General features: G+C 43.7%; 176 protein-coding genes, 9 tRNA genes, 1 other RNA gene, 1 pseudogene and 1 riboswitch (1 of these 188 cut by a window edge). Of the genes and pseudogenes, 134 read left to right on the top strand and 53 right to left on the bottom strand.

All coding sequences use genetic code 11. From position 1 onward, the window contains the following. Positions 1-140 precede the first annotated feature (140 nt). From NQ117_RS14245 to NQ117_RS14290, 10 genes are all read left to right on the top strand, one after another. Positions 141-229: transfer RNA gene (locus tag NQ117_RS14245), tRNA-Ser, on the top strand. A gap of 29 nt (positions 230-258) precedes the next feature. Next, positions 259-335: transfer RNA gene (locus NQ117_RS14250), tRNA-Met, on the top strand. A 22-nt stretch (positions 336-357) separates the two neighbouring features. Continuing rightward, positions 358-433: transfer RNA gene (locus tag NQ117_RS14255), tRNA-Val, on the top strand. Between the two features lie 6 nt (positions 434-439). Beyond that, positions 440-515: transfer RNA gene (locus NQ117_RS14260), tRNA-Thr, on the top strand. A gap of 9 nt (positions 516-524) precedes the next feature. Beyond that, positions 525-601: transfer RNA gene (locus tag NQ117_RS14265), tRNA-Asp, on the top strand. A gap of 50 nt (positions 602-651) precedes the next feature. Next, positions 652-727, top strand: a tRNA-Phe gene (locus NQ117_RS14270). A 10-nt stretch (positions 728-737) separates the two neighbouring features. After that, positions 738-823 (top strand) — tRNA-Tyr (locus NQ117_RS14275). Positions 824-828: 5 nt separating this feature from the next. Then, positions 829-904 (top strand) — tRNA-Lys (locus NQ117_RS14280). A 215-nt stretch (positions 905-1,119) separates the two neighbouring features. After that, entirely contained in the window at positions 1,120-2,247 is a 1,128-nt protein-coding gene (locus NQ117_RS14285; protein WP_258278714.1) for a PucR family transcriptional regulator, read from the top strand. A gap of 198 nt (positions 2,248-2,445) precedes the next feature. Next, positions 2,446-3,567 (top strand): ABC transporter ATP-binding protein, encoded by a 1,122-nt coding sequence (locus tag NQ117_RS14290; RefSeq protein WP_258278715.1) that lies wholly within the window; start codon positions 2,446-2,448, stop codon positions 3,565-3,567. 170 nt (positions 3,568-3,737) lie between these two features. Here the strand turns inward: NQ117_RS14290 and NQ117_RS14295 are convergent, their stop codons facing one another. Further along, a complete protein-coding gene (locus tag NQ117_RS14295) occupies positions 3,738-5,534 on the bottom strand; it encodes a carbohydrate-binding protein (protein WP_258278716.1) in 1,797 nt (598 codons plus the stop codon). A gap of 444 nt (positions 5,535-5,978) precedes the next feature. Here NQ117_RS14295 and hprK point away from each other — a divergent pair, with 444 nt between their 5' ends. The 29 genes from hprK (at position 5,979) to NQ117_RS14440 (ending at position 37,482) form a co-directional block, all read left to right on the top strand. Further along, the gene (gene hprK, locus NQ117_RS14300) at positions 5,979-6,917 is read left to right on the top strand and encodes an HPr(Ser) kinase/phosphatase (RefSeq protein WP_258278717.1); all 939 of its coding nucleotides are present in this window, start codon (positions 5,979-5,981) and stop codon (positions 6,915-6,917) included. Positions 6,918-7,011: 94 nt separating this feature from the next. Continuing rightward, complete coding sequence (gene lgt, locus NQ117_RS14305) at positions 7,012-8,046, top strand: prolipoprotein diacylglyceryl transferase (protein WP_258278718.1); 1,035 nt, start codon at positions 7,012-7,014, stop codon at positions 8,044-8,046. Between the two features lie 123 nt (positions 8,047-8,169). Continuing rightward, positions 8,170-8,832 (top strand): pyrophosphatase PpaX, encoded by a 663-nt coding sequence (ppaX, locus tag NQ117_RS14310; RefSeq protein ID WP_258278719.1) that lies wholly within the window; start codon positions 8,170-8,172, stop codon positions 8,830-8,832. Next, positions 8,819-9,394 carry an acyltransferase gene (locus tag NQ117_RS14315; RefSeq protein WP_258278720.1) on the top strand — a complete coding sequence of 192 codons (576 nt, stop codon included), beginning with the start codon at positions 8,819-8,821 and terminating at the stop codon, positions 9,392-9,394. The genes ppaX and NQ117_RS14315 overlap by 14 nt, the downstream gene beginning before the upstream one ends. A 193-nt stretch (positions 9,395-9,587) precedes the next feature. Continuing rightward, entirely contained in the window at positions 9,588-10,841 is a 1,254-nt protein-coding gene (locus NQ117_RS14320; protein ID WP_258278721.1) for a polysaccharide deacetylase family protein, read from the top strand. A 385-nt stretch (positions 10,842-11,226) separates the two neighbouring features. Continuing rightward, complete coding sequence (locus tag NQ117_RS14325; protein WP_258278722.1) at positions 11,227-12,441, top strand: ATP phosphoribosyltransferase regulatory subunit; 1,215 nt, start codon at positions 11,227-11,229, stop codon at positions 12,439-12,441. A gap of 27 nt (positions 12,442-12,468) precedes the next feature. Then, complete coding sequence (hisG, locus tag NQ117_RS14330; protein WP_144992810.1) at positions 12,469-13,107, top strand: ATP phosphoribosyltransferase; 639 nt, start codon at positions 12,469-12,471, stop codon at positions 13,105-13,107. Between the two features lie 167 nt (positions 13,108-13,274). Next, complete coding sequence (gene hisD / locus NQ117_RS14335) at positions 13,275-14,579, top strand: histidinol dehydrogenase (protein ID WP_258278723.1); 1,305 nt, start codon at positions 13,275-13,277, stop codon at positions 14,577-14,579. Between the two features lie 6 nt (positions 14,580-14,585). Then, positions 14,586-15,209: an imidazoleglycerol-phosphate dehydratase HisB gene (gene hisB / locus NQ117_RS14340; protein ID WP_258278724.1), complete on the top strand. Its 624-nt coding sequence runs from the start codon at positions 14,586-14,588 to the stop codon at positions 15,207-15,209. Between the two features lie 3 nt (positions 15,210-15,212). Further along, positions 15,213-15,845: an imidazole glycerol phosphate synthase subunit HisH gene (gene hisH, locus NQ117_RS14345; RefSeq protein ID WP_258278725.1), complete on the top strand. Its 633-nt coding sequence runs from the start codon at positions 15,213-15,215 to the stop codon at positions 15,843-15,845. Positions 15,846-15,897: 52 nt separating this feature from the next. After that, positions 15,898-16,626 carry a 1-(5-phosphoribosyl)-5-[(5-phosphoribosylamino)methylideneamino]imidazole-4-carboxamide isomerase gene (gene hisA, locus NQ117_RS14350; protein WP_258278726.1) on the top strand — a complete coding sequence of 243 codons (729 nt, stop codon included), beginning with the start codon at positions 15,898-15,900 and terminating at the stop codon, positions 16,624-16,626. A 120-nt stretch (positions 16,627-16,746) separates the two neighbouring features. Continuing rightward, positions 16,747-17,505, top strand: coding sequence for an imidazole glycerol phosphate synthase subunit HisF (hisF, locus tag NQ117_RS14355; RefSeq protein ID WP_258278727.1), 759 nt, complete (start codon positions 16,747-16,749; stop codon positions 17,503-17,505). Further along, positions 17,502-18,287, top strand: a complete 786-nt coding sequence (gene hisIE, locus NQ117_RS14360; protein WP_258278728.1) for a bifunctional phosphoribosyl-AMP cyclohydrolase/phosphoribosyl-ATP diphosphatase HisIE — start codon at positions 17,502-17,504, stop codon at positions 18,285-18,287. Before hisF ends, hisIE begins: the two co-directional genes overlap by 4 nt. A gap of 373 nt (positions 18,288-18,660) precedes the next feature. Next, complete coding sequence (locus NQ117_RS14365; RefSeq protein WP_258278729.1) at positions 18,661-20,565, top strand: tetratricopeptide repeat protein; 1,905 nt, start codon at positions 18,661-18,663, stop codon at positions 20,563-20,565. 133 nt (positions 20,566-20,698) lie between these two features. Further along, positions 20,699-21,658, top strand: a complete 960-nt coding sequence (gene trxB / locus NQ117_RS14370; protein WP_375163079.1) for a thioredoxin-disulfide reductase — start codon at positions 20,699-20,701, stop codon at positions 21,656-21,658. A 197-nt stretch (positions 21,659-21,855) separates the two neighbouring features. Continuing rightward, entirely contained in the window at positions 21,856-22,809 is a 954-nt protein-coding gene (locus tag NQ117_RS14375) for an ROK family glucokinase (protein WP_258278730.1), read from the top strand. Between the two features lie 96 nt (positions 22,810-22,905). Further along, positions 22,906-23,802 carry an RNase adapter RapZ gene (gene rapZ, locus NQ117_RS14380; protein WP_028594380.1) on the top strand — a complete coding sequence of 299 codons (897 nt, stop codon included), beginning with the start codon at positions 22,906-22,908 and terminating at the stop codon, positions 23,800-23,802. Positions 23,803-23,817: 15 nt separating this feature from the next. Continuing rightward, positions 23,818-24,816, top strand: coding sequence for a gluconeogenesis factor YvcK family protein (locus tag NQ117_RS14385; RefSeq protein WP_258278731.1), 999 nt, complete (start codon positions 23,818-23,820; stop codon positions 24,814-24,816). Positions 24,817-24,823: 7 nt separating this feature from the next. Continuing rightward, positions 24,824-25,756 carry a DNA-binding protein WhiA gene (whiA, locus tag NQ117_RS14390; RefSeq protein ID WP_258278732.1) on the top strand — a complete coding sequence of 311 codons (933 nt, stop codon included), beginning with the start codon at positions 24,824-24,826 and terminating at the stop codon, positions 25,754-25,756. Positions 25,757-25,898: 142 nt separating this feature from the next. After that, complete coding sequence (locus NQ117_RS14395; RefSeq protein ID WP_028594383.1) at positions 25,899-26,165, top strand: HPr family phosphocarrier protein; 267 nt, start codon at positions 25,899-25,901, stop codon at positions 26,163-26,165. A gap of 592 nt (positions 26,166-26,757) precedes the next feature. Next, positions 26,758-28,926, top strand: a complete 2,169-nt coding sequence (locus tag NQ117_RS14400; protein ID WP_258278733.1) for an anthranilate synthase component I — start codon at positions 26,758-26,760, stop codon at positions 28,924-28,926. 368 nt (positions 28,927-29,294) lie between these two features. After that, positions 29,295-30,410, top strand: a complete 1,116-nt coding sequence (gene pabB / locus NQ117_RS14405; protein WP_258279049.1) for an aminodeoxychorismate synthase component I — start codon at positions 29,295-29,297, stop codon at positions 30,408-30,410. Positions 30,411-30,509: 99 nt separating this feature from the next. Beyond that, positions 30,510-31,256 (top strand): SIMPL domain-containing protein, encoded by a 747-nt coding sequence (locus NQ117_RS14410; protein ID WP_258278734.1) that lies wholly within the window; start codon positions 30,510-30,512, stop codon positions 31,254-31,256. Between the two features lie 310 nt (positions 31,257-31,566). Beyond that, on the top strand, positions 31,567-32,535 hold the full coding sequence (locus NQ117_RS14415) for an ABC transporter ATP-binding protein (RefSeq protein ID WP_258278735.1): 969 nt from the start codon (positions 31,567-31,569) through the stop codon (positions 32,533-32,535). After that, positions 32,532-33,386, top strand: a complete 855-nt coding sequence (locus NQ117_RS14420; RefSeq protein ID WP_258278736.1) for an ABC transporter permease — start codon at positions 32,532-32,534, stop codon at positions 33,384-33,386. The genes NQ117_RS14415 and NQ117_RS14420 overlap by 4 nt, the downstream gene beginning before the upstream one ends. Further along, positions 33,383-34,195, top strand: a complete 813-nt coding sequence (locus NQ117_RS14425) for an ABC transporter permease (RefSeq protein WP_258278737.1) — start codon at positions 33,383-33,385, stop codon at positions 34,193-34,195. Before NQ117_RS14420 ends, NQ117_RS14425 begins: the two co-directional genes overlap by 4 nt. A 103-nt stretch (positions 34,196-34,298) precedes the next feature. Continuing rightward, complete coding sequence (locus NQ117_RS14430) at positions 34,299-35,345, top strand: ABC transporter substrate-binding protein (protein WP_258278738.1); 1,047 nt, start codon at positions 34,299-34,301, stop codon at positions 35,343-35,345. Positions 35,346-35,596: 251 nt separating this feature from the next. Next, positions 35,597-36,133 (top strand): NADPH-dependent FMN reductase, encoded by a 537-nt coding sequence (locus NQ117_RS14435; protein WP_258278739.1) that lies wholly within the window; start codon positions 35,597-35,599, stop codon positions 36,131-36,133. 452 nt (positions 36,134-36,585) lie between these two features. Continuing rightward, a riboswitch (cyclic di-AMP (ydaO/yuaA leader) is annotated at positions 36,586-36,710 on the top strand. Between the two features lie 4 nt (positions 36,711-36,714). Then, the gene (locus NQ117_RS14440; RefSeq protein WP_258278740.1) at positions 36,715-37,482 is read left to right on the top strand and encodes a CAP domain-containing protein; all 768 of its coding nucleotides are present in this window, start codon (positions 36,715-36,717) and stop codon (positions 37,480-37,482) included. A 163-nt stretch (positions 37,483-37,645) separates the two neighbouring features. Here NQ117_RS14440 and clpP read toward each other — a convergent pair whose 3' ends face one another. The 5 genes from clpP to NQ117_RS14465 all read right to left on the bottom strand — a co-directional run bounded on the left by clpP (position 37,646) and on the right by NQ117_RS14465 (position 40,057). After that, positions 37,646-38,245 (bottom strand): ATP-dependent Clp endopeptidase proteolytic subunit ClpP, encoded by a 600-nt coding sequence (gene clpP / locus NQ117_RS14445; RefSeq protein ID WP_028594398.1) that lies wholly within the window; start codon positions 38,243-38,245, stop codon positions 37,646-37,648. 308 nt (positions 38,246-38,553) lie between these two features. Beyond that, a tRNA-Arg gene (locus NQ117_RS14450) sits at positions 38,554-38,628 on the bottom strand. 112 nt (positions 38,629-38,740) lie between these two features. Beyond that, positions 38,741-39,058, bottom strand: a complete 318-nt coding sequence (locus NQ117_RS14455) for a DMT family transporter (RefSeq protein WP_258278742.1) — start codon at positions 39,056-39,058, stop codon at positions 38,741-38,743. Continuing rightward, entirely contained in the window at positions 39,058-39,381 is a 324-nt protein-coding gene (locus tag NQ117_RS14460; protein ID WP_258278743.1) for a DMT family transporter, read from the bottom strand. Before NQ117_RS14460 ends, NQ117_RS14455 begins: the two co-directional genes overlap by 1 nt. 79 nt (positions 39,382-39,460) lie before the next feature. Next, positions 39,461-40,057, bottom strand: coding sequence for a TetR/AcrR family transcriptional regulator (locus tag NQ117_RS14465; RefSeq protein ID WP_258278744.1), 597 nt, complete (start codon positions 40,055-40,057; stop codon positions 39,461-39,463). 513 nt (positions 40,058-40,570) lie between these two features. On the opposite strand from NQ117_RS14465, the gene NQ117_RS14470 reads away from it, so the two are divergent. The 6 genes from NQ117_RS14470 to eno all read left to right on the top strand — a co-directional run bounded on the left by NQ117_RS14470 (position 40,571) and on the right by eno (position 48,168). Beyond that, positions 40,571-41,623, top strand: a complete 1,053-nt coding sequence (locus tag NQ117_RS14470; RefSeq protein ID WP_258279050.1) for a sugar-binding transcriptional regulator — start codon at positions 40,571-40,573, stop codon at positions 41,621-41,623. A 42-nt stretch (positions 41,624-41,665) separates the two neighbouring features. After that, positions 41,666-42,670 carry a type I glyceraldehyde-3-phosphate dehydrogenase gene (gene gap, locus NQ117_RS14475; RefSeq protein ID WP_258278745.1) on the top strand — a complete coding sequence of 335 codons (1,005 nt, stop codon included), beginning with the start codon at positions 41,666-41,668 and terminating at the stop codon, positions 42,668-42,670. A 543-nt stretch (positions 42,671-43,213) separates the two neighbouring features. Further along, positions 43,214-44,395, top strand: a complete 1,182-nt coding sequence (locus tag NQ117_RS14480; RefSeq protein WP_258278746.1) for a phosphoglycerate kinase — start codon at positions 43,214-43,216, stop codon at positions 44,393-44,395. 84 nt (positions 44,396-44,479) lie between these two features. Next, complete coding sequence (gene tpiA / locus NQ117_RS14485; RefSeq protein ID WP_192026646.1) at positions 44,480-45,232, top strand: triose-phosphate isomerase; 753 nt, start codon at positions 44,480-44,482, stop codon at positions 45,230-45,232. Position 45,233: 1 nt separating this feature from the next. Continuing rightward, entirely contained in the window at positions 45,234-46,772 is a 1,539-nt protein-coding gene (gene gpmI / locus NQ117_RS14490) for a 2,3-bisphosphoglycerate-independent phosphoglycerate mutase (RefSeq protein ID WP_258278747.1), read from the top strand. Positions 46,773-46,881: 109 nt separating this feature from the next. Beyond that, positions 46,882-48,168, top strand: a complete 1,287-nt coding sequence (eno, locus tag NQ117_RS14495; RefSeq protein WP_258278748.1) for a phosphopyruvate hydratase — start codon at positions 46,882-46,884, stop codon at positions 48,166-48,168. Positions 48,169-48,359: 191 nt separating this feature from the next. On the opposite strand, the gene NQ117_RS14500 is transcribed toward eno, so the two are convergent. Then, positions 48,360-49,055, bottom strand: coding sequence for a class I SAM-dependent methyltransferase (locus tag NQ117_RS14500; protein WP_258278749.1), 696 nt, complete (start codon positions 49,053-49,055; stop codon positions 48,360-48,362). 229 nt (positions 49,056-49,284) lie between these two features. Then, positions 49,285-49,713: an exosporium protein C gene (locus NQ117_RS14505; RefSeq protein ID WP_258279051.1), complete on the bottom strand. Its 429-nt coding sequence runs from the start codon at positions 49,711-49,713 to the stop codon at positions 49,285-49,287. A 207-nt stretch (positions 49,714-49,920) separates the two neighbouring features. On the opposite strand from NQ117_RS14505, the gene NQ117_RS14510 reads away from it, so the two are divergent. The 13 genes and pseudogenes from NQ117_RS14510 to NQ117_RS14570 all read left to right on the top strand — a co-directional run bounded on the left by NQ117_RS14510 (position 49,921) and on the right by NQ117_RS14570 (position 67,154). Continuing rightward, entirely contained in the window at positions 49,921-50,253 is a 333-nt protein-coding gene (locus tag NQ117_RS14510) for a PadR family transcriptional regulator (RefSeq protein WP_258278750.1), read from the top strand. After that, positions 50,250-51,572: a DUF4097 family beta strand repeat-containing protein gene (locus NQ117_RS14515; RefSeq protein WP_258278751.1), complete on the top strand. Its 1,323-nt coding sequence runs from the start codon at positions 50,250-50,252 to the stop codon at positions 51,570-51,572. The genes NQ117_RS14510 and NQ117_RS14515 overlap by 4 nt, the downstream gene beginning before the upstream one ends. Positions 51,573-51,739: 167 nt before the next feature. Further along, positions 51,740-52,564: a pyridoxine/pyridoxal/pyridoxamine kinase gene (gene pdxK, locus NQ117_RS14520; protein ID WP_258279052.1), complete on the top strand. Its 825-nt coding sequence runs from the start codon at positions 51,740-51,742 to the stop codon at positions 52,562-52,564. Positions 52,565-52,762: 198 nt separating this feature from the next. Further along, complete coding sequence (gene secG / locus NQ117_RS14525; RefSeq protein ID WP_144992871.1) at positions 52,763-52,999, top strand: preprotein translocase subunit SecG; 237 nt, start codon at positions 52,763-52,765, stop codon at positions 52,997-52,999. A 404-nt stretch (positions 53,000-53,403) separates the two neighbouring features. Then, positions 53,404-55,941 (top strand): annotated as a pseudogene (gene rnr, locus NQ117_RS14530) (ribonuclease R); the annotation flags it as partial. 1,227 nt (positions 55,942-57,168) lie between these two features. Beyond that, complete coding sequence (locus NQ117_RS14535; RefSeq protein ID WP_258278752.1) at positions 57,169-58,005, top strand: MgtC/SapB family protein; 837 nt, start codon at positions 57,169-57,171, stop codon at positions 58,003-58,005. A gap of 210 nt (positions 58,006-58,215) precedes the next feature. Next, positions 58,216-58,689 (top strand): SsrA-binding protein SmpB, encoded by a 474-nt coding sequence (smpB, locus tag NQ117_RS14540; RefSeq protein ID WP_258278753.1) that lies wholly within the window; start codon positions 58,216-58,218, stop codon positions 58,687-58,689. A 290-nt stretch (positions 58,690-58,979) separates the two neighbouring features. Beyond that, positions 58,980-59,343, top strand: a transfer-messenger RNA (tmRNA) gene (ssrA, locus tag NQ117_RS14545). Positions 59,344-60,517: 1,174 nt separating this feature from the next. Then, on the top strand, positions 60,518-62,041 hold the full coding sequence (locus tag NQ117_RS14550) for a protein kinase domain-containing protein (RefSeq protein ID WP_258278754.1): 1,524 nt from the start codon (positions 60,518-60,520) through the stop codon (positions 62,039-62,041). A gap of 63 nt (positions 62,042-62,104) precedes the next feature. Then, a complete protein-coding gene (locus NQ117_RS14555) occupies positions 62,105-62,443 on the top strand; it encodes a hypothetical protein (protein WP_258278755.1) in 339 nt (112 codons plus the stop codon). Positions 62,444-62,864: 421 nt separating this feature from the next. After that, positions 62,865-63,632 carry a Hachiman antiphage defense system protein HamA gene (locus NQ117_RS14560; RefSeq protein ID WP_258278756.1) on the top strand — a complete coding sequence of 256 codons (768 nt, stop codon included), beginning with the start codon at positions 62,865-62,867 and terminating at the stop codon, positions 63,630-63,632. A 15-nt stretch (positions 63,633-63,647) separates the two neighbouring features. Continuing rightward, positions 63,648-66,095 carry a DEAD/DEAH box helicase gene (locus tag NQ117_RS14565; RefSeq protein ID WP_258278757.1) on the top strand — a complete coding sequence of 816 codons (2,448 nt, stop codon included), beginning with the start codon at positions 63,648-63,650 and terminating at the stop codon, positions 66,093-66,095. A gap of 750 nt (positions 66,096-66,845) precedes the next feature. Beyond that, positions 66,846-67,154 (top strand): hypothetical protein, encoded by a 309-nt coding sequence (locus tag NQ117_RS14570; protein ID WP_258278758.1) that lies wholly within the window; start codon positions 66,846-66,848, stop codon positions 67,152-67,154. Positions 67,155-67,776: 622 nt separating this feature from the next. On the opposite strand, the gene NQ117_RS14575 is transcribed toward NQ117_RS14570, so the two are convergent. Beyond that, positions 67,777-68,172, bottom strand: a complete 396-nt coding sequence (locus NQ117_RS14575; RefSeq protein ID WP_258278759.1) for a VOC family protein — start codon at positions 68,170-68,172, stop codon at positions 67,777-67,779. 232 nt (positions 68,173-68,404) lie between these two features. On the opposite strand from NQ117_RS14575, the gene NQ117_RS14580 reads away from it, so the two are divergent. The 4 genes from NQ117_RS14580 (at position 68,405) to NQ117_RS14595 (ending at position 74,518) form a co-directional block, all read left to right on the top strand. Continuing rightward, entirely contained in the window at positions 68,405-69,046 is a 642-nt protein-coding gene (locus NQ117_RS14580) for a 2OG-Fe(II) oxygenase (RefSeq protein ID WP_258278760.1), read from the top strand. Between the two features lie 239 nt (positions 69,047-69,285). Continuing rightward, positions 69,286-69,972 (top strand): amidase domain-containing protein, encoded by a 687-nt coding sequence (locus tag NQ117_RS14585; RefSeq protein ID WP_258278761.1) that lies wholly within the window; start codon positions 69,286-69,288, stop codon positions 69,970-69,972. A 25-nt stretch (positions 69,973-69,997) separates the two neighbouring features. Further along, complete coding sequence (locus NQ117_RS14590) at positions 69,998-70,519, top strand: hypothetical protein (protein WP_258278762.1); 522 nt, start codon at positions 69,998-70,000, stop codon at positions 70,517-70,519. Between the two features lie 549 nt (positions 70,520-71,068). Further along, positions 71,069-74,518, top strand: coding sequence for an NEAT domain-containing protein (locus NQ117_RS14595; protein WP_258278763.1), 3,450 nt, complete (start codon positions 71,069-71,071; stop codon positions 74,516-74,518). A 190-nt stretch (positions 74,519-74,708) separates the two neighbouring features. Here the strand turns inward: NQ117_RS14595 and NQ117_RS14600 are convergent, their stop codons facing one another. Further along, positions 74,709-75,170, bottom strand: coding sequence for a hypothetical protein (locus NQ117_RS14600; RefSeq protein ID WP_258278764.1), 462 nt, complete (start codon positions 75,168-75,170; stop codon positions 74,709-74,711). Between the two features lie 445 nt (positions 75,171-75,615). On the opposite strand from NQ117_RS14600, the gene NQ117_RS14605 reads away from it, so the two are divergent. The 9 genes from NQ117_RS14605 to NQ117_RS14650 all read left to right on the top strand — a co-directional run bounded on the left by NQ117_RS14605 (position 75,616) and on the right by NQ117_RS14650 (position 84,793). Further along, positions 75,616-76,566 (top strand): ABC transporter substrate-binding protein, encoded by a 951-nt coding sequence (locus NQ117_RS14605; RefSeq protein WP_258278765.1) that lies wholly within the window; start codon positions 75,616-75,618, stop codon positions 76,564-76,566. Continuing rightward, entirely contained in the window at positions 76,563-77,561 is a 999-nt protein-coding gene (locus NQ117_RS14610; RefSeq protein ID WP_258279053.1) for a FecCD family ABC transporter permease, read from the top strand. The genes NQ117_RS14605 and NQ117_RS14610 overlap by 4 nt, the downstream gene beginning before the upstream one ends. After that, on the top strand, positions 77,561-78,682 hold the full coding sequence (gene isdG, locus NQ117_RS24065) for a heme oxygenase (protein WP_309137882.1): 1,122 nt from the start codon (positions 77,561-77,563) through the stop codon (positions 78,680-78,682). The genes NQ117_RS14610 and isdG overlap by 1 nt, the downstream gene beginning before the upstream one ends. 260 nt (positions 78,683-78,942) lie before the next feature. Further along, positions 78,943-80,019, top strand: a complete 1,077-nt coding sequence (locus tag NQ117_RS14625) for an NEAT domain-containing protein (protein ID WP_258278766.1) — start codon at positions 78,943-78,945, stop codon at positions 80,017-80,019. Between the two features lie 32 nt (positions 80,020-80,051). Continuing rightward, complete coding sequence (gene isdE / locus NQ117_RS14630; RefSeq protein WP_258278767.1) at positions 80,052-80,972, top strand: heme ABC transporter substrate-binding protein IsdE; 921 nt, start codon at positions 80,052-80,054, stop codon at positions 80,970-80,972. A gap of 22 nt (positions 80,973-80,994) precedes the next feature. After that, positions 80,995-81,975 (top strand): FecCD family ABC transporter permease, encoded by a 981-nt coding sequence (locus NQ117_RS14635; protein WP_258278768.1) that lies wholly within the window; start codon positions 80,995-80,997, stop codon positions 81,973-81,975. A gap of 41 nt (positions 81,976-82,016) precedes the next feature. After that, positions 82,017-82,694, top strand: coding sequence for a response regulator transcription factor (locus NQ117_RS14640; protein ID WP_258279055.1), 678 nt, complete (start codon positions 82,017-82,019; stop codon positions 82,692-82,694). Then, the gene (locus NQ117_RS14645; protein ID WP_258278769.1) at positions 82,691-84,067 is read left to right on the top strand and encodes a sensor histidine kinase; all 1,377 of its coding nucleotides are present in this window, start codon (positions 82,691-82,693) and stop codon (positions 84,065-84,067) included. The genes NQ117_RS14640 and NQ117_RS14645 overlap by 4 nt, the downstream gene beginning before the upstream one ends. Before the next feature lie 258 nt (positions 84,068-84,325). Beyond that, the gene (locus NQ117_RS14650; protein WP_258278770.1) at positions 84,326-84,793 is read left to right on the top strand and encodes an SRPBCC family protein; all 468 of its coding nucleotides are present in this window, start codon (positions 84,326-84,328) and stop codon (positions 84,791-84,793) included. A 247-nt stretch (positions 84,794-85,040) separates the two neighbouring features. Here NQ117_RS14650 and NQ117_RS14655 read toward each other — a convergent pair whose 3' ends face one another. Continuing rightward, the gene (locus tag NQ117_RS14655; RefSeq protein ID WP_258278771.1) at positions 85,041-86,663 is read right to left on the bottom strand and encodes an amidase family protein; all 1,623 of its coding nucleotides are present in this window, start codon (positions 86,661-86,663) and stop codon (positions 85,041-85,043) included. A gap of 229 nt (positions 86,664-86,892) precedes the next feature. Between NQ117_RS14655 and NQ117_RS14660 the strand changes: the two genes are divergently transcribed. After that, positions 86,893-88,977 carry a methyl-accepting chemotaxis protein gene (locus tag NQ117_RS14660; RefSeq protein WP_258278772.1) on the top strand — a complete coding sequence of 695 codons (2,085 nt, stop codon included), beginning with the start codon at positions 86,893-86,895 and terminating at the stop codon, positions 88,975-88,977. A 379-nt stretch (positions 88,978-89,356) separates the two neighbouring features. Here NQ117_RS14660 and NQ117_RS14665 read toward each other — a convergent pair whose 3' ends face one another. Beyond that, positions 89,357-89,764: a hypothetical protein gene (locus NQ117_RS14665; protein ID WP_258278773.1), complete on the bottom strand. Its 408-nt coding sequence runs from the start codon at positions 89,762-89,764 to the stop codon at positions 89,357-89,359. A gap of 866 nt (positions 89,765-90,630) precedes the next feature. Here NQ117_RS14665 and NQ117_RS14670 point away from each other — a divergent pair. From NQ117_RS14670 to NQ117_RS14790, 25 genes are all read left to right on the top strand, one after another. Continuing rightward, positions 90,631-91,539 (top strand): ABC transporter ATP-binding protein, encoded by a 909-nt coding sequence (locus tag NQ117_RS14670; RefSeq protein WP_258278774.1) that lies wholly within the window; start codon positions 90,631-90,633, stop codon positions 91,537-91,539. A gap of 117 nt (positions 91,540-91,656) precedes the next feature. Beyond that, the gene (locus NQ117_RS14675) at positions 91,657-92,400 is read left to right on the top strand and encodes an ABC transporter permease (RefSeq protein ID WP_258278775.1); all 744 of its coding nucleotides are present in this window, start codon (positions 91,657-91,659) and stop codon (positions 92,398-92,400) included. A 782-nt stretch (positions 92,401-93,182) separates the two neighbouring features. Further along, positions 93,183-98,276 (top strand): non-ribosomal peptide synthetase, encoded by a 5,094-nt coding sequence (locus tag NQ117_RS14680; protein ID WP_258278776.1) that lies wholly within the window; start codon positions 93,183-93,185, stop codon positions 98,274-98,276. A gap of 15 nt (positions 98,277-98,291) precedes the next feature. Next, on the top strand, positions 98,292-104,744 hold the full coding sequence (locus NQ117_RS14685) for a non-ribosomal peptide synthetase (RefSeq protein ID WP_258278777.1): 6,453 nt from the start codon (positions 98,292-98,294) through the stop codon (positions 104,742-104,744). A 22-nt stretch (positions 104,745-104,766) separates the two neighbouring features. Continuing rightward, a complete protein-coding gene (locus tag NQ117_RS14690; protein WP_258278778.1) occupies positions 104,767-106,026 on the top strand; it encodes an MFS transporter in 1,260 nt (419 codons plus the stop codon). 32 nt (positions 106,027-106,058) lie between these two features. Then, positions 106,059-106,832: a HalD/BesD family halogenase gene (locus NQ117_RS14695; protein ID WP_258278779.1), complete on the top strand. Its 774-nt coding sequence runs from the start codon at positions 106,059-106,061 to the stop codon at positions 106,830-106,832. Positions 106,833-106,876: 44 nt separating this feature from the next. Further along, the gene (locus tag NQ117_RS14700) at positions 106,877-114,121 is read left to right on the top strand and encodes an amino acid adenylation domain-containing protein (RefSeq protein ID WP_258278780.1); all 7,245 of its coding nucleotides are present in this window, start codon (positions 106,877-106,879) and stop codon (positions 114,119-114,121) included. A 23-nt stretch (positions 114,122-114,144) separates the two neighbouring features. After that, on the top strand, positions 114,145-115,176 hold the full coding sequence (locus tag NQ117_RS14705; protein WP_258278781.1) for a 2-ketoarginine methyltransferase: 1,032 nt from the start codon (positions 114,145-114,147) through the stop codon (positions 115,174-115,176). 4 nt (positions 115,177-115,180) lie between these two features. Continuing rightward, a complete protein-coding gene (locus NQ117_RS14710) occupies positions 115,181-116,356 on the top strand; it encodes a beta-methylarginine biosynthesis bifunctional aminotransferase (protein WP_258278782.1) in 1,176 nt (391 codons plus the stop codon). A gap of 15 nt (positions 116,357-116,371) precedes the next feature. Further along, entirely contained in the window at positions 116,372-117,835 is a 1,464-nt protein-coding gene (locus NQ117_RS14715; protein WP_258278783.1) for an argininosuccinate lyase, read from the top strand. Positions 117,836-117,862: 27 nt separating this feature from the next. Then, on the top strand, positions 117,863-118,810 hold the full coding sequence (locus NQ117_RS14720) for a GHMP family kinase ATP-binding protein (RefSeq protein ID WP_258278784.1): 948 nt from the start codon (positions 117,863-117,865) through the stop codon (positions 118,808-118,810). 34 nt (positions 118,811-118,844) lie between these two features. Then, positions 118,845-119,882, top strand: a complete 1,038-nt coding sequence (locus tag NQ117_RS14725) for a cysteine synthase family protein (RefSeq protein WP_258278785.1) — start codon at positions 118,845-118,847, stop codon at positions 119,880-119,882. Continuing rightward, a complete protein-coding gene (locus NQ117_RS14730; protein ID WP_258278786.1) occupies positions 119,872-121,125 on the top strand; it encodes an ATP-grasp domain-containing protein in 1,254 nt (417 codons plus the stop codon). Before NQ117_RS14725 ends, NQ117_RS14730 begins: the two co-directional genes overlap by 11 nt. Then, a complete protein-coding gene (locus NQ117_RS14735; RefSeq protein WP_258278787.1) occupies positions 121,122-122,183 on the top strand; it encodes a GntG family PLP-dependent aldolase in 1,062 nt (353 codons plus the stop codon). Before NQ117_RS14730 ends, NQ117_RS14735 begins: the two co-directional genes overlap by 4 nt. A 96-nt stretch (positions 122,184-122,279) precedes the next feature. Further along, positions 122,280-123,458 carry a sensor histidine kinase gene (locus NQ117_RS14740; RefSeq protein ID WP_258278788.1) on the top strand — a complete coding sequence of 393 codons (1,179 nt, stop codon included), beginning with the start codon at positions 122,280-122,282 and terminating at the stop codon, positions 123,456-123,458. Beyond that, positions 123,459-124,064 carry a response regulator transcription factor gene (locus tag NQ117_RS14745; protein ID WP_258278789.1) on the top strand — a complete coding sequence of 202 codons (606 nt, stop codon included), beginning with the start codon at positions 123,459-123,461 and terminating at the stop codon, positions 124,062-124,064. It abuts the gene before it with no gap. Positions 124,065-124,676: 612 nt separating this feature from the next. Beyond that, on the top strand, positions 124,677-125,213 hold the full coding sequence (locus NQ117_RS14750) for a matrixin family metalloprotease (protein WP_258278790.1): 537 nt from the start codon (positions 124,677-124,679) through the stop codon (positions 125,211-125,213). A gap of 20 nt (positions 125,214-125,233) precedes the next feature. Next, positions 125,234-125,884: a cell surface protein gene (locus NQ117_RS14755; RefSeq protein WP_258278791.1), complete on the top strand. Its 651-nt coding sequence runs from the start codon at positions 125,234-125,236 to the stop codon at positions 125,882-125,884. Positions 125,885-125,997: 113 nt separating this feature from the next. Next, complete coding sequence (locus tag NQ117_RS14760) at positions 125,998-126,510, top strand: GNAT family N-acetyltransferase (RefSeq protein ID WP_258278792.1); 513 nt, start codon at positions 125,998-126,000, stop codon at positions 126,508-126,510. A 120-nt stretch (positions 126,511-126,630) separates the two neighbouring features. Then, a complete protein-coding gene (locus NQ117_RS14765; protein WP_258278793.1) occupies positions 126,631-127,206 on the top strand; it encodes a beta/gamma crystallin domain-containing protein in 576 nt (191 codons plus the stop codon). Between the two features lie 393 nt (positions 127,207-127,599). Further along, the gene (locus tag NQ117_RS14770; protein ID WP_258278794.1) at positions 127,600-128,184 is read left to right on the top strand and encodes a hypothetical protein; all 585 of its coding nucleotides are present in this window, start codon (positions 127,600-127,602) and stop codon (positions 128,182-128,184) included. Positions 128,185-128,502: 318 nt separating this feature from the next. Continuing rightward, positions 128,503-129,066 carry a hypothetical protein gene (locus NQ117_RS14775; protein ID WP_258278795.1) on the top strand — a complete coding sequence of 188 codons (564 nt, stop codon included), beginning with the start codon at positions 128,503-128,505 and terminating at the stop codon, positions 129,064-129,066. A 224-nt stretch (positions 129,067-129,290) separates the two neighbouring features. After that, complete coding sequence (locus tag NQ117_RS14780) at positions 129,291-130,106, top strand: MBL fold metallo-hydrolase (protein ID WP_258278796.1); 816 nt, start codon at positions 129,291-129,293, stop codon at positions 130,104-130,106. Between the two features lie 310 nt (positions 130,107-130,416). Next, positions 130,417-131,154, top strand: coding sequence for a C39 family peptidase (locus NQ117_RS14785; protein ID WP_258278797.1), 738 nt, complete (start codon positions 130,417-130,419; stop codon positions 131,152-131,154). Between the two features lie 66 nt (positions 131,155-131,220). Next, the gene (locus NQ117_RS14790) at positions 131,221-132,444 is read left to right on the top strand and encodes a hypothetical protein (RefSeq protein WP_258278798.1); all 1,224 of its coding nucleotides are present in this window, start codon (positions 131,221-131,223) and stop codon (positions 132,442-132,444) included. Positions 132,445-132,537: 93 nt separating this feature from the next. Here NQ117_RS14790 and NQ117_RS14795 read toward each other — a convergent pair whose 3' ends face one another. The 5 genes from NQ117_RS14795 to NQ117_RS14815 are packed head-to-tail and all read right to left on the bottom strand — an operon-like array spanning position 132,538 to position 136,377. Then, positions 132,538-133,650, bottom strand: a complete 1,113-nt coding sequence (locus NQ117_RS14795; protein WP_258278799.1) for a sensor histidine kinase — start codon at positions 133,648-133,650, stop codon at positions 132,538-132,540. Then, positions 133,601-134,296, bottom strand: a complete 696-nt coding sequence (locus tag NQ117_RS14800; RefSeq protein WP_258278800.1) for a response regulator — start codon at positions 134,294-134,296, stop codon at positions 133,601-133,603. The genes NQ117_RS14795 and NQ117_RS14800 overlap by 50 nt, the downstream gene beginning before the upstream one ends. 20 nt (positions 134,297-134,316) lie before the next feature. Further along, entirely contained in the window at positions 134,317-134,907 is a 591-nt protein-coding gene (locus NQ117_RS14805; protein ID WP_309137883.1) for a redoxin domain-containing protein, read from the bottom strand. A 21-nt stretch (positions 134,908-134,928) separates the two neighbouring features. After that, complete coding sequence (locus tag NQ117_RS14810) at positions 134,929-135,639, bottom strand: cytochrome c biogenesis CcdA family protein (protein ID WP_258278801.1); 711 nt, start codon at positions 135,637-135,639, stop codon at positions 134,929-134,931. A 48-nt stretch (positions 135,640-135,687) separates the two neighbouring features. Then, positions 135,688-136,377, bottom strand: coding sequence for a hypothetical protein (locus NQ117_RS14815; RefSeq protein ID WP_258278802.1), 690 nt, complete (start codon positions 136,375-136,377; stop codon positions 135,688-135,690). A gap of 302 nt (positions 136,378-136,679) precedes the next feature. Here NQ117_RS14815 and NQ117_RS14820 point away from each other — a divergent pair, with 302 nt between their 5' ends. From NQ117_RS14820 to NQ117_RS14835, 4 genes are all read left to right on the top strand, one after another. Next, a complete protein-coding gene (locus NQ117_RS14820) occupies positions 136,680-137,141 on the top strand; it encodes a hypothetical protein (protein ID WP_258278803.1) in 462 nt (153 codons plus the stop codon). Between the two features lie 340 nt (positions 137,142-137,481). After that, complete coding sequence (locus NQ117_RS14825) at positions 137,482-137,682, top strand: cold-shock protein (RefSeq protein WP_028594447.1); 201 nt, start codon at positions 137,482-137,484, stop codon at positions 137,680-137,682. A gap of 175 nt (positions 137,683-137,857) precedes the next feature. Then, positions 137,858-138,691 carry a protein-glutamine gamma-glutamyltransferase gene (locus tag NQ117_RS14830; protein WP_258278804.1) on the top strand — a complete coding sequence of 278 codons (834 nt, stop codon included), beginning with the start codon at positions 137,858-137,860 and terminating at the stop codon, positions 138,689-138,691. A gap of 156 nt (positions 138,692-138,847) precedes the next feature. Next, complete coding sequence (locus NQ117_RS14835; RefSeq protein WP_258278805.1) at positions 138,848-139,216, top strand: hypothetical protein; 369 nt, start codon at positions 138,848-138,850, stop codon at positions 139,214-139,216. A gap of 199 nt (positions 139,217-139,415) precedes the next feature. Here NQ117_RS14835 and NQ117_RS14840 read toward each other — a convergent pair whose 3' ends face one another. Continuing rightward, the gene (locus NQ117_RS14840) at positions 139,416-140,567 is read right to left on the bottom strand and encodes an epoxide hydrolase family protein (protein WP_258278806.1); all 1,152 of its coding nucleotides are present in this window, start codon (positions 140,565-140,567) and stop codon (positions 139,416-139,418) included. A gap of 339 nt (positions 140,568-140,906) precedes the next feature. Between NQ117_RS14840 and NQ117_RS14845 the strand changes: the two genes are divergently transcribed. Further along, positions 140,907-141,461 (top strand): CGNR zinc finger domain-containing protein, encoded by a 555-nt coding sequence (locus NQ117_RS14845; protein WP_258278807.1) that lies wholly within the window; start codon positions 140,907-140,909, stop codon positions 141,459-141,461. A gap of 238 nt (positions 141,462-141,699) precedes the next feature. On the opposite strand, the gene NQ117_RS14850 is transcribed toward NQ117_RS14845, so the two are convergent. The 4 genes from NQ117_RS14850 to NQ117_RS14865 all read right to left on the bottom strand — a co-directional run bounded on the left by NQ117_RS14850 (position 141,700) and on the right by NQ117_RS14865 (position 149,875). Further along, entirely contained in the window at positions 141,700-146,703 is a 5,004-nt protein-coding gene (locus NQ117_RS14850) for a SpaA isopeptide-forming pilin-related protein (protein WP_258278808.1), read from the bottom strand. Between the two features lie 114 nt (positions 146,704-146,817). Next, a complete protein-coding gene (locus NQ117_RS14855; RefSeq protein WP_258278809.1) occupies positions 146,818-147,237 on the bottom strand; it encodes a class D sortase in 420 nt (139 codons plus the stop codon). Between the two features lie 651 nt (positions 147,238-147,888). Then, positions 147,889-148,866: a CgeB family protein gene (locus tag NQ117_RS14860; protein ID WP_258278810.1), complete on the bottom strand. Its 978-nt coding sequence runs from the start codon at positions 148,864-148,866 to the stop codon at positions 147,889-147,891. A gap of 31 nt (positions 148,867-148,897) precedes the next feature. Next, positions 148,898-149,875 carry a CgeB family protein gene (locus tag NQ117_RS14865; protein ID WP_258278811.1) on the bottom strand — a complete coding sequence of 326 codons (978 nt, stop codon included), beginning with the start codon at positions 149,873-149,875 and terminating at the stop codon, positions 148,898-148,900. 300 nt (positions 149,876-150,175) lie between these two features. Between NQ117_RS14865 and NQ117_RS14870 the strand changes: the two genes are divergently transcribed. After that, positions 150,176-150,895, top strand: a complete 720-nt coding sequence (locus NQ117_RS14870) for a YebC/PmpR family DNA-binding transcriptional regulator (protein WP_258278812.1) — start codon at positions 150,176-150,178, stop codon at positions 150,893-150,895. 436 nt (positions 150,896-151,331) lie between these two features. Here NQ117_RS14870 and udk read toward each other — a convergent pair whose 3' ends face one another. From udk to NQ117_RS14890, 3 genes are all read right to left on the bottom strand, one after another. Continuing rightward, complete coding sequence (gene udk / locus NQ117_RS14880) at positions 151,332-151,961, bottom strand: uridine kinase (protein WP_258278814.1); 630 nt, start codon at positions 151,959-151,961, stop codon at positions 151,332-151,334. A 141-nt stretch (positions 151,962-152,102) separates the two neighbouring features. Further along, positions 152,103-153,827 (bottom strand): response regulator, encoded by a 1,725-nt coding sequence (locus tag NQ117_RS14885; protein ID WP_258278815.1) that lies wholly within the window; start codon positions 153,825-153,827, stop codon positions 152,103-152,105. Continuing rightward, the gene (locus tag NQ117_RS14890) at positions 153,824-155,701 is read right to left on the bottom strand and encodes a cache domain-containing sensor histidine kinase (RefSeq protein ID WP_258278816.1); all 1,878 of its coding nucleotides are present in this window, start codon (positions 155,699-155,701) and stop codon (positions 153,824-153,826) included. The genes NQ117_RS14885 and NQ117_RS14890 overlap by 4 nt, the downstream gene beginning before the upstream one ends. A gap of 174 nt (positions 155,702-155,875) precedes the next feature. Between NQ117_RS14890 and NQ117_RS14895 the strand changes: the two genes are divergently transcribed. From NQ117_RS14895 to NQ117_RS14915, 5 genes are all read left to right on the top strand, one after another. Next, entirely contained in the window at positions 155,876-156,757 is an 882-nt protein-coding gene (locus NQ117_RS14895) for a carbohydrate ABC transporter permease (protein ID WP_258278817.1), read from the top strand. Next, positions 156,757-157,596, top strand: coding sequence for a carbohydrate ABC transporter permease (locus NQ117_RS14900; RefSeq protein ID WP_258278818.1), 840 nt, complete (start codon positions 156,757-156,759; stop codon positions 157,594-157,596). Before NQ117_RS14895 ends, NQ117_RS14900 begins: the two co-directional genes overlap by 1 nt. Before the next feature lie 300 nt (positions 157,597-157,896). Beyond that, complete coding sequence (locus NQ117_RS14905; protein WP_258278819.1) at positions 157,897-159,180, top strand: ABC transporter substrate-binding protein; 1,284 nt, start codon at positions 157,897-157,899, stop codon at positions 159,178-159,180. A 160-nt stretch (positions 159,181-159,340) separates the two neighbouring features. Then, the gene (locus NQ117_RS14910; protein ID WP_258278820.1) at positions 159,341-159,724 is read left to right on the top strand and encodes a hypothetical protein; all 384 of its coding nucleotides are present in this window, start codon (positions 159,341-159,343) and stop codon (positions 159,722-159,724) included. A gap of 317 nt (positions 159,725-160,041) precedes the next feature. Continuing rightward, a complete protein-coding gene (locus NQ117_RS14915) occupies positions 160,042-161,385 on the top strand; it encodes a hemolysin family protein (RefSeq protein ID WP_258278821.1) in 1,344 nt (447 codons plus the stop codon). 118 nt (positions 161,386-161,503) lie between these two features. Here NQ117_RS14915 and NQ117_RS14920 read toward each other — a convergent pair whose 3' ends face one another. Beyond that, on the bottom strand, positions 161,504-162,496 hold the full coding sequence (locus tag NQ117_RS14920; RefSeq protein WP_258278822.1) for a hypothetical protein: 993 nt from the start codon (positions 162,494-162,496) through the stop codon (positions 161,504-161,506). 527 nt (positions 162,497-163,023) lie between these two features. On the opposite strand from NQ117_RS14920, the gene NQ117_RS14925 reads away from it, so the two are divergent. Both NQ117_RS14925 and NQ117_RS14930 read left to right on the top strand, forming a co-directional pair. After that, entirely contained in the window at positions 163,024-163,533 is a 510-nt protein-coding gene (locus NQ117_RS14925; protein ID WP_258278823.1) for a hypothetical protein, read from the top strand. Between the two features lie 30 nt (positions 163,534-163,563). After that, on the top strand, positions 163,564-164,424 hold the full coding sequence (locus tag NQ117_RS14930; protein WP_258278824.1) for a DegV family protein: 861 nt from the start codon (positions 163,564-163,566) through the stop codon (positions 164,422-164,424). 69 nt (positions 164,425-164,493) lie between these two features. Here the strand turns inward: NQ117_RS14930 and pdxR are convergent, their stop codons facing one another. Then, positions 164,494-165,909, bottom strand: coding sequence for a MocR-like pyridoxine biosynthesis transcription factor PdxR (gene pdxR, locus NQ117_RS14935; protein WP_258278825.1), 1,416 nt, complete (start codon positions 165,907-165,909; stop codon positions 164,494-164,496). A gap of 102 nt (positions 165,910-166,011) precedes the next feature. On the opposite strand from pdxR, the gene NQ117_RS14940 reads away from it, so the two are divergent. Continuing rightward, the gene (locus tag NQ117_RS14940; protein ID WP_258278826.1) at positions 166,012-166,584 is read left to right on the top strand and encodes a GNAT family N-acetyltransferase; all 573 of its coding nucleotides are present in this window, start codon (positions 166,012-166,014) and stop codon (positions 166,582-166,584) included. Positions 166,585-166,793: 209 nt separating this feature from the next. Next, entirely contained in the window at positions 166,794-169,874 is a 3,081-nt protein-coding gene (locus tag NQ117_RS14945) for a copper amine oxidase N-terminal domain-containing protein (protein ID WP_258278827.1), read from the top strand. 133 nt (positions 169,875-170,007) lie between these two features. On the opposite strand, the gene NQ117_RS14950 is transcribed toward NQ117_RS14945, so the two are convergent. Beyond that, complete coding sequence (locus NQ117_RS14950; RefSeq protein ID WP_258279057.1) at positions 170,008-171,090, bottom strand: copper resistance D family protein; 1,083 nt, start codon at positions 171,088-171,090, stop codon at positions 170,008-170,010. Next, a complete protein-coding gene (locus NQ117_RS14955) occupies positions 171,090-171,692 on the bottom strand; it encodes a copper resistance CopC family protein (protein WP_258278828.1) in 603 nt (200 codons plus the stop codon). Before NQ117_RS14955 ends, NQ117_RS14950 begins: the two co-directional genes overlap by 1 nt. 277 nt (positions 171,693-171,969) lie before the next feature. Between NQ117_RS14955 and rnhA the strand changes: the two genes are divergently transcribed. Further along, entirely contained in the window at positions 171,970-172,617 is a 648-nt protein-coding gene (gene rnhA / locus NQ117_RS14960; protein WP_258278829.1) for a ribonuclease H, read from the top strand. Positions 172,618-172,675: 58 nt separating this feature from the next. Here rnhA and NQ117_RS14965 read toward each other — a convergent pair whose 3' ends face one another. Further along, positions 172,676-173,095, bottom strand: coding sequence for a CHRD domain-containing protein (locus NQ117_RS14965; protein ID WP_258279058.1), 420 nt, complete (start codon positions 173,093-173,095; stop codon positions 172,676-172,678). Positions 173,096-173,444: 349 nt separating this feature from the next. Here NQ117_RS14965 and NQ117_RS14970 point away from each other — a divergent pair, with 349 nt between their 5' ends. The 3 genes from NQ117_RS14970 to NQ117_RS14980 all read left to right on the top strand — a co-directional run bounded on the left by NQ117_RS14970 (position 173,445) and on the right by NQ117_RS14980 (position 175,864). Continuing rightward, entirely contained in the window at positions 173,445-173,657 is a 213-nt protein-coding gene (locus NQ117_RS14970; protein ID WP_028594471.1) for a cold-shock protein, read from the top strand. Positions 173,658-173,911: 254 nt separating this feature from the next. Continuing rightward, complete coding sequence (locus tag NQ117_RS14975) at positions 173,912-174,628, top strand: YiiX/YebB-like N1pC/P60 family cysteine hydrolase (RefSeq protein WP_258278830.1); 717 nt, start codon at positions 173,912-173,914, stop codon at positions 174,626-174,628. Between the two features lie 90 nt (positions 174,629-174,718). Then, positions 174,719-175,864, top strand: a complete 1,146-nt coding sequence (locus NQ117_RS14980; RefSeq protein ID WP_258278831.1) for a hypothetical protein — start codon at positions 174,719-174,721, stop codon at positions 175,862-175,864. 18 nt (positions 175,865-175,882) lie between these two features. Here NQ117_RS14980 and rluF read toward each other — a convergent pair whose 3' ends face one another. After that, positions 175,883-176,605: a 23S rRNA pseudouridine(2604) synthase RluF gene (gene rluF, locus NQ117_RS14985; RefSeq protein WP_258278832.1), complete on the bottom strand. Its 723-nt coding sequence runs from the start codon at positions 176,603-176,605 to the stop codon at positions 175,883-175,885. 211 nt (positions 176,606-176,816) lie between these two features. On the opposite strand from rluF, the gene NQ117_RS14990 reads away from it, so the two are divergent. The 3 genes from NQ117_RS14990 to NQ117_RS15000 are packed head-to-tail and all read left to right on the top strand — an operon-like array spanning position 176,817 to position 178,749. Beyond that, on the top strand, positions 176,817-177,188 hold the full coding sequence (locus tag NQ117_RS14990; RefSeq protein WP_258278833.1) for a GntR family transcriptional regulator: 372 nt from the start codon (positions 176,817-176,819) through the stop codon (positions 177,186-177,188). Continuing rightward, on the top strand, positions 177,185-178,084 hold the full coding sequence (locus NQ117_RS14995; RefSeq protein WP_258278834.1) for an ABC transporter ATP-binding protein: 900 nt from the start codon (positions 177,185-177,187) through the stop codon (positions 178,082-178,084). Before NQ117_RS14990 ends, NQ117_RS14995 begins: the two co-directional genes overlap by 4 nt. Beyond that, positions 178,081-178,749 carry a hypothetical protein gene (locus NQ117_RS15000; RefSeq protein ID WP_258278835.1) on the top strand — a complete coding sequence of 223 codons (669 nt, stop codon included), beginning with the start codon at positions 178,081-178,083 and terminating at the stop codon, positions 178,747-178,749. The genes NQ117_RS14995 and NQ117_RS15000 overlap by 4 nt, the downstream gene beginning before the upstream one ends. 164 nt (positions 178,750-178,913) lie before the next feature. Here the strand turns inward: NQ117_RS15000 and NQ117_RS15005 are convergent, their stop codons facing one another. The 3 genes from NQ117_RS15005 to NQ117_RS15015 all read right to left on the bottom strand — a co-directional run bounded on the left by NQ117_RS15005 (position 178,914) and on the right by NQ117_RS15015 (position 183,671). Next, on the bottom strand, positions 178,914-179,750 hold the full coding sequence (locus NQ117_RS15005) for an alpha/beta fold hydrolase (protein WP_258279059.1): 837 nt from the start codon (positions 179,748-179,750) through the stop codon (positions 178,914-178,916). Between the two features lie 32 nt (positions 179,751-179,782). Continuing rightward, the gene (locus tag NQ117_RS15010; protein WP_258278836.1) at positions 179,783-182,440 is read right to left on the bottom strand and encodes a PAS domain S-box protein; all 2,658 of its coding nucleotides are present in this window, start codon (positions 182,438-182,440) and stop codon (positions 179,783-179,785) included. A 226-nt stretch (positions 182,441-182,666) separates the two neighbouring features. After that, positions 182,667-183,671, bottom strand: a complete 1,005-nt coding sequence (locus NQ117_RS15015) for a ketoacyl-ACP synthase III (protein ID WP_258278837.1) — start codon at positions 183,669-183,671, stop codon at positions 182,667-182,669. Positions 183,672-183,939: 268 nt separating this feature from the next. On the opposite strand from NQ117_RS15015, the gene NQ117_RS15020 reads away from it, so the two are divergent. Beyond that, the gene (locus NQ117_RS15020) at positions 183,940-184,704 is read left to right on the top strand and encodes a TrmB family transcriptional regulator (RefSeq protein ID WP_258278838.1); all 765 of its coding nucleotides are present in this window, start codon (positions 183,940-183,942) and stop codon (positions 184,702-184,704) included. Between the two features lie 158 nt (positions 184,705-184,862). Here NQ117_RS15020 and NQ117_RS15025 read toward each other — a convergent pair whose 3' ends face one another. Then, positions 184,863-186,053: an MFS transporter gene (locus NQ117_RS15025; RefSeq protein ID WP_258278839.1), complete on the bottom strand. Its 1,191-nt coding sequence runs from the start codon at positions 186,051-186,053 to the stop codon at positions 184,863-184,865. 138 nt (positions 186,054-186,191) lie between these two features. On the opposite strand from NQ117_RS15025, the gene NQ117_RS15030 reads away from it, so the two are divergent. After that, on the top strand, positions 186,192-186,704 hold the full coding sequence (locus NQ117_RS15030) for a GNAT family N-acetyltransferase (protein WP_258278840.1): 513 nt from the start codon (positions 186,192-186,194) through the stop codon (positions 186,702-186,704). Positions 186,705-186,838: 134 nt separating this feature from the next. On the opposite strand, the gene NQ117_RS15035 is transcribed toward NQ117_RS15030, so the two are convergent. From NQ117_RS15035 to NQ117_RS15065, 7 genes are all read right to left on the bottom strand, one after another. After that, positions 186,839-189,718: a GAP1-N2 domain-containing protein gene (locus tag NQ117_RS15035; RefSeq protein ID WP_258278841.1), complete on the bottom strand. Its 2,880-nt coding sequence runs from the start codon at positions 189,716-189,718 to the stop codon at positions 186,839-186,841. After that, the gene (locus NQ117_RS15040; protein WP_258278842.1) at positions 189,715-190,977 is read right to left on the bottom strand and encodes a hypothetical protein; all 1,263 of its coding nucleotides are present in this window, start codon (positions 190,975-190,977) and stop codon (positions 189,715-189,717) included. The genes NQ117_RS15035 and NQ117_RS15040 overlap by 4 nt, the downstream gene beginning before the upstream one ends. A gap of 13 nt (positions 190,978-190,990) precedes the next feature. After that, entirely contained in the window at positions 190,991-191,626 is a 636-nt protein-coding gene (locus tag NQ117_RS15045) for a beta-mannanase (protein ID WP_258278843.1), read from the bottom strand. Between the two features lie 548 nt (positions 191,627-192,174). Continuing rightward, the gene (locus tag NQ117_RS15050; protein WP_258278844.1) at positions 192,175-193,461 is read right to left on the bottom strand and encodes a vWA domain-containing protein; all 1,287 of its coding nucleotides are present in this window, start codon (positions 193,459-193,461) and stop codon (positions 192,175-192,177) included. 96 nt (positions 193,462-193,557) lie between these two features. After that, positions 193,558-195,996, bottom strand: a complete 2,439-nt coding sequence (locus NQ117_RS15055) for a transcription initiation factor TFIID (RefSeq protein WP_258278845.1) — start codon at positions 195,994-195,996, stop codon at positions 193,558-193,560. A 4-nt stretch (positions 195,997-196,000) separates the two neighbouring features. Continuing rightward, on the bottom strand, positions 196,001-199,390 hold the full coding sequence (locus NQ117_RS15060; RefSeq protein ID WP_258278846.1) for a tubulin-like doman-containing protein: 3,390 nt from the start codon (positions 199,388-199,390) through the stop codon (positions 196,001-196,003). Positions 199,391-199,458: 68 nt separating this feature from the next. Beyond that, complete coding sequence (locus tag NQ117_RS15065; protein ID WP_258278847.1) at positions 199,459-201,243, bottom strand: vWA domain-containing protein; 1,785 nt, start codon at positions 201,241-201,243, stop codon at positions 199,459-199,461. A gap of 284 nt (positions 201,244-201,527) precedes the next feature. Here NQ117_RS15065 and NQ117_RS15070 point away from each other — a divergent pair, with 284 nt between their 5' ends. Both NQ117_RS15070 and NQ117_RS15075 read left to right on the top strand, forming a co-directional pair. Continuing rightward, positions 201,528-201,677, top strand: a complete 150-nt coding sequence (locus NQ117_RS15070; RefSeq protein WP_258278848.1) for a hypothetical protein — start codon at positions 201,528-201,530, stop codon at positions 201,675-201,677. Further along, positions 201,674-202,600, top strand: a complete 927-nt coding sequence (locus NQ117_RS15075) for a hypothetical protein (RefSeq protein ID WP_258278849.1) — start codon at positions 201,674-201,676, stop codon at positions 202,598-202,600. The genes NQ117_RS15070 and NQ117_RS15075 overlap by 4 nt, the downstream gene beginning before the upstream one ends. Positions 202,601-202,828: 228 nt before the next feature. Here NQ117_RS15075 and NQ117_RS15080 read toward each other — a convergent pair whose 3' ends face one another. From NQ117_RS15080 to NQ117_RS15105, 6 genes are all read right to left on the bottom strand, one after another. Further along, a complete protein-coding gene (locus tag NQ117_RS15080; protein WP_258278850.1) occupies positions 202,829-203,470 on the bottom strand; it encodes a toxin-antitoxin system YwqK family antitoxin in 642 nt (213 codons plus the stop codon). A 196-nt stretch (positions 203,471-203,666) separates the two neighbouring features. Further along, the gene (locus NQ117_RS15085) at positions 203,667-204,080 is read right to left on the bottom strand and encodes a hypothetical protein (protein WP_258278851.1); all 414 of its coding nucleotides are present in this window, start codon (positions 204,078-204,080) and stop codon (positions 203,667-203,669) included. 331 nt (positions 204,081-204,411) lie between these two features. Then, positions 204,412-205,704: a 2-oxoglutarate dehydrogenase complex dihydrolipoyllysine-residue succinyltransferase gene (odhB, locus tag NQ117_RS15090; RefSeq protein ID WP_258278852.1), complete on the bottom strand. Its 1,293-nt coding sequence runs from the start codon at positions 205,702-205,704 to the stop codon at positions 204,412-204,414. Between the two features lie 34 nt (positions 205,705-205,738). Beyond that, positions 205,739-208,600: a 2-oxoglutarate dehydrogenase E1 component gene (locus tag NQ117_RS15095; protein WP_258278853.1), complete on the bottom strand. Its 2,862-nt coding sequence runs from the start codon at positions 208,598-208,600 to the stop codon at positions 205,739-205,741. A 436-nt stretch (positions 208,601-209,036) separates the two neighbouring features. After that, positions 209,037-210,533 (bottom strand): MDR family MFS transporter, encoded by a 1,497-nt coding sequence (locus NQ117_RS15100; RefSeq protein WP_258278854.1) that lies wholly within the window; start codon positions 210,531-210,533, stop codon positions 209,037-209,039. A gap of 817 nt (positions 210,534-211,350) precedes the next feature. After that, complete coding sequence (locus tag NQ117_RS15105) at positions 211,351-211,959, bottom strand: TetR/AcrR family transcriptional regulator (protein WP_258278855.1); 609 nt, start codon at positions 211,957-211,959, stop codon at positions 211,351-211,353. A gap of 221 nt (positions 211,960-212,180) precedes the next feature. On the opposite strand from NQ117_RS15105, the gene NQ117_RS15110 reads away from it, so the two are divergent. Together NQ117_RS15110 and NQ117_RS15115 are read left to right on the top strand one after the other, a co-directional pair. Further along, the gene (locus tag NQ117_RS15110; RefSeq protein ID WP_258278856.1) at positions 212,181-212,498 is read left to right on the top strand and encodes an MTH1187 family thiamine-binding protein; all 318 of its coding nucleotides are present in this window, start codon (positions 212,181-212,183) and stop codon (positions 212,496-212,498) included. A gap of 241 nt (positions 212,499-212,739) precedes the next feature. Then, entirely contained in the window at positions 212,740-213,351 is a 612-nt protein-coding gene (locus tag NQ117_RS15115; RefSeq protein ID WP_258278857.1) for an acetate uptake transporter, read from the top strand. 115 nt (positions 213,352-213,466) lie between these two features. Here NQ117_RS15115 and NQ117_RS15120 read toward each other — a convergent pair whose 3' ends face one another. Next, on the bottom strand, positions 213,467-213,796 hold the full coding sequence (locus tag NQ117_RS15120) for a winged helix-turn-helix transcriptional regulator (protein WP_258278858.1): 330 nt from the start codon (positions 213,794-213,796) through the stop codon (positions 213,467-213,469). 263 nt (positions 213,797-214,059) lie between these two features. Between NQ117_RS15120 and zwf the strand changes: the two genes are divergently transcribed. The 4 genes from zwf (at position 214,060) to NQ117_RS15140 (ending at position 218,984) form a co-directional block, all read left to right on the top strand. Then, positions 214,060-215,583 (top strand): glucose-6-phosphate dehydrogenase, encoded by a 1,524-nt coding sequence (gene zwf / locus NQ117_RS15125; RefSeq protein ID WP_258278859.1) that lies wholly within the window; start codon positions 214,060-214,062, stop codon positions 215,581-215,583. A gap of 284 nt (positions 215,584-215,867) precedes the next feature. Beyond that, a complete protein-coding gene (gnd, locus tag NQ117_RS15130) occupies positions 215,868-216,761 on the top strand; it encodes a phosphogluconate dehydrogenase (NAD(+)-dependent, decarboxylating) (protein ID WP_258278860.1) in 894 nt (297 codons plus the stop codon). A gap of 141 nt (positions 216,762-216,902) precedes the next feature. Further along, positions 216,903-217,553 carry a fructose-6-phosphate aldolase gene (fsa, locus tag NQ117_RS15135; protein ID WP_258278861.1) on the top strand — a complete coding sequence of 217 codons (651 nt, stop codon included), beginning with the start codon at positions 216,903-216,905 and terminating at the stop codon, positions 217,551-217,553. Positions 217,554-217,637: 84 nt separating this feature from the next. Then, complete coding sequence (locus tag NQ117_RS15140; RefSeq protein ID WP_258278862.1) at positions 217,638-218,984, top strand: glucose-6-phosphate isomerase; 1,347 nt, start codon at positions 217,638-217,640, stop codon at positions 218,982-218,984. A 1,084-nt stretch (positions 218,985-220,068) separates the two neighbouring features. Here the strand turns inward: NQ117_RS15140 and NQ117_RS15145 are convergent. Further along, entirely contained in the window at positions 220,069-221,058 is a 990-nt protein-coding gene (locus NQ117_RS15145) for a glycoside hydrolase family 130 protein (RefSeq protein ID WP_258278863.1), read from the bottom strand. Between the two features lie 290 nt (positions 221,059-221,348). Continuing rightward, on the bottom strand, positions 221,349-222,410 hold the full coding sequence (locus tag NQ117_RS15150) for a LacI family DNA-binding transcriptional regulator (RefSeq protein WP_258278864.1): 1,062 nt from the start codon (positions 222,408-222,410) through the stop codon (positions 221,349-221,351). Between the two features lie 269 nt (positions 222,411-222,679). On the opposite strand from NQ117_RS15150, the gene NQ117_RS15155 reads away from it, so the two are divergent. Together NQ117_RS15155 and NQ117_RS15160 are read left to right on the top strand one after the other, a co-directional pair. After that, the gene (locus NQ117_RS15155; protein ID WP_258278865.1) at positions 222,680-223,390 is read left to right on the top strand and encodes a response regulator transcription factor; all 711 of its coding nucleotides are present in this window, start codon (positions 222,680-222,682) and stop codon (positions 223,388-223,390) included. After that, the gene (locus NQ117_RS15160; RefSeq protein ID WP_258278866.1) at positions 223,377-224,462 is read left to right on the top strand and encodes a sensor histidine kinase; all 1,086 of its coding nucleotides are present in this window, start codon (positions 223,377-223,379) and stop codon (positions 224,460-224,462) included. The genes NQ117_RS15155 and NQ117_RS15160 overlap by 14 nt, the downstream gene beginning before the upstream one ends. 335 nt (positions 224,463-224,797) lie before the next feature. Here NQ117_RS15160 and NQ117_RS15165 read toward each other — a convergent pair whose 3' ends face one another. Next, complete coding sequence (locus NQ117_RS15165) at positions 224,798-225,634, bottom strand: hypothetical protein (protein WP_258278867.1); 837 nt, start codon at positions 225,632-225,634, stop codon at positions 224,798-224,800. 362 nt (positions 225,635-225,996) lie between these two features. On the opposite strand from NQ117_RS15165, the gene NQ117_RS15170 reads away from it, so the two are divergent. Next, positions 225,997-227,079: a D-alanyl-D-alanine carboxypeptidase family protein gene (locus NQ117_RS15170; RefSeq protein ID WP_258278868.1), complete on the top strand. Its 1,083-nt coding sequence runs from the start codon at positions 225,997-225,999 to the stop codon at positions 227,077-227,079. A gap of 152 nt (positions 227,080-227,231) precedes the next feature. On the opposite strand, the gene NQ117_RS15175 is transcribed toward NQ117_RS15170, so the two are convergent. Beyond that, the gene (locus tag NQ117_RS15175) at positions 227,232-229,106 is read right to left on the bottom strand and encodes a bifunctional metallophosphatase/5'-nucleotidase (protein ID WP_258278869.1); all 1,875 of its coding nucleotides are present in this window, start codon (positions 229,104-229,106) and stop codon (positions 227,232-227,234) included. Positions 229,107-229,582: 476 nt separating this feature from the next. On the opposite strand from NQ117_RS15175, the gene NQ117_RS15180 reads away from it, so the two are divergent. Next, a complete protein-coding gene (locus NQ117_RS15180; RefSeq protein WP_258278870.1) occupies positions 229,583-230,068 on the top strand; it encodes a hypothetical protein in 486 nt (161 codons plus the stop codon). Positions 230,069-230,242: 174 nt separating this feature from the next. After that, positions 230,243-230,686: the 5' portion of a helix-turn-helix domain-containing protein gene (locus NQ117_RS15185; protein ID WP_258278871.1), read on the top strand. The gene runs 750 nt beyond the window's last position; the window shows 444 of its 1,194 coding nt (coding positions 1-444); its start codon is at positions 230,243-230,245; its stop codon lies off the right edge, out of view.

The following is a 230,686-nucleotide window of genomic DNA, read 5'->3' on the forward strand; positions in this document are numbered from 1 at the left end:
AGGTCGAGGGCTTATCCTAATGAATATACAAGAAGCGTTTTAATCACTTTGCGATCAGTTTTCAAGGTATAACCTTGATTTTCAACTAAGATTCACGTATAATACGGTGGACAAGCCTTAATTAATCCTTATCTATTTATGGGGAGATACCCAAGAGGCCGAAGGGGACGCTTTGCTAAAGCGTTAGGGTGTTACAGCCGCGAGGGTTCGAATCCCTCTCTCTCCGCCAGTGAATTTTAATTGATATAATAATGATATGGCGGTGTAGCTCAGCTGGCTAGAGCGTACGGTTCATACCCGTGAGGTCGGGGGTTCGATCCCCTCCGCCGCTACCATATTACCTTTTTTGAAAAACATGGACGCTTAGCTCAGCTGGGAGAGCATCTGCCTTACAAGCAGAGGGTCGGCGGTTCGATCCCGTCAGCGTCCACCATAATATGCCGGTGTAGCTCAGTTGGTAGAGCGGCTGACTTGTAATCAGTAGGTCGTGGGTTCGACTCCTATCGCCGGCACCATTGTAATACGGAGCTGTGGTGTAGAGGCCTAACATGCCTGCCTGTCACGCAGGAGACCGCGGGTTCGAATCCCGTCAGCTCCGCCATTACATCCCTTATCATAAGGGAAGTGGTGTTTAAGAAAATTGCATATTATGGTTCGGTAGCTCAGTCGGTAGAGCAGAGGACTGAAAATCCTCGTGTCGGCGGTTCGATTCCGTCCCGAACCACCATTGTAAATATGGAGGATTAGCGAAGTGGCCAAACGCATCAGACTGTAAATCTGCTCCCATCCGGGTTCGGTGGTTCGAATCCATCATCCTCCACCATTTACGAGCCATTAGCTCAGTTGGTAGAGCACCTGACTTTTAATCAGGGTGTCGTAGGTTCGAGTCCTACATGGCTCACCAGTTTTATCATTAACAACTTCAGTGAATAACTGAAGTTTTTTTGTGTTTATTTTTAAAATTTTTTATGGTTGTTATTATATTGACTATACATACTAAAAATGTGTCTGTGGGTTTAACCTAAATGGGAAGCGTGAAGATGTATGAATACTGGGTACTTGATATGCTACAATGAAATTAGATATAGATAGAACAGGAAGAATGGGCGGAGTGATCGTATGATGATAGAGAAGCCATCTTTGCAGTTGCATATCGAACGTATACTCGGTAAAACCTTGGAACTGGTGTCTGTCCCAACCTCCGTATGGAGGGAATGGACCCGATCTTCCATTGCAGATATTCATACAATTTCTCCTTCAGGAGTTGTTATGCATCAGAGTGATGATGATTGGTACTTACTTTGGGAGATGGGCAGCGAACAAACTACTTTAATGAAGTTGGAATCCAGTTCATTAAGTATTCAGGAGCAGCAGTGGATTGAGCTTGTTCTCATGGTAGAACATGGTGAAAAGCTTGAGCAAAGTTTGCTAACCGCGAGTGAAGAGCAAGAAGCTCAACAAGTCGGTTCATGGATTTTGTCTTCTATTCATGAGCGAGATTGGAAGGTAGAAATTCCTGAATATATTCCTTGGAATAAAGAGCTTTCAGGTATGATTACGCCGTTCCTTCTTGTTACGGAACATATTCATCGGGAAGGTCCGCGCTATCAACAGCTGAAAAAGTTAGTAGATTCTTATTTTGATGGCCTTACATTTCTTATCCCCTTATCGGAGCAGGAATGGTTGATTCTTGTCCCGTTGGCGCTAACAACTGCGGAATTAGAGGACGATGTTGATAGCGGCGAATCTCAGGAAGAGCTATTAACTTCATATTGCCTAGGGCTGCATGAACTATTAACTGCTGAATGGATCGGCGAAAGCCATATGACTGTGAATTACTCCTTTGTTGGTCAAAAGGGTATTCCTGCTACAGTAGCTCATATGAGGGAAACGATATTTTTAGGACGTACCTTCCATCTAACGGAGCATATCCATTTGCCTTGGGAGCTGCACATAGAGCATCTGGCGTACAGTATTCCTGATCATGTACGAGCTGAATATTTAAAGCGAATTGTGAAGAAGGCCGAAGTTTTCCATGATGCAGAAACGATGGCAACCCTGGAAATGTTTTTTCAACAAAATTGTAGTGTTAGTGAAACTGCAAAGCGTTTATATATTCATCGTAATACGTTGTTGTATCGACTTGATAAAATTAAGCAGGAAACAGGACTCGATATTCGCGCATTCTCAGACGCGGTACTTATAAAGCTTGTACTGTTACTGTATAAGGTGGCTCATTCGCAATAGTTTTGAAGTATGTGTATATACATTTTGTACAAATATGATTTGTAATCGCCTTCATTTTTGTGAATGTATCCAATGAGCGATGGATAGTTAGGGGTACTTTTTTGTGCACGTTGACTATAGTCAACGGCCCGGCTGTGAATTATGATAGTAATATAGTAAGAAACCGATTACATTGACAATCGTAAGGAGGAAATAAACATGGCAGGCGTACGTTTAGAACATGTATATAAAAAATATCCGGGGTCTGATAAGCCGACCGTTATAGATGTTAACCTTGATATTAAGGACAAAGAGTTCCTTGTATTGGTAGGTCCATCCGGTTGTGGTAAGTCCACAACGCTTCGTATGATCGCAGGTCTTGAAGAGATCTCTGAAGGACAACTTTATATCGGTGATAAGCTGGTGAACGATGTTGCACCTAAAGATCGCGATATCGCCATGGTATTCCAATCTTACGCTTTGTATCCACATATGAACGTGTATCAAAACATGGCTTTCGGTCTTAAACTTCGTAAAGTTCCTAAGGACGAGATCGATAAGCAAGTTAAAGAAGCTGCTCGTATTCTTGATATCGAGCATTTGCTAGAGCGTAAGCCAAAAGCTCTTTCCGGTGGTCAGCGTCAACGTGTTGCACTTGGTCGTGCAATCGTTCGTAACCCACAAGTATTCTTGATGGACGAACCACTTTCCAACTTGGATGCGAAACTTCGTGGTCAAATGCGCTCTGAAATTACAAAGTTGGCTAAACGTCTTGAGACGACAGTTATCTATGTAACGCATGACCAAATCGAAGCGATGACAATGGGTGACCGTATCGTTGTTATGAAGGACGGCTTTATTCAACAAGCTGCTTCTCCAGATCAATTGTACAATCATCCGGTGAACTTGTTCGTTGCAGGCTTCATGGGCTCTCCAACAATGAACTTTATCCACGGTAAGCTAAGTGAAGAGTCTGGTGAGATTCGCTTCAAGACTGATGGCTTGAATGTTGTAATCCCTGCGGGCAAAGCACAAGGCTTGAAAGATAAAAACTATATCGGCAAAGAAGTTATTCTTGGTATTCGTCCAGAAGATATTCATGAAGAGCCTGTATTCTTGGAAGCTTCTCCAAACAGTATCTTCACAGCTAATATCGACGTAACAGAGAACTTGGGTCATGAAATGCTATTGTATTTGAAAGGCATTGGCACTGATAATGTTATTGGTCGTGTAGACGGTCGTTCTAATGTTCAAGAAGGCCAAACAGTGAAGTTGGCTATCGATATGAACAAAGTTCATATGTTCGATAAAGAGTCCGAATTGAACGTTTTCGAAAACTAATTATATAAGGTAGAGCCCAAGGTGTGCGAACACTCTGGGCTCTCTTTTAATTGTGCCAATTTAGAGAAATGAAAAATAGAACAGGCGATAAAAGGGAAGACCATACCTGCCAGAGGCTGAATGAAATAGAGGCTGGACTTGTTTAATTAATTATTAGGGATCTTGGATAGTTAATTTAATGAGTTCAAGGAAGAACGTACTGGATTAGAGAAGCCGAAGTTAGCTACTTTATCCCAGTTAATTGACCAAGTCATAACACCACGGAAGCCAGGATAGCCTGTTGGCTTTCTTAATACATAACTACCGCCATAGCTAATGCCTTTTGTAATGTATTTCAAGGCCTTGTCGATATCTGCCGGATTGGTGTAGCCCCCGCCAGCAGCGCTTTGATTGGCAGGAAGCCCAATAGCAACTTGATCTTCACGCAAGGCAGGAAACATATTGTTCGGGTTGTTGCCAATAGGGAAGCCAGCTAGCAGCATCTCAGCCATTGCAACTTGAAAATCTGTTGTGCCTTGGGAATAAGAGCGGCCATCTAAAGCTGTCATGGAACCTGTATTATAGTGCTGCACGTGAATAAAATTCATCCGATCCTTAAATGCATGAATGACAGGCAGATAAGCACCCCATGGACCGCCATAAGCAACTAGGCCTCCTTGGACATACGCTGTCTCAGGAGCCATTGTTAGTTGGAAAGCAGCGCTTTTTGTGGATAGAATTTCTCTTACTGCAGCTATAAGATTGACAATCTTTGGTGTAGTCGGATTTCGGAAGTTGGTATCCCCTCCAGCAAGGGCAAGAGAGCTACCTTCTAGGTCGATATCCAGTCCGTCGAATTTATATTCCGTAATAATCGCATTCATGGTGCGAATGAAGTTTTGCTTGTCTGCTTCTGTATTCAGTTCAACCGTGCCTTCTGCACCGCCGATCGAAATCTGAACTTTCTTTCCTTTTGAGCGGAGTTCAGCAATATCGGCCTTGAATTGTTCTTTAGTGGCATTGTAAGGTGTGAATGCCATTGTGGCGCGATCCCCGATTGGCTCAGCGAACGCTACATTAATCACATCAAAGTTGGGAGAAATGTCTCGTAAGCGAATATTTGTAGAGCCGTTGTTGAAGTTGTGCCAATATCCAACCAGAACTTTGCCTGCTACAGCAGCCGTATCCTTTGTTGTAATAGAAGCGATTGTGCTGTTAGCAGAGCGATTATTTGCTTCATCTACAGCGCGGACGGCAATGGCATAAGTGGTGCTAGCGGCAAGTCCAGTGATCGTAAAAGTCGTTTGCGCAGATGTGCCTGCAACCTGTCCGTTAACGATCACTTCATATTGACTGACGCCAATGTTATCTTGGCTTGCATCCCAGGCAAGACTGATTGTGGAATTTGTGGTATTGGTGCTGCGTAAATTAGTTGGAACGGTAGGCGGTTGATTGTCCACGACTGGCACAGCTGTGCGTACTTGAATCGTGTTGCTATCAGCGGATACATTGCCAGCAGCATCTGCGGCCCTGACGGTGTATGAGTATAGGGTATTAGGGGATAATCCAGTTATTTGATGAGGTGAGCTAGTAGCGGTCCCCACTTGTGTTGTGCCACTGTAAATACGGTATTGCTGTACACCTATATTATCAGTTGAGGCTTGCCAAGCGAGTGTAATCGTTGTGGTTGTTTGCACAGGTGATACGAGTGATGAAGGTGCGGTTGGTGGAGTAGTATCAACAGGTGAATTTGACTGTTTCCATAGGGCGGGTACGTTAGGCGGCTCCCAACCATTTAATGAGGTGTGTGTCTGTGTACATTCGTAATTGACATTTTGATACGTGACGATGGCTCCCTTTTGATAAGCGGTATTAGGCGCCCACGCTGATGCACCGAAAGCCTGAAAAGGGATCAGCAAAACGAAAAGTACAGCGACGAGCATAACAGACAGTGGCCGAATCGATCGGCGATAGATAGATGAATACATAACAAACCTCCTTCGTAAATTGAAATCAGGGAAAAATTCGATAATGATCCCTTCTGTTCGTACAAACAAGGAGTCAGGTTATAATCCCTTTCTCGTGCGCTCACCACCTTTCATTCAGCCCAGGGCATAGATGGATTCGTGATTTGTGATGTTTGATCCTGCAAATATCTGAAAAATAGGGCTTACGTAGGAAGTGTATGTTGGGGTATGCGTTGATTTCAATGCTATTTTCCATTACGATGGTTACATTGACAGCTAATAGTTGCTACTTAAGAAAGCTTGTATGAATTATAAGATAAGATCATACATACCAGATAGGGCTCACAACTTTACCTATTGGGCGAAATGGTTAGTTATACTAAAACAATTTAATTTCTGTGATCAGAAATAAGTATTTCGTTCAAGTTGTATAGATGTTGAGCAGGAGATAAGGAGTGAAAGACGATGGCTAAAAAGGTGAAAGTGTCTGAGCTAGTAGAACAATTCCAAATGGAAGTGCTTGCTGGTGAACAAGGCATGAAGCGCCTTATCACGGTGGATGATTTGCATCGCCCTGGATTGGAAATTGCAGGGTATTTTGATTATCATCCAACTGAGCGTATACAGTTGATGGGCAAAACAGAGCTTACTTTTTTAGAAACGTTATCAGAAGAAACAAGATTAGAACGGTTAAGAAGATTTATATCTCCAGAAATACCGAGTATCATTATTACACGTGGTCTGGATGTGCCAACCGAGCTCGTGCAAATTTGCGAACAGAACGAGGTTCCATTGCTGCGTTCTCCGCTTGCATCAACGACCTTAGTAAGCCGAATTACGAGCTTCCTTGAAAGAAAGTTGGCGCCAACGGCAACGATTCATGGTGTTTTGGTCGACGTCTATGGTGTTGGTATGCTTATTACGGGCGGAAGTGGAATTGGTAAAAGTGAAACAGCGCTTGAGCTGGTGAAGCGCAGTCACCGTCTTGTAGCGGACGATGCAGTAGAAATTCATCAGACATCTGATAATCAGCTGCATGGTACAGCTCCAGATTTGATCCGTCATTTACTAGAAATTCGCGGAATCGGAATTATTAATGTAATGACGCTGTTTGGGGCAGGGGCGGTTCGCAACAACAAGCGGATTAGCGTTGTTATTAGGCTGGAAACATGGCAGCAGGATAAACAATATGATCGTCTCGGGCTAGATGAGGAGACGACACGAATTTTGGATACCGATGTGCCGCTCGTTACGATTCCCGTTCGCCCAGGGCGCAACTTAGCTGTTATTATTGAAGTGGCAGCGATGAATTACCGCTTAAAGCGCATGGGCTACAATGCAGCGCTGCAGTTTACCAACAAACTGACAGAGCAAATTAATGAAGATAGTGATGACTTTGATTGATCGTTTAGGATGAGTATAGTGGTATTAACGAGTATTCATATTTGAAAAGTAATCGAAGTAATGTGTAAGGAACTGAAGCGAGGGAGAGTGAACAATGGATACGATCGCATCAACACTGCTGGATCCAATTGCCTTTAAGCTCGGACCACTTTCGGTATACTGGTATGGCTTAATTTTGGGTTCGGCAGCTCTGGCAGGCTTATTAATTGCTATGCAAGAAGGTAAGAGATTTAAAATTCCTCAAGATTTCTTTATGGATTTACTGCTGATTGGTGTTCCATCGGCCTTGGTCGGTGCAAGAGCCTATTATGTGGCGTTTAAATGGGATGAGTACAAACACGATCCGATCAAAGTATTTGCGATATGGGAAGGCGGTATTGCAATATACGGCGCGTTGATAGGTGCTGTTATATGTGCGATTATTTATGTGCGTCGCAAAGGATATAATTTCTGGCGTATTGCGGATATTTGTGCTCCAGGGCTGTTGCTTGGACAGGCAATTGGACGTTGGGGGAACTTTATGAATCAGGAAGCGTATGGCGGTCCGGTTTCCGAAACGTTCTTACGCGACACCCTGAACTTACCCAACTTTATTGTTAATCAGATGAATGTCCAAGGGACGTTCCACCATCCAACGTTTCTATATGAATCCATATGGAACATCGTAGGTGTACTGCTTATATTGGGTATTCGTCGTCTTCGTTTTGTAAGAGCGGGCGAGATCTTTATTGGTTATTTAATGTGGTACTCAATCGGCCGCTTCTTCATTGAGGGCTTGCGTACGGACAGTCTTGCTTACCAAGGCTCTGAGTGGATGTCTTCAATCATGAATACATTGTGGCAGCCAATGACAGCGATATTCGAGGCTGGTTATCTTGATCCGAACTACGGGAACATCCGTATTTCACAATTGATAGCAGTACTACTTGTTCTCGTCGGTATTGTATTCATTATCTTCCGTCGTGTGACAGGGCGTGCTCAAGCGCGCTATCTTGATCCAATTGTTTCGACGAAGGTAGATGCAGCAACTAGCGCAGTTGCAGACAAGTCAGCAGCTGCAAAGACGGCTCATGCAGTTACAGAAGATAAGGTAAATAAAAAAAAACAAAAAGATGATCAGAAACAATAATGAAAGTGCAAGACGTGTAAGTGAAATAGATGTTTCAGTAGGCTCATCTAATGGGCTCTATTGGAGAGAATATAGCAGCGAAATCAATTGCAGCAATGTAGTAAAAAAGGAGAATGAAGCAGCATGATACGAACAGTTCTGTTTGATTTGGATGGTACGATTATCGATACGAATGAGCTCATTATTGAGACATTTATTGAAATCCTGAAAGATGTCGTACCGGCTCCGTTCAACAGAGAGCATGTCATCCCTAGTATGGGATTGACGCTTGAGCAGCAGCTTCAAATCTTCACGAAGCAGGATGATGTAAGTGACTATGTAACGGCCTATCGAACGTATAACCGTTCTCGTCATGACGAGATGGTCAAACCATTTCCGCATGTAAATGAGGTCGTCCATACACTGGCAGAAGCGGGTATTCAGCTTGGCGTAGTGACGACCAAAGTGCGTGAATCTACTGGCCGTGTGCTTCGCATGTTCGAGTTATGGGACAAGATGGGTACCGTTGTAACCGTACAGGACGTTACGCATGCGAAACCTCATCCTGAGCCGGTCTTAATGGCGATCGAAGCATTGGGAGCTGATCCCGCGACTACGATAATGGTGGGCGATAGCCCTGCTGATATCCAGTCTGCAAATGCAGCGGGAGCCATTTCTTGTGGTGTAGCTTGGTCTTTAAAGGGAGAAGCCGAACTCAGAAAGTACGAACCGCGTCATATCATTCATGACATGCGCGACTTATATGCGCTTGTTGGATTGGAGCGTAACGCAGGTGAGAAACGTTGAGCGTTATCCAGTAGAAGGTCCTAACAGCTTGTGGCATATTTATCGTACGGTTAGTCCGTGGAAGGGCGTTAAGAACTTTATTTTCATTCAATTGGCGAGATATTGCCCTATTTTGCCGCTCAAAAATAGTATTTATCGTCGTATGCTGAGAATGAAGGTTGGTCAGCATTCTGCATTTGGATTAATGGTGATGGTAGATGTATTTTTCCCTGAGCGTATTTATGTAGGTCGCAATTCAATCATCGGATATAATACGACGATATTAGCTCATGAGTATTTGATAAAAGAGTATCGCCTTGGAGACGTACGGATTGGTGACAACGTGATGATTGGTGCCAATTGTACCATTTTACCGGGTGTAACAATTGGTGACAACGCTGTTGTAGCAGCAGGATCCGTTGTCCATAAAGATGTTCTTCCAGGTCAAATGGTTGGAGGCAATCCGATACGGGTGATTCGTGAAGCGGCTGCGCAGGGACTAGAGGCATCCGTTGAACAGAATAAATCCACGGAATTAACAGATAGGACTTCTGCCCAAAAACACACAGTTGAATCAGTATGATACAAAAGGCGTTTGCGTAAGCAAGCGTCTTTTTTGTGCTTTTCATTTATAGTCACATCGTTGATGATGAATAGCTTGGTTATTTTTTCAATATGATAAATAGCAATTATAAAATACACTCGAAATCTAATGATGTATTGTGGTAAATTTTATATATTGCTGAATAAGAGAGAAAATGAGGAAGTTTGAGAAGATGAAGATGAAGTATGTCGTCGCTGTGCTCCTGATCTTTATACTATTGGCTATTGGGTGTACGCCTCCCCTGAAAGCCTACACAGAGTATAACGTTGAGCTCTCTGGCCTAAATCATGCAGCGGGTAAGGCAATACAAAGGGAAGATGAATGGTATATCTCTTCTCGATTACTGCTGCAAGCCTTTGGGATTCAAACGATAAAGACGGATGATGGCGAAATGTTGCGTATGTATACGGCTGATGAAAAGGGATTACAAAGGGTCGAAAAACCTATCTATTATCGGGATGAGGTTGTCGTGTTAATGTATCACCACATTACATCAAAGCCTAGACGATCATGGGTGATTACACCAGGACAATTTGAAGTACAAATTCAAGAAGTGTTGCGAGCAGGATTTGAGTTTATAACGATAGATCAGTACATAGACTACATGCTGCATAATAAGCCGGTTCCACCCAATGCAGTATTATTAACTTTTGATGATGGATATGCTTCGTTTTACACCGATGTGTTTCCCATTTTGAAGAGGTACGGCATCAATGCTACGAATTTCGTTATCGTAAATACGATTGAGAATGACGAAATTGGCAGTGTAAAAAAGCTGACGTGGGAACAAATGCGCGAGATGAAGAAAGCAGGGATGAGCTTTTACAGTCATACATACGATTCTCACAAATATGCTCCAATGAATAAGGAAAGGACAAAGGAGCGTCCTATGCTCATTCGTCCGATGTATCGTGAGGAGTTGAAGCGTGTAGAAACACGCAGTGAATATTTAGCTCGCGTAAAGCAGGATTTGCTTATGGCAGAACAGAAATTGAAGCAAGAACTAGGCAATACAAAAAGCATCATTGCTTTTCCATACGGAGCTTACAATAAGGATGTACTAAACATATGTAAACAGCTTGGTATCGATATATCTTTCACGGTTAAGCCTGGCATTAATAACCGCGAGCAGCGGAATGGATATCGAATTAATGGTGGCGATCAAAAGATTGAGGTAAATGAGTTAATTGAACGGATGGCACATCGTGGGGAAGAACGTGCAGATGACAAGCGGAATATGGTATGGCGGAACAGTGTAAGCCGTGAAAGAATTGTTTTTAAACAATCTCCTATCATACAGAACAATCAGGTGTTTGTTCCGATGAATGAAGTTGTGGATCTGCTAAATATACAACCATCCATCGATCATAAAGGCCGAACGATTACATTGTCGCTGTCATCTGATGATAAGCGTATTTCACGGTAGATAAGATGGGGTCTGACAGATAATTAGCATGGATGAGTTTCTAGTCAATCGGTATATTGAAAAATAAGTACGAGTTATTTAAAAACGTAAGCGAAAAGAATCAATCGATATGGTTGATTCTTTTTTTATAGTAGTGAAATAGATCCGGACTATGGGCTACTAGCAGCACAACGAGAACGGTCGACAATAGGTAAAATTTGTGCTTGGAAAGGATTGACGGTACATAGGGAAAGTGATAAGATTATCGATAATTTCCTTTTGTTTGCTAATAAATTAACTTGGTAGTACATTAACCCACTAAAGGATCGTGGCGACTCAGAGAATGATAGAGATCCAGCCTGAAATCCTGATCAAAGTAGGGATTGAATGAACGGCGGTGAAGCGTATGACGAAGCCTAAAATGTTTGAGAAGCCTTCTGGTGTACGAGATTATTTACCCGAGATGGTGCAGAAGCTGCGCTATATGGAGCAACAAACCCTTCATTGTATGTCACGTTGGGGGTATGCTCAGCTCATTACACCTACGATGGAGTTCTATGATACGGTCGGAACGGCAAGTTCAACATCCGATCATAAATTGTTTAAATTATTAAATCAACGAGGCACGACGATGGTGCTGCGGTCGGACCTGACAGCACCTATTGCACGTGTAGTCTCATCGTTACTGGTAGATGAGCCGCTTCCGATTAGATTGTCTTATCATGCGAATGTATTTCGTTCCATGGAAGAAGAGGCTGGCCGTGAAGCTGAGTTCTATCAAACAGGCGCTGAGCTGATTGGCGATAGTTCTGCTGAAGCAGATGCAGAAGTGATTGCGTTGTCCATTGCTTGCTTGCAATCAATAGGGATCGAGGCATTTCAAGTGGCAATCGGGCATCATGGCTTCTTGCATGCCTTGTTTGAGCATTTGCTGCCTGGCAATGTTGAAGTTCAGCAGTATTTAAAGCAATGTCTGTTGCAGCGGGATGTTGTTGGCTATCGAGAACACATCCAGACGCTGTCTATTGAAGCAGAGCGTATCGAAAAATTGGAAGCTGTGCTTCGACTGCGCGGCAAACGAGATGTTATTGAGCAGGCCCGTCAACTTGTACCTACAGAGCCTGCGGCTCATTCAGCGCTTCATCATCTTGAGCAACTATGGAGCGTGCTGGAGTCTTACGGTGTTGATTCTCATTTAATGCTCGATCTGACAATGGTCGGTGACTTTACTTATTATACAGGGACTATATTTGAGGGGTATGCAGCGGATCTTGGTTCGCCTGTTATGAGCGGGGGGCGCTATGACAATCTCTTGCAGCAATTTGGTCGTCCCGCACCTGCTACTGGATTTGCCATTAAGACGACGAGAATGCTGGATATGATCGAACTGCAAGCGGAGAATGAGGATTTCCCCATTTTAGTACAGTATGACGATAGCCATCGATCTGAAGCGATTGCAGAGGCAATTCGATTACGTAATGAAGGGGCATGTGTTATTACTCGCCGGGTAGAAGGGGAAGAACAACTCGCAGAAGTAGGGCAGCAGAACAAAGAAGCGTTGCATTGGAATGGTCGTCGCTTGAAACGTGTATTGACGTTTGCTGATTGTGTAGTTAGCTAACTTTTCAGGTAAGAAAGGGAGAGCGTTATGAATGATTGGTTGAAGGTAGCGATGCCAAAGGGGCGCATCTACAAACAGGCTTCGACCTTATTTCGCGAAGCGGGGCTGCTCGTACCTGAGGACGAGGATCAGTCTCGTAAGTTGATTATTGATATTCCTGAGGTGAAGATGCAATTCATAATGGCAAAGCCGGTAGATGTACCTACCTATGTAGAATATGGTGCAGCGGATATTGGAATTGTAGGCAAAGATGTGTTGTTAGAAGAAAAACGAGACGTGTACGAGTTGCTTGATTTGGGAATTGCTCGCTGTCGGATGTCCGTAATTGGCCTGCCTGATTGGAAGCCGTTAACGAATCCTCGCGTTGCTACGAAATACCCGAATGTTGCTTCTCAATACTTTCGTGAGCGTGGGCAGCAGGTCGAAGTGATTAAGCTGAATGGCTCCATCGAGTTGGCACCACTTATCGGACTAGCGGATCGGATTGTTGATATGGTGGAGACAGGCAAGACGTTACAAGAAAATGGACTTATTGAGTTAGAAGAAATGTTCGGCATCACAAGTCGACTTATTGCCAATCGAGTCAGCTATCGGATGAAAAACGAAGCGATTCAGCAGTTGTGTGATCGGCTGCAGGTGCATCGCAATGTACAGGTTAAAGGATAGTTTCCGTTATGTTAATGGTTTAAATATAACATTTTGCAATGACTGAGTAGGTATTTGATTAGGCGTCGTCTAGGCAATTCAGCTACTGAAGGTGAACGGGTCGTTACTGTGAAATGGAGCAGGGAGGCCTCTGTTTAAGGGGTTTACATGTGGGGAGGGAAAGAAGGATGCGGATTGTTAAAGCCAGTGAATTCCGGCTGGAGCGGGAAGTAGACTATGGAACAGCAGAGCAAGTGGCAGTTGTAAAGCGAGTTATTCAAGACGTGCGCAAGCACGGCGATGATGGGCTGCTGCGTTATACGGAGCAGTTCGATAAGATGGTGCTTAGTGCAGAGCAGCTACGAGTAAGTGAGGCGGAAATTCAGGCTGCTTACGCTGCGGTCGAGCCTTCGTTCGTTCAGGCCATTCGTGAAGCATCGGCAAACATTCGCACCTTTCACGAAAAGCAGAAAAGAACGTCCTGGATGGATGTTCAACCAGACGGAACGATGCTGGGGCAAATTATTAAGCCGCTGAAGCGTGTCGGTGTTTATGTTCCAGGAGGGAAGGCGGCGTATCCTTCTTCCGTGCTTATGAATGTAATCCCCGCACAGGTTGCCGGGGTAAAGGAGATTGTGATGGTCACCCCGCCGGCTACTGGCGGCGTTGCAGGGATTGACCCCTATATTCGGGTCGCGGCTGCTGAGGCAGGGGTGAAGGAGATGTATCGCGTCGGCGGCGCGCAGGCGATTGCTGCTCTTGCCTATGGCACAGACTCTATCGCTCGAGTCGATAAAATATGCGGCCCCGGTAATATTTACGTCGCGTTGGCGAAGCGAGAAGTATACGGCGCGGTCGATATCGATAGTATGGCAGGGCCTTCGGAAATTGTAGTATTGGCTGACGGCAGTGCCAATGCCGCTTATATAGCGGCTGACCTGCTGTCGCAGGCAGAGCATGATGAAATGTCGTCGGCTGTACTGGTGACGAGCTGTCCAGAGTTGGCAGTGCGTGTACAGGCCGAGGTAATTTCTCAGCTAGCTTCGCTGCCGCGGCAAGCAATTGCTGCACAGTCGATTGAGCAGCACGGCGCGATTATTGTGGTCGACGACTTAGATCAAGGAGTAGACTTCGTAAATGAATTGGCACCCGAGCATTTAGAGATTATGACGGAAGATCCAATGGAATGGATTGGGCGTATTGAGAACGCAGGAGCTATTTTTATTGGGCCATATAGCTCAGAGCCTGTTGGAGATTATTTCGCAGGACCTAACCATATAATCCCTACAAATGGAACTGCGCGCTTCTCCTCGCCTGTAGACGTGGATATGTTCTTGAAGAAATCTAGCTTGATTCGTTACAGCAAAGAAGCACTCTTGCAGCACGGGGAGAAAATTATGACGATTGCTCGTCATGAAGGATTAGAGGCACATGCACGTGCTATTGAAATTCGATTGAAACAGGAGCAATCCGAAAATAAGTCACAGGGGTGAGGGACGATGAGTCAATCTGTATCAGGAGCCGAGACGGTAGAGCGTCAACGTACAGCATCTATTGAACGAGTTACAAATGAGACGGATATTAAGTTGCAATTGGCTGTCGACGGGGACGGTAAAAGTGACTTCAATACAGGTGTACCTTTTTTAAACCATATGCTTGATCTGTTTACGAAACATGGTCAGTTTGATCTTAGTGTGCAAGCAAAAGGTGACATCGAAATTGATGACCACCACACTGTAGAGGACATCGGAATTTGCCTTGGTCAAGCTTTGTTGAAGGCACTTGGTGATAAGCGTGGCATTAAGCGTTATGCTTCGGTATTTGTGCCTATGGATGAAGCGTTGGCTCAAGTTGTAATTGATTTAAGCAATCGTCCACACTTGGAGTATCGTGCGCAGTATCCATCTGCTCAAGTGGGTACGTTTCAGACAGAGCTGGTGCACGAGTTTCTGTGGAAGCTGGCACTGGAGGCGAGAATGACTTTACACGTAATCGTTCATTACGGCCACAATACGCATCATATGATTGAAGCGGTATTCAAAGCGCTTGGACGAGCGCTTGATGAGGCAACCTCTATTGATCCGCGTGTGAAGGGTGTACCTTCCACGAAAGGGGTGCTGTAGCACATGATTGCAATTGTCGACTATGGCATGGGCAACTTGCATAGTGTCAGCAAAGCGATAGAGCGCCTAGGCAGGGAGGCGACCATTGTATCCGAAGCCGAGCAATTGCATAGTGCGACTGGCATTATTTTGCCTGGTGTCGGGGCATTTGGGGACGCGATGGATGCGCTGCAAGCAACGGGTCTAGGTGAGGAGTTGCGTAAACTCGTGCTGCAGGGTAAGCCTTTGCTTGGCATCTGCCTTGGTATGCAATTGCTGTTTGATAGCAGTGAGGAGTATGGTCAGCATAAAGGGCTAGGGCTGCTGCCTGGCAGAGTAGTGAGATTTCCGCAATCCGGCTATAAAGTGCCGCATATGGGCTGGAACTCATTGAACTGGAAAAATCCCGAGCACACTCTTGTGAAAGAGCTGGCTGAGGATTATGTGTACTTTGTACATTCCTATCATGTAGAAGTTGAGGAGCCTTCGGATCTATTGGCTACAACCGAATATGCTGATCGTGAAGTGACTGCCATAGTTGTCCGCGATAATGTGTATGGAATGCAGTTCCATCCTGAAAAGAGCGGGTCGCTCGGTCTAAAGTTGCTGGAACAATTTTTAACGAAAGTTGTAGCTGTGTCTATTTCAAATAAGTAATGGATGAAGTGAGCGAATAGATTAAGAGGCTAAGAGGCGAGGAGGAGCAAAAATGTCTGCTGCATTTACGATTTATCCTGCGATTGATATTCGCGCTGGGAAGTGCGTGCGTCTTGTACAAGGGGATTACGGACAAGAGACGGTTTACAATGAGCATCCGGCTGAAGTGGCGCTAAGATGGAAAGCAGAGGGCGCCTCATGGATTCATTTGGTTGACTTGGACGGAGCTAAGGAAGGTAAGCCGATCAATGATGCAGTTATCGGCGAGATTGCGCAGTCTGTAAATATTCCCGTACAGGTAGGGGGAGGCTTGCGCACGGAAGCAGACGTGGAACGTTTGCTAGAACTTGGTGTCCGTCGAGTTATCCTTGGAACGGCTGCAATCGAGGATCGCGTATTTGTGCAGAGCGTACTGAAACGTTATGGCAGTCAAATTGCAATTGGACTGGATGCGCGCGATGGTTATGTTGCGACACGTGGATGGTTGGAGACTTCTACTGTTCGTGCGGTGGATTTGGCCCAGGAACTTGCTGGCGAAGGAGCAGAAACCTTTATTTTCACAGATATTTCGCGTGATGGCATGATGCAAGGGCCAAATGTCGATGCTATCGTGGAGCTTGCACGTGCATCTGGGCAACAAGTTATTGCATCGGGTGGGGTAAGCAGCTTGACCGATGTTGAGGCACTTGCCGCATTTGCTAATGAAGGTGTGAGCGGCGCAATTATCGGCAAGGCATTATACACAGGTGCGGTGGATTTATCGCAAGCGTTGAAGGTGTAAGTTGTCCAAGATGGATAAGCGATGAATACGAAACATTAATGGAAGTTGCTTGTTAGATAGATGAAGAATTAACCATACAATTGTTGAATTGCTGTTCTTAGAAGGGAGAAGGAGCGGGCGATGTTAGCGAAGCGAATTATACCTTGCCTGGACGTAAAGGACGGTCGTGTTGTAAAGGGCGTTAACTTTGTTCAGCTGCGAGATGCAGGAGATCCAGTACAATTAGCCGCGTTATATGATGCAGAGGGTGCAGATGAGCTTGTTTTTTTAGATATATCAGCCTCTGTAGAGGGTAGAGCGACGATGATTGATGTTGTACGCGAAACAGCAGGAAGTATCTCGATTCCATTCACTGTAGGAGGCGGCATTTCGACGACAGACGATATGATGCGTTTGTTGCGGGCAGGTGCAGATAAGATTGGAATTAATACGGCTGCAGTGCGTAGGCCAGAGCTTATTGCTGAAGGTGCAAAGCGGTTCGGCAGTCAGTGTATCGTTGTGGCAATTGATGCAAGGTTCAATGAGGAATGGCAGGACTGGGAAGTGTACACACATGGCGGACGGACGCCAACTGGAATCCGAGCAATTTCATGGGCGCAGGAGGCTGCTCAGCTCGGAGCCGGAGAACTGCTGTTAACGAGCATGGATGCAGATGGCACGAAGGATGGCTTTGATGTGAAACTTACTCAGGCAGTCTCGCAAGCTGTTACCATTCCGGTTATTGCTTCTGGTGGAGCAGGTGCAGTGGAGCATTTCGATGAAGTGTTAACCTCGGGTGGAGCTGATGCAGCCTTGGCGGCATCTATTTTCCATTACAAGGAGATCTCGATTGCACAAGTGAAAGGACGCTTGCGTGAAAAGGGAGTGACAGTACGATGAAGTTTCAGCATTTAACTTTAATTGAAGATAATGAGGCTTGGGTACAATCCCTTCGTTGGAATGAGCAAGGTCTTCTGCCTGCCATTGTACAAGATGAAGAAACAAAAGCCGTACTGATGATGGCGTACATGAATCGTGAATCGTTGCAGTTGTCATTGGAGCGAGGAGAGACTGTTTTCTGGAGCCGTTCTAGGCAAGAGCTGTGGCATAAAGGAGCTACTTCCGGGAATACGCAGCGTATTGTGGAGCTTGCTGTAGACTGTGATCGTGACACGCTGCTCATCCAAGTAAATCCGAATGGGCCAGCTTGTCATACAGGGACGTATACTTGCTTTGATGAGAACGAACAGAAGGATTCAGGTAAAGAGAAGCAGGCTGCAGACGAGCAGGAAGTACTCGATAAGTTGCAAAAGGTACATGCCCAACCAGTTGTAGCCGATGCTGTTGATGAGGAATCTGTTCATGTTCTAGAACAATTGGCTCTAACGATTGCGGAACGGGAGCGTGAACGTCCAGAAGGAGCATATACGACGTATTTGTTCAATCAAGGACTCGACAAAATATTGAAAAAAATCGGTGAGGAAGCAGCCGAAGTCATTATTGCAGCTAAAAATAATGAGACCAAAGAGCTGACTAGTGAAGTGTGCGATTTGATGTTCCATTTGCTTGTGCTGCTGCAAGATCGTAAAGTGAGCTTCGATAAAGTATTGTCTGAAATATCCCATCGGCATGCCAAGCCTCGTCGTGATACTTATAATGATTTGGGTAAAGTGAAGGAATAAAGAATAAGTTGAGTAAAAGGAAGTAATTATGGTAGTCATTACTTATAAGTTATGTAACAAACACAGACCTCTTGTCGTTCGAAAACGGCTAAAAGTGGATCTGTGTTTTTTTATCTCTAAAATCCTTAAATGACCGATTGCGAAAATATAGGGTAAGGGGGTATAATGATGATAATGATTATAAATTAAAAATAAGTATAAGTAGCATGTGTCAGTTAACTGATAGTCGTTGTCTTGATGAAGTGATGTAAAGGGGGGATGTGCCGTCCTTTCTGTTCCCTTACAGTAATTAAGGGAAATAACTGTCGTTGTGTTATACTGGAGATTGTACTATCCAAATTAACACTAGTTACAGTTAGGAGGTGCCTTGGCGATGGCAGATAATAAGCCACAATCAACCGGAACTGACCTTGTATCTACTGCGAAGATTGTTGCGTTTCCGGTGGATGGCGCAGCGTATGCGGAACGTGGAATGAAGGCGTTAGAGCGGCTGCGTTACGACAAGGCGTTAACATATTTCCGTAAGGCCGTTCAATGTGAACCAAACAACCCTATACATCAATGTAATCTTGCAGGTGTTCTTGCTGAGAGCGGACAATTTGAGGAATCCAATCAAATCCTTGAACATGTCATCTATCATGTTGAGCCTGAAATGACAGATTGTTTTTACTATATGGCAAATAATTGCGCTTATCTGGAGGAGTTTGAACAGGCAGAAGCGTTGCTGCGGCAATATTTGAAGCAAGATCCGTATGGAGCTTACGCGGAGGAAGCAGAAGAGATGCTGCACATGCTGATGAATGATATGAGTCATTCTAATCAGCCTGTACTATCTAAAGCTGAGCGTCTTAAAGGAAAAAAAGCGCAGCTATCTGAATCATTTTCGTCCAAAGAAATGGAAGACGATGTGGTTGAGGAGCAAGAGAACCTCGACTCTGAGAATGAGTCTGAGATCAGCCATGAACGAGCTCGTGCTTTATTAGAAGAAGGCAAGTTCACTGAAGCGGAACGAATGCTGCTTGAAGTTTTGGAGCAGGATCCAGATTATCTAGCGGCTTGGAACAATTTAGCCCTTGCTTATTACTATATGGGGCGCTTTGACGAGGCTGTCAGCACATTGGAAAATGTACTAGAACGAGATAGCGGGAATCTGCATGCACTGTGCAATCTTGTTATTTTTGAAAAACATGCGGGTAATGATGCTCGTGTAGCTGATCTAGTGCAAGTTCTATCTAAGACGGAGCCATTTCATCAAGAGCACGCATTTAAGCTGGCTACAACGATGGGCAGTTTAGGTGAGCATAGCGAAGCTTATCGTCATTTGAAGCGAATCATAGTGAAAGGGGCAGTTAGCGATGCGAGTGTATATCATTACGCAGCAGTAGCAGCATGCCACGTGAATCGTTTTGATGAGGCTGGGCGTTGGTGGGCTACATGTCGAAGATTGGATAATGAATCAGGTGTAGCTGCTTATTATATTGAGCAGTTGCAGCAAGTAGTGGACGGCAAGTTAGAGCCTATGCCAAGCTATCATTATCGTATTCCATATGAGGAAGAAAGACGCCGACAAGAGCAGCAGCTGAAGCGCCAGATGAATACGTTACCGTTCAAGTCGTCAGAGGGATTGCAGCCTGTTGGGCAGGATGATACAGCTGCACTTGAAACAGCTTGGGAGCAGCAGTTGAAGACTGATCCGCTCGTACGTTCCTCCTTGTTCTGGGCGTTGCGCTTTGGTGAAACAGGGACGAAGCTTCAAGCATTGCAGGCGATTCACTTGCTTCATGATGAAGAAGCAAAGGAAGCGCTGCATAACTTGTTGCTTGATCCGGCACAAGAACTATACTTGAAGCAGGTTGCCTTTTATATGCTGCGCAAGATGGGCGTTGAAGGACCGATTCAATTCGAGCTGAAAGGCGAAGAGCTTAGCCAGTCGAACAACCATTTAGCTAATCATCTGCCAGAGTGGAAAGAGGTATGGCAGAAGGTTCTCACAGCTACAGAGTCACACATGCAGGGACGATATAATATATTTATGCTGCATGATGTTGAGACGATGTGGATTGAGTTCCTTACGCAGCTATATCCTGACGTCCCTCGACTTCAAAAAGCGGAAGCGTGGTCTGCAGCCCTAGAGTACCGAGTAGCGAAGCTTTACCAATGCGATGTTACTTTGGAACAATTGGCGGAGCGATATGGGACATCTTCAGCTACAATAAGCAAGCATGTGAAGCGTATGGATGAAGTATGCGAAATGGATACTATGAATGTTACGCAGTAGTTAACTTACGGAGAAATGCAATCTACTGGATCAAGCACATGTATGTGCTCCACATATTGAGCTCTATAAGAATACTATTTTAATAAAAAAACTCTCATAGGAAAGTCATTATGTTTTATAGGAGGAAGTTACAATGGAGAAAAAAATACACAAAGTTGTCGTAATCGGAACAGGTCCTGCTGGTTATACGGCAGCTATCTACTTGGCACGTGCCAACATGGAGCCGCTCGTAATCGAAGGTCCTCAACCAGGCGGACAGTTGACTACAACGACAGATGTAGAGAACTTCCCTGGCTTCCCAGAGGGCATTATGGGTCCAGAATTGATGGACAATATGCGCAAGCAAGCTGAACGTTTCGGGACGACTTTTAAAACAGGCTGGGTTACAGGCGTAGACGTGTCTGAGCGTCCATTTAAGCTGCAAGTTGAAGGAATTGGCGAGATTGTTGCGGAGTCTGTCATTGTAGCGACAGGTGCTTCTGCTAAATATATGAACATTCCTGGCGAGCAGGAGAACTTAGGTAAAGGGGTTAGTGCATGTGCAACATGTGACGGTTTCTTCTTCCGCAATAAAAAGATCGTCGTTGTTGGTGGTGGAGATTCCGCTATGGAAGAAGCTAATTTCTTAACTCGCTTCGGCTCTGGTGTAACATTGGTACACCGTCGTAATGAACTGCGCGCATCTAAAATTATGCAGGATCGTGCTCGTGAAAACAGCAAAATTAGCTGGGATCTCAACGTTACACCAATCGAAGTAGAAGCTACGGGAATGGGTGTCACAGGCCTTCGTGTTAAAGACAACGAGACAGGTGAAGAGCGCGTTATCGAGACAGATGGCCTATTCGTAGCGATTGGTCATAAGCCGAACACGGACTTCTTGCGTGGCCATGTGAATCTTGATGAGAACGGCTATATCGTTGTTACTCCAGGAACGACAGAAACTAGCGTTCCAGGTATTTTTGCTGCAGGCGATGTGTTCGATACGAAGTATCGTCAAGCGATTACGGCTGCGGGAACAGGATGTCAGGCTGCTTTGGATTGCGAGAAGTATCTTGAGGGCAATATGGTACATGACTGGAGCAAAAGCTTGTAATGGCATAACTAGCATTAACAGGTAATATTTATGTTATAGATAGGCTTTTCATTCAGGGATGACAATCAAGTTTAGACGGAGTCATAGTGGCTCCGTCTCTATGCGTTCAGCTAGCGGGTTCTCTTGACCTCACTAGTGGGTTCGCGTATATTGGGTACAGAAGTACCATACGATTATAAATAAAAGGTGGATGACGCATGTCTGAGCAAATCTACGTGGGTGTCGATTTGGGAGGAACGGCAATTAAGGTCGGACTCGTAAGTGCAGAAGGAAATCTATTGCAAGTTTTTGAGGGTCCAACCGAAGTGTCGAAAGGTCCTGAAGCGGTAATCGATAACATCGAGAAATATGTTCGTCATATCGTAGAGGAATCATCCTACGATTGGAGTCAGGTTGCTGGAGTCGGCGCAGGTGTTGCTGGGTTCACGAATGTGAAGGAAGGCGTTATCTTGCTAGCGCCCAATGTAGGATTTAAGGATGTGCCGATTCGTTCCATATTAGAAGAACGCTTGGGCAAGCCTATTAAAATTGACAATGACGCGAATGTAGCGGCATTGGGTGAAGTGTGGAGCGGAGCAGGCAAAGGTATCGATTTCTGCGTGTGTTATACGCTTGGAACAGGTGTAGGCGGCGGAATCATTATCGATGGCAAGATTGTACAGGGATTTAACGGCCTTGCTGGAGAACTTGGACATATGTCGGTTATTCCAGATTTGGAAGCGATTCAATGCGGCTGCGGCAAGATGGGATGCTTGGAGACGGTGTCTTCCGCAACAGGCATTATTCGAATGGCTAAGGATGCAGTTGAACGTGGAGATCGGACATCCTTGTCCTTGCTGGAAGAAGCTATTACAGCAAAAGATGTATTCGATGCTGCTAAAGCAGGAGACGAAGTGGCAATTCGCATCGTAAGTCGTGCTGCTTACTACATTGGCAAATCGATGGCTGCTGTAGCAGTGACATTGAACCCGCAGCGCTTTATTATCGGCGGCGGCGTATCTAAAGCGGGCGAATTCTTATTCGAGCAGATCCGTGAGTCATTTATGAAAATGTCACCTGAGCCTGTTACGCTTGGTGTTACCATCGAAGCAGCTCAACTAGGAAACGATGCAGGAATGATCGGCGCAGCCGGATTGTTTATTCGTTCATAGTGTGTTGTCTTGCAGTTGAATTCGATTTTGCAGGCTATAGGTACGAGTTGAATCAGTTTCGGTTCGTAATCGATTCGGACAAGGAGGGGACGAACGATGAATGAATCAACGGAAACATCTGCGTTAGCGAAGCTAGTCATTATTACCGGCATGTCTGGTGCAGGAAAGACGATCGCAGTGCAGAGCTTAGAAGATTTGGGCTTCTTTTGTGTAGATAATCTGCCCCCTGTCTTAATTCCGAAATTTGCAGAACTTATCGAGCAATCAAAAGGAAAGATTGGTAAGGTTGCACTCGTTATCGACTTGCGCGGACGAGAGTTCTTTACAGCATTATCGGAATCATTAAATCATATTCGTGATCATTATACGATTAGTTGTGAAATCTTATTTTTGGATGCAACCGATGGCGTGCTTGTACGTCGATACAAGGAAAGTCGTCGTCGTCATCCCCTTGCTCCAGATGGTATGCCGCTTGATGGTATTCATCAGGAACGCAAATTACTCGAAGAATTGAAGGGTTGGGCGACGCAAGTCATCGATACTAGCAACTTGAAGCCTGCACAGCTTAAAGAGCGCATTATTTCGCGCTTCAACCATACTAACCAGCAAATTATGCCGATTAACGTAACTTCGTTCGGATTTAAGTATGGAGTGCCAATAGATGCAGACCTCATATTTGACGTGCGATTTTTACCCAATCCTCATTATGTAGATGCTCTTCGCCCTAGAACGGGGCAGGATGCTGAAGTGTACGATTATGTGATGAAATGGCCTGAGACCCAAGCTTTTCTTCAGAAGCTGTTGGATATGCTTAATTTCTTAATTCCACAGTATCAGAAAGAAGGTAAGGGACAAGTAGTCATCGGTATTGGCTGCACAGGCGGCAAACATCGTTCAGTGGCTATAGCCGAGTACTTGGGACGCATGATTGGTTCAAGTGATACGGAAGTCGTACGTGTGAGCCATCGTGACTCTGAGAGGGATCGTCACTAACAGGAGGTCGCTGCGATGACGCATAAGGATGGAGACTTGGAAGAAACGCGCAATCGACCGCGTATTGTCGTTATGGGTGGAGGAACTGGCTTATCCGTCATGCTGCGTGGATTGAAAGAAAAACCACTCGATATTACCGCTATCGTAACGGTAGCTGACGACGGAGGTAGTTCAGGGATTTTACGAAATGAACTGCATATGCCTCCGCCAGGTGATATACGCAGCGTGTTGACGGCACTGGCAGATGTTGAGCCCTCTTTGTCTGAAATGTTAAAGTACCGTTTTCATCAGGGCAGTGGCCTTGCAGGTCATAGCTTAGGTAACTTAATTTTGGCTGCAATGACGGATATTACAGGTGACTTTGTTGCCGGTGTCAGAGAGCTAAGCCGTGTGCTTGCTGTTCGAGGTCGTGTGCTACCTGCTGCCAATCAAGCCGTTTTATTAAAAGCGGAAATGGCAGATGGGACAATTGTAGAAGGCGAGTCCAATATTCCTAAGGTAGGCAAACGCATCAAGCGCGTCTTCATAGAGCCGCACGATGTCCGTGCGCTGCCGGAAGCGGTTCAGGCGTTGAAGGAAGCGGATGCGATTCTGATTGGTCCTGGCAGTCTGTACACAAGTATTATGCCGAATTTACTAGTGCCGGAATTGGCGGAAGCCGTATTGAATTCGCAGGCTGTAAAGTTATTTGTGTGTAATGTGATGACTCAGCCTGGCGAGACCGACAATTACACAGTGGGCGACCATTTGGATGCGATTCAAGAACATATTGGTCATCAGTTATTTGACTATATAATCGTGAACGATGGTGAAATACCGCCTCAAGTACAGGATAAGTATGCTGAGAAAGGCGCTCGCGCTGTTCATTTGGATCTCGAAGAAGTGAAGAGCCGCGGATATCAAGTTATCGCCGATTCTTTAGTGCTATTCCGTACGTATTTGAGACATGATGCGGATAAATTAAGCCACCACATTTATCAACTGGTGGAAAATTGGATGTTACGAAAGAGGTGAATGGACGATGTCTTTCGCGGCACAGACCAAGAAGGAATTAACGTTAATTGAAGGGGACGGGTGCTGCGAAAAGGCGGAACTGTCTGCGCTCATGCGTATGAATGGTTCGGTCCAGTTATCTTCTAACCGTAAAGTAATACTTGATGTGTCGACAGAGAATGCCGCAATTGCGCGGCGTATATATAAACTAGTAAAGGCGCATTATCAAGTGCATACCGAATTGCTGGTACGCAAGAAGATGCGCCTGAAGAAAAACAATGTTTATATTGTGCGCATACCTGCTTTTGTGCAGGAGATGTTAAAAGATCTGCATATCGTCTCGGAAGGTTTTATGTTCACAGATGGTATAGATAAGCGAGCATTGGCAAACAATTGCTGTAAGCGAGCTTACTTGCGAGGAGCGTTTCTTGCAGGAGGGTCAGTGAATAACCCCGAAGGGTCGTCTTATCACTTAGAGATCTATTCAATGTACGAGGAGCATTGCAAAGCGCTTGTCGATCTGGCAAATGTCTTTGATTTGAACGCTCGATTTATTGAACGGAAGAAAGGCTTTGTGTTCTATCTCAAGGAAGGCGAGAAGATCATAGAGTTCTTGAACATTATTGGTGCTCATCAAGCCTTGTTTAAGTTTGAGGATGTGCGTATTATGCGTGATATGCGCAATTCGGTAAATCGAATCGTCAACTGTGAGACGGCAAACTTAAATAAGACGATTGGCGCAGCCGTTCGTCAGATTGATAATATCAAGTTGATCCGGAACAAAGTAGGGTTAGACAGCTTGCCAGATAAATTGAAGGAAGTAGCAGAGGTTCGTTTAGCACACCCGGATATTAATCTAAAAGAGGTCGGAGAACTGCTGAAGGGGAAGGTCAGCAAGTCGGGGGTTAACCACCGATTGCGTAAGCTTGATGAATTGGCAGAGCGTATTCGCAATAGTTAGCGACTTAACGCTAGTGAAAACGCTATAATAATGCTATAATGTGATAAATTGAACAGATTTGTTGCAAGAAAAGTAACATTTAGGTATGTTAGAATAAAGATTACAAATAATAATCGGAATTTAAGTAGGGGGTATAGTACGCATGGCTCAACAACCAGTTGTTGTACGACTGAAGACAGGCTTACACGCTCGACCTGCAGCTTTGTTCGTTCAAGAGGCTAACAAATATTCCTCTGATATTTTTGTTGAAAAAGAAGATAAGAAAGTGAACGCGAAGAGCATCATGGGTATCATGAGCCTCGCGATCAGCTCTGGAACTTCTGTTACGATCACTGCTGATGGTGCTGATGCAGACCAAGCGGTAGCTGCTTTGGTTGCTTTGGTAAGCAAGGAAGAATTGGATAACTAATAGAACGATTAAATAGGCCCGTCTGTCTTGTGCAGACGGGTTTCGTTATATTCTTATAGTAATCGGCATGGCGAACCCAGAAATATCGAACGTCATTAATTTATCGGATGGCGATGCTGATTGAGGGAATGGATATAGTCAGAGGAAAGCGTATTGGCTGAGTAAAGCTTTGGTGTGCTTGCATACATTTATGAAGGCGAAACCTGACGTAAGTGGAACGTTTTCCTATGTACATCATGACTGATCTTATGACCATAATCAACCTTCTTTAGAAAAACTTTAGAATACAGCTCCGTGTATGTAACGCCCCAATCAAGCCAACCTTTAGAGCTTATGGTGTACGTTAAAGTAGGATGAAATCTATACAATCTATGGAATTAATGTGGAAGCCGAGAAATGTTTGGTTTATTCATTAATGGTATTGTGAGTCTGAGTTGGCGATGATATGATGGGGGTAGTTTAGATTAGTTTAGTTTAGATGAGATGAGACAGGATGAGTTGAGTTGAGCTGAGTGAAGAGTTAATAAATTCATATCTTTTTCTCCACTGAGACTACCCTGTTCTCCTCTGTTCAGAAACGGAGGCCAACATTATGAGTAGTATTTTATCCCACATCACTTACAACCCTAAGCAGCAGTCCTACAAGACAAAAGGCAATATTCAGGTGTACCGTACCATTGAAATGGTAGAAGAAGAGCAAGCGATTCATAGTATTTTGAGCCAGATTGATGGCGCAAGAGGTGCGCTATATTCCAGTTCTTATGAATATCCAGGAAGGTATTCGCGCTGGGATATGGGGTTTGTTCATCCTTCTTTGCAGCTGCGATCTTCCGGTCCGCGATTCTACATCGAGCCATTGAATGAGCGCGGTGAGGTGCTCGTGCCAGCTATTTATCGAGCGCTTTTGCAGCTTGATACGATTGAAGTGATAAGAACAGATGAGCGTATCGAGGGCAGCATATTAAAGACGGACACCCCTTTTACCGAGGAAGAGCGAACGAGCCAGCCATCTATTTTCCAAGTGCTACGACAAATTAAGAACTTATTCTACTACGAAGATGATTCTTTCTTAGGCTTGTACGGTGCCTTTGGTTACGACCTCGTATTTCAGCTTGAGCCTGTGGCCAGTAAGCATGAACGCGAAGAAGGCGAATCAGAAATAATTCTATTTCTACCAGATGAGCTAACTGTTGTAGATCACCAGATGTCTTGTGCCTATCGCATGTCTTATGAATTTGAAGTCGATGGACGTATGACTGCTGGACTGCCTAGAATTACACCTGCTGTTCCAACCCAAACTACGAATTCAAATGTGAATGTTGAATATAAATCAGGTGAGTATGCGGACCTAGTTCGTGTAGCCATCGAGGAATTTAAAGTCGGCAACATGTTCGAAGTTGTCCCTTCTCAAACCTTGTATGAACCTTGTTATGATAGTCCTTCGCAAATCTTTTTGCGTCTAAAGCAATTGAATCCTAGCCCTTATGGATTTATCGTAAACTTGGGAAGCGAGATGCTTGTCGGTTCTTCTCCGGAGATGTATGTTCGCGTTGAGAACGGTCGTGTTGAGACGTGTCCGATATCAGGTACGATCAAGCGTGGCAGCAATGCTATTGAAGATGCGAACAACATACGTGAACTTCTCAATTCTGCTAAAGATGAAGCAGAGCTGACCATGTGCACGGATGTAGATAGAAATGATAAATCTCGTATTTGCAAGCCTGGGTCAGTCCGTGTTATTGGACGCAGGCAGCTGGAGATGTATTCCCATCTAATCCATACGGTAGATCATGTGGAAGGCTATTTAGAGCCTCAATATGACGCCTTGGATGCCTTTATGACCCATATGTGGGCAGTCACCGTAACAGGGGCGCCTAAGCGTGCAGCTATTCAATGGATTGAACAGCACGAACAGTCACCTCGTGGCTGGTATGGAGGAGCTGTAGGTGTTTACAGTTTCAATGGTAATTTAAATACAGGATTAACACTGCGTACGATTCGTATAAGAAATGGAATGGCTGAGATTAGAGTTGGAGCTACGTTGTTATACGACTCTATTCCGGAGCTAGAAGAGGAAGAAACGTTAACGAAGGCTGCGGCACTTGTGAAAGCAATCCGTGGGTGGAATCAGAAGCAGGAAGCTCCTCCTGCTGATGTTCAGGTCGGTAAAGGCAAGCGTATTTTGCTAGTCGACCACGAAGATTCCTTCGTGCATACGCTAGGGAATTATTTCAAGCAAACAGGAGCGGAAGTCATTACGTATCGCTCTTCGGTAGCTAGAGAGCAGCTAGCGAAACAATCTTTTGATCTTGTTGTATTGTCACCGGGCCCAGGCAGGCCGGAGCAATTTCAGCTAAATGAAACGATTGAGATATGCTTGCAGCAGCATATACCGATATTCGGAGTATGTCTCGGGCTGCAAGGCATTGTAGAGTACTTTGGCGGAGCGTTGGGTACACTAGATTATCCTCAGCATGGCAAGGGTACTGTGCTAGATTTCGTTAAGCCATGCCACCTATGGGACGGCTTAGATAGCGGGATTGAAGTCAGTCGCTATCATTCGCTGTACGCTAGTACTGTACCAGATTGTCTAGATGTAACCGCATTGTCTGAGGATGGAGTAGTCATGGCAGTACGTCATCATTCACTTCCGATTACAGCGGTGCAGTTCCATCCGGAATCCATTTTATCGCTGCGTCATAATGCAGGAATTCAGATGATTCAGAATGTTGTCGCTTCTTTGTCGGCGTGCAAAGGATAACATTTCTCGTATCAAAAGCGATCTTACTAGGGGACGAATGAAGCTGTAGAAGCAGTTTGTAAGTTTGTATGTATAAGTTTGTCCGATGTAGATAGTCAGGGTGCTGAGGCAAGGGGAACGAAACCTCTTGTTTCAGCGCTTTTTTGTTAGTTATTATAGTATGTAGGCAGTTATAAAAAAACATCCTTAATCGTTTGGAAGAGCCTTGTATCAGTTAGCGAGGCTTTTTGATGAGGAGCGTAAAAAATTATGTTGGAGCTTTAGGTTGATTAAAGCGTAGCGGGTAGGCTTACCGAAATGAATGTTGTAGCTAGGTAAAGCTCATGCAATATTGAAATTGTTGAAGGTTAGGAGTGTTTTAAGTGGGGATGGGGCATGTACCTTACATCGTGATGGATTTCAATCAAGAAACGTTGGTATTTGAGCGTCCATTGCAAGTATTGCAAGCGAATCGAATAGATGAAGTGGAAGCTGTATTTGAACAAGTGCAGGCAGCGATGAAGCAAGAGAAATATGTTGTTGGCTATGTTTCTTATGAAAGTGCGCCGGCTTTCCATGCTCATTACATAGTGAATTCAACGAATAACGAATTTCCTTTGGTGTGGTTCGGGATTTACGACAAGCCGACAGCAGTAGAGCCGCACCAGCAGTTACCGTATCAAGTGTCAGAATGGAAGCCGTCTACCGATTATGGGCGATATGAGAATGGCATCAAGCAAATACATAATGCCATTGCGAGCGGAGATACGTATCAGGTCAATTACACAATTCGGTTTCATTCCGAATTCGATGGTGATGATCGCTCTTATTACGAGCATCTGAAGGCGGCGCAAAAAGGGAATTATTCCGCTTATTTAAATCTAGGACGTTATCGGATCTTATCTGTTTCGCCTGAGCTGTTTTTCCGTTGGGACGGAGAAACCATGGTAACGAAACCGATGAAGGGAACAGCGCCGCGTGGAATTGGAATAGCTGATGAACAGCAGAAAGAGGAATTGGCTGCTTCTGAGAAAAATCGAGCTGAAAATCTGATGATCGTTGACTTGCTACGCAATGACATAAGTAAAGTAGCGGCAGTAGGCTCAGTAAAAGTTCCAAAATTGTTCGAGATCGAGCCCTATCCAACCGTGTATCAAATGACATCTACGGTAGAAGCGAAGACAAAGCCGAATACTACTTTGTTCGAGGTGTTCAGCGCCATGTTCCCCTGTGGATCGATTACAGGGGCGCCTAAAATTAGTACGATGCGAATGATTGATTCGCTAGAGGACGAGCCTCGTCATGTTTATTGCGGGGCGATTGGGATGATTACACCTGATCAGCAAGTGTTGTTCAACGTGGCGATTCGGACAGTCTTAATCGATAAGGAGACGAACCGGGCTGTGTACGGTGTTGGCGGGGGCATTACGTGGGATTCTACGGTAGCAGATGAATACGAAGAAGTTATGGCCAAGTCGAAGGTATTGTCTTACAGAGAAGAGTGAATTAGAATTAGTCATTTTCGTAACAGGGTGCAACATTTTTTTCCTTCTCGCGTTTAGGAGACAAGAACTATAAACATTCTACACTTGGAGGGGTTTGTTATGCATCAACTTTGGAAGCGTACTATGGTAGCCGTGGCACTCTGTGCCGCATTATTCGTGACTTCCGCGCAGCTTCAGCCGGGTACGGCTTCTGCTGCTGTGGCTACAGATGTGAACAGAAACGTTATTTCCGTTACAGGTCAAGGTAAGCTTGAGGTAGATCCTGATATTGCGTACGTAGTATTAGGCGTGGTTACAAGAACTGACAAAGCGGATGAGGCTCAGAAGCTTAACGCTGAGAAGTTTGATAAGGTGAAAAAGGCGCTGACGAGTCATGGTGTAGATAACAAAGATGTGAAGACGGTCCAGTTTAGTGTTCAACCTCAATACTCCTATAAAGAGAATCAGGAACCTAAAATAGTAGGCTACGAAGCGAGACATCAAGTAAAAGTGAATTACCGCAAGTTGAATAAACTAGGCGAACTTGTTGATGCTGCATCTAAAGCAGGAGCGAATGATATTTCCGATATTTCATTTGGTATCGAGAACATTGAGAGCTTGGAGTTGCAAGCCTTAGAAAAAGCTGTGGCAAATGGCACGAAAAAGGCTCAGGCTTTGGCAAAAGCGAGCGGACGTCAACTCGGTCAGGTCATTGCAATTTCAGAATCAGGCAGTGATTTCTCAATACCACGATTAGCTGTAGCTGAAATGTCTAATGACCATATGGCTAAGGTAGCGCCGAGTGCCCCTCAAGCAGGTCAAGTTAAAATACAGCTGAATGTACAGCTAGAATTTGAGCTTAAATAACAATTCCAATTTAGTCCAATCATGAACCGCTTATGAGTGTCAACTCAATGGGCGGTTCATTTTTGTGCATTTTTCGGTTAAAATAGAGGATAGTTAGCCGTTATATGGGATAAATACGTTATTTACGTGAAATTTCACGTATGGATATGTCGAAATTACGTAAAACTAGTTGTAACAGTTGTCAAAACGATGTATATTGAATATGCAAAAAATTAATGTACACTTTGGGAGCCATACCAATGGATATGGCTTTTTTTTATGATATAGCTATGTACGTTGTCTACGGATGACGGGAAGGGGTTGATTGTTTATGATTCATCTGGAAAATGTAGAAAAGCATTTTGCCGGGCAACCCGTTGTACATCCCTTGTCTCTGACAATTGATGAGGGGGAGTTTCTGACACTGCTCGGTCCGAGCGGATGCGGGAAAACAACGATACTTCGTATGATTGCCGGTTTCGAACAGCCATCTTCTGGCGTGATTCGTCTTGATGGAGAAGATGTTACACAATTGCCGCCGAATAAGCGGAACTTAAACTTAGTATTTCAACATTATGCGCTCTTCCCCCATATGACGGTGGAGGAGAATATTGCGTTTGGTCTAAAAATGAAAAAGATCGATGCTGCTGAGCAGCGTGTTCGTATCGAGGAAGCGATTCGTCTGACTCAGCTTACACCTCTTGCAAAGCGCTATCCGCATCAGCTTTCTGGTGGACAACAGCAGCGTGTAGCAATCGCTCGTGCGATTGCGAACAAACCGAAAGTACTTTTGCTGGATGAGCCGTTGGGCGCGCTTGATTTACAGCTTCGCAAAAACTTGCAAGCTGAGCTTAAGCAATTGCAGCGCAGCTTGGGTATTACGTTTGTCTATGTTACACATGATCAAGAAGAAGCGATGATGATGTCGGATCGTATTGTCATCATGAACTCAGGGCGTATTGAAATGATCGGTTCACCACGCGAAGTTTATGAACGCCCGGAGACGTTGTTTGCAGCTACTTTCATTGGTGAAAATAACATTTTCCATGAAGAAGAGCGATTGTACAGTGTACGCCCAGAGAAAGTTCGTGTCAGTGAACAGCTGGAAGGTGTGCGTAAACAGGGAATCATTCAAGATATTTTGTATTTAGGAAATATTCATAAGTTAATCGTTCATTTGGATGACGAGCAGACTTCGGTGACAAGTGCACTGGACTTTACAGATAATCGTGAGTGGCAGCTTGGACAGCAAGTAGGGCTGCTCTGGAACGATCAGGATGAGGTGACAATCGGTCGATGAATAAGCGTACCTTCGGCCTTGTTGCACCTGTCGTATTGTGGCTGTCCTTGTTTCTCATTATTCCGATGGCTGCTGTTGTTGTTGTCTCATTTATGCAGCGGGACAATTTGGGTAATATTATTTGGAACTTTAACTTTGATAATTATGCTCGGTTCTTTGATCCATTGTATTTGGGTATCTATTGGGACACGATCTGGGTATCGCTTATATCGACCGTACTCTGTTTATTGTTAAGCTATCCGTTGGCTTACTATATTACGACGGTCAGTGCTCGTGCACAGAAGCTGTGGCTGATTGCGATTACGATACCATTTTGGATTAACTTCCTTATTCGTACTTACGCATGGGTCATTCTGCTTCGCACACAAGGTGTAGTGAATTCGCTATTGCTGGATATCGGGCTTATACAGGAACCATTGCAGTTGCTGTACACGGACGGAGCTGTAATCCTTGGTATGGTTTACACCTTTATTCCGTATATGGTACTTCCTATCTATGTTGCGTTGGAGCAAATGGATAAGCGCTTGCTGGAAGCGGCAAGCGACTTGGGCGCAAGCCGTTGGAAGTCATTCTGGCATATTACGTTGCCACAGACAAAAACGGGAATTATAACAGGCAGCGTGCTCGTATTCGTTACGACGACGGGTATGTATGTCATATCGGATATTCTCGGTGGCGCAAAATCACAAATGCTTAGTAACATTATTCAGAATCAATTTCTTGGGGCGCGCGATTGGCCGTTCGGCTCTGCGTTGTCAGTTATTTTTATCATCAGCTCCATGATTATTATTGGTCTCTTTAATCGTGCGATGCGTTCCAAGTATGATGCGTCGAGGGAGGCGAAAGCATGATGACGGCACAGTCAAAAAAGAAACATCCGTTGTTGTCGATCCACTCCTTTTTAATGCTTGCTTTTATTTATATTCCTGTACTGCTCATTGTCTTGTTCTCGTTCAACGATTCACGGATGAGCACCAACTGGAGTGGCTTTACATTTGATTGGTACGTGAAGTTGTTCCAGAACGATAATGTAATGACGGCTGTAAAGAACAGCTTGTTTATCGCGGTCGTCTCGACAATCGTTTCGACAGTATTAGGTACGATGGTGGCATTGGCGATTCGCAAGATGCAGCATAAGAAGACTTTGAACAGTTTGTTGTATTTGCCGATTATCGTTCCGGATATCATCATGGGCTTGTCGCTGTTGATTTTGTTCAGTCAGCTAAAGTTTGATCTAGGTAAAATAACGGTTATAATTGCGCACATTACGTTCAGTATCTCCTACGTATATGTAATCGTCACTTCACGCTTAGCTAATATGGGTAAACAATGGGAAGAGGCAGCTGCAGATCTGGGAGCAACACCTTGGCAGACGTTCCGCCATGTTACATTGCCAACGATCTGGCCAGGTATTATTGCAGGCGCGCTTATCGCGTTCACGTTGTCGATTGACGACTTTATGATTAGTTATTTTGTGGCGGGGCCAGAATCATCGACCCTTCCGATATATATTTACAGCTCGGTGAAACGGGGTATCTCTCCGGAGATTAATGCGTTGTGTACGATTCTAATTATAGTTAGTGTGACTCTAATTATTGCGGCGCAATGGCTGGTTAACCGTGGAAATGGCGATAAACGCGGTAATATGTTGCCATTTTAAAGTCACGGCTAGTTGAGCTGAATCATTACTGTATGTATGCTAACGATGCATAAGGAAAGAAATTAAGTAACAAAAGTTACGGATCAGAAAGGGGTATTTTGAATTGAACAAAAAATGGATTGCACTTTTACTGACAGGAATACTAGCACTGACTGTCCTATCAGGCTGTACAGGTGGTTCCTCCCAACCAACATTGAATTTGTATGGATGGGCAGATAATTTTGATCCAAAAATGATAGAGAAGTTTGAAAAAGAGAACAATGTGAAGGTGAACTATACGTACTTCGCAAACAATGAAGAGCTGTTGGCAAAGATCAAAGCTGGCGGTGCTAACTATGATCTAATCCAGCCATCCGACTACATGGTAGCTACGATGGTGCAACAGGGGCTGCTGGAAGAGTTGAATAAGGATAACATTCCTAACTTCAATAACTTGGCGGAAACATTCAAAAACCCTGAGTACGATCCAGACAATAAGCATTCGGTAACGTATATGTCTGGTGTTACGGGTATTGCGTACAATAAGAAATACATCAAAGAAGTGCCGGATAGCTGGGAAGATCTTTGGAATCCAGCATACAAAGGAAAAGTGCTATTGCTTGATGACAACCGTGAAGTGATCGGCATGGCTTTGAAGAAAGCTGGCAAGTCCAACAGCTCTCGCGATGATGCAGAGATCAATGCAGCTGTGGATGATCTGCGTAAGCTCGTTCCTAACGTATTGGCATTTGATACAGATAGCATTAAGCAAAAGATGATCCAAGAAGAAGCTTGGATTGGAACACTATGGTCTGGAGATGCTGCATTCGCAGCTGCGGAGAATCCAGATATCGCTTACGTTGTACCGAAGGAAGGCAGCACAATCTTCTCTGATAACTTCGCCATTCCTAAGGGAGCAAAAAATAAAGAGTTGGCTGAGAAATTCATCAACTTTATGATGGATCCTCAAAACAGTGCAACGAACTATGAAGCAATCGGCTACAGCAATCCAATTGCAGCAGCGAAGCCACATCATAGTAAAGAATACAACGAGAACCCGATGATCAACCTAACGGACGAGGAAATGAGCCGTACGGAGTGGTTGGCTGAGGTAGGCGACAAGATTCAATTGTATGACCGCCTTTGGACGGAATTGAAGAGCGGGCAATAATCTTTGAAGCAAATATAGATAGTGAAAGACACATCCAATCAATGGAGAACATTGAAGGGTGTGTCTTTTTTATTTGCATTGATTTAGGAAATCATGACTGTTTTACTTACAAATGAACATGTGAAGCATACCCCTCGTTCTTATACTTTCGGGTCATAGTTAGCAGTGACAATTGTATGGTTTCATATATAATAGAATGAAAAGGATAAAGTATCCATATTTTCAAAGGTGCTTATGGAAGGAGCGTTATCATGACTCAACTATTATTAATATCAGGAAGCCCACGTAAAGGTTCTAATTCCAGCAAGGTCATACGCCATTTGCAGGAACAATTAGAGGCAGCGGGCGCTACTTGCAAAGTGTTTGATCTTAACACGGATAAGCTTCCGCTTTATGAGTATGATCAGTCTCAGTATGAACTTGAAATTGTGCGTAGGCTCGTACAACAAGTTCATGAGGCAGATGGCTTTGTCATCTGTACGCCAGAATATCATGGAGCTATGAGTGGAGCTTTGAAGAACGCTCTCGATTTTCTAGGTGGTAAGGACTTTGCTGGCAAGCCGTGCGCGATCGCTGCGACAGCTGGTGGAGGCAAGGGTGGTATTAACGCATTGAATAACTTGAGAACTGTTCTGCGCTCACTGTATGTGAACGCACTGCCGCATCAAATTATCGCTGATCCGAACGTGTTTAACGAAGAGGGGCGAGTTGCAGAAGAGCGCACCGCCAATGGTCTAGGCTTGCTTGCAGAGCAGTTGCTTGCTGAAGTAAAGCTGCGTAAATCATAGAGATCAAAGTCGTGCAGTCTGATTTTATCTGATTTTAAGGTTTCGCTCAGATTCACTTAATCTAGCAACGTTATTCTGATAGTGGACCGAATGACAGATGAGTAGAGCAAAGGAGGGCTGCCGCACGACTTCATAACCTTGACACAACGGCTTGTCCGTTGAACAAGGAGTATCCGTTTCATCTTTTCTCATGGTTTACAGTTTACCCCTAGAACATATATATGGCCGTATTGCCTTATGAGGCGATACGGCATTTTTTTTTTGCTTTTCAAAACATTTACAAACAATTTAATTGAAATATATAGTGGGTAATCAGTGGGAGGTGGTATTTCACGGTAAAAGTGGAACATCTGTTGTGTTTTACTGCACAAACTATTTGTAATCTTTTTCAAACTATTACAATAACTTTTAAATGATCTCTGGTTACAATTATGTTACTATTTTTGTTGTAAGCAAAAAACAAGCCGAAGCCCGTAGGGCGCGGGGGAACCATCACTGGGGTGAACCGCATAAGCGATAGGGGAGTCTCTTTCCCCGAACCCGTCAGCTAACCTCGTAGGCTACAAAGGGAGAGAATATTTTTGAAGAAACCATTTAAGCATGTCCATAAACTAGTGGTAGTAGGAGCTTTGGCACTTACTCCAGTATTGTCTGTAGGTACAGCAGCTGCTGCACCAGAGTGCCCAGCACCAACAGCTAATACAAACGTAAAAGGTCAAACTATCGTTGTTAACGGTAACTCTATGACTGACTTGAACGAGCTGCTTTCCAAGTGGTTCCCGAACTGGAACATTGTTGTGAACAAGCCTGAAGCTAACAAGCCGAAGCCACAACCGCAACCAGAGAAACCGAAACCACAGCCAGAAAAGCCGAAGCCACAACCAGAAAAACCAAGCAAGCCAGAAACAAAACCGGAACAACCAACTAAGCCAACGACACCAACGAAGCCGGAAAACAACAACGGCAACCAAGGTACACAAGCAAGCACTAACGTTCAGCAAGTGGTTGAATTGGTAAACAAAGAACGTGCAAAAGCGGGCTTGCCTGCATTGAAATATGACGAGAAGTTGTCTCAAGTTGCTCACTTGAAAGCAAAAGACATGATCGATAACAACTATTTCGATCACAATTCTCCAACTTACGGTTCTCCGTTCGATATGATGCGTTCCCAAGGTGTTTCTTACAACACAGCTGGTGAGAACATCGCTAAAGGTCAACGCTCTGCAGAAGAAGTTATGAAAGACTGGATGAACAGCCCTGGTCACCGTCAAAACATCTTGAAAGACGGTTACACAAAGATTGGTGTAGGTTACTACAACGGTGCATGGGTACAAATGTTTATCGGCTAATGTAACGGTACGGTATTAGTTTTAACATTAAAATAGAAATATTTTAATAATAGAAAGGGCGGCTTGTTACCATATAAGGTAATGAGTCGCTTTTTTGCTTATGAAATACTATAGAAGTATAAAAAAATCCCCTTTCCATTCGGAAAAGGGACTGGGATAATGATTATTTCGTTGGAGCAACTGGTGGTTTATCAAGCACTTTATCAACGAGGCCATATTCCAATGCCTCTGCTGCGCTCATGAAGTAGTCGCGATCTGTGTCGCGCTCAACACGCTCAAGCGGCTGGCCTGTACGCTCAGCTAAGATGTGATTCAGCTTATCGCGCATTTTTAGGATGCGGCGAGCGCGAATCTCGATATCGCTTGCTTGACCCTCTGCACCACCTAGCGGTTGGTGAATCATCACTTCGCTGTTAGGCAGCGCGAAGCGTTTACCTTTCTCACCGGCAGCAAGCAAGAACGCTCCCATCGAAGCAGCCATACCGACACAAATCGTCGAAACATTTGGCTTAATGTGCTGGATCGTATCAAATATCGCCATACCGGCTGTAATCGAGCCACCAGGGCTGTTAATGTATAAGTGAATGTCTTTCTCTGGGTCATCTGCTTCCAAGAACAGCAACTGAGCGATAATCGCATTCGCTACGACGTCGTTAACACCTGATCCCAAGAAAATAATACGGTCTTTCAACAAGCGGGAATAAATATCGTAGGCGCGTTCTCCTCGATTCGTTTGTTCCACAACCATAGGAATATAACTCACGTCTAACCCCTCCTCACAATGCATGTGCCACTGTCGCGGCAGTATGCTCATTGAATCATTATTAACGGATTGAAGCGTTCATATAAGCGGATATGCAACAACAATTATGTACCCTCAAACGCCTCTTCATTAACTATACTCAAATTCAAAATAAAAGTCAAAGATGGTCAAACTTTTTACATGAAAAAAACATCCTGATTCCACAGCTGTCGTACAGCGCAAACCAAGATGTTTATTTCTTCTCATATAAAATAGCTCTAACTTATGCGTATGCGTACTTCTTATCAGGGCTTCAATTGTTCAAGAAATGGCGCGCCCGCAAGGAATCGAACCTTGATCTCAGGCTCCGGAGGCCTACGTCATATCCATTGGACCACGGGCGCTCACCCTAAAAAATGATGCAAGGAATATTATAAAACAAGTTACTTAATTGCGCAACTGCTTTCATATAAAGAAGGGATGCAAGATGTACCTCGCTATATGGTTAGTTGAACATTAGACGGTAGTCATCTTCATTCCGATAATACCTATAACGATACACATAAGGAACATAAGCTGTGTGCGATTGTATTTTTCTTTGAACCAGAAAATACTGACCAGGGTAATCCCTACAGAACCAATCCCTGCCCATACGGCATAAGCGACACCTGCGGGGATGACGAGCATCGCCTGAGTAAGGCAATAGAAGGAAAGGGCGATACCGATCGTCATCACGATAAGCGGTGTCTTCCTTTTGAATCCATCAATGTATTTCATTGCGATGACGGACACGATTTCCTCTAAACCTGCAATTACGAGTAATAACCAAGCCATTAGGTAGTTTCTCCTTTCTCAGTTGTCGAGAGCTTCATGCCCACAATTCCTGTAAGGAGAATGATCAAAAATAATATTTGCGCAAAGCTGTAAGGTTCTCCTAGATATACACCAATAGCATATGTCCCGACAGTACCTATACCTACGAATACCGTATAGGCGATAGCAACCGGGATACGCTTATACGCTTGAATCAACAAAATGAAGCTGATAGCAATAAGAGCAAACACGCCGATCCACTCTAGCGTTGATGATGCGTATTTAAGTCCAGAGGCCCAAATGATTTCTAAGGCCCCTGCGATGATAACGAGTAGCCAAGCCATTTATATGCACTTCCCTTTCTTCTAGTTGTTGGTAGTCTGGCTGAATGCTTGGGTAAAGCGCATATTGCACATGTTCAATTTAAGGCTGCTTTATGCCAAGTGCGCGACCTATAACAAGAAGGAGCTGAGCCTTCAGAGGTTCTATTTGATCAATACCTTGCTGCTTGTCTACAAAGTGAGCAGTCTCCGCAGTTTGCTCCATCATGTTAATAAGCATGCGCACGATTGTGAGTTCATGAGTCCCTTCCGCGGCTTCACCACGTTGAGCTGCTTCCTTAATTTGCTCACTGAACCAAACGTAATACGGGTCGTAGATTTGTTCCCAACGAGGGAATGAATGATGATAGGCAAGCCCCGAGTAACAGAATAAGATGACCTCTTGAAATTCGTCAGCCATCTCAAAACTGACATCAATCATGACTTTGACCTTATCTGTGAGCAATTGGGCTTGTTCTGTACGCGAGATGATCTGTGCTAGTGATTGCTGCAATATATAGTCCGCAATTGCCGGTACCAAGTCATTTTTAGCAGAGAAATAAATATAGAAAGTTCCTTGCGCGACGCCTGCGCGTTTTACAATGTCGCCAACAGCTGTTTGTTGAAATCCTTTTTCTCGTACGAGATCGATCGCAGCATGCAGCAGTGCGCTGTACTTTTCTTCTTTTTTACGATTCATAAAGGGAACACCTCCAATAAAATGACTGACAGTCATTCATAAATGATAAGTATAGACTAGCACTTTGGATGAAAGCAAGCAATGTGGGAAATGGTGGAGTGAAGATAAACGAGGAGCGAAATGTAACATATATCCTTGCGATTCGTGATGGGAAGCTGAGTATTCGTATTCTGAAATTATTCCTGTAATTGGATAGATACAAAACTATCAGTTTCGTTTACTTATTTAGATACATGATTAAAGGGTAAGCAATCTAATTGGGAAAAATGTATTTCTTATTAAGGAAGAAAGAGTGTCACCAATGATCTCGAACAAGCCCAGAGATCGCTATATGTATAAGATCTTGTCCATTTGCCCATTATAGATGCGGGATACTTGCAAGTTGCCGTAATCTTCGGTAGAATGATGGTGGGACGAAAAATGTGCACGCGGGACGAAATGAGTCCAGAAAGAAGTGCAGCAGTCCTTTCAACCATCCAACACTATAGTTCCGAGGAGTACGGAGTGAAAGAAATGCGTGAATGGCTAGAGATAAACAGACAACTTCTGCCTGATCTGATGGAACTGTTGAAAAAGCGCTACGCGATCCTGCATGAGATTATGATGTCTGATGTCATTGGTCGTCGTACGTTAGCTGCATCTTTGCAGATGACTGAACGTGTGTTGCGAGCAGAAACCGACCTCTTAAAGGTACAAGGCCTTATCGAGACGGAGACAGCTGGCATGCGGATCAGTGAGCAAGGGCGCAAGCTCCTTAGACAGATGGAACCATTAATGCGAGAAATACTCGGCATGAGGAATTTAGAAGAAGCCATTCAGCAGAAGTTTGGCCTTAAGCAAGTCATCGTCATTCCCGGAGACTCCGAACAATCACCTGTGGTGAAGCAGGAATTAGGGCGAGCTGCCTGCGATGTGTTGAATCGTGAGATGAGACATGACGATGTCATTGCGGTAACCGGCGGATCAACGCTCGCTGCAGTGGCAGAGCAAACAGGTTCGACATCTCACAAGGGCAACTGGTTCGTGCCAGCCCGAGGTGGCTTAGGCGAGAGTCTGGAATATCAAGCAAATACGATTGCTTCCAAGATGGCAAAACAGTTCGGAGCGCAGTATCGATTGCTGCATGTGCCGGACTTGCTAAGTGAGGAAGCGTATCAGTCGCTTAGGTATGAACCGAATATTCGAGATATTTTAGGACTCATTCGACAAGCACGCATTATTCTTCATGGCATTGGTGATGCCTTGGTCATGGCGAGAAGAAGACGTATGGAGCCAGCTGTTATTGAACAGATTCAGCAAGGTGGCGCATTGGCGGAAGCGTTCGGCTATTATTTCGATCGTGAAGGTCGAGTGGTGCACAAGATGTTGACATTGGGCTTGCGGCTTGAGGATATTTCAAGAACCGAAGTCGTCATCGCAGTAGCCGGGGGCAAGAGCAAGGCTGATGCCATTATGTCGGTGCTAGAGTTTGGTCACGAAGATATTTTGATCATCGATGAAGCAGCAGCAGCTGCCATCGTGCAAGCATGTGGTCTCGACGAGCCTAAGAGCCGTCTTGAACAATAGATAATACTTACATCCTTAACAGGGAAATGGGAGGAATCATCAATGGTTAAAGTTGGTATTAACGGTTTTGGTCGTATCGGTCGTAACGTATTCCGTGCAGCTCTTAACAACGCAGAGGTTGAAATCGTAGCAATTAACGATTTGACAGACGTTAAAACACTTGCACACCTTTTGAAATATGACACAACACACGGTAAATTGGACGCTACAGTAGAAGCTTCCGAAGGTGCGTTGATCGTTAACGGTAAAGAAATTAAAGTATTCGCAGAGCGTAACCCAGAGAACCTTCCTTGGGGAGCTAATGGCGTTGAAATCGTTGTTGAATCCACTGGTATCTTCACAGCGAAAGATAAAGCTGAGCTTCACTTGAAAGGCGGCGCTAAAAAAGTTATTATCTCCGCTCCAGCTACTAACGAAGATATCACTATCGTTATGGGCGTTAACGAAGATAAGTACGATGCAGCTAGCCACACAATCATCTCTAACGCTTCTTGCACAACAAACTGCTTGGCGCCATTCGCTAAAGTATTGAATGACAAGTTCGGTATCGAAAAAGGTATGATGAACACAATTCATTCCTACACGAATGACCAATCCGTTCTTGACTTGCCGCACAAAGACCTTCGTCGTGCTCGTGCAGCTGCTGAGAACATCATTCCTTCCACAACTGGTGCTGCTAAAGCTGTAAGCTTGGTATTGCCTGAGTTGGCTGGTAAATTGAACGGTATGTCCATGCGCGTTCCTACACCTAACGTTTCCGTAACTGACTTGGTTGTAGAACTTAAGCAAGACGTTACTGTTGAAGAAGTAAACGCAGCTCTTAAAGAAGCAGCTGAAGGTCCTTTGAAAGGTATCTTGAACTACTCCGAAGAGCCATTGGTATCCAGCGACTACAATGGTGACCCAGCTTCCTCCACTATCGATGCTTTGACAACGATGGTAATCGGCGGAAACATGGTTAAAGTTGTTTCCTGGTACGACAACGAGTGGGGCTACTCCAACCGCGTTGTAGACTTGGCTGCTTACATCGCTAAAAAAGGTCTTTAATTCCATAAGCCAGACAACCAAAGAGGAGTAACCGTTTAGGTCTCCTCTTTGGTTAATTGGAGCGATTGTTTTAGGAACCTATTTGATACAACCAACCATAACCGAACCGTAATATACCAAATGACCAAGGATGGGCTGATGAGGCTATCCACTCATAACCTTATATATAGAATGATTATGAATATCGGTCGTGAAGAGAAATAATCAGATATAGATACACAGATAGATATAGATATAAAAGTGTAGAGAAACCATAGAACAGAACGACAAGCAATAAACCATACTGTGTACCACAACAGATAGAACAGAAAATAGAGATGAAACACTATAGATATAGGCCATGTAAATGGCATTAGAGAGAAAACATACAGATAGAGAAATAACCATAGAACCGTACATGAACCGTACAAATAGAAATAGAAACAATAGAAGCTAAATATAGATACGTCCAATAAAGGACGAAACATAGAACCGTATTAGAACCGTATTAGAACCGTACAAAGTGCAGCAGCTAAATTGCCCTTGAATTAGGAGGATAAAGAGATGAACAAAAAGAGCGTAAAAGATATCGAAGTGAACGGCAAACGCGTATTCATGCGTGTAGACTTCAACGTACCTTTGGATAAAGGCGTTATCACGGACGATACTCGTATCCAAGAGACGCTTCCAACGATCAAGTTCTTGATCGAAAAAGGCGCAAAAGTTATTCTTGCAAGCCACATGGGTCGTCCTAAAGGTGAAGTAGTTGACTCTATGCGTTTGACTCCAGCAGCAGCTCGTTTGGGCGAATTACTTGGCAAGCCAGTTAAGAAGCTTGATGAGTCTATCGGCGAAGCAGTTCAAGCTGAAATTGCTAAAATGGAAAACGGCGACGTTGTTGTATTGGAAAACGTTCGTTTCCACGCTGGCGAAGAGAAGAACGACCCTGCATTGGCACAAGAATTCGCAGCTTTGGCTGACGTATTCGTAAACGATGCTTTCGGCGCAGCACACCGTGCACACGCATCTACAGAAGGTATCGCTAAGCTTCTTCCTGCAGTAGCTGGTCTTCTTATGGAGAAAGAATTGAGCGTTCTTAGTAAAGCTCTTTCCAACCCTGAGCGTCCATTCACAGCTATCGTTGGTGGTTCCAAAGTTAAGGACAAAATCGATGTAATCAACAAAATGCTTGAAATCGCAGACAACGTTATCATCGGCGGCGGTTTGACTTACACATTCTTCAAAGCACAAGGTCACGAGATCGGTAAGTCTTTATTGGATGAGAGCAAGTTGCAAGAATCTCTTGGCTTTATCGAAAAAGCAAAAGAGCTTGGCAAGAATTTGTATCTGCCAGTAGACGTTGTCGTTACTGATGACTTCAGTGCTGACGCTAACACGCAAATTGTTGATGTAACGGGTATTCCAGCAGAGTGGGAAGGTATCGACATCGGTCCTAAAACACGTGAAATTTACGCTGACGTTATCAAAAACTCTAAGCTTGTTGTATGGAACGGACCAATGGGCGTATTCGAAATCGAACCATTCTCCCACGGTACTCGTGCAGTAGCAGATGCTTGTGCTGAGACTAGTGCATACACAATCATCGGCGGCGGCGATTCCGCAGCAGCTGTTGAGAAGTTCAACTTGAAAGACAAAATGGACCACATCTCCACAGGCGGCGGCGCTTCCCTTGAGTTCATGGAAGGCAAAGTATTGCCAGGCGTAGTGGCATTGAACGATAAATAAGATTGATTTTTAAAGCTAGCTAGACGTTACTTTCTGTAGACGGTATAGCAGCTATACCGTCCACGGCTAAAGGAGTGTAATTCAATGAGACAACCAATCATCGCAGGAAACTGGAAAATGTTCAAAACAGTATCTGAAGCTACTGACTTCATCGCAGAAGCGAAAGGCAAAGCAGAAGTAGAGGGCGTAGAGAGCGTAATTTGCGCACCTTTCACGAACTTGCCAGCACTTGTTGAAGCAGTTAAAGGTACTTCCATCAAAATTGGTGCACAAAACCTTCACTTCGAAGATTCCGGTGCATTCACAGGCGAGATCAGCGGCGCAATGCTAAAAGATCTTGGTGTACACTACGTAATCATCGGACATTCCGAGCGTCGTGCATACTTCGCTGAAACAGACGAAATCGTGAACAAGAAGACGCATGCAGCATTCCGTCATGGCTTGACTCCGATTGTATGTGTGGGCGAGTCCCTTGAAGAGCGTGAATCCGGCAAGACTAACGACGTATGCCGCGTGCAAACGGAAGAAGCTTTCAAAGGCTTGTCCGCTGAGCAAGCGAAGCAAGTTGTTATCGCTTATGAGCCAATCTGGGCAATCGGTACTGGCAAGTCTTCCACAGCAGCAGATGCAAATGAGACAATCAGCTACATCCGCAGCGTGGTAACTGGCCTTTACAATGAAGAAGTAGCACAAGCAGTACGCATTCAATACGGCGGCAGTGTTAAGCCTGAGAACGTACGTGAATATATGTCTGAGAGCGACATCGATGGCGCATTGGTAGGAGGCGCAAGCTTGCAGCCTGCTTCGTATATCGCATTGGTGGAGGGAGCGAAGTAAGATGTCCGCACCTAGACCAGTAGCTCTTATTATTATGGACGGCTTCGGCCTTCGCGGTACTGAAGAAGGTAATGCAGTAGCACAAGCGAAGAAGCCTAACTATGACCGTTACATGAGCCAATACCCGAACACTACGCTAGTCGCTTGCGGCGAAGCAGTAGGTTTGCCGCAAGGCCAAATGGGTAACTCAGAAGTGGGTCACTTGAATATCGGTGCAGGCCGCATCGTATATCAAGACTTGACTCGTATTACGAAGTCGATTCGTGAAGGTGAATTCTACGATAATCAAACGCTTATCGGAGCAGTGAACTATGCGAAAACAAACAACAAGGCGCTTCATATTTACGGCTTGTTGTCTGATGGCGGCGTTCACAGTCATATTGACCATACATTCGCGATGCTTGATCTGTGCAAGAAGGAAGGCTTGACGGAAGTATACGTTCACGCATTCCTTGATGGCCGCGACGTAGCGCCTGACAGCGCTATTGGCTACCTTGAACAGCTGCAAGCGAAGATCCAAGAAGTTGGTATAGGTAAAATCGCTACGGTACAAGGCCGCTACTATGCGATGGACCGCGACAAGCGCTGGGAGCGTTTGGAGAAGTCCTACCGTGCGATGGTATATGCTGACGGACCTAAATACCATGATCCAATTGAAGCGGTGAAGAAGTCTTACGAGCAATCGATCTTCGATGAATTCGTAATGCCGACCGTCATCGTAGATGAGCAGGATCAACCGGTAGGTCTAGTGAAGAGCGAGGATGCAGTTATATTCTTGAACTTCCGTCCTGACCGTGCGATTCAGTTGTCGCAAGTGTTCACGAACAGTGATTTCCAAGGCTTTGACCGTGGAGAGAACCATCCAACAGGTTTGTATTTCGTCTGCTTGACGCTCTTCTCTGAGACAGTCGGTGGATTCGTAGCTTACAAGCCGAAAGAATTGGATAACACATTCGGTGAAGTGCTTGTACAACACGGCAAGAAGCAGCTCCGCATTGCGGAAACGGAGAAATATCCGCACGTTACTTTCTTCTTCAGTGGTGGTCGAGACGTCGAGTTGCCAGGTGAGAAGCGCGTGTTGATCAATTCTCCAAAAGTTGCGACTTATGACTTGCAACCAGAGATGAGCGCTTACGAAGTGGCGGAAGCTGCTGTAAACGAAATCAACTCCGATCAATTTGATGCTATTATTTTGAACTTCGCTAACCCTGATATGGTTGGTCATTCCGGAATGCTTGAGCCAACGATCAAGGCAGTTGAAGTAACAGATGAGTGCATGGGTAAAGTTGTTGAAGCAGTACTAGCTAAAGGCGGCGTTGCAATCATTACAGCTGACCACGGCAATGCAGATATGGTATTCGATGAGAATGGCCGTCCTCATACGGCACATACGACGAACCCAGTTCCGTTCATCCTTACGTCCAACGATGTTGAATTGCGTGAAGATGGCATCTTGGCAGATATCGCACCAACGATGCTTGAACTATTGAACTTGCCTAAGCCAGTTGAAATGACAGGCGCTTCGTTGTTGAAGAAGTAATGAAGCAAAGCTAAAGGGCCCTTGAACCTATAGGTATATGCTTTGCTTATATAGATTATGTTACAATATATAAATACTAATTTATTGTTAAAAGGAGATGTATTTCATCATGACTATGATTATTGATGCATACGCACGCGAAGTCCTTGACTCCCGTGGTAACCCAACTGTAGAAGTAGAAATCAAATTGGAGAATGGCGGCTTCGGTCGTGCAATCGTACCTTCTGGTGCTTCCACAGGTGCTCACGAAGCAGTTGAGCTTCGTGACGGCGCTAAAGATCGTTACGTTGGTAAAGGCGTTGAGAACGCAGTTAAGAACGTAAACGACATCATCGCTCCAGAAATCATCGGTATGGACGCGCTTGAGCAAGTTGCAATCGACAAGCTCATGATCGAGTTGGACGGAACGCCTAACAAAGGCAAACTCGGCGCTAACGCTATCTTAGCAATATCCATGGCAGTAGCTCGCGCAGCTGCTGACGCTTTGCAAGTTCCTTTGTACACATACCTTGGCGGATTCAACGCTAAGCAATTGCCAGTACCAATGATGAACATCATCAACGGTGGTGAGCATGCTGACAACAACATCGACGTTCAAGAGTTCATGGTATTGCCAGTTGGCGCTCCTAACTTCAAAGAAGCGCTTCGTATGGGTGCAGAAATCTTCCACAGCTTGAAGTCTGTACTAAAAGCAAAAGGCTTGAACACAGCTGTAGGTGACGAAGGTGGATTCGCTCCTAACCTTGGTTCCAACGAAGAAGCTCTTCAAGTTATCATCGAAGCAATCGAAGCAGCTGGCTACAAGCCAGGTCAAGATATCTTCTTGGGTATGGACGTTGCTTCCACTGAGTTCTACAAAGACGGTAAATACACACTTGCAGGCGAAGGAAAATCCTACACATCTGCTGAGTATGTTGACCTTCTTGCTTCTTGGGTTGATAAATACCCAATCATCACAATCGAAGACGGTATGTCCGAAGATGACTGGGATGGTTGGAAGTTGCTTACTGAAAAATTGGGCGACAAAGTTCAACTCGTTGGTGACGACTTGTTCGTTACAAACACAGAGCGTCTTGGCAGAGGTATCGAGCAAGGCATCGGTAACTCCATCTTGATCAAAGTTAACCAAATCGGTACGTTGACTGAAACATTCGACGCAATCGAAATGGCTAAGCGCGCTGGTTACACAGCAGTTATCTCCCACCGTTCTGGTGAGTCCGAAGATAGCACAATTGCTGATATCGCAGTTGCTACTAACGCTGGTCAAATCAAAACAGGTGCTCCGTCTCGTACGGACCGTGTTGCGAAATACAACCAATTGCTTCGCATCGAAGACCAATTGGGTGGCGCAGCTCGCTACGACGGCTTGAAATCCTTCTACAACTTGAAAAAATAAGGTGCTGCCGCGTTAGTGGCGCATTTCTAAATAATAAGGGGCTGTCCCACAAGCAGAGTGATCTGCTTGTAGGGATAGCCCCTTATTTTTGTATACATGACGTTTCATTCATGTACTTTTTTCAGTTGTGGCCTAAACGTCGAGTTGGGTTATCAGGCGAGATAGCTTAGTTGCTCTTATCTGTTACATGGCTATCTTCGTTCTATCGTTGGTTGTTTATTTAGATACTCAATGAGACGACGTTGACGACTGGTGGCACCTGCAACGATAATGCCCAATCCGTATTGCTTCGCCACATGATAATAAGACAATGGTAGCTCTGTCTGATGGAGGAAATCTTCTACGGCTGTTAGCACACCATTGCGTGGCCCGCCTTCACTAATAGCATTGCAGAAGGATGCGTTCATTCCATCTTGCGTAAGTTGAGATTGTCCACGCTTTACACCAAGATGGGCATATTTATGACGGAATGGGTCTGGTATCGTCTCAGGGAAATAATACATATCTCTACGCGCATAGGGCCATTCAACGTCATGAAACAGAACGACAGGAAACGGGTCCATCTTAGTCAGCAATTGAAGCTCATTATAGACCGTGTACCAGTTATGATCGCCATCAATAAGCACAACATCGCAATGTTCGATCTTTGGAAGTGCATTCAAGCTTATATCTAAAATTGGCTGAAATCGTTCTCCGTGTTGTTCTTGTACAGCTTGGACATCGAACATGGGGGATGGATCGATAATCGTAAGACGACGGCGGCTAAATGAAATATAGCGCAGCAAATTGTGCGTATTCCATCCTTGGGCACTGCCAATTTCCACAATGTGACGCGGTCGGAGAAGACGAAGTATCGGATGTATATATCCTTCCCAGAAATATTTCATGTCACAGCCTCCTTCTCCTAATGATGAATACCATAAAACCTATAAAGCAGGTGCGGATATACGTTAAATTTCGCATTACGAAATATCGTATGTTGGAATTCATTCATTGGTGTAAAAGAGGGCTGGAGGTATGGCGCTGTATAAATTACAACCCCCACAGGCAATTGTGAGGGCGTATGGCATTGATACATGGATATGTCGACTAAAGACTACAAGAAACCATTCTTATTTAACTGCTAGTTTTAACAGCCAGCCCACTAAATGAAATTGGACCAACCACATCAGCTCTCGTATTAGCAGTTTGATTTTCTGCGGTTACTGTGTATACATGGCTGCCTGCTGGTACATTTCTATTGATGGCCTGGAAAGTGACGACATAATTTTGTTCAGAACCAGATGATTCAATGCCTTGCACCGTATTAAATATTTCATTTCCATCGCGGAAGATTCTAAAGAGGACTTGAGCGATGCCAGTAACCCCTCTAACACCGACAGTTGCTACTAATTCAACCCGATTAGGTTGAGCATTAGCAGATGGGATTCGAAGTCTTATTGAAGCTAGACTAGATCTTGCTGGTGAACGTCTGATAATAGTGGAACTTCCTAAGTTGAATCTGCTTCGCGGTTGGGAGGTGGCTTTATCCAGAATACGTACCAGTGCAATCAACTCCTCTGATTTGATAACTATAAATTATGTTAGAAAAGAAGGAGTGATTGGGCGCTGATAAAACAGGCTTGCTTCAATAGTAAACAATAAAGTTGAAGTTGCCTTTATGGATGTTTATGTATAAAATAATAAAAACCACTATTGTGCTATAATTACTACTGAACGATAATGGTATCTCGAATGAGGTTGGAGAAGCATATGAAGGAAATTATTCAATTCAAAAAGGGTGTGCTTGGTTTATGTGCCATGCTGCTTATCCAAGAGCGGGATCGATATGGGTTTGAGCTAGCGCAAACAATATCCAAGCATGTAGAAGTAGCAGAAGGAGCTATTTATCCGGTATTGCGTCGACTTGTTGCAGACGGTCATTGCTCAACTTATTTACAGGAATCAACCGAAGGGCCGCCGCGCAAATATTATCGTCTTACGCCAGAGGGTAAGTCTTATATGGAACAGCTTGTCCGTGAATGGGGAGTATTTGTATCCAATATTAATGGGTTGATCGAATCATACGAGACGGAGGTTGAATGATGAACAGGCAAGAGTATTTGGCATTGTTACGATTCTATTCTCAACAGTTGGCACCAGAGGTGCAGTCTGATCTTCTATCTGAAGTGGAGGCTCATTTTATATACGGTGAGCAGCAGGGCAAGACGGAAGAGCAAATAGCGGAGGAGCTTGGCGATCCGATTGAAATGGCGAAGGAAACAGTAGGTCCGGGTTACAAGGCACCAGACTTATCTGCCTTTCAAGAAATGAATCGAACGGACGAACCACAGAATCACTATTATTCATATCCTAATTATTCTGGTCATTCTGAAGCGGAGTACCCTTATGAAAGCCCTGGCCAGCCTAAAGCTAAGAAATCGTTACTTGCGCTCTTATCGGCGTTTACCCTTATTGTGGTAGGAGGGGGTCTGTTGGTTTCAATCGGTATTGCCCAGTTTATAGGTGGGTCTGATGAAAAAATGGTTGTTTCATCAACAGTAGGATCGATACTTGATGATGTGGATAAGCAATTAGAAGACTTGGAAGATGTAGTGAATATGGAAGATATAGAAGATATCGTAGAGGCTTCAACATCTTTCGCTTGGGATCAAGAGGGTCATGACTTCGAAGGAAGCAATTATGAAGGCGTCATCCGTATGGGAGATTCGTCAGCATGGAAGGATCTTATTATTGAAACGGATCTCGGTGAATTGGACATCCAGTTCAAACAAGGTGATCGCAATGAGATCGCTTGGAAGGCTTTTACTTCCCCTAAAGTAGGAGAGCGTATGCAAGCTGCCCAACTTAAAGGAGAACAAGTCATTTTTGATCTGGATGATTCAGGAATGTATGATGATTATCGTTATTCTTTTGTTGTCACGTTGCAGGACGATGTTGAGCTCCGTAAGCTTCAGCTTGAACAGGAGTTAGGCGAGATTAATCTGAATGGTGGTAAGTTCGAGAAAGTTGAGCTCCATATGGATAGCGGGGTATTGCATGCCAGCGATATCGTCAGTCGTTTCATGAACGTAGAGTTAGACAATGGCTCCACCCAAATAGAGAGAGTCGATTCCCCGATTAAGCTAGAGTCTGATAATGGTGAAATAAAAATTTTGGAAACGACACAGCCTGTAGATATTGAGCTTGATCTAGGTAATGCCAATATTGTAATGAAACAACCACATGATGTAGATGTAAAGACGAATATGGGTATGATTGAGGTTGAAGTTCCACAGGGAGCTAAAGGGAAATATGAAGTTAAATCGGGTTTGGGTAATGTGGAAGTTCCTACATCAGACGATAATGGAACATTCCGTGTGAACGCCAAAACAGATGCAGGGACGATTATTGTAAAAGAGTAAGTTGGAATTATGGGATACATATTATAACCAAGCATGCGGAATGTATGGACAAATTGCTTCCATTTTGTAATGATACGTTTATGATAAATACACACCTAGCCATGGTGTGCCTGATACAGCTCACAATTTGAATACATGATTGAAGGGACGAACGAAACATGGCAGCAATGAAACCAATTCGTAAAGTATTAACATTAGCAGGTTCTGATACGAGCGGTGGCGCAGGTATCCAAGCCGACTTGAAAACATTCCAGGAGCGCGGCGTATTTGGAATGACCGCTCTAACAACGGTTGTAACGATGGATCCAGACAAAGAATGGGCGCATGGTGTGTTTCCTATCGCACTATCGACAGTGGAAGAACAGTTGAAAACGATCCTTTCCATTGGTGTAGACGGCATGAAAACAGGAATGCTTGGATCCATCGACATTATTGAGCTTGCGGCACGTATTATTGAAAAGCACAATATTCCTAACGTTGTTGTTGATCCGGTTATGATCTGTAAGGGTCAAGATGAGGCTCTGCACCCAGAGACAAATGATGCATTGCGTGATATTCTCGTACCTAAGGCTACGGTTGTAACGCCAAACTTGTTTGAAGCGGCTCAATTAGCAGGTACAGCGCCGATCAAATCATTAGATGATATGAAGCAAGCTGCGGCACGTATTCAAGAACTTGGTGCGAAATACGTTGTGGTGAAGGGCGGATCGAAGATTGGTCTACCAACTTCTGTAGACGTTGTATATGATGGCAGCACATTTGAAATTCTTGAAGCAGATCGTATCGAAACGACGTATACGCACGGTGCTGGCTGCACATACTCTGCAGCAATTGCAGCGGAATTGGCTAAGGGCTTCACGGTACAAGAGAGTATGGTAACTGCGAAGCGCTTCATTACGGAAGCTATTCGTCATTCCTTCGCACTTAATCAATACGTTGGGCCTTTGCGTCACAATGCATTGCGTTTGACAGAGCACGGAGAAGAGCAATAAGAGATGTGTAACAATAGGCAGTAAGACGCATGTAGAAGCAGTAGCAATCATTTTAACTAAGTATCTTAGAGAAGGAGACAAGCTTCCAAGCTTCAGCGCTTGTAACCCTTTGAAGGATATGGTACAATAATAATACTGTTTTTATAGGCTTATCTCTTTCGAAATACGATGTGATAGGCAACCCTAGGAGGTGGAAGCATGGAAGGATTTTTGACTGTATTGCTTGTTATTTTTTCGATCGGATTGATTTGCACGGTACTTCTGCAACAAGGGAAGAGTGCGGGTCTAGCGGGCGCCATCTCCGGCGGTGCGGAACATTTATTTGGAAAGACGAAAGCACGCGGAGCTGAGCTGTTCTTGCAGCGTCTAACAATGGGATTGGCAGCTGGATTCTTTATTTTGTCCCTTGTCGTTGCTTATTTCATGAAGAACTAATACATGACATATAAGAAACCTTAATCCGATCAGAACGGGTTAAGGTTTTTTTGTGCTATAGAAGGTTATGAAGGCGAAGGCGTTAACGAAGGATTGCTTGTAAGAAAATAATGAGTGATTGAATTATTAATCAATTATAATAGAATTGATTTAATCCCTAGAATGTATGGTGCCGTGAATGAATGGGCATAATCATTTCAGTTACGTGTGCCATTAGCACTAGGGGTATTTTAATTGCTGCATCAATAAGTGAAGTAAAATACGTTAGTTAAATGATCCCGTGCATTCGTCTTTTTATAAGCTTTATACCATTCGCCGGGATGGCTGTATTTGATTTCGTGTATACTAGGTTATATATGAATATACTTGTGGAAGTTGATGGAGTAAGTGTGAGGTGACAACAGATGATAACGGCACAGCAAATTTTAGAATTTATGCAGGAAACAGCATACAAACCGATGACGTATCAGGAGCTGGAGAAGCATTTTGAAATTGAAGATGCTCAGGAATTTAAGGCTTTTCTGAAGACGTTGAATGAACTGGAACATTCCGGACATATCATTCGTACGCGTACAGATCGCTATGGGGTACCAGAACGAATGAATCTGCTGCGCGGCCGTTTGCAGGCCCATGCAAAAGGATTCGGGTTTTTAATTCCAGAAGAGACAGGCCATCCGGACGTATATATTCATGCGAATGATCTTCAGTCCGCGATGAATGGAGATACCATCCTTGTTCGTGTGACGAACAAAGGTCATGATGGTGCACGTTTGGAAGGGGAAATTGTCCGTATTGTAAAACGGGCAGTGGAGCAAGTTGTAGGTGTATTTCAGAACCATGAGTCATTTGGTTTCGTGGTACCTGATGATCGTCGAATCAATCGCGACATCTTTATTGCCCGTGAGGCGATGGCAGGAGCGGTAAGTGGACAGAAGGTAGTTGTCCGTATTGTAAGCTATCCAGAGGGGCGTACAGCGGCACAAGGGGAAGTCATAGAAGTACTTGGACACAAAAATGATCCAGGTGTGGACATTCTATCCGTTATTCGCAAGCATCAGCTGCCAGAGGCATTCCCTGATGAAGTAATGGCAGAGGCGGAAGCGGTGCCAGATTCCATTTCAGAAGAGGAAATTATTAGCCAAGGTCGTCGGGATTTACGGGGTTTCAATATTGTGACGATTGACGGTGAAGATGCAAAGGACTTAGATGACGCTGTTTATGTGGAGCGTCTAGAGAACGGAAACTATAAGCTGGGCGTACACATTGCTGATGTAGGCTACTATGTGCCAGAAGGCTCTGCCTTAGATCGTGAAGCATTTGCGCGCGGCTGCAGTGTGTATCTCGTTGATCGTGTTATTCCGATGCTGCCGCATCGATTATCCAACGGGATTTGCTCCTTGCATCCGCATGTGGATCGCTTAACGCTGTCCTGTGAGATGGAATTTGACGCACAAGGAAAAGTGGTTCGGCATGATATTTTCCCGAGTGTAATTCGCTCAGTGGAGCGGATGACCTATAATAACGTCCGTAAAATTGTTGAGGACGAGGATCCAGAACTGTGTGAACGTTATTCCTACCTTGTCGATAACTTCATGTTAATGAAGGAATTGGCGATGAAGCTGCGCGGCAAGCGTATGGGTCGCGGTGCAATCGACTTCGACTTCCAAGAGTCGAAGGTCATTGTAGACGAGGAAGGCAAGGCAGTAGATATTATCAAGCGTGAACGTTCGATCGCAGAGCAAATTATCGAAGAGTTCATGCTTGCGGCGAATGAGACGGTAGCTGAGCATTTCCATTGGCTGCGCGTACCGTTCCTGTACCGAATCCATGAAGATCCGGACAGTGAGAAGTTGTTGACGTTTATGTCGTTCGCAGCGAACTTTGGTTATGCGGTACGTGGTAAAGGTAATTCCGTTCATCCGCGAGCGCTTCAGTCGTTATTGGAGGAGATCCAAGGAACGCGTGAGCAGACGGTTATTAGCACGATGATGCTTCGTTCGATGAGACAAGCGAAGTATGACGCGGAAAGCACAGGTCATTTTGGCTTGGCAGCGGAATACTATTCCCACTTCACATCACCGATTCGTCGCTATCCTGACTTGGTGATTCATCGTGTTATTCGTGAGGTAGCCGACAATGGAGGATCTTTGACGGAGAAGCGGCATGAGCAGTTGCATGCACGCATGCCTGAAATTGCTCAGCAATCATCCGAGCGCGAGCGGGTTGCGGTAGACGCAGAGCGTGATACAGAGCAGTTGAAGAAGGCGGAGTTCATGCTGGATAAGGTCGGAGAAGAGTTCGACGGAATCATTAGCAGTGTAACGAACTTCGGTATGTTTATTGAGCTGGAAAATACGGTGGAGGGTCTAATCCGTTTGAGCGATTTGTCGGATGACTACTACCATTTCCATGAACAGCATATGATGCTGCTTGGTGAGCGGACAGCCCGAATGTTCCGTATCGGAGACGAAATACGGATTGTGGTTGCAAACGTCAATATGGAGGATCATACGATTGACTTTGCGCTAGTAGGTCAAGCTCAACGTTTTGGTAGCGGGCGCCAAGGTCGTGAATTCGGCTTCGAGCGCAAGAAGCACGGACGCGGCGAGAGTCGTGATGCGGGGCGTGGCGGACGCGAGTCAGGCCGCGGTGGACAAGGCAGCCGTGGAGATAGAGCTGGCAGCGGCGGACAAGGTGGCCGCGGCGGAGACGCAAGAGGCGGACGCAGAGGTCGCGGTGACGAAGCGCGCGGCGGCGCAGCGAGGGATGGACGCCAAGGTCGAGATGGCGGAGCTAACGTAGGCCGTGGCGATCGTCGTGACGCAGGTCGTGGTGGACAAGGCATTCGTGGAGATAGAGCTAGCAGTGGCGGGCAAGGTGGCCGCGGCGGCGAAGCACGCGGTGGAGCGGCAAGAGATGGACGCCGCGGACGCGATGGCGGAGTTTACGGTGGTGGTCGTGGCGATCGTCATGATGCAGGCCGTGGTGGTCAAGGACAGGGACAAGGCGGACGCAACGAACGCTTTGGACGCGGTGATGATCCACGCGGAGGAAAAGGCCGTCGCGACCGCAATGATGGTCGAGATGGTCGTCTGCACGATTTCAATTCGGGTAATGGACGGAAAGACGGACATGGAGCATCTGAGCTGGATAATCAGGGAGGACGCTTCTTGTATGCTGGTGCTTCCCCTCAACAAGGTGGATCTGGTCACGATGCTGGACGTCACAGTAATCAAGATGGATTCGATTCGTGGGGTTCAAGTAATCAAGATGGAAGACAGCAGAACCATGAAGAAAGCGGCGTAAGACGTGATGAAGAGGTATGGTATAACCAAGGGGAATGGCGTGATCGCAATAAGCGTGGCCGCAACCGTCGCGATAGAAACGAGTCGGATAATAACCCTTATGCTAGACCATCTCAGCGTCAACGCGGTCAGGGCGGCATTACCTTCGGCAGCAATGAAGCGGGTGCTCGCGACAATGGGCGTAAGGAAAGAACAGATGCCAATGATAATGCGAACTGGGTAGATCGCCTTGTGAAAGATGCTGAGCGTGAGTCTGGCAGCAATCGTTTTGATTTTGGATCTGGCAAGGGCGGATATGGTCGTTCTCGGGGCCCCTCTTCAGCTGGCCGAGAGGGCGGTAGAGACTCCAGCTTCGACCGAGGTGGCGATTACCGTTCGGGTCGCGGTCAATTAGGCGGCGGCAAGCGCGGTAAACGCAGTATATCTGAAAGTGGTGTGTTCGTCGGTGAGGATTCACCTCAAGCCGCACGCAATCGTTCTGGTGATGCAGAGCAGGCAGCGCATAAGCGCGGCAAGTCGAAGAACAACACTGCAAAGTTCGTGCGTAAGAAACGATAGAAAGTATCTTGATTAGATTGATGCAGATTATTTTTGGGTATATAGTTAGCGAGCTTAAGTAATAAGATGATTGATGTGAAGAACCTTCTGTTCCACCTCTGTCGTGGTTTCGAAGGTTCTTTGCATATCGTTATAGGCTTTTCGTGCATGCAGGAAATACAATGAAAATGTTGAAAGTCTTATGAACGAAACTTATCAGGTACAAAGTAATACAGGTGCTAAATAATTAAATGGATTAATCATCACGATAATATATATAAATGCAATCATACATATAATATGAGTTAGAAAAGGAGCGATGCAGCAATGAACCCATGGGTTATCGATTGGTGGCCGTTGACACAGCGACTCGTACTGGCTGCACTGCTAGGAGGCATTATCGGATTGGAGCGGGAGCGTAGTCGCCACGCAGCAGGTGTACGTACGCATATGCTCGTAAGTATGGGCTCCGCACTTATTATGCTGTTATCTCTATACGGCTTCTCTATGTTCGTGGATGAAGATAATGTACGTATGGACCCGGCTCGTTTATCTGCACAAGTTATAAGCGGTATTGGATTCCTTGGAGCAGGAACGATTATTCGAGACGGATTATCTGTAAAAGGACTTACAACAGCGGCATCGATCTGGGTGGCAGCTGCAATTGGATTATCGGTTGGAGCGGGATTTTATTATGGTGCGCTGTTAACCTGTGTGCTGACGATTATTGCGCTATGGCTGATGAATAAGATGGAATTCCAAGGCCGTGCAGCGAGTTTGCAGTATACATTCCGTATTCGTGGTATGGATGATGGAACGCTGCTACCTTCGATTCGTGCAATGCTTGCTACGATGAAGGTAGAGGTAGATCGCGTTGAGGTTACAAAGGAGATCAGTGCGCAGGCACGTACGGTATGGCAGAAGAGTGAGACTGTAAATGGTACAAACGTATCGCCTGGAGCAGTAGGAGTAGGAACGACAGGAACAGGCGTACAAGGTGCGCAGTCAGATCATGTGGATGGCGTTGAGCTTAAGGAAACGGTGACAATGAAACGTCAAACATCGCTTAAGCTTGAGGTTGTGATTCCACCAAAGGTAGATGCGGTCGATGTGGTGGAGCGTCTTGCGGCAATGGACGAGGTGTTGGAAGTCCGAGGTAAGTAACGGTTGAAGTCATCGATTTTGCACATGGTGGTATTAGGGCATCTTGGTTGGGGGCTTGGTCTGTTCAGAACAGGAATAGGACAAGGTTTCGCTTTGAGATGTACTTAGATGTTGTAGGCAACCCCATCCATTTGGTATAATATTATTCTACACTTTGCTGGAGTATCAGTTCTGGCGGGTGATGATATGCTTGGCAATGGAGGGTAGGTTATGTCGAAGAAGGTTGAGAGCAAGCCGCTGGCTCAGAACAAGAAGGCGTCCCACGATTATTTTATTGAGGACACATACGAGGCGGGTATCGTGCTGACAGGTACGGAGATTAAGTCTTTGCGCAATGGTAGAGCGAATATGAGTGATGCGTTCGCGACGATACGCAATGGCGAAGCGTTTGTGAACAATATGCATATCAGTCCGTTCGAGCAGGGCAATCGCCACAATCCGACGGACCCTACACGTGCACGTAAGTTGCTGCTGCATAAGTCGCAAATTATGAAGCTGCTTGGACTGACGAAGCAGGAAGGCTATACGCTTGTACCGCTTAAGATTTATACGCGCAATGGATATGCGAAGCTGCTGATTGGCCTTGGCCGTGGTAAGAAGAACTACGACAAGCGCGAAACGTCTGCGAAGCGCGATGCAGAGCGTCAGATTCAGCGTGCGCTGCGTGAGAAGCAGAAGTATTAAGTGCTGTTGTAGTGTGTTGAAGCTTATTGTGGCTCGCGTAACGTTTCCTTGCTTAGCAAGGTCATCCAAGGAAGCGGGTAACAGCACTGGCAAGAAGATCACTAACACTTATGATGAGTTTGTGTTATAATAAATTCATCGGCGGCGGTCAACAGAACATGCTGAAGCCGCCGGTACCTTGATAATAGAATAAGGTTTGAGTTTGAACATACGATACATTCTATCGATGCTTCGACTTCCTTAATCTAAAGACGGTAACCCCAGATGGGTGAGCCAGTCGCTTACACTATGGGGGCGTTTTTGGATTCGACGGGGATAGTTCGAGCATGGGTAGCGGGTAGTGGGGACGCGTCCGCTTCATCAACGCTAAAGCCTATTAAACGGCAAAACACAAAACAACTACGCTTTAGCAGCTTAATAACCTGTTAGCGTGCCTCTACTCTCCATCGCCCATGTGGCGGGATAGGGGCTCAACTTTAGTGGGATACGCTGTCACATCTCCGCCTGGGGTGTGCTGAAGAAGACAATCAGGCTGACCCGAAGGGAATCCGGTAACAGGGAGTTCCTAGGGTGACATCAAAACTGTTACTACACCCGTAGAAGCTCATGTGCCGTTATCTTCGGACAGGGGTTCGACTCCCCTCGCCTCCACCAATATGAAAAAGGACACCTCAGAGGTGTCCTTTTTGCGTTGGTGGAGTAGCAAGGGGAGTTGCCCCTGTCAGGGGTTTAGTTCCGCGCGCAGGGAGTGAAAGAGATACATCAGAGCAATTGCTTCACGTATGAGCACGGCATCGATATCCCACCTCTAATATCGTCGGCGGAGGATAAGCGTCGTGAGCAAAGTTAATGGAGATATCGATACTCCCCTCGCCTCCACCATCATTAAGCCGACCGCATGAGGTCGGCTTTTTGCGTTGGAGACGAATTGAAGGGAGTTGAACCCCTGTGAAGGTTCGTCCGCGCACAGGAAGCGGCTGATAAGCTACAGAGGAAATTAGCAGCGAAAGGCACGGCGTTGGTGGCAACCGCAAGGCAATACTACGGAGAATAGCATCGAGGGCAGTTAATCAAGACACTAACACCCCTGGCCTCCATCAAAAAACCAAGAACACCCAGACCGCAAGAGGTCTGGGTGTTCTTTTTTGTGGAGTAGAACAAGGGAGCGGAACCCTGTCAGGGATTCAGTTCCGCGCGCGGAGTGAATGAGATACATCAGAGAAACATCACGTACGAGCACGGTATTGATATCCAACCTCTAATATCGTCGGTGGAGGATAGGCAACGTTAACAATCTGATTGAATGTTTTGACAGCGAAATCATGTTGTGGGTATATTGGTATATACCAACCCAATATTTTGAAAGTTTTTTGGATATAGCCTTGGCCTATATCAGTATTTAGGGCAAAAATTCACCATAGGTAATCAGAGTGTTATATACATTTTATGCTATGTGATGAATCGGGGAACAGAAGATGAAAGTTATTGAAAGTAGTAAGGTAAAGTTTAGTTTGACAATGAACAAGTGGAATCAAATGACTGTCATATTATTAGGTCAACTTATTGCTAGTGTACTTAATATAGACCACGGACTGGATTTTTTAGAAAGTTCAACTCAACAAATTCTTATATAGATATAGTGGTTGGAAGACAGTATTACTAGCTTGAAAGGCCTCTATATGACCTGATTTGTATTTTTGAATGCTGTAGCTATTGTGAGATATTATAAAACTCTTTCCAAAACTGATAGGAGTTTATGGGGAGATTTTAAAATGACAAGCTATCCGTGATAGTTGCAATCTATAAAAGATATGGGAGGTACACTTAATTGGCTAGGACAGTTGATGAAGAAAAAAATCGGATCAGGGTCTTTATTAGAGAGAATAATCATATAGAAACCATGTTGGGATCCATTAATTTGGGATTGGAAATCGGACAAGGTGGTAATGCATTAGTTTATTCAGCTACATGGGGCCGTGGGGAAGTGGCTGTGAAAATATTAGCTGAAGATAGTTCTCTCAAAAAATCTACTAGGTACCAAAGATTTATTACTGAGGTTAGAGAAATAGTGAAATTATCTGATACCAAAGCTGTTGTCCCGATCTATTATACAAGTGAACTATTAATAAATGGAAGTAAGTATCCATTTATGATTATGAAGAAGTACCCAATGACTTTAAATAATTGGATTAAGCACAACAGTATAAATGATATCGAAAAATTAACTGATGTCATTAAACAACTCATGTACTGTCTAAATATTATACATACGCATAATATTGTTCATAGAGATGTAAAGCCTCAGAATATATTGGTTGACTCAGAAGAACAATTTATACTGAGCGATTTTGGGATTTCATGGTTTGATCCAGAGCATTATGAGCGATTAGTAAAAACGGAAAAAAACGAGCGTCTAGCTAATTTTGGATTCTCCGCTCCAGAGCAGTTTGAAAAAAATCCAGATCCAAAACCTACAATGGATTTATATGCCTTAGGTCAAATTATTCAATGGCTTGTTACCGGATCTACAACCAGAGGTGTAGGAAGACCTTTATTGGGAGAAAGAGAGAGTAGCTTTGCAGTTCTTGACTCTTTAGTTGACAGGCTAATACAACATGATCCGCAACACAGGCCTCAATCTATATCTGAGATGAATCAGTTACTTAAAGAAGCTTTAACTCCTCCTGTGTATATTGAGTCTGAAGAAGATCGAGTAATACGAGTCCTAAGAAATTTTGATAAATTAATTCGATTAGCATGTCCAGGAAAAAGAGGAATTATAAGAATCACAGAACCTCGAAAAATTGAATATATCATGAATCTTTTATCAAATTCCAGTGATATGGAATTATGGTGGACACAAGGAAGTTCTGATTGTTCTATTAATCAGGAAATTAGACGATTGAATGAGCAAACCTGGATTATTGACCATGGAGAGCATTGGATCGAAGAAATATGGATCAAGAAGGATGATTCTCTCGATCATCATTTCGTCCTTTTACAATGTGCTCCTATGGAGAGCTTTGGTATATACGGTGATGGTTCTTACAGATATGAAGAGGCTGCATGGTTTAAAGATAGGTATATTACTCGTCAAGAATATGATGATGGTGTGGCTGAAATTAATGGCGAGGTAATTGAGCTAGAAAGAAGCGCAGAGTTACGTACTAGGGAATTGGAGCGGGATTATCTCTTTATTGCTTCAAAATATAATTCAATTATAGTTGGCAAGAATAGAAGTAGGGTAGATGATGTCTATCACCGACTTAAAAATTTTGAATTAGTCAGTGAAGGTGTATTAAGCAATTTAAATAATCTCAAGAAACATCCGATTTCATTAATGATGAGTTAATAATGAAGCGCCTTGATAATATTCGAGTAAATTTACTAGATTGGTCATTGGAGTAAACAAATATTGTATGGGAGTGATATGATGGGGTTCTACACCGCTGCGTTACGAAATGCACTCGATAATCCGACAACTTCAGATAATATCCGCTTTATGTACACGAAATGTATCACAAATTTTCCTGGTGATTTTATTCATCGAATACTTTTATATGAAGACGGAACAACTGAATATCATAGAATTATGAAGGGAAGTACTGAATTAGCGAATGTAAGAAAGGGAAAAGCGGTCGTCATTCTACAATCACTTGAGTTTAATAAGGAAACCGTGCATGATATCGATGGTTTCATTGAAATAAACGTGGCTTCTGCGATAAATAAGCTTAGAAACTTATCCTATGATTAGTTTTTTTGATCTATCAGGGAGTCTGTAGGTAAAGTTAAAACTATCACCCATAGCAGTTCATCTAATTTTATCTTCGGATAGGGAGCGACTTTACTCGTCTCCGCAAAAAACAAATACACCTAGACTACAAGAGGTCTGGGTGTATTTGTTTTGGGGTAGAAAAAGAAAGTAAATCTTTGCATGAACACCTGTGTATGAAATGTTCAATTGATATGTGACTAGACCAAGATGCATAGATAGTTTATGTAAGAATATGATAGTATATAAACATGGAACAATATTCTAATTATCAACTGTATAAGCCTTCAATTTAAAGTTAGTAAATTAATAAATTTACAGTATTCTTACTGAGATAAATAATAGAAATAGACTGATAAAAACCAAGATAAGTAAATATATTAACCTATTCGAAAGGAAGCCAATGACTGTAATAGTAGATACTTTCATACCTAAAGTCTTATTAATCGATGGAAATCCTGTTCACATACTTGATATTGAGGACTTTAACACAGGACTTAAACGATATTTGGATGAACACTTTGTTTCGATATGTGAGGGAGCGAGTGGCAATGATGTTAAGAGCGTGAAGAAGCGAGTTTTTCGATTTTTAAATAGTAAGGATGATACTACACGTTCTGGTGCTATTGCAGAATTCTTTTTGCATTTGTATTTAAAGAAACAAGGCTACAAACAAGAATGTACTTTTTTGAACCTTGAAGAAGGTTCTATTAAAAAGGGTTTCGATGGTTACTACTCTAAAGATAAAGAAGAATGGATTATGGAAAGCAAGTCTGGAAATATAGAATCAGTAAATATGTCTCATCCAAATAAGGTATCAGAAGCATACAGAGATTTATCCGATAAATTTAATGGTGATGTTTCTAATAATCCATGGCAAAATGCATATAATCATGCTTCAAATATAGATGTAAGCACAGATGCGAATATTAGGCAAAATATAAAAAAACTATCGAATGATTTCAACGATGAAAATTATCCGTCTATAAGTGATTTTAATATTATCCCTTCATCTACAATTTTCTTCAATGGTGGAGAGATAAGTACCGATATTAGTGAGCTCGAAAAGAAAATGAAACGTGCAGTAAGTAGATACAAATTTAAAAAAATATTAATTCTTTGTGTTAATAAAAAATCAATGGGTTTATTTATAGATTATTTAAATTCCTGAAAGAAGGATTTGCATATGAACAAAGCAGAAAAATCAAAATTTACTCAAATAAATAAAATTACTCAGTTTAATGAGGTAATAAAAAAAATAACTACAAATGCTGAACTTTCAACAAAAGAACAAAGTTATATACTAAGTTGTGCAATTGTTTTCATCAAAACTTATGAACTAGATAAACGACATACAAGTTATCTGCAGTTTGGTTATTATATTTTATTAAAATATTCACTTAATTATAGTGATTATCAGCCTTTATACGACTTCTCTATAAATTTTGGGTTTTATCCAATAGCGCGCGAGATTTTAAATAAGGGTCTGTTAAATGTATACAGTATAAATAACGATATAATAGATATGAAAATGGATGGGTTCGAGAAAGGTAATTATTTAGAAACCTATGAGCAGAAGATTATACGTGACAAGATGTTAAATGATACATCATTAAATGTTAGTTTTGTTGCACCAACGTCATTCGGCAAAAGTTCTATTATTGTAGAGCATATATTAAATAATGATCATGATAAAGTGGTAATAATAGTCCCAACAAAATCGTTATTGGTTCAAACATATAGAGCTATAAGACAATCGGAGATTAATAGAAGAATTATTATTCATGATGAAATGTTTCAAGGAGAAGAACGATTTATTGCTATACTAACTCAAGAAAGAGCGTTAAGGGTATTAGATAAGAATGATATTTTTTTTAATGTTTTATTTATTGATGAAGCACATAATTTACTTGAAAGAGATTACAGAAGCATACTTTTATCTAGAGTAATTAGAAAAAATCTTGCTCGTAACCCTTCGCAGAAAGTTGTATATTTATCACCTCTCGTTAACGATAGTAGTAACTTGAAAATATCATCGCAAGAAAATATTAGCGAACAGAGGATAAAACACAATGTAAAAGAACCTGAAATATTTGAATATAGAAAAAATGGAGAGGCATTTCAATATAATAGATTTGTCAATGAATTCTATGCGATTGATTTTTTTAATAGCTACTTAGATTACATCAAAGAAAAAAAAGGTTGTAAAAACTTTATTTATATTAGAAATCCAAAAAAAATAGAGGCATTTGCAAAAGAACTGGCATCAAAAATGGATGATTTAGATAAATCAGAAGAAATTGAAGAGTTGGTTTCTGAATTGAGAGATTTTGTACATGAAGATTTTTATATTATTGATTTATTATCCAAGGGAATAATCTATCTTCATGGTAAAATACCGGACATAGTTAAGGAGTACCTGGAATTTAAATTTAAAGAATTAAATAAGCTAATATTCGTAGTAGCAAATAGTGTTATTTTAGAAGGTATCAACTTGCCTATTGATACACTATACATTTTAAACACGTACAGCCTACAAGCAAAGAAGCTTACAAATTTAATCGGAAGGGTTAATCGACTAAATGAGATTTTTAATAAAGAAGTAAACCATTTAAATAAACTTCTTCCTCCAATTCATTTTGTAAATAATGATACATATGATAGTCCTTCAAGAAATATGGAAAATAAGATAAAACTATTAAGGAGTAGTGTATTCGAGGATATTATTGAGAATCCGGTTCTAGAAAAGTACGATATAGAAAGGCTTAACATTGACAAGAAACGGAAAGATAGCTACATAGAAAAAGCGAACAAGATTATAAAGAATGAAGAGTTAGTCTTGAACGATGATAATGATGCAGTTAGCCAAATGAGAAAGTATTTTATTAATTCCGGCATAGACAATGTATACAACGTCACGGATGAGTTACTAAATAGGTTTATAAGAAATATAGAGAAATTAAAAGATGTTAATTTGATAAAAGAATGGTCAGAATCAGATATAATTAATAAGGTTTACATTGTGTTTATTAAAGATTTCACAGATAGTATTGCTGACTTTGAGTTTTATCGATTATCAGATATTCAAGCTAGAAACTACTATAAAATGTATTTGTTCAATCATCGTGTAAATTCATTGCGTGAAAACATTGAAACCACTTCAAAATATTTTAAAAGAAGGATTAAAGAAGGAAATAGTTTGTTTTATATTGGAGAAACTTATGGTGAGGAAAGAAAATATACTGAAAGATATATTGATGGTGGAAAAGAAGTATATGTTGATTTGTCAAAAAAATCAGACCCTGAAATAACAAACTTAGCTATTGTGAAATTAAAGATAGAAGATGATTTCATTAGCTATAAGCTTAATAAGATGGTAATCGCTTTACATGATTTTAAATTAATTTCTGATGAAGAATATAATTTAGCTATTTACGGAACTAAAGATGAAAAAACAATAAAGTTACTGAAAACAGGGCTCTCAATTAATTTAATTTCACGATTACAGGCTGATAATCAAATTATAAATATATCATTTGACGAAAATTATAACTTAAAGACCAATGATAGCTTCGAATTTTACAGAAGAGCGATGAAAGGATTTTATCGATTCGAGCTAGATAAGTACCTGTAAAATATATTTTAAGTCGGAAATAAAGGCAAAGCTGATCGCTTCACATGTTTTTATAGCAATCAGGAATGAACGAGCCGATCTTGCTTTCAGTCCACCTATAATTGAAAGAGCGAAGTGGGGTGCGACGAAGTTAGAGAATAGACAAACCTTTGATAATTATAGATATGATAATAGAGGATAGTTGACACTGACCTTAGTGACATCATAATGGTTGATTGTTTATATTGAGCATATATTGTGTGTCTGCTAGTTACTTTTCCACTCTCATGAAACCCCCGACCTCATAATATCGGGGGTTTGTCTATGTAACGAAATATACTATTTTGCATTCATATCTGGCTGATAAACGTAGAGTATATTCCTTTTAATATCCATATAATACCCTTACCAAGCTATGCTGGGGAGCGCATGCTTTGGCACTACGACCTTGTCGCCAAGATTAATGATTTTTTCAGTAGAATCATAGTCCCCGATTCTAATTGTACATGCATAAACATTCATAGAACGAAGTATTGCCTTGGTGAAGAAAGTTTTAAAAGAGTGCCGGCTTGATTATACTCGTATCAAAATCGCTACAATGCCCTATGGAAAAGAAGAAACCTATACGCTGAAATATGCATATAAAAAGGGTGTTACCGATTTTTCTCTATAGGGTAACATCAAAACTGTAATATTCACCTATAGCAAGCGGTGGCGTTGTCTTATCTGCATCGTTTACAATAGAGATAACGTATAAAGTGGGGGTATTAGATGAATACTAGATATCGAATTACGAGAAATGCTGACGGTAATCACGCTGATCAAGCTATGTCTATTGATGAATATAAAAACTATTTTGCAACTCAACCGGATTTTGAGTATGCACAGGAGTATTCCTTCCGATCGGCTGAAACGACAATGACGATTCAAGGAGATTTTTTTCTATGGCACCTAGGAGAGGCGACAATTCCATTCCGATATTATGAAGGAGATCTGTATGTAGCAGTATCACATGAGATTATTTTTCAGAAAATGTTAGAAATAGTAGAGCATTTTGATGCTCAATATGTAGAGGGCTAATGGTAGCTACGCTTACTACTAGTGCTTCAGCATATACAGTATATGAAGCAAGTAACAGTAGGCCTTTGTTGGGATGAGTACCCGAACAGCCGAGAAGTATTGGAGCTTTGCATTTCTTAGCAACTGATTATGTCCGCTATTTATTTAATGTCACATTGAATTGATCAACTTAGAGTAGCGAGGAAGCTACTTTTTTGAGGTGATATTTTGGGTAAAAAGCATTTTAGATTGTTAAGATACTTATTTACAGCAATAACATCTATTTTTTTTATATTTGTCTTAATTGATCCAATTAAACAAATATTTTTAGGTTTTTTAACCCTTTCTTCTAGTATTGCTATGTTAATGTACGTCTTTGAAGTAAAGAGAGAAGAAGGGGAATATAGACACAAAATCTCATCAATTATTTCGTGTGTTTTATTTTTTGCAGCTTCGATATATATTTTCAGTGTGAATTTATTAGGTCAATAATTTTTAAATTACACTTCATTTTAAAGCTGAAAAATATTTGGGCATACTTTTGAACAGTATTACAATATGAGAAATAGCGGTTTAAATAGTCGTATCTCATTAAAAGACCCGACTTTATGAGGTCGGGTCTTTATCCATGCAACGGAAAATTTTATTTCGCATTCTTATCCGGCTGGTGAAGGCCAAATATATTTCCTTCCGTATCCATGTAATACCCTTGCCAAGCCATTCCGGGGAGTGCGTACTTTGGCAAAGCAACCTTGCCTCCATGACTAACAATCTTCTCTTCCGTGGAATCGTAGTCGCCAATTCCAATCGTACACGCATAACCATTCATAGCCTGACATGGCTCTGGAGGTGGCCCTTGCCGCTGCATCAAAGCACCATTGATCCCCATTTCATTCTCCTCGCCTGTCACTACTCCGAAATAGGGCATTCCAGCATAGGTGCTCCAATCCTCAAATGTCCATCCAAACACTTCGCCATAAAACTTCTTAGCACGATCCATATCATCTACGTGAATCTCAAAATGAACGACTCTACCCATGATGGCCTCCTATGGTTTGACTTCTTTACTATTTCTTCTATTAGCTTTTCCGTTCCTTTATGTTTTATAAGAATCCTGCAAATGTTTATACACGGCAGTATACTTAGGTGCATCAGTAATAGGTACATCAGCATCTTTAGCATGTAATTTTTATGAAGTTAATCGCTCGAAACAACCATTTTATGGTACATTATCGTAGTGGCATATTACATAAAATGGGAGATGCTAAAGCATGATAGGGAATACGACGGAGAAGGAACGGACGATATTTGATCACGTAGGGAATACGATCAACACCAATGATAGAGAAATTCGAATTCTTGCTAAATATGAAGAACCACTGGTTGTCGTATTAGGAAATGTGCTTAGCGATGAGGAATGTGAGGAGCTTATTGAGCAATCAAGAGAGCGATTGAAGCGCTCTAAAATAGGTGAAGAACGTTCGGTTAATCAAATTAGAACGAGCAGTGGAGTGTTCTGTGAAGAGAGTGAGACGAATTCAAGAATCGAGAAGCGTATCTCTCAAATTATGAGTATCCCCATTGAGCATGGCGATGGTTTGCAAGTTCTGCAATATACCCCTGGCCAAGAGTATAAACCCCACCATGATTTCTTTGCTGAAGCAAGTCGAGCAAGTACTAATAATCGGATAAGTACGCTCGTGATGTATTTGAATGATGTGGAGGAAGGCGGAGAAACGACGTTCCCTATGCTTAATCTTTCGGTCTACCCTAACAAAGGAACGGCAGTTTATTTTGAATATTTTTATGATAATCAGGAATTAAATGAGTCCACCCTGCATGCAGGCACACCAGTAATTAAAGGTGAGAAGTGGGTTGCAACGATGTGGATGAGAAGACAAACCTATCGATAAGTAAAGATAGGTAGATATGATTGAGAATAGGCTGTTTTTGAGTAGTGGATAGTTAGGCGGTTATTAATTCCCCTAGGTGCTTTAAAACTATGACTGCAACCATAAAGGTCATTGTTGCGTTTATGGAGACAGAGCCTCACGTTGGTAAAGGATGACCAGCAATTATTGCTAGTATTAACTTGCTGAGTTATCATCTGCTTGCTTAAAAAAGTATGTAAATGAGAAAGGGTGGGTTTCGATTGAAAAAGAAATTGAAATCAGCATTCGTCGCAACTGTCGTTTGTGCTACCTTCTTGTCTTCATCACAAGCATTTGCAGCTACCATTTTATTCACCAATCCAGACACAATAAACAGTAGCTTTAATCGGTCGGGGGCTGCCGACTATGCTGAAAAGTGGGCTACCACTGCAAATCCCAATTTTGCGAACTATGGTAGTAATTCTGATGGCGGAGACTGCACTAATTTCGTGTCACAAGCTCTTTATGTAGGTGGGAGTCTGCCGTTTAACGGAACAAAGGGTAAAAATAGATTTACAGAGGACTGGTACTACTATGGGCCGCATGTTCCACCAGCTACCAATCCTAGAACATCTTCCTGGACAGCTGCTCATCAATTCCGTCAACACTTTGCAGTGGTTAATGATGTAGGTGGAAAAAAGGCGTGGAGAGCTACACGGTATACGTCACAAGAATTGGTTTCAAACTTTCAGCCCATTTACGATGAACTGTTTCGAGGTGATGTTGTCCAACATGTGGATTCAGCAGGGCACACTTTCCATACGCAAATAGTTAATGGTTATGGCCCAGGTAACGATCTTAAAGTAGCCCAGCACTCCACTAACTCTAATGTGTGGAATAAGGATATTTCATTAAAGTCATATGCAACTTACGGAAACTGGATGGTATCAGTCAAAATTAAAAAATAAAAGCGAGGGAAAGGAGTGAATAAAGATGTTAAGAAAGAAAACTTGGATTGTGTTCACTTTATGTTGTTCTATAGTAGTCGGCGGTTTGGCATTGGCTAATATGAATGGCAATCATGCAAATGCGAATAGCCCAAGTTTGAACGAAAAGCTTACTTATACAACAACGAGTTATGAAGCACAGAAGAAAATTGCTGATGCTCCCGGCGCAACTACAGCGGATGAACAGAAGCTAAAAGAATTGGCAACTAAGGCCGAGAATTTACAGTCAGAATTAGCTCCAAAAAGTGCCTTGGACGAATTTAATGAAGTGTTTGCAGGTTACAAAGATCTACATGCTATCCATAGCACATATTATGCGGACAAAAAGGACTCAACAGATCCCGCAGTTCAGAAAGTTCTATATGAATTAGAACAAAAGGGAAAGCTGATTGCACATTTCGAAAAACCAAAAATGCTTAACTCGGTAAATGGTGAAGAACTGCTTAAGACATTTTATGAAGAAACCTATAAATTGAATCAGAAGCTATACCCTGAAAACTTCAAATAATCCATTCAACTTATCCGTAAAATAATACAACCCCTTCTAGAGACCTCTAAAAAATATTTTCCTTTAAAAATGATAAAGGTGCAGTTCCTCATATTTTGAGAGAATTGCACCTTTTTATTTCTATGGATGTAGTTACCTCCAACAATAAGAACGGAACAAGTATGCTGCAAGAGCTAGTTTGTTTTTACTGAGAAGAACTCAGTTTTTGTTATATTGTTTCTGCCCCACACAGCACAAAACGACAAAAAGTGTAATCTAAAGTTCATACTCCGTTCATATTTGACTTGTAAGCTAGGAGCTGAATGTAGCCACGTCTTCTAAAGTAGCAGCGAAAGCAATGCTATTTTTTTTGCCCCTATATTGATAATGATTATCATTTTTGATTAGGGGTGTAGAACACTCTTTAGAACGTTTATGGCGCTGCGGCATTCGATCACAAGTTTCTGGAGAGTCATCAATCGAGAAGGAGGTCGATGGTCTGCAACGCTCATGCAGAAGCGATAGTAGTACGGAAGAATTAAGAATATTCATGTTGAGGGGTGTGTACCATTGAAAAAGTGGTTTAAAAAATCAGCACTAGTGTGTCTAGCAATAAGCTTGCTCATGACTCTCATGCCAATTGGCAGTGCAGCGGCCGCGACAGCCAGCTTGACGAATTCATCCATTCCGAATGGGGAGTATCCGGTAGATTTCAACTTCTTGGAGGATGGAAAAACGAGTGTGTCGACAGCCAATATGTATATGAAAATTCCTGGTACGAAAGGGAAGTTGATTGTACAGAACGGGGTCATTTGGTTTGAGCACGAAATCGAAACAGACAACTTGAATCACTTTAAGTATTTGGGGTATCGGCCAGAGGGCGTGCCTAAAGCAACGATTGTCAATTCGGTTATTCAAGATAAAACGGGTTATATCGATGCTGCTGTAAGTAATGGAGCAGGTGCTTCCAGAAAAATAGTACGTCATGGTATCTCGGATATATCCAAACTACAAGATATCGTTATGCATATCGACATTCCAAATATTCAGTACAACCATTGGTATCATGCACAAATTAGCATCGATACAAGCCAACTTCCGGGCAATGGTGGAGGCAATCCAGGAAATGGTGGGCCAGTAGTTGGGCCTGTTACATTGGACAAACTTAATGAATTAATTACAGTGACTCAATCCGTATACAACTCCAGCGTAGAAGGTCCAGATTTAGGACAGTTTCCAGTTGGCAGTAGGGATGTTTTAAACGTCGCGATTGTGAAAGCGGAAGCTGATTTAGCAAAAGCAAATCCAGGGGATGAGGCAGCTTATGGGGCCATTTATACAGAGCTGAATCAGCAGCTTACTCATTTCAGGTCTTTGCAAAGGCAATCTAATAAGACAGTACTAAAAGGCTTAATCGCGTCTATGACGACCTTCCTTAGCACAGCAACGTCGAATGGACAAGCCAACGGAATACCTGGTAGTGCATTCGCTGGAATTGTTGAGGGTGAATATCCACATGAGTATATCAGCGCACTGCAAGAGAAAGTGGCATTAGGGATTCAAATTGTAGCGAACCCAACGGCTGCACAAACAGAAATTGATAAAGTAAGCGCGGCAATGAACTACAATTATGATATGGCAATCAATCATAGGTACGTAGCTAACGAGCCGTTCCGCTTGTATGTACTGGATACGCCGAATGAAACGAAAACAGAATCTGTTTATGTAGGCCTAGTGAACCCAGCTGTGACAACGATTACGGAACTGGCTAACAAGGATACATTGGGGGGAGTTCGGGCCAATATTACGCTGAATGTTACTCCAGATGAAAATAAAGTGTATTGGTTTATGCCATGGAACGATGGGACTTATAAAAGCCCCGATGAATTCGAGCAAATTAATATGTTATCCGCAGTTACCATTCACCCGAATCGTCCACGTGGTGAAACGGTTTATCAATGGACAATTAAAAATCCAGACGCAAATAAGGATACCCAGTGGACAGGACTTGGCCATATTACGTTCAAGGTAAATGGCGTGAAGCATTCCTTATATCTCAGTTTTAATCGAATCATTCATGAGAGGCTTCAGCAATCCCTTGCATCCGCTCAACAAACATACAATGATGCACCGAAGCTGCCTAATGTAGATCAAGCGGAATTCGATAAGGCTAAAGCGAGCCTGCTGACTGCTATTCAAGAAGCGAAGCCAGTCTCGGAAAATCTGAATGCGGAAAGACCAGCAATATTGAATGCGGAAACGAAGCTGAAAGCGGCTTTCGATGCATTCAAAGTACTTGCGCAAGTGGAATACGAGTTGTATTTCTCTGCTGTGCATGCTAATGAAGAAGCATTCTCGCCTATTGATGGGAAATTTGTTAAGCCAGCACAGGTGATTCCACAGCAGAATGGTAAACAAGTAGTAAGGTTTACGGTTAACGACAGTTCCTCCATTAAGGAGTTGCAAGTGGCAGCGGGCGGTGTGTTCGAGAATGTAAAGGTTGTCAGCGAGAACGCAGCGGCGAACAGCCGAGTTATTCAGTTTGCAGTAAGTGACTTGTCGCAATTGGTGAAGGCTAGAGTAAAAGTTGTTACCTCTGGTCAAGGAAATCCGACAGAAGAAATTCATGACATTCGCTTTAATTTTAACGGTGTAAATAATACAGCTCTTCAGGCAGCTATATCCGATGCCTCTACTCTTTTGCGTAATGCAGTAACAGGTATAAATCCGGGTCAATATCCGGAATCTGCAAAGACAGCTTTATCTACTGCGATTAGAACGGCTGGAAAAGTAGCAGTCAATGGAGCAAATACGAATGATAAGACTGCAGCAGCTTTAACTGCGTTGCAGGCAGCTGTACAAACCTTTAAAGCTTCTATAATTCCAGGCGTACCTTTACCAATACCAGGTGTGCTTAAAGACGGTTATTATCTCGTTCATTTCAGCATTCTAAAAAACGGCACCGAGACTCCTTCGATCGCTAACACTTATATTGTGAGTCCAGCTCTACTACATGTAGTAGGAACTAGTAGAACTGTATCCTTTACGGTGAAGCGGAGCAAGGAAATTAATACACTTACGATAAATGGAAGCAGCGGTAGCGTCGTAAATGTTGACCATCAGAAGAATACACGGGTTGTAGCCTATACGCTTCCGACGTTATCAGGAAAACATAGTGGAACGGTTAGAATTGACTGGCCGGAAGTGAAATATCATCATACTTACGATATTCAGTTTGCATTTAATGAAGCTACCATTACGTCTACTAACGGTCCATCTGTTCCTGGCTTTGGTACTGACGGCAACGTTTCAGGGCCTGGCCTGCCTCTTCCTGGTGGTGGATTCCCTGGGAAAGTGAATACTGATAACGGGAAAAAGTCAGGTGAAGGAGAGAAAGACAAGAAAGCAGGGGAAACTACAGAAGGTTCGAATGGAAAAGGAACAGTAGGAAATGAAGAGCAGTCAAGCTTTGGAGATACGAAGAAACATTGGGCAGAAAAACATATTGTCCGCGCAGTGAAACTTGGCGTTGCTTCTGGTTTCAAAGATGGAAATTTCCATCCCAATAAGCAAATAACTAGAGCTGAGTTTGCAGCTATAATTAGCCGAGCATTGAAGTTGGAGGGAAGCGCTAGCGATTCAAGCTTCGAAGATGCAGATAAAATCCCATCATGGGCACGTAAACATGTTTCCTTAGCAGTGAAGAATGGATTGATCGTCGGTTATAAAGATGGAACATTCCAAGGAAACAAAACGATGACCAGAGCTGAATTGGCAGTCATTATTGCTAGAGCTGTGAAACTGAAGGTGAATGAGAAAGCATCATCAACATTTGCTGATGCTAAGAGCATTCCATCATGGGCAATTAAGTCGGTAACAGCAGCAGTAGAAGCGGGATTGATTAAAGGTAAAGCAAACAATCGATTTGATCCAAATGCTACGGCGACTAGAGCAGAAGCAGTTACGTTGGTGCTTCGTATGCTGGACTACAATGCAGAAGCAGGTTCAGCTCAGAAATAGAGTGAGCACCTCCTTCGTGTAAGCATGGCAAAGCATGATCCCCTCGTCGTCCATTACGATTGTATCATCTAGCAAGATGAGCAATCGTGATGGGCGTGTGGGGATTTTTTACGTTGATGTACACAAAAGAACCGCTCAACGGCATTGTGCCGTGAAGCGGTTCTACGAGATTGCTGTTATAACGTTTGTTTTATTTCCAATCTACAAATAATGCATATTCTTTGGAATGGAAGCCGCCAGCATTTACATGCAATAGAACGGGAAGGTTATCAGTTACGTTGCTTACACCGCTAAAAGTGAAGTATGTGAAACCACCAGAAACGGATTTAGTCGAATTTACTTCATAGACGCCGTCACCAGCTGGTGTACCGTTTAGATCAACTTTCAAGTGATTGTAGCTGATAGGAATAAGAGGGAAGGAAGGATCTGAATTTTTCATCTTAAATGTAACGGTGTAGTTGCCTGCTGTACCTGTTACATCTACGACTCCACCTTCAATATATTTGCTTGAATGAGTAGAAGGTGCACCAGAACTATTAAGGAACTGTACCGCATAGGATGCTGCGTGAGCAGGAATAGCGAGAATGAGTACCAAAGTAAAAGTTAGAAGCATAGAGAAACTCATTTTTTTAAAAGAAGCCAATTTGAACATTATGAACACACTCCCTATTATTTTTTTACTTATTTGTATTGCAAGCTTACCTAAAAAGGATTTCTACTATCCGTTGATGGTGCAAACATCTTTATACTGTCTGAACTGCTCCTCCTTCCAAATAGGCTCGGTTCAATGAGAGAAATAATAACCAACCGTTAATGATTATCATTCTCAATAAAAAATCTAAAACGAACCACCTCTGAACCATGGAACCTGAAATTGTTTACACTTCAAAGTTTACAACGTCTATATGAACAGAGAATGAACTTTATATTACAAATTTCTCTGAACATCATTTTTCTCCCTACTTATTTATAGAGAGTCATGGAAGGACGAAAATGTAATCTGAAGTTCACGCTCCGTTCACAATTAAGAAGTAAAATCCTATTGAAGTTCTAATTGATAATCACTCTCATTTGCGAAAAGTTTGGAGGACGGCACGATGAAAGCAATGATGAGACCCTTTGTTGGAGTGCTGCTGCCTGCATTGCTTTTATTAGGAGTAGCAACAGGTTGCAGTGGTGGAGGGATGAGTGAACAGGGAAATAGTAGCAATGGGGAGCACGTGCTTGTCGATTTCGCAGATCGCAAGATTACACTCAATAAGACACCTGAAAGAATCGTAGCATTGGGTAATGGGGAAGTAGATATTATTTATGCACTTGGTGGCAGCGTTGTAGGAAGGCCAAAGGATAATGCGGGTCTCCAGATGGAGGCTGTGAAGGGCGTTCCGGTAGTCGGCTCTGTACATACGGTTGATTTAGAAAAAATAGCTGTTGTGAATCCCGATGTCGTACTAGGCAACTCTCCGATAAACGCCAATGACATTCCACAGTTAAACGGTCTTGGCGCCAAGGTTGTATTAACACATGCCAATTCCATTGAAGATATTCGGCGGCAGATTGCGTTGTTCGGCAAGCTTCTAGGCAAGGAAGCCAAAGCAGCGGAGCTTACAGCCAAGCTGGACAATGGGATTGGAGAAGTGAAAGCGGAGACTTCCACAAACAAGCGTGTGTTGCTGGTGTACGGCGCTCCGGGCACTTATTTAGCGGCACTGCCTAATTCATTGGCAGGGAATGTGTTGGAAACGGCAGGCGGTATAAATGTAGCGGGCCAGTTCCCGAGTATGCAAAACTTTCCCCAGTATGCGCAATTAAATACGGAGCGAGTCGTTGAGGCTGATCCAGATGTCATTTTGATTATGACCCATGGAGACTCAGAGGACGTAGAAAAGGGCTTTATTAAGGAAATGGAGGGCAATCCGTCATGGCACTCGATAACAGCAGTACGTGACGGGCGCATTCATGTACTTCCCGCAGATCTATTTGGTACGAACCCTGGGACGCGAGTGGTTGATGCGGTGAAATGGATAAAGGAACGGTTGGCATTATGAATGTGAAGACTAGAAATAAACGAAGGCGTTGGATCGCTGTCGCCGCAGTACCGCTGCTGCTAGCTGCGATGTTATATGGAGTAGGGAGCGGTTCTGTCCAAATATCCGTTTTGGAAATATGGCGGGTCCTGTTCGGTGAAGGAGAAGCAGCTCATGAAGCGATTATATGGAACATTAGGCTTCCCCGCGTGCTAGTTGGACTGTTAACAGGGGCATGCTTAGCAGCTTCTGGAGCACTGCTCCAAGGTGTCATGAAGAACCCGCTTGCAGATCCAGGTATTGTTGGTATCTCTGCAGGCGGAGGGTTAGCTGCCGTCATAGCATTGGTGTTGTTTCCACAATTCAGCTATATGCTTCCGGGTTTTGCTTTTATCGGTGCGTTGATAGCCTCTCTAGTCATTTATGTATTGGCTTGGGATGGGGGAAGCTCCCCTGTGAAAATTGTGCTTGCGGGAATCGCCGTTAATGCATTATTGGGTGGGATTATGAATGGGATCATGGTGCTGAACAGTGATCGAATTCAGAGCGTAATTCCATGGTTGGCGGGTGGATTAAGCGGCAGAAGCTGGCCGCATCTGGAATTCCTTCTTCCCTATGCGATCGTCGGGCTAGGGCTCGTGCCATTTGCGGCCAAGACGTCGAATTTACTCATGCTTGGCGATCAGTCGGCACAATCACTGGGGCAGCATGTGGAACGCCAGAGGTTCCTCATCATTGCACTAGCCTCCTTGCTTGCGGGTGCGGCTGTCAGTGTTGCAGGTCTTATCGGCTTTGTTGGTCTGATCGTACCGCATGCTGTCCGCTTATTACTTGGTGAGGATTACCGATATCTTCTACCATTTTCTATGGTAGGAGGCGCTATATTGCTGGTAGTCGCAGATACAGCAGCACGAAGTTGGTTCGATCCGCTGGAGCTGCCTGCAGGCGTTTTGCTTGCGTGTATTGGAGCACCATTTTTCCTCATGCTGCTGAAGAAAAGGAGGTTGATACGTTAATGGCGCTAGATATACGTGAGCTGTCATATAAGCAGGAACGATTCGAGCTGAGCTCGATTAATGAAACGATACCGTCTGGCCTAATAACCGCCATCGTTGGCCGCAATGGCTCAGGGAAATCAACGTTACTGCGTATGATTTCGAGGATAAGCAAACCTGATAACGGTTTGATTCTGTATGAGGGGGAACCGGGTAAGGCGTATTCCCGCAATCAGTTCGCACGAATGGTTTCCATGCTAGGTCAGGATAAAGGCCAAATACCGGATATTACAGTACGCGAATTGGTCGCGCTTGGTCGGGCACCGCATCAATCATCGTTTCGCAGTCGGTTGACGCCAAGTGATGAGCAGGTGATTAAATGGGCGATATCAACCGTAGGCATCGCTCATAATGAGGACCGCATGTTCCATACGTTATCCGGGGGAGAGCAGCAGAAAGCCCGTATTGCTATGGCGTTGGCGCAAGAGTCGCGCATCCTTCTGTTGGATGAACCTACGACCTACTTGGATATGTCGCATCAGTTGGAATTGATGGAAATGCTGAGACGGCTTAATCAAAAGCTAGGACTAACGATTGTCATGGTACTTCATGATTTGCAGCAGGCTGCGGCATTCAGCGATCACATTATTGCTATGGAAAATGGACAAATTGTCGCCAGCGGCGCTCCAAAATCAGTGATCGATCAGCATTTTATGCTGAATGTATTTGGGGTGATAGCCAAAATAGATTTACAAGGCCTATATCCCGTTATTGTTCCAATCCCACAACATTTCAAGGAGGAAACGACTATGGTTATTGTTACGAATGTATCGCAAATTACGAAGGGCAACGGAGAAAAATTGATCGAGCGCTTTAATAAAGTTGGCAAGGTGGAAGGGATGAAAGGTTTCCTTGGTCTAGAAGTAATGATGACCGAAAATACAAAAGATTACGATGAAGTGACCGTAAGTACGAGATGGGAGAGCAAAGAAGATTTCCAGGCGTGGACACGAAGTGAGGCTTTCCGTGAGTCGCATTCGAAGCGCGAAATTCCGGATTATATCATTTCGAACAAGATTCTATTTTATGATGTAAAAGTTGTTCGCCAGCCATTGCAGCAAGCTGAGCCTCAAAGTGTGTAACGATTGTCCGAGTGGGCATCGAGGGGCAACTCTTGATGCCCACTTGCATGTACTTTTTAGAAAACTAGTGAAAAGTCGAAAGAGTAGGCAAGTGCGTCTGAATAACTGGGAATTGGCGTGTTGGCTAAATAACCGGACCACATGATTGGATAATTATACAAAAAAAGTTGTTGACGTAATGGATAGCTGTTGATAGGATTACAATTGATAATAATTATCATTATCAATATAACCAAGTAGAATTAGAGGAGTGAATAACATTGAAATTACGGACTGCTGCTGCCGGCATATTGGCAGCGTTATGGATATGGACAATGATATTGCCGGGGTCCGCCTATGCTGCAACAAAGTTGGACAATGGGACATATACGGCTGACTATGTCGTTTTACAAGCAGAGAATGATAATGTCTCTATCGCTAATGACTATTGGGAAAAGCCCGCGACAGTAGTTATCAATGATGGAAAAGCGACAGTGCGCATGACCATTAATCATAGTAAATGGGTAACGGAGTTCAAGATCCCAAGCAATGGGAGTCATGTGAATACGAAATTAATTGAATCCAATACAAAGGCTGACACAAGACTAGTAGAGTTCGAAGCGGATGTAACAAATCCGATTATTTCGAAAATACACGTCACGGTTCCAGAAATTGATTACGACCATGACTATACCATTCGAATTGTATTCGATATGAAATCATTTAAAGAGCTGAAAGAAGTAGAGAAGAAGCAGGAAACTGCTCCTGTTGTAGTCCCGAAAGATACTTCTTCTACGAACAAGCCTGCACCAGAAAAAGCAACAAAAGATGTACCGAAAAAGAAAAAGCCAGAAGATAAGAAGAAGTCAGATACGAAGAAACCAGATGCTAAGAAACCTCCTGCAAGCAAGAAACCACCAACTAGCAACAAGCCGTCAACAAGTACAAAGCCACCTGCAAACAAAAAGCCCAACGCATCTTCCAACACCAAGAAGACAGCTGCTGAAACAAGGGGCGAGCTAACAAAGGAGGAGGCAACTTCTCCTGCAGGGATGATTAGCATAGAGAAGAAAACAGCGGATACCGCCAACTCATCTGAGGAAAATAAACAACTGCCAGCTACTCAGCTGGCAGTTAGCGGCACAGCAGAAGTGAAGACATTAGGTGCGGAAGCTGATCCAGCTAACGAAAAAGTAGCGACCACTAAAGAGGGAGTAGTGAAAACGGCTTCGGTGAAAGTTGGCGAAACAACGGATTCTAGCACTGGTTCAACATCTACAACCAATTGGTGGACGCCAATTGTTGCTATTCTCTTGCTAGCTGTTGGCGGCATTTATATTTGGAAAAGAAAGAGTTAATAACCGTCGTTAGTGTGGGAGGAAAGAATACGATGTTACATAGGTATCTTAAACTAGTTGCAGTTATAACGACGATTCTAATCCTTGCTATAGGATGCGGCGATGCGAAAACCGTTACTAAGCCTGTTGAACCAGTCTCTTCCGCTTCTAGTACACCTGTTGCAACCTCTTCTCCAGTGGAAGAGCATCGAATCGTTTCAACAACAGTGGCTATAACGCAGATTATGGATCAGCTAGAAATCGATTTGGTAGGGGTACCAAAGAGCGTCAAAACACTGCCAAGCCGATATGACGGGTTAACGAAAGTCGGCAACCCAATGAGTCCAGATATGGAGTTAGTTAAATCCTTAAAACCTACAGAAGTATTGTCGGTTACCACTTTACAATATGATCTTGAGCCGGTATTCCAAAACGCCAATATGAACGCTACTTTCTTGGATCTAACGAATTTAGAGAGCATGCAAGCCGAAATTACGAAGTTGGGCGAGAAGTTTGAGAAGCAAGAGAAAGCTGCCGAGATTGTGCGCAAGTATGATGTGAAAATTAAGAAAATCCGCAAGGTTACAGAAGGTAAGGAAGCGCCCACGGTGCTTATTCTCCTTGGTGTACCAGGCAGTTATTTGGTAGCAACGGAGCATTCCTATATAGGGGACCTGGTGCGATTGCTAGGTGGTAAAAATATTGTTCAAGGTGAAAAGGTAGAGTTTCTAGCATCGAATACGGAGCACTTGCAGCAAGCTAATCCGGATGTCATTCTACGGGCCGCGCATGGAATGCCGGAAGAGGTCGTCAAGATGTTTGATGAAGAATTCAAAAAGAATGACATTTGGCATCATTTCAAAGCGGTTCAGACGGGGCGTGTATATGATTTGGAGGAACGGTTGTTTGGGACAACCGGAAATCTAGCAGTTGAAGAAGCGTTGGATGCGCTGCTTCCGATGCTGTACCCTTAACTTTTGCAAAGGACAGTGAACGATGATTAAACAAACGGGCGTGTATTTGATTACTACGCTATTACTAGTTGCCCTAGCTATCTTTTCAGCCATGACGGGAAGTATTAAAGTATCCTTCGGAGAGCTTGTGCAAGGTTTGTTTAATGGCTCAAATGAGCAGGTCGAGATTATAAAAGATTTGCGGTTTCCACGCATTTTTGTATCCATGTTCGCGGGAGCGGCGCTCGCTGTTGCGGGTGTACTGTTGCAGGCTGTTATGAAAAATCCGCTAGCGGAGCCAGGAATTATCGGCATTTCATCTGGTGCTGGTTTTGTATCTATTACGATTGTGACGCTGTTCCCGACCCTTTATTTTTGGAACCCGCTGTTCTCGGTACTGGGAGGAGCACTTGCTTGCTATCTTGTCTACTCCTTATCTTGGAGGTCGGCGTTAAACCCTTTACGGCTAATTCTAGTTGGCGTCGCTATCAATGCTACCTTTACTGGGCTGGGACAGACCTACAATTATCGTGGAAGCTATGCGGTAACGAGCGTGAATCAGGCGATTTCCTCTATTTTTACGATGAAGACATGGGAAGATGTTTACATTATCGGCCTGTTTGGAGGCATTGGGTTGATTCTCGCCCTGTTCCTCGGTTCGTGGTGCAATATGCTTGCATTTCGGGATGAAACAGCTCGAAGTCTCGGGCTTCGAGTGATGCGGGTTAGGATTATGATTTCGGTGGTCGCTGTCCTTCTGGCTTCAGTAGCCACGGCGATCGGAGGACTCATTATGTTTGTCGGCCTGCTCGTTCCTCATATCGGAAGAGTGTTGGTTGGTTCAAGTTATAAGCTCCTTATCCCCTTTTCAGCGCTCGGGGGTGCTCTGCTCATACTAGCAGCGGACACGATTGGGCGGACGGTACTCGCACCAGCAGAAATCCCTGCATCGATTATTATGGCGGTCATTGGCGGCCCATTTTTGATCATTATGCTGAAAAGAAGCGACAAGTTGTATAAGTAATCGGACTTCGATTGAGGATAGAGGAGGTATAGGAATTGGTGATGAAGCAGTTGCTTATTACAGATGACGATAGCAATAATAGGACATTGCTTGGCCATTACTTTACCAAAGAGGGTTTCCGTGTGTTGGAAGCACATAATGGCCTTGAAGCGATGGGCGTTCTGGAAAAACACTCGATCGACTTGGCTATTTTCGATGTGATGATGCCAGAGGTTGATGGGCTGGCCCTGTGTGAGTATACGCGCAAAAATTACGATATTCCGATTATTCTCCTCACTGCTCGGGGTCAACTTAGCGACAAGGAGCTAGGGTATATGAAGGGCACAGATGACTACCTTACGAAGCCGTTTGAGTTGCCAGAGCTGCTGTTTCGAGTGAAGGCCCTATTCCGTAGATATTCGTTTGCATCTAGCGATAAGATTAGGATCAACCAACTTATTATTGACCGAAAAAATTATGAGGTCGTAGATGGTGATGAAATCTTTTTCCCACCGTTGAAGGAATTTGAATTGCTTGCACAGTTAGCGGAATATCCAGGCCGAGTGTTCTCTCGTGATGAATTGATTCGTCTTATATGGGGAACGGACTACCGTGGAGATGAACGGACGGTTGATGTACATATTAAGCGATTGCGAAAGAGGTTTCCTGAGCATGAGCGGGGATTCGCCATTCAAACGATTAGAGGGATTGGGTACAAGCTTGAGGTGTTCGCTTCGTGAGGTCGCTTTATTTCCGTGTAGTCATTATTACGGTTTACACGATAACGATTAGCAGCTTTGTAGGTTTTTATATCGCTAACGCTTATTACCATGGGCTGTTAAAGCCATACAATGATGCCAAGCTGTTTAAGGCAGCGGACATGATTCGTAATTTTATAGGACAAAATCCGGAGAAGATGGGTGATTATCTTCATCATACAGCAGCGCTTGGCTATCAATTATACGTGCATGATGAACAAGGCAATGATTATTTTTATGGAGGCAGCTTTCACGAGCTCGATCTGTCTTCAAGTGTGAGGACAAGTGTATTGGCGGGAAACGAATATCATGGCATTGCTGAATACCCCAATCACCCATTTGCCATTAATTATTTTGACAATTTGCTCAGCAATACGGTAGGTATCCATGTCTCAGATGGATCTGAGAAGTTCGCCATGTTCCTAAGACATGATACTCGTGTGCAGTTTGATGAGCTGGAGACCTTTTTTTGGCTGATGTTCGTATTTACGGCCTTGTTTAGTATCCCGTGCTTTTTACTCAGCACCCGTTATCTCGTGCAGCCGATTACACGATTGACCGAAGCGACTAAGCGAATCGCACAAGGTGACTTTAATTTGCGCCTCCCAACCAGTCGAAAGGATGAAATCGGACAGCTTGCTAAACATTTTGAGAAGATGGCGTTTCAGCTTGAGCATTCTGATCGATTGAAGAAGGAGTTTGTGGCCAACGTATCTCATGAGATCCACTCGCCTTTGACATCGATTCAGGGCTTTGCGGATTCATTGCTGCGAGATGATCTGGACAGGGATCAGATACACCATTACGCCACGATCATCGGACAAGAGTCGCGTCAGCTTGCATCGCTTAGCAAGCAATTGCTGCTGTTGTCCACATTGGATAATGGAAAGGAAGCCGTAGAGAAGAAGTGTTATATTCTGCAACCTCAGGTTAGGCAAGCTTTGCAGCTTCTAGAATGGCAGCTTGCTGAGAAGGAAATTGCTGTGCGTATGCGTATTCCGGCACGGCTTCATATCTATGGAGACGAGGTGTTGCTTATGCAGGTATGGTCCAACTTGCTGTCCAATGCCGTAAAGTATATTCCGAGCGAAAGTTCCATCGATATAGAGGCATTTCGCGAAGATGATGGCTGTGTAGTCGTCATTTCCGATACAGGTGACGGTATTCCTGAGGAACAGCTCCCGTTTCTATTTGATCGTTTCTACAAAGGCGATATGGCTAGGAAACGAGGCGACGGAAGTGTAGGGCTAGGCTTGTCTATTGTGCAGAAAATTGTCCATTTTCATGGTGGCATGATAGAGGTAGATAGCAATGAAGGCAGTGGTACGGTGTTTCGCATTCGGATACCGGATTAAGAGTCGCGTTACTAGCATAAGAAAGCTGACCGAACAGAGGTCAGCTTTTTGCGTTGTTAAGAACGAAGCTGGTTGTTATAGATGATGCGAAAAAAGGCAAGGTTCGATTACAATATATGAAGCGAAATGTAGGAAAGAGATGACGGTACATTGAAACTTGGCATTTGGGTCAGTCTAAGTCAGAGATTTGAATGAATGAGAACAGCAGGCATGTATCAGTGAAGAAGTAGAAGTACCTTTTATAAAGGAGAATTGAGAATGGAAGATTCGAATTACACATCGACGGCCAACGTTGAAATGCTTATAAGAAGACCGATCGAGCAAGTATTTCAGGCTTTTATTGATCCTGAGATTACGACAAAGTTCTGGTTTACGAAAAGCAGCGGGAGATTAGAACAGGGCAAACAAGTTCGTTGGGATTGGGAGATGTATGGCGTTGGTTCTGATGTCGATGTAAAAGAGATAGAGGAAAACCAGCGGATTTTCATCGAGTTAGATGATCGCACTACGGTGGATTGGGTATTTACTCCCCGGTCGGAGAACGAAACAATGGTTACCATTACAAATGCAGGTTTCAAGGGAACCCAGGAGGAGATCGTCAATCAAGTCATCGATTCCACTGGAGGGTTCACCATTGTTCTTTGTGGGTTAAAGGCATTTCTTGAGCAAGGCATCCTCTTACACCTCGTAGCAGATCGATTTCCTGATGCTAATGTTAATAAGTAAATCATCCTGACTATATCTACTGTTGTTTAGATAAAAAACCGCTCCGCATGGAACGTCATCTCGATTGTCAGACAAAGCTGGCAAGGGGAGGTGTCATTCACATATAGCGGAGCGGTTCAAGAAACTCAGAACCCCATCAACTCCATCACACCAGCACCTGCATTCTAAAAGGAGAGAAGACGGAATGCGGATGCTGTCATGATGTTGTTGAAGGAATTACATGAATAGAGTGAACAGCAATCAGCAATTACTGATTCAAGTTCGGTGTATGAACAGGAACTGTTCTTGCATGTGTTGCTTGCTCGAAGGAGTAAGCAAGGTTAAGCAATGTTTGCTCGCTGAACGCTGTACCGAAGAAGGAAATACCTACTGGCATGCCTGCTTCTACAGTACCTGCTGGAACTGTTACTTCAGGGAAACCTGTAGCAGAAGCCATATAGCCTGCTGCATATGTATCATATGCATTACAAACGTATGTAGGATCTACTTTATCGAAAGTATTGGAAGCCGGGCAGGACATTGTAGGGAATACAATTGCGTCCAAATCGTAGTCATCCATAATGTCTTCGATTTCTTCACGAGTCTTAGGTACTTCACGTTTAACGATTTTTTTGTACTCTTTGGAATTCAACGTGTTAGCTTTCTCCAAAGCTGCTTTCAAACCTTCTACACGAGCTGGGTTAGCAGGTGTAGCAGAGTTCAATACTTCTGGAGATTCAAGAATAGCGATAACTTCTTGCAGCGTTTTAGGTCCGCCTGCTGGAAGTGTGCTCAAGTATGTTTCAAATTGGCTCTTGAATTCTGCACTGTCGATTGGTCCAAGAATTGGAGTCCAAAGGTATTGTGTTTGCTCAGAGAATGTTACAGGTACAACTTCTGTTCCCATGCTTTGCATTTGTGCAATCGCTTGGTTGGTAACTGCATCTACTTCAGCGTTGTCACCGAAGAAATCAGTTGCTACCCCGATACGAGCATGCTTTAACGCATTAGCGTTCAATGATTTAGCATAGTCACGAACATGGCGGTTTGCATGTTTTGTAGCTTTATCTGCTTTGTCTTTGCCAGCCATTGCAGTAAGTACCATACTCGCATCTTCAACGCTGCGAGCCATTGGGCCAGTTACGTCCAAAGAAAGGGAAGAAGGAACAACACCAGTACGGCTAGTCAATCCCATTGTAGGGCGAATACCGACTAGACTTGTCGTATGAGCTGGACCACGTACAGAACCGGAAGTATCTGTTCCAAGGCCGAATACAGCGAAGTTAGCTGCCACAGCTGCAGCACTACCGCTGCTGGAACCGGAAGCATCACGGTTAAGATTGTAAGGGTTTAGTGTCTGGCCGCCAAAAGAGCTGTAGCCCAATCTTCCGTAGGAAGCAGCAAGCTCGGACATGTTTGTTTTTCCGATTACGATCGCGCCAGCGTCGATAAGCTTTTGAACAACAAATGAATTTTTGTTCGGATATTCATTCTTAAGAGCGACAGAACCAGCTGTTGTTGGCATGCCAACGACATCGAAATTATCTTTTACGACAAAAGGAATACCGTGAAGTTCGCTTCTTGGTCCCTTCGCCTTGCGCTCAGCATCAAGAGCTTTTGCTTGCTCAAGCGCGTTATCGTTAACAATTGTAATAGAATTGATAGCAGGACCTTGATCATCGAAAGCTTCGATACGCTTCAAGTAGTACTCTACTAGTTCTTCTGAAGTAGTTTGATTAGAGTTCAAAGCATAAGATACTTCATTAATGCTTTTCTCAAATGGATCAAATGCAGCTTGCTTGCCTTGGGCACTTGCAACATTCCAAGGTAGAATTGTCGCAATTAGCATGATAGCTAGAAATGCTTTGAATGTTGTGTTCTTTTTCTTCAAGTGTCTAGCCTCCTGATGTCATTTTTTTGAATAGGTCATAGTACTCATTTTTCTCCCCTATAAACATTATCGTTATTTTCATAGAAAAAATGAATAGAATCCGACAAAATACCTTTTTTTTCGTATTTTTTTGCTTTTTATTTCGACAATATATAACAAATATTGTTCTTTTGCCGATACTAAGTAAGAGACCATACTCTATAGAAAATAATAATGGGGGAGAAACAAGTTGAGAAAGAAAATACAGTGGAATTTAAAGCTTCAGCTACTGGTAACGATGGTAATTCTCGTATTGCTATCTACATCATCGCTAGGCCTCGTAATAAACCAGAGAGTTAGCAGCGATATGAAGGAAGATTTCTATGAAGCCACTCAAAAGGAAATTAAGCAAGTTAGTGGTGCAATTGATCTATATTTTACAACGATAAATGAATCTGTCGGATATTTCGCTAAGAGTCCGCTCGTTAAGCAAATCGACAGTTCCATCACTTCTTATGTAAATGCGGTAGGGGCAGATGGTACCATTCAAATGACTCCAGCTAAAAATGGAGGAATTGAAGCTCAAATCTATAAATTCTTCTTGGAATATTCGAAGACACATCCGAACGTACATTATATTTATATGGGTACAAAGGATGGGGGATACATACAGTGGCCGGACGGTACTTCCGTCGATAAATTTGATCCGAGAACAAGATCGTGGTATACCCAAGCAGTCGCGAATCCCGACAAAGTCCAGCGCTCTGGAGCTTATTCTGCCCTTACGACAGGTGTTCCGATCGTCAGCTCTTCTGTAACGATCAAGGACAATGCAGGTAAAGTTATTGGTGTGCAAGGTGTAGACGTAAGCTTGGATTTCTTGACGGAGACGATCAATGACATCAAAATTGGTAAAGCGGGCTATGTTATTCTAGCTGACCAAACGGGTACGATTCTTGCAAACCCTAAAAATCCGAAAACAAACTTTAAAAACCTTAAGGATTTGGGTGTTGCGCAATTTGCGGACATCGACAAGCTAGCAGGTAAAAACCTTGAATTTACGATGGATAAGGAAGACTACACAGCTAGCGTATATATTTCACCGCAAAATGGATGGAAGTACATCGCGGTTATGGACGAAAGTGAAATACAAGAATCCGTCGATGCAATTCAAAACATTATTTTAATTGTTATGAGTATTATTGCTGTTATCGCTATCTTAGCAGCATTGATTGTGGCAAATGCAATTACGAAGCCGATTAATGCAGCTGTTCAATATTTGAAACAAATCGGAAGCGGTAACTTGCTGATTGAGATCCCAGAAGGGATGCTGAAAAAGCGCGGTGAAGTAGGCGAGATGGTTCGTGCAATTAAGTCTATGAAGCAGGATGTCCAGCAAATGATCGGTGGTATCTCTACTTCAGGACAAATCGTATCTCACTCGGCGACCAATCTTCAAGACAGCATGGATCAGACGCAAAAGGCTTCTTCTCTTATCACAGAATCCATCATTCAGTTAGCTTCTGCTTCTAGCGAAGAAGCGAACAACGTTATGGAAGGCTCTGAAAAAGTTGAGGAACTTGGCGGAGCAATCGATCAAGTTACAGCATCTGCATCAGAAATACTAGAGATTGCACGCCGTACAGCGGAACTGAACCAACGTGGTATCTACATTGTTCAAGAGTTGGTAGGCAAATTTAACAGTACTCAAAAGTCTTCTGAGGAAACAGCGCATGCCGTTAATCAAGTAAGTGCAAGTGCGGGTGAAATCAGCAGTATTCTTACGACGATTGTTGAGATTTCTCGTCAGACAAACTTGTTGGCACTAAATGCGTCCATTGAGGCTTCAAGAGCTGGTGAGCACGGACGAGGCTTCTCCGTGGTAGCAGCTGAGATTCGCAAACTTGCAGAGCAATCTGCTAACGCTGCGAATAATATCGGCAACATTATTTCGAACGTAAATGGTCAGGTAGGGGCAGCTGTTCAAGCGATTGGCACATCCCGTGAGCTATTTATGGATCAGGAAACAGCGGTTCGTGAAACGGAATCGATCTTCAATGACATTAAAATATCTGTAGATAATCAAATGAACATGACAACGGATGTAGATGATCATATTAAGTTAATGATTGAGAAACGTTATGAGCTTTCTGACGTGTTCACGAACATTTCTGCCATTACAGAAGAAAATGCGGCAATTACGCAAGACGTATCCGCGGCAGCTGAAGAGCAGTTGGCTACCATTGACGATGTAGCAGGTTACCTGACTCAGCTTAAGGGACTTTCTGAAGATTTGCAGGAAAACATTAAGAAGTTTACGATTAGTAATCAATAAGGAGTTCCTACATGGGGAAGTCATATTGAAGAGTGAAAGATACAGAACAACACAAGCCAGTCCGGAGGAGCTCAGACTTCTCCGGGCTTTTTTATTGGAGGAGTAAATGATTATTTGCAAACGGCAAGCGGAGAAGTTGTATTCTTAAACGAATTTTCAGCCCAAAATGGAACGGTCCTCTGGGATGTTCCAATTCAAACGCAAACATAGTTTTATGAAGTGTGTGTCCTGCGGAAGTAAATACGGGTTTGAGCAGATATCTTCTTCTCTTTAAATAGAGGAACCCGACTGCATGCAGTCGGGTTTTGTTGTGAAACGTTTATCCTGTTTATGGAACGGACATCATTGCATTCAGTAGCATTTTTGTATGTCAAATCAATTATCTTAAGAATGGTGATGCGGTAGTACTGCTATAAATATAACTTACTTTTTTCTTATCCTTCTCTACCCATGTAACGAGATATTCTGGGCGTTTTATATAGAACTTTTCTTTTTCAGCTTCACTTAATTGTTTCTTAAATACTACATTAAATATTTTCTCTCCGACTAGAATCCCAGCTTCTCTTTCCACATTTCCGTCTGGATAGATTACGTAAACATTTACATTGGATACATCAAAGAAGCTATTGATTTTAAAAGAAATATCAGCACTAAATTGCTTAGTTTCTTGATTGTATGTTTCTTGTATTTTACTTTCTCTTATTTCTGAAAAAAATGTAAAGTAAGAAAATAAACTTATTGCCATTAGTATTATCAATACTACTGAAATAATATGTTTTTTCTTCAAGTTAATGCACCTCCTTTTAATGAAGAAAATGAATTTATATACAAACTAGTTTTGGGATGATTCTAATATGAAGCCTAAATATGTGAAGTATAAATTAGTAAATTCATTATCGACAGAATATAAACTATAGCCACTCTTTGATCTGTAATTTTTCATATCTACATTTTCTTTAAGGGGGATAAAGTCCTCTAGTAAATACAGTGCGTGATAGTTTCCTATAATATCGCCGCCATTACTTGCTGAATTTATGGAAAATCCATTTTTCTTTTTATATTTTTGGAGAATGGAGATGAAGTAATCTTTGTTTTTATTATTTTCTAAGGAATAGGCTAAAATATAACCTGCAGTTGTCTTTAAATCTATATTTAGATCTTTAATTTTGTTGAATAATTTGTAACATTTTGTATTGGGGAAATCAACCATTTTTTTATTGATTATTAAAAAACAAAATAACAATTAGATATGCCCTGTACTAAAAACGACTATAATATCGTCAAAACTATATTGGATTGTGAAGCGAATAATAGTTATTATCGATAAAAAATTAATTGCAATTAGAAATATGATATTAAATTTAGTTAATGAATACATCACAACACGTATGGTTCATGAGGTGTATGATTATGATGGATTTCAACGTTTCTCTAAAATGAATGATTACCTATCTAAGAGAAGAGCCGAGTGCTCTTCTTTTTTCGCTTTTCTGACAATTGTCATATGCACTTTCTGACAACCTACACTAATTGCCCCTGCCGCACTTTTACTACAATAAAGACATCAAGAACAACGACGAACACGAAAGCAGAGGCAAGCAGTGAGGCAGATGCATCACATAATTCTAACCATTACATAGCGAAGGATGATAAATGATGACACAAGTACATGCGATTGAATGCAAAAATGTAGTGAAGCAATTCGGTAACTTCCGCGCCGTTGACCATATGAATCTAACGTTTGAAAAAGGTAAAATATCCGCTCTGCTCGGGCCAAATGGTGCAGGCAAGACTACAGCCATCTCGATGATGCTTGGGTTAATGAAGCCAACCTCTGGTGAGATTAAAGTGCTTGGCATGCCTGCTGGAACGAAGGAGCTGAGACAGCGGGTGGGAGCACTGACACAAGATGTGCGAGCAGCTGACGGACTTACGGTGAAAGAAGTGCTGGAGCTGTTCCGCAGTTACTATCGGAATCCGATGTCACTAGATCGCTTGCTGGATATTTCGGGTCTCCACGGAGATATGAAGCGAAAAGCAGCTTCCTTATCAGGCGGACAACGTCGTAGATTGGCATTCGCGCAAAGCTTGGCAGGCAATCCAGAGCTTATCCTGCTAGATGAGCCTACAGTGGCGATGGACGTTGAGGCACGTGGTCGTTTCTGGGAGACGATTGGAGCGCTAGCAGGCGATGGACGTACGGTATTGCTAACGACCCATTACTTGGAGGAAGCGGATGCAGTAGCGGATCACATCGCGGTGATCGCAAATGGTCGAGTAGTAGCAGAAGGTGCACCGGAGAAATTAAAGGCCCAAACGGCGCTGCGTACGATTTCGTTCCGAGCGACAAATGCACCGGAGGAGCAAGCATGGCTTACACTGCCTGGTGTAGAAAAGGTGGAGTGTAACGGAGATCGAATTCGACTTCAAGCGAAACAGACGGATGAATTGTTGTTTACACTGATGCAGTCCAAATGGGGAGTTACTGATATCGAGGTGCAGTCGGCTAGCTTGGAAGACACGTTCCGCAGCCTTACCACTTCCCAGGCGATGCATAGATAAGTTCGATGAGAACTACTATGCAAGTGCAAGCTAGTAACAGATGAAATAGAACTCGAGCAGAACGTAAATAGATATGAACCAGAACCCAATAGAAGTTATCCTAGGAGGAATATAGATATGTTGAACATGTTCATGGCCCAAACGAAAGCAGAAAGTATTCGAATCGTACGCAGCCCATTTTTCTTACTCTTCTCCATCGCAATGCCATTGGCTTTCTACTTCTTGTTCGCCAGTATGTACGGGACAGATAAATCGATTGAATCGACAACGTGGGGCGTGTTCTCCCTCATGTCCATGACAGCATTCAGCTTAATCGGCACAGCAGTAAGTCAATTTGGAATCCGCCTTTCTTTTGAACACCAAGACGGCTGGGTCCGCTTGCTTCGTTTGACTCCGCTAACACCAGCAGTTTGGCTTGGCAGCAAACTTGTCGCTCAAATGGTCATTCACTTGGTTGTGATCATCATTATCTTCTTGTCTGCTGGTCTTGTTCATGATATTCAGCTTACAGCGCTGCAATGGATTACTTGTGGGTTGTGGTTATGGATCGGAAGTATTGCCTTTTTGGCAATCGGCGCTTTGCTAGGAACACTTAAAAATGCAAATACCTCTGTTGCGATCGGGAATGTACTGCAAATGGGTCTTGCGATCCTTGGTGGACTATGGATGCCGCTTAACGGTTTACCGACTTGGATGCAAGCAATTGGGGAATGGCTTCCGTCTCATCGATACGCGAACGGAGCATGGAATATTATCGCGGGACAGGCTCCTGTAGGTATCGATTACGTAGTTTTAATAGGTAGTGGAATCGTATTTATGGCACTTACAGTGTATATTTTCAATCGACGGGAAGCGGTGTAAGAGAAGCCTAAAAAGGGTTAGATCACGAATCGAATCAAAAAAAAGCGCTATTTTGATCATCCAATCCAATCTCATGTAAGTTGTATCAATATCAGTGAGAGCCACCAATCTATGGTGGCTCCATTGTGTTCACGATATTGTCTTTCATCCCATGGTCGATTAAGCGGTATTGGGGACAGTGACCACTGTTTCATTAAATGGTAGTATATGGTTGACAATATTTGAAGGTAGATGCTAGGATAAGAAACAATATTATGAAATAGTGAGTTGCAATTTATAGTTATCGCTGTTTCTGTAAGGTTCTGGTATAATAGGAGCGATTATAACTTGCTCGCTCCATCTATAGTTCGTGTTATGCTGATAGACGTTATATAGATGTCTCCTCATTAATCCTAAAATAAAATCTACTTTATCTACTCTACATCATTACTTGGATTACCTCTTTGAATTACCTCTATATCTCATCAACCAGTTGCACAACTCTTCTATTTTCATTTTTAATAACGTACTCTTTCCTCCTGTAGTATGAATCGTCTATAACAATGTGGACGAGATACCTGTTTTTAATTCCCTTCAAAGACTCTAGCTGAATTTTTCATCCCCTAAAAAGTACATACATTGCATATAGCCCCAACTTTCTGAAGCATGGGATCCATGTTAAAGGACATCTTGTGCCGTTGCTAACATTCCAAACTTCTAAACAATTTGAGTTTTTTGTTATGTTAACTTTCAATTCAAGGCGTGTAATACATCCTATTTTAGGAAGGTTGGTTACTTCGAAAATGAGTCAACTGATCAAGCGTATGATGCAATGGAACGATACGGTAGTCCCTTTTCCTGATGTTTGTCTTCATCACCTATTTGAACAGCAGGCTGAACAACACCCCGACCAAGTGGCAGCAATCTGTAGTACAAATCAACTGACTTTTCGTGAGTTAAATGAACGTGCGAATCAGCTTGCACATTATTTGCAAAAATTTGGTGTAGGCCCAGACGTGCCGGTTGCAGTAATGCTGAACCGCTCAGTCGATATGGTCGTTGCCATACTTGCCATTCTCAAGTCAGGGGGAGCGTATGTCCCACTTGATATTGATGCTCCAGCATTACGCATTCAACAAATTTTACAAGAGGCACAAGATCCTTTATGTATCGCACACGCTCATATACTAGATCGTTTTCCTGAGACAGAGGGGAGATTTGTGGTTATGGAGGAGATTGCAGGAGAGCTGCAATCATACCCGACCTATAATCTAGAAACGGAAGTAGCACCTGAACATATGGTTTCGATCTATTATACTTCTGGCTCGACGGGTAGACCGAAAGGTGTGGCAAATACTCACAGGGGTTGGGTCAACAAAATGGTCTCTATTCAGCGAATTTTTGGACTTCAGCCAGGAGAGACCATTTTGCAAAAAGCGACGCTTACCTTTGACGACTCAGCGGTTGAACTGTTTTGGCCGTTGGTGGCAGGAGGGCGTGTCGCGCTCATTGAACCGGGCTTGCATCGTGACCCAGAGGCTATTTTAGATGCGTTGGCTTACTATGAATCTCGCGTCTTGATGATCGTTCCAAGTATGTTAAACCGTCTCCTCGATAGTATGGATGATAAGAGACGAAGCCAGATGTCCAAGCTCCGCTGTACGATGGCTGGAGGGGAATCTTTGAATGGAGACATGGTTAAGCGCTTCTACGAACGAATGCCAGGCCGATTATACAACACATGGGGAGCAACAGAGGTGTCTGTTGACTCAACGATTTATAGTTGTTCGGAAGCTGACTTTGAGGAAGAAGGTGCGGTGTGCATCGGGAAGCCGTTTGATAACAATCGTGTGTATGTTCTCGACGAGCATTTGCACCCGGTAGAAACAGGGGTTCAGGGAGATCTTTATATCGCTGGCATTGGTGTGTCACGAGGATATATAAATGACCCTGAACGTACGGAAAAAGCGTTTATGAATGATCCGTTTATACCGGGTGAACGTATGTATAAAACATTTGATAGAGGATATTTCCGAGAAGATGGCTCCATTAAGTTTCTTGGTCGGAGTGATCTCACTGTGAAGGTACGTGGTATTCGCGTGGAGATAGGTGAGATTGAAGCACGGATTTTAAAATATGAAAAGATCAAGGAAGCCGTAGTGCTGCTTCGTGAAGATGTGCCTGGTATTAAGCGGTTGGTTGCGTACGTGGTTGTTCACGATCAAAAGGAAGTGCAAAAAAATGAACTGCGTACTTATCTTGCAGCACATTTACCGCTGTACATGGTACCGCAAACGATTCTATTTATCGATCAAATGCCGCTTAACCAGAACGATAAGGTAGATCGCAAGGCATTACCAGCGCCGGATAGTTACAGTCGTGACTTGGAGACAGATTATGTGCAGCCCCGCAGTTCCATGGAAGCACATCTTTGCGGAATATTTGCCGATGTCTTGGGGCTAGAGTGCACTGGTGTATTTGATGACTTCTTTGAGCTGGGTGGGGATTCGATTACGGCTACCCAAGTCATGACACGTCTCCGTTCCACAGTGGACTCCAAGCTTGCACTCAAAGTGCTGTTTGAACTGAAAAATGTGGCTAATATAGCATCCTATTTCGAGGAACGAGGCTATCTCATTAAAGATCAGGATATAGAGAATAAGATCATTAAACAAATAAGCCGAGATCAAGACTTACCGCTGTCATATGCCCAGGAGCGCTTATGGTTCATTCAGCAGATGGAAGTTGACAGTCCCGCCTACAACGAACCGATAGCTTATCGAATTCAAGGGAATCTGCATGTTGAAGTATTGGAGAAGGCACTGCGGGAAATCGTGAAGCGACATGAATCGCTCCGTACTTACTTTGAAGTGGTCCATAGCCAACCGGTGCAGCGAGTTTCCCCAGAAGTGAACACGAATCTCCCTGTCGTTGACCTCAGTGAGCTGCCAATGGAAGAACGGGAGACTGTTTTGCAAATGAAAATGACAGAAGAGTCGAACCTCCCTATCGATTTGAACCGTTCGTCCCTAATGAAGCCGTTGCTATTTCGCTTAGCAATGAATGAACATATCCTATTTGTAAATATGCATCACATTATAACGGATGCGTGGTCTGGTGTTGTGTTTGTAGAAGAGCTCGGTATTCTGTACGATGTCATGCTGAAGAAAAAGGAGAACGTGCTCGATGTGCTGCCGTTCCAATATGCGGATTATGCGGTTTGGCAGCGAGAGTGGATGGAACAGTCTGTATGGGCAGAGCAAATACCTTTTTGGAAACAAGAGCTTGCTGGTGAGCTTCCAGTCTTACAATTACCTACAGATTTCCCGAGACAGCCGATCCAAACTTATGCGGGCGACCGATTATATTTTTCATTGAACGCTGAGTTGGCTGCAAAAATAGAGCAGGTGAGCAAGCAGAATGAAGCCTCTGTCTATATGGTGCTTTTGGCGGCTTATAACATTCTGCTTCATCGATATTCTAGACAATCGCATATTTTGGTAGGCTCGCCAATTGCTAATCGGACGATGCCAGGACTCGAGCGAATGATCGGCTTTTTCGTAAATACGATTGTCATTCGCAGCGAATACTTCGGTGAATGGTCATTTGAAGCGTACTTGAAGCAGATCAAGGAGCGCTGCCTTAACGTTTACAACAATCAAGATGTTCCTTTTGATCAACTTGTACGTGAATTGCAGATAGAGCGTAATCTGGCATTTTCACCATTGGCTCAAGTGATGTTCGCCTTCCAAAATAAACTGGAAGAAAGGTTGTCCTTAACTGACTTGCAGGTGGACAAGATTGATGTGAACACGAAGACGTCTCGGTTCGACGTGACCTTGTTTTTGACCGAGACGCAGTCAGGTGAAATAGCAGGTATTTATGAATACAACACTGACCTGTTCAAGCGTGAGACGATTGAGCGTTTACTGGAGAACTTTATTACGATTCTGAACGGAATTGTATCCGTACCTGCAAGGAAAATTGGTGAGCTCCCGCTCGTGTCTGAGCATGAAAAGATTTGCCTGCATCAATGGAATGACACGCAGGTAGAGTTTCCACGGGAGCGGGTGCTTCAGGATTTAATTGAGGAACAAGTACAGAAAACCCCGTATCTGACAGCTGCTGTATTTCGTGATCAGGAGATCAGTTATATAGAACTTGAGAAACGATCCAATCAATTGGCGCATTATTTGATTAAAAATGGTGTAGGCCCAGACTGTGTTGTTGGCATATGCGTTCAACGTTCACTCGATCTGGTAGTCGCCCTTTATGCAGTGCTTAAGGCAGGCGGTGCATTTATGCCACTAGACCCAGAAGCACCTATGATACGGCTTGAACAGATTATTGCAGATGCAAACGCCCCTGTCTGCCTGACCCAACAAGCACTTCGGGAACGGTTGCCGCATGAAGGAGTTACGGTCATCTCCCTTGATACGGAGTGGGATGAGATAGAGCAAGAGTCCTCGGTGAAACCGAGCGTGCAGGTAACACCAGACCATATAGTCTCTGTCTATTACACTTCAGGTTCTACAGGCAAGCCGAAGGGCGTAGTTAATCTGCACGTAGGATGGGTTAATCGTATGTGCTGGATGCAAAATCACTTTCAACTCCAGCCAGGAGAGAGTGTCTTGCAGAAGACGACGCTGACATTTGATGATTCCGCTGTTGAATTCTTCTGGCCTTTAACAGTGGGGGGAAGAATAGCCCTGATCGAGCCGGGTGCACACTTGGATCCGCGGGCTATGATTGATGCGGCTATTCATTATGAAGCGGTTCATATCCAGTTCGTTCCAAGCATGCTCAACTTAATATTGGATGAAATCACTCAAGAAGATCGCGCCCGTCTTCATAAATTGCGCAGTACAATTTCCTCCGGGGAGGCTTTAAGTGCGACGACGGTAGAGCGATTTTTTGAAAAATTGCCAGGCAGCTTGAATAATACATGGGGCGCAACCGAGGTATCCATCGACTCTACCATTCATGTCTGCACAGTAGAGGATACAAGAGAGGACGGGGCAGTCTGTGTCGGGAAACCGATTGATAACAATCGATGCTATGTGTTGGATACGAATTTACAGCCGGTACCGATTGGAGTCATAGGTGAGCTCTATCTCGCTGGAATTGGCTTAGCCAAAGGGTATGCGAACGATCGAGAACGCACGGTTGCTGCATTTGTGGATGACCCTTTCGAACGAGGGGAGCGCATGTACAAGACGGGTGATCTCGGATATCGCCTTCCAAATGGGTCAATTAAATTTATAGGCCGTGTGGATAATCAAGTCAAAATTAGGGGTATGCGGGTCGAGCTGGGTGAAATTGAAGCGGTACTGTTTAAACATGAGAACGTTAAGGAAGTAGTCGTTCTTGTGCAGGAAGATGTACCGGGCGTGAAGCGATTGATTGCGTACGTAGTGGCATTAGATCTTAAACGTGAGCTGAGCAGTGAAGAACTCCGGAAATTGCTTAAAGATACCTTGCCAGATTACATGGTTCCATCATTCGTAATGATTATCGAGACGATGCCGCTTAACGCAAATGGAAAGGTCGATCGTAAACAGCTGCCGCTGCCAGATCGTCTAGAACATTACACGGAAGTGAAGTTTTATGAGCCTGAGGGGCCGCTCGAAGAATCATTGGTTGAAATGTGGAAGGAAATTTTGAAATTAGAAAATGTGGGGGCTGGTGATAACTTCTTCGACCTAGGTGGACACTCTTTGCTCGCCTTTCAGGTTATTTCTCGCATCCGAGAACAATTTACGATTCAACTGCCTGTGCGGTCGTTATTTGAAAGACCGATCCTGCGTGATCTTGCAGCAGAAATCGAGCAGCGTGTTATGGAACTAGTGGAGAGCCTAACAGAAGAAGAGGCATACGACATGTTACTCAACAAGTAACGGGAGGATTCCAAGATGACCGTCAAACCGGAAGGATCACAGACGAAACAAGCATTGTTAGAAAAGATGCTGCGTGGTAGGAAACCTCGACAAACGATTAAGCGCCAGGAACAGCGGGATTGGGCGCCTGCTTCTTTTCAACAACAGCGGCTATGGCTTTTAGAACAGCTGTATCCTGGCAGTTCAGCTTATAACATTCCGTATATCTTTAAAATCCACGGTGAGATAGATACAGCTGTTCTTAAGCAGAGCATCGACGGAATTTACAATCGGCATGATGTACTTCGTGTGCGGTTTGAAATGCAGAATGACATCCTGTGTCAAATCTCGACGCCCGAGCATTCTGCTCCTTTTCAGGAAATTGATCTGCAAGCTGTTCCAGAAGAAGAACGTGAAAAACGAGTTCAAGGTCTATTGATGGAAAAAGCACAGATACCGTTTCATATAGGTGAGGGTGATGCTCCACTTCTCCGCACATTTCTATTTCGGATAGATAGCGGGACGAGCATTCTCTTGATCAGTATGCATCATATCGTGTCAGACGGATGGTCAGCTAGTGTACTGTTTCGTGAGCTAACGGCATTTATCAATGCGTTGTCACAAGGAATGGTGCCTGAACTGAAAGAGTTGCCCATTCAGTACAGCGACTACGCCATTTGGCAAAAACAACAAGTTCAAGAAGATCACCAATTTGCACAGTCTATGGAACATTGGAAAGCCCATTTGAGTGGCGAACTTCCATTTCTACAGCTGCCGACTGATCGAAAAAGGCCGCCTGTTCAAAGATTTAAAGGGCAGGAAGTGTATTTTCAACTCGATCCGAAGCTGAGCAATGAGATTATAGAGTTGTGCCGCCGGGAGAACGTATCTCTTTACATGTTCCTCCTCACCGTGTTCAATACGCTGCTATTCCGTTATTCTGCGCAAGAAGACATCCTCATCGGCTCTCCAATAGCAAATCGAAATGTAGTGGAGACAGAAGCCTTAATTGGTTTCTTTGTTAATACAATTGTGATGCGCACGGATCTATCTGGGCAGCCCACTTTTTTGGAACTTTTACAGCGTGTGAAGCAAGTTGCCCTAGACAACTTTATGCATCAGTCTGTCCCTTTTGAAAAGTTGATAGAGGCAATTAACCCGGAGCGAACACTCAGCCATTCACCCTTGTTTCAAGTGATGTTTACGCTCCAGAACACACCAGAGGAACAGGTTACTCTTGATGGGCTGCGGGTCGAGCAATTAGAAATTGATCTTCAATCTACGAAGTTTGATCTCATGCTTGGCATGCAGGAAGGGGCACAGGGATTGTCTGGTACCTTTACCTACAGCTGCGATCTGTTTGATCTCACAACAATAGAACGGATGAGCGGACACTTTCAAACGCTAGTTCGGGGAATTGTTTCTAATTCCAACCAGCCACTGACGGAAATCCCTCTGCTTACAGATGAAGAGCAACATCAACTGCTGATAGAGTGGAACCAGTCGCAGCTGGAGTATCCGAGCGAGGTATCTCTGTATCGCTTGTTTGAAGAACAGGCCTTGCGTACGCCGCATGCTACGGCCGTGGAGTTTGAAGGTTTGCTGCTCACTTACCAGCAATTGAAGGAACGGGCTAGTTATTGGACTAACCATTTGCAGAAGCTCGGGGCTAAGTCGGGTGAAAGCGTTGGCCTGTGCATGGAACGATCATTGGATATGGTCGTTGCTTTGCTGGCCATTATGAGGACGGGAGCCGCTTATGTTCCATTGGATCCTTCCCTGCCCATCAATCGCATCCAATACATGATGGAGAATGCAGGGGTATCTTTGCTCCTGAGTACCTCTAACTTCAAGGATGACTTGGCAAATCTTTCGGCTCGTATCGTGTGTATCGATCAAGAGGTAATAATTACGGATGGTTATTCGGGTGTGGAAGCGGTAGAGATTATACCGAGCAATCATCCATTATATGTGATTTACACTTCGGGATCGACAGGGAAGCCAAAAGGCGTCGTTGTCACCCATCAAAATGTCGTCAATCGTTTGCAGTGGATGAAAGAAGCCTACTGCGTGTCGGATAGCGATTGTGTGCTTCAAAAAGCTTCGATTGGTTTTGACGTTTCCGTTTGGGAGATTTTCTTGCCGCTGATTTCGGGAGCGAGACTAGTCCTATCACATTCTGAGAAATATCGTGATCCTGCTTATCTCATCAATGAAATTGGCCGAACTGGAGTTACGATGATTCATTTCATTCCATCTATGCTGCGTCTTTTCTTGGATCATCCGGAGGTGCAGCAATGCAATAGTCTGCGTGTGGTCAGCACAGGGGGCGAATCTCTGCCTTATGAGTTACAGCAGCGCTTTTTCGAGGTCTTTGATGCGGAACTGCATAACCGTTATGGTCCTACGGAGATTACGATCAATGCCACACATTGGCGGTGTGACCCCAACTCCTCTCTTCAAATCGTTCCGATTGGCCGTCCTTTAGGAAATACAAGCCTATATGTGCTAGATGCACAGCAGCATCCGGTTCCTATCGGGGTGCCTGGTGAGCTGTATATCGGGGGTGACAGTGTTGCATTGGCCTACAAAGGGCAAGAGAAGATAACGCAGGAGAAATTTATGCTAAATCCTTACACTACTGACGGGAGCCGAATGTACCGATCAGGGGATATGGTGCGTTGGTTGAACAACGGCAGTCTGGAGTTTCTAGGCAGGATGGATGATCAGGTTAAAATCTCTGGCTATCGTATTGAACTTGGAGAAATCAACGCATTGCTAACAGAACATCCAGATGTTCTTGAAAACTATGTGGATACATTCATCAATGTGCAAGGCACACCACAATTGATCGTCTATGTCGTATGGCGGGAGTCTGGAGGCTCAACGTATGCTGAACTGAGACGCTATCTCGAAACAAAACTGCCGAATTATATGGTGCCTGCTCATTATGTGACGTTGAACTCAATCCCTGTTACTCAAAATGGAAAAGTGGATCGCATATTGCTGTCATCAATGAAACCAGATGAACCGTGCCGAGAACAACAGGTACTTCCGCGTAACTCTCTTGAAGAAACGATATCCGTTATTTGGTGTGAACTGTTGGGTCTCCAGCAAATAGATGTATTCGATACGTTCTTTGATTTGGGAGGGCATTCTTTATTGGCGATGCAAACAATAACACGCATTCGTCAACAGTTGGACTGTCAAATTCCGCTTCGTGTTTTGTTTGAAAAGCCAACCATTGCAGCCATTGCTGAATACATCCATGCAAATGCAATGGATCAAAGTGTGCAGATATCAGCAGAGGGAATTGGAGTAGCTGATCGAAGATCAGCATTACCTTTATCTTTTGGTCAGCAGCGGTTGTGGTTTCTCGAACAGTTAGATCCAGGAAATGCGTCATATCTTATTCCGTCATTTTATCGTCTGAACGGTCAATTGGATATTCAGGCGTTGGAGCAAAGCATACACCATGTTGTGATGCGGCACGAAACCTTGCGAACAGTGTTTCAGGTCTTTGATGTTGAACCGGTCCAAGTCATTTTACCGACCATCGATTGGAAACTTCCAATTGAAGTGTTAAGCGCTCGCGAAAAAGTGCCAGGAAAGGAATCGGTTCTTGAACGTATGCGTCAAGATGCCGCTCAGCCATTTGGACTAACTGAAGGTCCTTTATTCCGTGTGAAGCTCTATCGTACGGGTGAACAAGAGTATTATTTATTGCTTGTCTTGCACCATATCATCTCAGATGGTTGGTCCCAACCGATATTGATTAAGGAGCTTTCGGCACATTACGAGTCATTGATTCGAGGCAACACAGCTGTGCTTCCACCTCTTCCGATTCAGTATGCGGACTTTGCAGCATGGCAGCGGAATTGGCTGCAAGAAGACGTGCTGCAACAAAATATGCACTATTGGAAGCAGCAATTTACTGGAGAAGTACCCGTCTTGCAGCTGCCAATAGACAAGCCGCGTCAAACCGTACAGCAGAATAATGGTGCTTATTATCGCTTTGAACTATCGAATCAATTGTCTCGTGCGCTGAAAGGGTTGAGTCGTGAACAGGGTGCTACCTTGTTTATGACCCTATTGGCCGCTTTTAAAACGCTCCTGCATCGTTATTCAGGTCAAGAAGACATTGTTGTGGGAACGCCTGTTGCCAATCGAAACAGTGCTGAAATAGAAGGGTTAATCGGATTTTTTGTAAATACGATAGCTTTGCGTACAGATATGTCTGGCAACCCTAGTTTCTTGGAATTGTTGAACCGGGTCCGTAATACTTCGCTTGGCGCATTTGCTCATCAGGATCTTCCGTTTGAGCAATTGGTAAAGGAATTACAAGTAGAACGAGACATGAGCCGGACACCCATTTTCCAATCGATGTTTGTCATGCAAAATGCTGTGGAGAAACTAAAACTCTCCGGTCTGAAAATTGAAGAGCAAGATGTAGATACAGGAGAAGCTGAATTTGAACTGACATTAATCGCTGAAGAAACAGAACAAGGTCTCCTGTTTGATTTTAGTTTCGACACCGATTTGTTTGAGAAGTCTACTATTGTTCGCATGGCAGCACATTTTGAATTGCTGCTGCAAGGAATTATTGATCATCCTGCTACGAACATTGGTCAGTTGCCGTTATTGAGCGATGATGAGCGCCAAATGATCACGGTGGCTTGGAACGACACGGCCAAATCATATCCGATTCAATTTACCATTCAACAGCAATTTGAACAATTAGTGGAACGTATACCAGACAGATTAGCACTGGAATGCAGTGATGAGCAGATGACCTATGGTGAGCTGAATCAAAAGGCGAATCAGTTAGCTCACACGCTTCGGAACGGAGGGATACGTGCCGATTCAATCGTTGCCATTATGGCTAAGCCATCGCTTGAAATGATCATTGGGGTGCTCGCGATTCTCAAAGCAGGCGGAGCTTACTTGCCGATTGATCCGGCCACGCCGGCAGAGAGGGTCTCCGTATTGTTACGAGATAGTGGAACGAGGTGGCTCCTCACTCATCTCGATCAAATTCCTGAACTTTCATTTACAGGGAGCCTATTGAGTCTAGCCGATTCAGAACTATACGCGAGTGATCGTTCCAACTTGCCATTAATCAATGGTCCGGAACATCTCTGTGTAGTGTTGTACACCTCAGGGACGACTGGTACACCGAAAGGAGTCATGATTGAACATCGGCATGTCGTCAGTTATACAAACATGTTCATTGATCATTTCCATATGAGTCCGATCGATCGGGTACTGCAACAGGCTAGTCTTGCCTTTGACAACTCTATTGAAGAGATCCTGATTGCTTTACTTTCAGGAGCCAGTTTATTTGTCATCAACAAATTTGAGTTTTTGGATATGCAGCATATTACGGAATGGCTTCGAAAGAAAGAAATTACGGTTATCTCTACGACCGCTTTGATGGTAAATGAATTAAGCCAGCATTTGCGTGATCATAAGCTGCGCCTAATTATCTCAGGCGGTGACGCCTTGAAGAGCAGCTATATATCTAATTTGGCAAATGTTCAAGTCTACAATACTTACGGTCCAACGGAGACGACGATATGTTCAACAGCTTATCTTTGTCTTGGTGTGGAAGGGGAAATGGTGCCGATTGGGACCCCGTTCAACAATGAGCAAGTATGGGTACTGGACCGTTATAGGAATGTTGTGCCTATTGGTGTAGTAGGTGAATTATTTATTTCTGGGGCGGGGGTAACTCGTGGTTACTTGAACCGTCCAGATCTGACGGCTGAGAAGTTTGTAGAACATCCTTTTCTGCCCGATACGAAGATGTACCGTACAGGTGATCTCGTGCGCTGGTTAGCGGACGGTAACCTAGAATTTATTGGTCGTGAGGATCAACAAGTTAAACTTCGCGGCCTCCGCGTAGAGCTGGGTGAAATTGAATCAATCTTAATGATGAATGATAGTGTGAAGGAAGCTCTTGTTATGGTGAGAGAAGAGCAGAAGCTAGGTAAGTATCTCGTTGCTTATATGGTCTTGGAGAATGGAAATAGAGAAGAGAATGGACTTCGTGAGTATTTAATGGAGCGTGTGCCTTCCTATATGATTCCAGCAGCTTTTGTTATTTTGGACAAAATTCCGCTCAATCAGAATGGGAAAGTAGATCGGAAGGTACTACCGATTCCTTTGCAGATTACTGAAGACAGGGAATTAATTTCACCTCGTACGGATATGGAAAAAAGGATCGCAGAGGTTTGGTCCCAAGTGCTAGGGCGTGAAGAGATAGGAATCGTGGATAACTTCTTCCAGTTAGGTGGTCATTCCCTATTACTCACACAAGTAACGCTGCGGTTACGGAGCGTTCTGCAGGTTGAAATACCAGTACGCCTACTCTTTGAAGCACCAACTATTATTGAACTTGCTAAGAGGATCGAGCTATTAACGGAGGAGAAGCCTACCGTAACTACTCCCTTACTGAAGCGAGTGCAACGGACTAAGAAAATATTTTGATCACGTAAGGAGGAGTAACACTATGAAACTTAAAGGCCTATGGAGGCACCCTGATTTTATGAAATTATGGGCTGGTCAAACGATCTCCATGTTTGGAGCGCAAGTGACGACATTGGCACTTCCGCTTGTCGCTGCGATCACGTTAGAGGTGTCCGCTTTTCAAATGGGGCTTCTCACTGCAATTGGCTATCTTCCCTATATTTTATTTAGCTTGTTTGTTGGAGTATGGGTAGATCAGTTTCGTCGACGCCCTATGATGATTATCACGGATTTAATTAGGGGCTTGGCGCTTCTAGTTCTTCCTATTGCAGCTTGGCAAGGGTTTATGACCTTTGAGTTGCTTTGTGCGGTTTCGTTTATTGTGGGGACAGCATCTGTTTTTTTTGATATCGCTTATATGTCCTACCTACCTGGACTCGTCAAAACCGAGGAGTTGGTAGAAGGGAACAGCAAGCTTGAATTTAGCAATTCCGCTTCTCAAATTACAGGGCAAACGATAGGAGGCGGAATGATTCAGCTGCTCACACCACCTATTGCTCTGCTGTTAGATGGGATAAGCTTTTTTGTTTCGGCTATCACATTGGCAGTTATTAGAAAAAAGGAAAATAAACCTGAAAATCCTGAGCCGAAGCAAGATGTAGTTGGCAACATTAAAGATGGATTAGCGTTTGTGTTTAAAAATCCAATTCTTGCTCGTATTACGATCTCTACTGGTCTGTTTAACTTGTTTGGCCTAACAATGGAATCTATTTATATCTTACATGTGACACGCGATTTGGATTTATCTCCGCTTATGCTGGGACTCATATTTTCCATGGGTGGAGTAGGGGCGCTATTGGGAGCAGCCATTGCACAAAAGGTTGTAAAACGGATAGCACTGGGAAACACGCTCTTCTTAATGTTAACGACTGCTGGTTTATTCTACTTCCTCGTTCTTATTTCTGACCTACTTCCCTACGCAGCTATGGTAGTTGTTCTTATGTTGGTTCAATTCGTAGATGCTGCGACGATCGTAATCTACAACATTAACCAACGTTCGCTGCGTGCAGCAATTACTCCTGATCATATGCAGGGCAGAATGAATGCCTCTTTACGCTTTATCATTTTTGGCTCGATTCCAATCGGAGCTTTACTAGGAGGCGTAATTGGCAGTGCATTTGGCACTAAGATTACGATTGCTTTTGGAGCAGCTGGTATGGTAATCGCAGGTTTGTTACTTCTCATATCACCGGTTGCGAAGTTAAAAGAAATACCGAAGCAAGTGGAAGAAGCGTCTGTATAGCAGCATTTCAAATTTGAGGAGGAGATATTTGTATGGAATATCAAGCTCAATTCGATGGAATCGTTCAGGAGCATTTGAACCAATTGCCCGCTGATGCAATACAGCAGATGCAAGATTCGTTTACGGAAAACGATGTCATTATTTTGGATTGCCTACTCCCAGAAGAGCTTCGCTTAGAAATGGAAAAGGAAGCAATGCAGATTCTATCCGAACATGGGAAACGAAGAGATCTTGTGATCAAGGAAACGGGTAATACTCCCCGACATTTTAATAGTGTCGGACGAGAATCCATCGCGCAACATGGCAAATTGATTCCTGCATTTTTCTCCTCTCAACCTATTCAATATTTCTTGTCGTCACTAAACAATGGGAAGACAGTCCTCCCAGTCCCTTATCAACCAGAGGAATTTATTATTAATAGTCAACAGGCTACTGGCGATACACATGGATGGCATTGGGATGATTATACGTTTGCGCTAATTTGGATGGTGGAGGCACCTGGACCTAATGATGGGGCACTGATCGAGTATATACCGAAGACGGAATGGGATCGGGAGAATGCGGAGACATGTGTCCAGCAGATTCTTGATACAAATGAAGTGAAAAGCTTATATGTGCCGCAAGGATGCTGCTATTTTATGAAAGCCAACACAACTCTGCATAGAGTCAGTGCGCTAAAAAATGATTCCCGACGTACGGTCATTGTGTACACTTACGCCTCAAATGAGGATCTGCAAAAAGAAATCTCTCATGAGACGATGGAGCAGATTTGGGCAGAAGAGATTGTTGTCGTTCCTGCAAAATAACCTTGAATAGCAAGGCAGCAGAATCGAGTGAAGGGGAGAGACCCATGTCCATGAAGATCAGTGGCGATACACATGTGGGTAGTTATGAAGAGGAGGGAAGCTATGTTTTTCCTGCCTCTGATACGCAGAAACGACTATGGTATTTAGATGAACTAATTCCGAATAATCCAGCGTATCACCTCTCATTTCCGATGCGGGTGCACGGCAGATTACAAGTATCCGCATTCGTGGATAGCCTCAATGAACTTGTTCGCCGCCATGAGTCTTTTCGAACCCGATTTTTGTATAACGAAGGGGAGCTCGTACAAGTAGTTGCACCTATTTATACGTTGGAAGTGTCTATTGCTGTAGAAGAGGGATTGTCGGAGCAGGCAAGAATAGACCGAGCATTTGAAGTAGCGAGGGAAGAGGCGCGGCAGCCCTTTCATCTTTCACAAGGCCCGCTTTTGCGGGCATCTATAGTGAAATTCAGCGACGAGGATTATGTTTTGTTGCTGACCATCCACCACATTATTATCGATGGCTGGTCAGTTGGTGTTATGCTCCAGGAACTTGAGGAAATGTATCAAGCGTTCTGTGAAGGGAACCCCGTTCAACTACCCGATCTGGAGCTGCAATATGGTGACTACTCGGTTTGGCAGCAGGAATGGCTGCAGTCTGAGGCATTCACAGTACAGATGAACTACTGGCGCAATCGCCTGAAAGGTCATCATCCCGTGTTGGAGCTGCCACAGGATCATGTGTCTCAAGCGATGCACAGTGGTCGTGGAGGAAGCTATGAATTCCCCATACCCCATGTTGTGAGCACGGAATTGGCAGCAATCGGACAAGTAGCAAATGCAACCCACTTTATGGTGTACTTAGCTGCGTTTCAAGTCTTTCTGTATCGCTACAGCGGTCAAGATGATTTCTGCATCGGCACTTTGAACGCTAATCGTAATCAAGCTGGCCTAGAAGGAGTTATCGGGTGTTTCGTGAACACGCTAGTGCATCGGGCACAGATCAAGCGTGGCCACAGCTTCCGTGAAATTGCAGCGCAGGTTGCGGCGGAATGTTTGGAGATGTTTTCAAATGCCGAAATGCCCTTTGATAAAATTGTTGAAGAGATAGGTGATAAGAGAAACTTTCGTCACTCACCTTTATTTCAGGTGCTGTTTGAGTACTTAAATGAAGGAAGTAGTGAAGATGAATTATCATTGCCGAATCTCTCATTTCGATCTATTAACATACCGGGGGAAACAGCGAAGTTCGATTTGTCGCTCTATATTCGTAATCAAGGCGGAGCATTTTCCGGTAAGTTAGAATACAATGCCGATCTGTTCCAACTTGAGACGATTGAAAGAATGGCAGGTCACTTTGTTCGAATGTTAGAGGGCATTGTAAGTGAGCCGGATCGTCCGATTGAACAAGTATCGCTGTTAACGAAGAGCGAGTGTCAGGCATTCACGATGGATGACCAAGAAATACGGAACGATCAAGAGCGTGAGTGTATTCATAAACGATTCGAACAGCAGGCGGAACGTACACCAGATGCAATTGCTGTAGAATCGGATGAAGGAGTCTACACCTATCGTGAATTGAATGAGCAGGCAAACCGTTTAGCTCATTATTTACGGCAGCAAGGGGTACACACAGAATCGTTGGTCGCGCTTTGTTTGGACCGATCATTTGAGATGATTGTGACTATTCTCGGTGTACTTAAAGCAGGTGCTGCTTATGTACCCATTGACCCAGCTGCACCAGCCGATCGAGTTCAATTCATCTTGGAAGATGCCGACGCAGCTTTCATGCTTGTATGGAATGTCGAGCTGCCGCATTTACCTAGCAGGTCAGAAATTATTAATCTCAAACAGATTTTTCCGCAGCTAGCTGACTATCCAGCCAATAATCTGTCGATTGACGTCGAGCCATCCAACTTGGCTTATGTCATTTACACTTCAGGCTCTACGGGTAAACCTAAAGGTGTGCTCATTGAACATGCTAATGTGCATCGGTTATTTACGAAAACGGAGCATTGGTTTGCGTTTGGTGAACAAGATGTTTGGACGTTGTTTCATTCCTATGCATTTGATTTTTCTGTCTGGGAGATCTGGGGGGCTTTATTCTACGGTGGACGTCTCATCGTTGTACCTTACTGGGTGAGCCGCTCGCCAGAGTCCTTTTATCAGCTGCTTGTTGAGCGCAAAGTCACGGTATTAAATCAGACTCCATCGAGTTTTCGTCAGCTTATTCAAGTCGATAAACGTATGGATGCAGAATTGAGCTTGCGTTATGTCATTTTTGGTGGTGAGGCGCTTGATTTCCGCGTTCTTCGATCATGGATTGAGCGAAGAGGGGCTAAACAACCGGAATTAATTAATATGTACGGAATTACGGAAACTACGGTTCACGTCACGTATCGGGCCATCCATGAACATGATGTACTGGGGGAGTCGGGAAGTTACATCGGCAGTCCAATTCCGGATCTGAATGTTTACATATTGGATGATCAACTGCAGCCAGTTCCACTCGGTGTATATGGCGAAATGTATGTAGCTGGAGCAGGGTTGTCGCGGGGTTATCTCAACCGTCCAGAATTGACGTCGGAACGCTTCATCGCAAATCCCTATAGCAAAGGTTTACGCCAGAAGCTTTATAAGACAGGTGATGTGGCACGTCGATTAGCAAGTGGTGAGTTGGAATATCGCGGGCGTGCTGATACGCAGGTTAAAATACGCGGTTTTAGAATTGAACTTGGAGAGATCGAGTCTGTCTTGCTTCAACATCCGCAAGTTGCTGAGGCAGTCGTAGCCGTAAAGTCCTTCCATGGTGACAGCCAAGGGCTGGTAGGTTATGTGGTACTGGGCTCACCTGGAGATGAGCTAAGAACGGATGACATCCGCAGTTTCTTAGCACAGCAACTTCCTGATTACATGGTGGTAGCCCAGGTCTTGGCCATCGACCGTATTCCACTTACGATCAATGGAAAAGTTGATGTACGTGCGCTGCCGGAGCCAAATGTTGAACGGGAAGGATTATCACATCGTTACGTGGAGCCTGCAACCGAAGAGGAAGTGCTCTTGGCAGATATCTGGTCGCAAGTGCTGCAGGTGGAGAGCATTGGTGTGACAGACCATTATTTCGAATTAGGTGGAGACTCCATTCGCAGCTTGCAGATTCTATATCAAGCTCGTGAGGCTGGGCTGAACTTCAGCATGCAGGATTTGTTTAAATATCCGACGATTCGAGGCTTGATCCATACACTCAAGCCAAACGTAATGGAGCAAAAAGAAGAAAGTGATTGGCTGTTGGAAGATGAAAGAGCAGGGTTGCCGGATTGGATTGAAGATGTGTATCCGATGTCACAGTCACAAATCGGCATGCTTTATCACAGTAAACTTCAGTCAGATACACGGACATATCATAATGTGCATACCTTCAAGATAAGAGCGCCTTATAGCGAGTCCGCATGGATATATGCGGTGAAAGCTTTGATTGACCGACATCCTATTCTACGAACTTCCTTCGAACTAGTCCGCTTCCACACACCTATGCAACTTGTATATCGGAATATCGATTTGCCGCTTTCTTTTCACGACATTAGCCAATACAGCAGCGAGGAAAAAGAAGCACAGCTTGAGGCGTTTATTCTGAGCGAGCGTAATAACCATTTCGATTGGGCGAAAGCTCCGTTGATCCGATTTAGTGTGCATCGGTTGGACGACGATAGGTTTCAGCTTGGGATTACAGAGCACCATGCGATTTTGGATGGTTGGAGTGTCGCTACGATGCAGGTCGAACTGTTCAACCTTTATTTGCATCATAGTGGCTTGTCACAGATGTTGCTGCAAGATTCTCCCGTTGTTACGTACAAAGATTTTATTCATTTGGAGTACGCAGCGATTCGATCTTCTGAAAGTCGGGAGTTCTGGAAGCGACAGCTTGATGGTATCACGATGAATAAACTTCCGAACTTGCCATCTTGGTCCAAAGCTCATGGGTCAGATATGAGTTCAGAGAGCATTGCGATTCCTGCTGTCTTATCCAAAAAACTGTTGGAACTAGCGCATAGATTACAGGTGCCTATCAAGAGTGTACTGCTAGCGGCGCACTTACGTATAATCTGCCTGCTCTGCAATCAGGTGGATATAACGACGGGTGTTGTATTTAACGGCAGGCCCGAACAGAGGGATAGTGAACGTGTGCTGGGGATGTTTCTTAATACCTTGCCGTTTCGTCTACAATTGCAATCCCATTCTTGGAGTCAACTCATTTATGACGTGTTTGAGCTTGAGCAGGATATGTTGGCACACCGCCATTATCCATTAGCGCAAATTCAACAGGATCAGAGCGGGTTGGAGTTGTTTGAGACCTTTTTTAACTTTACGAACTTCCATGTGCTTCGAGAGCTGGAAGAGGTTACTCATATGGAGCTTCTTGATGAGAGATCGTATGCGGAAACGAGCTTCGCTTTTGGCGTAGAGTTTGGCGTAGATCCTGTGGTTTCTGACGTTCGGCTTGATTTGAGATGGGATCGTGTTCGGTTCTCTGACGAGCAGATAGAACGTATCGGCGGTTATTTCTTAACTGTGTTATGCAAAATGACAGACGACACGGATAGTGGATACATGGGGCTTCATCTTTTGTCGGAGGCGGAACAACAGTTCATGCATGTTTGGAACGAGACGGAACGAGCATATCCAGTCCATTGCCTTCATGAGCAGTTGGAGGCGCAAGTTCGCAGTACGCCAGAATCGATTGCCCTGCACTTTGAGGGGGTGGAGTGGAGCTATTATGATTTGAACGTGAAGGCAAATCAGATAGCTAACGCACTCAGAGAGCAGAACATTGGTGCTGAGGCACGAATAGGAATTTTGTTTGAACGATCACTAGAGCTAGTAGCATCCTTATACGGAACGTTAAAAGCAGGCGGCGCATACGTGCCAATAGATCCGGAATTTCCTGAAGAGCGATTGGAATATCTGATCATGGACTCTGGAATTGAGATATTGCTCGTACAGCGTAAGTGGAAGAGCATTGTGCCTCCGAGCAACACAGTAGTGCTGATAGTGGAAGATATTTTGAACGAAGCCGGGAATAAGGAGTTTGTCTGTGATGGTTATGACCCTGACAAGTTAGCGTATGTGCTGTACACGTCTGGTTCCACCGGCAATCCGAAAGGCGTCATGATTACACACCGCAGCATCTCTAATCGTATTCAATGGATGCAGGAGGAGTATCGGTTAACAGCTGACGATAGTGTGATGCAAAAAACCCCTTACAGCTTTGATGTATCCGTTTGGGAATTTTTTTGGCCGCTGCTTATAGGAGCTAAGCTTGTCATTGCTCGTGCCGGCGGACATAAAGAGCCACAATATTTGGCTGGACTGATTGCAGAACAACAGATAACTACTCTTCACTTTGTTCCTTCGATGTTGAGCTTGTTTATGGAACAAGCCTCTCCTGAAAAATGTCAAAGTCTTCGACGGGTATTTTGCAGTGGGGAGTCCTTACCTTTCCAAGTGCAGCAACAATTTCTCTATCGTTTTGACGCGAAACTGTACAATTTGTACGGTCCTACGGAAGCAACAGTCGATGTTACGCATTGGGAGTGTCACAAGGAAAGTCCGTGGGAAGTGGTTCCAATAGGTCGCCCTGTCGCAAACACCCAAACGTATATTCTCGATGACCATTTGCAAATGGTCCCGATAGGTACGCCTGGTGAATTATATATTGGCGGTGTGCAGGTAGGGCGCGGTTATCTCAATCGTGAGGAACTGACACGTGAGCGCTTCATCCAGGATCCATTCCGAATGGGAGGGAATCTTTACAAAACAGGCGATATGGCGCGTTTTTTACCGGATGGGAATATAGAGTATTTAGGTCGTAACGACGATCAGGTGAAGATTTTCGGGGTGCGAATTGAGCTAGGAGAAATTGAGCGGGTATTAGCAGGACAGGATGATGTTCGTGAAGCTGTCGTTGTGGCGCTTAAAAACCCTAATGGAGAACCAACGCTTGTCGCTTATGTGGTTGCAGATGAGAGGGACGAAAAGGCGATTATGCAGCAAGCGAAAATTAAGTTGCCACTCTATATGGTACCGAGACTAGTATTTCTAGATTCCGTCCCAGTCAACCATAACGGGAAAGCAGACCGCAAAGCCCTTATCGCTTTGGGAACAGGACAGACGGATAAGAACGAACGTGCGTTGATTGCGCCTCGTAATGAGTTAGAAGCTGCATTGTTAGAAATCTGGGAACAAGTCCTGGGGCATACGTCTATTAGTACGCAGGATCACTTTTTCCAGATTGGGGGCCATTCGATTGCCGCGGTTCGCCTCATGTCACGCATCACGAAACATTTTAACCTTGAACTTCCACTTTCTGTACTCTTCGAACATGCTACTATTCAAGATCTTGCCTTGCTCATTCGACAGGAAAAAGACTTACCTGGGACAAGCTCAACGCTTATCAACTTCACGCCTCAGTCAAGCGGCTTGCCGATGTTCTTTGTCGTACATCCGATTGGCGGTAATTCCATCTGCTACGCAAGGTTGGCGGAGGAATTAGGGCAAACGTTCCATGTCTATGGGCTGCAGTCACTTGGATTGGACGGTAACCATAAGCCTCAAACGAAAGTGGAAGAGATGGCGAACTCGTATATTCAAGCCATTCGCACCATTCAACCGCAAGGGCCGTACTATCTTGGCGGATGGTCTTTCGGTGGTGTGATCGCCTATGAGATCGTACGCCAGCTACAAACAGCGGGTGAAGAAATCGCCTTGCTCGCGATGTATGACAGCTTCGCTCCAATCGACATCCATCGCAGTAACGATGACGATAAGGAGCCGCTGTTGTACCGTTTTATTGAAGATATTGTAGGAACGATCGGTAATGAAATATCCGTTCATCAAAGGGAAACCATTCATAGTTATGAGGATATGGATCAACTTTTACCTTTGTTGCAGGGATGGCATTGTATACCGCAGGATCTTGATCATCACAGGATGGGACGGTTGTACCAGGTGTTTGTAGCAAATGTGCAGGCTGAACGAGCATATATACCACAAGGCGTTCTACAAGTGCCTACTTTGCTCATTACTGCTAATGAAGGGGAAATGTTGCCTGGGGATGATCTGACCTTGGGATGGCAGCACTTGATTCAAGCGCCGATTTGGAACTCGAGCATCCTCTGTAGTCACTATTCGATGTTGATGCAACCGCATGTCACAGTTCTCGCAAACGAAATGAGGTTAGCATTTACCGAGCAGTTCAATTCGCAGCGATCCTTTGTAGATTATCAACTTTGAATGATGAGTGGGAGGGAATAGGCATGTTTAACGGAGCCTTGGAAGGTAGATTAATAGAAGCAACTCACCCTATTCGACAGCATGTACTGGCGGTAGCACTATATCATCTTTTTGACACAGGCTTGTTTGATGCTTTGAACGGAGTGGAACCGACTACGGCAGCACAGTGTGCAGAACATCTTAGAATGGATGAGTCCAAATTAACAGGATTCTTTAAGTATTTGAAAGTGGAGGGGATCATAGAGGAGCAAGGAGAAACATATATGCTGACGAGCAAAGGCCAGGAGTACTCCGATTTTAGAGCCTGGTATATTATGTTGATCGGTGGATATGCCAACACCTTCTTTCAAATAGGGGAGAAGCTGTATCAAAATTCTGGCTGGGCCACTCGTGATGCGATGAAAGTCGGCGTGGGCTCTTGCGGGATTAGCCATTATGATGCGATTCCACTCACTAGCAGCCTAATGAAGCAAGTCGAAAATGGGTGCAGTAAATTGCTTGACCTTGGTTGTGGCAATGGTATGTACCTCGTTGAGTTCTGCAAACAATTCCCTTCCATTGAAGCATGGGGTACAGAGCCGAGCGTTGGTGGTTATCAGGAAGCGAAGCGCCTCATTCAGGAGAGTGGATTGGCTGAACGGGTACGTATATCGAACTTTGGGGCGATTGAATTCTTTGAGCAGGATATTGATTATGAACCAGACTTTATCGTTCTTGGATTCGTCTTACATGAAATTCTCGGTCAAGAGGGTGAGGATGGAGTCATCCAGTTTCTTAATACCGTCACCACACGCTATCCAGATATCAATATGATTATTATCGAAGTGGATAACCGTATTGATGATCCAGCTATTATGCGCCATGGCCTCTCGCTTGCTTACTACAATCCTTACTATTTATTACATTACTTCACCGAACAAAAGCTTGAAACAGAATCTTATTGGGACAATCTCTTTGATCGCTGTGGTCTGGAAATCGTCGCCAAGGAGTCAACAGATCCGAATATCGACTCCACAGGTCTCGAGATTGGCTACTTGTTAAAGAAGCGAGGGTGAAGAGATGATACGGATTACTAGAAACGACAGCCCATATACGTTGCTGCAGCAGCGCCTACAATATATTGCTCAACATCCGGAACGTTCTTTTACCTATTTTTTAGAAAACGTTCCTCAGTGGGAAGCAACGCTCCACCCTGTGCAGTTAGAGGATACCTATATTCGCGAATATGCACCATGCAACGGCTATGACTTTTTGATCGAAGCGTTGAAGGAACGGGATCGGGCCAAATATAAAGTAGATTTTCGGACAAACCATTTTTTAATCACCAATGGTGCTATGCATGCACTTTCCCTCCTATTTCGTTCGTTATATCGCCCTGGCGCAGTCGCGCTTGTGCAAGCCCCTGTACTTGGCAGCATTGTGGATATTTTAAAGGCTTCAGGATATAAGATCGTATTTTTCTACTCCGATCAGCAAGGTGAAATGGATATTGAGCAGTTATACAAACTGTATACACCAGACATGCAATTCGTATATGTAAATACTCCTCATAATCCAATGGGGGAAATTATATCACAGCATGTAATGGCACAATTAGTTCGTTTTGTTCAAGAGAAGGGTATCTCTCTAGTTGCAGACATGCTGTATGATTCCTTCACATTCGATGGAAAAGTGACACATTCACCGCTATTGATGACATCTGATTGGAGCCAAGTTTACACGGTGAATTCGATGTCAAAAAATTATGGTTCACCGGGATTGAGAATTGGATGGATCACGTCCAGTACAGGAAATATTGAAAAGCTGTCGGGTCTATGTGAGGCGGAATGCGTGTCGATTAGTGGAATTTCACAGTTTCGGGCGTATAAGTTTGTCCAGCAAGGTAACCGGGAATTGGTTGAAGCGGTACGTTCTCGTAAGGAGCTCATTGAAAACCAGCTTGGTCAAATGAAACAGCTTGAGTATAACCGTCCTTCAGGTGGGACACAGTTTTTGGTGAAATTTCCGGTAGAAGATATTGATCTTTTTGCAGATTTTATGCTGCTTGAATATGGTGTTGCCCTCACGACGACAAGTAATTATGCCGGCTTGGATGGATCATATATTCGTATTCCACTCGTGTATCCGGTAGAAACAACCAAGCGTGCCCTGCAGCTGCTGGAAAAAGGACTTGTTGAATACCCTTTACGCCTTCTATGCACACAAAATGATGACTGCTGCAATCTTGTGCAATAGGAAGGAGAGGATAACATGAATCAGGAAAAGGAAAGTTCCTCTGGGATTTTGACAGGACGGATCAAAAAAACACCGAGTGTGTTGTTGGATGAAACCGTCTTGCGACCGCAGTTTGCCTATGAACTTGAGCACTTACTTCCCTTCTATTTACGTATCGAAAAAGTAATGGTGGTTGAATCGGTTAGACTTGGGCTGATGACCGAGAGCGCCGCCCAAGAGATATTGCATGTGCTTGAACAAATTAATGAACATACGCTTACAGCTGAGTCGCAGGACAATATGTCGGATATCTGTTTTGCAATCGAACGTTACGTGGAGCTCCATGTCACGGAGCGCAGCGTGACTTGGCATGCTGACCGAAGCCGTAATGATGTGCAAGCCACAGCACAGCTCATGTTTGCACGGGAGCAACTACTCAGTGTGTTGGCGGAATTAATGGCGATGTCAGATATTGTGCAAAAACAGGCAGAGCGAACGGCTACCTTACCGATGCCCGGCTACACTCACTATCAGCCGGCACAAATTATTACGGTTGGATTCTACTTGGCTGCAATTAATGAGCAGATTGGTCATACCATTGATCGCCTGCTGTCCTTATACGACAAAATGAATGCATGCCCACTGGGTGCGGGTGCGATGGCTGGACTTGAGCTGGCTTGGAATCGGGAGCAACTTGCTGAAAGATTGGGTTTTGAACGGCCGTGCCGCCATGCGCTGGTTAGTGTTGCCTCAAAGGAATGGATGCTGCATATCGGATCAGAACTTTCAACGTTCTCGATCACGTTGAGTCGATTTATCACCGATTTCATTACTTGGGGCAGCAGTGAATACCGCTTCATAGATCTCCCTGACGAACTATCAGGAATTTCCTCAGCTATGCCGCAAAAGAAAAACTTTCCCGTGCTTGAACGAATTCGCGGAAAGACCGCGCACATGACTGCTTATTATGTCGATTTTGCGATGGCACAGCGCAATACTCCTTTTACGAACCTGGTCGAAACGGCAAAAGAAGGGGGGAGTAACTTTATTCATCTTATAAGTAATGCCAACATACTATTTCGTTTGTTTACAACCGTTATCGAACATCTTCATTTTCGAGAAAATCGGATGTACCAAATTTGCTCTCAAGAGTTTTTTGGAGGATTTTCACTTGCCAATAAGCTGTCTTTACAAGGGCGCATTCCATATCGGCGAGCACAGGTAATCGCTGGGCGTTACATCGTTTGGATGATGGAGCATGGGCGTAAGCCATCTGATATAGATTTGAACCAATTGCAACAAATCTGTAGAGAACAAGGATATAAGGCTGGACTTTCCGAAGTGGAGTTGCGCAATGTTTTTGATGTCGAGCACAGTCTGTACAGCAAGATTACTCTTGGCTCCACGCACCCTAAAGAAGTGACCTGCCTGCTTGCGCAGCAAAAAAAGGAACGGGAGATACAGCGCATTCAATGGAAACAAGCTATAGATATGATATGAAAGGCATATCCCAAGGAGGTGACAGCCGTGTATCCACTACGAAAAGGGACGCGGTCTTACGGAACAGGCACAGGGTTTTCGTTTGGTACGTTTGGTGAACTGCTGCAAGGGGTGGATACCGAGGAAAGGGATTTCTTGGTTACCCTACCTATTCGTCGTTTCTCCAATGCTAGATTTACCTATCATCCCGCTCTTTCGGACCTCTTGGTTTCGCCTGGAAACAAGCAAAAATCAAGAAAGTTGGCTGCTATAATCTTGAAACACTACGGGTATGAGGAGAAAGGATTTTTAGAGCTGAACAGCAATATTCCGGTTGGAAAAGGACTTGCTAGTTCTTCTGCTGATCTAGTAGCTACAGCGCGTGCCTTGGACAAAAGTTTGGAACTTCATATGACAACAGAGGATATACAATTTTTTATTAGAGAGATTGAACCAACTGATGGTGTGATGTACGAAGGTGTGGTCTCGTTCTTTCATCGTATGGTACAGGTAGGTGAATTTTTAGGGAATCTACCTCAGCTCACAATCCTTGGCTTTGATGAGGGTGGCGAAATTGATACGGTCGAATTTAATAAGTTACCTAAGCCTTTTACGCAAGAAGAAAAAATAGAGTACGATCAACTCCGCTGTCAAATTTCCAAAGCAATTCTTCAAGATGATGTCCGGACTGTAGGGGAAATAGCCACACGTAGTGCGTTATTGAATCAGAAGCTTCGGTATAAAAAGCATCTAGACCCTATCCTGCATATTTGCAAAGAAGTCGATGGATTAGGGGTAGTTGTAGCACACAGTGGCACATGTCTAGGGATCCTCCTATCACCTGAATGCGAGGAGTACGCTAAAAAACTCTACACAGCCTATACGGCTATGCAAAGCCTTGAGGGTGAAATAACCATTTATCACACGTGGAGCAATCGAATTGGAATTGATCAGAGCGGGCTTTTATATAGCGATCAAAAAGTTGCGACTCAGTAAGAGGATAAGTAGAAAAGGGAAGGGGACGTGTGCCATGTTACGAGCCAATATGATTGATGTCATTGGTGATACTCCGTTGGTAAAGCTTCTTGTAAATGAGCAAACCCAAGGTGAAGTATACGCCAAACTGGAACTATTAAATCCATTTGGTATGAAGGATCGTGTAGCCAAACAGTCTATATTAGCTGCCAAACGTTCCGGTGAGCTCCAAGACGGAGTGCCGATTATTGAAAGCTCATCCGGAACGATGGCATGCGGCGTTGCTCTTGTGGGTACTTACCTCGGTCATGATGTACATATCGTTACCGACCCGCGAATTGATCCTATTACATTAGCTAAGTTGACATCGTTGGGATGTCATGTACATGTTGTCGACAAAATGGGTGAGCAAGGATGGCAGAGTGCTCGATTGCAAAGGTTATCCGAGCTGCTCGAGGAGTATCCGAATGCTTATTGGCCGCGCCAGTATGAGAACCCTGAAAATCCTGCTGCTTATGTACAACTTGCTCATGAATTGATATCCGATCTAGGACAAGTTGATATTCTAGTGGGTTCCGTAGGCAGCGGGGGCTCTTTGTGTGGGACAGCTCTGGAGTTAAAGAAGTATAATCCGAATCTCAAAGTGATTGCTGTCGACGCAGCAGGAAGTGTAATCTTTGGTCAACCTGACCGGCCTGGACGATTGCAAGGGGGACTCGGTAACTCTTTAATTGCCCCTAATGTCAATCATGCCATTGTCGATGAAGTGCACTGGCTGAATGATGAAGAAGCGTTTAGTGCTACGTTGAACTTAGCGAAGCAGGAAAAGATATTTGCGGGTAATTCTTCTGGCTCTGTCTATGCTGTTGCACGCTGGGTCAGCACACAGGTTCAGCCTAGAACCAAGATTGCAGCCGTTTTTCCAGATCGTGGTGATCGATATGTGGATACAATTTATAACGTGGACTACCGCTTGGAAAAGAATATTTCAAATCTTGAAATGCCGGGTGGGCCGAATAAGGTTCCTTACGGAACCGTGGTCTCTTCTTGGTCATATGCCTGCCTGAAGGAGGCGTATATACATGCCCAATAAAATTCTATTTATTGAATCTAACACGACAGGAACTGGAATACTTGCACTAAAAAAAGTAGTGTCTTGGGGTCTGGAAGCATTATTCTTCACCAATAGTCCGGAGCGCTATCTTGATTTGAATACGACAGGCTGCCGAGTCATTGTCTGTGACACGAATCATCTATCTTGTTTACGGGAAACCATTGAACAGCAGGTGAAACCTGAGGAAATATGCGGCATTGTTACGACAAGTGATTTCTATTTAGAGATTGTGGCAGAATTAACGTCTTTGTTTGATTTGCCAGGCAACCCAGTAGAAGCAATTCGAACAGCCCGTCATAAAGGTTTGACGCGGCAGACTTTATCTGCATCGGGCATCCATCAGCCACGCTATGAGATGATTCGCTCACTTCAGGATGTTAAAGCAGCGGTGGACAAGATCGGTTTGCCCTGTGTCGTAAAGCCTGCCGACGATTCTGCATCCAATAATGTTTTGTTGGTCCATACATGGGAGCAGGCGCAGCAGCATGCTAAGAAAATCTTGAGTGTTGACTACAATATTCGTGGACAGCGTAAAGCGGATGTTGTCTTAATTGAGGAATATGTAGATGCCCCAGAGTTTAGTGTGGAGATGTTTACTTGGCAAGGAAATACGACCTGCATTGGTATTACGCAAAAATCATTGATTGGCTTTCCGTACTTTGTAGAATCTCGGCATCTCTTTCCGGCCTTCTTACCCGCTGATGTGGCCGAACAAATAGAAGCGACAGTTCGCCATGCTCTAAAAGCAATCGGAATTCAAAACGGGGCTACACATACGGAGTTGAAATGGACTTCGGGAGGGGCGTCTATCATTGAAATCAATGCTCGCTTAGCGGGAGGAATGATTCCTGAGCTTATCCGACTGGCTACTGATATTGACATATTGGAGCAGCATATTCTCTCAGCTGTTGGACGTCCCACAATCGGAGAAGTTCGGATAAATGGGGTAGCGGGGATCCAATTCCTTGTTTCTGAGCAGGAAGGAATATTAGAGGGAATTGAGGGGATGGAGGCAGCAGCGAAGTTGCCTTTTGTAAAGCAGCTTACGATTACTGCTAAGCCTGGGGCAGAAGTGCAATCGCCCCAAAATGCCTATCATCGATTAGGTCATGTCGTCGTTCATAGTCCTTCATTTGCCGAAACGGTTACATGTCTGCAACAAGCGATGGACCGTATGCACATTCATATCGTAAAGAACGGCGTAGGAGGACGTTTAGTATGATCGAATTGCGCAGCGACACGTTTACATTGCCAACCAAAGAAATGTTGGAAGCTATTACGGGGGCTGTATTAGGTGATGACGTGTATGCGGAAGATCTGACGGTTAAGGAATTAGAGTTGCTTGCTGCCAATATGCTTGGCAAAGAGGCCGCTCTTCTTGTGCCGAGCGGTACGATGGCAAATCTGATATCCCTGATGGTACATTGTCCACGGGGCTCTAAAGTGTTAGTGGGAGATGAAACAGATATTTATATCTACGAGGCTGGTGGAGCATCCGTGTGCGGTGGCATCATATATGAAGCGATCCCGACACAGGCAGACGGGCGGTTGCTGATTGAGGATCTAGCTAAGGGATTTCCAGAGGATCCGGGCGATCCTCAATTTGCCCTACCGTCGTTAATTTGCTTGGAAAATCCACATAATCGAATGGGAGGACGCGTATTACCGCTTTGCTATTTGAACGATGTACAGGCATTTGCCAAGTCTAAAGGAGTCCCTGTGCATATGGATGGTGCGCGTTTATTTAATGCTGCTGTTGCTCTTGGCATCTCCGTAAAGGAGATTGCAAAATATGCGGATTCTTTACAGTTTTGTTTATCTAAAGGATTGTCTGCACCGATCGGCTCTATGATCGTCGGAAGCAAGGCATTTATCGAGAAGGGGTATCGACTGCGTAAAATGTTAGGCGGAGGAATGCGCCAAGCAGGGGTAATTGCCGCGCCTGCTATACTATCCCTTACTCGTATGGTGGATCGCCTAGCCGATGATCATTCTAATGCACGGCAATTGGCAGTCGGTTTATCTGCCATCGAGGGAATTCAGTGTGATGCTACGATTGTGGATACTAATATTGTATTTTTCAAAGTGATTGATAAGCGCTTTACTTGGCAGACATTTGTTGAATTAGCCAAGAGTGTTGGCGTTAATCTCGCTGAATTAGGCCATGGACGTATTCGTGCTGTCACTCATTCAGGAGTGAGTGAGGAAGATATCGAGACAGCGCTAACGAAAATTCGACATGTAATGGAAAATGGGTTGGTGACACAATCAAACTTGTAGAAATAATATTATAATAGTTACATAATTTTGTCAGGATGCCGCTTCTTATTTATGATAATATCGCTTTATATATTTCATAGACGGGAAGCGGTTTACATGAATCGAGAGAAATGGCGTCTATTTCCGAAGTCGGAGGGTACAACCCCTTATTTTTCACTTGCCAATATTATTATCCCAACTTATTTTCTCTTTCAAGAGCCACCCGCTATACGGTGGCTTGGTTTTGTTCTATTTATTTTATACATTGCTCTATTTCGACAAATGCACTTCTACACCAAATGGGCATCGCAGCTCCTATTCGCTCAAGTAGGAATACTGCTAGTTCTAGCAGCCGTGTTCCATCCTGTATATGTGTTTCTAGGATTTATGATAGCTCCCTCGCTTAGTAAACTTAAGCTGCCGCTGCTTATTTCTACTACCGTTGCGTTCGTTATCGGTTTAGGGGTTAGTATAGCTCCTTATTGGGAACAAGGTGGTTTTCAATTATGGATTGGACTGTTTACACCGTTGTTTGGTGTTTGTGTTCTGCCATATATTATTCGAACGTCCAACCTTTATCAGCAGAAGTCTTCGAGACTGCGGGCTGATGCAGCGGGTCGAACGGCACAGCAGGAAGAGCGCCAGCGCATTGCTAGTGAATTGCATGATACATTGGGCCACACTTTGTCATTAATTGCCCTAAAAGGGGAAGTAGTAGAGAAGCTAATTACACGCAATCCCGAAAGAGCATTACAAGAAGCGCGTGAAATTCGCGAAACGGCGCGCGGGGCATTGAAGCAAATGCGTGAACTGGTTACGGAAATGAAAGTTGCATACTTCGTTGACGAATTTTATCATGCGCTCTCTCTTTGCTCAGCAGCAGGAGTTTCATTAACCTTTTACTATCAATCCGTATCAAACGGAGGTAACACCCTTGAGTATATGGAAAAAGAAGCGATCGCTGATATCTCGTTACCGTTAACTCCTCTTCAGGAGACGATATTGGCAATGTGCTTCCGCGAAACGGTGACCAATGTGGTTCGCCATAGTCGAGCTTCAAACTGCCAGATTCACCTCCTAATAGAAGATGGGGAAGTGCGTGTAGTTGTAAAAGATGACGGCGTTGGAGCAGATTCGGAGAAACTTTATACGAGCAGCAATGGGATGGCAGGACTGCGGCAGCGGCTCCTTTTAATAGATGGCCAGATGTCGATGTCTTCATCTCCAGGTAAAGGAACAGAAATAACGTTACATATTCCACGAGTCATTCGCAACGAGAAGGTAGGTGCAGGGTAAGTGATTCGAATTATTTTGAGTGAAGATCAGAAATTATTGCGGGGAGCACTAGCGACGTTGCTCTCTTTAGAAGATGATATCGAAGTCGTTGGGCAAGCCGAAAATGGGGAAGAGGCACTATCTCTCATCGTGCAGCATCAGCCGGATATAGCAGTTATGGATATCGAAATGCCGTTAAAGACAGGTTTGGATGTCGCAGAAGCTATTCAGAAAATCGGCTCCACCTGCCGTGTCATTATTTTAACGACGTTTGCTCGTCCCGGATATTTTCAACGTGCTATGCAGGCAGGAGTGTACGGCTATTTGCTCAAAGACACAGGAAGTGATGAGCTATCTGATGCAATCCGTAAAGTATATCAGGGGAAACGTGTTATTAACTCTGAATTGTCTTTGGCTGTATGGGAAAATCCATGCCCCTTATCTCCTCGCGAGAAAGATGTTATGAAATTGGGTGCTCAAGGTTTGACCCTTCAGGAGATTGGAGCGCAGCTGTTCCTTTCGTACGGAACGGTCCGCAACTATATGTCCGAAGCGACGGGGAAGTTGGGGGCAAACACGAGGATCGAAGCGATTGAAATCGCGCGCAGTAAGGGATGGTTGGACTAAAAGAATACAGCTTGATAAGAGAAAAATCCGCAACGATTCAGGTTGTGGATTTTTATGTATCCTTGAATAGTTAGTTTCTATTTATTATTCCGCTTATTCCGACAGAATCTTATCTTCAAGGTATGGATGAAATAGTTCCTAAGGCATTTGAATAGGATGAAATCGATAGATTACTATTTATATATTACCAAATGATATTTAATTTAGATGATAGTTTTCAAATATGTAAATCGAATCACCTATTATTCGCGAGCCCATCACGCTAACCTTGAACGATCTACACTCACCGATCCTTCCATTCATAGTTACCTATTTTAATTTTTACACTCCGGATTCCCACCTTACTTTAACGATTAGCGCAATGCCCTTCATTATGCAGTCATACAAAAATCTGATAGTAGCTAGATTTACGTATCGATTCCTGATTATCAAAGATGTGATAGTCAAGTTTGAGCTGCAAGCAAAAGCTATGCGCCTTAGTAAGTCAGCTAAGCTGATTTTATGTGAGGGGGTGGTTTCCATGTGAGTTTCAGGGAATGAATAGACAACATGATTGAAACAAGTTGTCCTATTGAATTCATATCACCTATATGGAAAAGGAGAATCGAACTTATGGAAACAATCCGGTGTAAGGGGAAGATTCGGAACAAACTGGCTAAGATAATGTTGATTCCTACTGCGATGATGGTTATATCACTGTCCGTTACAGCTCCAGCTCCAGCTTCTGCAGCTTCTGTGAGCTTATTGGGATGGGATTTGGTTGACTCAGGAAAACGTATGGATTGGGATGGAAGTTCAGCTTATTTATCTCAATTCAATTCGGGTGTGAGTCTATGGAATAGCTATAAGAGTGGCGTGATTCGTAAAGATACGATTACAACGATTCAAGATTTGGCCATTTCTGATTACTATGAGGTAAGTTCAACGGCGGGTGTGACAAGTTCAGCAGGCACGATTCGATTTAATAATTATCAGATGGCGACTTATACTTCCACAAAGAAACTAAACGTAGCGATTCATGAAATTGGACATGCGCTTGGGCTTGGTCATAATACAAGTGCAGATGTCATGTATGCCTATGTTTCCAATAATACGGCACTAAGTGCCAATGACAGAGCGTCTTACGATGCGGCTTACTTAACTTATTAATAGTGAGGAGGATAATTGTTATGGTTATGAAACCTAAAAAATGGCTAGCTCATCTATTGTTGGTTGCAGCGATGTCTATGTTGTTCGCTGGTTGTACAGGCAATGGACAGGAACCAAGCGCAAGCAACCTCCCAATCAATCATTTGCACGGTACTTTCTCTATTGATGTGCATGACCCAGCGGCGGTTGTTGGCGATGCTGACTATGTATTTGTCGGCCGTGTCGATAAGGTGGTAAATACTGAATATAAAAATGAGGTAACACTTGAAACCGAAAAGGGAACGAAAGAAGTGGCAAGTCCGTATACGAATTATTCCATTACAGTTCTCGACAATTTGAAAGGCGAATTGCAAACCGATGTATCTAATCCGGTGCAAAAGTCCGGCGGATTAAATCAGGACGGGGATTCGATCGTATTATACGAGGATGACATCTTGCCTCAAGTTGATAACGTTTACATCTTTGTAGCCTACGCGCAGAAAGATGGCTCTTTGCTCGTTTCAGGGCCTAATTCAACCATTGCTGTTCCTGAAAATGGCACATTCAGCGAGACCAGCTTGGCACGTGTTGCAGAGACGAGTGAGTATCAGACTTATTCGCACGCAGTTAACAATGAAAAGGACTCGGTTCGCGAAAGATTTGTATCTAAGTTCGATACACAGAAGAAGTAGTAATAAGGATGAGACCTTCGCATTTGCGAAGGTTTTTTTGTTCATGTAACCTATTACTTATATTTAATGAATAAAAGGTCATGCAGGTTAGACCTAATAAAGGAGCAGCTAAGTTGAAAGTTGTAGAGACCGATCGATTAATCCTTCGCAGGCTGACTAGTGAAGATGCGGATTTTATATATAAACTGTTGAATAACCCATCGTGGTTACAGTTTATTGGTGATAAAGGTGTGAGAACGCTTGATGATGCGCGTGACTATATTTTGAAAGGACCCGTTGCGATGTACGAGCAATTAGGATTTGGTATGTACCTTACCCAGTTAAAGGAAGAAGGGACCCCTATAGGTATTTGTGGGCTCATCAAGAGAGATTGGCTGAAGGAAGCAGATGTTGGTTATGCTTTTCTTCCTGAGTTCTGGGGAAATGGATATGCGTATGAGGCTTCTTCTGCTGTGATAGCGCATGGAAAAAATGTAATTGGGCTAAAGTGCATTTTAGGAATCACCTCTATGGATAATGAGCGATCTATACGATTACTTGAAAAGCTAGGGATGCAGGGCGAAGGAACCGTTCAATCTCCTGGTAGTGATGAGGAACTCAAAAAATATGCATCTTATGTAGAATAAGTGGGAAAGTCGCCTACTTAAAACCATTTTATAGAAAAGATCCAAAAAAAGTAATAAAAAGAGGACCTGCTCTATATAATTTCTGTGTAAGGCATTTACAGAAAAGGAGTGGTTGGTTTTATGAAATTGGTGAAAAAGATTGCAATGGGTGCAACGGTTTCTGCTTTTGCTCTATCTTTGATGGTTTCTTCTGCGCTCGCTCAATCGGGTCAGACTTCTCAAGCTAGCAATGATGTCAATGCTTTGAGCCCGATCATTTTTGAAGGTGTTACTTATGCTCCTAGCCATGCAAACTTCAAAGAAGTTCTGGATAAGGTCCAACATACAGTTGTTGAGCGTGATGGTAAATCTTATGGTTATGTAGATATAGCTGATGCAGATAAGCACATTAATAAAATTCTTACTGTGCTAAGCGAAGAAGTGGGAACACTGGAAAGCAATTATGTTTCATCTTTCTGGGTGAATACTAGTTATACTGGTGACAAATTGGACCTTGCAAGTGGGCGTACTTTAGCTACTTTAGGGTCTTGGAACGACAAAATATCTTCCGTTAAATCAGCCAATCTGAGAGGAACAAGGTTATACGAACATAGTAACCTCCAAGGCGACTCTATATACTTATCTCCAAATGAAAATGTGAGCAACCTAACTAGCCGTAATTTTAATGATAAAGCATCTAGCCTTAAAGTGTATTAATTAGAAGCACTCCCGAGCATAGAAAGCTCGGGAGTTTTTTATGTAAATCTGCACGTGCGTCGTAGTTCCATACTTTGCAGCAAGGGTAATTTTATTTCCGTATCCTATGCTCTTAAGCCAACGGATGACCAGTATCCTAAGTTTGTTGAAGCACTAACGGAACTTTTCCATACATACAGCGGCATGATGTTTAGGGAGGGAAAATGAGGAATATCCCCGCTCTAATCCGTACCCACTACGTTTTCGTTACTTTCTGAATTTCTTAAATAGTTTTCATCAATTTATCATCACATTGTCATCTCCTTTTAATTGCTCTGTTACTACTTAACCTAAAATAGTTGATATATTTAGGACACAACAACGGAGACGTTAACAACTAGGAGGATACATACAATGAACAAAAATAAACAAAAGCTTATCGCTATCTTAACTGCACTCACATTCGTACTTCTCGCGGGATGCACAGACAATAAGCCTGCTGAAACACCGAAGACACCAGAGAAACAAGTAGAGACGCAAGCTCAAGGGAATCAACCAACAGCTGAAAATAAGAAAGAAGAACAACTGCAAGATGGGCATGAAAATGAGGCTGATCTTAAAACATTCATCAGCAAAGAAGGCGGCTTCTCTTTGGTTCAACCGGAAATGTGGAATGACAATGTTAGTGCGGTTGAAGGCGAAAATGATGAAATGAAAGCAGAGTGGGAAACTTCATTCCATATCCTAGTAGACGGAAAAGCGGATAAAGATTCTACTTCTTTGATGACAATCACGAAGATGACGAAAGCTAACTATGAAGCATTGGTTAAAGAAGAAGGGCCAATGGGTGAGAAGTTGGCTGAGAACGACAAGCATGTGTGGATGTTGACTTTGCCACAAGCAAATCCATACGAAGAGAAGTCTGATGAGTTCAAGAAATTCAACGATATGATGTTGGACTTCGAGTTTGTTAAGAAGAATTTCAAAATTAACAACTAATTGCTATTATTGTTCGAGTCTGGTACAATCAGTTCTGCAAACATCGACATAATGCGAGCACCTTATAACTGCTTGTATCATATAAATTGGGGGCGACCCCTTATAGCAGAAACTCCTTTTTATGAAGTTCATAAGAAGGAGTTTTTTGTATTCTCTGTATGGAATCTATCACGTAGCTAGGGATGTTCACCATTTGAACACTAACTTTTAATAGTTCTGTTACAACTGTTATCGTTTGTGTTGATATATTATTGTATATTGATTTGATGATTCTACGGGTGGAAGAATAGTATGTGAAATGTAAGGAGAGAAACAACAATGAATAACTTGAAGCGGCTTAAATCAGTTACCGCCATCTTAGCTGTATTGGCATTCGTACTCGTGACAGGTTGTACGGATAATAAATCGGTGGAAGCTTCACAGATGCAGGATAAGCTGTTGAAAGGCAATGGCCAAACGAATAATGAAGATCAGCCAGAAAATAAAGTTCAAATTGAGACGTTCACCAGTAAAGAAGGAGGCTTCTCCCTGAAACAGCCTGAAAAATGGAACGGGCATGTTGGTGTAATTGATCGTAAGGGTGATCCCGTAACAGGTACAGAGTGGGAAACGTCCTTCTATCTCTTAGTAAATGGAAAGCCAGATGTAGACGCTGGAGCTATCATAACGATAACAAAAATGACGAAAGCACAGCACGATGCCATTGCAGCTGAAGAAGGGCCCTCCTCAGATGATATATTGGGTGAGAACGGTAAGTATGTCTGGACAATGACGACCCCTCAAACCAATCCTTATGGTGAAAAATCCGAAGAATATAAAAATTTTAACACCATGTTAGTGAATGCGGAATTTATTAAAATGCATTTTAAAATGAACAGCTAATTAGTTTTCATTAATAGAATTGGGCTGTTGCTGCAAAACTCCTTTTTATGATTGCATATGAAGGAGTTTTTTATTGTGATCGGTGGCATACGATGAATGAAGAATGCGCTTCTATTAAGAAGTGAAAATAGTTGTTTGAATTTTACGGGAATCCGTTTATAGTTGTTGAAGTAATAATATTCCAATCCTGTTTGGGACATCTGCATGTGCGAGGAGGGCTATCAATGATTCAATTTCAGAGTGAACATGTAACGGTATTTCAAAGTGTATTGTATCAGACAACAACAACGGTTATCCAAACGAAGGATATGGTGCTCCTCGTAGATCTGAACTGGCTTCCGAATGAAATAGATGAGATTAAGCATTATGTAGACACGATTAAAGGCGAACGAGATACATATCTGCTATTTACGCATGGTGATTTTGATCATATTATTGGCTATCAAGCGTTCCCTTATGCAAAAGTAATTGGAAGTATTGCACTGGCTCACAGCTCGGAGAAAGAGCAAAAGCTCGAGATGATCCGAGAATTCGATAATAAGCACTATATCAGCAGAAATTATCCGATTGAATTTCCCAAGGTTGATGTAGTGATCGATAAAGATGGGCAACAGCTTCGACTTGGGGACACTACCTTGACGTTCTATTTAGCACCAGGACATACCGAAGATGGACTGATTACAATTATTGAGCCGCTAGGTATTATGATTGCTGGAGACTATTTATCGAATTTTGAGCTGCCGTTTATTTATCAGAGTGCGAAAGCATATCAACAAACGATGGAGAAGGCAGCGCGCATTTTTGCGGAATACACAATTCAGCTGCTCGTGCCAGGGCATGGTCATGCTACTACTGATCCCTTAGAGATGAAGCGGCGATTGGACGTGGCAACGGATTACTTGGAACGCTTGTGTCAGGCTGTAACTGCGAATGATGAACAAGCTCTTGATTCTCTTTATAAGGAACATGCCTTTTTGTCTTCTTTTACGAAATACTGCCACGAGGAAAATATAAATATCATGAAACGTGAATACATGTAAAAGAGAAGACACCGTAGCGTGTCTTTTATTTTTTTGTATACAGGACTCTGCACAGATTTAGCATGATGTACATCGTGTTATAGAAGGTTAGTGCAATTTGTGCTTATATAACTAATGTTACAATCTGTGTATTAAAAAGGAATTCTTTCCTAATCGTCGAATATTTAGGATGTACAAAATAAAGTAGCCTCTTGATCTTTGTTTTATCCCAAAAGCATTCATATGACAGGTGTTGGATCCAATAATTAATGCAATTCTATACCGGCCGGTAGTAATTGCAATAATTATATACAAACAAGGAGGTTATGAAATGATGAAGAAAGTATGCGCTCTACTAATGGTATTTTCTTTAGCGCTTCCGCAACTTGCTTTTGGTGCGGGAACCGGAGATAATCCTACTCCAACTCTTGACGTACCTACTAAAGAACAAATACTAGAAAAACAACGCTCCAAAAAGGTAGAAGAGGAATACTCATCGAAAATTAAAGCCAGTATGAGTAATGATATCGGACCTCTTGCGAATGGAGAGATGAGAACTATTTCTGTCTCTCATTTCAAACAAGAAACCGGTTACTGGTGTGGCCCTGCTACGGTAAAGCAAGTTTTACACTTTCTCAATGGTTCTTCCAAAACTCAAAGTGACTATGCGAAAGAACTAGGAACAACAACGGCGGGAACCGACTTTTCCCTTATTGATGATATTCTGAATAAGCACATCAAAACAGGTCTTTACACGTATCAAACTTATGCAGCAGATCGATTCATCGCTTGGCAATCTAGAATGATACTAAGTGTAGATTTTGAGAAGCCAGCTGTACTTGATCTTAAAATAACTCCGAAAGAATTACCCAACTATACTCGCAATATTAGTGGGCATATTTTAAATGTATCCGGATATGACGCGAGAGACATGAGTAAAGCTAAGATTCGTTTAACGGATCCATTTGATGAAGGCGGAAGAGGTCAGACGATAGGGAATAAATGGTATGATATGAGCGGGGTATGGAAGGCTAACCAGGCTCATTTTAGAAAAGCAGCTATCGTGTAATTTTTTGAGCTGAGAGAAGGAACTTCCTTCAACTCAGCTCAATATTTATTTTATAGAGGTGATGAAATGTTATCCTCCAACAAGAATAAAGTTATACTTTTGATTGGTGTGCTTGCCATTATACTGTTAATCATCGTGTATCGAATGAATCGTATAGAGACACCCCAGTATTCCCAGAATAACGGTAATATTTTACCTGGTAGAACGGAAATAACGGATACACAATCATCAAGTAATGTTGAGTATAGATCCAAGCATAAAATAGATACTCTATTTGTAAAACATCATCTGCTAAAGAATAATTCTACTGCGCCGAGTTACATAGACGACCGAACGATCATATTTGATGTGGACCAGTATATTGATGAGAAAGGTACAAGCGTACATAATATTTTGAAGTTCGATAGGGACAAGAATAAGACGGAAAACATTTATCAATCCAAACCTAATATATCGATTGGTTCACTTGTTGGGATTAACAATGTTTTATATTGGGTGGAGTACCCTATATATCTTGAATCCGTAACTCCCTGGGAAATAAAATACTATTCTTTAATTACTAAAGAAAAAGGCACCTTACGTAAAGGCGTAGGTGAGGACTTTATTAACCCACCGGTGCTTTTTGTAGAAAACAATCAATTAAGTTGGATAGAGAAAAGAATTGATGAAAAAGTAGTAACTAGCGAGGCCATCATATACAATCCCGATTCTAATAAGCAAGCAGTGGTAGGGGTAAGTCATCTCAATGAAAAGGACAAAAATAAAAAGGATGGCCAGTTTATGCTGCACCATCGCCCTATAGAAGGTGGATTATTAATAAACCAATCTGTATTTAAACGTGTCAACAATAAAACTACTAAAAACTTTGATTTGTATTTCTATCCATACAATAAAAAAATTTCGCCAACAGTAGTTTACCCGAACTCTAATGAAATTATTGATTTTACAGCGAATCAAGAGTGGTTAGTGCTTTGTACTTATGGAAAGGTGCAAGTTATTAATAGAAAAAGTGGAAAGCTACAATATGAAGCACTCGGGGAATCCAAAGAAATGACATTCGATACTCCATTTATAAGAGGAGAATTTTTATATTATCGTTATTCAACAAACCAAATATTTAAACTGAATCTTAAAAATGGTGTTAAAGAAGAAGTTACCTCACCCCGTAGTATTACTTCAAAGATTTTTAATTCTAATCATTTCCTTGGATTTGCATATAACCAATCTGTCAATCCCAATAGCGACAATCGAGTGGAGTTCACTATAATTAATACCGCGTCTGTTGATTAACTAAATTTTCATTACTACAAGGGCTGGTCTTATTAGAGAAACCAGTCCTTGTATTTGTTATGCCTTACGATTCTATAATCACTTTTTTTGGAATTAGTGAACAGGTACTGTAAGCCAGAAGGAATGCTCATTTCCTACTGAGTGCAATCCTGTTTTGCCACCTTGCTGTTCTACAATTTCCTTTACTAAGGACAAGCCTAATCCCGAGCCTCCTGTATCTCTGCTGCGAGAAGAATCTAGCCGGTAAAAACGCTCAAAGATGAGAGATGCCTGTTCATCTGGGATAGACTGCCCTATATTAGTGATGGTAACTCGGTAGTCGTTATGGGAATCATTCAGCTTTCCCACAATTGTCACCCAGCCACCTTGGTCATATTGAAGCACATTTGTCAAAAGATTATGCAGCGCTTGTATGAGCCCATCTTCATCTCCAACCACTTGCGCAGATTCTATGTTGCATCGAAGAGTGATACCTCTACTTTTAAATTTGAGTGCAAAGTGGTCGATACAGGATTCAATAATTTTATGGATAGGAAGCACCTTCAACTCTTGCTCATTGGAAATTTTCTTGGCCTGCCATACATTTAATTGGTGTAGTTGCTCAACCAAACGAGTTATACGTATCGACTCTTCGTGCAGAGACTCATACATCTCTCTGCTACCCTTAATTATGCCTGTACTTAATGCTTCCAAATATCCATTAATATTAGTCAGAGGTGTCCGTAATTCATGGGCGATATCGGATAGCATCTTCTTCCTTAACTCATCCACCTGTCGCAATTTTAGGCTTAACTGATTGAAATCCACTGTTAATTGCCCAATTTCATCGCGTACATGAACGGATAATGGTTCTGGCATCTCTCCTTGAGCCATTTGTCGTGTAGCATCGCTCAGTTTTTTTAGAGGATGAAGCAGCTTCTTTACAAAATAGAAATGGAATACGCCTGCAATAACTACGGCCAATAGGCTCGCCTTGATTAAAAACGTTTGCATCGTTTGCGTAAAGGCAACGCTGTCTTCTGGACTTACAGATGGATAATTAGCAAATAACAAGCAGGCATAATCTTTAACCGATACGCCCGCTAACCAGATAGCGATACCAATGACGGCTACATTGATCACAATCAGTTTCCACATAACATTGATTCGTATTGGGTTATTTTTGAAAGGCAACAAAGCGATACCCCATTCCCCGGATGGTTTCAATGAGTTCGCTGTCCCCATCCCATTTCAATTTTTCTCTTAGCTTTCCAATATGCACATCAATTGTTCTTTCGATAACGACCTTTTCATTATTGGGATACAGTTCGTTAATGATCTGTTCTCTCGTTAGAATTTGATTCGGATGTGTCATTAAAAACTGCAAAAGGCGGAACTCATGTTGTGTAAGCAAAATAAGCTCCCCGTTGTAGTGAACTTCTCCCCTTGATGCTTTGATTGTGAGACCACGGTACGTAATTTTGCTGCAACGTTGACCTGTTCTCCGCAAGACAGATTCTACTCGTGCAACCAATTCAGCTGGACTGAAAGGCTTTGTAACATAATCATCGGCTCCAGATTTCAAGCCATCGATCCGATTTTGTTCTTCTACTTTAGCTGTCAGTATGATGATAGGAATCTGTTCCTTTAAGACTGCCCGAATATTTTTGCAGACTTCTTCTCCGCTCATTTTGGGAAGCATTAAGTCCAGAATAACAAGACAGGGATCGTGTTTTTTAAAGAGCAAGAGGGCTTCTTCTCCATCACCAGCTTCATATACTTCATATCCTTCCTTTTGAAGATAAAGGACAATGAGTTTGCGGATCTTCATATCGTCCTCTACCACCAATATCCCTGTCCCAGGTGCAGTCATTCTGAATACCTCCAGCTTTATTAATTGAGATCTGCAATTATCTTTTCCATCATGTCTTCATTCATAGGTCCTGTAATCTTCTGCTGAACAATTCCGTTCGAATCGATCACATAACTTGTGGGAAGCATATAAGATTGATAAATTAAGGCTACTTCACTTTTAGGGTCTAATACAACAGGGAACGTGATCCCCATCTCATCCAAAAACATAGGAATGCTATCTACATTTTTCTCGGATTGTGTCATGTTTACAGCTAGAATGGTAACATTTTCGTCTTTGTATTTATCATAAATGTTTTGCATATCTGGCATTTCAACCTTACAAGGTGGACACCAAGTTGCCCACATATTTAGGATTACCTTTTTTCCTCTAAAATCGGAAAGCTTAACACTATTTCCTTCTAAAGTTTTGAGTTCAAAGTCGGGGGCAAGGTTGCCCTGGTTAATGCCAACCTCAAGCGAAGACTCGTCCAATTTATTATTTGCTTGTTCGGTGTTAGCTAGGCTTTCCTGCTTAGCATCATTTTTCTTGATCGTATCGTATATGCCCCATGAAACCAAACTGAGCAGGATTGAGATGATGAATATATTCTTCTTCATAGACGTTTTCATTGCATGATTATCCTTTCTACATTAAAGAATGGGTGGTGCAATAGCAGCGAGCCACGCACTTAATTTTTGGAGTTGTCCCGTAAATAGCAGCAAACCCATCACAATTAGAATCCATCCGTTCAGCAGCGACAGGCGAGGAAGCAGTTTGTTCACTTTCTTTATGACGCCAAGAGATCTGGTCAGCAGGAGTGAGATCAATAAGAAGGGAACCCCCAGACCCAACGAATAAAACATCAGTAGGAAGATTCCGCTGGACATTGTTTCTGTAGATCCGGCCAGCAATAGAATCGATGATAAGGCCAGTCCGACACATGGTGTCCAACCCGTCCCAAAGGCAAGTCCTACGACAAAGGAATGCCATGAATTTATAGGGCCGTTGGTCTCCCACTTCTTTTGAAACATGAGAAAACGGATATTCAGTAGCCCTACCGTTTGCAGGCCGAAAATAATAATGAGCAGTCCGCTTACCTTTTCAATAATTCCTCGATTTGCAGCGAAGGATTGTCCAATCATACTAGCGGAGGCACCCATCATCATGAATACCAAAGTAAAACCGAGAATAAAGAGGAAGGAGCGCATCATCAGTGTTTTTTTAGAAACCATTAATTTATCCCCTGCCACATGGGAGCCCGTAAGATTGGCAACATAGGCGGGTAAGAGTGGAAAAATACAAGGCGAAAGGAAAGATAACATTCCTGCCGCTATAGCAAATAAGATTGAGATATCGTCCATCTATATATCCTCCAACAGCGTAGTCCTGTTTACAATAACGTCGTATTGTTAAGAAACTTTAAAGTTGCCTTTCATCTTGAAGTTCTGAAGAAATAAACAGCTTACTGCAAGCGCTAAAAAGAGTAGCTGTTCCTTTGATAAGCCTAGAAACACGACTGAACGCTCATTTTGCAAAAAGGAAATAAAAATTTTACCGATACTGAACCAAAGAATAAGTTGACAAATTTCATGCGGCCGTCTAAAGTTCTCTTTGCTGATATACATCCAAATCATCAGTGTGAGTGTTAGAAAAAACGAAGTGAGGTCAGATAACGCGGTTTGCACGGTGCTGCTGAATAAGAGATGGAACATAGCATCAATAAGTTTATAGGCTAATAAACCCGTTGCTACTGTTGCTGCGTAGATCCAGCCCGAAACTCCTCGCTTTTTTGATTTAATGGTCAGGAAGATGAATGCTATAATAGCCGCCAGCCACATTCCGCGATCGCCGCCGTTAAAGTAAAGCAGGTAGTACAGATTATTAAAAACTTGAACGGGGTTAAAAATAAGGGTGCTGAACTTCCAAGTCAGCAGAGCCCAAAAAGAAATATCCGTTATATCTTCTAAAATGGAGCTGTTTAATTCGCTGGAGTCTTTTAGCCAATATTTCATGGCAATATAAGCCGCTAATGCGGAAAAGGCAAAAGCGATATACGAGTACTTAATGATCAACGATCCCCAAACAATAGCGTCTTGCATCAAGATCATCCTCCTTATTAATAAGAAATACTTAATACAATAAGGCCTGATTGTTAAGTTTCGTTAAACTTGAGCATCTTTGTTATAGCCCTTTGTTCCATGCAGTATCATATCAACAAAATCAGGTAGAGACTGAATGTAGTAGCTAATGATTACTGTAGAGGATACATATTCAGCTTAATAGAGAAATGAAAACAAACTCTCTTATATAATAATAAACTTACAAAATTCCCCTTACTTCGACAAAAAGAATAAGTTATCCTTAAACAGTAGTAAATGCTTATATTTTTTAGGAGGTAACTATGAAGCTTAAAAAGGTGTTTTTAGCTTTGGGTTTGTTTGCAACTATGTTTAGTGCATCATCCTTTTCCACGGTATCTGCTAAATCAGGGTGGGCAGATAATGTTTTCAGTGCTCAGCCATTACTTCTTAATCAAGTTAATTTTGGATATTTAGATTCTGGTGGGGACGCGGATTTTTACTCCTACTATAATAATTCCAATGAAATACAATATGTTGAATTTGGGGCAAACCCATGGGGAAATAACTCATCTTCACTGAATTATGATGTAGTTGCGCATATTTTTGATGAATTAGGGAATACAATAAATGTTTATCATGTTTATGATAATGGTATGGGCTATGGAGATTGGTCAAATACGAATTTGTATCCTGGCTGGAAAGTAGTGTGGGCAATTGCCCCTGTAAACTCTGCTAGTACTGGGACGGATAACCAGTACCGCACTCGCGTAAGGTTGTATTAATCGAGATAAAATGAGCAACCTTTTATAAAGGGTTGCTCTTTCCAAAGTACTTCGATGATGCTATGTAGACTCCTTGCAGGATGGATTTCAGCTGTACGGCAGGCGAAAAGGAGTATATGCCTCATTAGATCCAAAATTTTTTTTTGAACTTTAATTAATTCCAATTTCTATTTTCGCGGAGATGTGTTATTATAAGAATAATGAAATAGTGACCCAAACGAATTCACATAACGTAGAGGGCTATTGATACTTTAATAACCTTGTACAGTATGTGGATTTTTATTTTTTGCATAAAGAATAAGAATGTCATATAACATTTAATTAAAGGTGGTAATTTTTAATGGAACAAGGTATCGTAAAATGGTTTAACGCAGAAAAAGGATTCGGCTTCATCGAAGTTGAAGGCGGCAACGATGTATTCGTACACTTCAGCGCAATCACTGGCGACGGCTTCAAGTCTTTGGACGAAGGTCAACGCGTTGAGTTCAACATCGTACAAGGCAACCGTGGTCCACAAGCTGAGAACGTTGTTAAACTTTAATTTTTAAAGATAAAAGAGCTCTGAACTTAGGTTCAGGGCTTTTTTATTTTCACTCCTCCATATCAACATGGTAACTACATTCATGTTCTCCGATTCTACACAGTGCTTGAATCCTTGCACCAACCTCACAATAGACACATACAATAGCCTAAATCAAAAATCATGGGGGATAACGATGATTCTGATTAATGGTGTTAGTCCCGAGCAAATCAACATGATGCCTTTATCAACCTTGGAGAGAAGTATATTGAGCAAGAAACAAAACAGCCCTGTCGTTTATCGTTACGATTCCCTTGGCGCCTTGAACTTTGAATTAAAGACGAGAGTTAGTATTGTAGAGGCGGCCAAAACCCTTAATGCTAGCGGTGTAGACTTTGCTGACTTCGATAAATCACGATGCAATGAGCAATTTTGGATTCGTATGGAAAATGGAGGATTCCAACTGCGGAGCGATGTGCTGCCTTCTGATGGGATTAATGATATTTTCCGAAATGGCAAGCTATACGCATTCGAATGCTCGATGGCTATCGTGATGGTGTTATATAAGGCAATATTAGATGTGCTCCCGAAGCAAACCTTTAATAGGCATTTTCAGGATTTAGTTTTATATGGCTGGCATTATGATAAAGATTTGCCGCTGCGGAAAATAGAAAGTGGACTAGAGGTTTACCCTGGGGACGTACAATATTTTAAAAATCCGGACTACGATCCAGAAACACCGGAATGGCAGGGAGAAAATGTTGTCGTGCTCGGGGATGATTTGTATTTTGGGCACGGTATCGGAATCCGAACGTCGAGGGGTATGATTGATGCTTTGAATAAAGCAAGACGACCTTTTAGTTACACGTCAGCTTATCTTATGGATGAAGTTGTCATACTGGAATATGAGCTGCTTCGTACGCTTCCATTAAGGGAAGAACGAACAGGAATGGATGATGTGGGCGTGCTTACTGCTCATATTGGCACGCAGGCATATCATTATAAAAATGACAAGTTTGATGTTGTATGAGGCTAATGGAACTTTTCATGTAATAGGTACCTTCAAGTGCGTCGTAGTACGTGTTTGAAGGTTTTTTTATTTTCTGGGATACAGGCAATTGTCCATAACTTTCCTTCATGTGGCTCATCTACTGTAGGAGTAGGAAGGAGAGGTGAGTTAGGCACAGTGAAATATTCAACTGGCATACTGCGCAAAGCACCAAGAACAAATTATGCGCTCGTGGATGTGGTGAACTTAAATACTCGAAATAGTCGAAGCGTCACCGTTCAAGTGTTTGATTGGTCGAATGGAAATGCTATTCCTTTAAAGCTGAGTCCGTATCATTTGAGAACATGCAGGATTAGGGTAGGTCCTAATCAATCGGTGTATGTATATGCGGATGTTACAAAAGTGAAGTTTAAGTACGAGGTTCGTATCACACAGTCAGATGCGCGTGATCTGATTTCGAATGTAACAGGCGTTACAAAGGTTACGTTTGCACCGCAGGCGGGAGATACTGTACTTCAGCATAATCTGGTGCGAATCACATCATAGAAAGAATAGAACTAGTACCCAGCGAGTTTTCTAATGCTGAGGTACATATTGCTGTGTAAGCAGCAATAGTTAGGAACAAACCAACCACAGTATCAAGTTGTTTATAGCCTGTGGTTGGTTTGTTCCGTGATTTATAGTTGACGAACCATGTCATTAGAGAGTGGCTAAAGTGTTTGAAATTCTTTGCTGACTTGCCTACTTATCTCAACTTGCTAAAAAATGCCCGTATTTTCTCCGCAAGCAATTGGGGCTGTTCAGCCGCTACAAAATGTCCACCCGTATTAAGCTCCTCCCAACTCAAAATGTTAGGAAACATTCTCTCCACGTATTCTCTTGGGGGACGTTCATGTGCTTGTGTTGCGGTCAGGGCAACACCAATCGGCACTTGAGAGATATCATGCTCATCCGGCCATTTTGTATGTTTGCCTTCAAAGTAGAAGCGGTTAGATGCATTTATCGTTTGCGTAAACCAATATAAAGATACGTTCGCTAGTAAGCTTTCTTTGCTAAAGTGCTGATCTAGATTTGTGCTCGGTGGGCTTGTCCATATGTACCATTTCTCCAAAATAAATGCTGCGAGTCCCACAGGGGAATCATGGAGCGAGTAGGCTATTGTTTGTGGCTTCGTGCCGAGTAGATGTGCATAACCACCTTCTTCGTTGTACCACTGCTTACAGCAGTCGAGGTATGCTCGTTCTGCTTCAGAAAGAGCTGTATCTTTAGCGATAAATGGACTTGGATTACCTGGGGAAGTTGTATGATAGCCGATTACATGTTCAGGATGATCCAAGCAAAGCAAGCCTAGGATGCTGGCCCCAAGGTCATAGCCGTGTGAGGCAAACTTGTTGTAGCCCAATGCGCGCATTAATTTTACGAGAATGTCCGCTGTACGCCGATCCTCAAATCCAGATAATGCAGGAATATCTGAGAACCCATGCCCCGGAACCGAAGGGATGACAACATCAAAGGAATCTTCGGGATTGCCTCCATACCGTTCAGGATGGGTTAGATAAGGGATCAGATCGAGCATTTCATAAAAAGTACTTGGCCAACCATGAGGAATCAGAATGGGCATCGGATTAAGACCGCTTCCACGAACATGGACATAGTGTATGTCGAGCCCATCAATCTTCATTTTGAAATTAGGATACGAGTTGATGCTAGCTTCAACCTTACGCCAGTCAAACTCATTTCGCCAATAACTCGCCATTTCTTTCATCCAATCCAGTGGAATGCCGTATTCCCACTTGGAATTGAGGATCTCGTCAGGCCACCGAGTTAGATCTAGACGTGTACGGAGATTGTCGATCTCTTTGCGATCAATGTTTACGGTAAAAGGTCTACAGTTCATATAGTGCGCTCCTTATCATGATGAGGGTTGATGAAAATAAAGTTTGGAACTCTGAATACATAGACAAGAGGGCTTACAAAGCAGTATGAATACTGTGCTAATGGTAGGTACTCTGATAAACTTTTGTTAGATGGATTGGATTCGTAAGATTATTTGTATTGCTAATTGTCGCCATTACGATGAGGGTGAAGATTCTAGTTGTGGATGGCATATTGGGTGTTGGGAATCGTTTATTCATGTAAAGGATAATATATGACCGTTTAAATTACTTTACTGGTTAATTAACCGTTAAAACTATTTTATTGGTTAATATTAGGCTAGTCAATAGGAGTGTTAACGATGGGTACGGAGTATACGGAACTTGAGCTCATAGCAGATTTTTTAAATACTTACGATAGAAGGATGCGGTTTGAAGGGGATATTGGGGTAGAACATTTGCAACATCCACAGCATTTATATACTTGGCTACTTGAACATCACTTGATTACCGAACAGGATGAGGTGACAGAACAAGTGTTGGAGTGGGCTTTGGAGCTAAGATCAGAAGCTAGGAAAATGATTGTAAATAATGAGTTCGATCACGCAGAACACGAATGGAAAGCTATGAATGAACTGCTGAATCATTTTGCGTTTACGATTCGTTTTAGTGATGATTCGGCACAGTTGCATCCTCTTCATCATGATGGAATGGATGGGGTAGCGAGATTAATTGTACTTATATTCGAGCTGAAAAGAACACAGATGTGGCATCGGATTCGAGTATGTTCGGCCCCAGACTGCCAGTGGGTATTTGTAGACCATTCACGTCCAGGGACGGGGAGATGGTGTACGATGAAGGCCTGTGGAAATCGCGCAAAGAATAAGGCTTATCGTGATCGAAATAAGCAAGTGTAGGTGAATTGTGAAAGGTCTTCCCCTTATCCAGGGCATAATCCAGGTAAAAAAATACATTTTAGCAACCATTCTCTTTTATTCCTCTGTTGAGGCTAAAATACATGCACATTTGCACGTTTTTAGTGAATGTGGGATAAGGTCGAACAGACCCATACATATCGATATGAGTATATGCATATAACAAAACAACAACCGCCTGCTAAATGTATTAGCAGGCGGTTGTCTTATGGAATGAAAATTATGATTTCAGCCATTTCTTGCGTGTTGCTAGCAATGCAGCACCTAGCAGCATAAGGACAAAGCCTGCTAGCTGCATAGGCAGGGAGCTTTCTTCCCCTGTCTTAGGTAGAACGTTATTAGAAGATTCACCTTTCGACTTGTTAGGTGTTTCGTTGTTATTCGAGCCACCGTCAGAAGGATGATCAGTACCGCTATTCGAGCCACTATCCGGAGGAGTGAGAGTACCATTATCCGAACCACCGTCGGAAGGGTTGTCAGTACCATTATCCGAACCGCCGCCAGAAGGATTGTCAGTTCCATTATCTGAACCACCGTCAGAAGGGTTGTCAGTACCGTTATCCGAACCACCGTCAGAAGGATTGTCAGTACCATTATCCGAACCGCCATCGGAAGGATTGTCAGTGCCGTTATCTGAACCGTCGTCTGGGATTTCTGGTTTGTTTGGCGTCTCTTCACCACCATCTACTGGCGGGATAATGATTGGCGGCTGTGGTGGAACTGGCTTACGTTTGTTCTCCACAGTCACGACTGTCTCTTGTTCTGAAACAATTACGAATTCCGTAAGTTTCTGCTCAATGAGATAGCCTTCTGGTGCTTGCATCTCTTCGACAAAATACTTGCCAGGCTTAAGCGTAGGAATGATCAACTGCCCGTTCTTGTCTGTAGACATGAGCGCGAGCGGCTGTCCAGCTAGGTCAGTTACTGGTTGTTGATGCTCGTCCAGCAATCTGAACTGAGCGCCAGCAAGTGTAACCAATGGCTTGCCTGTTTCAATCTTGATGAGTTTAAGCGAACCTGCAAGAGGCTCGAACTTATTCTCTACCGTCACAACAGTCTCTTTTTCACTTACGATAACAAACTCAGTTAACTTTTGCTCAATGAGATAGCCTTTTGGTGCTATTACTTCTTCAGCAAAATATTTGCCTGGCTTCAAAGCCGGAACCGTAAACTGTCCGTCAGTTCCAGTTGTCATAAGCGGAAGCGGTTGGCCAGCCTTATCTGTAACTGGCTGTTGATTGGCATCTAACAATCGGAATTGAGCGCCAGTAAGTGTAACCGTCGGCTTGCCTGTTTCGATCTTAATGAGCTTCAGAGAACCTGGAAGTGGTTCACGCATATTTTCTACTGTGACTACTGTTTCCTTGTCACTCACAATATGGAACTCGGTCAATTTGTTCTCGATGAGATAGCCTTTAGGAGCAACAACTTCTTCGACAAAGTATTTGCCTGGCTGAAGAGCTGGAATGGCAAGCTGTCCATTCGTACCCGTCGTCATCAGTGGAAGCGGTTGACCAGCCTTGTTCGTAACGGGCTGTTGATGCTCGTCCAGCAATCTGAACTGAGCGCCAGTAAGTGTAACCTGCGGCTTGCCCGTCTCGATCTTGATCAACTTCAATGAACCTGGTGACTTGCTATTTTCGAATGTGAATGTTAGCTTCTGCTCATCCACAATATCGAATTTCAGTGGTGTTGGATCAAGTTCATATCCAGTTGGCGCTTTCGTTTCTACTAACTGATAGCTTCCTACAGGAAGATTATCGATAGGCAGCCTTCCGGATTGAGCAGTCGTCAATCCACTGCGCAGCGCCTTGCCAGTGCGATCTTGAAGCTGGAATACAGCTCCGGCAAGTGTCTTGCTAGCATCGCTGGAATCGACTTTCGTCAATTCAACCGAGCCTTTGATTTGCTTATTTCTAGCTGTAAATGTCTTAGGTACTTGCTGATTGGAGTCAATCGTAAAACTGATTGGTGTGTTATCCAGCTTATAGCCTGTCGGTGCTGCAACTTCAATGAGTTGGTAGCTGCCTGGCTTCAAGCCCTTCACATCAATTTTCCCCTTAACTGTCTTCAAGTTTGTATGGCCAATTACATCTTGATAATTGCCGCTGCCATCGTCTACTTGAAGCTTGAACACGGCGCCATCTAGAAGCTTCGTAGGTGCGTCAGTATCAACTTTCGTCAATACAACTCCCCACTCATCTTTCGTATTTGGTACCGTAAGTGGTACTGATGCTTGGTTTACTTTAACGAGCTTGCCTGTGCCCGTATATTCCTCATGCAGAACATAGCCAACGGGAGCTTCCAACTCTTTAATGATGTAATCATTGTATTTAAAGTTGGTAAAGGTAGCTTCGCCTTTCGCATCTGTTACTACTTCTTGCAGCAGCATTTTGCCGCTCTTATCATAGATACCGAACTTAGCGCCAGCAAGTGGCTGCTTCGTGTCGTTATCTTCTTTGAGAATCTTAATATTTCCTTTTTGAATAATCGTACCGCCGCCGCCAGCTCCAGAGAAACTAACTTCAACTTCACCGCTATTGTCTTCGTTGACGGTTCCTGTCGATTGTCCTTTAAAGGAAACTTTATTCGTAATTTTCTCTTTGTTACCTGCATTAATAAAGGACGTGTACTCCAGTAAATAAGCTGTTTCCATATCCTTATTGAATGTAAGCGAGAGGGTGTTTCCCTTGGCATCTAAGGTGTAGTCTGCAGGATTTACAGCACTGCCTTTCCTCACCGTTCCGTCTTTTCCTACAGCATAGTGATACAGCTTAATCGTCTCTGGCAATAGAATCTGATTCGTCGAAAGTGTATCGGTTAGCGTTGATCCCGCCGTGATAAACGATTGGCTACGGTTAATATGCACTTGCCAGTAAGCAAACTCAGAGTTTGCTCCTGTACCTTGGACGCCGTTTTTGGATACATATTCTTTGTTATGCTTCGGTGTTACCGTAGCCGTTTTGTCGAATAGGGTGCTAGTTGAGCTAGCCCCATCACGCAGCGTAGCATGGTTGCTGTATGAACCTTCTACGGCAAGCCCTTTGAGGCTTGTCTTATACGTAATACGGTAAGCAGAATTAATGGACTGATTGAATCGTAGCTCAAAGCCTTCATCACCAACTGCATTCTTCATCGTACCATCAAACGTATACGCTGAAGGTGGCACAAGTGCTCCCGGTGTAACCGTATTTTGATTACCGGACAATGTCAGGTGCTGCACTTTGAACGAATCTTTTACAAATGCTTGCTTACCTTTATAGAAGTCACGCAAAACAGGGTCGTTAATGTTGTGGAGATTGTAGTTAATATCAATCGTCCACGTAATTTCTTTTGTTGTTGCATCATAAACGCCTGTCTTGTTTCCATTATCCTGTGTATAGCTGTCAGGCGTAACGGTTGCTGTTTTCGTAATGGAAGGCTGGGCAACGCCATTCTCTTCCCAGTTCAAAGTAGCTTTGTTCGAGTATCTCGACTTGTTTGCAGTCGGATCGAACTTCGTTCGATACGTGATTTCATGTTTCTCTGTAATAGGTACTAAGAAGGTCAGTTTAAAGCCTTCCGAATATTGCGCGTTGGGTTCGACTTTAAAGTGAACACCTTTCTTCAAGTCTGAAACTGCAAAGCTGTCAGCAATGAATTCCATATTCTGACCTGTAATGTTGTCTGTTATGACGACATTCTCCATACGCTTCTTGTCAGCATTTAGCTCAAGTTTCCATCCAATCGTCTTGTCAGCATAGTTAGCTCCAAGCTCGAATTTATGGAAAATAGCTTGAGTAAGTGTTTGTCCCGCCGTAATGTTGTCATTATTGTCGGGAATCTTAACTTGGTTTGTTACGTGAAGATCTTGATGCACACGATTGACGGCTTCTGTTTTGTATTTGATTTCATAGGCGTGTTCTACGTCTTTAAGGAATTTCACCGTAAATCCGTGACTAACTGTGTCATCGATGACGTAGTCTGTTCCTTCAACGAGAGGTGCGCCAACTTGCGTCGCTCTACCGTTGTCATCAATTTTCATCTGCGTGACGATCATATCGCCTGTTCGCTTCATTTTCGTCTTATCAAAATGATCTTCGATGTAAGCTTTCGCTTGTCCAATACGCTGCTCATTGTAGTTGTATTGGATCGACCAATTAACCAATTGCAGATCACTTTCGTATTTAACTTTTGTTTTGCCAAGTGGCTTACTGTACTTTACATTGACGGTCGACGATTTCTCTAGCGGTGTAGTCAGATTTGTACCCGTAACGGTTGCCTTATTCGTATAGAAGGCATCTACCGCTCCGTCAATCTTCGTCGTATACGTTACGCGATAAGCATTATGTATATCGCCTAAGTGCAGTTCGAAGCCATCTGCCGTTTGCTGTGGCGTAATGCCTGGAATCGGGTTTGTCTCAGGAGTAAGCGTACCGTCCAGTTTAACAGCCACTTTGTACAAACGAATGGAGCTAAGGTCAATCGTAAGGCCGTTAGGCAGTTTATCCTTAAATACAGCCTGATCGATTTTTTGTTCACCTGTATTCACATCGACCGTCCACTGTATTTCGCTGGCATTCATGCCTTTATTGGCGGCACCCTTCTTGTTCATATCACCATTGTCTTTACCTTTGAAATGAACAGGAATAATGATGGAGTCGGCTTCGAATACGAATTCAATATCTTGATGCGTTCCACCTGTGAACTTATCTTTGTTGAAATATCTCCATACAAAGAAGCTGCCGTCTACTTCTTGACCGCCTTCAATAAGTTCATTAAAGGTAAAGGTTACTTTACCTTCTGGTGTTACGACATACGTTCCAACTCCGCCATCCAAAGAACCTTCTAATTTGCGGTCTACTTTGAACTTGTCTGGAAGTTGGAAGGTGAATGTGGAACCATTCCCGTATGAATGACCTGCAGGGAGTTTCCAAGTTAGATCTACCTGTACTTTTTCATCTAAGTTAGGTCTTACTTGGGTAATATTATTCCCTTTCTCATCGGTGATGGTTACAGAAGTTATGATGTTCGTCGAAATAACACCATAGGTACTGCCTGTGACACTAGTATTGTTGCCATAAGTTGCATTCGAAACCGATTGCTTGGAATGACCGCTAATCGGGAACAGGGGATTGCCCTGACCTGAGTTTGCAACGACTAGTGAAGGAGGCAGCACAAGATTCACCAGAATTGAGATGACCAGTAGGCCACAGAAAAACTTTCTAGTGTTGTGCCTATGCATACATTCTCTCCTTCTTCTTATTACATTTTATTTTTTATATGAAATTGCTCAGCAGGCTTCCCTATTGAACAATCAATATAACGAATATATTTTGATCAGATTGATATAGCTTTGTCATATTTCTTCGATTGGTGCAGGGCTTTGTTCTTCTTCCATAACTGCTTTCACAATAAGTCTGTGGGTCGCTGTATCAATGGGATCGCACGTAATGAGCGTCAATTCGCGTTCATGCGGATGTTGATCCAGTACAGACAAATCCTCAGGGATAACAACGGTTTTGGAACGAACCGTATAGGTAAATGTACGATCAGCGGTTTCGATTCGAATGGAATCTCCAATTTCAAGCTCGTCCAATCGATTGTAATGCCGTCCGAACTTCAGGCTGCGATGGCTTGCTAATACGTAATTGCCTATATCGCCTGGCGTCCGGCCGGGCACAACGCTTCCACTGCCAACCTTTAGCGATTGTGGAGTAGCCCCCTCAACGATTGGTTCCCGTAAATCGATTTTATCGACGGCAATCGTGCCGTGCACAGGAATTCCATTTATCAGTTTCGGTTTCGTCTTTGCCTCATTCATCGTTGTTGAAGTAGTGTGAGAGGATTGTCCTGTTTGCTCAGAGGGGGTGTTACTTTTGTTAATTTTTAAATACGCATCCCATTCTGTAAGCAGCTTTAGTTCTCTTTGTTCTTCTCTATATGTATTCCATGTTGGATAAATGACGAGTAGGAGCCCGATTAACAGTAGTAAGAGGGCTATAATGGTAAGAGCGTTTTTCTTTATATTAGTAAATGTTGAAATGTTTTCACTTCCTTTCTTTCATTTTCACAAGAACGGATTAACGTATTTTATCGGTTGTTATTGCTGGAAAATGTATAGTTAACTAAGAGAAACGTTTCCCGAAGACTCCGTGTGGGCGCAATTCTTATGAAACTTTTTTAATCATAATTGCTTCCGCTGAACTATTTCTGAACAAATAAGCAAATGAGTCTAGTTTCTTAAACCTTTACATAAGAAAATGTATTGAAATGCTTACTCATGGACTTCCGAATGAAAGACAGCACAATAAAAGGCTATCCAGTGAAAGATAGATAGCCCACTTATATCCTTACCCTGTTTTTCTGTAGGATAAACAAGAGAATTCAGTGCGGATTCCTATTTTACACTAATTTTGCATGTAAAAGGTTAAATAATATTATGAATTTTCAATTGATACAGCATATAACTAGCACGCTCTCTGTAACTATGGCGTTGGACAGCATTCACGCCTTGCTGGCGGATCAGCTCACGTTCCTGCGGGTGTTTCAAGTAATAATCTACAAGCTGCCTTGTCTCATGCGGGGAACTGGATACAACGAGATCTCTCCCTGGCATAAACAAACGACGAATTTCTGGCGTATCGCTCGTTAATAGAAATCCTCCGGATCCAAGAATTTCGTACGTCCGCTGTGTAACTTGAGATTGGTGATTTTGTGGGCCGATTATAATGTTGGCAGAGCTGTATACTTTGCATGCTTCTGTATAGTGCAAATAGCCGTGTATCCAAGCAGCGGGCACTTGAATGCCTAAAATGGGCTTCATTTGACTCCAATGTCTACCCCAAAAATCAATTTTCGTTCCATCCTGCAATAAGGGGACGAGAAGGTGGTGCAAGGAATGGATTCGATAATGATCCGGGTACTGCTTCAATATTTTCGCATAGCCGTTTGCGACAACCGCAATGTTGCTTTTATACTTCTCCTCGATCTTTCCTCTGCGATGAACGCTCTGATGGTAGCCGAAGTCCAAATGCGCCGCAGGAATCCCCATATGGATATAGTCACTTACTTTTCCAGCGCTTACCGTAAATACAAAGTCTGGTTGAACCGTGCTTACATAGGGAGCTGAAAATGTAAGGTGATGGGTCGGATCTTCCGTCGCCCAGAAAACATGCGGAATACCTGACTTTTTAACATATTGGTGAACCCATTTCCGCTTTGTAGCACTATGCTCTGCTGTCCATCCGAGGCTAATAATAAGATCAGGGCGGAATGTGCGAAGTAAATAGGGGATTTTATTTTTTGTCAGCACGCCTGAAATTTTTACAGTGTGTCCTAAATCACGGAAGCCGTTCGGAAGGCCATGAATCCACATCGGATGATTTTCAAGAAACAATACCTTCACCTTATCATCCTCCTTTATACATGCAGCCGATTCAAATCAATCCATGTTTTTTGAGAATGGACAGCATGTAGCGTGCTCGGTTCGTATAGTTATGCTTGGCAATGGCTCTCCGTCCATTGCGTCTTACTTGTTCGCGTTCATGTGCGTTCGCCAAATAGTAGCGGGCAAGCTTCAACGTTTCCGCAGGAGATGAGGATAGTGCTGCATCACGGCCTGATTTGAGTAGTTGTCTTGTGGCAGGGGTGCTGTTTGTTAATAGAAATCCACCCGAACCGATTGCCTCATAGGTTCGCTGAGTAACCATGTCCGTATAATTTTGCAATCCCAATATAATTTTTGCCGAGCTGTACACTTTATTTGTATCTTTATAGGGAATAGGTCCTTTAAGGTGCCTCTTCGGAATTTCTTTGCCGAGATAAGGTTTCATGTGAGCCCAGTTTCGCCCATAGAAGTCAATTTTGGCACCACTTTTGAGCAGCGGTTTTATAAGGGTATATAGGGATGTGCGACGATACAATTTGGGGTATTTTTGCAATACATCTGGATAAGCATTGGCGACTACAGCAAAGTCCGCTGTATATTTGCGAATGGGCTTCAGTCTTCGATGCACGTTAGAATGAAATCCGAAATCCATATGTGCTGCTGAATAGCCTTGCTTGCGGAATACGTCGACTGTTTTCGGTGAAATGGTAAATACGAAGTCAGGCCGCATCCTACTTAATAGAGGCAAGGTGAAAACTTTTGTGAAATTAGGGTCTTCGGTGGACCAGTAAATCAAGGTTGTTTTGAACGTTGTCGCGAATTCTCGCATCATACGTTCGTTTTTTGGCGTATGGTCAAGGCCCCAGCCTACAGAAATGAGGAGGTCTGGTTTATAGCTGGTCAATAGATTGGAGAGGGAATGTCTTGTTATGGGGCCTGATGTGCGTACTTCATGACCAAGATCTCTAAGACCGTCGGGTAAGCCGTATGCCCATAACTTCCCGCGTTCCAGAAATAAAATTTTCATGACGACCACCTTCTGTCAGCCTTAGTTGGCCGGTTTATCATATTCCACAGCGGGTGCAGTGACGTATAGACGTTATCAATATATTCAAAATCCCAATAAGGGAGCAGGCTTTAACCTAGCAAGGGAAAAACGCATATAAAAAATGACGTTCTAGGTGTACATTCAAACGAACAATATATTTCCTCGTATGAAGGGGAATCAGCTAGTTATTTGGCGTGACTTCAATTTGCCGATATTTACGTTAAGCGATATAATTGGGGTGATTATACACATTTAATGTGGAAAGAGAGCGAGATTAGTATGGGACGTAAATGGAACAATATTAAAGAAAAAAAGGCATCTAAAGATACGAATACGAGTCGTATCTATGCTAGGTTCGGTCGAGAAATTTACGTGGTCGCGAAGCAAGGTGAGCCTAATCCTGAATCCAATCAGGCTTTGAAGTTCGTTATCGAGCGTGCCAAAACATACAACGTACCAAAAGCGATCATTGACCGTGCTGTTGAGAAAGCAAAAGGCGGCTCCGACGAGAACTATGAGGAGCTTCGCTATGAAGGCTTTGGACCGAATGGAACGATGATTATCGTAGACGCATTGACGAATAACGTGAACCGTACAGCATCTGAGGTTCGTGCTGCTTTTAACAAAAATGGCGGCAACCTTGGTGTGAGCGGCTCAGTAAGCTATATGTTTGACCAAACAGCGGTTATCGGCTTCGAAGGCAAGTCAGCAGACGAAGTATTGGAACTGCTTATGAATGCAGACCTTGATGTTCGTGACATTCTTGAAGAAGATGACGCGGTTATTATTTATGCGGAGCCTGATCAATTCCATGCGGTGCAAGAGGCGTGCAAAGCTGCTGGCGTGACAGAATTTAGCGTTGCGGAGTTGACTATGCTGCCACAAACCTTTGTAGAACTAGCGGACGATGCACAACCTCAATTCGACAAGTTGATCGATGCATTGGAAAACTTGGATGATGTGCAGCAGGTGTATCATAACCTGGAGGGTGACGAATAAGTCGAGCTCACTAATTTGTGAACAGCCTGAACCAAGGTTATTAATTGAGAAGATAGCCCATCAAACCATTGCTCACGGCTCAATGGGGGAGGGATTCTCATTATCGTTAGGATTTGTCTGAGGTTTGTCCATTATTCAGTGAAACAACATATCATACATGTTGTTTCCAGCGTACAGAGTGCGTTTCACACGCGAGATGGCCGCCGTGCTCGCGTGTGCCTCTGCTTCCAATTTCACTTCCCCTACCCCAGCTTCGTCTCATATAAAAACGATACTAACTAGTATGGATATAGAGATGTTACCTTTTTCTCTCCTCATTTTCATGTAACTAACAACGATTACATTTAAGAAATAAACAAAAAAGCAACCGCGAAATATCGCGATTGCTTGCATAGGAATGCTTGTCCAGTTCTATATAGAAAAGCTACGGTCTCGATTATCTGGATGACCAGTCGCTCGTCAAATATTTTTCAGTCAAAATAGACAGCAATTGAATACCAACTTCATTTTCTCCGCCTTCAGGGATAATGATGTCAGCGTATTTTTTGGATGGTTCGATAAATGCTTCGTGCATCGGTTTCACCGAGCGCAAATATTGTTGATGAATGGACTGGATCGTACGACCGCGCTCCTCAATATCGCGCAATACGCGGCGAAGAATGCGAACATCCGGGTCTGTATCAACGAATACTTTAATATCGAGCAGTTGGCGCAAGTTTTCATCGGACAATACGTGGAGGCCCTCAATAATGACGATGTTGTTCGGCTTGAGCACGACAGTCTCGTCAGCTTTGCGGGAGTGTGTTGTAAAGTCATAGACAGGTGCATGAGCAACTTGACCTGATTTCAACACATTCAAGTTTTCAATTAACAGCTCGTTGTCAAAAACGAATGGATGATCAAAGTTGATCTGTCCACGCTCTGACATGCTGAGGTTAGAATGGTCCTTGTAATAGTTGTCTTGAGATATAAATGTCACTTTGTCTGAACCAAGACGATCAATGACGGATCTTGCTACAGTTGTCTTGCCTGAGCCGGTGCCGCCGGCGATACCAATGATAAGCATGGTGTTTGAGTAAACCTCCCTAGTGATGACTGCCGATACGATTAAAGAGTATTCAAGAAATGAGGCTTTTGAAAAGCACCGTTTTGAACACACAATTATAGTATTTTAGCACAGGTCACATTTATTTTCATCTGTGAGGCCTTATAGTTGCTGACTTTTTCGATATTCGTTAGGGGAGACACCAACTTGTTTCTTGAATACTTTGCTAAAATATTTCTCATCTGGAATTCCTACCATAGCCGCAACTTGTGAAATGCGCAGATGTGGGTTCATGAGCAGCAGCTTTGCCTTTTTTGTACGAATCGCTGCTAAATAGTCGGACAAGTTAATGCCGAATTGCTGTTTAAATTTACGTGAAATATATTCACGGCTGACGAAGAAGCGCTGTGCCATCTCTTGCAGCGAAATATCCTGATGATAATGCTGTTCAACATATTTAGCGATATCGAAAATGATGTGCTGTTCTTGGCCTTGCTGCATATAGCAGGCATCAGCCAATAGGGTTAGCTCTTGCAGCCACAAGCGCTGCCATGCATCTAGTGAAAATGGCTCTGCGATATGCGGTGAAGCGTGCGCTTGCGCCAGTTGCGACGGGTATTGTCGCAGCAGCTGCGCAGCGGCTTCGCCAATTGCTTCATGCGCGATATTGGCGCGAATCGTTTCCCATTCGCGATAGCTGGCATGAAGCAGCTTCGGGGTTATATATCCCGTAGCCCGAACCGCTTCAATGAACGGCTGCAATGCCTCTGCCATTTGAGCGGCGCTGCCGCTTAGCACGGCTAGCTTCCAGTTCTCTTCATAGGCGGATAAGCGAATCGACTTCAAACTCTCTGCGACAGCTCCAGGTGTGGATACACCTGCTGCTCCTGTTGCAGCACCAACGTGTGAGTTGCTTGCAGTTGTCGTACCACTTTCAGCAGATGCAGTTGTAGAAGCTGTTGCTGGGATACGATGAAGATAACGGTCTCCAATCAGCAGATTGCGTTCGAACAATGCTTGCTTCGCTTCTTCATAGCACTGTGCCATGCCTCCTAGGAAAGTTCGAACGCCGCTGCATCCAAAATGCAATCTGCGATGCAAGGTTCGGTATAACGCTTCGTTTATATCCTGCAGCAGGATGTCCAGCGCCTCCGTTTGCTGCCAGAGAACGATTACGATCTCACCAGGGGAGTTCCAGCGGCGAAATACAACGCCGCGCTTGCAGCTGTCATTTACATATTCAGACATAATGTTGACGAGTGAAAAATAAAGCAGGTCGCGATGTTGACGGAATCGCTGCTTGAACGCCTCGTCGTCCGCATCTACATACACAAGAGCTAAGCGAATTTGCTCCATGTTAATCGGCAGTTCAAAGCTCTGCTGAATTCGACGTATGGTAGATAACTGTGCGCTCGGATCATCAATTAAGCTCGACCATAGTTTCTCGCTGACGACCGGTTTGAATTCATTCATTTGAATTTGCTGCTGATTGCGCTTGCTGCGCTCTGCTTCTTCCTTACTCCACGCCTCGACAGCTCTTCCGATTGCTTCATTAACGCTATCTGGTTCGATTGGCTTCAGCAAATAATCAATTCCACCATGCTGGAGCGTGTGACGTACTAGATTGAAGTCTCCATGTCCGCTAATGGCAATTAGCTTTGTGTTCGGACTATGCTCGCTAATCCATTCCATCAGCTTCATGCCGTTTACATTTGGCATCATCATATCTGTCATAATAATTTGCGGTTTGTGCTGCTGGATATAGGCAATCGCCTGTTCCCCGTCAGCAGCTTCATCGACTTGTTCAATGCCGTGCTTCTGCCAATCGACGAGCAGGCGAATGGCAGCTCTTACATGAGCTTCATCATCAACGATAAGTACCTTCATTCCGTTTCTCGTCCTCCTACTTTCAATAAAATCTGCACGCTCGTTCCGTGCGGAACGACAGCTTCTAGCTGCATGGACACAGGATAGCTGTTAAAGAGCTGGAGCCGTGTCATTACATTAACAAGTCCGATACCGCTTACGCTTTCCTCGGATGGAGCATCGCCATCCATATATAAAGACTTCTCTTCTTCTTGGTTAGAGAGTAGGTTCGGTTCGTACATAATCGTGCTTCGTTTCGTCGGTATAGGTGCAGCACCTGCTGCTTGCAGTTCCTCATTCAGAAGCGTGAGCTTATCCGGTGCAATGCCGAAGCCGTTGTCTTGCACGATAATTTCTAGCGTATCCGAAGCATGCCAACTGCTTGTGATTCGCAGCAACCCTCCATGAATCGTACGATCAAGTCCATGTTTAAAATAGTTCTCAACAATCGGTTGTAGTGTCATCTTCGGTACGATGACAGAAAGTGTAGAAGGATCGATATCTATTTCTACCTCAAATACATGCTCGAATCGTTGGCCTTGCAGCTGCAAGTAAGCTTTCACATGATCTACCTCTTCGCGCAAGGAAGCCGTGCTCTCATTATTATACATGCTGTAGCGCATCATTTTTGCTACTGCAGAGAGAAGCGAGTAGATGTGCGGTGCATCGTGCTTCAGAGCTAATGTACCGATGGATTGCAAGACATTGTTCATAAAATGCGGATTGATCTGCGCTTGCAATGCTTTGAGCTGATTGGTTTTATTCGCAAGCTCAAGCTTATATTCCTGATCGATCAAGTCATTAATCGTCTTCATCATATCGCGGAATCGCTTGGACATTATGCCGATTTCGTCGTGGCTGTCCACTTTAATATTGACGTTTATTTTTCCTGCTTGGATTTGATTCATATAGCGCATAAGCTGCGCAATTGGCTTCGTAATTCGAATCGATATCCAAAGGGTAGCGCCGATGATAATTAGTGTTGATATCGATAACAGAACCATATTAAACATCAGGGTTCGGTTCGTATCTTGCAGCAAGTACCGCTTCGGCATTTCTTTTATTACTGTCCATTGGGCGATAGGGGAGTCTATGCTTTCATGGACAAATAAAGCGTTGTCATATTCAAAGTTGCCTTTCATTTCTGGTGTTAACAAGCTATCGCTTAACCATGGCTTCTGCAACGCCTTGCCTAGCAATGTCTTGTCATCTGCGTACATCACAAAGCCGTTTTGATCAAGTATATAGAGCCGCTCCTTGTCCTTCGCATATAGTTGATCGGTAATTTCAGAGATAGCTTCCAGTTTCACATCAATCGAAAGTATACCTAATTCCTTCGTAGACGGAATCTTGTAAATTGGGCGGTGCAGCGTGAAGATAGGAACGCTTGGCTTCCATTGGGTAGTTGGAGCAAAGCCGTATGTCTCGCTCATATAGGTCGGCTGAATTTGAATTCCCTGCTTCGCGTAGTTGGCCGCAGGGGCATACGGTTCTGCCTCGTATTTGCGGTAAGGCAGGCTTTGCGCGACCAGAATGGCTCGCTTTACTTCGCTGCGGTACAAATACACTTGATGGACATGGCGCATCGAAGACTCGATATTTTGCATGACAGCGTAAGCTTGTGCTTCCATATACGTATCATCGTAGCCACGTTCGAGCATCCTGAAAAATTCAAAGTTCGTATAGACGAACAACGAAGATTGATTCAAATCATGCAGCATATTTTGCAAATTGTGTTTCCCTTGATAGATGAGCTTCTCGTTCTCTTCTAGCGTACGTTCCTGCAAAGATTGATAGTTATTTATGTACGTAATGACCATCGTTGACATCGTCGGTACGATTGTGGCGATGAGCAGCAGTGTGATCAGCTTCGTTCGAATACGGTTCCAGCGCATGTTCAGCCCCCCGGTCAATATTTTACACCAATCCGTTCATATCCATCGGTGTTGTCTCATTCGCAAGCAATTCATAATGAGAATATCACAGGATATTTGAAAGGATAAGCAGGAAATCGATCAACAGCAGATTTTGATCGGATCGTCCTATTTCACAATAAAGGGGTGTAGCGGATGTCGCGCAAAGCTTGGTCACAGCTAGGTCAACAATTGTTCTTCGTCGGACCGGCAACCTTCTTCTTTATGATTATCGTAGGAATTCCATTTTTGATGGGGATGTACTACTCGTTCACGGATTGGAATGGAGTTGCTGGAACGGTAGCATGGGTCGGACTTGATAACTTCAAAGCGATCTTCAGCAGCGATTCCGATTATTTTGCAGCGTTTTGGTTTACGGTTAAATTTACGGCAGTTGGTGTTGTACTTACGAATGTACTTGGCTTTGTAATCGCCTATGTACTGACGAAGCCGCTTAAGATGCGCAATGCACTGCGTACGATATTTTTTATGCCAAATGTAATCGGCGGATTGCTGCTCGGTTTTATCTGGCAGTTCATATTCGTAAAAGGATTCGCTACACTTGGCGAATTAACAGGCTGGTCCTTCTTCAATCTTCCGTGGTTGGGCGATGAGACCACAGGATTTTGGGGTATCGTGATCGTATTTGTGTGGCAGACAGCGGGTTACTTGATGGTCATTTACATTGCTGCACTCACGAACGTACCGAAAGATATCATGGAAGCCGCTGAGATCGATGGTGCATCTCGTTGGCAGGTATTGAAAAATGTGATTATGCCGCTTGTAATGTCTGCAGTTACGGTGTGTTTGTTCCTAGCGATTTCTTGGTCATTCAAAATGTTTGATTTGAACTTGTCGCTGACGAAAGGCGGACCGTTCAAGTCTACAGAGTCAGTAGCGCTCAATATTTATTTGGAGGCATTCCAAAATAACCGCTACGGCTTAGGTGCAGCGAAAGCATTCATCTTCTTTGTTATCGTAGCGCTTATCACGCTCATCCAAGTACGCATCACGAAGAGCAAGGAGGTTGAAGCGTAATGAAAAAGCTAAGAAGGAACTATTCTGGTAAAACGTTTATCGTGGAAATCGTTATGGTCTTAATGGGCTTACTGTTCCTTGTTCCGTTCTATTTCTTGCTCGTCAATTCCGTAAAGTCATTCGGTGACTTGCTGACCAATGCGGCTAGCTGGCCTACGACGTTCGAATGGGGCAATTATCAGCGTGCGTGGGAAATTACAGAGTTCCCTAAAGCTTTTATGAACTCATTACTGATTACAGTTGTTAGTATTTTGCTTATCGCATTAATAAGCTCGATGGCAGCGTATCGTATGGTGCGTCATAATAGCCGTTTTAATAAAGTGCTGTTCATGATCTTTGTGGCGGCTATGGTTATTCCGTTCCAATCCGTTATGATTCCACTTGTTAAAGTAACGGGATGGCTCGACTTGGCGAACAGCCGCACGGGACTCATCCTCTGTTATCTCGGTTTTGGAGCACCGCTTTCGATCTTCTTGTTCCACGGATTTATTAAATCCGTACCGCTGGAGGTGGAAGAAGCAGCTGTTGTAGATGGATGTACGCCTTATTCGGTCTATTGGAAAATTGTATTCCCATTGTTGAAGCCAATGCTCGTTACCGTCATTATTTTGAACAGCCTCTGGATATGGAATGACTACTTGCTTCCTTCCTTAATGCTGCAAAGTGATGCGCTGCACACGATTCCGATCGCAACGTATGCGTTGTTCGGCCAATATACGAAGCAGTGGGATTTGGCGCTGCCGGCACTAACACTTGGCATTCTGCCGATCATTATCTTCTTCTTGGCGATGCAAAAGTACATTATAGAGGGTATTACGGCTGGCTCCGTAAAAGGCTAATGGTTGTGGGATGTTTGGGATATAGGGATATTCAACGGAGTTGATCATTTGGCACATTAACTTTTGAATGTGATCCTTAATGACTGTTATTTCTATCTATCTTCAATCATTAGGTCCTATCATCCGATCAATGAATTACACCTTAGTGGTCAATTATGTCAGTGTAATCGCTTACAAATTAGCAGGTATACTAAGTTTGTAAATAAGATTCGTACTTATCGAAGGTGCCATTATTGTCGTAATAAAAAGGTAGAGCGAAGAAGTCAGCTGCATAAGCAGTTGAATGGGGAGGGCTTACGGATGAAGAAGTTCGCAAAATTATCGCTGTTAATGCTAGTGGCGGTTTCTGTCATGCTGGCAGGATGCGGTTCTAAGGATTCGAAAGAGAGTACAGCGAATAGTGGAGATGGCACGAAGACGGTTAACATATTCCAATTCAAAGTGGAAATTGCGGATGCAATGCAGCGTATGAAAGCAGAGTTTGAAAAGGAGTACCCGAACATTAAGCTGAATATCCAAGCAGTGGGTGGCGGTGCGGATTATTCTTCTGCTTTAAAAGCGAAGTTTGCCGCAAACGATGCGCCAGATATTTTCAACAACGGCGGATTCCAAGAGATGGAGACATGGATGGAGCATCTGGAGGATCTGTCTGCAGAACCTTGGGCAAAAGACGTCATTCCTCTTGCGAAAGAACCAATGACGAAGGATGGCAAGCTGTACGGCCAACCGATGAACTTGGAAGGCTACGGTTTTATTTACAACAAGGACTTATTTGCGAAAGCAGGCATTACAGAGCTGCCTAAAACGCTATCTCAGCTAGAAGATGCGGCTATGAAGCTGCAAGCAGCAGGCATTACCCCGTTTGCGAACGGCTATCAGGAGTGGTGGATTCTAGGCATTCATAACTTGAACGTTGCTTTCGCGCATCAGCCAGATCCGAATGCGTTCATCAAAGGCTTGAATGATGGCTCTGCCAAAATGGTGGGCGATAAAGTGTTCCAAGATTGGACGAAGATGCTTGATCTGACGGTGAAATACGGGAATAAGAATCCGTTGACGACAGACTACAATACACAAGTTACATTGTTCGCTAAGGGCGAAGCAGCAATGATGCAGCAAGGAAACTGGACGCAAGTTCAGATCGACGGCATTAACAAAGACCTGAATTTGGGCGTACTGCCAATGCCAATCGATGAAGACGCGGGGAAGAATGATAAGCTGTTTGTAGGCGTACCGAGCAACTGGGTTGTTAATAAAAACTCGAAAGTAAAAGAAGAGGCGAAGATCTTCTTGAACTGGCTCGTATCTTCCGAAACAGGCAAGAAGTACATTACAAAGGAATTTAAGTTCATTCCAGCCTTCTCTACGATTACAGCAACGGCAGAAGACCTTGGAGATATCGCAGCTGATGTGATGAAGTACAGCCAAGAGGACAAAGCGCTGAGCTGGAACTGGTTTAAATACCCCGATGGTGCTACACAAGAGTTCGGCAGTATGATTCAGGCGTATGTAGCGGGTAAGGATGATCAAGCGAAGTTGCTAGAGAACTTCCAGAAGATATGGGGCAATTTGAGCAAGAAATAAGAGCACAGTTACGTTCGGAATGACTGGCGTTTCAAATTAATAAGTGTAGCAGAACAAAGCTATCCAGAAATGGGTAGCTTTGTTGCATTGTTCAGCGTTATTATTAACGTTATTATCGATATATTTCTTTTTCAACAACATGTTATGGGAGGAATAATTGATGCAAAAGATGCGGCATGGTTGGCTTCGCTCACGAACAGAACCTTTTTTAAACCGTGTTAAAGCCATACCAACGGTAACTATTCTAACTATAGTACTGTCGAGCCAATTGGGCGCTCAAAGCTCATACGCTTATGTACAACAGCCTGTACAGTATGTAAATAATGTGAAACAAGACAGTAAAGGCAGCATAGACATAGCAAGTAAAGAGCTTGATCCAGAAAGAGTGCAGGAGCTTAAAGAGCTTTATGATCTTGATTCAGAGCCTCCTATAAACCATGGCATAACTGGAGACTTTGGATTTTCGATAAGCGAAAATTCAACCCCGTATACGCTTATCAAACACCTTCTAAAGTTGCTTCTCAACATAATTAAGACCCTATAATCTTCGCCTATTCGCCTACAAGAATGGATTAATTTACATCATTTTGTGTCAAAAACTTGCCTACTGAACTATAGGTCACTATACTAAAGATAGTGTATACCTTTACACGAATACTAGAATCATTGAGGAGGTGGCTTCAGTTATGGACGATGAGCCAGGGGAAGCGGGTAATAGGATTCAGGCATTATGTGTGATCAATAAGATCAAGATGCGTCTGAAAACAAGCTATTATCGCCGGAATTAAATCATTTATTCCAAGCTCACATGGATATGGACTTTTATTGGAATACTTGAAAAGATGATGGAGGATGAATAGTGTGTTTACTGAAATTTTGATTCTTTTGATACTCATAGTGCTAAATGCTTTTTTTGCAGCCTCGGAGATTGCATTAATCTCATTGAACGACAACAAAGTGAAATCGATGGCGGAGGCAGGGCATAAAAAAGCAAAACTATTGCACAGTCTTCTGAGCGAACCGAGCCGTTTCTTGGCCACAATCCAGATCGGTATAACGTTAGCGGGGTTCATGGCGAGTGCATTCGCCGCTGAGAGCTTTGCTGGCGGGTTGGCACAATTTCTTTATGAAGCTGGGGTACCTATTCCGAAGACGATTTTGGAGACGGTATCAGTCATTTTAATTACGATTATTTTGTCTTATTTCACATTAGTATTTGGTGAACTTGTACCAAAGCGGTTGGCGATGCAAAAGTATGAGCCGATTGCGATGTTTGCAGCCGTACCATTGACTGTACTATCTAAGATTACTGCCCCATTTGTTCGTTTACTTACAGGCTCGATGAACTTGATCGTTCGAATGCTAGGTGTGAATCCGGATGAGAACAAAGAGCAGATAACGGAAGAAGAAATTCGAATGATGGTCGACGTTGGTAATGAAAATGGTACGATTCAAGAAGATGAGAAAATGATGATCAACAACATTTTCGAATTGGACAATAAGACAGTAATGGACATTATGACACATCGAAGCAGCGTGATCGGTATTTCGATGGATTCCACACTTAAAGAAGTTGCGAAGCTGATTAACATTGAAAAATATACGAGATACCCGGTATATGAAGGGGATATCGACAATATCGTCGGTATTCTGCATGTAAAGGATATTATCAAATATCTTGAAACAGACGCAGATGATTCCTTTAACCTAAAAGATCTCATTCGCGTACCTTATTTCATCCCTGCTTCGAAGCGTATCGATGACTTGTTTAAAGAACTGCAGAACAATAAAGTTCATATTGCCGTAGCTATTGATGAATACGGCGGTACAGCAGGTATCGTAACGGTTGAGGACTTGCTGGAAGAGATCGTAGGTAACATCTTCGACGAGCATGATGATGAAGAAGAAGAGAAAGAGATTGAGCAGGTTGAAGCTGGCGTCTGGGTTGTAGACGGAACGATTCAATTGCGCGTGCTTAATCCAATTCTTGAAGCAGACTTCCCTACGGATGATTACGATACATTAAGCGGCTTTGTCATTGGTCAGCTAGGCAGAATTCCTGAGCAATCGGAGACACCTATTGTATCGTTCGGCGGATTCATATTTGAAGTGCTCGAAGTTGATGAGAAGCGAATTCATAAATTGAAGGTGCTTCGATCGACCGCAGAAGTATCTTCTGTAACTGAGCCGATATTGGAAACGTAATAAAATAGATGAATGGAAATACCGCCATTGCACAACCACAGCGCAATGGCGGTATTTTTTATAGAATCATTTTAGGCTTGAGACAAGTCTAGTACAGCATAATTATTCTTGAAACGCTTTATACAAACACACTTCCTGGTCTGCCCATCCAGACGTACAAAATCATTAACGTAAACAGCAGGGCACTGAAATTGAGAACTATAAAAGTACTGCGAACCTTGGGGGAGCGGAGAAACTTGAACTTGAGCATCGTTTTTGTGTCATCCGATCCTTCGATGATAAACATAACGAGAAGCGTATGTACAACCATATGTCCTACGATTTCTTTTAGGCCAAATACAGTTGTAGTCATAAGGAATACGCTAGTTAGTACAAGTGCGGCGAATCGATTCATCATCCCGACAATAAATGCCCAAGCAATTGCGATCTCAATAAAAGCGCTAATCAGTACAAAATCCTCGATGGTGAAACCTAGAGAAGGAAGACCATATTCATGAAAAAGGGAACAAGCGAGCTTAGCAATCGTTATTTTTTCAATCGCGAGCCACGCCAATGAAAGTCCTGTGCTTACAAATAGGGCAGGAATTGCTGTTTGGCTCCATTTTGTATGAATAACAAATAGATAATAGATGATTCCGATATAGAACATATAATCTAGTGCATGAAACAGGCCGTATACGATGATGGCATGGATGTAAAGGAGTGTGAGAGCGGATGCACTAATGAAGAGTGTCTTTCGATGCAGCAATCCTAGTATAGAAATAGTAAGGACAACATATACCCACCATTGGTTTGAAACAAGGTCGGGTGCTAAATATGATCCTGTACTAAGCTGCAGAATGAGTCCAATTCCGAGACCAACACGCAGGATGAGTGAATTAAAGCGTTTTAACCCATGTAGATGACGATGAGTGCGGCTCACAATGCCGACATTTCGGATAGATTCATTGAAAAAAGCTAAAATGAGTAAGACAATAGTGGTAAAGATAAGCCAGAATAAAAATGTAGGGGTAAGGACATTGGCAATAGGTGAAGGGATCCAATCTTGATCCTCAGTAAACCATTTTACATGCATATACTTGCTGCTCCACGAAGGAAGCCATGAATTCATAAATTCGCCTCCATTTACATTTTAGTAGGGTAAATCTAGTAACGAATTCTCACCACCTTTTCTTGATATACTTTCGTAAGCAACAAAAGTTGCACGAGTCCAACATCTGCATTTTGGATGGATACTTGTACAGATTGATACTTTATATTCCAATTTATAGTATCACATACCAGCAGAATGATCGACATTTTTTGTCTTTTATCGGCTAAGTTCTACAATTTCTTTATAGTTCCTAATGAAAAAAATGGAGGAAAAAAAGGATAAGCGTATTTATTTTACCATCGTTCAGGAATATATGGATATATACAAGGTATTTTGTAAAGCGCTTACATTTGGTATCTTATCACTAACAGTAACCGTAGTTTCATGACTATCGATATTTTATTGACTTCTTAAACAGGTGAAGTATTATGTTAAAGCGCTGATCTAATTAGAGCGTTATAACATTGTCATGAAAGCGATTAAGATACCGTATCATTGGTATGATATAATACATTTAATTAATTGTAGGTTTTGGAGGATTTCACATGCTTAGTTATGAAGAAAAGTCCGTGATTGCGGATTCATTTTTAGAATTGGAACGCAGACAAGTATCACTAGGTCGTTCAAATTATCATTACGAACAAAGTGTATACGACAAAAAAACGGTTGTGTATCATTTGCATCCAAACGGTAATGGGTTTGTATATGCAGGTTTGTTGCAAGGTTATGAAAAAGATGACAAGGGACTTGTTAACATTCGTGATTTTACAGCTGATGAGATGCGCACGATTATTGAGCAATCCATTCGCTCCTTATCTGCAATGCCTGCATCACTTGAATCCCATGACCCTCATGAGTCCCATGGGTCCGATGAGTCTGCACAGGAAGAACATTGGACAAATGAAAGTAATCAAACGCTGACACTGCAATTCGAAGATGAAGATCAAATGTGGTACATTTATGCAGGATTAAACTTAGATACCGTTTTTGAAACGTATGAGGAAGCGACGGAATATCTCGAAGAAGAAGGCTTCAAGCCCGCAATAAAAAAGTAATTACATCATACGAATAGAAATGGGTGCGCAATGACGAAGAAAATTGCTTGGATAACGGATAGTACCGCTTATATGCCGGATAACTTGAAACATAACGAAGATGTGTTTGTCATTCCAATGGGTATTGTATTTGGCAACGACGTGTTCGACGATGGTATCGATCTAACGACAGAGGAGTTATACCGTCGCATACGCGAAGAGAAGGAAATGCCGAAGACGTCTCAGCCACCAATTGGCAGATATGCGGCGTTATTTGAACAGTTGAAAACGGCTGGTTATGATTGCGCAATTGCTATTCATGTATCAGAAAAAATAAGCGGTACGTTGGCATGCTGTCACTCTGCCGCTGATCTTGCGTCGTTTGATGTCGAAGTTGTCGATTCAAAGGCGATGTCCTATGTTCTTACCACGCTTCTCTACAAAGGGCTGGAGCTTGCTGAACAAGGCCTCAGCTATCAAGAGATTGCAGCCCAATTGCGGCAGGAAGCGAATAAAGCAGAGAATTACATTGTATTGGGCAATCTGGATCAGTTCTACAAAGGCGGAAGAATGACAGGCACGCAATATTTAGTAGGTTCCCTTCTTCGTATCAAACCAGTGCTGCGTATCCATGAAGGTGCGTTTGAATTATTTGATAAAGTGCGTTCTGAGAAAAAGGCCTATGCACGTTTGGTTGAGCTATTCCAACATGCTTATGAACGGAATCATATCCAAAGCATTCAAATTATGCACGGGAATGTGATCGATAAAGCAGAATCATTAAAGCAGCAGATCCAAGCTCTCTTCCCTCAACTCGAAGTTGTAATCGGGGAAATCAGTTCTGCCATTGCTGTACACGCTGGTGAAGGAACTGTGGCAGTTATTTGGCATAATGAACCGAAGAACTCATAATCAATTATAAAATATACAAGAAAGACTGCTCTCAAACCGGAATACGGAAATGAGAGCAGTTTTTCATTTTTAAGGGAACCAAACTTCTTTTAATCGCTGTATTCCTTCATTTATCAATTCCTCTGCAATTCCGCCAAAGCCGACTATGAAACGAAGTTCTTTACGTTGAGAGGGTTCTGGCTCCCACCATGTGAAAGACATCGGAGTCATTCGTATGTCAGCCGCTTTTGCGAGCTCGACAAGCTCTTCTTCCGAGCGTTGATCGTGCACGGTTACAATCATATGAAAACCAGCGTCGTTCCCTGTTACGATTACGCGATCTTGGAAGTGGTGTTTAATCGATCTTGTTAAGATGTCGTGCTTTCTCTTGTATAGCTGACGCATTCGTCGCAAGTGCTTCTCGAAATATCCTCTTTCCATAAAATGATGCAGAGCAATCTGATTGATCCTCGAAGCTGAGTGCTCGAGGTATAATTCCCACTTCAGTTGATGATACGCAGGCAGCAAGCTATTAGGCAGGACCATGTAATGAATACAAAAAGTCGGTGCAATCGCCTGAGAAAAGCTCCCTAAATAGATAACAGGGCTGTCTTCGATTAGCCCTTGGATGGCTGGTATTGATCGGCCATGATAACGGAACTCACAACTATAATCATCCTCGATAATAAAGCCTTGTGCATGGTTCGCCCATTCTAATAATTGAATACGTTTGGCAATTGGCATGATCAATCCTGTTGGAAACTGATGTGAGGGCGATGTGTAGACGACATTTATGTTCGAACTGTATAGTGGATCAATGTGAATTCCGCTTTCTTGCAGTGCAATTGGAATGACTTCGTATCCATGATTTCTAAAAGTGGCTGGTACCCGATGATAGCCAGGATCTTCGATGCCTAGGCGGTTGCCGCTATGTTTGAGCAGTAAGCTCAATAAAGAAGCTAGTATGTATTGATCCGCTCCGATAATGATTTGATCAGGTGTACAGCGAAGCCCGCGGTAGCGGCGCAAGTAAGTCGTAATGCTATGACGTAATGCAGGCTCTCCTTGAGGGTCGCCATACTGCAATCCATCAGTATGATCGAGTGCATCTTGTAATAAGCCCCTCCAAATACGATGCGGAAAAGTGGAGAAGTCGTTTTTCGAAATATGAAAATCATAGCGATAAATTTGGGGATCACGTGCTGTTATCCGATGTACTGTCGGTTGCTGAGAAGGTATTGCATTCTTATGGTAGATAGGGTGCAGCGCTTGAACATAATAGCCGCTCTTTGGCCTGCTCTTTATAAATCCTTCGGCCACCAACTGCTGAAAGGCAAACTCAACAGGAGTCGTGCTCACATTAAGTTGCTCCGCAAGTTTGCGCAAAGAAGGCATACGAGTGTGGGGAGATAGATTTTCGGATAGAATCTCCTGTTTGAAGAACTCGTAAAGCTGTAAATAAAAAGGAGTTTTGCTTTGCTCATCAAGCTTAGGAGCTATGAACATGAGGTCGTCCTCCATCTGTCCTTTTTTTTAAATACAATTCTGTCTATTTTAAAGTATACAGTTGTTCTCTACGATAGGTATATAACGAAAAGGGGGATTATGATGGCTATCGTTACATCTCAGCCTAAATTGCTAACAGGCAGCCGTGTATATTTACGTCCCATTAACGGGGAAGATGCGGGGCTATATTATGAACAACTATATGTGGAAGAAACGAGAAGGCTGACGGGCACGCATAAGTTTGCTACTAAAGAGCAAATCTGTCGTTACATCGAGGCAAAATCACAAGACAGCTCATGTGTATTGCTGCTTATCGCATTGAAGGAGTCTGATGAGGTCATTGGTGACATCGCGCTTCAAGATATCGATACCATTAATCGCAGTGCAGGCATTCGTATCGCAATTAGTTATGAGCAGCATCAGGGGCAGGGCTTTGGACAAGAGGCGATGCTATTGCTGCTCGATTATGGATTTGGTGTGCTGAATCTACAGCGAATTGAACTCGAAGTATTTACTTTCAATGCACGTGCTGCGCATGTGTATGAGAAGTTGGGGTTCGTACGTGAAGGGATTAAGCGTAAGGCACTTTATTATCATCATCAATACCATGATGTTATTACGATGAGTATGTTAGCAGACGAGTATCGTAGTAAGTATTGTATATCGGAGTCATGAAATAGGTTGCAGGGAGATAGCTTCGCAAGTCTAGCGTTTAGAAGTAGGCTAGTATCAGTTGAAGTAATACGTTGGATTTGATATTTGTAATAAAATGTTCACAAAAAAGACACAAATTAAGCAGGAAATCAAGAAACATTTTCCTTACTTTTCGACTCTTTACATATAGGTAAATTTCGCCTTATTAAGTCGATCAGGAGGATGCAAGTATGAGGAAAATGCGAGTTCTGTTATCTGCGTTAATGGTTATGAGCTCTTTATCCCTGTTTTCAACGCAAACTCAAGCCGCACCAGCTATAAAAGTCTATATTGATGGAGAGTATTTATCCACACCTCAGCCACCTATTGTGGTAAACAGCAGAACGCTGCTTCCACTCAAATCCGTATTTGAGGGACTGAATGCGACCGTTCATTATGACAGTAAGAAAAGAACGGTAACGTCAAGCAAGGGCGGCACGACAGTTGTATTAAAGCTAGGTTCCAAAATTGCAAAAGTGAATAATAAAAATGTCACGATGGATGTACCTGCACAGACGATAAGAGGCAGAACGATGGTCCCTGTTCGCTTTGTAAGTCAATCATTTGGCGCGCATGCTGATTATGAGCCATATAGCAGAACGGTACACATCTCGACTTCGGATGGCTCTGGCGGCAATCCAAATCCAGGTAAACCGCAAGATCCAGACAATACTTCCTTCTCTCCTATACGGAATGTCAGAGCTGAGATAACGGGTAAGTCTGGTGATGCAAGCGACATTACGGTTCACTTTGATAAGTCTTCTACCGAAGCCAATGTAAAGAACTATCGTATCTTAGTCGTGAAAGCGGACAATTCGAGCAGCTTCAATGAAACAAGAGCGAAGTCAGCATCGTACGGCAATTATACAGAAGTAAATACGCATGGAATCAATCAATCCGTTAACTTGCCAGCGAACCTGCGCGATGTTGATGGTGATGTTATTCGATCGAATCAGTCCTATAAGGTATATATATTGACCCAAGGCCTGAATCAAAGATCAGGATTGTCTTATTCCTCTTCTACGGTGAAGATTCCAGAAAGTGCAACTGGGATCACGGTTACAAATGTGAAGGCTACTGATGTAAGTGATTTTGGGGATGGACGTGATCTATCAGTTAGCTTTTCTAGACCATACAATGATGATGTGGTATCCAATTATCGAGTGATGGTTGTGAAGACGAAGGATGCGCAACGCTTTGATCTCAATGCGGCAAATGCTGTTCCTAGTCAGCATTACAGCACGGTATATAAGAATGGTTCAACACTTACAGAGAAGCTGAACTCGACGGCTAAGGATACAGCAGGCGATTACATTCGCAATGGTGAATCCTATACGGTGTTTGTATTGTCAGTAAGCAACAATTCAAGTGCTTCACCTAATAAGTTGTCTGCTGGATCTGTAATTACATTGGAAGGTGCATCTGGCCTACCAGTCATTACTAAGATTGAGGATGTAAGCAACTATGGAGATGGGCGCGATTTACAAGTAAGCTTTAATCGTGCTGATGATGAATCTAATGTCAGCCAGTATCGTATTTTCGTGGTTAAGTCAAGAAATGCAAGCAGCTTCGATCTTGCACAGGCAGGTAAAGTATCAGCTGGTAGATATACAGAAGTCAGCAAAAATGGCTACTACAACTACAAAGTGAACCTTACTTCTAGTGCGAGAGATGTAGACGGATCATACCTTCGTAATGGGGAAAGCTATCAAGTATTTGTTATGGCGGTGTCTTGGAATAAGGACAGATTGTCTGCTCCATCTCAATTGATGACACTGTCTGATAATAATCATTCGAATGCTCCGACTAATGTAACAGTAAGAGATGTGAATGATTATCAAGATGGTCGAGATTTAACGGTTTCTTTTAATAAAGTTTGGGATGAATCCAGTTTTAATCACTACCGAATTTTCGTTGTGAAATCATCACAGGCGAACAATTTTTCTTTATACAATGCGAATAGCGTGGGAACAGGCAATTTTACGTATGTAAATAAGACAGGCGGAAATATTAGTCAAACCTTGACTTCCTTTACACGTGATGTTGATGGTGTACCGATTAGAAGTGGAGAAAGCTATAAGGTATTTGTAATGGCAATAAACAACAATCAGCATCACAATGTTTTATCTACTGCTTCCGATTCGATTACGTTATCAGGCAACTCAAGCGTGCAGGTAGCCACTAATGTCCAAGTGCGTGACATAAGTGACTTCAATGATGGACGTGATGTGCAAATATCCTTTAACCGAGCAGCAGATGAGTCGAATATTAATCACTATCGTGTCTTAGTCGTCAAAGCTCACCAAGCTGGGAATTTCACATTGGCTCATGCGAACAATGTAAATAGCTCTTATCAAGCTTATGTTAGCAAGACAGGAAAGCATATTACACAGGCACTTTTTGCTGATATGAAAGATGTCGATGGCAATCCTATCCGAAGCGGTGAGAAATACCGAGTTTACGTGATGTCGATTGGTTTATATGGCAACACGTTATCTGCTCCTTCGGGTGAATTCGCTTTATCTGGCACGCTGAATACTAATCCCGTGACAAATGTAACGGCTCAAGTTGTGAACCAACATACAGCAAACCGTAAAATTGATATTAGTTTCATTACGAACGGCAACGATTCTAATGTGAAAGAATATCGGATTTTGCTCGTTCGTGCTGAACAAGCGCATGTGATTAATGCGGCGAGTGCCTTGAGTGTCGCGGAGTCCAACTTTACGAAAGTTTCCAAGCAGGGAGTATATGTAAAGCAGCAAATTTCAGATACGGCTAAGGATATGCTGGGCAATCCGTTGATAAAAGGTGTTGCGTACCGTGCGTACGTTCTTACCGTGGCTAGCAACAATCCATATCAAACGAGTTCACTGTCTAATGGTTATGCTGAGTTTATGTTATCTGAGCAAGCAGTACCTGCTGTGAATTATGTAGCTGCCTATTCAGATGGCAACGGATATAGCTTTAAATCCGTATTTGAAAAACCAGCGAACTCTAATCAAGTAGCTTATTATGCAGCAATGGTCGTACCAACACATGCTGCAGGAAACTTTACGTTGGAGCAGGCTAACCAAGTTCATTCCAATCGCTACAAATTCTCAAGCGGAAACGAAGATAACATGATTACTTGGTCAACTAGTGATGTAGATATTTATGGGAACACTATTCAAAGAGGTGTGCCATATAAAGTATTTGTGCTATCCATTTCTAACGGTGCTAACGGAACTGGCAATGCTTTGTCCGCTGGCTCGAATGAAATTGTGTTGTAATTAATAAGGGGCTCTCTTACCGTCGTAGATGACGGTAAGAGAGCCCCTTTTGTATGTTCCCTTAAATCAGTCAAGCTTTCATGGTGCGTTGTAAGTAAAACATAGTGGCACGCAAGCGTCGATCTATGCATGGTTACACTACAGCAGGTACGATCGATATCAGGACGGCTATAAATACCGTAATAACAGCTAAGCAACCTATCGTAATGAATACAAATGGAGATTGCTTCTTTTGATAGGCCATGACCATCAGAGCAATAAATAGCATAGCCATGAAGCTCAGCAGTATCGTGTAGCTGTTGAAGGCTAAGCCCACTCGCCAGTTGCTGCTCCAGTTCCCTTGGTGCAGCAGATCAAACCATTGTGATACACCATCTGTTTGGAGTACTTGTGCTACATCACGGGGCGAAGCGGAATGCGTCATAAATGCGGTTACTAGCAAAATGACTACAACGATGATCGTCTCTGCGCGCAGCCATTTGATATGCATTCTCTTTCTAAGTAAAAATCCATTGATGAATGCCAAGCTTATCAATACAGCATATAAGAGATGCTTCAGCAGCAAAGCTTGTCCGTAGGGCAGCAGCCAAGAATCCCAATAAGTAGGTGTGATATATTCCATTAGGATTAGACCCGCAGCTGTAATGGCAGTCATACAGCCGATTGCCAGTGGAGAGTACCAGTTCAAGAATGTATTCCAACGTGTCTCACTGGTAGTTAACCAACTGACAATCAGCAAAATGCCGAACCAAAGGCAGACACCAACAAAATGAATCCAATGCGCAAGAAACCCGCCTATGGCATCCACTGATGATGCATGACTCGTCCAAGCGATTAGCACACTCAGCAGCAAGCTCCATACGAACCCTGTAATAGCTGCTCCTTTAGAAGCTTTTACATCGATAAGCTGGGTAAATACCGCTAATAGTATCGCAGCTAAGCAAAGTGTCAGCCATTGAATCCCCATATCGGAAGTTAGAATAAAACGGAATAGTGAGAATTGTTGCCCTGACTGCTCCGCAAGAAACTCTACGATGGAGATAAGGGGTACAAATGATAGCAGCCCTATTAATAAGCTGCTCCCTGTTAACAGATAAGTAGGTAGTGTATAAGTCGGACGCATGCGTTCAGGGAGTGAATATAGAAATAGTCCGCCAATTAAAATAGCGAAGCATACGTATAAAGCAGCTTCTGTAATAGTTAACAACCCGATCATCAATTAGCGTCTTTCTTCTTCATAATAAAGAACAATACGATCACAGCAATCCCGAGCACAACCACGATAATAGGGAGCAAGAGACTGTCACCGTTAACTTTGGACGTACTTTGCTGCCCATCTACAGATACAGCTGTTTCTGTTGTTGATGTTGGATCATTTTTCACAGCAGCGTCTTTGGATACAGCATTGTTTTCTGGATTAACCGTTGTTTCTGTTTGGTTATTATCTTTATTAGCTGTAGCTTGCTCATTTTGTACGGTAAATTGGTAATTGCCATGAATAAGATGTCCATCCGCTCCGATGATGGACCAGTTTACTGTTATTTTCCCATTAGGTAATGGAGCTGCTGTCGTACCTTTCAAAGTAGCTCCGTCAATTTGGATCGTATCGATACCAATTGCTTGTCCAGCTTCATTTTCAAGTGCAAACTTGCTTCCTTCGAGTATGTCTGTATTGAATGTTAATTGAAGTGCTTTGACATCTTCCTTCACGACTGCATCTATGGCAGGAATCGACTCCGTAAGAGTACTATGAGCCCATACTTGGGTAGGGATTAGAATAAGGTAGAGGCTTAGTATACATGCAAAAAACTTTCTCATCTGTCTATGCATCCTTTCCTTGTGTGTAATCATGATGTACCATTCGAACTTGTTGGGAACTCATTTATCTTACCGAAAACTAGATAGGATGAATACCTTTTTAGCATTAATCTTATCCGGATAAAGGAAATGTTGTGACAGCCTATTCACATTCGTAATCGAGTCGGTACATGGTTTGGTTTCTTAGAGTTGATCAACTATGTAGGCATGGAGGTTTACGTGTGGTAAGGTAAGGCGATAAGAAATAAGGAGTATCGTTAATGGAAGGGGAATCATTGTGGCTAAGCAGAAGTATTACGTCGTATGGGTTGGGAATACACCTGGTATCTATACGAATTGGAATGAATGTAAAGTACAGGTTGAGGCATTTAAGGATGCCAAATATAAATCATTTACGTCAAAAGAAGAAGCAGAACAAGCCTATAAAGATGGTTGGACTCGTCACTATGGGAAGAGCAGCAAACATTCATCAGAGAAAGGGCGGTCTACTGCTTCATCAGGGATAAATACGACAGCCGCAATTGATTATAATAGTATCTCAGTAGACGTTGGTACGAAGGGGAATCCGGGTCCAATTGAATATAGGGGTGTCGATACGCAAACAGGGGAAGTTATATTTGCTCACGGTCCAGTTCAGAACGGAACGAACAATTTGGGAGAGTTTTTAGCGATTGTTCATTCATTGGCATACTTAAAGAAACAGGGCAGCAACAAGACAGTGTACAGTGATTCTCAAACTGCGTTGAAGTGGGTGCGTGAGAAGAAGGTAGCTACGACACTGGAGCGGAATGAGTCAACTAAGGAAGTATGGACATTGGTAGATCGGGCGTTGCAATGGCTGCAAGCAAATAGTTATGATAACAAGCTGCTTAAGTGGCAGACACAGCAGTGGGGCGAGATTAAAGCAGACTATGGTAGAAAGTAAAAGGAAGCACAAAAAACACGGATCATAGTGATCGGTGTTTTTTTGTTGAGATGAACATTTAACGATGGAGTTGTCCGCGGATTTCTCCATTCGGATGCTTAACCGTATGAACGTTAACGTAAGCATTGCCGCTTCTGATCTCACTGACTAAGTCTGCAATCGTTCTGCCAGCCAATGGGCCGACTAGATCGTTGCTTGTTAATACGCCTGTAACGAAGCCCTTTTTAACCGATATAGGGAATTTAGTTGTGCCGAACAAAAATGCGACAATAGGCCCGTTGGCTCCTTTTCTTCCAAGATGAATGTGTGCTTGAAGTACTTTGGAAATATTACGGACAGCAAGTCGAAACCTGATCTGCGTTCCGTTATTAATCACCTTAAGTACCGCAATTCCTGATGCTTTCGTTTTGACTGGTGGAACTTCGTTACGACCTCTTAAGACAGCCTTAAAAGGTTTCGAACGTTTTAAAGTGCCGATGAATATCCACTCCCTTTATGTGAAGTTGATTTAACTTATTCGACAGTAAGGGAATACGGTTGTGTTTCTGACCAGAGGAGAAAAATAAATAGATAAAAGCCGTCATGTTTATCTAAGCATGCGCATATGATATCAGTAGTGGCTTCAATAACATCGTTTACTCTCATTCCCAAGATTGCCCGCCACAATCGATGTTGGAAAAATTTTTTCCTATTGTGAAAGTTTTTCGCTTAAATGTGTTATAATACAACTATCGAAGTTATTGCACGCTGAAATAAGTGCCCCGAACATAGCGTTTGGGGCACTTATTGTATCGCATGTGAATCTTGAAAAGAAAGAGGGATGGTTCATGTATAATTCACGTAAGAAGCCTCAAGATGACATTCCTGAAGAAATCACATCCATATGGGCTTGTACAAGTGAGGACTGTAAAGGTTGGATGAGAGATAACTTTGTCTTCTCATCTGAGCCAACGTGCGTTCAGTGCAACTCGCCAATGGTTAAGAGCGAAAGAAAGCTGGCCGTGCTTGTTAATACAAGTCCGAGTCAGTCAAAGAAATAAATGAAGAGGCAAGTCAAAGACCACCCTATGGGTGGTTTTTTTCTTGCATGGGTAAAGGGCATATTTATGATCTCAAGAGGCTTATAACGAGATTGTGAATGGTATTGAGATAGAAAGGTGACAAAGTGGAGCGGAATAATAAGTATAAAAAGGTTGACATTCCGTTATTTTATAAAATATGATTATTATGGAAGGTTAATTGGCCAATAAACTTCTAATCATCTGCCAATTTCAAAGGCGTAGGAGGAAGAAGTGTGAAATTAAATAAGTTCATGTTACTAGCTTTATGTGCAATCATGCTGTTCGTCATACCTGTTCAAGCGGGCGCAAGCTCCAATGATCAGCAGTTGGACCAAATTGTATCTCTCCATGGAAATGGTTTGACGAAAGAGGAATTGAAGCAAACAATTGATGAATTATCCACGCGTTCAGGTCTTTCTAAGCAACAAATTACGTCACAAATTCAAAATGAACTTCTGGATCAACCAGAGGACATCATTGCGTACGGTACCCCTGTTGAAGGCGGAACCATACAACTAGACTCAAGCGCAAAGGGGAATTTATTTTATCAGCCTGCCTCGTTCGCTGGAGTTGAGCATGGTCATGTCGGATTGTATTATACTCCAAGCACTATCGTTGAATCCTCAAGCCCTAAATATGGCGTTATCCTCGCTGCTGTAGCTGACCGCAAAGTAAAGAGCGGAGCACGTATTATGAAAGTTAACTCCACCTCAGTCGCTCAAAACCACAGTGCAACAGAATGGGCAAAAACAAAAGTCGGTTATGATTATGACATTAAATTTTTCGACAATCGCTTCTGTAACACTAACTCCTACAACTGTTCCCAACTCGTATGGTGTGCATTTAAGCAAGTAGCAAATATCGATTTAGATAAGAACGGCGGCTGGGGCGTTTATCCGAAAGATATCCGTGATTCCAGTCTGATTACGACTCTAAAATCGTACAACTAATTATTGAATTACGAACATATTGCACGAGTGATTAAAATAGAGGTTCAGCATTGACTGGACCTCTAAATCTATGTTTTTGGGAGAATACATATGAAACTAGTATTTGCATTAGCACTGATGCTTCTAGCGTCATCTTGTACAAGCTCTAGTTCGGGTGAAAAACCAAAGCTCGGCGGAACCAGCCCGCACGCTATCGTCTATTATTCTACGGATCTCCCCAATGAGCGTATTGGCGATGGACTAAGCTATTTATTCCTGATTGATCGGGAAGGAAAGCTAACCAAAATTAAAAAAAGGGGGTTGGAATTAAACTCCATCATTCCGTTTGGTCCATCGCTGCTGCTGAATCAGAAGGAACAGTTACTAACGATTCGGAAAAACGGTGATATCCAGACGGCTTCCTATAAGAAAGATTGTACGGTACCAGCTGGTTATGGACAGTCGTCAGGGAAGCTGAGTGACGGCAAGGCGTATTACTCCATATTCAATGGCCGATTCAGCGAAGATATGAAGTACTACATTTCCAAAATACGTTGGGGGACGGAGTCGCATCATTACTGCCAAGACATTAAAGCCTATATCGAAACTACAGGGGATGATGGGAATCATATTTATTTTCTTTCCTCTGATATTGCTGATCCTGCTAAAAAGTCATTTCATAAACTATCTGTTCAGGGCGAACGAATGACACATGATCAATCCTTTTTAGAAAAAAGCAACGCAGAAGGAAGATTTATGTTCACGAAGCTGGTTGGGCATGGCAACGATATGATAGGTATTTACGCGGATTTAGTTGGCAATAAGGTAGAGCTGAATCTTATGCAGATTCATAAAGATAATAAAGTCCCTTTCAAGAAACATCCTCTTCTTCAATACGAAGGCAACAATTCGCATTACTACTTCTTTAATAAAGACAGTATTTATGTTAATAATGAACAGATTTACTTCGTGGATGGATATGGTGATGTGTACGTGTATCAGTTGCAGCAGAAGAAGCTGGAGAAGAAATTCCATCTGAAAGATTATAAGCGTGAATCACGATTGCAAGATGAGATGGTTTATTTTCGCAACGGTCATCTATACTTCTATCGATTTAATGAAAAGGTAAAGTCACATCAAATTGAAACCTATAATTTGCAGGGCGACTTCAAAAGCACGCTGCTATTACCCGATCTGAAAAAAGAGTTAGGAAGAGATTCTGTGTTCTTATATGATTTTAAAGTTGTACATCCTTGAAGTAAAAAGGAAGGCGCCTTAGGCCCTTCCTTTTTTGCTGTCCCGGCTCACATGACCGGTCGATTTCATAATGTCAGCAAGTTCTTTATCGCTTAAATCACGCCACTGTCCTTTTTTCAGGCTGCCCAGATCAATGTTCATAATACGGACGCGCTTCAGCTTGACGACCTTATAGCCGAACACTTCGCACATGCGGCGAATTTGGCGGTTTAATCCTTGTGTCAGTACGATATTGAACATGCGCTCGCCAATTTGGGTGACTTGGCAGGGCTTTGTTTTTGTACCTAAAATACGGACGCCGCGGGACATGCCATCTACGAACGTTTGATTAAGAGGCTTATCTACGGTGACAATGTATTCTTTATCATGATCGTTTTCGGCGCGCAAGATTTTGTTGACGATATCGCCATCATTGGTAAGCAGGATCAACCCTTCGGAATCTTTGTCCAAGCGGCCAATGGGGAAGATGCGCTCTTTGTGATTTACGAAGTCAACGATATTGCCTTTAACATGATGTTCAGTCGTACTGGTAATGCCAACAGGCTTATTCAGAGCAATATATACCGTATTTCTTTTGTCGCCAATTGGTTTGCCGTCCACACGAACATCATCGCCGGCTTCTACCGTGCTTCCTAACTCAGCTAGCTTGCCATTAATCGTAACACGCTTTGCATCTACCCATTTGTCAGCTTCCCGTCTGGAGCAGATGCCTGTCTCACTAATAAATTTATTAATTCTCATCGGTAATTCCTTTCTATGTCATGGCTAATTCCTTCTATATGCAGGTTTGAATCATACTCGTTTTTTTTCAACATGGACTATTATACTATATTTCTTGCTAACAAGAAGGTTATACATTTGGCTGTTGATTAGGAAGGGATTGACATGGTTATATTTAACAAGTATAGTTGATTACACGACTAACCAACCAATCTAGCAGGAGGTGATCGCAGTGGAATTACTGAACGATGATGGCCGTCCAATATTTATACAAATAGCCGAGCGTATTGAAGATGACATCATCGAAGGTAGATTATCTGGAGAGTCCCCGGTACCTTCCAAGAATCAATTTGCATCCTTTTATCAGATTAATCCGGCGACAGCAGCGAAAGGTGTTACTTTGCTTGTAGAGAGAGGGATCTTGTACAAGAAGCGGGGGATAGGGATGTTTGTAGCAGAAGGTGCGCTCGAAATACTCATCGAGAATCGGAAAGAAAGATTTTTTGAGCAGTATGTAATTACTATGATGCGTGAAGCGGAGAAGTTGGGCATTACGGCTGATCAACTGACTGAAATGATTGCGAGGGGGGGCAAGCAGGGATGAGTCACATTATTGCATTGCAGCGAGTAACTAAGTCATACGGTGGTATAACAGCTATTCACGAACTTTCTCTTTCCTTAGCGCCGAACAAAATATATGGACTACTCGGTAGAAATGGGGCAGGGAAGACGACATTACTTCATATGCTCGCAGCACAGTTGTTTGCTAGTAGCGGCGATGTGAAGGTGTTCGGGGAAGATCCATTTGAAAATGAATCTGTTTTGCGGCAAATATGCTTTATCAAGGAAAGCCAGAAATACCCGGAAACGTTTCGTGTTGTAGATGTGTTAAAAGTTTCTGCAGCATTATTTCCGAACTGGGACGTTAACTATGCCAATTCCCTTATCGATGACTTTGGCTTACCGTTGAAGCGGAATGTTCACAAATTATCCCGAGGTATGCTTGCATCGCTAGGTATTATCGTGGGGCTTGCTAGCCGAGCGCCGATTACAATTTTCGATGAGCCTTATCTCGGTCTTGATGCAATAGCTAGAGGCATATTCTACGATCGTTTGCTTGGGGATTATGAGGAGTATCCAAGAACGATCATTCTGTCTACTCACCTGATTGATGAAGCGAGTAGAATACTTGAGCATGTCATTCTCCTTGAGCAGGGCAGTGTCTTGATTGATGAAGATGTCGACCAGCTTAGAGAGAGGGCATTTACAGTTGTTGGAGCAGCATCTACAGTAGAAGGTTTCCTAGTAGGCAAGGAGGTTGTCCATCGTGAAGCGTTTGGGGGTTTGCTCAAGGCAACGCTACTGGGGAATCGAAGCGGAGATAATTGTCGACAGCAAGCGCAGGAGCTTGATTTGGAAATTGTCCCTTTATCGCTGCAGCAGCTTGTCGTGTATGTAACAAGTGCAACGTATGAGAGAAAGGTGGTTGAATCCAGATGAATCGAATACAAGGTGTCATGACAATATATCTCAGAGAAAAATGGACTTGGTTCTGGACTCCTCTAATCGTGCTAAGTTCTACCTTAATTCCTAACCTAATCATTAGCGCTTTCGTAGATTATTTTGTATCGCTTACTTTCATTGTTGCATCAGCAAGTCTGGTGTATATGTTCGTCACAGGGATCGTATGCGTGCCACAGACATTTTCGTTTGCGATTAGTATGCAGGTGAGGAGAAAGGATTATTTCTTCGGTAGTTCCCTCATGGCTGCTATGATCTCAGCAGGCTTGACGGTAATTTCTCTTATTCTCCTTCTATTGGAACGGAAAGGGTCCAATCGATGGGGGCTCCAATTCGTGGATGGCCTCAATATAATCGAACTGTTCGGGATTATGTTTGTGTTATTCATGTCGTGCTTCTACATCGGATTGATGATCTCAAGTGCGTTTCAGCGTTTTAAAGCCAAAGGGCTGCTAACTGTGCTGGTCATCTTAATTCTAACTCCTTGCTTAATTGCGCTATTGGCTGCCTATGAAAGTGGTTGGCAAAGCTTGTACGTGTGGCTAACTTCTATCGCAATTGTTGAGCTTGTATTATGGTCTATTCCAATTTCTATCCTCAGTAGCCTGTTATCTTATCGTATGCTGCGCAGATCCTCCGTCTAATGATATTTTACTTCTTAGTTTCTCTTAGTTACTTCCTAGTTCAGTCAAACTTTTCAAGGTAACAGCGAAAAACCTTCGCTCCACGATGCTGGGGGAAGGTTTTATGCGTTTATTTCATGCTATTAACGATTAGCTCTGTTAGTTCAATTAGTCCCGTTCATTCATTATACCTCTTCGTCGCCTGTTAAATATCGCAAGCTGTCCAAGAATGACAGCAGCTCTTTATTGAATTTCTCCCGTTCATCATAGAAACTACCATGTCCTGAATGCTCAAATGGGACAAGAAGAGAGCCTTTTATGCCTTCATTCATGACAATAGCCAGCGGATAAGGGGTGATTTTGTCCAGCTTGCCGTGGAAAATAGCTGTTGGAACATGAATCTTGCTGAGGTCTGCACGCAGATCCTCGTCTCGCAGCGACTTTAACGTTTCATAGGTTGCATGAGAGTCAGCTTCTAGTCCGAGCAGTTGGAACCAATTGCGGAAGCTGTCGCTGATCGGCTGGGCAAAAAAGTTTTTTCCAAAGTCGGTCAGCAGCTGCGGGCGGTCTTTATCAACCTGCTCCAGCAGGTCATCGATTTCGGCTTTGGTGCTCCCATAGGGGAAGCCAGGCCTTTGGGTAAAGGCGGGTGCTGCAGCACCAACAAGTATGAGCTGTGACACTCTTTTCCCTGCATGACGCGCCATGTAGCGAATCGCAATAGCTCCTCCCATGGAGAACCCGATAAGCCGTACATTTTTCAAGCGAAGGGCTTCCAGCACTTCATATATATCATCGGCCATCCTATCATAGGAATAGCCTTGCCATGGCCGGTCAGACTTGCCAAATCCCCGTAGATCAATGCCAATTGTGCGATATCCGTACTTTGGCAGCTGCGAAGTTTGATACTCGAACATATGGTGATTGACGGGCCATCCATGGATAAGGACGACCGGAGTGCCAGTGCCAACATCCTCTACATATACATTCACATCTTTTTCAACTGTCACGTAATATCCCATCATACATCACTCCCTCTATAGCTGTTATGTTGTTATGCTGTAGTACAAGGTAATGAGAACGTGAAGGTCGAGCCAGCCCCAACCTCGCTGGATACGGTAATCATGCCACCCATTAACTCTACAAGCTTCTTGCAAATAGCAAGCCCAAGACCTGTTCCTCCGTATTTGCGATTAATCGCTGGATGAAGCTGCGTAAAGGACTGGAACAGCAAATGCTGCTTGTCCATATCGATGCCAATGCCTGTATCCTGTATGGAGCAAATAAGCAGCATATCACGATCATCCGCGCCTCTGGCCATTTCAATGGTGATGCGAATGCTTCCTAATTCGGTGAACTTGATTGCATTGCTGGTCAGGTTGAGCAGCACTTGCCTAATCCTTGGAGCGTCTCCTAAGAAGAGCGGAAAATCGTTAGCGATCGAATACGTTAAGGCAAGTTCTTTTTCTGCTGCCCTTGCACGGAATAGATCCATGATCGTATCCATAACGGATTGCATATCTACCGGTTCATGATGAAGATCCATCTTGCCTGCTTCAATCTTGCTGAAATCAAGTATCTCGTTAAGAAGGTGGAGCAGGCTGTCGCTGCTCTGCTTTACGATCTCGGTATACATCTGCTGTTCTTCTGTCAAATGAGTATCACCCAGTAAATTGATCATGCCGATAATTCCATTCATCGGGGTGCGCAGTTCATGACTGACGACTGCTAAAAATTCAGACTTGGCACGATCTGCTTGCTCAGCAGCTTCCTTCGCCTTTATTAGCTCTTTCGCATTCGTAACATCGTGAAAGGTTACGACAGCACCTTTACGCTCGCCTTTGTCATAGATCGGTGTAACTTGATAGCTGGCTAGGAAGCTGGTTCCGTCCTTGCGCCAGAAGACAGCTTCGTTGGTTTGCAGCGATATTCCTTTGAGCAATGCTAACTGGATCGGCGTCTCATGAACAGGATAGTAGCAGTTATCAGACCCTATTTGCTCGATCCATCCAAGATGATTACTTCCACACCATTCCTCTTGAGTGAAGCCAAGCATAGCTGCGCCAGAAGGATTAATAAACATAGAGCGGCCATCTAGTTCGAGTTCAAATATGCCTTCCGTCACAGAATTGAGAATTAGCGAATGCTCATTGCTCAACTTCTCAATTTGATCAATATAGCGCATTCGTTCTGTAATATCTGTCGTAATGCCGTACACGCCGACAATTTGATTATCTAAAATAATCGGAACATTAATGACACTCACATCAATTCGGTGGCCGTCACGATGCTTGAGCCCAATCTCATACATTTGCGGCAGTCCTTGTTTGGCAAGATTAAAGTGATGCGATGTTTTTTCTAGATCATCCGGGTCAACGAGCGGCCCGAAATGACACTCGATCAGCTCTTGCTGCGTATATCCAGTTAATACTTCTTGGCCATGATTCGCGCTTAACAAGTTGCCTTCTAAGTCAAGTGAAGCGATGCCTGAAGGATTGTATTCAAACAAGGACTTGTACTCTTGAAGTTGGAGATCTAATCGCTTGCGTTCCGTAATATCTCGAGAAATGGCGATTAGCTCTTGCACCTGTCCATGCTCATCATAGCTGCATTGGCTTGTCGTTTCGAACCACATGTACGCACCATCATGACGACGGAAGCGGAAGGAAACCGGCTCAGATGCTTTCCCCTGCATAATGTTAGATAAATACATGCGGAGTGCATCTGCATCATGAGGATGAACATAACTTGTCCCTGTTGTACCTATCATTTCTTCTGGCTCATAGCCTAGCATGCGGCGACATATTGGCGAAGCATACAGAAAAGTTGCCTCGTCATCAGGTGCATGACGGGAAATAAAGTCGAGCGCATATTCAGAGATATGTCGATAGTTCTTCTCGCTTTCCTGCAAACGTTGCTCTGTTCGTACCCGTGCTGTAATATCTTGAACCATCCCAATGAGCTGAATCGGTTTGCCGTTTCCATCCTTAAGTATTTCCCATTGGGCATGGACCGTCTTTTTGACTTGTCCAGGTAGATTGATTCGATGGATAACATCACCAGATTTACCGTGAATGATCGCTTCATGGATACAATGTTCGATTTTGGCATAATCGTCAGGATGTACGAACTGCGAGAAGGGAATCTCATTGATATAAGTTGGTTGAAGCATATGATCAAAAATAAGACGAGCTTCTTGTGAAAAGTGCAGGCGATCATTGATCAAATCCCAGTACCAAGAGCCCATATTGGCAATGCGAAAGGCTTGGGACATGGACTGGTACAAGCATTCATGATCCGCATGTATTGATTTCTCGGATTCTAGATGTGCTTTTTGTGCACTAATATCAACGGCCTCTTGAACCAGATACATAGGCAATCCCGATTCAGGATTGAAAAATATCGAAACCGTTACAGATGCCCATACTTCATGCCCAGCCTTGTGTAGATAGCGCTTCTGCATTGTATACTTTGCTTCCGCAGATGCTCGAACTTGCGCTAGTATATATTCCACATCGCACCGGTTTTGATCATCCGGATGCGTTAATGCCTTGTCGGTAACATTCAATATTTCAGTTGGCGTATAACCAAGCATATTGCTGTAAGCAGGATTGATGCTTATCCATGTTCCATTAGTAGATAAGAGCGCGAGACCGTTCGAAGCTTGATTAACCATATAAGCAAATACTGCACTGTCCATTTGACCTGTCATGATTGGGCTGCCTCACTTTGAAAGTTGAATAGGTATAGACTTTTCATTTACGTGAATAGGGGTCCGTCCGCTTGTTTCATTTCATGAAAATGAAGTCGATACATAGTACTTAACACCATTTGCCTGATTTGTATCAGCATAAGAAAAATAGATAAATAAGAATATGGAGAGGAAAGGACCACCTGTGAAGCATCTATGCTCCATAAGCGGTCCTTCTATGCCATCGTTATGTTGTTTCTGGGTCAAGGTTCCATTGAATGAGTAGGCCAGCATACGTTAAGCCACCGCCGAATCCGAATAGAACGAGATGATCCCCGTTTTGCAGCTTGCCCTGCTCAAGACCAACTTGAATAGCAAGTGGGATCGAAGCCGTAGATGTGTTGCCGTAATACTCAATGCTAGATAAGAAGCGGTCGATCGGAACATCGATGCGTTCGCTGATTGACTCTAAAATACGTTGGTTGGCGCTGTGAGGGACAATCCAATTGACCTGTTCCATTGAAAAATCGGCTTGTTGGACAAGCTCTTGAATACCCTCTGATACAGTCGTCGTTGCCCAGCGATATACTTCTCGTCCATTTTGCCACATTTTATTAGGGCTGTTCATGGGCTGTCCATCAATGGTCTGAGACAATCCTGACAAATATACATGCTTGCCGCCTTCACCTTTTGTTCCTTGGACCGCACTAATAAAGCTTGGATTGTGAGCATCTCGTTCTACTAGGGCTGCACCAGCTCCATCACCGAATAAGATGCAAGTTGCGCGATCTGTGTAATCCGTAATCTTTGTTAGCGTCTCTGCTCCAATCACTAGCACTTTGTTGTGAAGGCCTGATGTAATCAAGGAGTTAGCCAAGTGCAGGCCATAAGCGAACCCAGCACAAACTGCATTAATATCCAATGTGCCACAGCGTGAAATTCCGAAGTGAGCCTGAACGCGAGCCGCTACACTTGGAAAGCCATAGTCAGGTGTTATCGTACATACGAGAATAAAGTCAACGTCATCAACTTGTTTTTGAAAACGATCGATGAGGTTTTGAACCGCGCGAATGCTGAGGTCGCTTGTAAATTGATGCTCATCAGACTTCCGTCTCTCCACAATTCCCGTTCGTTGTACAATCCATTCATGTGAAGTATCGACCAGTTGCTCCATGTCAGCATTCGTCAATCTTTGTTCAGGAACATAATAGCCTAGAGAAGTAATTCTAGCTTGGGATACGAGTTTCGCCATATTCGTACTTCCTTTCTCTGCCTCAATCAGAATGGAATGGTTCTTCTATTAAAAATAGATTGTGCGTGTAAATAAGAGCTGCATCTTTATTTTGTTATGCTATCGAGAATAATCATAACCTTTATATGGAATATTGGGCAAGCAGATACGCGTATGCTTCTGCCTTGGTATAGGGTAGCTTATAAGCGCTCTACTTGCATCTACTCGTACTTTAGGTAAGATAAAGGGATAGCACATGCAGTCATATGCAGACATTTAAGGAGGTACTATGCTGCAAAGATTCGGTTATTCCCAATATGAAAGTAAAGTGTACGAGACGTTAGCTACTAGTGAGCAAGCGATGGATGCGACGACAATCGTTAAGTATTCAGGCGTACCAAAGGCGAAAATATATGAAGTACTGAGCCGCTTAGCGGAAAAGGGCATTATACTCGATGCCATCTCAGGCAAGAAGCGCACTTATGCCGCATTGCCCATTCAAGTAGTTATAGATAAGCTGACGCGTGAATTCGAGCAGGATATTACACAGTTGAGAGCTAGTGTCGTACGCCGGAATTATGGCGATGATCAAGTATGGAGTTTGAAATCTCAAAGCTCGATAGCGGCTTACTGTAAAGAAATGATTGCCGGGGCACAGCAGTCGATTGTCGTATCGATGTGGGCAGATGAGTTTGCAGGCTACGCAGACCATTTGGAGCAAAAAGAGCAAGCAGGGGTCCAAGTCGAGGCGCTAGTAATTGGCACGGATTCCGTTGATGTCAAGTTATCTAAGCTGCATTTTCTTACTCCTGCAGAGGGAACATCGCATATGGAGCGGTTCACTCTTGTTGTTATTGATGGCAAGCAGGTATTGTTTGCAGGCATGGAGGATGGCAGCTGGCAGGCGATTCGGACCCAAGCTCAGCCGTTCGTGAAGTTCTTTACGGAGTTCTTCTATCATGATGTAGCGCTTGCGAAAATATCGCTTAAATATGTAGACGAGCTTTTGCAGGATGATGAAATGCGCTCCCTGTTAATGCGACTGCGCTATTAATTAGAACAGTAGTGATTGATACCTGTGGTGCAGAGTGAATTGAAATGGTTTATTTAAATGAAAAACAGGTCCTGCTATTCAATAAGTTGATGTGAATAGGGGACCTGTTTTTATTAAAATGGCTGCTTTATAAGCTGCATTTTATTCATGTTTACATACTACACTTCGGCTGCAAGTTTCGTCGTTGCCAACGGCTGCTCGCTTGCGCGCGAGCGGCGGCTAAGCGAGAATAATGCACTTACAAGTCCAAGCAATGCGATACAACCGCCGATCCAAGGATTTATTGCGACGGATGCTTCTTTAATCGCAATCCCTCCAACGAAGGAGCCGCATGCGATGCCAAGGTGCATAATCGACGTATTCAAGCTGAGCTGAATGTCAGCTGTCTCAGGAGCCGATTGCATCAAATAAGTTTGCTGTGCTGGTGAGATGGCCCAGCTCAGTGCACTCCATATCATAACGACTGCCAAGAAGACGTATAAGGAAACTTGCGCAGCCAATGGTAATACGAACATAGATAAAGCGAAGCTAGGTACGATAATCAGAAGCGCTTTGTGGGTTCCTATGCGATCTGCAATCCATCCGCCGATACCGCCGCCAGATACTGCTGCGATACCGAACAAGAAGTAAATAATGCTCATCGCGCTTGCACTTACGTTAAAGATCGATTGTACATAAGGAGCGAAGTAAGCATATAGCGTTAAATGGCCCGTCAACAACAGGAATGAAATCAATTGGCCACTGACAATTTTGCTATCCTTCAACGAAGCAAGCTGTTTGCGCAGCGGAATCACAGGATTAGGCGCTGTCTTCTCCATCAGCAGCTGAATGCAAAGCATTGCAATAGCACTTAGCAGAGCGATAAAGTAGAAGGGAGCGCGCCATCCATAAGCATTGCCTAATACCATGCCAAGCGGGACACCAAGAACGAGCGATCCGCTAATGCCCATGAAGATCGTACCGATGGCACGTGCTTTATGAGAAGGTGTGACAAGCTGGGATGCCATCATAATTGATAGCACGATGATAATCGATCCGCTCATGGCGGAAAGTGCACGAGCTGCAAGAATAACGTTGTAGCTGGAGCTCATGGCAACGATCAGATTGGCGATCATGAACACGAATAGGGAAATGACATATAACTTCTTCCTATCCATCTTCGCTGTGACATTCATTAAGATTGGCGCAGATACAGCGAAGGCTATGGAGAATACGGTTATAAAATGACCGGCTGCACTAACGGACACGTTCAAGTCAGCTGCGATCAGCTCGAGAATACCACCAACGATGAGCTCCACTGTGCCGACCACAAAAGCAGCAATGGCTAAAATATATACGCGAAATGGCAAAACGACACATCCTTATCTTTAAAAGTTACTACTATTATAGTAACCTTTTTTGATTGGATCAACGTTTTATTTCAAATTGTCAGGAATAAGATCGGCATGAACATTTTATGTGCAGCAGAAGAAGGAGGATAACTAGCTATGACCGCTATGTTACATACATCACAGGACGTGAAATTGATCTTTTATCGACCCGAGCATTTAGCTTCATTACAGCAGTTTCAGCTGCCCAAGGAACAGGAGAAATTTACGGCCTTGCCGATAGAAATGCTGGAAGTAGCGACGGAAGGGCAATATCGCATTGTGATTGAGCATGGCTCAAATGCGGTTGGTTTCTTCCTGCTGCATGCAATGGAGCGAGTGAAGGAATACTCTAAAAATCCGCACGCGATGCTGCTAACTGCACTATCGATTGATTATGCCCAACAGGGAAGAGGATTTGCTAAGCAGGGGATGAAGAAACTAGATCAATTTGTTGAGGAAAATTTTCCGTCGTGTAATGAGATTGTACTAGCGGTCAACTATCGAAATGTAGCTGCTCAGCAGCTATATGAGAAAGTGGGATTTATAGATACCGGCAGGAGAAAAGAAGGTCCACGTGGAGAGCAGTGGATTATGAGCTACTTGATTACTGTTGATAGGTGTAGACGATAGTATTCTTCAACTTGCGTAGGGGGACATATGGTAAATAGAAAGGCCGCCGTTGTTTGAATGAACGTTTTCCATTCGTAAACACTTCTAACGAATCGGAGTTATCGTTCATAAACTAGGCAGCCTGTCTTCATTACTTACTCACCACTTGGCTGTTTTGGTTCAGATAGCGTGTATGTCTGCTCACCGATTCGAATACGTGCACCAGCTTGCAGATCCATCTTTTCTGCAAGTGGAAGCTTCACTTCATATGGAGCTGCATCACAAGAAGCCGTCAGTGCTGACAGGGACAATGATTGCCCTTGTTCCTGTTCATTTGCAGGCAATAAGCTTGCGCTAGCAGGTTTGGATTGCTCTAGAACTTTGCATGGTTCTGTCGATTCGAATTCGAATACGAGCTGTGTTGTATCGCTATTTGTATTCGTATCCGCATCACTGCCAGTGCCCAAATCATTCTCCGTCTCATCACCCACTGGCGATTGCTTCACCTGTTGCGCATAAACAGCAGAAAGTCCAGGAATAGCTGATTGCTCAGCTGAATTCGTTGGGGTTGCAGGATCTGTTGCAGAGCCCTCAGAAGGGGAAACTATGGTCGAATCGGTTGTTGCAGCGGGTGCGTCTGTAGTTCCAAACACACCGCCTGCATACAATCCCACGACTGTTCCAATTACTACAACGGCTGTACCGAGCGAGAACAAGACAACATTTTTACGATTGCGAAATAGTCTAGCCAAAGGCGATGACAATTCATATCGTGCCTTTTCATACACAGGTTCGATTGCTGGTCCAGCTTGCTCAAAATATTGCTTCCGATACTGGCGAGACTTAAACGCATCGCGATCATGACGTTTAAAATAAGTAACGATCGCTGTTGCATAGTTCGGATGGAGCTTACGAGCTCGTATAAAGCTTGGATGCGTTTCAGACCAGTTAAAGAACTGGTACAATGTCTCTCGATCTTTTGCATGTGTATGAATAAACTGCAGCATCGTCCCATACTCTACAGTACCCTCATCTGTATCCTGACAAAATGCCAATACGAGCTTATCGAATTGGGCGTCTTGCAAATCTTGTTGCAGCCAACGTTGTCCGAGCTTTTGAACGCGATCAAGTTCAGAAGGGGACAAGTTATCAAATATCGTTGCATCTGGCTTTGTAAACGAAAACCATTGATACGCCGCCAGCATCACAGCAGCTTTGGCCCGTATGCGTTGATCAAAACGAGCGACCCATGCGCGGAACTCAGCCGCTTCCTCTAGAAAGCCTACTTGCAATAGCTGCTGTTTTGTAACTTGATCCAAGTCCAGCTCCGTCAACAGGAATTGGTTCGCTGCATACAGCAGCTGCAACAATAAGGGATTGCTGTCCTCGTGTTCTTGCTGTTTTCGTTTAGCTGGCTGCATTTGCTCTAGTTGGTGGATCTGTTCTAAGACATCGTTCACGGCTCTAACGAGATCTGGAGCGTTACGAAGTTTATCCTCCAAATGATAGTGAGCCATCTCGCTATAAGCAGGTAGACTTAGCAATTGGTTGTGCCGTAATGTCCAATCATGTACGATCCGTATGACTTCTTCGGCTGTCTGCGTTTGCTGCAGCTTATGATGCAGGAACGGCATAAATAAAGTTCCCGCAAAACCTCCGTTTAGCACTTTATCGAACAAAGGCTTGCTTAGCTCATTGCTGCGCTCAATCAAAGTATAGAGAGCGCTCGCTTCCTGCGTACGCTGGGCTGCCAAGGTATGATTAAGGGCACTAATTAAATACCCAATAAAAGCATCATGTATGGAAGTTCCTTTGCGCTGATTGTATTCTTTGAAACGCTCCGCAACAGAAAGCTCTGGAATATGACGCTGCTTAACGGCTTCGTATTCGCGTTGGAATAACTGTACGAACAAATTGTTGAGCTGCTGCTTCTTCTGAAGTGCTCCGTCAGGTGCCAAATAGTCCAATAGAGTTTGCAGCACAGGGATTCGATTCTGCTCATACAGCGAATGCTTGCCTTCTTCAATCTGGAACAATACCGCCAGTTCATGATAGCTCGCTAATGACATGCTGCGAGCAGGTCCCATATCAGAGAGCATCAGATTGGCATAGGCGAAGAAGCTCGCAGAACGATCCACGCGATCAAGATTCCGCCAAGCAAAGTCTAAATAAGGCTGCTGCGCGAGATCGGCTTCTACGTTCGTAACGCGCTGTGCTGCGAGATCGAAAGTATAATCCTTCTCAATCGCACGATCTCCCGGACGCAGACTGCCTTTTTCTACGAACATCACATGAATGCCTTTCTTGCTCTGCGGTTCTTTCGCATAGGAGAGAAAGCCAAGCTGTGCACGAAAAGCATGCGGCATACTTGCATATAAAATGCCCAGCAGCTTCCTAGCAATAGACGAAGTCTGGCTAATGGGCACGTCCAAGGCAATATAGACCTTCTTCTTGTTCGCAATAGCTGACATTACAGCAAACAGCATCTGTTTGAACATCGTCTCGTCGATACGCAGCTTTGCCAACACAGAGCGCATGGCAGCAGGGCTTTCAATATTCCACTCCTCCTGCACTTCTGCGGCACTTGCGGTTGGCAGCTCAGCAAGCTCAGGCAGTTCAGAACCATTTTCAAGCTGGTAGCTGTGTGCAAATGTTGCATGTAACCAAGATACAAAGTTGGTCACAAGTTCTTGCGAGCGTTCCGCAGGAATGACATAGTTATGTGTGAAAAATGCACTGCGCAGACCAGTAAAGTCAGCAGCTTGATAGACGCTGCATCCAAGCACAATCTGGCCGCTCTCGGTATGGACCAGATGGACCGCTTCAGGATATTGCAATTCATCCTTTTCCCCGACATTGCTTAATTGAGCCGGTGCATCGTACATACAGAACGGATGCAGCGTCTTTTTGATAAAGGCAGGATCTAGACCAATTGAACGGGCAACCGTATCATAGCCTTCCGTTGATCGGAAAATACCGCTCCGCTCACGAGTGTACATTTGCTGCTGGATCAACGGGGGAGTGGACCGATTCAATGTTCTTCTCTCCCCTCAATATAGTTGAGCTTATGCAGCAGCCAGACGAACGGCTCATCGACCCGGATCGGATTGACGACGCCTTGCAGCTTCTGATTGACCGGATTGCTACCTAGTGCAGACACGGCGAAGTAAGACGTGTTCGTAAAGTAAACGTCCATGGTGCCTTTGAATGGGCGGTCTACTTTTTCAATAAAGCGACGTACTTCTCCATCAATATTTGCTTGCTCCGTCAAGTTGAGATATTTGCGATGCACCATATTGTTGAAAATGTTGCTGTTAGGCTTCAAATAGTCATCGCCTTCATCTGCCAGCGTATGGAGCATATCGCTCTTTGTTAAAACAACAGCCGTTGGAATATCTGTCTTCGTGTTTTGTTCATACGCAATAAAGTCCCCGAACATCGTCAGCACAACATCACGCGGCTCATCATATTGAGATACCCATTCACCAGGGTTATCGCCAATGTTGATGCGAATCTTCTCACGAATCGAACGAATTTGCAGCGGATCGACCATAAATAGAATGCCGGCGGAGTTTTTGATGTGCTGGCCATGCAATCCGAGATAGTCTTGATCCACCATGCCTTCCCCGGCAACATCGAAGAATACGAGTGTTAGCGGCGGCTTCGTTTCATCCTTGAATACGAACTGGAAAATAAACGGCTCCTGCATTCTCTCTTTCTGAGTCGACGCAAGCAGATCTCCGCGCTCGAATAATGGTTCTTCGTACATCGTACGGAACTTGCGGCTAATCTCGGCATTGAGCGGCATACAAGCAGCATCGAAATGATCGGCAGTCCGATGCTGCAGCGTATGAATGAGTGATGTCATATACACTGATTTACCGACCTGAGAAGCGCCGATGATCGAAATAATATTGCTTGGCACTTTGCCCGCCGTAATCGGCAATTCGTTGTGACACTTTGGACAAAGCCTGCGGCGAGTCGTAACACCGTAACGATCATTGAGTCCCAATAGGACGTGATCCGAGTAAATATGATGCTCTTCTGGGATGTCGCGTGGATATAGAATGGCCTCCATATCGTATACCGAATCAAGTCCGAACCGCTCGCGGTATCGATTCAATGGTTCATCTTCACGAAGGGCATAATCTTCATCGTCCTCACGATGGTGAGTCGCACGGAATACAACCTCATCAGGCGTAAATTTGCTGAAACAGTATGGACACACAATATCGTAAAAAAGCGGCTTAGGCGCAGCTTGAGGTTTCTTTTTGAATAGATCAAAAATACCCATGTTGTCTTCCTCCTTATTCCGGAATCAATTCATACACCTGACCATAGTGGCGTCCATCGGTGAAGAAGAGTCGGATGTAGTCGTCCTTGCCAATCTCGATAACTGGCAGTACGGTCTTTCCAGCAACAAATGACTCGACGAACGGATAGACGGTTCCATCCTCTTTGTTGACTGGATGTCCGCCTTGCTTTTTTACGTAACAAAGTACGTCTTTGGCTAAGGGTACTTCCGTCGTTACTTGAATTTGCACCGTCTTGTAGCGCTTGAACCATCCGCTGCTTTGGCGAATGGAATAATAGATACGGGCCTTGCCTGTGCTAATGAAAATGCGGTTTCGTCCATCAGGTTGACGAACGAGCGCTGTTCCTTCGTCGATAGTCAGGGTGGCGTATACCGTATAGGCTAGTCTTCCAATCTCGTCGATTCGTTCATGGTAGCCATTGTTGGCTTTGTACTCATTTTTCGTATATAACTTAAGGCTGCTTGGCGACGGAGTTTCCTGTTCTTGTCCATCAGCAGGCGCTCGCTGAATATATACCGCTTGTACACCTTCAGGCCATAGCCAGCGCAGTGTGCATCGGTCTTCATCTATTTTGTAGGTTAGGTCTCGAACGATTGGTGTCGTTGAATCCGCATCGATAACGTGCATGTAGTATAGCCCCCTGCATATGACAGTGTGACGTTGTTTGTAGCTTATGTTTTGTTTCTATCGTTTCAATCGTTTCGATCCCTAATGGAATCCATTCCGTGAATTGAAATTTCTTACAGAGCCTGAATGTTAAGTATTAAATAAGGTAGCACGGAACAGCACTATATTCGCGTAATCACTCACATAAGCGCATCATTAGCGCATAACATGCGAGTTCATAACATATTCATGCATAGCACATGAGTGAGTGCATATATTATGCCGCTACGGACAAAAGTACAGCTATTTTAAGTGGAAAACCCCATTTTGCTATAGATAAGGACAAATGTGCAGTTATTTTCCTCGATCCGGTACTTAAATGGGCAAAGAACCCGAAATAACTGTATTTTTGACGTTATTCGCCCAAATAAGCACATTTACAGATTAAATAACTGCACAATTGTCGCTAATCTAAATTAGGAACTCTCCACGAAGGTAGATTAGTCCGCTTCCGCCTAAAAAGCGCTACCGCAAGGATAAATATGAACGAGCGAAAAGCCTCGTTTTAATCAAAATCCGTGACTGCGGCTGTCTTTCGGCTTCTCGGTAAACTCCTCGCTCGCGCCTCTGCCTGATGAACGGCCTGGACGGTGCGTGTTGTCGCGCAGCGTATAGTTTTCCTTTATCGGAACCACTAGTGTAAATACGGAAATAATGCCTGCCAGCACCAAGTCTGCGATCAATCGGACTACGCTGTCCAGCACGATAATACCTGTCAGACCAGCCTCCAGAACGAGGCCAGCCAATAGTCCAGCTACTGCACCGCCGATAGCAAAGCTGCGGGCCAAATAGCGATTGTCGAACATAAGCCCAAGCGCTAGGCCAATCGCTGCTCCGATCAACACGATAGCTACGACGCGCAAAATGCTGTAGTAGGTGTTATCCGCAGTTGGACCTGTACGCTCGGTAATGAGCGTGCGATTGTCTATTTTCTCATAAATGTCTTGGAAGACGAATGATAGCTGATTTGCTTCCGAAACATCATAGTACTGTCCGCCTGTGCGTTCCGCAATTTGCTGCAGCAGGTTGGAGCCTGCCTTTTCAAATAGGCTCAGCCCAATCGTGTTGACGGCAATATGCTGTGCTGCATACTCGGAGGTAGCAGCATCCAGGTTCATTTCACTCACACCATCTGATAATAGAACAACCATTGTACCGCGCATGCTGTCGGCTTGTTCTTTAATATGCTGCATGGCTTCGTCAAGCGCCCGCGCAATATCCGTTCCACCATCTGTCGTCTTCTGTGCGTCCAATTTAGCATAGACGCTGTCTTTGGCTGCTTGGTCCTTTACTTGAATAAATGGCTGTAAAACAGCCGCTTGATCGTTAAATTCTACGATCGCAACTCGTTTGTCTGCATCCATCTGTGCGATCATGCGCTTGGCTGCTTCATTGCGATCATTATTAGGGTCTGTTCTGTTCATGCTGCCTGAATTGTCTATGACGAGCACGATATCTTTGACCTTCTTCGCTCCTCCGAGCTGAAGCCCATAGACGAATTGCAGGGCAAGTCCTACGACGAACAACAGAACCAATGTAGCTGGAGCGATATATTTCCATGACGCCCCTGCATAACGTTGGCGCCATGAGGCACCGTTAAGGCGAGGGGACATCAGCTCAGCAATAAGGGCACCTAGTCCGATACATAACGCGAGTACGCCAAAGTACAAGCCAACCAGCACCGCATTCGGTACTTCACCAGACAGCTGGTACAAGAGTACTTCGCCTAAAATGAAGCCAACGCCGCCTCCGATAAGGCTGAACAGCACTAGCATCAAGTTCAATTTACGCTGCATCGTAATATTTCCTCTCTATTGAATAATGGCGAGAGCAGGGAAAGACACTGTGAAGCGTCAGTCCTGCTCTCGCTGTTAAAGGTTGCGTTTATCATGCTAACGAAGCACAGGCAGCTTGGCAGGATCGATACCGTGGAAGGTATATCCGTTCTGCACATAGCTGTCGTAATACACTTTTCCGTTCCGATAGTACATAAGATCTTCAATATGGAAGCCGCCCATAAGATTGAGCTTCTCCACACCGCTGCTGCGCTTCTCGTGGACGGTTCCAAGCTTATACAGCCTTGATCCTTCATCTGCCCGCTGTGCGTAACGGATGAATTCACTTGTGCAATCGCCGAAGAAATATTTCTCTTCATAACGATGCTCATGCGTATAATCTAGGAGGCGAATATGGATGTTCGCTTGTTCTTCGAGCGTGCGATACAGGCGCTTGAATAGCTCTTCTTTCGAAAGGACATCCTTATCGTCATACGATATCGTAACATTAGAGCGACGCAGCAATTCTTCTTCAAACGTCTGATGGAATGGAGCTGCCGTTAAAATATGTGTACGGCATACTTCCGTCAGCTTACGTAAGAGATGTTCACTGCCAATTTGGAGCAAGTCAGGCATGTTTCCTACATAGCGTTCGTCAAAAAATATCATCGCACCGCGCTTAGCCTCGATTTCTTGCATCACATCTGAAGTAACTCGCTCATAGTACTCCATAATGTTTTGTCCGATATAATCATCTGCGGTACGGATACGCTCCAACGCTGCCTCGTGCAGCATGCGCTCCAACTGTCGCATTTGCTGTACTTGGCGAGCCGATTCGGCATGAAGCTGCTCCAACTCCGTTTCATAGCGTCGCGTAAACTGCAATTCGGTTTCTGTATGCAGCAGCTCTAGCTTCTTGCTATAAATCGTCTGGCAGAAGCTGCGCACGAAGCCGCGTACATTGTGCTTGTCCATGAACGGAAGACGCTGGAAGGATAGGCTATCAGCCTTCTCCATATAAAGTTGGTCGAGCTCGGCTTGAGCCAGCTCCAGCTCACGCGATAGATCGCGAATACGTGCACGCACGTCTTTCCATACACTTGCTGATTCCTCGTGCTCATTCGTCCATTCATACCATTGAAAGACGTTAAGATTCGGATGCTCGGCAGCTTGCTTCTGCATCGTGGCCCGCAATTTTGCCCGCACATCCAACTGCTCCATATAGCTGCTCGCCGAACGGACAAAATTGTCGCGGAAATAAAGCTTGCATCCATCACCAAACAGCGCTTCTTCGGCTTCTCGCAATGATAACTGCTTCAAACGAGAGAAGCTAATATCATGTGTCATGATGCCATTCATGTCGTTGATGCGGCTTGCATCTGGAATCGCCTCATTGACTTGGACAGCGACCTTGTCGGGTGACAGTCCGAGCAGGACAAGCTTCTCACGGCTGTTCCAGTCAGGCGTTGTCTGCAATCGATCCAGCAGCTGTTTGTAAAAGTGATAGAGCACTGTCAAGGCGATAGATTCATTAGGCCGCTTTACTTTAGAAAATCCAGCTGAGACATAACCTTGACGGCCGTCTTCGGTCATCATGTTATTTTTAAATGCTGCGTTATTATAGCTAGTTGCATAGTTTGCATACTGATCGTAAGCGGCATCTTTCGACTTGCGATTTTTCAACAAACTCATGTGACAAATCATTTCATAATTATCCTGCATGTCAGATGCTGCTGAAATGCCTCGTTCGTTCTTGTCGGACAGAACGTAGACGAGATCGAATAATGGCGCAGGTCCATGCGAGATAGGGATGCGAATACCGTCCTCCGTAACATGAAGCGGAGCGGATAACGCATAATCTGCTGCCTGCATATATTCCAGCTCGCGCAGGAATGCCATACCGTAGCAACTGCTTGTTCCGAAAGCGTCAATCTGATCGCGCTCGCTCAGAAGTGCGTACATATCCATCTGCACGGACTTGAACGATTGACTGAAAATGGACTGTGCTAATACCGTAATTTCCGGTACGAGTACATTCATCGGGTCATCTACTCTCGTAACGACTGCTAAATGGATGCGGTCGAAAGAAGAGTAGAGTCGCCCATAATCCGAGATGTGACGGCTGACTTGTCGCAGTGTGCGATTCATTTCAAATAGCTGCCGCTCATCTTGCTGCCATTCCCCATAAATGGCGGGGCGCAATGACTTGGATTGGTTGTGCTGCAGCTTATCAATCGGCAGCGTGATACGGCGAATACTTGTATCGATGGAATGTTGATCACGCTGCCCTCGATGAAGCTCGTCGTCCTGAACATGCTGTCCTTGACGCTGCTCGCCTTCCTGCTCAGAAGTAATATGAACATACATAACGCCCGCGCTGTTGTCCCACTTCTTTGCATTGATACGTGCAATTTGCTCAACGGCTTCCGCTGACTTGTCGCCGATGAACAAGAACAGAGTAGGGTAGTGAATGCTGCTCTGATCATCGGCTAGCCCGCTTAATTTCTCTTCCGCACCTGCATATTCATCCGCAAAACGCTGTAATAGCTGTTTCATAGGCTTACTTCAACTTTCTACGAATCGTGTTAAGCTTGCTCGTCAGCTGCTTGTAGAACTGGTACGCTTCTTCACCATTTGCCAATTCAATCTTCTCATACTCAAGACGATCACGAGCATCTAGGAAGGCAGAATACAGATCTTCGAGCTTCTCGAGCAGCGGTGTTACGTCTTCTGAGCCAGTTAGCTCCGCATCGCGACGGGAAGCTTTGCGCAGCATCGTGCTGCGGCTTTTGTCATCGAGCTTGCGGAACTGCTCAAATATTTCAAACTCCACATAGTCGCGAATCTTCATTAGATTAGCGAACGGCTCCCATGCTTCTTCTTCCTCATCACGGTCGTACACATACAGAGCACCTTTCTTCGTAATCGTGCCTGTATACATCACTTCGATGAAATGATCTTGCAGCTTTTCTTCATCTTGATGCAAGCTGAGCAGCTTATCGAATTCCGCCACTTTGCTGGCAATCGCTTCGTACTTCGCAATTTCCTCGCGAACTCGGCGAGTCAGCTCAGGTGTACGAATTAAGTTTTCCTTCGCCAATTCCTCGTTAATGCTACCGAAAATATTTTTCGAAGTTTGCTGCGGCAATCCTTCTACTAGTAGACGCTTCAACTCTAGCTGCGCGCGTTTCACTTCGCCAAGATTCGGCTTCGCTGCCTTCAATTGCAGATCATAGCCGCTCAACAATTGCTCTAGATCGAACGGAGGCGTTAGCACAACTGCATAGCGGTTGCTCGTATTGTGGTCGATGTCTTTTTCCACTACGATTTTATAGCCTTGTGCCTTACTAAATTCACCGCGCACACGCTCGTTGTAGCTGCGCACGCGAGTATTCGCGTACGTATCGCCCCAAGATTGCTCAGGGATCGGAGACGGCAAGTACGTCCAGTTCACTTTGTCCGTCTGCACGAGATGGCGTCCGATGCCTTCTTTATCAAGAATCGTGCGCTCATAGCTTTCTTCGTACACTTTAAGTGGCGTGTAGACGAACAACGGTACACCGTTGCGTGTGTTAAGCCAGAAGATACGGTTCTTCACTTCACTTTCTTTTACAGTAAAGTGAGATTTGCCGACTGCGTTATTTTGATAGTTTTTAATACCCTTCAAAATGCTAGGTGCCTTAACAGGTACGGATACGAAGCCCCAAGAAGGGAAGTACATGCTGCCAGAGCTGTTGCTCAAATGGAACACAGGCACAGCTTCATCATCCAACTTGCTAGCAATATTACGCTCTACGAATTTCTCAATCGATTCTTCTTGGCCGAACTTCATAATCAAGAATTCTTCCATTGACTGTGTAATCAGGTCGCCGAACTTATCAGACAAGAAGTCGGAAATCGAGCTGACGATATCAATCTCGTTCTCCTTAATCCATTGATCCGAACGGTTCAACAATTCCATCGTAAAGTCGCGAATGAGATCATCGACTTCCTTCTGCTCCATCACTTTGCTGATTACTTTAGAAACGTCTGGCACGCTGACGATGTTCCAGTAGTAAGAGCGATTGCCTTTATAGTCAGACTGCTCATCACCGTTAATAAGAATATCTCCGTTTTTCTCGAAAATAGAGTTCAGTGCATTCAATATTTCTGTAAATACGCTATAAATGCGATTGTTCTCTTTATTCAGCAGCTCGTACAGATCTTCATAGAACTCGATCATTTGTTCAGTGCGTTCGAGATCTGCATGGAGCCAGTATTCGTTGATTTTCGCTTCCACAAAGACATTCTTCTTCTTATCTTTTGATATGAAGGCGCTCTTTGCATCACCTAGACGATCATGGGCTTGATCCTGCGCCGATTCGATGTCGCGCGGAATACGGTGCAAGCTCTCACGCAGCGTCTCGATGTAAGAAAGGATCATTTTTAACAAGCAGAAGCCTTTCTCGGTATAAATAAGACGTGATACGTAGAACGGTCCTTGCTCCGGATGCAGGAAGAAGCGGCGCAGCTGTTCGCTAAGCTGCTCTACGATCTGGCCTGGCAGCTGCTTCTTCGCTTTAATATATTCTTCACGTGCACGTGCTAGGAAGTTCTGTTCCAGCTCGGTGTCCATATTGACAACTTGCATCTTCACGACATTGTTGTAGCTTAGTCGTTCGCTGTTCTCGTAACCTGGCAATGGCTCAGGTACACGCGATTCGAACGTCTTTATCATGGAATCGAGGTCGATGCCTAGCTTGCGTGCGAACTTCTCGATATCTTCTTGGCTTGGTGCTTTCTCGAACATTTTGTCCATCTTTTGGAACAGGCGATAGCCAAGATACGTTGTCATTTCTTCAATTGGCAGAACCGCAGAGGATGCGCCGATAATGTTGTATTCATAGTTGGCTGGATACGCCTTGTTCATTTGCGCAATATTCGTACGGATATTGCTAATGTAGTCATGAATTGCGAACTCTTCGCCAGACTGTTTCTCTTCACTCGCCATAAAGTTCGTAATATTTTCAGCCGTTACGTTCATGCAATAGTCATAAGCGTTCTCCAGCAGCTTGCCCTCTGTGTTCGTTGCCGAGATCAGATGACACAGGTTGAATGGCGGCAATGGTGAGTTTACGCTCAAAATATTGCCATACTTTTGCTGGAATCGCTCCCCGCGGCTATCTACGTTCATCCAGTAATCAAGCTCTTTCAGCGCAGCATAGCCGTTCTTCTTGATGTACTCACGTGTGTGCTCGCTCAAGCTCTTGTTCGCCAAGTTGACGTCTGGCGTGAACAAGTAACCGAGTGTATTCACACGGTCAATCCCTGCGGAGCCGTGATCGCGCTCAATAATGCCTCGTACTATATAAGATATATCGAGGAAACATCCGCTGCCTGTACCGCCGGATAAGCCGGAAAGTAGGAAGACCATCAGCTTCTTATTTGTACCGACAGACAATGTCTTAATCTTCTTATCGATCGCTTGCACAACTTGGTTAATCTTCGTGAACAACAATAGTCGTCCAGCTTGGCGTACGCCTGCCGCACCGTTCATGCCGTCTGTAATGGACAGCTCAGGGGACAGCCATTCGGTAATATACGGTTCCAAAATACTACGATTTTGCAGTAAGCCGCCGACTTCAGCGTTCGACAATAGAACGAATTCGTTTAACGGATCGAGGCCGATGCCTTTGTATTTCTTTGCACGGTCTTGTTCATTGGTTTCGAATGCTAAGAACTCGACGTTCGATGGCTTCTCCATTTTGCGCTTCGATACCGGATCTTCTGGTAGCTTGAAGCGGCGGTTAATTTGATATTTCAAACGGAGCAGGGCATCGATCCCTGTTCCGCCTAGTCCGATAATTAGAATGGGATTGTCGATCGTATCGACGCGAATCTTGTCACTGACAATACCTCCGCCGAGGGATACGTCCAACTGCTGTATATGTTCGCGAACTACTGGTTTCATGTTACTTTGACCTCCTTAGTGTCAAACACGGTTTCTATTTCTCTATCAAGCCGAATTATTTAATCTATTTATACGAGATATTCGATCATAATCGTTTTGTCCACACTAGCAAGCGGAACGGTGATACGGTCACCATTTTTCAATTCAATACCGTTGCTTGCTTGAACCGCGCGGCCTGACTTCTCAATCGTGCTGTCCCCATTGCTGCGGATCATGATTCGGTCTTGGTTGCTTGGTGTAAATACAATCTTCTCGGTTTCCTTCAATTCCGGAGCCAGCTGCAATACTTGATGCAAAGTGAACTTGCCGCGGAAGCCATTCAGCTTCTTATACTGCGGATAGCTCTTCTCGCCTGTATTCTCGTCCTTAATCTCGATGACGAGCTGTCCGACGAAGCCGCGATTCGCTTTTTTCATCGCCTTCATAATAAAGAACGCGGCAGCAGCGAGTGCGGCAGCTCCGAGCACTCCACCTACTACGAGCAGCGTAGGGAAGGGCTTGTCCTCCGATGAGTCACCGGACTCTGTTGTTGGAGGCGTTGTTACTTTGCCTGACTTGGCATCGATCTGGACAGGCTTCGTTTCACGGTAGAAGCTCTTGTCTTCGGCTTTAACAATTAATTCATAGAGATGCTTCTCTTTGATCGTAACTTCTCCTGTAAATCGATCGCCTTTATTGTTCAAAGGCACCTCGACGGTCTTGCCTGTGTCGATATCTTTTAGCAGCGCTACTGCCTTCATGTTGTTATACAATTCTTTGTTGTCGAGTGGCTGTCCATTGCTGATGAGATACGAATCGATATCGATGGTGTCACCAGGCTTGTAGCTCTTGGACGGAATCGGCTTCATCGTCAGTGCCAGATCATAGTTGAAGATCAAGTTAATATCGATCTTGTCCTTAGCTACACCCTTTACTTGCAAGGTCCAGTCACCTTGTTCAGGCTGCATCAGCTTAAGCAAGGAGTAACTCTTAGACTTGGACTGAAGCACGTCAGACGAAGGAATCGGCACGCTGTTACCAGCTGGATCGATCAGTCGGACTTCGACTGGCTTTTCAGACATAATCGAAATATTTGCTTCTAACACATTTGCGTTAGGAACGTTAATCTTTACATCTTGATACTTGCCGTTCGATGTAATCGAATCAATCGGTACGACTTTCAATTTCAGGTGGCTTGCAAAAATTTCACTCAGTATTTGCGGCAAATCGTCCGCAGAATCAGTGACGAAGGATTTACCCCCAGTTTTGCTTGCGATTTGATCCAACACAGATTTGTTCAACTGACCGTCTGCATTTAGACCAATCGTATAAATGGGGATGCCCATTTTTTTTGCATCGGCTACTGCCTGATTCAACTCCTGATCGGATTGAGCCTGTGTGCGGCTGCCGTTTTTGTTCAAATAATTATTGCCGTCTGCTAGCAGCACGATCATTGGTTCATGTGCAGGGTCAGCGCCATTCTCCAACACTTTGACAGCTTCCTTAACACCGACCGCGATGTCTGTATAGGCACCGTGATTGATCTGGTCAATGAACTGCTTCAAATCCTGCTTGTCTGCTTCCGACTTAATATCGAGCAGTGCTTTCTCGCGCTCGATTCGGTCGGTGTAGGCGACGATGCCTACCTTATCGCCTGTTGGCGACAGCATATCGATGAACATTTTCATCGCTTCATTAGCAAGCTTATTGCGATCACTCTCTTTCATCGAGTTGCTCACATCGAGCGCCAGTACCGCATCAATCTGTGAAGATGGCACTGCTGCGAATGCTGTAGGCTGCATGCTGACGAGCGGTACAAATATGATTGAAAGTGCTAGTAGTATGCGAATAGAGATAGATATATTTCGTTGCATATAATGTCTCCTTTTGATGTATTGAGGCTGTTCAACGGCTGAATAGGTTAAACGTCCTACAAGTCTATCATTTCTATTGTATGTTAAAATTCTTAAGATTGTATGAAGTTTATCTCATAAATGTCCAGCATTTTTCAAACATTGACAGCGTATAGTTGATTTCTGACTGAATTCGGCATTACACTTGCAGTGTGCCGTTAGTAAGTGCTGGCAATCAACATCGATCGAATCTAGCCATTTACTTTACCGAAATAAACGTACAACCAGAAGAAAGGAATATTTCTATGATTGCATATGGATGTATCGCCATTCTTATCGTATATGCTGCTGTAATCAGCATAAGAGCTTACGTGCAACGCAAGCGAGTACCAACCGCAGAAGAGGTTGATGAAGTGCTGCTAACGATATTAAACCGTGGACGTGATACAAAATGAACCATAAACAACCAGTTCGGCTTAAGTCCTATAGTATAACGAGATACGGCTATCAAAAGTTAAGAGTTTGCAAACATTGTAAAAATTTCACGATGCTATCGGAAGAGGAGTGCCGTTATTGCGACAAAAGCAAACTGATTTCGCTAGATGAGCACGCTTCTCTGCTTGTTCGATATTCGAATATAAAAGTGCTGCTGATCGCTCTCTTGATAGCGGTTGCTGCTGTGCTATTCGGCGACTCGACGGAACAACGACTCATTTGCGGTGCGGTAGGGATCCTAGTCATCATTGTTCTATGGAGAGTCCAAGTGATGCTGCAAGCGCAGGCCGAGTCTAGGCAACTGCTCCATCTGATCAAGCAGGAGCAGCAAATAATCGTGAACGGTGTGTTCCGCGATTGGGAAGCCGCAATCGAGAACTGGAACAAGGACAAGCCGTTAACCTATGCGATGCTTCGTGAGATCGCAACGCTTATGCATAATGACACCATTCGACTGCAGCAGCTTCATATGCTTGACTCGTTTATTTTGCGAAAAGATATGGATCTTGAACTAGATCCTCTCTTGTTAAAACATTTCGAACCACTGCTAGCCAGTTACATAGGTGAAGTGGCCAAGCTGAAACGAGAATTGATTCGAGATCGCACGCTTCGCTATGTGCTGCGGCATGAGCATTCCATCCTTCGCATGGAGTCAGGGCTTGCGATTATGACGGCTGTCGTCGGTGCTGCCCTTCGGACGAAGCATTATGTTGCATCGTATTCCCCGCTCGTGCGGCGCTATGCGTTCAGTCTACCAAGGGATCGTTTCCTTCGGTTGTATCGAATGTTGGCAGAGTACCCAGATCAAGATTGGGACGGGTTACAGGATGAAGTCTATCGCATCTATCAAGAAAAATACCGCTGGGATACGGATTTTCACTAGTCGTGCTTGATTGCTGGATAGCGCAAACAAACCACATGCAACTAACCCGCTGGGTTATATGACGCAGGTCGTTTGGTTTTCACCTTCAAATAGACTTTTAAATGTATCGGCTCTTGTCGAATTAGTGTATAGGATGATAAAATGCTCAAAAAGACCTCCCCTGACACCTTCATTTTTTATGAGGGTAAGGGGAGGTCTTTTCATATCGTTATGTAATTTCGCTACCATTTAATATTGCCGCAGAACTTTCACCCGCTTGCCGTTCTCATATTTGCTAAACGTATGAACCTTACCGTCTTTGTAGTGATACACTTCACCATGCAGTTTTCCATTTCGATACGAGCCGTTTATTGCGATATTTCCTTGTGAATCATAATTGATCCCTTTACCGTGCAACTGATTGTAACGGAAGTGGCCTGAGTATCTCGTAGTACCATCAGGACGATACCATATGCCTGTGCCATGAAGTTGATTGTCTCGGAAGGTGCCAGAGAGAATGAGATTACCCCTATTGTCAAAGGCTTCTCCTTGACCGTTGGCTGCAAAGCCAGCAATGTCTCCAATGTATCGATAGGTTTGGTTGCCGAATGTAATCGTATGGTCAGCCGGTTTGCTATTTTGTTCGCCTTGCTCTGGATGGTACCAAGCCTTTGTGATCGTAGCATCGAGTGCGGCGCGCTGTGCATCTGCAATGTGGTAAAGCTTAAATGCAAACAGGATCGTAAATAAGCCTGCCATGAAAATACAGGTCAAGCCGGGGAAATAGGAGCGTCTTTTCTTATAAGCGATTGTAGCTGATGTGATGCCTAGTAAAATGAAAAAGATAATCGTGCTTAATAAAAACCAATCCATAAGATCGAATTGCATCATGGGCCCCCTGCTGTAGGTATGAATATATGTATGTCGTAAGGGATTGATAGATAGATGAAAGAAACGGGATAAACATATGTAAGTTATTTATATTATCCTTATTGTACCAAGTTCGAAAGAGGGGTGGAAGAACAAAATAACGCCTTCGCCCCTAGGCTAGGCCAATAGGGCAAAGGCAGTGTTAACGGGTTTCCATTTAAATGTAAAGTTTTCCTTCAACTTTGGTGCGGATAGTATTGAAATTGCTATCTCTACTATCATTATCAACTTCTAAATAATACAAGACTCCTACTTTAAGATTTCTCCATGTGAAGCTTACTTCCTGACTTGGTCTTGTAATGTCACCATCGATCTCAAACCGCCCACTAGCTTCATCTACTAAAGTGTTTGTAGATGCTTCATATAATCTATAATCAACATTTGTGCGAGAGTCACTGTATTGATGCAAGACATCCAACGATACAAGGGAATCATCCGTTACGAAGTAAACAGGTTTTCTTTCATTTTCAAGTAAATTAAAATTAAAACCTTGTGTGGCTGCCATTGCTGGTAAAGCAGACCCCAAAAGAAGTGTCAAAGCCGCAACCGCACTTACCGCCATCTTTTTCATAGTATATTCCTCCTAATAATATATGTTTTACGCTTAACCACAGGTAGTGCTTTTGGATAACCTGTATGGATGAAGCTGTAAACAATTTTGATTATAGGGGAAAAATAAGCGGCTACATCTCTTTGGACGCATCTGGGCAATCAAGCTGATGATCTTGCGCAAAAATTGTTAGAATTTGAAGTTTATCGATTTATACTTTGGGTGATTAAAAAACAGGAGCTTGCGCCGGAGGTAGAATATCTACACGCCCGGCACAGCCCCTGTTGTGCTGAACCCCGCAGGTTGTACGAGATTGCAGCATTCATATGTTCAGTAATCCCGTTCGATCGGCTTAGCCTTCCAACAACAAGGACTCTGGATCTTCTAGCAATTCTTTTACTTTCACTAGGAAGCTAACTGCTTCTGCACCATCGACGATACGGTGGTCGTAGGAAAGGGCAATGTACATCATTGGGCGGTTCTCCATGCGCTCTTGGTCGATAGCGATTGGACGCCATTGAATCTTATGCATGCCGAGAATACCGACTTGCGGAGCATTCAAGATTGGCGTGGACAGCAAGGAACCGAATACGCCGCCGTTTGTAATCGTGAACGTACCACCTTGCAAGTCAGACAACGCTAGAGAATTCGTGCGTGCTTTGCCTGCAAGATCGATGATCGTTTTCTCGATGCCAGCGAAGCCAAGGCGATCTGCGTCACGTACTACAGGAACGACAAGACCTTCCTTCGCGGATACCGCGATACCGATGTCGTAATATTTCTTCACAAGCAGCTCATCGCCGTCGATCTCAGCATTCAACAATGGGAATGCTTTCAATGCGCCGATAACCGCTTTTGTGAAGAAGGACATGAAGCCAAGGTTGACTTCGTTCTTCTCTTTGAAAGCATCTTTGCGGCGCTTACGAACGTCCATAATCGCAGTCATATCAACTTCGTTGAACGTTGTCAGCATCGCAGCTGTTTGTTGCGCTTCAACGAGACGCTTCGCGATCGTTTGACGACGGCGGGACATCTTCGTGCGCTCAACTGGCTTGCCGTTCTCTGCATCAGCTGCGCCCAATTGAGGAGCTGGAGCTGCGGCAGGGCGTGCAGCAGGAGCAGGTGTCGCAGCAGGAGCAGGTGTCGCAGCAGGAGCAGCGTTTCCGTTGCGGCCTTGTGCTTGCACATCGTCTGTTGTAATGCGGCCGATTGGATCGCGTGTTTGCACTTGAGCCAAGTCGATGCCATGCTCGCGAGCAAGCTTGCGAGCGGAAGGTGTTGCATGCACACCTTCTGTGCTCGGCGCTGGTACTGCAACTGCTGGCGTTGGAGCAGGAGCCGTTGCAGATGCCGCAGCAACTGGAGCTGGAGTTACAGCCTCAGCTTGTGCTGGAGCAGGTGCAGCAGTACCGCCAGCGTTAATGATTGCGATGACAGAACCAACAAGTACGTTGTCGCCTTCTTGTGCAAGAAGCTCTCCAACAACACCATCTTCGTCTGAACTAATTTCCAAGTTGACTTTATCCGTTTCCAATTCAGCTACGATATCACCTTGCTTGATTGCTTGACCTTGTTGAACGTGCCATTTGTGCAGCGTTCCTTCTGTGATTGATTCTCCCAAATCAGGCACTCTTACTTCTGTCACGGTAGCTTCCTCCTTTAGCACGGTACGTTTAGGATTATTTCAAGTTCAATGCTTGCTCGATAATGTTGCGCTGCTCGTAGCTGTGCACATCTGCATAGCCGCTTGCAGGGCTGGAGCGCTCAGCGCGTCCGTTGTATGTTACTTCTGCGCCTTTAGGCATAATTGCACGCAGACGAGATTCCATGAATGTCCATGAACCCATATTGCGAGGCTCTTCTTGTACCCACATGATCTCTTTGAGACCTTTCATACGGCCGATCACTTCTGCGATCGCTTCTGCTGGGAACGGATACAGTTGTTCAACACGGATGATGTGCAGCCAGCTCCAGTCTTTGTCTGGATGGTTATCGAGTTCTGCTTGCAGTTCAAGAGTGATCTTGCCGCTGCAGAGAACAAGACGGTTAACCTTAGCAGGCTTTTGGCCTAGCAATGGCTCTTCCACGATTGGTTGGAAGGAACCATCTACGAGTTCAGCAGCTGGAGAAGCACTGCGCGGGTTGCGCAGCAAGCTCTTCGGTGCCATAACAACCAATGGACGTGCAAGGCGCGTACCGCCGATTGCTGCCTGATGGCGAAGCAAATGGTAGTACTGAGCTGCACTGGACAAGTTTGCTACCGTCCAGTTGTTGTCCGCTGATAGCTGCAAGAAGCGCTCCAAGCGTGCACTGGAATGCTCTGGTCCTTGGCCTTCATAGCCATGAGGCAGGAGCATAACCAAGTTGGAATATTGATGCCACTTCGCTTGGCCGGCAGAGATGAACTGATCGATGATGACTTGAGCCGTGTTAGCGAAGTCTCCGTACTGTCCTTCCCAGATAACAAGCGTTTCTGGCGCGAATACATTGTAGCCATATTCGAAGCCGAGTACAGAAGCTTCGGACAATGGGCTGTTATGAATAGCGAAAGATGCTTTTGCTTCTGGTAAGTGATGCAATGGGCAGTACGTATTGTTGTTCGTATGATCGTGCAGCACAAGATGGCGATGAGCGAACGTTCCGCGCTCGGAATCTTGACCGCTAATTCGAATCGGTTGTCCTTCTGCTAGAATCGTAGCGAAGGCAAGCGCCTCTGCGTTAGCCCACTCTACCTTCTCGCCTTCATCCAGTGAAGTTGCGCGGCGCTTCAGGATACGCTCAAGCTTCGGATACGGCTTAAAGTCTTCTGGTGTTTGCAGCAATCCGTCGTTAATCGACTTTAACTGTTCCAATGTAACTGGCGCGCTCTTCGGATTAGGAATATGAGCTCTTGGCAGCTTGTCGATATGGGATTGATACTGACCCTCAGCTGTATCGCGCATTTGGTCGTAAGCTTGCTGCAAGACTGCATCTACATCATCTTGCAATTGCTTAATGATTTCGTCAGTTACGACACCTTGAGCTTTCAATTGCTCTGCATATAAATGATAAACGGTCGGGTGAGCGTGCACCTTCTCGTATGTTTTCGGTTGTGTAACAGTCGGATCATCCATCTCATTGTGACCATGGCGGCGGTAGCCGATCAGGTCGATGAGGAAGTCCTTCTTGAATGTATCGCGATATTCAAACGCCATGCGCGCCGCAGCGATACAAGCTTCTGGATCATCTGCGTTAACATGGATGATAGGAATCTCGTAGCCTTTCGCCAAGTCACTCGCATACAGCGTAGAACGGGAGTCTTCGCTCTCCGTTGTGAAACCGATGCGGTTGTTGACGATAAAGTGCAGTGTTCCTCCGTTTTGGTAACCGCGCAGATTATTGAAATTCAATGTCTCTGCTACGATACCTTCACCAGGGAATGCCGCGTCTCCGTGCATCAGGATAGCAACAGCTTTCTCCGTATCTTGTACAGGGAAACCAGCGCTGCTTCTATCTTCCTGCGCCGCACGTGCAAAGCCCTCAACGACAGGGTCTACGAATTCAAGGTGGCTCGGATTGTTCGCCAAGTTAATGCTTGTCTTGAATTCATTTTCTTCGAAGTTGCGATCAGCACCTAAGTGATATTTCACATCCCCTGTCCAGCCGTGATTGATGCCTGTTGAGCCTTCAGAAGGGAATAGGTCTTTATTCGGTGAATGATGGAACTCTGAGAAAATAGCGCCGTAAGGTTTGCCCAATACGTGAGTAAGTACGTTCAAACGTCCACGGTGAGCCATACCCATCAAAATATGTTTAGCACCATCGCGTGCGAAGTCGCGTACAAGCTCATCAAGCATCGGTACGAGTGCATCGTTTCCTTCGATGGAGAAACGTTTTTGGCCAACAAATGTCTTATGCAAGAACTTCTCGAAATGCTCAACTTCCATCAGGCGACGAAGCAATTGAATGCGATCTTCATTCGTCATGACAGGAGGAACTTGTTTGTGTTCTGCTTTGTCGCGAAGCCATTGCTTCTCGTTCACATCATGCACATGTCCAAAGTCGTAAGCGATCGAACGAGTATAAGACTTCAACAAGTGCTGGATAGCATCCCAGGCAGTCTTCACATCGGCAGGATGGTTATTCCATACGATGGAAGCAGGAAGAGCTTGCAGGCCTTCAACAGTTAAACCGTACGCTTCCGGAGAGAAGCGACGAGGGTCTGGTGTAGCATTAATGCCAATTGGATCGATATTAGCTGCCAAATGGCCGTACGTACGAATATGTTCTGCAAGTTTTGCTGCATTGACTGCTTGCATGAGCGCTTCTCCGCTGCTCATTGCATAATGGATTGTAGAAGCAGTGCTGTTAACGGATTGTGATGTATATTCCTCGTTAGCATAAGCAGGTGGCGGACCATACTGCTCAAACCATTCTTGGAATCGTGCATCAACCGCATCCGGGTTGTCTAGGTACTGCTCGTATTGCTCATGAATGTATCCAAGATTGGGACCGAAATATCGCTCCCACGCCCCGTTCTTGTTTGACACCCCAGCCGACATGGATAGGACCTCCTTAATGTTCTCGTACAGGTTGTTGGTGTAGTAGTTTTGTAATAATAAAAATAAGCCAATAAATGCGCTTTCAAATGATAATACTGGAAACGTCTTCATTATACTAAACAATCGACGGATTGAATAATAAAGAGCATTAAATTTTAGATAGCGATTAAAGATGATAATTATATCAATAAGAGATAGATGGCTCTATAGCAAGGGAAAACGCTGATTTCATGCGCCTTTTCGGTTGTTGGCAAGTCAATAGAAGACGCTGTAGAGAGAGTTGAAGTACGTTAAATTAGGTAGCGGAGATTTTTTTCTATAAAATAAGTTCCTGTGATAGGACATTAAAAATGAAATGCCGCTGCACCTAGTAAAAGGGCAACGGCATGGAAACGACTCGCTAAACAAGTCTTTATTACTACTATTATCTTGGATTTTATGCTGATGTAGAGTGCTTTTGCTCAAGTGACTTTTGTTTGCGTGAAGGCAATCCCCACGATAGTGCTACCATACTAAAAGCAACTACAACCAAGATTATAAATATGACGTGGATACTGCTGGCAAGACTATCTCGCAAGACGGATATGACAGACTCGCTCAGCGATACACTACCTTGCGTCGGCTGGATCATCGTGTTCAGCATCGCAGGTGTAACGTCACCCGCATTGTCTGGGTGGCTGCCAATTGTTTGTGCAGTCTGTATATTGAAATAACTGCCGATAAGCGATACGCCAATCGTCTGCCCGATGTTACGGAACAATACGTTTGTACCAACAGAAGTTCCGATCATATCTGGGCTGATCGCAGATTGTACGACAACGGTATGCAGCGTGACGGAAATACCGAAGCCAATCCCGATAAATGCTGTAATGACATACAGCCACCAATGGTTGCTGTCTACTTGCATAAAGAGCAAGGCAAGGGCGCTCATAAATAAGAAGAGACCGCCAATAATAGAAGACGTGCGCATGCCACGCTTGATCATGAGTTTTCCACATAGGAAGGCGCCGAATGTCCAAGTAATAGACATTGGTGCAAGTGCTAAACCAGACAGCGTTGCATTAGAACCAGCTACTCCTTGCATCCATAGTGGGACGTAAACGACGATGCCGATCAATAGCACATGAATAATGAAAGAAAGCACATTCGTCACGGCTACAGCCCGATTGCGGAATAGCTGCAAAGGCATAATTGGATCTTTCGCGGTTGCTTCAATACGGATGAAGGCGATAATAAACAGGATAAATACGGCGAATAGAGCCAATACGCTGACAGACATCCACTCTCCGGATTCGCTGCCAACATGTACACCGTACAACAAAGCAGTAACGGCAATCGTGAATGTGATTGCACCTGCGAAGTCGAGCGGCTGCTTGTTCGTACGTTTCTCTTCTTTCAGATAAATAGCAACGAGTATCATAGCTACTACACCAAATGGGATATTCATAAAGAAGATCCAATGCCATGAAATCTGGTCCACCATAAAGCCGCCTACGAGCGGTCCAGCAATACCTGCTGTTCCCCATACGGCACCGATATAGCCAAGAATTTTGGCACGCTGCTCATAGGGATATAGGTCAGCGATAATCGTATTGGTGACGGGCAGGATGGCACCGGCTCCAAGTCCTTGAATGACGCGGAACCAAATGAGCTGATCCATCGTTTGTGCAAAGCCGCATAAGGTTGAACCAATGAGAAATAATGCAATACCTGTTAGGAAGATAGCTTTGCGGCCCCAAATATCAGACAGCTTTCCGTATATCGGAACCGAGACGGAAGAGACGAGAAGATAGGCGGTAAATACCCAACTCATCATATGGAAGCCTTGCAGGTCGCCTGCAATTTTGGGCATTGCTGTACTGACGATGGTGCCCTCGATTGCCGCTAAGAAAGTGGCTACCATGAGGGAGGCCATAATCATTGTGCGATTCATGATCAAAATTCAATCCCTTCTATCATTTATCCGCGAGCGATAGGTTATAGCAGTATGAGATGTGAAAAGGGCACATACTGCGCTATTTGATATCGGTAACACGGGGCAATCCTTTAGTAAATTAAGAGCAAGCTTTAGTAAATTAGAGCAAGAAATGAAACAAGTCATTTTAAGCGGGTAGAACGTAGATTGAATAGTAGACCGAGAGCACCTCGTTCAGATTAGTGACAATAATGCAGTTATTTTATCTATAGATGTGACTATCTAAGCGATTAACGACAAAAATACATTTATTTTGGCTACTTTACGCATTTTAACTGCCTAATCGAGAAAATGAACTGCACATTTGTCTGAATCTATCGCAAAATGACGTTTTCTACCTAAATGAACTGCACTTTTGTCCATAAGATTCTGAGAATGATGCTGTTGTTCTACGCTAACTTATAATTGTAAACACCTTGCAGTAGTTATTAAATAGGCAAACATAACTTCAAACAAAGTAGGGAGGTACTCCTTTTTGAATGCCTCCGTGGATTCCTCTTTGAATGCCTCTTTGTATGCGTAACGTTCAATCTCCATATGGGATTAGCATGTATGAAATGGATTGGGTTAGCAACCTACTTATCAGGTAGACGGCTCTACCTATTATTAGGGGTGGATATGTAACTGTCAACATGGTTTCCTAGCAATTGCCTGTACATAAGGTGGGCTTGAGAATGAATGGGGTTGAGACTGGGAAATTAATGATGAATAACAGCCTCTATTCTTACACTAGAAGAACAAGAATAGAGGCTGTTCAGAACGAGGCGCTATATGATTATGTCGTGCGCAATGGAGGCTGCGCCCTCATGAGCCATTCGAGCGACTGGAACACATGCTGAAGTAGATCGCCATCTTGATACACCTCTGAAAGGAATAAGCCGCCCTCAAATATTGACAGAACAAGAGCTGCTGTTTGCGGAATAGGAAGAGATGTGGGCAGTTGACCGTTTTTAACTCCTTCTTGGAGCAACTGCTCCAGCAACTGCTGGTTTCGACGGAAAAATTGATCGATCCGTTCACGAACTGCGGGCACTTCGCGCGAAGTTTGCGCAAACAACGTAAGAAACGTACCTCCAACGCGACAATCTTGTTGGTAAGGATCATAAGCGATGAGCCGCAGTAGAAACTCGATTCTTGTAATTACATCTACATGCTGTTGAGTTATGATAAGTGCGGAACGTGCATCGTAATAAGCCACTGCATCATCGACGATCTCTAGCAGAATGGCCTCCTTACTCGCGAAATGATAATAAATGTTCGTTTTGGATACTTTACTGATTGCGACGATGTCATCCATACTAGTTGAATGATAGCCTGCTTTTAGGAATCGTTCAGCTGCGACTCGCAGTACGATATCCCGATTCGATGATTTTCTTCTTTTCATCAAATACGTGCAGGAGATTCCTGCTTCTCCTTTCTGGTCTTACGTGAGCCTTTCTGTACTCGTATGTAGGTTAATCTAGACACTGGTGATGTAAGGGAGTTAAGGTTCTTTTGTCAATATTTAGTGGGATAAGTAAAATGATGATGGAAATGATGTGAGCTCCCTCATTTATAGTACGAATAACTTCATAGAACCGTTACATATATTGGAGGATGAAAATTATGGCTATTGCTGAAGTGACGATAATCCCTATTGGTACAGCCTCAACGAGTTTGAGCCACTATGTGGCACATATGCAGCGCGTACTGGCTCAGCAGCCAGGAATAAGCTATGAATTAACTTCGATGAGCACGATTATTGAAGGTCCTCTTGAGCAGGTGTTGGAGGTCATTCGAGTGCTGCATGAATCGACGTTTGCAGCGGGAGCGGCAAGAGTATCCACGAGCATCAAGATCGATGATCGGCGTGATCGAGAAGCTTCATCCCGACAGAAGCTTCAATCTGTGCAAGCCAAGTTGTCGCAGTCCCTCGATGATTGATTGAACCAATTTCACGAATTCAGCGAAATCAACATAACAAGCACCTTTCCATTCCTGTCTCCACTTATGGAGCAGCGTGAATAGAAAGGTGTTTTTTGCACATATTTTAAGATGCGACGAAATGTAAATTGTTACAAGCGTATTTGATATATTCACCAGTAGTGCGGTGTGATAGAATATCTTTTGGTGTTTTTTTCGGAGTGTATAAATAGATAAACAATGGATAGGGGTATTATCGAAAATGCAAACAGAGCAAAAAGTAAAAATTACGACAGCAGATCCAAGTGCTATCGGCTTGTTCGGCTTGGCAATCGTTACACTCGTCGCTTCTTCACAGAAGCTCGGATGGACAGAAGGGACTTCACTTATTATTCCATGGGCAATCTTCTTGGGCGCATTTGCACAGTTGTTCGCATGTATCCACGATGCTAAGAAGAACAATACGTTCGGTACGACTGCTTTCGGTGCCTATGCATTTTTCTGGCTTGGGGTATCGATGACATGGATGATTCAACATGGTATGTTCGGTGAGTCTATGGCACAAGCGGCTGATACGCATCAGCTTGGTATGGCATTCGTTGGTTACTTGATCTTCACGATCTTCATGACAATTGGTGCGATGGAAACACATAAAGTATTGTTCTTTATTTTCGTGCTAATCGACTTCTTGTTCCTAGGTCTTTCCCTTGATGCATTTGGCATCATGTCGCCATTCTCGCATAAGCTTGCGGCTGTATCCGAGTTGTTGATCGCATTGCTCAGCTTCTACGGTTCCGCAGCAGCGGTATTGAATACACACTTTGGTCGTACGTTCTTGCCAGTTGGTAAGCCGTTCGGTATTTTCAAAAAATAAGTTAGATATGAATAAAGGCGTTCCATACTGCGTGCTGCAGAGGGACGCCTTTTTCGTATGTGTTGGTAGTTAGGGTTGGTTACTTGATTGAAGCGATGATGTGTGGTGGGCACGCTTATAGCCACTTTTTTGCCCATTGCTCTACAGGCATGAGTGCTTTTCCCAATTCCGTTCCTTTTATCGTTAGTGAATATTCGGTACGGATCGGTCGAGTAGGAATGACATTACGATTAATAATTCCGCAGTCTTCCAGCTCCTTGATGCGTTCATTCAGCACGCGCTTGCTGAGGTCAGGAATGTAGGCGTGAATCTCGCTGAATCGTTTGGGTCCATCCAGCAGCGTATGAATAATTAATCCAACCCATTTCTTTCCGATTAGCTGATACGAGTATTCGATCTTATCGCATAAAGGGCAGTCTTCTTTTCTCTTCTTTTCCTCATCCATCTCTATTTCCCCCTTCATCTAGTTATTAATAGTAATCAGGTTATCCGGTTTTTATGATTTGTAAATTTAGCATACTTTATCACAGAAAACGCTAACAAGAAAGAGAAAGTTCGAACGTTCACATTTTAGACAAAAAAAGGTTGACGGATGATTCCGAGAGGAGTATTATGATTTCGTAAAGTAAATAGGTTATAAAAAGTAACTAACGACATAAATATAAACCAGTTAATGTAAGGTTGTTTGCATATAAGGAGGAGAAAGAGATGGAACCAGCAACTTTTGTCCTGTTCGGTTCGACAGGCGACTTGGCGAAGCGAAAAATATTTCCCGCTCTATTTAACCTTTATATAGATGGGAAGATGCCGTCTGCATTCTCCATTATCGGTATGGGAAGAAAGCATATTGAGCATACAGAATTTCAAGAAACGGTACGTCAGTCTCTAAATACGTTTTCTCGTCGTGAGCCTGGTGCAGCGAAGCAACTCGATTCTTTTTTGCAAGCGATACGCTATCAGGCATTAGATGTAACACGACCTGAAGATTATAAAAAGTTGTTTGAAGTAGTGACAGCGAGAGAAGCTGAGCTGAATCTTCCGCAAAACCGCATGTTCTATCTTTCAGTAGCGCCTGAATATTTTGACACGATTGCTCAAAATATTAAGCTTAGTGGTTTAGGGGATACAACAGGCTGGAAGCGACTTGTTATCGAGAAGCCTTTCGGCCATGATCTCGCATCTGCTCGTGAATTGAATAAGCGTCTGAGCAAGGCATTTGCAGAAGATGAAGTTTTCCGCATTGACCATTACTTAGGCAAGACGATGGTTCAGAACCTTGAGGTGTTGGAAATTTCCAACCCAGTGCTGCATGCGCTGTGGAACAATCGCTACATTAATAATGTGCAGATAACGGCGAGTGAGACTGTAGGCTTGGAGGGTCGAGCAGAGTACTACGATCAGGCAGGAGCTATCCGAGATATGTTCCAGAATCATATGCTGCAGTTACTTATGATGATCGCTATGCATTTGCCAAAAGGCAGTAAGGCAGAAGATATCCGCAATCGTAAGAAAAGAGTGCTGGAAGCACTTCGTCCTCTACAGAAGGAAGAGGTAGCTGCAACGGTTGTTCGTGGTCAGTACGAAGTAGGCACAGTTAATGACAATCCGGTTGTTAGCTATATCGACGAGCCGGGCATTGATTCTTCTTCGCAAAACGATACGTTTATCGCAGCACGTCTATGGATCGATGATACGTTCTGGAGTGAAGTTCCGTTCTATATTCGTACGGGTAAGCGGATGAAAGAGAAGTCGACGCGTATTGTGATCGAGTTCAAGGATCCGATGAACAAATATTACTCGCAAGATCCGTCTGAGCCGGAGCGTCCGAATCTTCTGGTCATTGAGATTAGTCCGAATGAGCGGATTACGTTCCAGTTAAATAGCAAAAATGTAGCGAAAGGTGAAGGCATAGAGCCGATTCAAATCGACTACAAAGTTGAGAAAGAAATGCCTGAAGCTTATGAGAATTTGATCTATGATGCTTTCCGCGGCGATGCTTCCTTCTTCGCGCATTGGGATGAAGTGGAGCTGTCTTGGAAATTTGTACAGCCGATACTTGAAGCTTTCGAAGAGAATCTTGTTCCTTTGTACAAATATAAATCCGGAAGTTACGGCCCTGCTGCATCGGAAGGACTCGTTGGACAGGATGGCAACACATGGTGGCTGGATTCCGAAGGGAAGCCTCTTAATAAGGATATGGAGAATCTGAAGAAGCAACCTGTAATGGCCTGATTGGGCACAAGTTCGTTTGTCAGAGTGAGCGATATCATTCACCATCCTTGCTAAAATAAGCTAGACTACAACCGTTACAAATCTGAAATGGCAATTTCACGAAAATAACGTTCACGGCGTTCGTTAGCGGAATTGCAGAAGTATTCCACAATGTACCGCAGTCTGAGATTACCCTTTCTAAGTGGTTATATTATGTAATGGTTAATAAATAGGTATGAAAAAAGTTTGGGACATTAGCGTTAATGCTATTTACAAAATAAAAACAACTGGTGGAGGGAAACAGCATGAAAGTAGGATTAGTCGGATTAGGAAAAATGGGTCTCAACCTGGGTCAAAACTTGCTCGATCATAAGCACGAGGTCGTTGCTTTTGACCTTAATAAGCAAGCGGTAGATGAAATGACTTCTTTCGGCGCAACAGGTGCTTATACGCTTGAGCAGTTGGTTCAGGCTATGGAAACACCTCGCGTGTTGTGGATCATGGTACCTCATGCAGTGGTTGACTCCGTTATCGATCAATTGACACCATTGCTGTCCACAGGCGATATCATCATTGAAGCTGGTAACTCACACTTTAAAGAATCGATTCGTCGCTACGAGCTGTTGAAAGAGAAAGGTATTCGCTTCATGGATGTCGGCACGTCCGGCGGTATGGAGGGAGCTCGTAACGGAGCTAGCTACATGATCGGTGGAGATGAGGATGCATGGCAGCATGTGGAGCCTATCTTCCGTGATACAGCTGTGGAGAACGGCTATCTATATGGTGGACGAGCTGGTAGCGGTCACTTCTTGAAAATGGTGCACAACGGTATCGAGTATGGCATGATGGCTGCAATCGGCGAAGGTTTTGAAGTATTGGAGAAAAGCGACTTCGACTTCGATTATGAAAAAGTAGCACGAGTGTGGAACAACGGTTCCGTTATCCGTTCATGGCTGATGGAGCTTACAGAGCGTGCATTTTCCAAAGATGCGAAGTTGGATGAAATCAAAGGCGTTATGCATTCTTCTGGTGAAGGAAAATGGACTGTTGAGACAGCGCTTGACCTTCAGGCATCTACACCTGTTATCGCGATGTCGTTGCTAATGCGTTATCGTTCACTAGATCAAGATACGTTCAACGGCAAAGTAGTTGCAGCGCTTCGCAATGAGTTTGGCGGACATGCTGTAGAGAAAAAATAACACGATGAGATTCTATTTGGCACGATAGGTCACCAACATCGGTGTAACGATATAACATTTTGCAAGTTGCAAGTTGACACAAACGATTCTCTTTTCCAACAAAACAAACGTTACGTACATGAAAACAGGGAGGGCATTATCATGAAATTTTTCTTGGATACAGGCAATATGGAAGAAATCACTCGCATCAGCCGTCTAGGTCTTGTTGACGGTGTAACAACGAATCCGTCTATCATCGCGAAGGAACAGCGTCCGTTCAAGGACATCATTCAAGATATTACTCGCCTCGTACCTGGTCCGGTCAGTGCGGAAGTTATCGGTACAACAACGGAAGAGATGATTAAGGAAGGTCGTGAAATTGCGACTTGGGCGCCTAATATCGTCGTTAAGCTTCCGTTAACAGAAAGTGGGCTGGAGGCAACGTATCAGCTTTCTCAAGAGGGAATCAAGACGAATGTGACGCTCGTATTCTCAGCTGCGCAAGGCTTGATGGCAGCTAAGGCGGGGGCGACTTACATTAGCCCATTCGTAGGCCGATTGGATGATATCGGAGTTGACGGGATGAAGCTCGTTCGTGATTTGAAGGCCATTTTGAACGAGTATAACTTCTCTACCGAAATTATTGCTGCTAGCATTCGTAATATTGAGCATGTGGAACAAGCAGCGCTTGCAGGCGCTCATATTGCGACGATTCCTGGTTCTCTATTGCCGTCGTTGTGGAAACATCCGTTGACGGATATCGGTTTGGAGCGATTCTTGAAAGATTGGGCTTCTGTACCGCAAACGAAGTAATAGGTGTGACGCTAAGTGTAGCATTGCGTGTGGGTGCTGCACTTACGTTTGCAATCACATGATTAGTAAGGGGAGAGACTGACGATGGCTATTTCATTTGACTATTCGCAAGCACTGCCGTTTATGGAGGCGAGCGAAGTTGATTATATGAGTGAATTCGTGCGCACCGCGCATAACTTGCTGCATGAGAAGAAGAGCCCAGGCTCCGATTATCTAGGCTGGATTGACCTGCCGCGCGACTATGATCGCGAGGAGTTTGCCCGCATTAAGAAGGCGGCAGCTGACATTCGTGAGCATTCCGATGCGCTTGTTGTAATCGGCATTGGCGGTTCTTATCTTGGTGCGCGCGCAGCAATCGATTCGCTGTCGCATACGTTCCATAATGAAATGGAAGGCAATACGCGCATTTATTATGTCGGGCATCATTTAAGCTCGGACTATGTGTCCGACCTGTTAGAGCTGCTTGAAGGCAAAGATATCTCCGTTAACGTGATATCCAAGTCGGGAACGACGACAGAGCCTGCTGTGGCATTCCGCCTGTTCCGTGACTATATGGAGTGTAAGTACGGTAAAGATGGCGCGCGTAAGCGTATCTTTGCAACGACAGACAAAGCACAAGGAGCTTTGCGCACGTTGGCGAATGAAGAAGGCTATGAGACGTTCGTTATCCCTGACGATATCGGTGGAAGGTTCTCGGTGCTAACCGCGGTAGGCTTATTGCCAATTGCAGTAGCGGGTATCGACATCGATCAGATGATGGCTGGTGCGGCAGCTGCGGCTGAGCGATTCAGCAGCCCTGAGTTGGCGGATAATCCGAGCTACCAGTATGCGGCTGTGCGCAATGCGCTGTATCGCAAAGGCAAGTCCATTGAGCTGCTCGTGAATTACGAGCCAGGTTTGCACACGGTATCTGAATGGTGGAAACAGCTGTTTGGTGAAAGTGAAGGCAAGCATCAAAAAGGATTGTTCCCTGCATCTGTCGACTTTACGACTGATCTTCATTCTATGGGGCAATACGTTCAGGAAGGCCGCCGTGATCTTATCGAAACGGTGCTGCAGGTTAGCAAGCCGCGTCGTGAGATTACGATTGAGAGCGATCCTGCCAACCTCGACGGCTTGAACTTCCTATCCGGCATGACGATGAATGAAGTGAATCGTCGAGCGTTCCAAGGCACATTGCTTGCGCATGTGGATGGCGGCGTGCCGAACTTGGTCGTTACGCTGGACGAGTTGAATCCGTACACATTTGGCGAGATGGTGTATTTCTTCGAGAAAGCCGTTGCGATTAGCGGACTTCTGCTCGGGGTCAATCCATTCGATCAGCCTGGTGTTGAAGCGTATAAGAAGAATATGTTCGCTTTGCTCGGCAAGCCGGGATTTGAAGAAGAGCAGGCAATTCTTTTGAAGCGATTGGAAGGTACAAACGTGTAAGTAGGAGAGTAGCGTGAGTGGCTGTGAGTACCTGTATGCACTTGTAAGTATCTTATAAGTATCTTATAAGTATCTGTAAGTACCTAATTACCTAATAAAGTATCTATAATTACCTGTAAGTACCTGTAATGCCCGTGTGAAGCTATCCCGCCTGTGGTACCCTACAACCATAGTTAGCGGTAGTTGGTTCAGGGCGAACGTAGCTGGCAGATGTATATTGCGTTATCTACGAAAATAGTTGCTTATTGTGTTTCTTAATAGCTGCTTTCTAGTGCGCCTTAATGGGTAGTTATTCCGCTATTTCTCCAATACACATATAACCCCCTTATTATTCATAGCTGAGGTGATGGCTAGCCGACCAGCTTGATAATAAGGGGGTTTTTCACGATTGTTGGGCGGGCGCAGGGCAGTCATTTGATTTGAAATTGCGTTACATGGTGAAGCCGCGGTGAGGCGAGGGCTTTCCGCTTTTTCTAACGGTCGCTATTGACGCTATTTTCGAAAAGTCGGACATTTTTGAATGTTAACGGTCGTACGAGCGCTTATTGTAGCAATATTGATGAATATTATCGTTCAATCTGACAAATAAGCTCGCTGACACCCGTTACATTTCTAATATGAGTAAATATAGAGGAATAGCCTCTGTGGCAACCGTTACGTTCATTATCTCTTTCTAAAAATGCTTAATACCTAACTTGTCAAAGAGATTCCGTTCGCATTTTGCTCCTTGTGCCGTACTTATCTGCTGGGAAGTCGCCGAATGCCGAATATCGAATAATTTGATACTTCAAGGGGCCATCATTTTTGAACACATAAAAATCCCCCTGCATCGAGGGCACGAATACAGGGGGTGGGGTTACAAAGAAAGCGCGAACATGGTTCGTGGATTCTTTGTGATACATAATATAAAGATAACATGTGGGTTATCGATAAACAAACCCATTACCTAACATATAAGTAAAAAGGAAAGAAAACAGCGACGTTAAGCGGTTCTATGGCATTATATGCATAGCATGGTGCTCATCGTCGCTGTCTCTTTCTTTGCTGCTATCATCGTCTACTATCGTAACTATTACTAGTATAACTACTCTACGCGAGAGTTATTCTTCACGAATTCAATGATTTCATCGACATAACCGAATGCCACTGCTGTTACCGTGTCAGCAGCACCGTAGTAAATTGCGATACGGCCTGTCTCAGCATCAACGAGCGATGCGCAAGGGAACGCAACGTTTGGCACGTCACCTACACACTCATAGAGCGTAGATGGTTGCAGCAAGTATGGTTCGCTGCGGTACAGCACTTTCCATGGCTGTTCAAGATCAAGCAATGCTGCGCCGAATGCATAGACGAAGCCATTGCAAGAGTTAAGCACGCCGTGGTAGATCATCAACCAGCCTTCGCTCGTCTCAATCGGGATTGGGCCTGCGCCGACTTTCTTGCTCTGCCAGCCACCCATTGGTGCCATAACGTGACGATGACGGCCCCAGAATTCCATGTCAGGGCTTTCGCTGTAGAAGATATCCCCGAATGGCGTATGTCCTGTATCGGACGGACGACTCAACATCGCATAATTGCCATTGATTTTGCGTGGGAACATAACCCCGTTGCGGTTGTATGGCAAAAACGCATTTTCCATCTGGTGGAACGTCTTGAAGTCATGTGTATAAGCTACACCAATCGTTGGACCGTGGTAAAGGTTGCACCATGTAACAACGAAACGATCTTCAATCCAGCAGACGCGTGGATCGTAGCCTTCGATGAAGTTACCGATCTCAGGATCGTCGCACTCGAACGTAAGCGGCTCAGGATTGATATCCCAGCTAAGTCCGTCTTTACTGAAGCCTGCATGCAAACGCATGTAACGGTTGCGGTCGTCGCAGCGGAATACGCCAGCAAATCCATCTTCGTATGGTACGACTGCACTGTTGAAAATACTATTCGAGTTCGGCAGCAAATCACGAGGAATGACTGGATTCTGGCTGTAGCGCCACAATACGTCCTTATGTCCTTCTGGACGTTCTTCCCATGGAATGTTAGGCATGCTAGGACCGACAATGTTCACTTTGCTCATGAAGAAATACCTCGCTTTAGATGAAGGTTATACGCTTGATGTATTCGAAGCGTGTTAGGTTGCATACATTGCGAATTCAATAGGTTTACATTTGTCAACTTAACGGATGATGTTCTTGGCAAAATAGAGTAGAGAGCGTGTTATTGTTGTGTTTATACTCGCCAAGATGCTTTGTTCGTCCATTACTGACAGCGTTTTCTTTCACAATTAAAATGTAAAATAAAATGCACACTATGTCAACAGATAGTGTGCATAAATAAGGTGTATTTTGTTTAGTTTTCATGTACGAATTAAAGTTTGTTGCTATTGTATACTTTAGCTGCCAGTCGAATGAGCTCATAAGGGCGTTCTGGATAGCGAATGCGCCACATTAATTGCTCTGCCGCACGCATGCCCATTTCGTACATTGGAACGATAACGGTAGGAAGAGTTGGATGGATCAAGGATATTTCAGCAATATGATCGAATCCAGTCAACATGATTTCTCCTGGTACTTCCTGATTCTCTTGTCGCAGCAAGTGCAGCATCGTCAACGCAACCTCATCATTGACACATACAAACGCGGTTGGGCGTTCTTTCATTGCCGCTAATGCTTGACGGAGGGAATGCTCATTATAATGATGCATAGGATCGTTGCTCGTTACACCATACTTTTCATCTATGAACAGGTGGTGGTCCTGCATAGCACGCTTGAACCCAAGCCAACGTTCTTGGAAGCTGAGGCATGAGCCGATTTCGCCAACAAATCCAAGCTTGCGATGTCCTTGAGCGATTAAGGCGGACGTTATTTGATAGACGCTGTCTTCATTATTCACGAGCATCACATCTGTACACAACTCATTCATCGAGAAGCCGGCATAAGTATCGATAAATAAGGCAGGTATATCGCTTTGTGCAATAAGCTGGTAATACTCTTTTAAAAATGGCCCGATCATGACGATGCCTGCCGACTGTTGTTCAGCGATGATGTCAGGCAGTTGGAGCGCTTGCTCATCCTCACGATCTACCAGTGTCATCGTAACCATATAGCGGTGCTCTTTCAGCGCAGCGTTCATGCCTTTCAGAAACTGCGACCAATAAGAGTTATTTACATAATCCGAATGAGATAGTAATGAAATAATGCGGTTGCCTGTAGCAGAAGTTCGTTCAGGCTGCATCGCAGCTGTATGTGCTTCTAATTGCCCTAATATGTCGGGAGGCAGCTTCGTATAGCCCATATCTACCGCATGTTGAATGATGCGTAAACGGGTATCCTCGCGCAAGCCTGGTTCATTGTTCAGTGCTTTCGATACGGTATTGCGTGATAACTGCATCGCATCGGCAATATGTTGTTGGGTAATCTTTCGGGTCATAGCGAATCTCTCCTGTATGTTCTGTCCCTAGTTAGCGTTACAATTCAAAAGTATATGATAACTTGACAATATTGACAAATGTAAAGTTTACGAAAAGATGATGATTTTCTGAAGTTCGATTCATCTTCCTAACAAGGGATTTATCCTATGCTACACTATAAATGTTGAGTTTGAGTGAGGACCTTTGTTATCAAAATGAGATAGCTGAACGAGATAGATAATATAGCGGGTTAGCGGGTTGAACCATAGAGAAGGGATGAATTTCGGGCATGACAACCATTTTAGTCGTAGATGACGACCGTGAAATAGCCAATTTGATTCGAATTTATGTAACGAATGAAGGATTTAACTGCCTGATGGCACATGATGGGGAAGAGGCCATTCAACAATTGGAGAAGGATGATGTGAATTTAGTTGTGCTTGATGTCATGATGCCGAAGCTGGATGGCTTAACTGCCTGCCGTATTATACGTGAGCAGCATGCTTTGCCGATTCTTATGTTGAGTGCGAAGACGGAAGATATGGACAAGATTATGGGGTTAATGACAGGGGCTGATGATTATATGACGAAGCCGTTTAACCCTTTGGAGCTTATGGCTCGCATCAAGTCATTGCTTCGTCGTTCCTATCAGTTGAATCAACGATTGCAAGTCGGAGGTTCTGGCACTGCGATGACCTCGCAGCATGTGATCAGACTTGGCGCATTGGAAATTGACAAGGAGCAGCATCGCGTCAATGTGGATGGTCAGCAGATTCATCTTACATCCATTGAATTTGATATTTTATATACGATGGCCAAGCATCAAGGGCGCGTATTTCGGGCAGAAGATATTTATGAGCTGGTCTGGAATGAGCCTTTCCAAGGGGCGCATAACACCGTGGCGGCCCATATTAGCAAGCTGCGAGACAAGCTAAAGCGCAGCGGGCATTCCTGTATTCAAACGGTGTGGGGAGTGGGGTACAAGATTGAATTGGACTAAACAACTGACGTGGAAGCTGCTTATTAATGTGTTTCTAAGTTTTTTGCTGGCGGGAGTAACGGTCCTCGCTCTTATCCTGTTAAGCGTATTTTTGGTGGAAATGTCTACATTTGCACAGGATATGTTTGTATTTATAGAAAATATTTTCCCACCAGAATTGATTATTATCGCTGCTGGCTTGTTCTCTTTCTTCTTCTATTATTATTTGTTAATGCGATTGACGGTTAAGCGTATTAACCAAGTTATTACCACGGTTCAAGCGATTGCGGATGGTAATTTGGATTATAGAATGAAAGTTCATTCTGAAGTGGATGAGCTAGGGAAGTTGGAACAAAATCTAAATGAGATGGCGCACAAGCTGCAGCATTCTATCGAGGAAGAGCGACGGGCCGAGCGAACAAAGTCCGAGTTAATTACGAACGTTTCTCATGATTTGCGCACACCGCTTACTTCGATTCTCGGTTATTTGCGCCTCGTAGAAGAAGACAGATATCGCGACGAGGTTGAGCTGCGCCATTATATTCGCATCGCTTATGAGAAGTCTGAAAGCTTGCATCTGATGATCGAGGACTTATTCGAATATTCACGTATGAGCGGCGGCATGAATCTAGATATGCAGCGTGTAAATGTAGCGGAGCTAGTCAGCCAACTTTTCGTACACTATCAGGTTCCGGTAGAGGAATGTGGGATGACACTGCGGATGCGCAATGCGCAGAGCCCAGCTTATGTGAATGCCGATACGTTGAAGCTGGTTCGCGTATTCGAGAATTTGCTCTCCAATAGCATGAAATATGGACGAGACGGACGTTTTATCGATATGGTTGTTCATTCAGATCCAGTAGAAGCGAGAGTGGAGATTGTTAACTATGGTGAACCCATTCCGCAGACGGATCTACCGCATGTATTCGAGCGCTTCTATCGAGTAGATAAGTCCCGGACAGGGGATAGACGCGGATCGGGTCTTGGTCTCGCAATCTCCAGCACGATGATTGAGCTGCATGGCGGACGCATTTGGGCAGAGAGTGATGCAGAGCGAACCCGCTTTATTATCAGCCTGCCGCGTGTACCGTAGATGGTTCTTAAAGAACCCCCCTTGCAATGCCGTAGGCGCTCTGCAAGGGGGGTGTTTTACTTATCTTTTTTGTTTCCAGCGCTTATAGGATAAGAGCATTGCATTGTGTAAGAAGATAACGATACAAATAGGTAGAAGCCAAGATAAGGCATCATTTCGATTAGCTAACAAATAGGTGTTGCCGATCAATGCTATCGTTATCGCAATATTAAGAGAAATGTTTTTGGAAGTCCCATCATTTCTATAAGCAGAATATAGGCAGTATGCGGCTAGTCCTGCAATCCCAATAATGATTAATATGTTTAAGACCATAGTTAACACTACACTTCCTAATACTATAATTTATTAACATATGTATAGGCTTTTTCTAGATCGTCTACTGCTCCTTTAAAATCAGAAATAACTATACCAGCACTTACAGCTAAAGGTCCACCAGCAGCTACCCAGCCTGCGGGGCTCCAAGCCCAAATTACACCTGTCCATCCAATAGCTGCAGCTTCAGCAAGAGTGAAAGCATATGCTCTTCTATAATCGGAATAGGAATTATCAAATAGATCGATGCTATTTTTCGCAACTGCGAACCATTGATTTGAAGGTTTTATCCCCGTTTTTTGAATGTTTTTGCCTTCTGGTTCTCCATGGCCGTTTCCATTGCCAACCCAATTATAATTCATAGATTGATAACATGCAAAAGAGTAGCTTGTCATTGCACTGTTGCTATAATAATGACATAGTGCTGGAATACCGCCCGTATCACTGCGTGCTTGAATGCGGTTGGTAATGGGGGAAGCCATTTTATCGACGTCTAATTCTTCACCGTCTACCGTAATTGTTTTATTAGTGTTATCAAACTCGATTTCTGTAACTCGTTCTTCATCTTTAAATACCGATGTATAGTTAATATCTTCAGCATATTCAGGGAGAAGTGTGAAATCCTCAAAAGTTGTTACCGTTGTATGAGTTCCATTATTATCTTCGATTACCTGAACACTATGTGTTTTGACTACATTACCAAGTAACTTGCCTTCTTTGGTATAAATATCATTTGTTGTTGTTCTTACTTCAGAAGTAGGCTGCTTCTCACTAGCATTAGTAGCAGGAATTGTCCCCGTTAGAACAATTGCAAGGGATAAACCAAAACTAATCAAAGTCTTACATTTCATTTTTTTCAAAACCTTCATCTCCCTGTTTATCATGATGTCTACAGTTGAAATTGTATCAATATATTAAAATAGATTACATGATAGGGAATTACTATATTTTTAATTCCAATTTCAATCTAATTACACTATTAATAATATAAAATAGGAAATTATATTCTAATCTATAACAAATAATACTTTTTTATTATATTTTTCGACAAATTACGATAATAACTCCTACATAGATTTTTATAATTTAAAAATTAGTTGTTTCATCTTCATCTTTTCTTCATACATTTCTGAATGTTCAATCATGTCTCTTCGTTATGATTGCCTATATAAACGTATCGGTCAGGGGAGAGGACATGATGAACGACGCAAGGGAGGGTTCAATGAACCGTTCAGTGAATGATGGCAAGGAGCATGTTTCAACATCAACCGTTTCGTCAACCGTTTCATCTATAGCGTTACCTACAGCTTCATATACAGTATCACCGACAGCGCCATCAACGACTTCGGAAGCAGGATTCAGTAAGTTCAGTAAGCGCAACATATTCATTGGCACGAGTCTAATTATCATCGGGCTATTGTGGCTGTTCACACTGTTCAGTCAGCCGATACAAAAGGCGTATACCGCTGCAAATGAATTTTTCAAGCTGTCTACCAATGAACAGGCCATCGCAGCTGATCAAATTGCAGCAGATGCTGCTGTAGTCTACGATATCCAATCAGGAGAAGTACTATTTTACAAAAATGAAAAAGAGAAACTTCCACCTGCGAGCACCACCAAAATGATGACTGCGCTGCTTGCTTTGGAAGAAATAGAGTTGAATCAGCGAGTAGGTGTAGGTCCAGAAGTGACATGGGTGAAGAGAGGCGAAAGCAAAGTCGGCCTCCGCCCAGGACAATTGCTCACCTGGGAAGAGCTGATCGCCGCAATGCTACTGCCTTCCGGCAATGACGCTGCACGCACGATTGCAGTGAATATTGGGATGAAGTATGCAAAGGCGGGGGCAACGCGCGAAGAAGCCTATCATACCTTTGTGGCAAAAATGAATGAACGTGCACAAAAGATCGGGATGCACGACACGAACTTCGCCAATCCGCATGGGATGGACGAGTATGATCACTACAGCACAGCGAATGATCTGGCCTTATTGGCAAAAGAAGCAATGAAGGATAAACGGTTCAGGGACATTGTGAAGCAAGAGGAGTTCCAATTTACCGAAGCTGCCAATGGACCAGGGCAAGAAATCATTCACAATCGTAATCAATTGCTGCAGCCAGAAAGTGAACATTACTATGAAGGGGCTATCGGCATTAAGACAGGATTTACAGATGGAGCGGGTTATTGCTTAGTATCAGCTGCTGAGCAAGAAGGTCGGCAAATGATTGCCGTCGTGCTTCATTCTACGAAGGAACAAGTATGGACGGATTCACGCATTTTGCTGGAGTATGGTTTTGACATAAAATAACCCCCTGCGAAGTTTGCACAATAGGTGCAAGATTCCACAGGGGGCCTATTCAATAGGAAGGGGACGAACGGTTTGATCTCAGTTTATGAGACTCTTATATCCATTGTAGCTGTTCCATGTTACAGCAATATGACATGTTGCTATATATTGGATTACAGCTTTGTAATGCGTCCATCCAACTTCGGAGCTACTTCTTTCTTCGCGATAAGGTAATCTTCAACAACCTCATACAACGTTACGCCTGTGTTAAGTGCTTTTTTGCCTTTGAACATTTCATAGCCGTCACCGCCAGCTACGATAAAGTCGTTCGTTGCAACACGGTATTGCTTCGCCTCGTCAATCGCTTTGCCAGCTACTTTTACTTCCTTCACGCGGCTGCCTTTAGGAGCCTTAGCATCGAAGGAGAAGGACATACCGCTAATTTGCGGGAAGCGTCCGCCGCCAGCTTCAATATCAGCTACACCGTTCTCCATCGCTTGGATAAGCTCTTTACCGGAGATTTCAACGACTGCCATTGTGTTAGGGAATGGAAGTACATCGTACAGGTTGCGCTTCGTAATGTCGCCGCTCTTAATCGTTGTACGGATACCGCCGCCGTTCGTAATCGCTACGTCAGCTTCGAATCCAGGGATTGCGCGAGTGCGCTCTAGCATTGCATCAGCAATCATGTTACCCAAGTTTGTTTCTTCCGCGCGCACTTTCGTACGGTCACCTTCCAACACATTTGGTGTAGATGCGATCTTCACGTTCAACAATGAGTTGGATTCCTTCTTCAATTGCTCAACGCGCTTCGCTGTCTCTTCGTCAGCTTTTGTATTTTTATCATATTCAATAAGTCCGCCAGAGAAATGCACGACTTCGTCGTTGTGGTAGTAAAGGTCTACACGGCCTAGGGATTTGCTGTACTCCCAGTCTTGTACGATGTAAACACCGTTTACAAGCTCAGGCTTGGACAGCTTCGTATGAGAGTGACCACCGATAATAAGGTCTACACCTTCAATGCTCTTCGCCATCTCACGGTCTGCTTCCAATCCAGAGTGGGATACGATGATTACGTTGTCTGCCATCTCTTGCAGCTTCGGTACCCATTCTTTAGCCGTTTCAACTGTATTTTTAAATGTTAGGCCTTTTACGTTATCTGGGTGTGTAACGATTGGTGTTTCTTCCGTTACAAGTCCAAGGAAAGCAATCTTCTTGCCTTCGATTTCTTTGATCACGTAAGGCTTCAACATTGGCTTGCCAGCTGCGTCAAATACGTTCGCGCCCAATACAGGGAATTCGAACATTTTGGATACTTTCGTCAGTTGCTCGTGACCGAAGTCGAACTCGTGGTTACCAGCTGTCATCAAATCATAACCAAGAGGGTTTACTAGTGCAGGAACAGATTCACCTTTGGACAAGTTTACATAGATGGTACCTTGGATCATGTCCCCAGCATCGATAAGCATCATGTTCGGGTTCTCTTCACGCATTTCCTTGATCAAGGTAGCCATTTTAGCGTAGCCCATTTCTTTGCCGCGCTCGTCTTCAACAATGTGACCGTGAACATCATTCGTATGACCGATCGTCAGATGAACCGTAATTGCTTCACCGACTGCTTCAATGAAAGCTTCACGAGTAACCGTTTCGCCTTCTGCTGCTAACTCAATACCTGCTTTTTTTGCAACCGCATTCAAAACATCTGCAGATACAGGCTTGTGGAGGGATTTCCACTGCTCTGCGTCAACGATGTTAGCTTGCTTCGCCCAAGTAAGGGAACGTGCAGCCCAACTGCCTTTAACCGCAGGGTCTACTGTTTTCACAGCTGCTTCTTTACCTTGTACACGAGAGAAAATAACAACTGCTTCGATAAGCGTGATCGGACGTTCTAGTGCAAGACCGTCTTGTCCACCGTTAACGAATGATTTCTCTTGCATCCAATCGATGTGTTTAACCGGTTCGAGTGGTGCTGCTGAGATAGGTCCCGCCATTACTGTTGTGAGCATAGCAGTTAGAGAAAGTGCAAGTGCAAGTCTTTTGGCAGTCATGGTATTGAATACCCCCTGGAATGTTGTATTTAATTATGTTCATTTTGATTGTATCACGCAAAAAGCCCAGAGAGTAGGCGATATCTGTAAAAGGAGCGTTAAATATGGATGAAATTTATGAATAAAATTGCAAGCGCTGTCAATTGAGTGAATGGTGACAGATTTAGTATGGACTTTAGAGGGGAAAGTCATGATGGAGCGGGGCTTTTTGATGGGGAAATCACAAATTTCGTAGGAGGTCATGGAGTGGGAAATGCCATGTTTTTAATGCTGTTTTGGACAAAGGGTGACGTTACGTCAGAATGAGAGATCTAGAATGATACGCAACCAAAATGGAATATTATTGTAAAAGGGTGAACGAAGTGGCATACTGTCTGCAAAGGAAACGGGGTTTGATCCTATTTTCATTTGCAGTGCTAGATCAATGAGGCAGAATCAGCGTATGTTACTTATTCTTAAATAAGAAAGGAGAACCTATGAAACTATCTAAGTTTATATTTGCATTATCTATTGTTTTGAATATATTCTTGATTGCATTTTCTTATTTTAGGTATGACGCGAATGAAAAGGCTTTTGATGATATCTCGACTATGATGATGTCTGACTTTGTTGAATTGGAAAGTGCAATTGATTATCAGATAAAAATGAAATGGGTAGATGAAAGTGTTATTTTAGAAAAAATCGAAGACATCAAAGAAAATCTATATGCTATTGAAGTTTATGGGTCTGGATCAGGTTTAACGAATCAACAATCGAATGATGATCTAATGGCCTTAGAACATTTTCTATCTCGATATCCTGAATATACAGGTTTTCCAAATGCTGAACTAACTAAAAATGAAAGAGAAGAGTTAATTCAGTTGAGAAACAAATTGAGAAGAGCGGGTTTGGCGATGAATATATCTTTTACAGGGGGATGGGATAACTTTCTTATATCAGTAAAAGAAATAATAAAAGAATGATGGGGTGACGTTACTGGAATATTGACAGCATTTACAATTATTTAATATTATTAGTTTACCTCTGAATGCCACAATCATGACTCTTCTATATCTGTATAAATCAATCTTTCATATAACGAGTATAACCGTTTATTTAATGTAGTATTAAAAATTCAATTATGGATGGTGAGAAAGTTGAATAGTGTCGCTTTTTCATTAGGGGATTTAGTTCGTGAATACCGAACGAAGTCTGAAATGACCCTGTCCGAGCTAGCTAGAGCGACAGATGTAAGCAAAGGGACGCTGTCTAAACTTGAAAATGGAGAAGTAAAGAAGCCAGACTATCAGAAATTGCAGGTCGTCATGCAGGTTTTGGGCATTCCATATGAAGATTACATAGGATTGTATGTTCAAGGGGAGAAGAATACTTTGTCTCTATGGACAATACTCGAAGAAACTATAGAGCGTAAATGTTCTTCAACGATTATATCCCAAATTGCGAAGCGGTATTTAATCATAGTTAAAGGTGAAAGCTATGATGCAGTTGCAGAGTTGTATCGATTTGCAATGAAGCAGGAAGAAGAGTCTGTGAAATTCGATTTATTAAGTTTGATCTTCAATTATTCTCGTAGTCATGGG

Source organism: Paenibacillus sp. SC116 (genome assembly GCF_024733555.1).
Lineage (GTDB): Bacteria > Bacillota > Bacilli > Paenibacillales > Paenibacillaceae > Paenibacillus_B.

Excerpts from the sequence above, each read along its gene's own strand:
- NQ117_RS14285 (WP_258278714.1), top strand. The coding sequence starts at position 1,120 with ATGATGATAGAGAAGCCATCTTTGCAGTTGCATATCGAACGTATACTC.
- NQ117_RS14290 (WP_258278715.1), top strand. The coding sequence starts at position 2,446 with ATGGCAGGCGTACGTTTAGAACATGTATATAAAAAATATCCGGGGTCT.
- NQ117_RS14295 (WP_258278716.1), bottom strand. The coding sequence starts at position 5,534 with ATGTATTCATCTATCTATCGCCGATCGATTCGGCCACTGTCTGTTATG.
- hprK (WP_258278717.1), top strand. The coding sequence starts at position 5,979 with ATGGCTAAAAAGGTGAAAGTGTCTGAGCTAGTAGAACAATTCCAAATG.
- lgt (WP_258278718.1), top strand. The coding sequence starts at position 7,012 with ATGGATACGATCGCATCAACACTGCTGGATCCAATTGCCTTTAAGCTC.
- ppaX (WP_258278719.1), top strand. The coding sequence starts at position 8,170 with ATGATACGAACAGTTCTGTTTGATTTGGATGGTACGATTATCGATACG.
- NQ117_RS14320 (WP_258278721.1), top strand. The coding sequence starts at position 9,588 with ATGAAGATGAAGTATGTCGTCGCTGTGCTCCTGATCTTTATACTATTG.
- NQ117_RS14325 (WP_258278722.1), top strand. The coding sequence starts at position 11,227 with ATGACGAAGCCTAAAATGTTTGAGAAGCCTTCTGGTGTACGAGATTAT.
- hisG (WP_144992810.1), top strand. The coding sequence starts at position 12,469 with ATGAATGATTGGTTGAAGGTAGCGATGCCAAAGGGGCGCATCTACAAA.
- hisD (WP_258278723.1), top strand. The coding sequence starts at position 13,275 with ATGCGGATTGTTAAAGCCAGTGAATTCCGGCTGGAGCGGGAAGTAGAC.
- hisB (WP_258278724.1), top strand. The coding sequence starts at position 14,586 with ATGAGTCAATCTGTATCAGGAGCCGAGACGGTAGAGCGTCAACGTACA.
- hisH (WP_258278725.1), top strand. The coding sequence starts at position 15,213 with ATGATTGCAATTGTCGACTATGGCATGGGCAACTTGCATAGTGTCAGC.
- hisA (WP_258278726.1), top strand. The coding sequence starts at position 15,898 with ATGTCTGCTGCATTTACGATTTATCCTGCGATTGATATTCGCGCTGGG.
- hisF (WP_258278727.1), top strand. The coding sequence starts at position 16,747 with ATGTTAGCGAAGCGAATTATACCTTGCCTGGACGTAAAGGACGGTCGT.
- hisIE (WP_258278728.1), top strand. The coding sequence starts at position 17,502 with ATGAAGTTTCAGCATTTAACTTTAATTGAAGATAATGAGGCTTGGGTA.
- NQ117_RS14365 (WP_258278729.1), top strand. The coding sequence starts at position 18,661 with ATGGCAGATAATAAGCCACAATCAACCGGAACTGACCTTGTATCTACT.
- trxB (WP_375163079.1), top strand. The coding sequence starts at position 20,699 with ATGGAGAAAAAAATACACAAAGTTGTCGTAATCGGAACAGGTCCTGCT.
- NQ117_RS14375 (WP_258278730.1), top strand. The coding sequence starts at position 21,856 with ATGTCTGAGCAAATCTACGTGGGTGTCGATTTGGGAGGAACGGCAATT.
- rapZ (WP_028594380.1), top strand. The coding sequence starts at position 22,906 with ATGAATGAATCAACGGAAACATCTGCGTTAGCGAAGCTAGTCATTATT.
- NQ117_RS14385 (WP_258278731.1), top strand. The coding sequence starts at position 23,818 with ATGACGCATAAGGATGGAGACTTGGAAGAAACGCGCAATCGACCGCGT.
- whiA (WP_258278732.1), top strand. The coding sequence starts at position 24,824 with ATGTCTTTCGCGGCACAGACCAAGAAGGAATTAACGTTAATTGAAGGG.
- NQ117_RS14395 (WP_028594383.1), top strand. The coding sequence starts at position 25,899 with ATGGCTCAACAACCAGTTGTTGTACGACTGAAGACAGGCTTACACGCT.
- NQ117_RS14400 (WP_258278733.1), top strand. The coding sequence starts at position 26,758 with ATGAGTAGTATTTTATCCCACATCACTTACAACCCTAAGCAGCAGTCC.
- pabB (WP_258279049.1), top strand. The coding sequence starts at position 29,295 with ATGGGGCATGTACCTTACATCGTGATGGATTTCAATCAAGAAACGTTG.
- NQ117_RS14410 (WP_258278734.1), top strand. The coding sequence starts at position 30,510 with ATGCATCAACTTTGGAAGCGTACTATGGTAGCCGTGGCACTCTGTGCC.
- NQ117_RS14415 (WP_258278735.1), top strand. The coding sequence starts at position 31,567 with ATGATTCATCTGGAAAATGTAGAAAAGCATTTTGCCGGGCAACCCGTT.
- NQ117_RS14420 (WP_258278736.1), top strand. The coding sequence starts at position 32,532 with ATGAATAAGCGTACCTTCGGCCTTGTTGCACCTGTCGTATTGTGGCTG.
- NQ117_RS14425 (WP_258278737.1), top strand. The coding sequence starts at position 33,383 with ATGATGACGGCACAGTCAAAAAAGAAACATCCGTTGTTGTCGATCCAC.
- NQ117_RS14435 (WP_258278739.1), top strand. The coding sequence starts at position 35,597 with ATGACTCAACTATTATTAATATCAGGAAGCCCACGTAAAGGTTCTAAT.
- NQ117_RS14455 (WP_258278742.1), bottom strand. The coding sequence starts at position 39,058 with ATGGCTTGGTTATTACTCGTAATTGCAGGTTTAGAGGAAATCGTGTCC.
- NQ117_RS14460 (WP_258278743.1), bottom strand. The coding sequence starts at position 39,381 with ATGGCTTGGCTACTCGTTATCATCGCAGGGGCCTTAGAAATCATTTGG.
- NQ117_RS14465 (WP_258278744.1), bottom strand. The coding sequence starts at position 40,057 with ATGAATCGTAAAAAAGAAGAAAAGTACAGCGCACTGCTGCATGCTGCG.
- NQ117_RS14470 (WP_258279050.1), top strand. The coding sequence starts at position 40,571 with ATGCGTGAATGGCTAGAGATAAACAGACAACTTCTGCCTGATCTGATG.
- gap (WP_258278745.1), top strand. The coding sequence starts at position 41,666 with ATGGTTAAAGTTGGTATTAACGGTTTTGGTCGTATCGGTCGTAACGTA.
- NQ117_RS14480 (WP_258278746.1), top strand. The coding sequence starts at position 43,214 with ATGAACAAAAAGAGCGTAAAAGATATCGAAGTGAACGGCAAACGCGTA.
- tpiA (WP_192026646.1), top strand. The coding sequence starts at position 44,480 with ATGAGACAACCAATCATCGCAGGAAACTGGAAAATGTTCAAAACAGTA.
- gpmI (WP_258278747.1), top strand. The coding sequence starts at position 45,234 with ATGTCCGCACCTAGACCAGTAGCTCTTATTATTATGGACGGCTTCGGC.
- eno (WP_258278748.1), top strand. The coding sequence starts at position 46,882 with ATGACTATGATTATTGATGCATACGCACGCGAAGTCCTTGACTCCCGT.
- NQ117_RS14500 (WP_258278749.1), bottom strand. The coding sequence starts at position 49,055 with ATGAAATATTTCTGGGAAGGATATATACATCCGATACTTCGTCTTCTC.
- NQ117_RS14510 (WP_258278750.1), top strand. The coding sequence starts at position 49,921 with ATGAAGGAAATTATTCAATTCAAAAAGGGTGTGCTTGGTTTATGTGCC.
- NQ117_RS14515 (WP_258278751.1), top strand. The coding sequence starts at position 50,250 with ATGATGAACAGGCAAGAGTATTTGGCATTGTTACGATTCTATTCTCAA.
- pdxK (WP_258279052.1), top strand. The coding sequence starts at position 51,740 with ATGAAACCAATTCGTAAAGTATTAACATTAGCAGGTTCTGATACGAGC.
- secG (WP_144992871.1), top strand. The coding sequence starts at position 52,763 with ATGGAAGGATTTTTGACTGTATTGCTTGTTATTTTTTCGATCGGATTG.
- NQ117_RS14535 (WP_258278752.1), top strand. The coding sequence starts at position 57,169 with ATGAACCCATGGGTTATCGATTGGTGGCCGTTGACACAGCGACTCGTA.
- smpB (WP_258278753.1), top strand. The coding sequence starts at position 58,216 with ATGTCGAAGAAGGTTGAGAGCAAGCCGCTGGCTCAGAACAAGAAGGCG.
- NQ117_RS14560 (WP_258278756.1), top strand. The coding sequence starts at position 62,865 with ATGACTGTAATAGTAGATACTTTCATACCTAAAGTCTTATTAATCGAT.
- NQ117_RS14565 (WP_258278757.1), top strand. The coding sequence starts at position 63,648 with ATGAACAAAGCAGAAAAATCAAAATTTACTCAAATAAATAAAATTACT.
- NQ117_RS14570 (WP_258278758.1), top strand. The coding sequence starts at position 66,846 with ATGAATACTAGATATCGAATTACGAGAAATGCTGACGGTAATCACGCT.
- NQ117_RS14575 (WP_258278759.1), bottom strand. The coding sequence starts at position 68,172 with ATGGGTAGAGTCGTTCATTTTGAGATTCACGTAGATGATATGGATCGT.
- NQ117_RS14580 (WP_258278760.1), top strand. The coding sequence starts at position 68,405 with ATGATAGGGAATACGACGGAGAAGGAACGGACGATATTTGATCACGTA.
- NQ117_RS14590 (WP_258278762.1), top strand. The coding sequence starts at position 69,998 with ATGTTAAGAAAGAAAACTTGGATTGTGTTCACTTTATGTTGTTCTATA.
- NQ117_RS14600 (WP_258278764.1), bottom strand. The coding sequence starts at position 75,170 with ATGTTCAAATTGGCTTCTTTTAAAAAAATGAGTTTCTCTATGCTTCTA.
- NQ117_RS14605 (WP_258278765.1), top strand. The coding sequence starts at position 75,616 with ATGAAAGCAATGATGAGACCCTTTGTTGGAGTGCTGCTGCCTGCATTG.
- NQ117_RS14610 (WP_258279053.1), top strand. The coding sequence starts at position 76,563 with ATGAATGTGAAGACTAGAAATAAACGAAGGCGTTGGATCGCTGTCGCC.
- isdG (WP_309137882.1), top strand. The coding sequence starts at position 77,561 with ATGGCGCTAGATATACGTGAGCTGTCATATAAGCAGGAACGATTCGAG.
- isdE (WP_258278767.1), top strand. The coding sequence starts at position 80,052 with ATGTTACATAGGTATCTTAAACTAGTTGCAGTTATAACGACGATTCTA.
- NQ117_RS14635 (WP_258278768.1), top strand. The coding sequence starts at position 80,995 with ATGATTAAACAAACGGGCGTGTATTTGATTACTACGCTATTACTAGTT.
- NQ117_RS14640 (WP_258279055.1), top strand. The coding sequence starts at position 82,017 with ATGAAGCAGTTGCTTATTACAGATGACGATAGCAATAATAGGACATTG.
- NQ117_RS14650 (WP_258278770.1), top strand. The coding sequence starts at position 84,326 with ATGGAAGATTCGAATTACACATCGACGGCCAACGTTGAAATGCTTATA.
- NQ117_RS14670 (WP_258278774.1), top strand. The coding sequence starts at position 90,631 with ATGATGACACAAGTACATGCGATTGAATGCAAAAATGTAGTGAAGCAA.
- NQ117_RS14675 (WP_258278775.1), top strand. The coding sequence starts at position 91,657 with ATGTTGAACATGTTCATGGCCCAAACGAAAGCAGAAAGTATTCGAATC.
- NQ117_RS14680 (WP_258278776.1), top strand. The coding sequence starts at position 93,183 with ATGAGTCAACTGATCAAGCGTATGATGCAATGGAACGATACGGTAGTC.
- NQ117_RS14685 (WP_258278777.1), top strand. The coding sequence starts at position 98,292 with ATGACCGTCAAACCGGAAGGATCACAGACGAAACAAGCATTGTTAGAA.
- NQ117_RS14690 (WP_258278778.1), top strand. The coding sequence starts at position 104,767 with ATGAAACTTAAAGGCCTATGGAGGCACCCTGATTTTATGAAATTATGG.
- NQ117_RS14695 (WP_258278779.1), top strand. The coding sequence starts at position 106,059 with ATGGAATATCAAGCTCAATTCGATGGAATCGTTCAGGAGCATTTGAAC.
- NQ117_RS14700 (WP_258278780.1), top strand. The coding sequence starts at position 106,877 with ATGTCCATGAAGATCAGTGGCGATACACATGTGGGTAGTTATGAAGAG.
- NQ117_RS14705 (WP_258278781.1), top strand. The coding sequence starts at position 114,145 with ATGTTTAACGGAGCCTTGGAAGGTAGATTAATAGAAGCAACTCACCCT.
- NQ117_RS14710 (WP_258278782.1), top strand. The coding sequence starts at position 115,181 with ATGATACGGATTACTAGAAACGACAGCCCATATACGTTGCTGCAGCAG.
- NQ117_RS14715 (WP_258278783.1), top strand. The coding sequence starts at position 116,372 with ATGAATCAGGAAAAGGAAAGTTCCTCTGGGATTTTGACAGGACGGATC.
- NQ117_RS14725 (WP_258278785.1), top strand. The coding sequence starts at position 118,845 with ATGTTACGAGCCAATATGATTGATGTCATTGGTGATACTCCGTTGGTA.
- NQ117_RS14730 (WP_258278786.1), top strand. The coding sequence starts at position 119,872 with ATGCCCAATAAAATTCTATTTATTGAATCTAACACGACAGGAACTGGA.
- NQ117_RS14735 (WP_258278787.1), top strand. The coding sequence starts at position 121,122 with ATGATCGAATTGCGCAGCGACACGTTTACATTGCCAACCAAAGAAATG.
- NQ117_RS14740 (WP_258278788.1), top strand. The coding sequence starts at position 122,280 with ATGAATCGAGAGAAATGGCGTCTATTTCCGAAGTCGGAGGGTACAACC.
- NQ117_RS14750 (WP_258278790.1), top strand. The coding sequence starts at position 124,677 with ATGGAAACAATCCGGTGTAAGGGGAAGATTCGGAACAAACTGGCTAAG.
- NQ117_RS14755 (WP_258278791.1), top strand. The coding sequence starts at position 125,234 with ATGGTTATGAAACCTAAAAAATGGCTAGCTCATCTATTGTTGGTTGCA.
- NQ117_RS14765 (WP_258278793.1), top strand. The coding sequence starts at position 126,631 with ATGAAATTGGTGAAAAAGATTGCAATGGGTGCAACGGTTTCTGCTTTT.
- NQ117_RS14770 (WP_258278794.1), top strand. The coding sequence starts at position 127,600 with ATGAACAAAAATAAACAAAAGCTTATCGCTATCTTAACTGCACTCACA.
- NQ117_RS14775 (WP_258278795.1), top strand. The coding sequence starts at position 128,503 with ATGAATAACTTGAAGCGGCTTAAATCAGTTACCGCCATCTTAGCTGTA.
- NQ117_RS14780 (WP_258278796.1), top strand. The coding sequence starts at position 129,291 with ATGATTCAATTTCAGAGTGAACATGTAACGGTATTTCAAAGTGTATTG.
- NQ117_RS14785 (WP_258278797.1), top strand. The coding sequence starts at position 130,417 with ATGATGAAGAAAGTATGCGCTCTACTAATGGTATTTTCTTTAGCGCTT.
- NQ117_RS14790 (WP_258278798.1), top strand. The coding sequence starts at position 131,221 with ATGTTATCCTCCAACAAGAATAAAGTTATACTTTTGATTGGTGTGCTT.
- NQ117_RS14800 (WP_258278800.1), bottom strand. The coding sequence starts at position 134,296 with ATGACTGCACCTGGGACAGGGATATTGGTGGTAGAGGACGATATGAAG.
- NQ117_RS14805 (WP_309137883.1), bottom strand. The coding sequence starts at position 134,907 with ATGAAAACGTCTATGAAGAAGAATATATTCATCATCTCAATCCTGCTC.
- NQ117_RS14810 (WP_258278801.1), bottom strand. The coding sequence starts at position 135,639 with ATGGACGATATCTCAATCTTATTTGCTATAGCGGCAGGAATGTTATCT.
- NQ117_RS14815 (WP_258278802.1), bottom strand. The coding sequence starts at position 136,377 with ATGCAAGACGCTATTGTTTGGGGATCGTTGATCATTAAGTACTCGTAT.
- NQ117_RS14820 (WP_258278803.1), top strand. The coding sequence starts at position 136,680 with ATGAAGCTTAAAAAGGTGTTTTTAGCTTTGGGTTTGTTTGCAACTATG.
- NQ117_RS14825 (WP_028594447.1), top strand. The coding sequence starts at position 137,482 with ATGGAACAAGGTATCGTAAAATGGTTTAACGCAGAAAAAGGATTCGGC.
- NQ117_RS14830 (WP_258278804.1), top strand. The coding sequence starts at position 137,858 with ATGATTCTGATTAATGGTGTTAGTCCCGAGCAAATCAACATGATGCCT.
- NQ117_RS14840 (WP_258278806.1), bottom strand. The coding sequence starts at position 140,567 with ATGAACTGTAGACCTTTTACCGTAAACATTGATCGCAAAGAGATCGAC.
- NQ117_RS14845 (WP_258278807.1), top strand. The coding sequence starts at position 140,907 with ATGGGTACGGAGTATACGGAACTTGAGCTCATAGCAGATTTTTTAAAT.
- NQ117_RS14850 (WP_258278808.1), bottom strand. The coding sequence starts at position 146,703 with ATGCATAGGCACAACACTAGAAAGTTTTTCTGTGGCCTACTGGTCATC.
- NQ117_RS14865 (WP_258278811.1), bottom strand. The coding sequence starts at position 149,875 with ATGAAAATTTTATTTCTGGAACGCGGGAAGTTATGGGCATACGGCTTA.
- NQ117_RS14870 (WP_258278812.1), top strand. The coding sequence starts at position 150,176 with ATGGGACGTAAATGGAACAATATTAAAGAAAAAAAGGCATCTAAAGAT.
- udk (WP_258278814.1), bottom strand. The coding sequence starts at position 151,961 with ATGCTTATCATTGGTATCGCCGGCGGCACCGGCTCAGGCAAGACAACT.
- NQ117_RS14885 (WP_258278815.1), bottom strand. The coding sequence starts at position 153,827 with ATGAAGGTACTTATCGTTGATGATGAAGCTCATGTAAGAGCTGCCATT.
- NQ117_RS14890 (WP_258278816.1), bottom strand. The coding sequence starts at position 155,701 with ATGCGCTGGAACCGTATTCGAACGAAGCTGATCACACTGCTGCTCATC.
- NQ117_RS14895 (WP_258278817.1), top strand. The coding sequence starts at position 155,876 with ATGTCGCGCAAAGCTTGGTCACAGCTAGGTCAACAATTGTTCTTCGTC.
- NQ117_RS14900 (WP_258278818.1), top strand. The coding sequence starts at position 156,757 with ATGAAAAAGCTAAGAAGGAACTATTCTGGTAAAACGTTTATCGTGGAA.
- NQ117_RS14905 (WP_258278819.1), top strand. The coding sequence starts at position 157,897 with ATGAAGAAGTTCGCAAAATTATCGCTGTTAATGCTAGTGGCGGTTTCT.
- NQ117_RS14910 (WP_258278820.1), top strand. The coding sequence starts at position 159,341 with ATGCAAAAGATGCGGCATGGTTGGCTTCGCTCACGAACAGAACCTTTT.
- NQ117_RS14920 (WP_258278822.1), bottom strand. The coding sequence starts at position 162,496 with ATGAATTCATGGCTTCCTTCGTGGAGCAGCAAGTATATGCATGTAAAA.
- NQ117_RS14925 (WP_258278823.1), top strand. The coding sequence starts at position 163,024 with ATGCTTAGTTATGAAGAAAAGTCCGTGATTGCGGATTCATTTTTAGAA.
- NQ117_RS14930 (WP_258278824.1), top strand. The coding sequence starts at position 163,564 with ATGACGAAGAAAATTGCTTGGATAACGGATAGTACCGCTTATATGCCG.
- pdxR (WP_258278825.1), bottom strand. The coding sequence starts at position 165,909 with ATGTTCATAGCTCCTAAGCTTGATGAGCAAAGCAAAACTCCTTTTTAT.
- NQ117_RS14940 (WP_258278826.1), top strand. The coding sequence starts at position 166,012 with ATGGCTATCGTTACATCTCAGCCTAAATTGCTAACAGGCAGCCGTGTA.
- NQ117_RS14945 (WP_258278827.1), top strand. The coding sequence starts at position 166,794 with ATGAGGAAAATGCGAGTTCTGTTATCTGCGTTAATGGTTATGAGCTCT.
- NQ117_RS14950 (WP_258279057.1), bottom strand. The coding sequence starts at position 171,090 with ATGATCGGGTTGTTAACTATTACAGAAGCTGCTTTATACGTATGCTTC.
- NQ117_RS14955 (WP_258278828.1), bottom strand. The coding sequence starts at position 171,692 with ATGAGAAAGTTTTTTGCATGTATACTAAGCCTCTACCTTATTCTAATC.
- NQ117_RS14970 (WP_028594471.1), top strand. The coding sequence starts at position 173,445 with ATGTATAATTCACGTAAGAAGCCTCAAGATGACATTCCTGAAGAAATC.
- NQ117_RS14980 (WP_258278831.1), top strand. The coding sequence starts at position 174,719 with ATGAAACTAGTATTTGCATTAGCACTGATGCTTCTAGCGTCATCTTGT.
- rluF (WP_258278832.1), bottom strand. The coding sequence starts at position 176,605 with ATGAGAATTAATAAATTTATTAGTGAGACAGGCATCTGCTCCAGACGG.
- NQ117_RS14995 (WP_258278834.1), top strand. The coding sequence starts at position 177,185 with ATGAGTCACATTATTGCATTGCAGCGAGTAACTAAGTCATACGGTGGT.
- NQ117_RS15000 (WP_258278835.1), top strand. The coding sequence starts at position 178,081 with ATGAATCGAATACAAGGTGTCATGACAATATATCTCAGAGAAAAATGG.
- NQ117_RS15005 (WP_258279059.1), bottom strand. The coding sequence starts at position 179,750 with ATGGGATATTACGTGACAGTTGAAAAAGATGTGAATGTATATGTAGAG.
- NQ117_RS15010 (WP_258278836.1), bottom strand. The coding sequence starts at position 182,440 with ATGACAGGTCAAATGGACAGTGCAGTATTTGCTTATATGGTTAATCAA.
- NQ117_RS15015 (WP_258278837.1), bottom strand. The coding sequence starts at position 183,671 with ATGGCGAAACTCGTATCCCAAGCTAGAATTACTTCTCTAGGCTATTAT.
- NQ117_RS15020 (WP_258278838.1), top strand. The coding sequence starts at position 183,940 with ATGCTGCAAAGATTCGGTTATTCCCAATATGAAAGTAAAGTGTACGAG.
- NQ117_RS15030 (WP_258278840.1), top strand. The coding sequence starts at position 186,192 with ATGACCGCTATGTTACATACATCACAGGACGTGAAATTGATCTTTTAT.
- NQ117_RS15040 (WP_258278842.1), bottom strand. The coding sequence starts at position 190,977 with ATGGGTATTTTTGATCTATTCAAAAAGAAACCTCAAGCTGCGCCTAAG.
- NQ117_RS15045 (WP_258278843.1), bottom strand. The coding sequence starts at position 191,626 with ATGCACGTTATCGATGCGGATTCAACGACACCAATCGTTCGAGACCTA.
- NQ117_RS15050 (WP_258278844.1), bottom strand. The coding sequence starts at position 193,461 with ATGCAGCGTAAATTGAACTTGATGCTAGTGCTGTTCAGCCTTATCGGA.
- NQ117_RS15055 (WP_258278845.1), bottom strand. The coding sequence starts at position 195,996 with ATGAAACAGCTATTACAGCGTTTTGCGGATGAATATGCAGGTGCGGAA.
- NQ117_RS15060 (WP_258278846.1), bottom strand. The coding sequence starts at position 199,390 with ATGAAACCAGTAGTTCGCGAACATATACAGCAGTTGGACGTATCCCTC.
- NQ117_RS15065 (WP_258278847.1), bottom strand. The coding sequence starts at position 201,243 with ATGCAACGAAATATATCTATCTCTATTCGCATACTACTAGCACTTTCA.
- NQ117_RS15070 (WP_258278848.1), top strand. The coding sequence starts at position 201,528 with ATGATTGCATATGGATGTATCGCCATTCTTATCGTATATGCTGCTGTA.
- NQ117_RS15075 (WP_258278849.1), top strand. The coding sequence starts at position 201,674 with ATGAACCATAAACAACCAGTTCGGCTTAAGTCCTATAGTATAACGAGA.
- NQ117_RS15080 (WP_258278850.1), bottom strand. The coding sequence starts at position 203,470 with ATGATGCAATTCGATCTTATGGATTGGTTTTTATTAAGCACGATTATC.
- NQ117_RS15085 (WP_258278851.1), bottom strand. The coding sequence starts at position 204,080 with ATGAAAAAGATGGCGGTAAGTGCGGTTGCGGCTTTGACACTTCTTTTG.
- NQ117_RS15095 (WP_258278853.1), bottom strand. The coding sequence starts at position 208,600 with ATGTCGGCTGGGGTGTCAAACAAGAACGGGGCGTGGGAGCGATATTTC.
- NQ117_RS15100 (WP_258278854.1), bottom strand. The coding sequence starts at position 210,533 with ATGAATCGCACAATGATTATGGCCTCCCTCATGGTAGCCACTTTCTTA.
- NQ117_RS15105 (WP_258278855.1), bottom strand. The coding sequence starts at position 211,959 with ATGAAAAGAAGAAAATCATCGAATCGGGATATCGTACTGCGAGTCGCA.
- NQ117_RS15110 (WP_258278856.1), top strand. The coding sequence starts at position 212,181 with ATGGCTATTGCTGAAGTGACGATAATCCCTATTGGTACAGCCTCAACG.
- NQ117_RS15115 (WP_258278857.1), top strand. The coding sequence starts at position 212,740 with ATGCAAACAGAGCAAAAAGTAAAAATTACGACAGCAGATCCAAGTGCT.
- NQ117_RS15120 (WP_258278858.1), bottom strand. The coding sequence starts at position 213,796 with ATGGATGAGGAAAAGAAGAGAAAAGAAGACTGCCCTTTATGCGATAAG.
- zwf (WP_258278859.1), top strand. The coding sequence starts at position 214,060 with ATGGAACCAGCAACTTTTGTCCTGTTCGGTTCGACAGGCGACTTGGCG.
- gnd (WP_258278860.1), top strand. The coding sequence starts at position 215,868 with ATGAAAGTAGGATTAGTCGGATTAGGAAAAATGGGTCTCAACCTGGGT.
- fsa (WP_258278861.1), top strand. The coding sequence starts at position 216,903 with ATGAAATTTTTCTTGGATACAGGCAATATGGAAGAAATCACTCGCATC.
- NQ117_RS15140 (WP_258278862.1), top strand. The coding sequence starts at position 217,638 with ATGGCTATTTCATTTGACTATTCGCAAGCACTGCCGTTTATGGAGGCG.
- NQ117_RS15145 (WP_258278863.1), bottom strand. The coding sequence starts at position 221,058 with ATGAGCAAAGTGAACATTGTCGGTCCTAGCATGCCTAACATTCCATGG.
- NQ117_RS15150 (WP_258278864.1), bottom strand. The coding sequence starts at position 222,410 with ATGACCCGAAAGATTACCCAACAACATATTGCCGATGCGATGCAGTTA.
- NQ117_RS15155 (WP_258278865.1), top strand. The coding sequence starts at position 222,680 with ATGACAACCATTTTAGTCGTAGATGACGACCGTGAAATAGCCAATTTG.
- NQ117_RS15170 (WP_258278868.1), top strand. The coding sequence starts at position 225,997 with ATGAACCGTTCAGTGAATGATGGCAAGGAGCATGTTTCAACATCAACC.
- NQ117_RS15175 (WP_258278869.1), bottom strand. The coding sequence starts at position 229,106 with ATGACTGCCAAAAGACTTGCACTTGCACTTTCTCTAACTGCTATGCTC.
- NQ117_RS15180 (WP_258278870.1), top strand. The coding sequence starts at position 229,583 with ATGAAACTATCTAAGTTTATATTTGCATTATCTATTGTTTTGAATATA.